The sequence below is a fragment of the Faecalispora anaeroviscerum genome (genome assembly GCF_947568225.1).
GTDB lineage: Bacteria > Bacillota > Clostridia > Oscillospirales > Acutalibacteraceae > Faecalispora > Faecalispora anaeroviscerum.
In genome coordinates this window covers 1,954,681-2,185,366 of record NZ_CANOOQ010000001.1, presented here as the reverse complement: position 1 = coordinate 2,185,366, position 230,686 = coordinate 1,954,681, and the positions used below count along the sequence as shown (strand labels likewise).

The following is a 230,686-nucleotide window of genomic DNA, read 5'->3' as shown; positions in this document are numbered from 1 at the left end:
ATCCGTGTTGGGCTTTGTAATCTGGGGCAGGAGCCTTATACCATCCAGCCCGGGGAGCGGATTGCCCAGTTGGTGATTTCGCCGGTGCTTCTGCCGCCGGTGCAGGAGGCAGAAGAGCTGGACAGCACCGAGCGCGGCGCCGGAGGATTCGGCTCCACCGGAAAACGGTAACGGATAGAAAAGAGGAGAACCACAATGAAACATAATTGGCTGAAAAATTTGTTTCTGGTTATTCTGCTTGTGCTGGCAGTGGTGCTGGGCAAGCTGCTCGGCACGGTAACGGCGAAGCTTCCGCTTCTCGCGTGGCTGGGCATGAGCGCCGATTTCGGTTTAAAGCCGGTCACGGTTGATCTGGCGGTGGTCAATTTTACATTCGGGCTGATGGTTAATATTAATGTAGCGCAGGCGCTGCTGCTCGCGGTGGCGATTCTCGCGTTCAGCGCGATCCGTCTGCGGGCCTGACGGGCAGATTTAGCCTGCCCCCTCATACCGGGGCATGTTGTTTTTCTCTCGTTTGAGCGAGAACAGATAGTTTGCCGTTTCCGTTCGGCGGCGCTATGCGCCGGAGCGTGATTTGTGGCGGTTTTCCCTGGTAAAGGGAGATTCTGCTGGCGCAGGGGTTGCCCCTCGTGCCGGGGCGGGCATTTACTTTCTTTACGAAAAGAAAGTAAACAAAGATTCGCCCAAGGCTCCGCCTTCGGAATCCGTTTTTGGGAACGGTTCCTGCTCCCATTAACAATAGCCGCCGGAAAGGCGCTCTATGGTAAGTGCGCACGCGCCTTGCTTTGTGGGAACAGGCAGTGTGCCGGTTTCATTCGGCGGCGCACCCTTACCGAGCGCTCTCGTTGGCACGGGGAGAGCGGCACTGCGTGCCGGTTCTTTTTTCTCTTGCTTTCGCGAGAGGGGCTGTTTTTTTATTGCGGTTCCCGCAAGGGAAGATTCTGCTGGCGCAGGGGTTGCCCCTCATGCCGGGGCGGGCATTTACTTTCTTTACGAAAAGAAAGTAAACAAAGATTCGCCCAAGGCTCCGCCTTCGGAATCCGTTTTTGGGAACGGTTCCTGCTCCCATTAACAATAGCCGCCGGAAAGGCGCTCTATGGAAAGTGCGCACGCGCCTTGCTTTGTGGGGATAGGCAGTGTGCCGCTTTCGTTCGGCGGCGCACCCTTACCGAGCGCTCTCGTTGGCTCGAAGTTTCTAGGCGGCTTCGCCGCGTTTTTTGCTGGAGCAAGATTTGCTCTGCAAATCGACAAATCAAAACTATGGTTGAACTTATAGTCAATCAAAGCTACCGTAAGGCTCCCCCTCTCCGAGCCAACGAGAGCGCTTTGAAAATGCCCGCCGACAGACGGGATTGCTTCGCTTGTTTCCCGATGAAGCTCGGAGAGTGGGCATTTTCAATGGAGCGCCTTCCCGAAGGTTTTCGTTTACGCAATAAGGGATTGTTCCCCAAACGGATTCCAAAGGTGTCCTTTGGCGAGCCTTTGCTTCCTTTCGCCTCGCCGCGAAAGGAAGTGCCCGCCCCGGCATGAGGGGCAAGCCTGCGCCAGCAGAATTCCACGGGGAAACCCCGGAGAAAAAAACAAATTCTTTTACATTGCATGTCTTGTTTTGTGAGAAAAAGTAGTTTGCTAATCGTGTTCAGAGGCGAAGCCGCACCTACAAACTGCGAGCCAACGAGAGCGCTTTGAAAATGCCCGCCGACAGACGGGACAGCAAGACTTATGTTCAGATGAAGCTCGGAGAGTGGGCATTTTCAATGGAGCGCCTTCCCGAGGGGTTTCGTTTACGCAATAAGGGATTGTTCCCCAAACGGATTCCAAAGGTGTCCTTTGGCGAGCCTTTGCTTCCTTTCGCCTCGCCGCGAAAGGAAGTGCCCGCCCCGGCATGAGGGGCAAGCCTGCGCCAGCAGAATCCCCACGGGTCCCCCCGGAGAAAAAATAAATTCTCTTAGGAGAAAAGCAAAGCCTCGCCCCGGCACGAGGGCAAGTTCTGCGAAAGCAGGCAGACTGAGCTTGCAAAAAAAACAGCGCCGCCCCTCAAAACGAGGGACAGCGCTTACGGCCTAAATGGCCGGCAGCCGCACACGGGCGATGCGTGCGGGAAAGGCTTTCTTACAGACAATAGCGCGGCGGAGCCGGGGCCACGGTGCCGGGGGCGGCCCGCGGTTTTAAAGGGACTGCAATATCATGTTGGGAATCTGCTTCCTGAATTCCTGGTCTATCCTATAAATATCCAGAAACCCGGCTCCGCTTTGCCTTTGTCTGTAAGGCAGCAAAAAAGCGCTGGTCACGGAATCCCTCATAAGGGGTGCTTCCATAACACAGCGCTACTATTTCAAGTGCAACTCACAATTCCCATTCGGGGCTTTCTCCCTCCCCTCTGTACAAAAGGGAGAAAATGGGTTATAATTGTGCTTGCAATTCGCAGCGAAAGCTGTTGTTATGGAGGGTGTTTCTCCGTAGCAGGGGACGGAGTGTTGCTGCACTCCGTTCCCGCTTTGCACTTAATTGTACCTTACGAGATAAATCATACCAGTTTTTTCCAAAAATTGCAAGATGAATTGCAAAAGCGAGAAAAATGATCACCTTTAGTGCAAACGTGCCGGATTTTTTAAATCCGGTTATTATTTTGTTCTGGGTAGAAAGACCGTTTTCCACACTTTATCCAGCCCTTGTGGAAAAAGACAAGGGCCTGCTTCTTTTTGAGCGGATACCGAAAATTTGATTCTTGAGTATATAGAGCATTATTATATAATGAAAAAGGTTTGAGGGAATTTGAAAAGCAAACACTTTGATTTTGAAATGAAAAAGAAGGCTCCAAAACGGAGCCTTCTTTTTTTAAGTTAAGTGCAAACGGAGCGTTATTTCTGGTTCTTCTCAAAGTCTTTATACAGCAGGCTGGGCTGAATCCCTTTGTTGTTCTGGTATTTGCCGCTGCAATACGCGTCGTATTCCCCATTGAGTGTATGGTAATAAATCTGGCAGACCTCTACGTCCGGGTAGATGATCAGTGGCTGTACAACGAAAATCTCCAGTGTCCAGAAGCCGGCAAAGCCCACATCGCCGAACCCTGCCGTGGCGTGGATGCACATCCCAAGCCGGCCGATGGAGGAGCGCCCCTCCAGCATAGGCACAAACCCTTCGGTTTTTGTGAATTCCCGGGTGCGGCCCAAATACAAACGGCCCGGGGCCAGAGTAAGGCCCTCCGGCGGAATGGTAATCAGAGTTGCGGGGTTGGGGGTTTTCATATCCAGCACGGGGGCGTCGTAAACTAAAAGCTCATTGTGCAAGGATAAATTATAGCTGTTCGGGTTCATCTTCGTTTCATCATACGGGTCGATGATGATTTCTTTGCCCAGATGCTTTAGAATCTCTTTTCCCGATAATATCATGACGAAAGCGCTCTCCTTTGTGCGGTCGGTATTTGCTGCTATTGTACCACATCACAGATTTTGTGTAAAGAAAAGCGCTGCGGCGTTTCTGCTGAAACGCTGCAATGGGCTTGCGTGCTTCTTGTATTTTTCAGGGAAATAAGGTATCATGCACGCAAGAAGAACTTTTATTTTAATATCAATTAAAGACAGAAAGGACAGGATTCATTATGCGTCCTATGAGAAAAAAAGAAAGACAGATTACAGAAGACGAGGCTTATCAGATTCTGGAGAACGCCGAATATGCAACGCTCTGCACCGTAAACGCGGACGACGGGGCGCCCTACGGAGTGCCGATTTCTTGTGTGGTGAAGGACCGCGTTATTTATATTCACATGGCAAAGGAAGGCCAGAAGCTGGACAACCTGAAAAAGGATTCCCGCGTCTGTGTGACGTGTGTTGGTCAGACTCTGCTGTATCCCGAGCAGTACACCACCGATTTTGAGAGCGCGATTGCGACCGGCCGGGCGGAGTTTGTCACAGACCGCGACGAAAAGATTCAGGTGCTTCGAATACTGTGTGACAAATACGGCCTGCCGGATGGCGGCATGTTTCTGAAAAAGAAGATTGAGGGCGGCGTAGACCGCATGGAGATCGTGAAAATTCCGGTGGAGCAAATTAGCGGCAAGGCTCGCTGGAGAAAGCCAAAGCCTTAAAATTTTTTTGTCGGTCATTGTAGTTTTTTGTATTTTTGTTGCATTATTTTGAATACTGTGGATTACTTTTAGTAAATAAGACTTCTTGCAGTATATCATTCGGTGCTTTTTCAGGATGTGCTCTGTAAGAGGTCTAATTTATTACCATTCAAAAGGAGAGGAAAACATGGAAAAGGTCAAGAAAATTAGCGCACTTCTTCTGGCAGTGTCCCTTAGCATTTCAATGGCAGCCTGCAATGGTTCCTCAACTCAATCAAAAGCTCCGGAGAGCTCCGCATCGCCTGCGTCGTCTGCGGTGAAGGCAGACGACACCAAAGTCAAGGTCGGCGTTTCGTGGGCAGCCGACAAAGTCGACGAGTACATACAGATGTATGCTGACGCGGTGACAAAGGCCGGCGGCGAGCCTGTCTTCCTGCCGCAGATTAAAACGGAAGCCGAAGCCAAAGAAGCCCTCAGCGAGGTTTCTGCACTGGTCATGACCGGTGGCGAGGACATCGATCCCCAACTCTATTATAATGAAAAGCCCGACCCGAAGCTCGAAACGGTAAACGCTGCGCGTGACACCTCCGATTCCTTGCTTTTGAAAGCTGCAATTGCGGCGGATATGCCAACTTTGTGTACCTGCCGCGGCATGCAGTTCCTCAACGTAGTTTGCGGAGGGACGCTGTATCAGGATTTCCCCAGTATGCATAAATCCGACGTTCAAGTCATTCACCGCGACCCGAAGGGCGAAGTATTTGTCAAGCACCAGGTCAACGTGGATGCGAACAACCTGATTGCGGACGCGTTTGGCGGCAAGGGGGAATACACCGTCAATTCGTGGCACCATCAGTCCGTTAAGGATTTGGGCAAAAACCTGAAAATCGTCGCGAAAGCCCCTGATGGGATTGTTGAAGGCATCGTGAAGGAAGACAATACTTATATTGTAGGCGTTCAGTTCCACCCGGAAGCTATGGTCGCGGAAGGCAACAACAGCTTTTTGGAATTTTATAAGGATCTGATTGATCAAGGTGAGAAAGAAACAGTAAAAAAGGCAGCATAACAATTAGATTTTCACACAAAGGGGCGGCCGGGGTGGCCGCCCCTTTGTTTTTTTCCTGTTGGTGAGGAAAGAAAACCGACTGCTCCCTGTTATTATTGCGGAAAAAGTGCAATTTCTAACGAGGAAAAAGACCGTATTTACACTCAGTTCAAAAAAAATTCATATTTTTTTAATTTTTTTCAAGAATTATTTGTATTCATTACGAGGACAGAAGATGGAAATTGCAAGGCCCAAATTTGTTACCTTTGTATAGAATGTTTTTAGGGTGCTACAGATAGAAACGTGCAAAATTTTTAGATACTTCATATTACATCAAAATACTACAAAACCACAGGAATCAATATATGGTAGGGTACATACACATAAACAGACTCTGGGAAGAAACAAACTTTTATTGGAACAAGTTGGCCAACTGCGCCGCAGGCCGAGGCGGCAAAAAAGGGATAGGAACGGTGTTCTTGCGTTTTCGGCATGATTGTACTCTATGCACTGCCAAAGAGAGAGATTGCGGTTGGAGAAACGGCTCATGCCGTGAGGAGGGCGGTATGGCCCGCAAAATGAGAGACTGGCTTCGAGTGATACAAGGGATAGTAAAACAAAAGAAAAAAAGGCTCGAAACAAGGGAAAAAAAGGAGACTACGTTATTGTAAAAGTAGAATTTACACGTGTCCGTGAACAGAGGACAAACAAAGGCGGAATCCACCGCTGATCGCCGTTTTCAGCCTATTGCCTTTGCAAAACAAATGCACTATAATAAGGGCGTGAATTTATTTGACGGTCCGGACAGGCAACTGCCCGGCGGCACAAAGGAGGCTGTTATGTCAAACTTAAAGGGCTCCATTGGGGTAATGGATTCCGGCATTGGCGGGCTTACTGTTGCGAAAGAAATTCAGCGTATCCTGCCTCATGAGGACATCCTGTATTTTGGCGATAGCGCCAACTGTCCTTATGGGAACAGAACTGCGGAGGAGATCACAGAGCTGAGCCGTAAAATGCTCCGTTTCCTGGGCGACCGTGAAGTAAAGGTTGTCGCGATTGCCTGCAACACCATTTCCACTCTTGTCGACGTACTTACACCGGGTTTTGATTTTAAGATCATCGGCATTGTAGATCCTTCAGCTGCATATGTGGTGCATTCGGGAATCAAAAGAGTTGGCCTGATTGCCACGGAATTCACCGTTGCATCCGGTAACTACGATAAGCTGATTCATCGGCTTGATCCGGAGGTTCAGGTGACCGGCAAGGGCAGCCCGCTGCTGGCGGGGCTGGTTGACAGAGGTGACTTCAATCAGCACGACATTAACACTGAAATCCGCACCCAGATCGACAACATTTTGTCCAGAGACCCTCAGGTTCAGCACGTCATTTTGGGATGCACGCATTATCCCATTATTGAAAAGAATTTCAAAGAATGCTACCCTGAGCTTTCCTTCATAAATCCGGCCCTTGAGCAGGCCAATGTTGTTCGCGATTACTTGACGGAAAAGGACTCTCTGGCGCAAGAGGGAGAAGGCAGCTTTACCATTTGCACTTCGGGTGACCCGGAAGTTTACGTTCAGGTTGCAAAGCGCATTGGAATGAAGGAGCCCACTTCCACAGCTCACATCGCTCTGTAAATAGAATTTGTATTCCGTTCTATTGAAAGAGCGAGCAAAAATCAGAAAGCTTTATGTACATAAGATGAGCTTTCACGGCGAGTAAGAACGTGTGCGGCCCTTGTTTCGTATTCCACCGCTGAGAATGGCTTTGCCGAATGTTTCAGCGGAAGCGGGAAGAGGATTCCGACACAGAGAAGGTGGAACTCGTAAAAAACCACAAGGTTGGTAACAGTGGAGCGACTCCAGCAAGGTTTTTTGGCAGAATAACGGGAAAAAAGCCTATTATTTGGGCATGTTGGATGATAATCGCTTCGGCGTCAAATGTTTTTTATTAATTTTTTGACGTTATTGTATTTTTCTGTAGCATTTTGACATTGTGGTGTCATACTTACAGACAACCAAATTTCTATTGTTGTAGGAGGAGATTAGTTTATGGGCGTTTTAAAAGGAGTCCTTGATATCGGCACGAGCGATGCCGGTATGACCACAATCGGTCTAAACATGTACTTGGCGGCAGGTCTTGCGGCACTGTTGTTCTGGCTTGGTAACTGGACGGTTGAAAAAGTTCGTTTTCTGAAAGAGAAATGTATCCCAGCGCCTCTAGTAGGTGGTTTGTATTTCGCCATTGTGAATACAGTTCTCACCGCAAGCGGTGTAATGACCATTTCGTTTAATGACACGTTGCAGTCCTTCTTTATGTTGGTATTCTTCTGCACCGTTGGTTTCACAGTTAGTATTCCGATTCTCAAGAGCGGCGGCAAGTCGATCCTCGTCATGTTGCTGCTGGCAACTGTGATGATCTTCCTGCAGAACTTCCTGGGCGGCGGTATTCTGGCTGCGTTCGGCCAGGACCCCAGACTCGGCGTTGCGGCTGGTTCCACCGCGCTGATCGGCGGCCCCGGTACGGCGGCTGCATTTGGTGCAACCATGGACGCTTCCATTGCTGATGGCGGCTACAACATGGGCGGCACAGGCACTATCGTAGGCGTTACCGCAGCTGTTTTCGGCTTGGTAATGGGTTCCGTTATGGGCGGCCCCACCGCTTACAGAAGAATTAAGCAGTTCAACCTCAGATCCTCTGAAGCCGCTCTTGAAGACGGCGAAGATGGCGAGACCTTTAAGAGCACCAGTGCTGACTTTACTCAGGCAGCAATGCTCCTCGCGGTTGCGATCGGTATTGGCCAGCTCGTTTCTGTTGGTTTGAAAGCGGCTACCGGTATTACACTCCCTGGATACATCGGCGCCATGCTCGTTGCTGCTGTGATGCGCAATGTCAATGACTCCAGAAACAAAAAGTACCCGGGCGATGAGATCGACACAATCGGCGGACTTTCCCTGAACCTGTTCCTGGCAATGGCCATGATGAGCCTCAAGCTGTGGAAGCTGGTAGATTTGGCACTGCCTTTGATTGTTGCTCTGGTAGCTCAGATTATTCTGATGTATCTGTTCTCCTACTATGTAGTGTTTAACGTAATGGGCAAGAACTACAACGCTGCGGTTCAGACCGCCGGCTTTATCGGCTTCGCAATGGGCGCTACCTCTAACGCGATGGCAAACATGCAGGCGATTACAAAGCAGTATGGTCCCGCAAGAGAAGCTTATTTCGTAATTCCTATGGTTGGCGGCTTGTTTATCGACTTCGTCAACGCGGCTGCGATTACCGGTTTCCTCAACTGGTGGACTCCGTGATCTGATTGCCCTGAGTTTTCGTTATCAATGAATTTCATTTTCTAAAAAAAGTGTGTGTGTGGTTCTGCCGCCCGGGTAAAATAACCGGGCGGCAGAGCGTGGAAAAAACGATTATCGGTTGTTCTGAATGATCTGTGTGGTTTCAGGAAGAACACCGTTTCGCATTTTCTGAAAATAGCGACGTTTTTTGGACAAAATAGGTATTGGCAAATTGCTTTTTGGGAAAGTGCTTGCACTGAGCCAGGAGCTTGCGAATCCTTTTTGTATATTTACGAAATTTTCCCTATTTTTGGAGAAAAATTTTTTATGGAGGTCTTTGTTATGAACGCGTATGTTGAAAGAGTGTTGGAAGCAACACAGAAGAAAAACGCCAACGAACCCGAGTTTCTGCAGACAGTTGAAGAGGTTCTTACTTCTTTGGCTCCCGTGGTGGCTGCCCATCCCGAGTATGAGAAGGCTGGCCTGCTCGAGAGAATGGTTGAGCCCGAGCGCACCATCGAGTTCCGTGTAACCTGGGTTGACGATGCCGGCAAGGTAAACGTAAACCGCGGCTACCGTGTACAGTACAACGGAGCAATTGGCCCCTACAAGGGTGGCCTGCGTTTCGCTCCTTCCGTAAATCTGTCTGTCATCAAGTTCTTGGGCTTTGAGCAGACCTTTAAGAACAGCCTGACCACTTTGCCTATGGGCGGCGCTAAGGGCGGTTCCGATTTCGATCCCCGTGGTAAGAGTGACGGAGAGATTATGCGTTTCTGCCAGTCCTTTATGACTGAGCTGTATCGTCACATTGGTCCCGACATCGACGTTCCCGCTGGTGACCTGGGCGTAGGCGGAAGAGAAGTTGCTTTCCTGTATGGTCAGTATCGCCGCATCCGTGGCGCTTTCGAGAACGGTGTTATCACCGGTAAGGGCCGTTCCTTCGGCGGCAGCTTGATTCGCCCTGAGGCTACTGGCTTTGGCGCTATCTACTATGTAAACGAAGTTTTGAAACATGAAAAAGACACCATTAAGGGCAAGACCTTCGCAGTCTCTGGCTTCGGCAACGTTGCTTGGGGCGCTGTAAAGAAGATTGCGGAACTGGGCGGCAAGGCTGTTACCATTTCTGGTCCTGACGGCTATGTATACGATCCCGATGGCATCGTAACCGACGAGAAGATTGACTTCATGCTCGGTATGCGTTCCAGCGGCCGTGATAAGGTTCAGGATTATGCCGACAAGTTTGGCGTACAGTTCTTCCCCGGCGAGAAGCCGTGGGGCCGTAAAGTTGATGTTATCCTCCCCTGCGCTACTCAGAATGACATCAATATGGACGAGGCTAAGAAGATCGTTGCGAATGGCATTAAATACTACATCGAAGTTGCCAACATGCCCACCACCAACGACGCTCTGGTATACCTGATGAGCCAGAAGAATATGATCGTTGCTCCTTCCAAGGCTGTTAACGCCGGCGGCGTTGCAGTTTCCGGTCTGGAGATGTCCCAGAACAGCGAGAGACTGTCTTGGACTGCGGAAGAGGTTGACGAGAAGCTGCATCAGATCATGAAGAACATCCACGATTCTTCTGTTGCTGCTGCTGAAGAATTTGGCCTGGGTTACAACCTGGTAGCCGGCGCGAACATCGCGGGCTTCAAGAAGGTTGCCGACGCAATGCTGGCACAGGGCATTTTCTAAACAAACCAAAACATTTTAAATTGGTTGATTGAGATAGGCGGGCGTTTATGCGCCCGCCTATTGATTTATTGCAAGGATATGGGCAAAAGGAGAACGTGAGTTATGAAGTATAAGGTGCTGTTTTTAAAGGAACTGGATGTTTCCGGCAAACAAATTCTGTGGGATGACGGCGCTGAGGTCATCGTGACCAGCGGACATTCTGAAGATGCTTTCATCAAAGAGATTCGAGAGCACCAGGTAGACGCCATGATGTGCCGTACCGAAATGGTTACCCCCGCTATGATGGATGCTTCCCCGAACTTGAAGGTCATTGCGAAGCATGGTGTGGGCCTGAACAACATTGACATGGAATATGCCACAAAGAAGGGCATCCAGGTGGTTTACGCACCTTTGGGAAACACCAATTCTGTTGCAGAGCACGTGCTGCTGCTAATGTTGATGACCGCCCGGCGTTACAGACATGTTGACCAAGAATTCCGCAGCGGTAACTTTAATGTTCGCTACACTCTGCAGGATACTTTTGAGCTCGAGAACATGACCCTGGGGATTCTGGGTTGCGGTCGCATGGGCCAGATCATCGCCAACAAGGCGGCTCTGGGCTTTGGGATGAGAGTGATCGGCTACGACCCCTATGCCAAGCAGGAGCACATGAAGGCTCCCGTCAAGCTGCTGGAAAACAGAGACGATGTGCTGGCCCAGGCCGACGTTATCAGCCTTAACCTGCCCTCCCTCCCCTCTACCCGCGGCAGCATCAATTATGCAGCTTTTCAGAAGATGAAGCCCAAGGCTCTGTTTATCAACTGCAGCCGCGGCGACGTTGTCGTAGAAGCTGACCTGATTAAGGCTTTGCAGGAAGGTATCATTCTGGGCGCGGGTCTGGACGTATTCGATCAAGAAACAATCGATTCTACCAACCCCATGCTGGAGATGGACAACGTGATCATGACTCCTCACACTGCCGCTACAACCCGTCAGGCTGTTGTGCGCTGCTGCTCCACCGCTGCGCAGGGTATCGTAGAGGTGATGAACGGTAAACCCATTACTTTCCCGGGCAACAAGGTCAATTAAGTGGATATTGGTCTCTCCTGTATTCGTTTTGAATACGGGAGATTTTTTTGCGCACACTTTTCCCGGTGTTTGAAAGGCCTTTGCGCCCCACTGTCGAGTGGAAAAAACAAAATTTAATGGTGCAGAAACGGGTGAATTATTAATGTTCTTTTTGGTTAAAATACTGCAAAAAAATACATAAAAACGAAAGCGATAATTTGGTATATTTAATCAATAAAATTTTAATTTTTGTTAGAAATAGCTTGATGAAATACGAGAAAATACATAAAAAGTCACTCTTTTTCAGCTTCTCTTTCCACATAGTTGATTTTACAAAAAGCTATGGTATAATTAAAATGAAAAATAAAAAAGGGATTTTAAGAAGTATTATCCTTTTAAGAGAGGCGGTTTTCTCTGCGCTTACACGAATCTGCGCAGGCAGGCGTATCAGGCAGTGCCGGGTAGAATATAAGCAAAGAAAGGGAGAATATGATTGCGGTAAGGGGAGAGGAAATGAATGATTTAAAGAACTGGAAGCGAACGTTGCTGATTGCGGTTATTGTGACTTTTTCCTCTCAGTTGTATTTCAATTTCTTTACAGATAACTTTCGTATTTCAGCAGCTGTCATCTTGTTTCCTGTTTTACTCATGACAATTGCCAAGGATCAAAACTCGGCGGCAGTTGGCTGTGTGACAGGCGCAATGGTCTTTGTGGTGCGTTTATTTCTGATCAGCTCGGGAATTGCTCAGCTGCAGGATAACGTGACGGTTGCGCTGATTGGCGGTTTGTTTTATGTGGCCTATGGGTTGCTATTTTCGCTTTTTATAAAAAACAAACATACCATTCCGTTTCAGCAGATGATCGTTGGGATGGTGCTCAGCGATTTCTGCGCGAATATTTTCGAGGTCGGGCTGCGAACGGGAATGCGGTATAATAGTCTCGATACGCAGGTCTATTTTTATTTGTTTGGAATCGCGGTAGCGCGTACGATTATTGCGGGTTCTATTCTGCTTGGCGAGCAGAATTATCGCGCCCTGATGAAGAAAATGGAGCATGAAAACCGCTACCAGCGCCTTTATCTCATGACGACTCGTCTGAAAAACGAAGTGTACTTTATGGAAAAGAATACCGACGAAATTGAGTCAGCGATGAGTAATGCTTATCGTCTGTATGAGAAGCTGTCGGGACTGGATCTTAACCCGGAGTTGAAGAAAACGGCGCTTTCAATTGCCCGCGACGTGCACGAGATTAAAAAAGACTACATTCGAATCATGCAGGGTATACAAAAAGAGATCGATGAGCAGTACAGTGAAGAAGAGATGGGGATTCGCGATCTGCTGCAAATATTAAAGGAATCCACCTACCGCCTGCTGGAGGCCCGCAGGCTCGACATTCAGTTGGATTTTAAAGTAATGGACGAGTTCGTTACCGGCGACCACTACGCGCTGATGCTGGTTCTGATGAACCTAGTGAACAACGGCATCGAGGCAATCGAGAAAAAAGGGCACAAAGGCTGGATTCTGGTTTCGGTGCAAAAGCAGGACAATCAGTTCTGCTTCACAGTGACCGATAATGGACCCGGAATCCCGAAGAAGGATATGGACCGAATCTTTCAAATGGGGTTTTCTACGAAATTTGATGAAGAAACGGGGAATATCTACCGAGGGGTAGGTCTGTCGGGGGTACAGATGACGGTAGAGGAAAAATTCCACGGATTGATTGAGGTTAAATCAGAGCTTGGGGTTGGGACGGAATTCCGTGTAATGATCCCCGCGGAAATGCTGGAGGAAAGAATAATATGAATTTTTATATTGTAGAAGACGATTTGTCGGTGATCAATAACCTGGAAGATATTATTGAAAGCCATAACTTGGGCAGTGTGTGCGGCGATTCGGAGGGCAGGACTCCCAACCCGGAAGAGATTATGGCACTGAATCCGGATGTGGTGCTGGTAGATTTTTTAATGCCGAATGTGGATGGAATTCAGCTCGTCTCTGCCCTGCGTGAAATGGGTAGTACAGTCAAGTGCATCATGATCTCTCAGGTTTCGAATAAGGAGCTGATTATGAAGGCCTACAACGCGGGAGTAGACTTTTTTATCAGTAAGCCGATCAATGTAATCGAGATCAAGAGAGTCATTGAAAACATTACCCGGCAGATTCAGATGGAACAGACACTGTCGAACATTCGCAAAATGTTTCAGGTGGATGTGGGAGCCGCGTCCCCCGTGGAAAAGGACGACAAGGATACTCCTGTGCGCAGACTGCAATATATTCTGAATCAGCTTGGCATGTCCGGCGAGAAAGGCTCCAAAGACATCGTCACCGTTTGCCAGTATTTGTACGATCATGAAAAGACCAGCATGGCCGAAGAGAACATTGGCAAGCTGTGCGAAATACTGAGCGATAACCCCAAGAGCATGGAGCAGCGGATTCGACGCGCGATTGCGAAGGGCATGTCGAATTTGGCCAACCTGGGCATTGAGGACTTTATGAATGACACCTTTACGCGGTACTCCAGCACGTTGTTCTCCTTTGAGGGAATCAAGACGGAAATGGATTTTATTCGCGGGAAGCGTTCTGCCGGTGGAAAGATCAACATCAAAAAATTTATCAATGGTTTGCTGGTGTTTATGGATCAATAAAAGTGCAGAAGCGCCGCCCCAATGGGGCGGCGCTTCTGCGTTCTTTGCGATTTATTGCGGGGCTTCCCGTAGAATTCTGCTGGAGCAGGCTTGCCCCTCATGCCGGGGCGGGCACTTACTTTCGTGAAAGGACGAAAGTAAGCAAAGGCCTTCCAAAGGGCACCTTTGGAATCCGTTTCTGGGGAACAATTCCCGATCGTGCAAACAAAAGCTAACCGTAAGGCGCTCCATTGAAAATGCCCACTCTCCGAGCTTGATCTGGAAATAAGTCTTGCCGTCCCGTCTGTCGGCGGGCATTTTCAGAGCGCTCTCGTCAGCTCGTAGTTTTTAAGAGCGGCTTCGCCGCATTTGCTCTGCAAATCGACAAATCGGAACGATGGTTGAATTTCTAATCGAAGCTGCCGTAAGGTGGACCCCTTCCCCGAGCCAACGAGAGCGCTCGGTAATGGTGCACCGCCTCTCTCCTTTTCATTATAATATAGAAAAAGAGAGAAAGTTCGCTATGCGGTCAGAAAACCCAGACATTTCCAACGGAGAATGGAAATGCCTGGGTTTTCTTCAGTTAGCATGGTGAAATCAAATTAATAAGTATAGAAACCTTTGCCGGTTTTTCTGCCCAGCAGGCCGCCGCGTACCATTTTACGCAGCAAGGGATGCGGGCGGTATTTGGGGTCGCCTGTCTCGGACTCCAAAACCTCCATGATCGCAAGGCAGATGTCCAGACCGATCAAATCGCCCAGAGACAGCGGGCCCATCGGATGGTTTGCGCCCAACTGCATTGCAGTGTCGATATCCTCGGCAGAGGCGGTTCCGTCTGCATAAATACCGATCGCTTCGTTGATCATCGGGATCAGTACGCGGTTTACGATAAAGCCCGCGGCATCCTTTGCGATGACCGGAGTCTTGCCGATTTCTTTGGCAATCTCGGCAATGCGGTCAACCAGCTCTTGAGGAGTGTTCAGGCCGACCACGATTTCAACCAGCTTCATCACAGGCGCCGGGTTGAAGAAATGCATGCCGATCACAGGGCGGTCCAGTTTAGAGGAAAGCTCTGTTACAGACAAAGAGGATGTATTGGTGGAGAAAATAGTCTCTTTTTTGCAAATGCCCTGCAAAGCCAGGAACAGCTCGCGCTTGGCCTGCATGTTTTCAATTGCCGCTTCCACGACCAGATCACAGTCCGAAACCTTTTCCTTCAGGCCGGTTGTAATTTTCGCGAGAATCGCATCTTTCTTGGCCGCTTCCATTTTCCCTTTGGAAACCAGCTTTTCCAGATTCTGCTGAATCTTCTTCTTACCGTTTTCAGCAAAGCTTTCCTGAATGTCGCACAGGACAACCTCGTAGCCCTCTGTAACAGCAAAAGCCTGAGCAATACCGGAGCCCATGGTTCCGGCGCCGATTACGCCAACTTTCATATGGATGACCTCCTGTTTCTATCATTTCTCCTCCCGTGGGTAGCCGTTACACCGGCACGCCCCCTCGGGCGGGACACCGGGTGCTTCGGAGCCGGGCAAAATTCACCCGGACGGCGGAGAACCATTCGAACCAAATGAAACGGGAGCGCCCGGGCGGATTGCTCCGCGCGGGACGCTTGACCGAACAGTGGTTGCAAAAACCTCTACTCGCGATTATAAACCTTCTACAATGGTGGAAACGCCCATACCGCCGCCTACGCACAGAGTGGCAAGGCCCTTACCGCCGCCGCGACGCTGCAACTCATACAGCAGGGTGCAGAGGATACGGCAGCCGGAAGCGCCAACGGGATGACCGATCGCGATCGCGCCGCCGTTCGGGTTGACCTTCTCTTTGTTCCACTTCAGCTCCATGCCTACGGCCAGAGCCTGTGAGGCAAATGCTTCGTTGGCTTCGATGACTTCCATCTCGTCGATGCCCATGTCGAGCTTTGTGAGCAGCTTCTTAGTGGAGAAAGCCGGCCCAATGCCCATGATGGCCGGGTCTACACCAGCCCAGGAACCGCCAACCCATCTGGCGATGGGCTTTACGCCCAGTTCTTTTGCCTTTTCGGCGCTCATAACGATCACAGCGGCAGCGCCGTCGTTAATGCCGGAAGCATTCGCAGCGGTAACAGTACCGTCTTTCAGGAATGCGGGCTTCAGGCCGCTGATGCCCGCAACCGTTACACCGGCACGAGCCTGCTCATCGGTAGAGAATACCGTTACAGCGCCCTTTTTGCCGGGGATCTCCAGGGGAGCAATTTCAGCGTCGAACTTGCCGGCCTTCTGTGCGGCTTCACATTTATTCTGGCTCCATGCAGCAAATTCATCCTGCATTTCGCGGGTAATGCCATATTTCTTTGCCACGTTTTCGGCGGTTACACCCATGTGGTAGTCGTTGAACGCATCCCACAGAGCATCGTTTACCATGGTATCAACGATCTTGTTGTTGTTCATTCGGTAGCCGAAACGAGCCTGCTGCAACGCATAGGGAGCAGCGGACATGTTTTCCATACCACCGGCGATGATGACATCCGCTTCACCGGCACGAATGCGGGAAGCAGCAACGTTTACGCTCTGCAAACCAGATCCGCAAACCTGGTTCAGGGTCAGCGCGGGAACCTCCTGCGGCAGACCGGCAAAAATAGCAGCCTGGCGAACCACGTTCTGGCCCAGACCGGCCTGAATAACGCAGCCCATGAGAACCTCGTCTACGTCTGAACCTTGAATGCCGGCTCTTTTCAAAGCCTGCTCAATTACAAATGCGCCAAGGCGGGGCGCCGGTACGCCGACAAGGCTTCCTCCGAATTTACCAACTGCCGTTCTGACGGCACCTGCCAATACGATTTCTGTTGCCATAATGGTGCTAACCTCCTAAATTTTTTGGTCGGGTCATTCCGCCGCAGAATAAGGAATACACAGCGGGTTTTCAATGGAAAGACGCCTGCCAAACATTTCACAATAAGGAATTCATTCTGAATCATGGAATAAATTCATACTTATTATCTCACTATCCAGGGCAAAACACAAGGGTCGTCCGATTGATTTTTTTAACAAAATGGAATTTAGATTTTTAGTATTTTTGTCGTTTTCTAGACGCGTAAGGATGATTTTGCTTAGGATTGGGAAAAGAACAATTGCATATTGTGAAATTATCTTGTATGATGGTAACCGTATTTTAGAGCAAAGTGATTAGAAATCGTGAAAAAATAACCAGACACGATTTACAATCATAAGAGGAGGTATTGAAATGGTACAAAGCTTGATACGTGCGATGGAGGTACTCGAGCACCTGCGAAAAGCGGATAAATCCTGTTCCCTTGCGGAACTGTCGCAGATGTCCGGCCTGCCGTCGAGTACGGTTCACCGGATTCTGCAGACCTTTTGCAGCGCAAACTATGTGTCCCGTGATCCCAAAACACACCTTTATCGGCTGGGTACTGCACTGATCCCGCTGGGAATGGCCGCGACTAGGCGGCTGCGGCTGAGTGATTCCGCGAAACCCGTGCTGAAGGATCTGATGAAAATCACAAAGGAAGATGTTTTCCTCATTATTATATCCGGATACAGGGGCATGGTGCTGGAAAAGGTAGAGGGCCCCAACCCGCTGAAGGTAATCGAACGCTTTGGCAACGAGGTGGATTTGCACTGCGGCGGAAGCCGGCGCTCCTTGCTGGCGTTCCAGTCCGACAGCTTCATTCGCACCTATATACAGAATTATTTGCGGGACAACCCGGAATTTTCTCCTGAGGAAGAAAAGAAACTTCTTAGCAGTTTGCTTCGGATTCGCGAGGAGGGTGTTGCTGTTTCCCGCGGAGAATATATTCCGGATGCAGTGGGCATTGGCGCGCCGGTGTTCGACATGAACGGCAAGGCGGTCGCTTCCATCGGCCTGATTGCTCCGCAATCACGCACTTCCAGAGCGCAGGAAGAGGAGTTTAAAGTGCTGGTAAAGCAGCACGCAGCTCAATTGTCCTTCCTGTTGGGGTTTGTCCAAAAATGACAATAATGCTGCGGTATTTTTATTTAAAATAAAAAACCAATGTATTGTTTTATTATTGACACACAATTCATTTGATGCTATCATTTATTTGAAAATTCCAAAAAATGAAATGAATTTCATAATACGGGAAACCGAAGAGGGGGGATTTAGAGCATGCCAGTTGAGCAATTATTGCCGCTGTTGTTCTCAGGACTGACCGTGATACTGACGATCGCTATCCTTTCAACGCTGACCAAAATCAAGGCCGCGGTGGAAGAATTGGCAGCAAGGCCCGTTGTTGCGCCGGCGCCGCAGCCTGTGGATGATGGAAAAGACGAGACCTATGCGGTTATTATGGCCGTAATCAGCGAGGATTTACAGATTCCGCTGGATCAGCTGCAGTTTAACAGTATTAGAGAGTATTAATACCAGAGAGCGTCCGATTAGAAAAAATGATGTTGTGATAGGAGAGACCGATTATGAGATACTTGGCAAGAGTCAATGGCAAAGCATATGAGGTGGATGTGGAGCGCGCTCCCTCTGCTTACAAACCGATTCCCAGAGGAGTTTACACAGGTGAGGCTCCGGCAGCTCCGGCCCCGGTAGCGGCTCCTGCTCCCGTAGCAGCTCCCGCCCCCGTAGCAGCAGCCCCCGCTCCCGCAGCAGCCCCGGCTCCCAAGAAGGCTCCCGCAGCAGCGGCGGCTGGCGACACTACCGTTAACTGCCCCATGCCTGGAACCATCCTGCAGGTAAAGGTTTCTGAAGGCCAGGCTGTAAAAACGGGTGATCTGCTGTTCATTCTCGAAGCCATGAAGATGGAAAACGAGATCGTTGCTCCCTGCGACGGTACTGTGAAGAACATCTCCGTCAATAAGGGCGACGCGGTACAGTCTAACGATCAGCTGGCAGTAATTGGCTGATTTCTTCCCCCCAGTTTCATATTAGCTGCCGGAATCATCCGGCTTGCGCTGAAGTGACGGCTCGCAGTTTCTTTTCGTGAATGTAATCTACCCTTTGTTTTCAAAAACAGGGATAACTGCATTGATGGAAGAATTCAGTGCGGGCTTTTCAGCGGGCTTTATGAGGTTCAAAGCAGAGGCGGGTTTGTGTGTTTCCTGAAATTACAGCTTGGCAAACGAGTGTTTGTGTGTTAATATAAACATAACACGATTAGCTTGTCGAAAAATTAACAAATCAGCCATTTGGCTGTATTTATTCGAATTTTTCTGTTTTTTTCAGTAACTGCAAATAAATTTCGCCTTTTACAGTCCAAATTATTCTTATTTGAAAAAGGAGGCACCTGTCAATGGCTGAGCACGGTTACTCAATGCCCTCGTACTTTAAAAATATGCCGATCATTGGTTCGGCAAACCCTCAGGTGAGCGCGGAGAACGAAACGGAATTCCGCAAAGTTGAAAAGGAAATTGCAGATAAGGTTACCGAAATGCGCGAAAGCGGCCGTTCCGACGAATCTCTGCATCAGTCCGGCCAGATGACCGCTACCGACCGTATTGAGGCTCTGGTAGATCCCGGTTCATTCCTGCCCCTGAACAGCCTGTATGATCCGGAGAGCAACTCTACCGGCAGCACCGGCATCATCAAGGGTCTGGGCAAAATTCGTGGCAAATGGGCGATGATTATCGCTTCCGATAACAAAAAGCTGGCTGGCGCTTGGGTTGCAGGCCAGGCAGACAACCTGCTGCGCGGCTCTGATACCGCAAAATGCCTGAATGTTCCGCTTGTTTACGTGCTGAACTGCAGTGGTGTTAAGCTCGACGAGCAGGAAAAAGTATATGCAAACCGCCGCGGCGGCGGCACTCCCTTCTTCCGCAATGCGGATCTGCAGCAGAACGGCATCCCGGTTATCGTAGGCATCTACGGCACCAACCCGGCCGGCGGCGGATACCACAGCATCAGCCCCACCATCCTGATCGCTCACGAGAAGGCCAACATGGCTGTCGGCGGCGCCGGCATCGTAGGCGGCATGAACCCGAAGGGCTATGTGGATGAAGAGGCTGCTCAGGCGCTGATCGAGGCAACCAAGAAGCAGGTTAATGACCCGCCCGGAAACGTTGCGATTCACTATGGTGAGACAGGCTTCTTCCGTGAGGCTTACACCGAGGAAATGGGCGTTCTCGAAGCGATTCAGAAATATATGGATGATATCCCGGCGTACAATCCGGAGTTCTTCCGTGTGGACTGCCCGCAGGAGCCCAACTTTGAGCCCAGCGAGCTGTACAGCATCCTGACCATGAACACAAAGCGCCCCTACAATGTAGAGAACATCCTCAGCCGCGTGTTCGACGGCAGCCAGTTCGACGAGTACAAGAAGGGCTACGGCCCCGAGATCATCACCGGTATTGCCAAGGTAAACGGCCTTCTGGTGGGTGTCATCGCGAACTATCAGGGCATTCTGATGAATTACCCCGAGTATAAAGAGAACAGCGTTGGCGTTGGCGGAAAGCTGTATCGCCAGGGCCTGATCAAGATGAACGAATTCGTCACCCTGTGCGGCAGAGATCGTCTGCCCATCGTCTGGTTCCAGGATACCACCGGTATCGACGTTGGCAACGACGCGGAAAAAGCAGAGCTGCTCGGCCTCGGCCAGTCTCTGATTTACTCCATCCAGTCCGCTAAGGTGCCGCAGATCGAAATTACTCTGAGAAAGAGTACTGCTGCTGCTCACTATGTTATGGGCGGCCCGCAGGGCAACGATACCAACGCCTTCACCCTGGGCACCGCGGCCAGCGAAGTGAACGTAATGCACGGCGAAACCGCCGCTGCCGCCATGTATTCCCGCCGTCTGGTGAAAGATGCCAAGGCCGGCAAGGACCTGAAGCCCACCATCGATAAGATGAACGAGATGATCGAGGAATATCGCATTAAGTCCGGCCCGCTGTTCTGCGCTCAGCACGGCTTCCTGGATGAGATCATCGAGCTGACTAAGATCAGAAATTACGTGGTTGCGTTTGCTGAGTCCGCTTATCAGAATCCGCGTTCGTTCTGCGCGTTCCATCAGATGCTTCTCCCCAGAGCGATTCGTGACTACAACAACGTGTTTTTGAAATCAGTTGAAAAATAATCCGATTTCCGTCTAAGGCGAGAAATCGCGAATCGGGATTCCGGCGCATCGCCCAGTCAATCAAACAGTGTGGTATCCACCCTTACGTTGATTAAGGGAGTGCGCCGGAATTTTTTCTAAAATCCCGGCCGAAGCAGGCCGGGCCCCGGCGTGGGAGCAACGCTTCACGCCGTCGGAGAATATTTCCGGAGGAACCGGGCACTTGGGGGCTGCCGTATTTGGCGGTGGGTTTCCCAGGCACAGCATTATTTTGGATGAGGAGCTAATATATGGGTTGGAAAGATCTGTACGCGCAACGAAAAATGACCGCTGAAGAAGCGGTAGCCCGCGTTCGTTCTGGCGACAGGGTGGTAACACCCAACGCGGCGGGCGCGCCGGTTCATTTGATCAATGCACTGGTTGCGCGAAAAGACGAGCTGAAGAACGTGGAAATTGCCCACATGGTGCCTCTGGCAAAAGCGCCGTACACAGCGCCGGAGATGGAAGGGCACTTTGTCCATAACGCAATTTTTGTAGGCGGTGCCACCCGCGCCACGATTGAGGCCGGCATTGGCGATTATACGCCCTGTTTTTTCCATAAGATTCCTGAGTTGTTTGATACCACTATGCCGGTGGATGTGGCGCTGATCCACGTTTCTGCCCCCGACGAGCACGGCTGGTGCAGCTACGGTGTAACGGTAGATTACGAAAAGCATGCCGCAGAAGTCGCAAAGGTGGTCATTGCTCAGGTAAATGAGAATATGCCCCGCACATTGGGAGACAGTTTCATTCACGTGAGCGATATGGACTGCATTGTGGAGTGCAACGACCCGATTCTCGAGCTTGGCGCCCCCAAAATTACCGAGATTGAAAAGAAAATCGGTGGCTACTGCGCCGATCTGATTCACGACGGAGATACGCTGCAGCTTGGAATCGGCGCGATTCCGGACGCTGTGCTTCTGTTCCTGAAAGAGAAAAAGGATCTCGGCATCCATACGGAAATGTTCTCGGACGGCGTGGTCGAGCTGGTGGAAGCCGGCGTGATCAACAATTCTAAAAAGACGCTGCACAAGGGAAAGAGCGTTGCAACCTTCCTGATGGGCACTCGGCGTTTGTACGATTATGTCAACAACAATCCGGCGGTGGAAATGTACCCAGTCAATTACGTGAATGACCCTGTGGTCATCGCGAAAAACGACAATCTGGTGTCAATCAACTCCTGCGTGCAGATCGATTTTCTGGGACAGGTCGTATCCGAAAGCATCGGTCCGACTCAGATCAGCGGTGTAGGCGGGCAGATCGATTTTATTCGCGGCGCTTCCATGAGCCGCGGCGGGCGTTCGATTTTGGCGATGACCTCCACGGCGGCAGGCGGCAAGGTTTCGAAGATTGTGCCGTTTATCGACCAGTGGTCGGCGGTGACCACCTCCCGCAACGACGTTCAGTATGTTGTAACGGAGTATGGAATCGCGGAGCTGCGCGGGCATACCGTTCGCGACAGAGCCCGCAGCCTGATTGAAATAGCTCACCCGGATTTCCACGATTCCTTGAAAGAGGAATTTGAAAAGCGTTTCCATACAAACTATTAAGAACACAAACAACGCCCCTGCCGAATGCTTGCAGGGAACAGTCAGGAGGGACAAAGATGAGTCTGGTTACATTTGAAGCAAAACATGATAATCTCATCGGGATTCTGACCATGAACCGCCCCCAGGCGCTTAACGCGGTAAACCTGGAGGTTATGAAGGATCTTGAACAAGCACTGAATGAGGCTAAATCAAGCGGCGTTCGCTGCCTGATTGTCACCGGCTCCGGTGAGAAGGCTTTCGTAGCCGGTGCGGACATTGGCGAAATGCGAAATCTTTCTAAACAGCAGGGTGAAGAATTCGGCCTGCTCGGCGACAGAATTTACCATCTGGTTGAGCAGTTCCCCGCCCCGGTAATCGCGGCGGTCAACGGCTTTGCTTTGGGTGGTGGCTGCGAGCTTTCGCTGGCCTGCGATATTCGCCTTGCGTCTGAAAAAGCAGTGTTCGCACTTCCAGAGGTGGGCCTTGGCATCACTCCCGGTTGGGGCGGCATGCAGAAGCTGGCCCGGGCAATCGGCCCCGGCAAAGCGAAGGAAATGGTATTTACCGCCGGCAAAATCAAGGCGCAGGAAGCCTTGGAGCTTGGTCTGGTCAATGCGGTGTACGCGCCGGAAGAACTGCTCGCAAAAGCTGAGGAGTTGGCGCTGAAGATTGCCGCAAATGCTCCGGTGGCCGTGCTCAATGCAAAGCGCGCCATGAACGAGGGTGTTGGCCTTGGCCTGTGGCAGGCTGCCGAGCTGGAGGCTAAATACTTTGGCGATTGTTTTGAAACTCAGGATCAACGGGAAGCGATGGGAGCGTTTGTGGAGAAACGTAAGCCCGCGCCATTCGTTGGCAAATAAATTTTTCAACAATTTAAAATCAGGGGGATCGATATGAATTTTGAGCTGAACAACGAGCAGTCGATGGCTCGGGAAATGTTCGCGGCCTTTGCAGAAAAGGAAGTAAAGCCCTTAGCTCACGACATTGATGAGGAAGAGCGCTTTCCAGTAGAGACCGTTGAAAAAATGCAGAAGTACGGCTTTTTCGGAATTCCGTATCCGAAGGAGCTCGGCGGCCAGGGCTGCGATGTTCTGACCTACATCATGTGCGTGGAGGAGCTTTCTAAGGTTTGCGGTACAACGGGCGTTATTATTTCCGCACACACCTCTCTTTGCTGTGACCCGATCTACAAGTTCGGTACCAAAGAGCAGAAAGAAAAATATCTCATTCCGCTTGCTTCCGGCAAAAAGATCGGCGCCTACGGCCTGACCGAGCCCGGTGCGGGCACGGACGCTTCCGGCCAGCAGACCAAGGCTGTGCTGGAGGGCGACCACTATGTTCTCAACGGCAGCAAAATTTTCATCACCAACGGCGGTGTTGCCGACATTTATGTTGTATTTGCTATGACCGATAAGTCCAAGGGCGTAAAGGGAATCTCCGGGTTTATCGTAGAGAAGGGCTTCCCTGGTTTCTCGATCGGCAAAAAAGAGAAGAAGATGGGTATCCGCGGCTCCGCTACCACTGAGCTGGTATTTGAGAACTGCATCGTTCCCAAGGAGAACCTGCTTGGTCAGGAGGGCAAGGGCTTTACCGTTGCCATGACTACGCTGGACGGCGGCCGTATCGGCATTGCCGCACAGGCGCTGGGCATTGCCGAGGGCGCTCTGGACGAGACCATTAAATACGTAAAAGAGAGAAAGCAGTTTGGTCGTTCCATTGCTGCGTTCCAGAACACACAGTTCCGCATTGCGGATATGAAGACCAAAATTGACGCTGCAAAGCTGCTCGTGTACCGCGCGGCTATCTTGAAGCAGGCTGGCGCCAAGTTCTCTACCGAGGCTGCTATGGCCAAGCTGTTTGCAGCGGAAACCGCGATGGCTGTTACCACTGAGTGCGTCCAGCTGTTCGGCGGCTACGGCTACACCAGAGAATATCCCGTGGAGCGCATGATGCGTGACGCAAAGATCACCGAAATCTACGAAGGCACCAGTGAAGTGCAGCGCATGGTTATTTCCAACGCGCTTTTGAAATAAGGGGGGGCACGCAGTGAAAATCGTTGTAAGCATTAAGCAGGTTCCGGATACCAATGAGGTAAAGCTGGACCAAGCGACAGGAACCCTGATTCGTGAAGGCGTTCCCAGCATTATCAATCCGGACGACAAGGCCGGCCTTGAGGCTGCCCTCCGTTTGAAAGACCAGGTTGGCGCGCATGTTACCGTTCTGACCATGGGCCCGCCCCAGGCAACCCTCGCTTTGCGCGAGGCTCTGGCTATGGGTGCTGATGAAGCAATCCTTGTGACCGACCGCGCATTCGGCGGCGCCGACACCTGGGCTACTTCCTCCACTCTGGCTTCCGCTATTTCGAAGCTGGATTATGATCTTATCATTACCGGCCGTCAGGCCATTGACGGCGACACCGCACAGGTTGGCCCGCAGATCGCCGAGCACCTCGGCCTGCCCAACGTCAGCTATGCGGAAGAGCTGTGGGTTGAGGGTGATAGCCTGAAGATCAAACGCCAGTATGAAGACTGCTATCACATCATTCGCGTCAAAACACCTTGCCTCATTACCGCTTTGGCCGAAATGAATGAACCCCGCTATATGACTCCCGGCGGCATTTTTGACGCCTTCCAGAAAGAAATCACCGAGTGGCACAGAGCAGACCTTGACGTTGACGACAGCAACATTGGTCTGAAGGGCTCCCCCACCCGTGTGAAGAAGTCCTTTACCAAGGCTGTTAAAGGACAGGGCACCGTTGTAACGATGGAGCCCGAAGAGTCTGCCAACTGGCTGACTGATCGTCTGCGTGAAAAATTCATTCTGTAGTAGGAAAGTGGTGAGGAATTATGAGTAACGAAGCATATAAGGGAATATTCGTATTTGCCCAGCAGGTGGACGGAAAGCTGTCCAACGTTGCGCTGGAACTGGTTGGCAAAAGCAAGGCTTTGGCCAAAGATCTGAACACAGAAGTTACCGCTGTTGTGCTGGGTAACAAAATCGGCCATCTGCCGGAGCAGCTGGGCCGTTATGGCGCGGACCGCGTAGTAATCGCGGAGGATCCGATTCTGGAAACCTACACCACCGAGCCTTACGCGCATGTCATTACCGAAATCGTGAAAAAATATCAGCCTGAGATCGTGCTGTACGGTGCAACCGCTATTGGCCGCGACCTCGCTCCCCGTATTTCCGCCAGAGTGCACACCGGCCTGACCGCCGACTGCACCGCGTTGGAGATCGAAGAGGGCACCGGCAACCTGCTGATGACCCGCCCCGCATTCGGCGGCAACATCATGGCCACCATCGCCTGCGCGGACTTCCGTCCTCAGATGGCGACCGTTCGCCCCGGCGTAATGCAGCGCCTGACTCCCGTGGATAACGCTCACCCGGTTGTGGAGACCTTCTCTGTTCCCGATCTGGCTGCGCATGTCAACGTGGAAGTGCTCGAAGTCATCAAGAAGGTCAGCGAGAAGATGGATATTCAGGAAGCCAATGTGCTGGTTTCCGGCGGACGCGGCATGGGCTGCCCCGAGAACTTCAAGCTCCTCGAAGACCTGGCAGATGTTCTGGGTGGTACTGTTTCCTCTTCCCGTACCGCGGTTGACGCGGGCTGGGTTGAGAAAGACCGTCAGGTTGGTCAGACCGGTAAAACGGTTCGCCCGAATCTGTATATTGCCTGCGGCATTTCCGGTGCCATTCAGCACCTGGCCGGCATGGAAGAATCCGATGTCATTATCGCGATCAATAAAGACCCCAGCGCTCCCATCTTTGAGGTGGCAGACTACGGTGTTGTGGGCGACGCGATGAAAATCTTGCCTTTGTTCACAGAGCAGGTAAGAAAAGCTAAGGCAGAAAAAAGCAACGCCTGATAAATCATTAGGCTTTCAGTATGGCAGCGCGCGAGGACATTTGCATTGAAGGCTTCCGCGCCGCCGCGCGGGCTTTCCCCGGCTCAATGCGGTCCCGCGCGCGCTGCCGCGCTGGAAATTGCTTTTTTTCAGATGGAGCCGGCCGGTTTTCCAGCCGAATCCATCCATTATACTTATATTGGAGGTTTTACCGTGGGAAAAGTGTATACGCTATCTGAAGCAGTAGCGAAATTCGTAAACGACGGCGACAGCATCGCGTTCGGTGGTTTCACCACCAACAGAAAGCCCTTCGCTGCTATCCATGAAATCCTCAGACAGGGGAAGAAAGATTTTATTTTGAACGCGGGTGCTAACGGAGGCGATGCGGATCTGCTCATCGGCTGCGGGCGCGTAAAAGCGTACATTAACTGCTACACCGCCAACTCCGGTTTCACGAACGTTTCTCGCCGTTTTCGCGCAGCGATTGAAAATGGGGACATCCTGTTCGAGGACTATTCTCAGGATGCTATCATGCTGATGTTCCATGCTGCTGCTCTGGGTTTCCCCTATGTTCCCAGCCGTTTGATGATGGGTACCGGCCTTGCTGACAAGTGGGGCATCTCTAAGGAGATCAGAAAGACCATCGACAAACTGCCCGATGAAAAGTTCGTCATTGAGCAGAATCCCATGAAGCCCGAAGAGAAGCTGCTGCTTCTTCCTGTTCAGGAGATTGACGTTGCTGTCATCCATGTACAGATGGCTTCCCCCGACGGAACCTGCCGCATTCTGGGCGACGAGTTCCAGGATACCGATATTGCGGGCGCTGCGAAGAAGGTCATTGTTACCTGCGAAGAGCTGGTTTCCGATGAGTACATCCGCCGCGATCCCAACCTGAACACCATTCCCGGCTTCTGCGTGGATGCTGTTGTTCATGCGCCGCACGGTGCGCATCCGTCACAGTGCTATGACTACTATGACTATGACGGCAAATACTACAAAGCATACGACGTTGCCTCTAAAACACAGGAAGCTTTCGATGCTTTCTGCCAGGAGTGGGTATTCTCTACCCCGACACACGAGGACTACCTCAATAAGGTGGGCGGCGCAAGACTGGCCAACCTGAAGGTTGTTCCGGGTCTCGGCTACCATATTGATATGACGGCGCAGGCAAAGGAGGAGAAGAAGTAATGGCTAACTATACGAATTACACCAATAAAGAAATGCAGGCAATTACGATTGCCCGTGCGATTACCAATGATCATATCGCGATTGTTGGAACAGGACTTCCCCTCATCGGTGCCACTGTTGCCAAGAAGATATTTTCCCCTGACTGCACTCTCATCGTTGAGAGCGGACTGATCGACTGCGATCCCGTCCAGGTTCCTACCTCGGTTGGTGACTGCCGCTTTATGGCACATTGCTCCGTGCAGTGGCCTCCGGTTCGCTACATTGGCTTCCAGGCCAATGAGTGGCTGAAGAACAGAGACAGAATGATCGCTTTCATCGGCGGCGCTGAAATTGACCCTTACGGCAATGTCAACTCCACCTCCATGGGCGATTACAATCACCCTACCACCCGTTTCTCTGGCTCCGGCGGAGCAAACGGTATCGCAACGTATGTCGATACCGTTCTCATGATGCAGCACGAAAAGCGCCGCTTTACTGAGAAGATCGATTACATCACCAGCCCTGGCTGGATGACCGGCGGCCTCGACGGACGCAAAAAGGCAGGCCTGCCCCAGAACCGTGGACCGCTGATGGTCGTTACGGACAAGGGTGTTATGAAGTTTGACGAAACCACCAAGAGAATGTATCTGGCAGGTTACTACGAGTCCTCTTCTATTGAAGAGATCGTAGAGAACACCGGTTTTGAGATTGATACCTCCAGAGCAGAGCTGCTGCCGCCGCCCTCTCCGGAAGTCATCAAGACGATCCGCGAAGAGATCGACCCCGGCCAGGTATTCATTAAGGTTCCGAAAGAGTAATTATACTACATTTTATTCTTTGCACTGCGGCGGAGCCTTGTTTAGGACTCCGCCGGCGGCGCAGAGTTTTTGAATGTTTGGCGGTTCTGTTCCAGTATGGTCCGAAACGCCGGTTTCCCGTTCTAAAAAAGTCAATTGGTAGGAAGGTAACTATGGAAGCAAAGTATACGTTGGGTATTGACGTTGGTTCCACCACGTCCAAGTGTGTCATTTTAAAAGATGGGCAGGAAATCGTCAGTAAAGCATTGATTGCCGTCGGCGCTGGTACCAGTGGCCCCGAGCGCGCGATCAAAGAGGTGCTGGATAACTGCGGAATGAAAAAAGAGGACATGAGCTTTATTCTTGGCACCGGCTACGGGCGCAATTCACTGAACATTGTGGATGACCAGATGAGCGAGCTGAGCTGTCATGCAAAGGGCGCATACTACCTGTTTCCTGACGTCCACACTGTCATTGACATTGGCGGACAGGACATGAAGGTGCTCCAGATCGATAATGGCATCATGGTTAATTTCCAGATGAACGATAAATGTGCCGCCGGCACGGGGCGTTTCCTCGACGTAATGGCACGTGTGCTGGAAGTAAATATTGCCGACCTGGGTGATCTAGGTGAAAAATCCACCAAACGGGTGGCAATCAGCTCCACCTGTACGGTATTCGCTGAAAGCGAAGTGATCAGTCAACTGGCGCAAGGCAGTGATATGCACGATATCATTAACGGAATACACCATTCCATTGCCTCCAAGGTTACCGGATTGGCGCGCCGTGTCGGCGTGCGCGATCAGGTCGTTATGACCGGCGGCGTAGCGCAGAACAAGGGTGTCGTTGCCGCCATGGAGGAGGAGTTGGGCCATAAGGTGTATACCTCTCCTCTGGCTCAGTATGGCGGTGCGCTTGGCGCCGCGCTGTTTGCATACCAGAAGGCGACCCGAAAGAATGATTGAACCTAAGTATTCGATGAATTTATACGGTGTGGGAGACTTTCCCATACATTTGAAACCCTTTCTTATTATAATTTGAAGGAGCGAGTGAACTATGGCAGAATTTGAGAAAACAGCACCCGCTGAGCAGACTGCACCCGCAGCCGCTGCAGCGCCTGCCAAGAAACCTGCAAAACCGGCCAGCCCCGGCGTTACCGCCCTGCGCAAGGTCGTTTCCGATGTTTACGCCGCTGCATGGGAAGCAAAGAAAGCAGGCCGCCCGGTGGGTTGGTCTTCTTCCAAGTTCCCCTGTGAAATCGCAGAGGTCCTCGACCTGGCCGTTGTATATCCTGAGAACCAGGCCGCCGGTATCGCCGCACAACATGACGGCGAGCGTCTTTGCACGGCTGCTGAAGAACTGGGCTTTGACAATGATATCTGCGGTTATGCCCGCATCAGCCTTGCCTATGCTTCCGGCGTGGAGACCACCAATGTATCCCGTCAGATGCCGCAGCCTGACTTTGTTCTGTGCTGCAACAACATCTGCAACTGCATGACCAAATGGTACGAGAACATTGCCCGCATGCACAATATTCCGCTCATCATGATCGACGTTCCCTACAACAACACCACTCATGTAGAGGACAGCCAGGTGGAATATATTCGCGCTCAGTTCGACGATGCGATCAAGCAGCTGGAAAAGATCTCCGGCAATAAGTTTGATGAAAAGAAGTTCGAACAGGTATGCGCGAACGCCAACCGCACCGCCAAGGCATGGCTGAAGGTTTGCGACTATTGCCAGTACGAGCCCTCCCCAATGTCGGGCTTCGACCTGTTTAACCACATGGCGGACGTGGTTACCGCCCGTGGCAAGAAGGCTACCGCAGAGGCATTTGAGCTGCTGGCTACCGAGCTGGAGCAGCATGTGAAAGATGGTACCTCTACCCTGCCGTTTGAAGAGAAGCACCGCATTATGTTTGAGGGTATCCCCTGCTGGCCGGATTTGAAGGCTCTGTTCAAACCCCTGAAGGGAAGCGGCCTGAACGTTACCGCTGTTGTGTACGCGCCCGCGTTCGGTTTCGTATACGATGGTCTGGATGATCTGTGTCGTGCATACTGCAAGGCGCCGAACAGCGTTTGCCTGGAGCAGGGTGTAGAATGGCGTGAAGGCCTCTGCCGTGACAACAAGGTAGATGGCGTTCTGGTTCACTACAACCGCAGCTGCAAACCGTGGTCCGGCTATATGCCCGAAATGCAGCGCCGTTTCACTGCTGACCTGGGCATCCCCTGCGCCGCGTTTGACGGCGACCAGGCGGATCCCCGTAACTTCAACGCAGCTCAGTACGAAACTCGCGTACAGGGCCTGGTTGAAGCGATGGAAGCAACCAAAGCTGCGAAGGAGGGCTAACGAACATGAGTATCGAATTGATTATCAATGAGCTTGCCGGTGTTGCCGCAAATCCTGGAAAGCAGATGGCGGATTTTAAGGCACAGGGCAAAAAAATCATCGGCGTTCTGCCCTACTATGCACCGGAAGAGCTTGTTTATGCCGCGGGCATGGTTCCCATGGGCCTCTGGGGCAGCAACGATAAGACGATCAGTCTGGCAAAAGAGTACTGCGCAACGTTCTATTGCACCATCGCGCAGCTGGGCCTCGAAATGCTGCTGGATGGCACGCTCGATCAGCTCGACGGCGTGATCACCCCCACCATTTGTGATACCCTGCGCCCGATGAGCCAGAACATCCGCGTGGCGATGGCGAAGCTCAAGAAGATGCCCACCATCTTCCTGGCCCATCCCCAGAATCGTAAGCCTGCTTACGGCCTGAAATTCTGTGTGGATCAGTACACCAACATCAGAAAAGCTCTGGATGAGATCAGCGGCACCCCGATGACCGACGAAGCGATTCAGAATGCGATTCAGGTATATAACAAGAGCCGTGCGGCCCGCCGCAAGTTTGTAAAGCTTGCCAGCGAGCACTGCGACGTGATCACTCCCACAAAGCGCAGCGCTGTGCTGAAGGCTTCCTGGTTCATGCTTAAGGATGCCTACACCGCGAAGCTCGAAGAGCTCAACAAAGAGCTTGAGAAGCTGCCGGTCTGCGACTGGAAGGGTGTTAAGGTTGTCACCAGTGGTATTATCTGTGATAACCCGACCCTCCTCAAGATTTTTGAGGACAACAACGTAGCGATCGCTGCGGACGACGTTGCTCACGAGAGCCGTTCTTTCCGTGCCGACGCTCCGGAGGACTGTGCAGATCCGATGATGGCATTGGCTCTGCAGTTTGCGAGCCTCGACAATGACATTCTGCTCTATGATGAGCATTCCGCTGAAAACCGCCGCGGCGAGTTTGTTGCCAATATGGTAAAAGAGAGCGGCGCACAGGGCCTGATCCTCTTCATGCAGCAGTTCTGCGATCCGGAGGAGATGGAGTATCCTTCTCTGAAGAAGGCTTTGGATGAAGCCGGTGTTCTGCACATCAAGCTGGGCGTCGACCAGCAGATGCGCGATTTCGGTCAGGCTGCTACCGCGATTCAGGCATTTGCAGACGTGCTGAAGTCTGTCTGATTCTATTCCTAAATTGTTCTGCCCCCTTCGGGATTTTCCCGAAGGGGGCTTTTTTTACAGGCTGAGCCTGCATGCAAAGTGCGGGGAAGTAAGCCCGCTCGGCACGAAGAGGTGCGGGCTTAGCCTTCTCCTCTATTTTCTTGACAGGGAAATGCAAAAGCATTACAATGAGAGCAGATTGGCCATTCCGGAGAAAGGGGGAAATTTATGCGTGAAGTGACTCGAAAATCAGCGGTTCCGGTCTATGCGGCGGCGGTGCCGTGGCTCTTGGGGGCGTTGGTTCTTCCATTTTATCAGGCATGGCATTTTGTGCTGGCGGCGGTCATTTCCACAGCGGTTTATGTTGTGATGAGCCGTGTGTTCCCTGCGAAAACGATTTTGGTACCGGAGGAGGAGCGCCCCGCAAATACCGGAGACGTTGGTGCGGACGCTTTGATTAACGACGGGCGGGAACAGCTCAAACGCCTGCGTATACTGGATGAGCAAATTGCCGATCCTGGTGTCAGTGCGCATATTGTGCGTATTGGCGACATCTGCGGAAAGATTTTCGCGTACTTGGAGAAGAATATAAGCAAGGCGCCGAAGCTTCGCCTGTTTTTCAATTATTATCTGCCCACCACAGTCAAGCTGCTCGAAAGCTATGACCGGATGGCATCGCAGGACATTTCCGGGGAAAATATTGAATCCGCCATGCGGGGTGTGGAAGGGATTCTCTCGAGCATCGAAGAGGCATTTGAAAAGCAGCTCGACCACCTGTTTGCCGACGAAGCGCTCGATATTTCTACTGATATTACTGTTCTGGAGAACATGATGGCCCGCGAGGGGCTGACCAAGGATCAATTTGGCAAGGAAAGCCACGAAATCGATGGAAAGGGTGTTTGAAAACATGGAGCATCAGGAAATTGTACCCGATTTGACACTGGAGCCGACCGCAGTCTTCGTACAAGAGGATCTACAGGAGGAGCAGGCGGCTCCTTCCAAGTCGTTGGATAAAAGCCAGCTGACGCCCGAAGAACAAAAACTGGTAAGCGCCTTCGCACAGAAGATTGATTTGACAGATACCAATCAGGTGCTTCAGTTCGGTGCGGGCGCACAGAAGAAGATTGCAGATTTTTCTGGCTCTGCCCTTGCCAATGTTCGCACCAAGGATATGGGCGAGGTGGGCGGAATGCTCACCGATCTCGTGACGGAGCTGAAGGGCTTGGAGATTAAACCTGAGGAAAAAAAGGGTCTATTCGGCTTTTTGAAAAAAACAAATAACCAGATCGCCGCGCTGAAAACGAAGTATGATAAGGTGGAGTTCAACGTGGACAAAATTATTGCCACGCTGGAAAACCACCAGATTCAGCTCATGAAGGACATTGCGATGCTGGATAAAATGTATGACCAGAACCTCAATTATTTTAAAGAGGTTTCCATGTATATTCTGGCCGGTAAAGAGAAGCTTGAGAGTGTGCAGCAGAACGAACTGCGTTTGGCGCGCGAAAAAGCGCAGCTTACCGGTTTGCCCGAGGATGCTCAGGCCGCGAATGATCTGGCCAATCAGTGCAACCGCTTTGACAAAAAGCTGCACGACCTGGAGCTGACCCGCATGATCTCGATTCAGATGGGCCCGCAGGTGCGCCTGATTCAAAACAATGACAGCCAGATGGCGGAGAAAATCCAGTCGTCGCTCGTCAATACGATCCCTCTGTGGAAAAGCCAGATGGTGCTCGCACTTGGCCTTGCACACTCTCAGCAGGCGCTGGAGGCTCAGCGCGGCGTGACCGATATGACAAACCAGATGCTCCGTAAAAATGCAGAGATGCTGAAACTGGGCACGATCGAAACCGCGAAGGAATCTGAGCGCGGTGTTGTGGATATTGAAACCCTGCAGCATACGAACCAGTCGCTGATCTCCACTTTGGAGGAGGTGCGACGCATTCAGACGGAGGGCGCACAGAAGCGTCGCGCCGCTGAGGTCGAGCTGGGCCGCATTGAAGGCGAGCTGAAGCAAAAGCTGCTGGAGCTGAAAGACTGATGACTTTTTCAGGAGGAAACCATGGAATGGCTTAAAAACCGCCGTACCGCGTGGATTATTATGATTGCCGCAGTTGTGCTGTCGGTTCTGCTTGGCTCAGTGCGGTCGGTGTCGTCCCTGCGCCAGCAGACGGAACAGACCTTTACGCAGGGAACGCGCGGAGACGGACTGGGAATTTCGCACTATCTGGAATCGCGGGCATCCCTTTCGGGAAACCTGATTACAGTGGCCGGGCGGTATCTGGATTCCAGTGATGCGCGTATCGTGGCGCTGCGTCAGGCGGCGGATGCGCTGAGCAGCGCACAGACTCCCTCGGCCAAATACCAGGCGGATCAGAATCTGAATTCGGCGTTTCAGTCGGTATACGATGCGCTTGAGGGACAGTATCTATCGCAGAAGGACGCAGACTATCGTACCCGCCTGCAGTACGATTTCAAATCTCGGGCTGCGTCGATCAGCTACGATGGTTACAATGGCCTGGTGCAGAATTTTAATGATAAGGTTCTGAGGGCGACTCCCGGCGGCGCCGTAGCGTCTGCCGTTGGGGTAAAGCCTCTCGAGCTGTATACGATGACAGGAGGAAATAAATGAAAAAGCGCGTCAGTGTGCTTTTGGTACTAACGGTGCTTTTGTCGGTGCTGTTCGCTCTGCCTGCTTCGGCGGAGATCAGCATACCGGAGCCAACCAGTCAGTTTTACGTGAATGATTTTGCCGGTGTGCTCAGTGACGCCACGAAGAACGGCATCATGTCTGCCAATGTAAAGCTGAATCAGGAAACCGGCGGGCAGATTGTCGTAACGACGGTGGATTTTCTGGACAACGCAGATATTTCTGATTACGGCTATGCAATGTTTAATCAGTGGAAGATCGGCTCTAAAGAAAAGAACAACGGCGTTTTGCTGTTGCTGGCAATTGGTGAGGACAATTACCGTGTGATTCCCGGCTATGGGATTGAAGATGATTTGTCCGCCGGCGTGTTGAAGCAGATGCTCAACGAATATCTGGAGCCGAATTTTGCCGCAAAGGATTACGACGCGGGTGTTCAGAAAATGTTTACCGCGCTGGTAAACTGGTATGAAAGTTATTACAATGTTTCTATTTCCAGTACTGCCGGAGCCCTTCCAGATCCTGCCGCAGAGTACCAGGGCGGCGGCGGAGTGAATCAACAGCACAGCACCCATTCCGGCGGCTCCGGCAGTATGATTGGATCAATTTTCATGCTGATCGTCCTGTTTGTTATATTCAGCTCCATCTTTTCCCGCAGGCGCCGGTATGGCGGATACCCCCCGTATGGCGGCGGATACGGCGGCGGGTATTCTCGCGGCGGCTCCTGGTTCTGGCCGTTTTTAATGGGCAGCATGTGGGGTAACCGGTGGGGTTCCAATCGGCCCGGCGGCTTCCCACCCCCGGATGATCACGACCATCATCACGATGATCACGATGACCACGGTGGATGGTTCGGCGGCGGTTTCGGAGGCTTTGGTGGCGGCGGCGGTTTTGGCGGCGGTGGTGGTTTCAGCGGCGGAGGCGGCGGAAGCAGCGGCGGCGGAGCGGGTCGATTCTAAAAACAGTTCGGTTTCCGGAGAAACATAAAACTGTTTTTAGATATGTGTATAGAAAGCTGTTTTTTGATCTATATTTTAGAGTACAGGTGGCCGCTGCGTGATTATTCCCGATCCAATCGGGAATAATCAATGAGGAGCATCCCTTTTGGGGTGTTTCTGCCTTGTTGTACAGAATGTTTTACTATCCGACAGATTATGAAATACTCTTTAATTATGAGGTTTTCAGCATGGAAGCGAATTTCTCAACACCTGCTCAGGATTACTACGAGATTGTAAAACGTCAGACACAAATGCTTGGTGATCACGATCTTTACACGGTTTGCCATTCTCTTCGGGTGGCCCGCACCAGTTATTTTGTTGCCCACCATCTGGGGCTTCCCTCCGAGCAGTGCAGGAATGTGTATTGGGCCGCGAGCGCACACGACATCGGCAAAATTGGTATTCCCGATGCAATTCTTCAAAAAAATGGAAGCCTTACAATGAAGGAATGGGTCATTATGAAGCAGCATCCGGCATTGGGTGCGGGCATGCTAATGCAGTCGGCTTCCACAGAGGATATTGCCTATATTGTGTGGTGCCACCATGAGCGCTATGACGGGACAGGCTACCCCAATGGACTCTCCGGTGAACAGATTCCGTTGGAGGCTCGTATTATTGCCGTGTGCGATTCGTTTGACGCAATGAAGAGCAAACGTGCTTACCGGGATTCTTTGTCCGACCAAACCTGCCGGTATGAGATCGAGAAAAATATCGGCGTGATGTACGACCCGGCTGTTGCGGAACTGGTTCTGCAACACTGGTACACCATGCAGAAGCTGCAAACCGCGGCGCAGTAAGCGAACGCGAGCAAACGGCCGGTACCGAGGGTTCGGTTCCGGCCGTTTTTTGAAACAAATAGTAGAACGAAAAACGTTTTCAACTGTGAGTTAACAAATTGTTGAAAACAAAATTACCGGTTGCTGTCCAAAAGAGCGGTCGGAATCCGATCAGGCAGGGAAGATACCGTGCGCATATCGGGAAGGGGTAGGGCGGTAGAATTGGGCAGTTCAGGGCGCAAAAAACTCTCCGCGGACAAAGCGGAGAGTTTTCTCTTTTCGTTTCATATTATAAACCGGGACAGCATTCATTCCCCGGTGGGGCGCTGCTCCGCATCATCGCGTGCTTTCTGGTGACGGTTCCAGTATTCCCGCAGCTTCTGAAAGCTCTCTGCGCTGATCGCATGCTCCAGGCGGCAGGCATCCTCCTTGGCAACAGTTTCCTCCACGCCAAGAGTCATCAACAATTCCGATAACAGGGTATGCCTTTCGTAGATTCGCTCCGCAATCTCTCGGCCGCTTTCCGTCAGCTCAATGTATCCGGTATCATCCATCGTAATTAGGCCATTCTCTCGAAACTGTTTCATCGCATGGCTCACGCTGGGCCTGGAAAAATTCATTTCATTGGCAATATCAATGGAACGAACATCTCCCCTAAGGTTTTTCAGGACCAGAATCGTCTCCAGATAATTTTCCGCGGATTCCTGTATTTTCACGCAAACTCCCCCTTTCGAAATCGTTATTTTATACCATAGGGGCATCGCGCCGTTGTGGTATATTTGTAAATTAATAGTATAATAGCCGTTTGCGGCTATTATACCATAAACCTGCACTTTTTACAACGCTCCAAAAAGCCGCATTTTGTTGACTTTTATCGCAAAATATTACTGACAGGCAATTGACATGTTTCGTTAGCTATGATAAACTAAATACGCAAAAGGTTAGTATTCGCTAACTTTGTTCGATTAATCATAAAACCGAAGACGGCAAAATACAATTTGCCTGGGAGGTATTCATATGCCGCTGACAATGGCTAAAGCTGGAGAAAAAAATTTGATTAAAAGAGTGACCGGCAAAGATGAAGTTCGCCGTTTCCTTGCTACTTTGGGGTTTGTAGAGGGCGAGAGCGTTACGGTGATTAGCGAGATTGCCGGCAACATGATTTTAAATATCAAAGATACACGAGTAGCCCTGGATAAATCTATGGCAAATCGAATCATGATATGAATATAAGGAAAGAGGTTGAGGCTTGATGAAGACGTTGAAGGAGGTAAGGCTCGGGGAAACCGTTACCGTGGTAAAGCTCCACGGAACCGGCGCCGTGAAACGCAGGATTATGGACATGGGCATTACGAAAGGCGCCCAGGTTTTCGTGCGTAAAGTTGCCCCGCTGGGGGATCCGATTGAAGTGAAGGTTCGGGATTACGAACTGAGCCTGCGCAAAGCGGACGCGGAATTGATTGAAGTGGAATGACCGGATGCCCATATAGTGGGTCGTCAGGCGGCACGGTGTTAGTCAAGACTTCCGCATCAAAACGAGGAGGAACGAAACATGTCTATAAAATTAGCGCTTGCGGGCAACCCGAACTGTGGTAAAACCACTCTGTTCAACGAGTTGACCGGATCATCTCAGTATGTGGGTAACTGGCCCGGAGTAACGGTTGAGAAAAAGGAAGGAAAGCTCAGGGGACATAAAGACGTTATCGTCACCGACCTGCCTGGTATTTACTCCCTTTCTCCCTACACTCTGGAGGAAGTTGTTACCCGCAATTACTTAATTCATGAAAATCCGGATGTCATCGTCAATCTGGTGGATGCTTCCAATCTGGAGCGCAACCTGTACCTGACCACTCAGCTGGTGGAGATGGGTCTGCCGGTGGTTCTGGCTTTGAATATGATGGATATTGTCCGCAAGAACGGCGATACCATTGATTCTAAAAAGCTCGGCGATGCTTTTGGCTGCCCGGTGGTGGAAATTTCCGCTCTGAAGGGGGAAGGTACCAAAGAGCTGATTTCTGTTGCTTTGAGCGCTGCGGAGCAGAAGCCCCACGCGATTGCCGCTACCTTTGGAAATCAGGTGGAAACAGCTCTTCAGCAGATTACTCAGCAGTTTCCTGCTGCGCTGAAAAATGCGCCCAAGCGCTGGCTGTCTATCAAGCTGTTTGAGCGGGACGAGAAAATGCTGGCCGAGGCCAAGCTTTCCGAAGCGGATCGTGCCAAGCTCGAAACGATCATTACCAAGTGTGAAACCGAGCTTGATGACGATACCGAATCGATCATCACGAATGAGCGGTATGAATATATTGCCAAGGTAATTCAGAAATCCTACCACAAAAAGCTGGTTGGCCTAACTCCCTCCGATAAAATCGACCGTATTGTCACCAACCGTTTTCTGGCTCTGCCAATCTTCGCGCTGGTAATGTGGTTTGTGTATTATATTTCTATTTCCACCGTTGGCACCGCAATGACCGACTGGGTAAATGACACCCTGTTTGGTGACGTGATTCCGCCCGCCATTGAAAGCTTCCTTGTCTCTTTGGAAACCGCAGACTGGCTGATTTCTTTAATTGTAGACGGTATCCTTGCCGGTGTGGGCGCCGTTCTCGGCTTTTTACCTCAAATGCTCACCATGTTCTTCTTCCTTGCTATCTTGGAAGACTGCGGCTACATGGCGCGTATTGCGTTCATTATGGACCGTATCTTCCGCCGCTTCGGCTTGTCGGGTAAATCCTTCATACCGATTTTGATCGGCACCGGCTGCGGCGTTCCCGGCATCATGGCTTCCCGTACCATTGAGAACGACCATGACCGTAGGCTGACGATTATTACCACAACGTTTATTCCGTGCAGTGCCAAGCTGCCGATTATCGCGCTGATTGCCGGTGCTATGTTCCCCGATTCCTCTTGGGTTGGCCCCTCCGCTTACTTTCTTGGGATTTTCGGGATTATCTCTTCCGGTATTATTCTGAAAAAGACCCATGTGTTTTCCGGCGATCCTGCTCCGTTCGTTATGGAGCTTCCCTCTTACCACGTGCCAGGAGCGAAGGGCGTTTTGATTCACATGTGGGATCGTGGAAAGTCCTTCATCAAAAAGGCTGCTACAATTATTCTGCTGGCTACCGTTCTGGTTTGGTTCCTCAGCACCTTCAGCTGGAGTATGCAGATGGTAGACATTGAGGATTCCATGTTGGCGACGCTTGGCAACGCAATTGCCCCGCTGTTTGCCCCGCTTGGCTTTGACAATTGGAAGTTTGCGGTTGCCACCATTACTGGCCTGATCGCGAAAGAAAACGTGGTTGGCACCTTCGGTATTCTGTTCGGTTTCGCTGAGGTTGCCGAGGATGGCGCGGAAGTATGGGGCAATCTGCAGGCTGCTGTTTCTCCTCTGGCTGCCTATGCGTTCCTCGCGTTCAATCTGCTTTGCGCTCCCTGCTTCGCTGCAATGGGTGCGGCCCGCACTGAGTTGGGTTCCGCAAAATGGACCCTATTCTCCGTGGGGTATCAGACCTTGTTTGCTTATGTGATTGCGCTCATCATTTACCAGACTGGCAGCCTGCTGAGCGGCGGCGGATTTGGATTCTGGACCGCGGTAGCATTTGTTCTGATTGCCGCGCTGATTTATCTCTTAGTACGCAAACCGGCCGACACAAATTCTGAGGGCAAACGATTAAATAGAAAGGTGTCTGCGTAAATTATGGCTACTGTAATTATTTCTATCATTGTTTTTGCAGGGATCGCTTTTGCTGCATACCAAACCTACCGTACCCATAAATCCGGTGGGTGCAGTGGGTGCAGCGGAAGCTGCAACTGCTGCAGCCCGGAACAGGAGCATGCTCACCATAAAAAGTGAGCCGCAATTTTCCTGTTGATTTGTTTTCCCTAACAACCGGTTCGATTTTACAATAGAGTTAGCGATGCTAACTCTATTGTTTGAACCGTTAGTTAGACAAGACTAACTAACGAGATACATAATTCCATATCAGTTTTTAAAAGGAAAGGATGGTAAGAAAAGTATGAGTGTTGTCATTATTGGGGGCCATGACCGCATGGTTTGTACTTACAAAGACATATGTAAGCAGTTCAACTGTAAAGCCAAGGTGTTTACGCAGCAGCCGGCAAATATGAAGACACAAATTGGCTGCCCCGATCTTCTGGTTCTTTTTACCAGCACGGTATCGCACCAAATGGTGTATAGTGCGCTTCAGATGACGAAAAATACCGGCACGGCGGTTGTGCGTTCTCACAGCAGCAGTTCCTGCGCACTGAAAAACATTCTGGCGGAGCATTGCTGCTAACCGAAAATTCCCCAAGCGCCGAATCCTGTTTACGAAGGGTATGATCGGATCATGCTGGAACGTTATTTAGTAGAATATTGCGCATCCACATTGGCCGGGCTGAAAACGGCGAGCCTTTTCAGCTATTCTGGCGAAGAGAAAGATACGGTACTGGACTGTATTTCATATTGGAATCAAATTCTGAACCCACGCGGCATATACCTGGAATTGCTGTATGACAGCTCCGCCCGCGCACTGATTTATGTTTACCGTGCCTCTGCGTTGACGGCGGATTTGAGCCACCCGGAGGCGATCCGTTTTTTGAACCAATACGGTTACCCCAAGGGTAGCTTACCGGACTGTCTGAATCACTTGAGGCGGCGAATTGCGCTGACCCAATCCTTCCCCCACGAAATCGGACTGTTTTTAGGTTATCCGATCGAGGATGTGGCGGAATTCATTAAAAATCAGGGTCGCAACTGTAAATGCTGCGGCATCTGGAAAGTATATCACAACGAAATCGAAGCAAAACGTTTTTTTGCAAAAATCGATAAATGCAGGGCAATTTATACCAAGCTGTTTTGCGGCGGAAGGTCGGTGCTTCAGCTGACCGTCGCTGCTTAATGATAATACGAATCTGAGATTAAAAAGGGAGACAGCAATCGCAATTCCCCATTTTGATTGAAGATCAGTATAAAGAAAAACTCGAAAGGCAGTGAATGATTATGGCAAAATTGGCAGTAGTCTATTGGAGTGGTACAGGAAATACAGAAGCAATGGCGAACCTGGTAGCGGATGGCGCTCGGGAAGCCGGAGCGGATGTTTCGCTTTATACTTCCGCAGAATTCACCCCCGAGCTGGCCGATGAATTTGAGCACATCGCATTCGGGTGCCCCTCTATGGGCGCGGAGCAGCTGGAAGAAAGCGAATTCGAGCCTATGCTCGATTCTGTCAAAGAGAAGCTCTCCTCCAAGAAGGTAGCTCTGTTTGGCTCTTACGGCTGGGGAGACGGCGAGTGGATGAGAACCTGGGACAGCGACCTGCAGGGTGATGGCGTACCGGTTGTCGGGACTGTGATCACAAATGAGGCTCCGGATGAGGAAGCGGCTGAAAACTGCAAAAATCTGGGCAAGGCTCTTGCAAACGCGTAATTCTTGCCCAACATAAAGGTTCCGCTTTCATTGAACGGGAAAGATCGGGTTTTCATACTCGGTCTTTCCTTTTTTATCGGTATCTTTGGAATTTTCGTTTGATAAAGCATTAATACAGGGCTGGTTTCTTCCAATATCGATTCTTCTCCATTTTGCTGCGCGCTTATTAACAGTTCGATTGCGTTTGCGACCTGAGCGGCCAGAGAATAGTACATGGCTTTGTAATCAGGCATGCTTTTCACCTCAACTTTATTTTATGCAATTTTTGCATAAAAGTCAATATGCAAAAAATGCATAAAGTAAAATGCTTATGAGGTGAGAGTATTGTATCGGAGAATTAAAGATTTACGGGAAGACTATGACTTCACTCAACAGCAGCTGGCAGAGATGCTGAATGTTAATCAGGCAACCTATTCTCGGTATGAAAGCGGAACGCTGGATATTCCCAGCTCGGCGTTGATCGCTTTGGCAAAATTTTATAATACAAGTATTGATTATCTGTTAGGGCAGACAGATGAAAAGCCCCCTTACCCTGCGCCCAAAAAAAATAATGGGGAGGATTCCCACGATTAGGAGAAGAAAACAGAAACAACCGCAAAATGGCATTGCCATTTTGCGGTTGTTTCTGTTTTCCAGACGGTTTCTATTACCCTAATAATATGTATGCAATGAGAACATTCGAGACCAGAAAGCCCCTTGGCGTAAAGCGGATGGTTTCCTGATCGCAGACAACCAGTCCCTGTTCCGCATAGCGACGCGCCCGCTCAAAATACTCCTGCGGAAGAGGCTTTCCGAAACGCTCCTGATATTCCTTTTGCCGCAGTCCGCCGCACAGACGCAGCCGCAGCATGGCGTATTCCTCCGGCGAACCGCCGTCACCCTCGCAGATGTTTTGCGGTTCCAGAAGGAACGCTTCCAGATCGCCGGGGTAATAATAGCGACGGCCGTCAAGGAACGAATGCGCCGACGGCCCGGCGCCGTAATATTCCTCCGCATTCCAGTATTTCAGATTATGGCGGCTTTCATTGCCGGGAACGGCAAAGTTAGACACCTCGTACTGACGGAACCCAGCCTGCTCCAGCTCGCGGCAGGCCAGAAGATACAGTTCCGCCGATTCATCCTCGTCCGGCAGAATCATTTCATTTCGGCGTTTGTAATACACTGTGCCCTGCTCCACCTTCAGCAGATAGGAGGAAACATGCTGCACGCCGCATTCGGCGCAAAAAGCAATCGACCGCCGCAGGCTTTCCCTTGTCTGCCGCTGTACCGCAAGCATTAAATCCAGGGAAATGTTGTCAAACCCGGCCTGCTGTGCTTCCCGCACCGCCTGCCGCACCTGGCCTGCTGAGTGGCGGCGCCCTAAGAGGCGCAGCTCCTCCTCATCGGCAGATTGCAATCCCATAGAAAGACGGTTCACCCCGGCCTTTTGCAGGGTTTCGAAAAATCCCGGCTCATATTCCCCGGGATTCACCTCCACTGTGATCTCTGCCCCGCTAAGACCCCAGTTCTGCCGCGCAGCGTCGAGCAACCCGGCAATTCGGTCTGCGCCCAGCACAGAAGGCGTTCCGCCGCCGAAATACAGGGTGTCTGCCTCACGATTCAGGCGTGCGGCAGCGGCATACAGCAAACGCTTCATCTGCTCGGTATAGGCGTCTTTTTCTTCTTCTTTGCCCCGTATGGAGTAAAAATCGCAATAGGGGCATTTCGCTTTGCAGAATGGTACATGCACATACAGGCCTATAGGTGTGCGGCTCATAATCCCTCCGTCCGAACGTTTCGTCTATTCGTCCAGTTTTAAAACGCTCATGAATGCTTCCTGCGGAACCTCCACAGTGCCGAGTTGGCGCATGCGCTTTTTTCCTTCCTTCTGTTTTTCCAGCAGCTTTTTCTTTCGTGTAATGTCGCCGCCGTAGCACTTGGCCAGAACGTCTTTGCGCATGGCACGTACCGTTTCGCGCGCGATAATTCGACCACCGATGCATGCCTGAATCGGCACCTCAAAGAGCTGGCGGGGAATTTTCTCCGCCAGTTTTTCTGTCATTTTACGTGCCCGGGGGTACGCCTTATCCGCGTGAATAATAAACGACAGCGCGTCCACCATTTCTCCGTTGAGCAAAATATCAAGCTTGACGAGGTTCGATTTCTCGTAACCGATCAGCTCATAGTCAAACGACGCATACCCGCGGGTGCGGCTTTTCAGCGCGTCGAAAAAGTCATATACAATTTCGTTGAGCGGCAGGGTGTAATGAATGTCCACACGGTCGGTGTCCAGATATTTCATATCCAGAAAGACGCCGCGCCGCTCCTGGCAAAGCTCCATAATGTTACCCACGTATTCCGACGGCGAATAGATATGCGCGTTCGTCATCGGCTCCTCCGCCATTGCGATCAGCGTGGGGTCGGGGTAGTTGGTGGGGTTGTCCACATAGAGCACCTCGCCGTCCGTTTTAGTAATACGGTACACAACACTGGGTGCGGTCGTAATCAAATCCAAATCGTATTCGCGCTCCAGGCGTTCCTGAATGATCTCCATATGCAGCAGACCCAGAAAGCCGCAGCGGAAGCCAAAGCCCAGCGCGATGGAGGTTTCGGGCTCAAAGGAAAGCGCTGCGTCATTGAGCTGCAGGCGCTCGAGCGCTTCGCGCAGGTCGGAATAATGCGCGCCGTCTGCGGGGTACAAGCCGCAGAATACCATCGGCTGTGCCGCGCGGTAGCCGGGCAGCGGTTCCTTTGCCGGGCGGGCGGCCAGTGTAACGGTATCTCCCACGCGGGCTTCTTTGACTGCCTTGATCGCAGCGGAGATATACCCCACCTCGCCCGCATACAGGCTTGCGGCGGGTTCCATTCCGGTGGCACGCAGGTAGCCTACCTCCACTACGGTGAACTCACTGCCGGAAGCCATCATGTGGATTACGTCGCCGGCACGCACTGTGCCGTCCTTCACGCGGACATACACAATCACACCACGGTACGAATCGTAATAGGAATCGAAAATCAATGCCTGGAGCGGTGCCGATTCATCCCCCTCCGGCGGCGGAATATCCTTGACAACACGTTCCATCACCTGATCGATGTTCAAGCCGGCCTTGGCAGAAACGCAGGGGGCATTCTCCGCCGGCAGCCCGATCACGTCTTCGATTTCCGCCTTCACCCGCTCCGGGTCGGCGCTGGGCAAATCGATTTTGTTGATTACTGGCACAATCTCCAGCCCGGCGTCGAGCGCCAGGTAGGTGTTGGCCAGCGTCTGCGCTTCAATCCCCTGCGAAGCATCCACCACCAGCAGCGCACCCTCGCAGGCGGCCAGCGAACGCGACACCTCGTAGTTGAAGTCTACGTGGCCGGGGGTATCGATCAGATTAAAAATATAGTCCTGCTCGTCCTGGGCATGGTACACCAGCGTGACCGCGTGCGCCTTGATCGTAATGCCGCGTTCCCGCTCAAGATCCATGTTATCCAGAAGCTGATTTTCCATGTCGCGCAGCGCTACCGCTTTTGTCTGCTCTAAAATACGGTCGGCAAGTGTGCTTTTGCCATGGTCAATATGGGCGATGATGCTGAAATTTCTGATTCTGTTTCTTGGAATGGACATACTGTCACCTGATTCTCCCCACTGCTCAAAATTGCGCCTGATCGGGCTGCTAATCTGTTCTTTTTATGCATTATATTATACCATAAAGCATGCGGAATGGAAAGAAAAATGTAATCCCCGCGGGATTCGTCCGCTGGAAACAAACGGTTGAAAAACTGGAAAAACAGGTATAGAATGCCAGGGTTTGCTTATAATAAATCCAAATTCGTGTTACCAGGAAAAGATTGGAGATGATTGGATTTGTGGAATCCTTTTCCAAGCCAGAGTGATAAACAGCGCCGAATCGACGAAGCCATAAAAAAGAAGGTTGAGCAGCCTGATTCTGCCGGGCAGAACGAAGAAGAACTACTGACCGATTCTATGGAGGAGAACTGCGAGCGTTTCAAAGAGCTGTTTCGTGATAATGATACCATCGTTTCTCGAGAGATTCAAAATGCCTTTCATTCCACCCAAAAATACAGGATCTATTACAGCGAGGGTATGGTTGACACCACAAAGCTGGAAGAAAGCGTGATGCGCCCCCTGATTCAGTCGCAGGAGCGCCTGGGGCTTAGCGACCCCGCTGAAGCTCTGACTCAAAAGGTGCTGACTGCCATGGAAATACAAATTACCAACCGTTGGGAGAAAATTATCGACGCCATCACCTACGGCGACGCGGTAATGTTTATGAAAAACTGCAATCAGGCGGTGATTCTGCCCGCAAAAAAATTTGAGCTGCGCTCGGTGGCAGAGCCAGACTCAGAAAAAATCCTCTCCGGCCCACGCGAAGGCTTTAACGAAAGCCTTCTGACCAACCTGACTCTTTTGCGGCGCAAGCTGCGCACGCAGGATCTCAAGCTGAAGTATTACACCTTCGGACGACGTACCCAAACAAAGGCCTGCGTCTGCTATCTGGACAGTATCGTCAACAAGAAAATATTACAGCTGTTGGATGAAAGGCTGCGTAAAATTGATATTGACGGCGTTTTGGATACCAACTACATTTCAGAGCTGATCCGCGATTCCTCCCGCTCACCATTTCGCAGCACCGGGTACACCGAGCGGCCCGACGTGGTGGCGGGCAGGCTTCTGGAGGGGAGAATCGCCGTTTTTCTCGACGGCACCCCGGTTGTTCTGACGCTGCCCTATCTTTTTATTGAAAATTTTCAAAGCAGCGAGGATTATTATCTGAACTTCTACTACACCTCTTTTTCACGCATCCTGCGCATGCTCGGTTTTTTTCTGACCATTACCGTTCCGGGCTTATACATCGCCATTGTGGCATATCACCAGGAAATGCTGCCAACCACGCTTCTGATTAATATTGCGATTGAACGGCAGAGCGTTCCCTTACCGGCTGCCGCCGAAGCCTTCATTATGCTCATCATTTTTGATATTTTGCGCGAGACCGGCGTGCGTATGCCCTCCAACATCGGCCAAGCGCTCAGTATTGTGGGCGCGCTGGTCATTGGCCAGGCCGCAGTTGAGGCCAAGCTGGTAGCGGCACCGATGATTATCGTCGTGGGCATTACCGGAATTACCGCTCTTCTCGTGCCCAAAATGAATGCGCCGATTATTTTTATTCGGATGTTTATTTTATTGGGCGCCTCCATCTTCGGGCTTTTCGGGCTGATGCTGACATTCTGTGCGCTGTTAGTCCATCTGCTAAATCTGGATTCGTTCGGGGTTTCTCAGCTTACCCCCTCCGCACAGCTGCAGTTTCAGGATGTTAAGGATAAGATGATCCGTGCGCCGTGGTGGCTGATGATTCAGCGCCCCAAAAAAATAGGACGGGATACGGTGCGTCAAAAGACGTACCCAAAGGCAAAGGAATGAGAAAATTGTTATGCGCCCTGCTGGCCGCCTGCCTGCTGCTTCCTCTGGCGGGATGCTGGAACTACCGGGGCCTCAATGAAATGACGATTGTGGCCGGCGTGGCAATCGATAAATCTGAGGGATTGTACCAAATGACATTTGAGGTTATTGATATGCAGCAATCCGGCAAATTGACAGGAATACACTCAAAGCTGGTGTTTTCACAAGGCGGTTCCATGCTTGAATCAGTCCGCAATGCCAAACGCCAGTTTTCCAGCAAGCTGTATTTCGGCAATATGCAGATTGTTATTCTCAGCCAGCAGATTGCCGAGCAAGATGGTCTGGATTCAGTTCTGGACTTTACGCTGCGAGATTCGGAAATGCGTGAAACCATGCAACTGATCGTATCGCGTGAAGATACCGCGCGGGCTCTGCTGATGAACAGCGAAGCCGGCAACGGCGCCATTTCTTACGACATCAGCCGGATTATTCGGGAGGACGCCAAAATTACAGGCGCGACCTTCAGCGCGCAATTTTACCGCATTTATAATGAACTGAAGCTGCCGGGGATCAACGTAGCTTTGCCTTCGTTTTATCTGGCCACAGAGCCGGGCTCGGACAAAAAGCACATAGAATCCTTCGGCAACGCCGTTTTTCAGCATGACAAGTTGGCCGGCTTTCTTTCCGCGGAAGAAAGCAAATATTTGCTGATGATCGACGAGCCTATCAGCGGCGGTGTTCTGACGCTTTCTGTTCCAACGTTAACTCCGCACAACATTACGCTGGAAATCAAAAAGGTAATTCCCTCCATGTCTTACGAAAATAACAATGGAAAAATCACCATGAAGCTGAGTGTTTCTATCATGGCCTATTTCGCAGAATTTCCACACAGTCTCAGAAGCAGCGACCTCTCCGTGCTGGAGACGGTAACAAAGGCTTCGGAAAAGATGGTCAAGGAGCGCCTGGAGCAAGTAATAAAAAAGACACAAACACAGTATCAGGCTGATGTGTTGGGAATGGGGTGCATGATTTACCGCACAAACCTGCCGCTTTGGAGGCAGATTTCAGATCAATGGGGCGAGATCTACCAAACTCTTCCCGTGGATGTCAGCGTAAAAGTACACCTGACAAATAGCGCAATGACGCGTGCGTCGTAGCAGGAGGAGGCGTTCCGTTGATCTATACTATTCTTACTCTTTTGCTTGCAGGGATTTTCTTGCTGGATTATCTGCCCAAGCGGCAGCTAATGACGCGGCCGCTGCGCTATTGGTATCTGGGTGTATGCCTGTTCTGCTTTCTGGTATTAATCCTAGACCAGACGAGCGTGCCCTTCCCCAGAATCGCAACCGTTATAACGTGGATCGTTGAAAAATCAACCGGTATTTAACAAGGGAAGGAAGCTACCATGAAAACCATTCAAGATTGCCCTCTTACCTCGAGAGAAATGATTCTGATGATAATTCTGTTCACCTTTGGCAGCAGCGTAGTGATTGGTGTAAATGCCAGCACCAAGCAGGATTCCTGGATTTGCCTTCTGATCGGGGCCGCCATCAGTCTGCCGGTTTATATATTGTACGCCAGAATTATACAGTTAATGGACGGGCAGGACTTTTTCACATCTATTCTCAGCTGGTTCGGAGAAATTCCCGGCCGAATCGTAATCTCTGTGTTTGTATGGTATTGTCTGCATCTGGCTGCGGTGGTTCTACGAAATTTTACTGAATTTATGGAAATTGTGGCTATGCCGGAAACCCCTCAGATCCCCATCATGATTTCTCTCTTACTGGTTAGCGCTTACCTTTGCAAAAGCAGAATTCAGGTGATCGGCCAATGGTCTGTCGTTGGCCTGTATGTTACCAGTATCATTGTAATCGTCACCGTTTTGTCCACGACTTCCTATATGCAGCCGCAGAATCTGCTGCCGATTCTGGAGCACTCTACGCCAGAAATCATGAAAAGCTCTTACCAGATTTTTTCTTTCCCCTATGCCGAATGTGTGATCTTGCTTCCTCTGATCAGCGCGATTAAGCGTGCGAATCCTTATAAAATCTTTCTCAATGGGCTTTTTTTCTCTACTCTGGTGTTGCTGGTAGTCGTTCTTCGCAATATACTCTGTCTTGGTGCGCAGCTAATGGAAGCAGAATATTTTCCTTCCTATTCCTGCGCAAGAATTATGGAGGTCGGCAACTTTTTATCGCGGATAGAGGGCAGTATTTCCGTTAACTTTATCGTAGCCGGGCTGACGAAAATAACCGTGTGCCTGTATTCTGGAACCTTGGGGGCGGCAAAGATCTTAAAAGCATCCAACAAGCTCGATCTGATTATCATGCCAATTTTTATGTTCACTCTGATGCTCTGTGCCATCTCTTACGACGATGCAGTGCAGATGTTCGACTTTGTTGAGGTTTACCCGCTGTACGCTCTGCCTTTTCAAATCATTCTTCCATTGGTAATTTGGCTGACCGGCGAATGGAGAACACGCAGCCAAAAGCTCACATCATCACCGACCACGCAGCAGGCCACCTAAATTGGAGAATTTCTTTGGTACAACCTTTGCAAATCTTCATATTATACTAAAGGGTACCATCTTTTTATGAGAGACCTTTATTTTATGAAAGACCTATATCTTATAGATAGGAGATTTGCATATGTCATCAGACAGAATATACTCATCTGACGGCGGGGATTCGCCATTTTCCCCTGAAATGAAGATTTACAGCAGCAACAGCAATCACGGTTGCCCGCCTTGTCCGCCGTTTCCCTGCCCACCGCCTTGCCCACCGCCCTGCTGCCCACCCATCCCAGGACCTACCGGACCTACCGGTCCCACTGGCGCCACGGGTGCAACGGGAGCAACAGGGCCCGCCGGCCCGACAGGCGCCACCGGCGCAACGGGTGCTACGGGAGCAACAGGGCCCACCGGCCCGACAGGCCCCACCGGCGCAACGGGTGCTACGGGAGCAACAGGGCCCACCGGCCCGACAGGCCCCACCGGCGCAACGGGTGCTACGGGAGCAACAGGGCCTACCGGCCCGACAGGCCCCACCGGCGCAACGGGTGCTACGGGAGCAACAGGGCCTACCGGCCCGACAGGCCCCACCGGTCCCACTGGTGCAACGGGTGCAACAGGTCCAACTGGCCCCACTGGCCCGACAGGTCTTACCGGCCCTACAGGTCCCACTGGCCCCACCGGCCCGACAGGTCTTACCGGCCCGACAGGCCCCACTGGCCCCACCGGCCCGACAGGTCTTACCGGCCCGACAGGCCCCACCGGCCCGACAGGTCTTACTGGCCCGACAGGCCCCACCGGCCCGACAGGTCTTACTGGCCCGACAGGCCCCACCGGCCCGACAGGTCTTACTGGCCCGACAGGCCCCACCGGCCCGACAGGTCTTACCGGCCCGACAGGCCCCACCGGCCCGACAGGTCTTACCGGCCCGACAGGCCCCACCGGCCCGACAGGTCTTACCGGCCCGACAGGCCCCACTGGCCCGACAGGTCTTACCGGCCCGACAGGCCCCACCGGCCCGACAGGTCTTACCGGCCCGACAGGCCCCACCGGCCCTATCGGTCCAGGTGCCACAACTATTTATTTGGCAACAGACCAGTCCTTAAGTAGCGGCGGATGGGTTGGACTTGGTACTTCTTCATCTGCATCACAATTCACAAGAAGCACAGTTACGTTACCTGTAAATGCAACGATTGTTGGTTTGGTATTAAATATTAGAGAAAATACGATACCAGATGACGAATCCGTTACAGCAACAATATACACTAGCCCATGTGGATTTGAAGATCCCACGAGCACTGGCATAACAGCTACCATCGATGGCCCAAGCGACTCTGAAACACCTAATTGTTTGGCGGTTGGCTTTGGAAGCGTTGTGGTAACGCAGGGAACGCTCGTATCTGTACAAATCACCACAAGCATAGGGGTGGGGGCGCTGAGTAACGGAGCTGCTGTTACGGTGTTCCTAACAATCCCTTAAGAGGATGACGATTCTATTGCAAAGCTAAAATACCAATATCAGTAGTCATCATTATTTCTTAACGCAAATGATTTGAATAGCAGTCCTGTCACAACATTATACTGCCCGTTGCAAAACGGAAAAAGAGTAACGTCAACCGAGCGTTGGCGTTACTTTATTATTTGTGCTTTATCGGTAGAGGTTAGCCTGGCAGGTAACTTCTAAACACCAAATATGGTATGGCAGGGCCTATTTTGAAAAGCAGAATTTCTTTGGTACAACCTTTGCAAATCTTCATATTATACTAAAGGGTGCCATCTTTTTATGAGAGACCTTTATTTTATGAAAGACCTATATCTTATAGATAGGAGATTTGCATATGTCATCAGACAGAGGATACTCATCTGACGGCGGGGATTCGCCATTTTCCCCTGAAATGAAGATTTACAGCAGCAACAGCAATCACGGTTGCCCGCCTTGTCCTCCGTTCCCATGCCCACCACCCTGTCCGCCGCCATGTCCACGACCAATTCCAGGGCCTACCGGGCCTACTGGACCTACCGGCCCCACTGGCGCAACGGGCGCAACGGGCGCAACAGGCCCCACCGGCCCCACTGGCCCCACAGGTACCACAGGCGCAACAGGCCCCACCGGCCCAACTGGGGCAACAGGCGCAACGGGAGCAACAGGGCCCGCCGGCCCAACCAGTGCAACGGGTGCTACGGGAGCAACAGGGCCCACCGGCCCAACCGGGGCAACAGGCGCAACGGGAGCAACAGGGCCCACCGGCCCAACCGGTGCAACAGGCGCAACGGGAGCAACAGGGCCCACCGGCCCAACCGGTGCAACGGGTGCTACGGGAGCAACAGGGCCTACCGGCCCGACAGGCCCCACCGGTCCCACTGGTGCAACGGGTGCAACAGGGCCCACTGGCCCCACCGGCCCGACAGGCCCCACTGGCCCGACAGGTGACACAGGAGCAACAGGTGCAACGGGCGCAACAGGGCCTACCGGCCCCACTGGCGCAACGGGTGCTACGGGAGCAACAGGGCCTACCGGCCCGACAGGTGACACAGGAGCAACAGGCCCCACCGGCCCCACTGGCCCCACCGGCCCCACTGGCCCCACAGGCCCGACTGGACCTGCCGCAGTAGCCGTTCTTGACGGCTTACAGGTTCAGCTTCAGGGAAGCAGCGGCGCAACAGTTGCAAACAATATTAACGTGTTATTTGATACTGTGATCAATTCACCGTCTACAAATATCACCTACAATGCCGGAGTCGGAACTTTCTTTATTCAGCAGCCAGGCAATTATCTTATTTCGTGGTGGGTAAATACAGATGGTGTCGAATCGGTAGATACTGTAAACTTCGGGATCAGGGTATTAAGTGGCAGTGTTTTTCCATCTGTTTTTGCCTCTTCACCATCCCCCCTTGTCACATTGCAGTTAAACGGAAGTGTTTTGCTAACTGTAACAGGAACTCCCACCGCTTTCTCTCTTTTTAATAACAGTGGTGCTACGGTAACCTATGGTTCCTCGGCGGTACAGGCCAACTTGGTAATCATTGGTCTGACGTAATCGATATTAACAATTGGATCAAAGGTATAGACGATCCTATTAAACGTAAACGCAAAAACAAATAAAAGGGATGTCTCCAATATTTTTTGGAGACATCCCTTTTTTTACGGTTATTGGCATTACACATATTGTAGTATATGTAAGAGCGCTCGCAGGAATAATGGACAAGGCAAATCTCATACGATAATATCGGATCGCGCGTTCAACACCACAGCAAAGGGGGAGTTGCCTAACGCCTTACTTAGTCTGCGTCTATGCCATTTGCAAAAATGAGGAAGAGTTTGTAGATCGGTGGATGGATTCGATGCGGGAGGCGGATCAAATCATTGTAACCGACACCGGGTCCACCGACAGCACCGTACAGCGTCTGCGTGAAAGAGGGGCCGTGGTGTATGAGGAGGCCGTCAGGCCCTGGCGGTTCGATCACGCGCGCAATCTCTCGCTGTCTCACGTTCCCGAAAATGCCGACATCTGCGTATGCACCGATCTGGACGAGATACTTTCTCCCGGATGGCGTGCCGCTTTGGAAGAATGCTGGCGGCCGAAAACAACCCGCGCAAAATACCTATATAACTGGAGCCATCATGCAGACGGCTCTCCGGATCTTCAGCTTTATTACACGAAAATCCACTCCCGGCATGAGTTCCTATGGAGCTACCCCGTTCATGAGTATTTGGTTTATATCGGGTCTTTGCCGGAGCACATCGTTTTCGTAGAAAACATGGTACTCGATCATTACCCGGATTCTACAAAATCCCGGGGCTCTTACCTGCCCCTGCTGGAAACCGCTGTGGAGGAAAATCCAACGGATACCCGCATGCTGTATTATCTTGGCCGCGAATATCTGTATAAAGAACAGTGGCAGAACTGTATTGACACGATGAAGCGGTACCTCGCCCTGTCCCGCTGGGAAGAAGAACGCAGCGCCGCAATGCGCTGGAGTGCCTGTTCCTGGAATATGCTGGGGAATCCGCAGGAGGCCGCGCGATGGTATCTGCGCGCGATCGCCGAAGCACCCAAAATGCGCGACCCCTATGTGGAATTCGCACAGATGGCTTACCAGCAAAAGAACTGGCCTCTGGTGTACTGCCTAACCCGGCAGGCGCTTTCCATCCGCGAGCAATCTAAGGAGTTTGCCAATATGGGCTATGCCTGGGATCACACCCCGCAGGATTTGTGCTCGATCGCTTGCTGGAATCTGAAGCTCCTCAGCGAGGCTCTGGAGCATGCGCGCAATGCGGCGGAGCTGAGCCCCGAAAACGAACGTTTGCAGAAAAACCTGCGGCTGATCGAAGCCGCCATACAAAAAGACACCCCGGGTTGATTGTCCAGGTGTCATTGCCTTCAATTTTCCTAATGTTCCTCCAAAGTCTTTCCGCCGGGTGATTCTCAGGTGGAAAGACTTTTCTTTTGATTTCGGGTATTGACAATTGATTTATTTTTTAATATCATTAAATCATATAGTATAAGTATGAAATGGGGTTTGCTTCATGAGAATTTCTGCCAAGGGTCGTTATGCTCTGGCCGCAATGGTCAGCATGTCTGAGTCCTATGCGAGCGGAGAATATATTACCGTTATCAGCATATCGGAAAAACTGGGAATCTCTAAAATTTACCTGGAGCAGGTTTTTTCTCTTCTGAAAAGAGGCGGGCTCGTCAACTCCATCAAAGGGGCGCAGGGCGGGTACCAGCTTTCGCGAATGCCGCGGCAGATTACGGCGTACCAGGTTTTGTCCTCTGTGGAGCTTTCGCTATTTGAACCGGCGGAGGACACTGTGGTCGAGAAAGCCCCGGACATTGAAAAGGCCATGCGCCTGAGCGCGTTTGAAAAGTTGGACAAGGCCGTCTCTGATTCCCTTTCTGCCGTTACGTTGGCGGATTTGGCCACAGAGGCGGAGCGCCACCGCGAGGAAAACAGCTTTATGTTCTACATTTAGCAAGGGCTTTTACGCCAACTTGGACTAAGCTGGCTAAGCATCAGAGGCTCGGATCGTTCCGGCCAACACCGCGGCCCTGCCCTCTGGCAGGGCCTGTTTTGAAAAGCAGGAGCATTTTTATGGAATTCAATACGATTTGTGTACACGGCTCTTCCCGTTCTTACGACAATACCGGCTCTGTGTCCGTGCCGATTTTTCAAACGGCTACCTTTGCTCACCCCGGTGTGGGGCAAAGTACCGGGTATGATTATTCGCGGGTGCAAAACCCGACCCGGGAATACCTGGAGGAAACCATGGCCCGGCTCGAGCAGGGCAGGGAGGCGCTGGCGTTTGCCTCTGGCATGGCGGCGATTTCCGCTGTGATGGAGCTGTTTTCTCCCGGTGACAATATGATTTGTTCCGACGATCTGTACGGCGGCTCTTACCGCCTGTTCCACCATATCAACGCGAAAAACGGCATCTCGTTTACCGCGGTGAACACCTCGTACCCCGAACAGGTGGAGGCTGCCATCCGGCCCGAAACCAAGGCCGTTTTTGTCGAAACTCCCACCAATCCCATGATGCAGGTGACAGACCTGAGAAAAACAGCGGAGCTTGCGCACGCCCATGGGCTTTTGCTGATTGTGGACAACACCTTCCTGACGCCGTACCTGCAGCGCCCCCTGACCCTTGGAGCGGATGTTGTGGTACACAGTGGCACCAAGTACCTGGGCGGACATAACGATGTTCTGGCAGGCTTTGCGATTGCAAACGACCCGCAAATCTGCGAGCGGCTTCGCTTTGTTTATAAAAACACCGGCGCGTGCCTTTCTCCGTTTGACAGCTGGCTTTTGATTCGGGGGATTAAAACGCTGCCCCTGCGCATGGATCGCCAGGAGCGAAACGCCAGGAAAATCGCCGAATGGCTCACCAGTCAAAGCAAGATCAGGCAGGTGTTCTATACCGGCCTGCCCGATCACCCGCACTACGCGCTATCGAAACAGCAGGCCAGCGGCTTCGGCTCTATGATTTCGTTTGAGGTGGAGAGCCGCGAAACCGCCGAGCGCATTTTGAACCGGGTAGGCCTGATTCATTTTGCCGAAAGCCTTGGCGGCGTGGAAACGCTGATTACCTACCCCATGCTGCAAACACACGCGGAGATTCCCACAGAGGAGCGCGAGTCCAAGGGCATTACAGATAAGCTCCTGCGCCTTTCCGTCGGGATTGAGAATGCTGACGACCTGATCGCAGACCTGGCCCATGCTCTCGAGGATTAATATCCGCTTTTTAGATTGATTCAGGAGGAAACCTATGTCTTTTGATACCATATATAACCGAAAAAACACCAATTCGCTCAAATACGATTGTGCCGCCCGCTATGGAAAGCCCGAGGGGCTGCTGCCCCTTTGGGTAGCCGATATGGATTTCCCGGCGCCGGAGTGCGTGAACGAAGCGCTGACCGAGCGCTGCCAACACGGAATCTATGGCTATTCCGAGCCGGACGAGCGGTATTTTCAGGCGCTGCAAAACTGGTTTTCCACGCGGCACGGCTGGAATGTGGAAAACGGTTGGCTCATCAAAACCCCGGGCGTTGTGTTCGCGCTGTGCGCGGCCATCCGTTCGCTTACTCAGCCGGGTGATGCCGTGCTGATCCAGACCCCGGTTTACTATCCTTTTACGGAGTCCGTCCTTGCCAACGACCGGAGGCTGGTGCGCAATTCGCTGGTGTATCGCGATGGGGGTTATTCCATCGACTTTGAAGATTTTGAGAAAAAAATCGAGGACCAGAAGGTCAAGCTGTTTCTGCTGTGCAATCCCCACAACCCGGTGGGCCGTGTGTGGACGGAGCAGGAGTTGGTGCGGCTGGGCGAAATCTGCCTGCGGCATGGCGTGACCGTGGTGTCCGACGAAATCCACGCGGATTTCGCATACCCCGGGCACCGGCATCTGGTGTTCGCGTCTCTTCGACCGGAATTTGCGCAGATCACGATCACCTGCACCGCGCCGACTAAGACGTTTAATCTGGCGGGCTTGCAGATTTCGAATATTTTTATCCCCAACCAGAGCCTCCGCCGCACGCTGCGCGCGGAGCTGGACCGCGCCGGGTACAGCCAGGCCAACGTGATGGGGCTGATCGCCTGCCGGGCCGCGTATGAAGGCGGCGCTCAGTGGCTGGACGAGCTGAAGGAGTACCTTGTCGGCAATCTGGATTTTGTACGTGAATATCTGCGGGAGCATCTGCCGGCGATCCGTCTGGTGGAGCCGCAGGGAACGTACCTGATCTGGCTGGACTGCAAGGCCTTGGGGCTTGATGATGAGGCTCTGAACCGCCTGATGATCGAGAAGGCGAAGCTGTGGCTGGATGCAGGCTCCATGTTCGGCGAAGAGGGTCAGGGATTTCAGCGCATTAATATTGCCTGCCCGCGCGTGGTGCTTCGGCAGGCGCTGGAGCAGCTGGGGCGTGCGGTTGCAGACTGAGTCTGCACGCACATCGCGGGGAATCCCGCAGAGAAAGACAACTTGTTCTCTCTAAGATGAAAGATGGATATGGGAAAAAATGTCACAGTATATTTTCTATAATCTCAACACCGGATGTTAAAATCCGGTGTTGTTTTTTGCCCCTTTTTACAGCAGACCATCATAAATTGAACATAATATCTTTATATTTTAAATTGTAAATTGTATAAAACAAACTATAATGAAAATAGAGGCAATTCGGACTCTAATTATTTTGGGAGGGATTCATATTGAAAAAGGCATTATCAGTACTGTTGGCCGGTACTCTGGCCATGAGTGTCCTTGCGGGCTGCGGAGGTACCCAGACCAGCACGCCAAGCTCCGGAGGTTCAGCGCAGAGCGCAGGAGGAGACTCTGCTGAAAAAACCACACTTGTCCTGTGGACGAGGGACCGCGCCGATGCCAGCTTTATTCAGCCAAAGATTGATGAGTACAACAAAACCAACAAAGACGGCATTTTTATCGATTATCAAATGTATACCGATAACTTTGAGCAGGCTTTGGATATGGCCTACTCCACAAACAGCGGCCCCGACCTGGTGGGCGTTTCCGGCATGACGGATATTTTCACCAAGTATGTGAATCAAGGGCAGTATGTCGACATCGATCAATACCTCACCGCCGAGCAGCGCACCCGTTACAAGAGCCTTGTTTCCAACGGAATCGACGCCGTTGACGGAAAGCTGTACTACATACCCGTATTCGGCAGCACCGGCCGCCTGTTCTATAACGAGGGCATTTTTGAGAAATGCGGAATCAAAGAGCCGCCGAAAACCATGGCGGAGCTGACTCAGACCGCAAAGATCATTACCGACAAGCTCAAGGGAGAGGGCGTTTACGGCTTCGCCATGAACCTGAAGAGCCCTTCATCCGCACTGCAGCGCTCAATTGATTTTATTGTGGAGCGTTCCGGCGGAACCAAGCAGGGCTACGATTTTGGCAAGGGAGCCTATGACTTTTCCATGTATGAGGGAGCGGTTAAGGAGTTCCGCACCATTTTCACAACCGGAATCGCGTTCCCCGGCTGCGAATCACTGGACATTGACCCGCTGCGCACACAGTTTGCGGCAGGCAAAATCGGCATGTACATTTCGTGGTCACACGCCGACCCCGGCGTGTATGCGAGCCAGTTCCCCACTAAGGAAAAATGGAACGTGGCGCAGCTTCCCACCCTCGACGGCAAGGTGTATTCCCAGTCGATTCAGCCTTATAAGGGCTATATGATCACCAAGACCTGCAAGGCCCCTGAAAAAGCGTGGAAGGCCTGCAACGACCTTTTCTATTCCGACGATTTCGTCAAGGCGTATCACGAGGCCGGCCTGGGCAGCGTGATGGTAGATGACCTGAAGAGCAAGGTCAGCGCCCCCGAGATTTTGAAGGGCAAAGAAAACGGACTGCTTGGCGCGACCGATAAGTTCTGGCCGGCCACTCCGCAGGAGCTGAACAGCCAGGCCGTGATCGTAGAGGGCAACGACCAGTATACCGAACTTGCCTCCATGATTCTTGGCACAGGCGACATCAAGGCCGGCCTCAAGGCTTTGACCGACCGCTACAACGCCGCCTTGCAGAAGGGAATTCAGGAGGGCAAGGGCAAAGAACTGAAAATTGCAAATTGGGACCCCGCTAAACCCAACGGCTAACGGAAAATAAGCTTCTCCTGTTGAGGCGCAGGCCGCCGAAATCATACCATACAAGGCGGCCTGCGTTTTTTTGCGGATTGATCCGGAGCGTTTGGCAACGTTCCGGGTCAAAACAGGGAATAATTTGAGCAATGCTTTGAAAGGAGGGCCGGAATCGATGAAAAAGATCAGGGCAAAAAGGGACTTAAAAGAGAGCCTGCAAATTTACGGGATGCTGGCGCCGAATCTGTTTCTCTTCCTATTGCTGTCCGTATACCCAATTATCTGGACCTTCCGGTTCATGTTTTATTCTTATGGGGGCCTTGGTACCGGAGTGCCCGTTTTTATCGGGTTTGACAATTTCAAGCGCCTGTTTACCAACGACCCCGTTTTTTGGACGTCCGTGACAAACACCTTCATCTATGCGGCGGGTAAAATCGGGCTGGTGATTCCGCTCGCTTTTTTCTCGGCGCTGATGCTGAACCAGAAAACATTAAAGGGCGCGGGCTTTTTACGCGCGACCCTGTTTTTGCCCACCATTATGAGCTCCGCCGTGATGGCGCTGGTATTTTATCTGCTGTTCAATGTTTATAATGGCGAGGTCAATAAATATATGATGAAGCTTGGTCTTTCGGAACTGCCCTTCAACTGGCTGGGGCAGGAGCACGCCATGCTGACGGTGATTATCATCGGCATCTGGGGCGGTCTGGGCAATTATATGATCTATTTTCTGGCCGGGCTTCAGGGGATTTCAGAGGAGACCTATGAAAGCGCCAATCTGGACGGCGTGAACTGGTGGCAGCGCATCTGGTACATTACCCTGCCGATGCTTGGCCCCATCCTGAAAATGATCCTGATGCTCTCGATCGTCATCGCGTTCCAGGATATGAGCACTGTGATGGTTCTGACAGAGGGCGGCCCCGTGAACGCAACCATGATCATGTTCCTGTACGCGTACCAGTTCTTCTTCCCAATCGCGCCCGGCTCCATGATCGTCACCCAGTTCGGTTACGGCGCCGCGGTCAGTGTTGTAGCCGCGGGGATCGTTGGTATTGTGACAGTTGTTTATCTGGTGTTTGCCAGAAAGCTGGATGATCTGTATTGAGCGTAGGGGCTTATCCCGGAAAGCAGGTGGAAAAAGATGCGAAAAATCGGAATTTTGCTGGGAAGGCTCATTTCCTGGTCGATCATACTTGTACTGATCGTCTTTACGGTGTATCCTGTATTATATGCATTGCTTGGTTCGCTGAAAACGAATGCGGAGCTTAATCTGGGCAGCTCGGTGTTGCCAGCGGTTCCTCAGTGGGAAAATTATTACACCGCCTTCGTGAAATCAAATTTTTTGGAGTATGGTAAAAACAGCCTGATCGTCAGCTTGGCCACCATGGCCCTGGCCGTGGTAACGACCTCGCTTTCCGGCTACATACTGGCCCGGTTCGATTTTGTTGGCAAGCGTTTAATGATGGTTTCTTACGGCGCAATGATGTTTGTTTCGATCGGCTCGGTTGCGCTGTTCCCAATTATGCAGCTACTTGACAAGGTTGGCATGAGCAAATCGATGCTGTCTTTGGTACTGGTGCTCACCGGCGGGCAGATCGCCAATGTGTTTCTGGTGATGGGCTTTGTCAAGGGCGTGCCGAAGGAGCTGGATGAAGCCGCGCGCATTGACGGCTGCAGCATTTTCAGAACCTGGTGGCAGATCATTGTGCCTCTGGTACGGCCGATTCTGGGTGTGGTAGCGCTTTTTACCTTCCGCAATACATGGAACGATTACATCACCACGTTGGTTCTTACTATGTCGAACAAGCGCCTCACAACTCTCACGGTGGCGGTTGTTCAGCTGAAATACAGCGTGTTTGCCGCCGCGGAATGGCATATCATGCTGGCGGGCGCGTCGCTCGCGATTATTCCTGTGCTGACCCTCTATTTCTTCACGAATAAACAATTCATTGCGGGGCTTACGGCCGGAGCCGTAAAGGGTTGAAATCTGCAAAATTGAAAAGCCGGGGAGATTCTTATGATTCATCATTTTAGGAGCATGTCTTTAAGGAATCGAATTATTCTTTTAAGCGTCGCTCTTTCTGTGACTGTATCGGGAATCTTCTCGGTTTCTTATTATCGCAACATTTCGCGCGATTTGGAACAAAGCCTTTCCGACCACGCCATGTCCCTGTCGTTTCAGATTAGCAAATATATGGATGAGCGCCTGCGCTCGATCATCAACAGGGTGTACACGCTGGTGAGCGGTCCGTCGTATACCACCACTCTTCGGGAATATCTGTTGGGGAACAACGAGTATCAGTATGCGCTGACCATGACCCGCATCAACGGGTTTATTTCAGAGATCAAGATGAGCGACCCCTTTATCAGCTCGGTGTATGTGTACACCCCGAAGGGAACCTTTTACGACCTTGCGTCATACCCGAAAATCGGGTTTGATTTTCTCAAATCCGACCTGTACCGGGAGTATTTGCAGAACGGAGGTCCTACCCTCTATAAAAGCGCAAAGAGGCAGGACGAGATTTTCAAGGGAGATAAATATGTCATTCCGCTCGTGGTGCGGGTGAACATTTCCGGGTATTTCGGCGAGGTATACCTAATCATCAACATCGACAGCAATGAAATGGACAAATACCTCTCCAAAAGCATCATCGGCGGCGAGGACGTTGTGGTGGTTGACATGGAGAAAAGGCTGATCGCCTCAAATCGAGATGTAGACACACAGGCGTATTTGGAAAGTCTTACAATACACCCCAAGCTTTCTCACTGGAACGAGAACAACCGAGACTATATTGTTTCGGCCGACTGCCTGGACACCAGCAACTGGGTGGTGGTCGTATTTTCCGATAAATCCCAAAATAACGCCGCGCTGGGCAGCAGCCGGTATCTTGTCGCGTGCCTGATTCTTCTTTCGGCGCTGATTGCGGGGGCTTTCTCGCTGTTTTTCTCCATCCGGATCATCCGCCCGCTGGAGCAGCTCCAGCAGTCGATGCTGGCGGTGACAAAGGGTGATTTTACCCGCCGCTATGAGTACAGCTATAACAACGAAGTGGGCCGGCTGGCCCGGTGCTTTAACGACATGGTGGAGAAGTTGGGAAACCTTGTCTGCGAGCTGAACCTGACCATTGAGCAATTGAAGGTGGAGAAGGAGAACGTCAAGCGCGAGCAGACCCTAAAACGAAAGGCTGAGCTAAACGCCCTGCAGGCACAGATTGACCCCCATTTTCTGCATAACACACTCAATTCAATCATCTGGCTGGCAGAAGAGGGGAAATCCGAAGAAATCAGCACCCTTTCGGCGGAGCTTGCCCGGTTTTATGAATACCGAATTCGGGGTACCAAATCTGTGATTTGCATTCATGATGAGATCGAGCAGGTGAAGAGTTACCTGGCAATTCAAAGAATCCGCTACGGAAATTCCATCAGCTATTATTTTGAGCTGGACGAGAGACTGATGGACCGCCTGATTCTCAAGCTGGTGCTGCAGCCTTTGGTGGAAAACGCCATTTTCCACGGTGTGCAGAGCAGCGACAGGCCACAGAAGGATATTTCCATCCGCGTCCGGGAGGATGAGCAGACCAATATTGTGCTGGAGGTGCGCGATAACGGCGCGGGCATTGAGCCGGAGCAGCTAAAAAAGATCAACGAGCAGCTTTCAGTTTGCAGCTTTGTCCCGAAGGACGGGTACGGAATTTATAATGTGAACGAGCGCATCAAGCTGTATTTCGGTGAGGAATACGGGCTTTTATATGAGAGTGAGGCCGGAAAATGGACCAAGGCGATCCTGCGCATTCCACAGTGGGAGCCTCCCGAGCCGCCGAACAGCGAGGAGAATTTCGATGGATAACAAATACAGCCTGCTGATTGCTGACGACGACGAGATTACCCGGGAGGGCATTCGTAAATACCTGCTGAGGCAGTTCCCCTGCATCGAGTCTGTCTGGACGGCCAAGGACGGCCTGGAGGCGTATGAGCTATTCGAGCAGAAGCGTCCCGACCTTATTTTTACAGATATTGCCATGCCGCGCTGTGACGGCCTTGAGCTGATTCAGACTCTGCACCAGAACGGGTATTCGCCGAAAGTGGTCATCATCAGTGCGCACGAGAACTTTTCCTACGCGCAGAACGCCGTGCGGCTGGGTGTGGGGGATTACCTGATCAAGCCGATTCTGCCGGCCCAAATCAAACAGATCACGCAGAAGCTGCTGGATGAAATCATCCAGCACGACATGTTTTTGAATAACATCAACGAAATGATGAACAAGTACCAGAAGAACCTTCCCATTCTGCGGGAGCGATTTTTTCATTCCATCCTTCATGAGGAGCTGAGCGAGGAGCGGATTCTGGAAAAGGCCCGGCTGGTTGATCTGGACCTGACGGGCAAAAGCTATACCGTGGCGGTTTTGAAGGTAAGAGCCCATGCGCAGGAATCCCAGAGCGAGGCAGAGCAGTTCGCCAATTTCTTCCCGGCTGTGATTGATACCGTCTTTCCACCCGAAATACGTGTGTATCACAGAATACTCGGCAGCTCGGACGAGGTTCTGATCCTCGTTTCCGATAATCCCGATACCAATCAGCTGTTCCGTTCGGTCAATGCCTCCCTGAACAAATTTTTGGCCAGCGCAAAAAAATATACCGGCCTGCTGGTGAGCGGCGCGCTCGGCCGCCAGTACAACAGCGCGGAGGGAATTCGTACCTCCTATCGGGAGGCGGTCAACACGCTCCTGTCCGACGGTGGGCAGCCTGCGGATTCCATCCGCAATTATGAGGACATTTCTCCCAACCTCGACCAGGAGTTCCGGATGGACAGCGAGCTGGAAAAGAACCTGCTGCAAAGCGTGAAATATCAGTCTTACAGCCATTGCCTCGATCTGATCGACCGCATGGCGGAGCAGGCATCCGGCTTTGACAATGTCAAATTCGAGTATATCAAAACGTATTTTCTGAAGCTGACGGTGCTGATCTTACGGGAGCTTCAGGTCACCTATGCGGAAAAAGCAGACCTGCCCGTCTATTTCGATGGCCTGTTTGCCACGCAGGATATGGAGAGCTGCCTAAGCTGGTTCAAGCTGTTCATCTGCAACGTTGTCTCGCGTTACCAGAAGCTCAACCAGGAAAAGGGGCATTCCCTCGCCAATCGCGCCAAGCATATCATCAGCGACCATATTGCCGACAGCAGCTTCAACATCGACGACGTTGCTTCGGTGCTGTATATCAGTTCCAATTACCTGCGCCAGATTTTCCGGCAGCAGTCCGGCGAGTCCTTTGTGGAGTATCTGACGCGCATCCGCATGGAAAAAGCCCTGAAGCTTCTTCAGGATCCCGCCGCCAAGCTGAAAATACAGGAAATTGCTGAGCAGACGGGCTTTAATAACCAGCGCTATTTTTCGGTCTGCTTTAAAAAATACTATGGCAAAACGCCCACAGAGGTTCGCGGGAATTAACCCTGCGTTTTATGTTGCGCTTTGTTTGAGAAATATGTGTAGAGAAACGCCGCCCGGCCTTTGCCGAAGCGGCGTTTCTCTTGCAGCTACTCGCAGCCGGAAAAATATTTAACCCTTACCGAGCGCGCTCGTTGGCTAGGAGAAGAGCCGCCTTACGGTCAGCTTTTGTTTGCACTGTCGGGGGATTGTTCCCCAAACGGATTCCAAAGGTGTCCTTTGGAAGGTCTTTGCTTACTTTCGTCCTTTCACGAAATTAAGTGCCTGCCCCGGCATGAAGGGCAAGCTTTGCGCCAGCAGAATTTCAACGTGAGGCAGCTCATAGAAAAAAACGCTTTTTCATATCAAAACCAAAAAGGAAAATATGCTCTATTTAAGAAATATGTCATTTAAAGAGGAATCTTTCAAGGAAACAGCAAAGGGCGAAAATTTACCGCTTTAGCAAAAATCAGGGAATGTTGCGGCTTTTCCGGCACACATTAATAATTAATTTACATTTGAAATCTTGACAATACCGGGCAGGAATGATAAATTAGTAAATAGGAGTTAGCACTCAAAAGCATAGAGTGCTAAAATCTAAAAATGAGGTGAGGGGAATGGAGCTGAGCGACAGAAAACTGAAGATCCTGGCGGCGATTGTAGATGCTTATGTGAAAACCGGCGAGCCGGTTGGGTCGAAAGCGCTGGCTGCTGATTTGAGTGTTTCCTCCGCCACTGTAAGAAACGAAATGGCCGATCTCGCGGAGATGGGGCTGCTGGAGCAGCCGCATACCTCCGCCGGTCGGATCCCTTCCCAGAAGGGCTACCGCGTTTATATCGACCGGGTGATGAGCCTTCGGCCCGTCACGCAGGAAGAGCAGCGGTATTTGGATGGGATGCTGTTTTCCAGCGCGTACGACCAGCAAAAGCTGCTGGAGGGGGTATCGCAGATGCTGGCGGGGCTTACCCGCTTTGCGGCGGTTTCCACCGCTCCGTCAGGCAAAACGGCGGATATTCGCGCTTTGCAGTTTGTGCAGACGAGCCGCAGAACCGCGATGCTGATTCTGCTGACCTCAGCGGGCACGATGAAACACCAGATTTTCCGGTGTGAATTTGATTTGTCGCCCGAGATTCTGCGGGTATTTTTCCGGGTGCTTAATGAGCGTTTGGCCGGTGTGCCTGTGGCCGCCGTTACTCCGGCGTATATTCAGACCCTGGCCGCTTCTCTCGGCGATTTAACGGTGCTGATGTCCTCGGCGCTCATGGCTCTGCTGGAATCCGCGCAGGAATCTGTTGAACCGGAGGTTCGCCTGAACGGGCAGATGAATCTGCTGTTCCACCCCGAGTTTGAGCGCGGCAACGCCCGCCGGGTGATGGATTTTCTAGAGCGTCCGCAAGACCTGGCGCAGCTGCTGTTGCAGCCGCAGAAAGAGGTTCGCGTGATGATCGGGGATGAAACCCGGCATCCTGAGCTGCGGGAATCGAGCATTATTGTGGCACAGTACACAATCGACGGCCAGCGTGCCGGCGCCATTGGCATTATCGGCCCCACCCGCATGGATTACGCGGGGCTGATTGGCAAGATGGAATACCTGTCCCACACGGTGGGCAGGCTCCTGACGGAGCTTCGTCAGGAAGAATAGCGAAACAACTGAATTGAAGATAGAATCACGGGCTGCCGCGGGACGGCAGCGGAAAGGGGCAATCTCCTTGAGCAAACAGGATGCCGTAAAAAAGGCGGCGAAGCAGGCCGAAGAGGCCGCAGATACACAAAAGGAAAAAGAGTTCAACGCGGCGGAGCAGCCGCAGGCGGAAACACCGGGAACCGATTCGGGTGACGCACAGCTGAAAAAGCTGCAAGAGCAGCTGGAACAGTCCTCTGCCGAGCTAGAGAAGCAAAAAGATCTGCTTCTGCGCACCGCGGCGGAATACGATAACTACCGCAAGCGCACCGAGCGCGAAAAAACAATGGTCTATACAGATGCCACAGCGGATACGATTGAAAAGGTTCTGCCGGTCTGCGATAATCTGGAGCGGGCGTTGGCTCAGCAGGGCGGCTCCGCAGAGGATCTGCGCAAGGGTGTTGAGATGGTTCTCGGCCAGCTGAACGGCGCGCTCTCTAAAATGGGCGTTGCGGTCATCGGGCTTCAGGGAGAACCCTTTAATCCGGAGATACACAATGCCGTGTCCCATATTGAGGATGCGAACCTGGGCGAAAATGTGGTGGCAGAGGTGCTCCAAAAGGGCTACCGAATCGGGGAGCGTATCATTCGCCACGCGATTGTTCAGGTAGCCAACTGATCCCCCTGTTTCAAGAATCCGCTGCGATTTGCCGGCGTTTGTCGAAATCCGGCTTGATTTTAAAAATGAATAACCTAACTTTTTGGAGGTAATAAGTATGTCAAAGACAATTGGTATCGACTTAGGTACAACCAACTCCTGCGTAGCTGTCATCGAAGGCGGCGAGCCTGTCGTCATTTCAAACGCGGAAGGCGCACGCACCACTCCCTCTGTGGTTGCATTTTCCAAAACCGGCGAGCGTATGGTAGGCCAGGTGGCAAAGCGCCAGGCCATCACCAACCCCGACCGCACCATTTCTTCGATTAAAAGAGAAATGGGCAGCGCGTATAAGGTAAATATCGACGGAAAGAGCTACACCCCGCAGGAAATCTCGGCGATGATCCTGCAAAAGCTGAAGGCAGACGCGGAAGCATATCTGGGCGAGCCTGTTACCTCCGCAGTCATCACGGTTCCGGCTTATTTTACAGACGCACAGCGCCAGGCAACCAAGGACGCGGGTAAGATCGCCGGCCTGGATGTCAAGAGAATCATCAATGAACCGACTGCCGCGGCTTTGTCCTACGGGATTGACAAGGGCAACGACCAGAAGGTAATGGTATACGATTTGGGCGGCGGCACGTTCGATGTGTCCATCATTGAGATGGGCGACGGCGTACAGGAGGTTCTCGCTACCGCCGGTAACAACCGTCTGGGCGGCGACGACTTCGACAAGCGCGTGATGGACTGGATGGTCGATAGCTTCAAGAAGGAAGCCGGAATTGATCTGAGCGGCGATAAAATGGCAATGCAGCGCCTGAAGGAAGCTGCCGAAAAAGCGAAAATTGAGCTTTCCGGCATGACCTCCGCTTCGATTAACCTGCCGTTTATTACGGCTGATTCCACCGGACCGAAGCATCTGGATTTGACCCTCTCTCGCGCAAAGTTCAATGAGCTGACCGCTGATTTGGTTGAAAAGACCATGGGCCCCGTGCGCCAGGCACTGCAGGATTCCGGCCTTCAGATTTCCGAAATCAGCAAGGTACTGATGGTTGGCGGTTCCTCCAGAATCCCGGCGGTACAGGATGCGGTTAAGAGCCTGATCGGCAAAGATCCGTTCAAGGGCATCAACCCCGACGAGTGCGTTGCCATCGGCGCCGCGCTGCAGGCCGGTGTTCTGGGCGGCGAGGTTCAGGGCCTGCTGCTGCTGGATGTCACTCCCCTTTCGTTGGGCGTTGAAACCATGGGCGGCATCATGACCAAGATCATTGAACGCAACACCACCATCCCGACCAAGAAGAGCCAGGTATTCTCCACCGCGGCGGATGGTCAGACTCAGGTAGAGGTTAATGTGCTGCAGGGTGAGCGTGAATTTGCCCGCGACAACAAGCAGCTGGCTCTGTTCAAGCTGGACGGCATCGCTCCTGCTCCCCGTGGAATTCCCCAGATCGAGGTTACCTTTGACCTTGATGCCAACGGCATCGTCAATGTATCCGCAAAGGATCTTGGTACCGGCAAGGAGCAGCACATCACGATTACCTCCAGCACCAACATGAACAAGGACGAGATCGACAAGGCTGTGAAGGAAGCGGAAAAGTTTGCCGCTGAGGATAAGAAGCGCCGCGAAGAGGTCGACACCAAGAACGAGGCCGAAAACCTGTGCTATTCTGTTGAGAAGCTGATCTCCGACAGCGGCGACAAGCTGGAGGAGGCCGACAAGACCGAACTGAACCAGAAGGTTTCGGAGCTGAAGGGCATGCTGAACTCCGCTTCCGTCGAGGAGCTTAAGCTCAAGACGGAAGATCTGCAGAAGAGCCTGTACGCGGTTTCTGAGAAGCTGTATAAGGCTGCTGCACCACAGGGCGGCGCTCCGGCTCCCGATATGGGCGGCCAGCCCCAGCAGGACCCGGCGGCGGGCGACGGCCAAACGGTGTACGATGCGGACTTTAAAGACGTGGACGACAGCCAGAAATAATTCCGGTATTTTCAACCCGGTGTATTTTGTGGTATAATAGCCGCAAAACGGAAAAGATTCCTTCGCGGCACGCCGCCGAGGGATGAACGAGTAACACAGCTGATTGCGAAGGGTGGCCTCGGCCGCCCTTCGTCGGGTATGCCGCTTAGGGTGGGTATCCGGCGCAGAAATCCAGGGCAGGCGGGGGAAGACTTCTCTGCTTGCCGCACCATGTGGGAGTGACTTGGCTTGGCGGAAAAAAGGGATTATTATGAGGTAATGGGCGTACCCAAGAATGCCTCTGACGACGAAATTAAAAAGGCTTACCGCAAACTGGCAAAACAGTATCACCCTGACCTGAACCCGGGGGATAAAGCGTCAGAAACGAAGTTTAAAGAGGTCAACGAGGCGTACGAGGTCTTGTCTGATAAAGAGAAAAAGGCGCGGTATGATCAGTTTGGCCATGCGGGGGTAGATCCCAACTTTGGCGGCGGCCCCGGCGGCAGCCCCTTTGACGGCGACATTGATCTGGGCGATATTTTCAATAGCTTTTTCGGCGGCTTCGGCGTGGGTCGCAATGCAAACCCCAATGCTCCCCGGCGTGGGCGCGACGCGCAGGCGTCGGTCACGATCTCGTTTGAAGAGGCCGCGAAGGGTACCAAAAAGCAGGTTTCTTACCAGCGGATTGAGTCGTGTCAATCCTGCGGCGGCTCCGGCGCGGAAAGCGGAACAGAATCGAAAACCTGCCCGCAGTGCGGCGGTACCGGCCAGGTGCGGGTGAGCCAGCGCACGCCGTTCGGCGTGGTGCAAACCTCCCGTGGGTGTGACCGCTGCGGCGGCAAGGGCAAGATCATCGATCATCCGTGCAGTACTTGCAGCGGTGCGGGGCGCGTGAGAAAGACGAAAACGCTCGAGATTTCGATCCCGGCCGGCATCGACGACGGCCAGACCCTCAACGTGGGCGGGCATGGCGACGCCGGAACAAACGGCGGCCCGTCGGGTGACCTGCATGTGTATATTACCGTGCGTCCTCACGCGATCTTTGAGCGCCGCGGCAACGATGTGTGGTGCGAAATGCCCATCACCTTTGCACAGGCGACTCTGGGCGCGGAGGTTGTGGTTCCCACGCTCGACGGCAAGGTCAGCTATCAGGTGCACGACGGTACCCAGCCGGGCGATGTGTTCAAGCTGCGCGGCAAGGGAATCCCGAATATTCAAGGCCGCGGGCGCGGCGACCAGTATGTGCGCGTGACGATTGAGGTGCCGAAGAACCTGACGGACCGCCAGAAGGAGCTTCTCAAGGAGTTCGACAGCACCGCAGATGACCGCAACTACCAGAAACGCAAGAGTTTTTTCGATAAGATCAAGAATCTGTTCGATACAGAGAAATAAAAGGGCGGGCGCTGTGCCCGTCATTTCAAATGCTAAAAAAGGCTTCGCATTCGCGAAGCCTTTTTGCTGTTTCAGGCCAGATGGTACGAAAAAAGGGCTCCCAAAAATTATTTTTAAATTTTTTGGAAAAATCTGTAACAAATCGACCCTCTAAAACGTTATGTTAATGAAGGCTGTTTGAAAAAAAGATTTTGGGGCTGTGATTTCGTTTGGAAAGGAGGCCTGTGTGCGGTTCCCAATTTTCAAAAGCCTTCGATTTCGGCAAGATTTGATAGATGTAAAAAATTAGTTGTGTTTTTTCGAAAGGAGATTTAAAATGAAAAAGATATTTTCTTTGCTTCTAGCTACTCTTGTTGTCTCGTTAAGTTTTTCATTTCCCGTGTCAGCAAAAAATACTGAAAGCGAGTCTAAGGTTAATACGCAGGCCATTAACAATATTGAACTGGAGTTTGATGTTAATGAACTTAGTTCGAAAGTTATTAAAGTGGTTATTGAGAAGGATTCTAATGGAAATTATATAACGAGAAAGGTTACTGGTAGCGAGGCTGATCTATCTAGAACAATTGAAACGCAGAAACAGAAATCTAAGATTGTTGCTGAATTTCATGTAGGGCTGTCTTGTGGACCTACACGGCTATCGAATTTATACTGGGAGGCGAAAGGAAATCAGTTAACACGTGTGTCTGCAGATGGGTATTGCAAATCAACTTCCATATTAAATCCCGAAGCCTATTTTAATGGTTCATTACAAGGATACAGCGACTTAAGTGGACGATATAATCGCGCAGGAGGAACGAGTGCTAATTTCACTATTCCAAAGGGGATAACTAAGGTTAAAGTTGGCTGGAAAAACGCATATATTACTACCGTAGAAGATGGTAAAATGTCAGTTGCAAATAATTCAAAATTGGTGAGTTTATAATGATTTTAACCAGACAAAACATCTTAGAATTGATCCATGAATCGGATCTACTGCAGGATTTAAAAAATACTGATAGTGGGCCGACTTCTATCATCGTGTCTGTTAATAATAAACACATAACATTACATTTACAACAATTTGGCAATGTTATTATAGTAAGTAGAGGAAGATTCTTAAAACGGAGACATAAGTTTTCTTTACAAGAATTGTCCAATTTTTCATAATAGTAACCCCCGTAACCGGATTTATGAATAGGTCCGTAAAAAACGGACAGTGGCAAGCCCCCCAATTATCTGCTTTTTGGGTAGATTGGAACGTACAAAAAGGCAAAGCCTTTTTCTTTACTTCTATGGAGCGGTATTCATTATTGGATGCTTGGCAGCATTTTTTCAAGTAAAACCGGTAGCTCTCTTTTATCAGTTGTTCTCAATGTTTTAAGGTGGAAATCATAGCAAAAAGGCTTCGCAAACGCGAAGCCTTTTTGCTATTTCAGGGCAGATGGTACGAAAAAAAGACTCTGAAAAAATATTTTTAAATTTTTTGGAAAAATATGTAACAAATGGACCCTCTCAAACGTTATGTTAATGAAGGCTGTTTGAAAAAAGAAATTCGTGCTGTGATTTTGTTAAGAAAGGGGGGGGGCTGTGTGCTGTTTCCAATTTTCAAAAGCCTTCGATTTCGGCAAGATTTGATAGATGTAAAAAGGTCAATTGGGACTTTTATTATTAATTGTTGGGTGTTATATTTATGAATGAAAAATTGCAAAAGTGGTGGTATCTTTTAGCGTATCTTTTTATCGTGTATGTACTGCTGTCCGCTCTTTACCGTATTTTGAGAGCAACAGACGTTTTTGATCTGGCGGTGCTGAGGTCTTTTCTTTTTTGGCCGCCTTTGGCTCTGCTCTGCGCCATCTTCTTTTTCTCTCTTTGGCTTTATCAAAAGAGCGGGGAGGATCGGAGTAAATACATGCAGGATAAAAAGTTTGTACGATTGTTCTTTTTCATTGGTTTTGGATTGGCAGTTGTGCTTTCCATAATAACAGATTATTTGGTTTGATCTGAATATTCTGCTGTACACTTTTACAGTAAAATGGTAGTTGTTTTTCATGAGAAAAACCCTACTCATTTAAGAAAGCAGGTGCGTTGTATTTTGACAAAGAAAACGATTTATTTATTCTGTGCGCTTGCAATCGGTATTCTGATCGGCATTTCTTACCCTGTATTTCACGTAAGCTTAAAAACCGCTCAAACGCTTCTTTATGTTTATATTATTGCAATCGTGGCGGTTAACACCGTTCGCTCTTACCGTAAAAAGGAAACGGCGGCTGTCGTATTGAACATTGCAGTCATTTTGCTTGCGTTATGGTTTATGATCAGAATGTATTTGTAAATTTGGGAAAGCTTTGTTGCGCCCAGTAAGGGTCGTTTTCAACACAACGACATGCCAATTAAAGCATCTCAAAGGGGGCGCAGTGATGAACAAAAAATACTGGCTAGGCATCCAGCAGGAAATACTAGAAGAAAAAGGAATTTATAAGTTGTGGTTTTTTTTATTTATAGTCTGTTTTATTATACACGGTGATCCCGCGGCATTATGGTATTTTGTGCCTCTTGTTTTCTCTATATTATCATTGGGATTTTTGGGAGTTATTTGGCACGTATGCAAGCAAGAGCGGTCACGTAAAGAAAGCCGAGAGCTGTTTTTTAATATTATCATTTTTATTGGAGGCGCTGTTATATCTCTTTTCCGCATGCTGCAATAAAAGTACCCGGCCTATATCCATACACTTTTGGGATATAGGCCGGGTCTCTTTCTGCTTTTTAGCAGGTTATTTATTTTTATCAATGTAAATATTGAGCGCCTTTATCCATCTTAGACCAAACCCAATTGCCGCAAGGTATAAAAATATGCGGAGTAACGATTCAATTCCTGCCAGAGAAGACAGCCATAAAAATAAATTTATAGAAAAACCTCTCATTCCAAGACGAAGAATAGAACTACGATACAACAAATATACCATGAACCTGTGGGTAAAACAACAGAACAAGCGGGTTTAATTGCCAAATAAATAAAAGCAAAAATGGCGCTCTTGCTGGCAGAAACTGTTTGTTTACACAATCTTCTTTTTTTTTAGCCAGTGCTATGTTATAATCATAAACGTATACGTATGAAGATCATCTGACGAAACCGATTTGTTTCGTCTTTAAATTGTGTTGAGGTGAAGACGATGAATGTTTTAGCCAAGTTCTTTGGTAATTACAGCAAACGTGAGCTGAAGCGAATTCAGCCCCTTTGCGATGCTGTTCTGGCGTTGGAGGAAAAATACAAAGCCATGTCGGACGCCGAGCTGAAAGCGCAGACTCCCGCGCTGAAGGAAAGGCTCGAAAATGGCGAAACGCTTGACGACATCCTGCCCGATGCGTTTGCCGTTTGCCGGGAAGGCTCTGCCCGTATTTTGGAGATGCGCCATTTTCCGGTACAGATCATTGGCGGCATCGTGCTGCACCAGGGACGCATCAGTGAAATGAAAACCGGTGAAGGTAAAACTCTGGTGGCAACTCTGCCGGCGTATCTGAATGCGCTTTCCGGCAAGGGTGTGCATGTGGTTACGGTCAACGATTATTTGGCCCGCCGCGACTCGGAGTGGATGGGCAAGGTGTACCGATTCCTTGGCCTGACCGTCGGACTGATCGTTCACGATATGGACAACGATCAGCGCAAGGCCGCCTATGAGGCGGACATCACATACGGCACCAACAACGAGATGGGCTTTGACTACCTGCGCGACAACATGGTGATCTACAAAGAGAATAAGGTACAGCGCGGCCACAACTACGCGATCGTCGATGAGGTGGACTCCATTCTGATTGATGAGGCTCGCACACCTTTGATTATTTCGGGCCAGGGGGATAAATCCACTGAGCTGTATGCACTGGCCGACCGCCTTGCCAAGCAGCTTAAGATGGTTCGCGTGGCTGAGGTGGATGAAAAGGAAGACAACGACGAGCTGTACAAGGAGTATGACTACGTCGTCAACGAAAAGCTGAAAACCGCTTCTCTCACCCCCTCCGGTGTGAAGAAGGCGGAGCAATATTTCCAGATTGAGAACCTGACCGATGCGGAGAACCTGACGATCCAGCACCACGTGAATCAGGCCATTAAGGCGAACGGTGTGATGCGCAACGATATTGACTACGTCGTGAAGGACGGCGAGGTTATCATTGTGGATGAGTTCACCGGCCGCTTGATGTATGGCCGCCGCTATAACGAGGGACTGCACCAGGCCATCGAGGCAAAAGAAGGGGTGGAGGTTGCCCGCGAGAGCAAAACGCTGGCTACCATCACATTCCAGAATTACTTCCGTCTGTACTCGAAGCTCTCCGGTATGACCGGTACGGCCATGACCGAAGAGGAGGAGTTCCGCGAGATCTACAAGCTGGACGTAGTGGAGATTCCCACCAACCGTGAGCTTGCGCGTGAAGACTTGCCCGACGTCGTCTACAAGACGGAGAAGGCGAAGTTCGACGCCGTGATCGAGGACGTGGAAGAACACTACAAAAAGGGACAACCCGTGCTGGTTGGTACAATCTCGATTGAAAAATCCGAGATTCTCAGCAGTATGCTCAAGCGCCGCGGCGTAAAGCATGAGGTGCTGAACGCGAAGTACCATGAAAAGGAAGCTGAAATCGTTGCGCAGGCCGGTAAAAAGGGCGCCGTGACCATTGCCACCAATATGGCAGGGCGCGGTACCGATATTATGCTGGGCGGCAACGCCGAATATATGGCAAAATCCGAGATGCGCCGCATGCAGTTCAGCGAAGAGCTCATCAGCGAATCTACCGCGTATTCCGATACGCAGGACCCCGAAATTCTGGAGGCCCGCAAAACCTTTGTGGAGCTGAATGAAAAATTCAAGGATCAAGTCCGGCCCATAGCCGAAGAGGTCTGCTCGTTGGGCGGCCTTTATATCATCGGCACCGAGCGCCACGAATCCCGCCGTATCGACAACCAGCTGCGCGGCCGTGCCGGTCGTCAGGGAGACCCCGGTAAAAGCCGGTTTTATATTTCGTTGGAAGATGATCTGATGCGTTTGTTCGGCGGTGAGCGAATCTCGAATTTGATGGATTCCCTCAAGGTGGAAGAGGATATGCCGATTGAGGCGGGTATGCTCTCAAAAACCATTGAAAGCGCCCAGCGCAAGGTGGAAGGCCGTAACTTCGGCATCCGCAAAAACGTTCTGCAGTACGACGACGTGATGAACCGTCAGCGCGAGGTCATCTACAAGCAGCGCGACCAGGTGCTGAACGGCGAAAATATTCGTGGCCAGATCATCACGATGATCGAGCAGGCGATCGATACCAATATTAAGCGCTACCTGCCGGAGGACCAGCTGCATGATGACTGGGATTTCAAGGGCTTGCGAGACCACTATATGGGCTGGCTGCTGCATGAGGACGACCTCAACTTTACACCGGAGGAGTTGGAAGACCTTGACCCCGAGTTTGTAAAGAACGAGCTGCTCCAAATTGCAAACCGCATGTACGAGCAGCGTGAGCAAGAGTTCAGCCCAGAAATTGTGCGTGAGCTGGAGCGTGTGATTCTGCTTAAGAATGTTGATACCCTGTGGATGGATCATATCGACGCGATGGAAGAGCTGCAGCGCGGTATTCGCCTGCGCGCCTATGCCCAGCGTGACCCTGTGGTGGAATACCGCATGGAGGGCTTCGATATGTTCGACTCGATGATCGCACAGATCCGTGAGAACACGGCCCGCATGATGCTGACGGTTCGACTGCAAACGAAGGAAGAGCCGAAGCGCGAAGAGGTGGCGAAGCCCACAATGGCCACGGGCGCGGGTGATGGCAGCGAAGAAAATCACCCCGTGGTGAACGGTAAAAAGGTTGGCCGCAATGATCCCTGCCCCTGCGGGAGCGGTAAAAAATATAAAAAGTGCTGCGGCCGTGAGGAATAATTCGCAATCACTATAGGGTTAGAGGTTTCTTTCTCCCGCCACAGATGGGAGAAAGAAACAAAAACGGGATTGCTTTCATTTAGGATAGAACAGAAAAAGGCTTACCCATTCGGGCAAGCCTTTTTTCTGTTGATAGAGTTATTTCTCACTGGGTCTGTGGGTTCGCATGTAACCGTTCTCATCTGCCCGAGCGCTATTTATGGCAGTACCCTGCTTTGGACTTGTCCTCGTCTTTCAAGACAGAGTTTTTGCCTGTTCTCTTTTTCTTACTACTTTTTGAATATTTTTGAAAGTTTTTTATAGATAACACAAAAACTATTGCAATATTTTTTTAAATCAGTATAATTTATATTAGATGCCGGGTCAGGGATGCTTTCTGTTCCAGCCCCCTCTAGTTGGAATACCCACCGGTTTTCGTTTGATTACTCTCTCTTTTTTAATATCAGGGCGCCGCAGGTGATGCGGCGCCCTGATATTTTTATGCCGGATTTTTTATGGATTGCCGGTTTGGGTGGAGTGGGGAACAGAATCAGAGATGCTCCTATTTAATTCAATTATGGTTTATTGCCGTTCTGTTTTTTCCGGGGTAAAAGAGAGCTGTTCAACATCGCTCAGGCGAAAATGGCGCAGGTCAAAGCAGGCACCCTTTTCGGTGCCAATGCACAGCCGTACACTGCAGCGACCGCTGCGTTGCTGGAGGGGATTCTGACGGATTACCACAGCCTGTACCGCGCTCTTGGGGATTACCGCCGTAAACAACTGGTCGCTCACGTAGCTGCAGGCGGCAATATGGGTATTGTCTTCCGCCAGAAAGGAATTGCGGTACGCCGCCGTGCGCAGAAGCAGGTGATACAAAGGGAACGCCAGCAGAAACAGCACCAGCGGTGAAAACAAGGGGAGATACCGCACGAACAGCAAGTAAAGCGTAATAATTGCAGATGCGTGCAGCAGCGGCACCAGAAGGAAGCTCATCAGCGTGTTTTTGGGCGGGCGAATGAGTTTCATTCCCTCACGCGAAAAGAAATACGACGATTCCTTTGGGTAGAAGTGAGCAAGGTGGTACCGCAGCTCGCGGGTGTTTGCGGCAGCCATTAGCAGACTGCGGTCTCCTTTTTCTTTGCCGGAGCCAATCGTGTGCAGGTATACTGATGAAAGATGCATTAGGCGCATCACCAGCGTCTGGCGGATCGCTACCGCACGGATGGCCTGATTGGTGAGCAGCTGCCGGCTGCGAACGAGCATCCCGCGTGAAATCATGGTGCCGGTGGGGCAAACGCCCGCGGTGAAAAAAGCGTAACGAAAAAACTGCACCAGAAAGGCACAGAACCATCCAAGCCCCATCAGCCAGCCGATGATGGCGACTGCGGGAGGCAGCCCCCAGGCAATCAGCCTCTGAACTTGATTCACGCTTTCATAAATTCCGTACAGCTGCCGGGTCAGTTCTTCGCCGAGCAGCTTCCCGGCGCGGTCGAGCAGAATGCCGATCAAAAGCAGGCCCGAAGCCGGGTTTGACCACGAAATAGCCATCAACACCACGCGCACGGGGCTTGCTTTATAGCGGTGCGTAATTTCTCCACGCAGCTCATCCCACCACGCCATCGGTGCTTTCTTTTTGAGGAGCAGCGTCAGGCTGGGGCGCTTGGCGTTCGCGGCGGGGCTGTCAAGCATCACCTGTGCCGCGCCAAACAGATCGAGAACTGGGTTTAGTCGCAAAAAGACCGAAGCAACGCAGTCGGCTGGGAGAATACGGTGCTTTTGAAAAAACAGCCCGCTATTCCAATATAAAATAGAAAGGCTGTGTCCGTTTTCCTCTACGGCGGTGAAGCCGTACTCGCAGCTGAGGTACTGAAAGCAGGAAATTCCCACGACAGCCACCACGCCGGGTAGGCTGCTCCACGCCACCTCGGAAAACGGCGCACGGAACACAGCCTGCAGCAGTGGGACAATCAACAGAAAGAAAAAGCGGGAGAGGTAGTTCCAAAGCGTGACAACATGCGGGCGTTTAGTCATCGGCGGCCTCCTCAATACAACGCAGCAGAGCGCGGGCATCAGGCTCTGCCAGCTGCCGCAGAGAGATTGGTGCGCCGACCGGACGCACGGAGAGCGTGCAAAGCCCCAGCAAGCTTTGTAAAGGGGTGTGAGAGATGGATGCCGTGAGAATTGTTTCGAGCCGCAAAGAGATGCACACCGAAAACAGTACGCCCGACCGCCAAGTGAGGCGACCGTTTTGAAGACTGGCCGAACCGGAGCGGAACAGGCGCGGGGTATACCAAAAAAAATACAATAAGTATATTACAATACTAATAATACACAAGAGAATGCCTGTAGTTGGGAATAGGGCTGCAAGAATACCGCACACAAAGCACACGGGCAGCGCGGCCAGTGTTCCCCGAATGCGCCACAGGCGGATGCAGTTTTTTCCAAGCCTGAATTTCAAAGCAGATCACCCCAGATTATTTTCCCCAAAATTGGTGGATTATCAAACTTTCATGCCGGAGGGAGTCGCCGGTGGATGAAAGAAGCTAACAACTCCAGTCAAATAAAAATAGTTGCTGCACCGCTCATTGAGGCAGAGACATCTCATTTTCGTTAGGAAAGCGCAAAGTGTAATAAGGCTTCCAGATTTAAAATCAGGATGCTCCGGTACTGGGTTAAAATCCAGCCGCGCCGCGCCAGTTCACCCAAAACACGGCTCACCGTGACGCGAGAAACGCCCGCCATGCTGGCTAAATCCTCATGCGAGCAGGAGATCGGTTCGCCGCCGCGCCCGCCCGAAAGCTCGGTCAGAAGCTTCGCGATGCGCCGGTCGGCCTGCAAAAAAGTCATGTGATCCACCTGATTCGACAGCATGCGCACCGTTTTGGAGAAGAGGTGCAGCAGCTGAAAGGCGAGCATCGGCTCCTCGCGAAAGCACTCAAGCAGCACCTCACGGCTGATGGGGATGATCTGCGATTTTTCCAGTGTGCGGGCCGAAGAGACGCGGGGCAGGCCGTCAAAAAAGGCCGCCTCGCCGAAAATGTTCCCCTGCTCGAGCAGGGTCAGAGTTTTTTCCTGACCGTTTTCAGAGCTCATGAAGATGCGCACCCGGCCGCTTTTCAGGTAGTAAAAGCGTTCGGCCAGCTCGCCCTGTCGGTAGATCATCTGGTTCCCCGGGTACAGCCGGGGGCTTTCTCTGCGCCCTAATACCTCCCACAAGCTTTCCGCCGCCCATTTTGCCTGCTCCATCTGCCGTCCCTCCTTGCGATTACAATTCATGCGGTTCCCCATTCCCAAAAAAGCAAACGCTTTGTGTTTTAAGTAAATTGAGGATTCAAGCAATCTCGAAAAATATTTTTTTAATTGTAACACGCTTTACATTCTTTGTGCAAGAACTATGCGATAATAGAGCCAACACAGAAAAGCTCGCTGTTCTTTTCCTCAGCCAAAGACGAGTGAAGGGGAGAAGAAAGCGTTTGAAAAAGGCTTTGATTAAACGAACAATCAGGGGAGGGTTTGAACCGATGGGCATGACAATGACGCAAAAAATTTTGGCGGCGAAGGCCGGCCTGCCGCAGGTAACGGCGGGGCAGCTGGTAGAGGCATCGCTGGATCTGGTTCTGGGCAACGATATTACCAGCCCGGTGGCCATCAACGAGTTTGAAAAATGCGGGGCCACAGGCGTTTTTCACAAGGATAAAATTGCGCTGGTGCTCGACCATTTTACGCCGAATAAAGACATTAAGGCGGCGGAGCAATGCCGGCAGACCCGCAATTTTGCGGACCTATACAACATTACGAACTTTTTTGACGTAGGACAAATGGGCATTGAGCATGCGCTTCTGCCGGAGCAGGGCTTAGTTGGCCCGGGCGACTGCGTGATCGGCGCGGATTCCCACACCTGCACCTATGGCGCTCTGGGCGCGTTTTCCACCGGCGTCGGCTCTACCGATATGGCGGCGGGCATGATCACCGGCAAAGCCTGGTTCAAGGTGCCGGGCGCGATTCGCGTGGTACTCAAAGGCAAGTGTCCGAAATGGGTTTCCGGCAAGGATGTGATCTTGCACCTGATCGGTCAGATCGGCGTGGACGGCGCTTTGTACCAATCGCTGGAATTTACGGGTGATGGCGTAAAATCCCTTTCGATCGACGACCGCCTGTGCATCGCGAATATGGCGATTGAGGCCGGAGCGAAGAACGGCATTTTCCCGGTGGATGAGATCACGCTCGCCTACTGCAAGAATCGTTTTCAGCGCGAGCCGGTGATTTATACCGCCGACGAGGACGCGCAGTACGACAGTGAGATTGTCATTGACCTTTCTACCCTGCGGCCCACCGTGGCATTCCCGCACCTGCCGGAGAATACCCGCACCATCGACGAAGCGGGTACGGTGAAGATTGATCAGGCGGTGATCGGCTCCTGCACGAACGGCCGCATGGAAGACCTGCGTGCCGCGGCGGAGATTTTAAAGGGGCGCAAGGTGAATAAACGCGTGCGCTGCATTATCATTCCCGGTACGCAAAGCATTTATCTGCAAGCGATCCGCGAGGGTCTGGCAGAGATTTTCGTAGAAGCCGGAGCGGTGTTCTCCACCCCCACCTGCGGGCCGTGCCTCGGCGGGCACATGGGGATCCTCGGCAAAGGGGAGCGGGCGGTTTCCACTACAAACCGCAACTTTGTGGGCAGAATGGGTCATATTGAGTCTGAGGTGTATCTGGTAAGCCCCGCAGTGGCGGCGGCCAGCGCCGTTACCGGAGTATTGACCGACCCCGAAACCCTGGCACAATAAAGGAGGATACAGAATGAACGCACAAGGAAAAGTACACAAGTACGGCGATAACGTAGATACGGACGTCATTATTCCGGCGCGCTACCTGAATACCTCATCGCATCAGGAGCTGGCGCAGCACTGTATGGTAGACATTGACGCGGATTTCGTCAGCCGGGTAAAACCGGGGGACATCATGGTGGCAAATAAAAATTTTGGGTGCGGCTCTTCCCGTGAGCACGCCCCCATCGCGATTAAGGCGAGCGGGATTTCCTGCGTGATCGCCGCGACCTACGCGCGCATTTTTTACCGCAATTCCATTAACATCGGCCTGCCGATTCTGGAGTGCGAGGCGGCTGCCCGCGAGATTCAGGCGGGTGATGAGGTCAGCGTGGATTTTGACACCGGCGTTATCCGCGACCTCACCACGGGCAAAATGTATCAGGCCCAGCCGTTCCCTCCGTTTATTCAGAATATTATCTCAAAGGGCGGGCTGCTCAATAGCATCACAAATGCGTAAATATTGGAATGCCAATTTAAAAAAGTCACTCGTTTCCTGCCTCGCCGTGGGCGGGGCAAGAAACGGTTGTATTATTCTCTTGACAACCCCCGGCTCTGCCGGGGGCAGATGCTTTAGCTTTGCTCAATCCCTTAGCCCTTTTGTTGTCCTATAGGTGACAATGATTAACAGGGCTATAATTATACTGCCGTTTTAACGGCGGTAGGGCGAATGATGCAGAAGAAAAATCCTTCGATGCGTCTTTAGATGCTTGCCGGTATGAAGCCCTTCTAGGGCTTTCCCAAGCCACCAGCTTAGCTGGTGGTCCTGACTTGGTATAAGGTGATTTTAAAGTGCATTGACAGTGGCTAACACATTTACAGATCGTTACACAGCAAGGGCGGGGATTCTTTCGAATCCCCGCCCTTGCTGTGTATGATTAGGAGTGCATCATCGAATTTGATGCATTAGGAGAAAGCGATTATACTTATCTTCCAATCGGGAATCAAAAGGAGGGGTTCTTTAAAATTCTTGTCCCCAGAATTGATTCTCTATTAATATAACGTTTTAGGACCCCGTTTTGTTACAATATATTCCAATAATTTTAAATTAATTTTTTTTGATAAAAAAATATCCGAACCATGGCCCTCAGTGGCTATGGTTCGGATGTACTCTTATCAATTAAATTTATTCAGATTTTTCCGATGCTTTGGCCGCTTCCACTACTTTTTGAGCCACCTGCGCGGGGGCTTCTTCGTAGCGGGCAAAGGTAAAGGTAAAGCTGCCGCGACCCTGGGTTACCTGGCGAATAAAGGTGGTAAAGTCGTGCATCTCGGCCATCGGAACCTCGGCCTCGACTACCTGCATTCCGTCCGAACCGGGGTTCATGCCCAAAACGCGCCCACGGCGTTTGTTTACCTCGCCCATCACGTCACCGGTGTTGGAATCGGGCACTGTTGCGTTGAGTGTACCGATGGGCTCCAGCAGAACCGGAACCGCCTGCGGCATACCGGTTTTATAGGCGACCGCAGCCGCAAGCTTGAACGCCATTTCAGAGGAATCCACAGGATGGTATGAGCCGTCGTACAGCGTTGCTCTCAGGCCTACCACCGGGTACCCAGCCAATGGGCCTTTCGCGATGCACTCGCGCAGACCTTTTTCCACGGCAGGGAAAAAGCCCTTTGGAACTGATCCTCCGACCACGCGCTCGCCGAATTCCAGGCCGTCGCCGTCGCAGGGCTCAAATTCGATCCACACGTCGCCAAACTGGCCATGCCCGCCGGTCTGCTTCTTGTGGCGACCCTGCACCTGTACCTTTTTGCGGATGGTCTCGCGGTACGGCACGCGCGGTTCTGTCAGCGTGATTTCCACGCCGAACTTACTTTTGAGCTTCGATACCACAACATCCAAGTGCTGTTCGCCGAGGCCGGTGAGGATCATCTGGCGGGTTTCAGAGTTGTTGACAAAGCGCAGAGTGGGGTCCTCCTCCAAAAGGCGCAGGATGCCCTGTGCAATCTTGTCCTCGTCACCCTTGGCTTTCGGCACAATCGCCATCGAAAGAGTGGGCGCGGGGTAATCCACACCCTCGAGCACAACCTTACGGGCGGGCGAGCAGAGTGTGTCACCGGTGCCGGTGCCCTGCAGCTTCGGCACCGCGCCGATATCGCCGGCTACGAGCGCCTGTGACTCCTCCTGCTTTTTGCCGCGGATGGTGACGACCTTGCCGATTCGTTCGGGATTGCCGGATCTCATATTGACCAGCGGCGTGTCCGTCGTAATTTTGCCGGAGATTACTTTGAGGTAGGAAAGCTTGCCGATGAACGGGTCGGCAATGGTTTTAAATACGATTGCGGCGGCCGCGCCGTCTTCGTTGGCGGAGAGCTCAATCGGGTTACCGTCTACATCGATACCCAGCTCGCCGCTCTTTTCTTCGGCGGAGGGGGCCAGCCAGATCAGGCCGTTGAGCAGCTGCTCAATGCCGTAGGTGAGCTGGGCATCGCCGCAGAACACCGGGCTGATGGTACCGTTCTTCACGCCCTTGCTCACGCCGACAATCACTTCTTCCGGCGTGAACTGCTCGCCGGAGAAATATTTTTCAAACATTTCTTCGCTGGTTTCGGCCACCGCCTCATAAATCGCGGTGCGCAGGCCGTCCAGACGGTCACCCATGTCCGGCATCGGCACCTCGACGGGTGTGCCGTTCTGGTAGCGATATGCCTTATATTCCAGTATGTTCACGTAGCAGTCGGCATTGCCGTCTACAATATAGGGAACGACCACCGGGCATACGGAGGGGCCAAAGCTGGCTTTCAGGTCTTCAAATACGCGGTAGAAGCGTGCGCTTTCGTCGCACAGCCCGTTGACAAAGAAGATTTTAGAAAGCTTGCGGGCGGTTGCCGCCTGATTTGCCTTTTCGGTTCCAACCAGCACGCCGGATTTGCCGGAGACCGTGATCAGAACGGAATCTGCGGCGCGAACCGCTTCATAAAGCCCGCCCTCAAAATCGAACAGGCCAGGAGTGTCAATCAGATTAATCTTGTGATTTTTCCATTCTAACGGAGCAACGGCTGCGCCCACGGAAGCCTTACGGCGGATTTCCTCGGGATCAAAATCGCAAACTGTGCTTCCTTCCCCTACCTTTCCCAACCGGTCGGATGCGCCGGACAAAAACAGCAATGCCTCTGCCAGCGTAGTTTTTCCCGAGCCGCTGTGGCCCGCAATTGCAATGTTCAGAATGTTTTTTGCATGATACTGCTTCACTTGGTAAAACTCCTTTCAAGATGCCCCAGCGGGGCAGTAGGGTAATGCCGGGTATCGTTCTGTGCAAACGGTATATAATTAGATATTACCTACAATCCAATCCCGGTTATTTTTTACAATTATATCCTATTTTCACAGAGGAAGCAATGCCTTCCAATAAATTAGACGCTTTAAATAAGAGAATTTTATGGAAACTATACAATATAACGAAATCGTTTTTCGCTCGCAGTTTCGCCGAGATTCTTTTGACAGCACAAAAAAACGGACAGACCTATTTTATCAGGGCTGTCCGTCGAATGTTGCCGAACCAAGGATTGGTCGGCAGTTTTTTATTTTATGGCTTTCGAAGTCGGGGGATGCCCAGCACGGCCGCGGTCCAGAACAGCTGGTACAGCAGCAACGCCATGGTAGAGAGCTGCTCAAGTCCCGAAAAGAAGACCAGAAACGCTACCAGCATGAAGCCGAGAATAACCCCCACGGTTTGCAGCAGAGTCGCCATTGTTACATTGCTTTTCTCCCGCACACAGGCGGTCAGCATCCGCATCATCGAGGCGGGGCGCCCTTTGCTGACAAACAGAGCGTCAGCCCGCTCGCGTTCCTTTGTAATTTTCTTCTGGTACACAGCGCCGAGGGCTTCCGGCAGAATCCGAACGGAATGCGGGTCAAGACCAAAGCATTCGGCCACAAATTCGGGGGTCATGTTGGGGTCTGTCGTGCGGAGAATCAGGCTGATGCCGTTCTGTTCCATGCGGCGCAGCTCCAGCGCGCGGCGCTTGTCGGAGTTATACGAAACGACGAACATGGCAACCAGCTCACCTTGTGAGGCAAGGTACACCACCTTTTTTCCGCCCAGCAGATATTTGTTTTCGTAATCGCGGGAGGGCGGTGTGAGCCCGTGTTGCTCCAGCAGCTGCCGGGTGCCTACCAGGGTACGGCTGCCGTTCACCCAGCCGGTAACACCGCGTTCATCCTCATAGGTGATGTTTTCGGCCTTCGGCAGAATATCGCGCCGGTTCTGAATAATCTGCTCAAACAAATCGCTCAGCGGCCCGCCCAGCGTACACATCACCGCGCTGGCATCCATAATGACTTCGTCGATGCGCTGCCCGCCGAAGGTCTTGATTCCGTTCAGAATCACCGTCCCCTTGGGGAAGAGCTCCTTAGCATCCATCATCAGCGCGTTGGTGTTGCAGAAATACTCCACGGAAGGATTACCTACCAGCATTGTGCCGCACCGCCGCGCCAGAGCGCACAGGCGGCTGATCGGCATGTTGGCGCACAGCATGCTCGTAATCGGCGCGCCCACGCAGGCAGCGGCGGCCAGAGCTGTTACGGCGGCGGAGGCGCTGCGGGTCAGCACCAGGCTGACGGCACACAAGACCAGCGTGCCGAGGAACAGCAGCGGCGTCATGGATTGCGACGCCTGCTCGCTGGGATCTGGCTCATAGGAGTTGCGCAAAAAATTCCGGAAAAAGCCGGTCTTTCTCTGGTATGCGATCAGAGGCTCACCCACCACGCAGCCTTTCGCCAGCTGCAGGGCGGTATTGTAGTCGTCGAACAGTTCAATGCCCATTTTTGGTTCGGGCGAGGTTAAAAAGCGGAAGTTTGCCCGGATGCGCCGCACCATGGAAAGCTTGCCCGCAGAGTTGAGGAACAGACCGAGCGCCGCCAGAACGGCATACAGGTGCAGCTGGCCCTTCTCTACCTGCTGCGCCTGGAACAGCAGGGCAAAGCCCTGAATCCACGCGGCTACGGCAGCCACAGCCACGCCGCTGTCAGCGTTGGCTTGCCTGGTCAGAAGCATCCGGATTCCACCAAACACTGTTTTGCGGCAGAACACCATCGCAATAGTGAGAAGGCACAAATTCGCAATCAGGTATGCCAGAGGAAGAACCTCTGCCTGCATAAAGGAGGGCAGCATGCCAGAGCGTTCGCTGACAAATCCCCAGAACAGCATCACAAGCATCAGAATACCCGTAACCGAAACACGCAGAGCCAGCGCACGGTGTTCCGCGCTCAGCTCGTGCAGAATCGAGGGTGCGTCCTCCGGCGCGGTATAATCGTCCAGATTCTCAGGTTCCGGCTCGGTGCCGGGTTCATCACCAGGGTCATTGTCCTCTTCAGATTCCCCAAGAAAGTGGAAAGTATGTACTCCGAGAGAGGCGGCCTGCCAACGCTTTCGGCGGCGCGGTTCCTGCACCGGCTCTTCGGGCGGTTTCGGTGGTTGCTCGGGCGCTGTCTGGTAGCTCTCCTCCACGCGGGTCAGCGCCGCTTCCAGCCTGTCAAACTCCAGCACGTGAACGGGAAGGGAATCCGGCAGATATTTGCGCGACGCGCGAACCAGTGCGCGGATTTGTTCCTTCTTTTGCTGCTCGGCCTTGCGCTGAGCGGCCTGCGCCTGAAGCTGCTCCAGCGCGGCGCGGGCTTTTCTCTCCTCCTCCGATTGCGGTAGGGGTTCGGCTTCCGTCCGTGGTTCAACCGCTTTTGGTTCCGGCTCCTGTTTTGCTGGAACCACCTGCTGCTCTGTGGGAGTTGGATGAGGAATTTCATGCTCGGCCGCTTTTTGCTTTACCGGCTCAGGCTGTGCGGGTTCCGGTGCCGGCTGCGGCTCGATCGGCACGGCGGCCGGACTGGGCTGAACCTGTACAGGCGTCTGGGTGGTGGTTTCCTGTTTCGGCAGATTGGCGGCGGAGGACGGCTTTTTTTCCGTTTCGGCAGAAACAACCTCTATTTCTTTTGTAATTTCATTTTTTGAAATGGGGGGCTGCGCGGTGATCACTTCACGCGCTGGCCGGTTGGTTTTTGGCTGTGCCGGCTGTTGCGGAGAGCTTGGTTGAGATTGCTGTACCAGACGGGCGGCCTCTTCCAGATCCATATAGCCGCCTTCCGATTCCTTCGGGAACGGAAGCGGTTCGAGGCGCAGGTGGTGGCCGGTAGGAAGCTCGGGCAGGCGGAATTCCTGCGTCGAATCTTTTTTCCGCTGGGTGTCAGCCGCCTGCTGCGCTTGTGTGCTTTTTTTATGTCGGGGGTGCTGTTCCGCGGCCTGTGGCTTAGCGGCTTCGGGTGCGGTGGGGCCAAGCAGCCGCTGCTGCGTTTCTCTGATCAGGCGCACAGGCTCGTCCGGTTCCCATGGCTGGAATCGGGCGGATATTTCTTTCTCCACCTCGTCCTCGGGCGTTTCATCAAACAAATAGCGAAACGCGGCGGTCGGGCCCTTTTCGGCGGAAGCGGTATCGTCGTACCCTTTTTTATATTCCTCTACCGGCTTGAGCTGAAGCCCGTAGTAAATGTCCTCTTCGTCATCATATTGGCAGGCGTTTGCTTCCTTGCGGCTGCGCCGGCGCGCAAAAAAGCCCTTCAGCCCGCGAGGAGCGGGCTGTTCTTCTTCGGGCTTGGGTGGTAAGAGGCTTTGCGTCCCGCTGTCCGCGCGAAAGCGGATTTCTCCGTTCTGCCCGGGGGTAGTCGGCTGAGCCGGCATTTCCTGCGGGGGCTGCGAAACCGGGCCCGGAATCTCTGGCCCGGGCTGGGGAGGGGCCGGCTGCTCCGGCTTTGGCTGGGGCTCGGGCGGCTGAATCCGCGGCGCGTCCTGCTCGTCTTTACCGGTCAGCGTTTCATACGCCTTGCTGCTCAAACGGCCCTTGGCTTCCGCCAGGATATCATCCACCGAGTATTCCGGCGGTTTTTTTCCCCTGTTGTTTTCCATGGTAAGCTACACGCTCCCGTCCTTTTGCTTATTTGGCCTGAATCCCCCTGCGCTGCCGTACGACCTCATAGCAAATCACGCCGCATGCCACAGAAGCATTCAACGAGTTTATCTTTCCCAGCATCGGCAAAGATATGATAAAATCCGATTTTTCCCTGACCAGCCGGCTGACTCCGAAGCCCTCCGAGCCGATCACGATTGCGGTGGGGCCGCGGTAATCAACGTTACACCAGTCCTGACCGTCCATATCGGCGGCATAAATCCACAGGCCGCGTTTTTTCAGTTCCTCCAGCGTGCTGGGCAGATTCGTTACCCGGGCCACTGGCACATATTCCACCGCACCGGCCGACGCCTTGCCTACGGCAAACGTAAGGCCAGCGGCACGTCGGCGCGGAACGATCACGCCGTGCGCCCCGGAGCATTCTGCCGTGCGCAGAATCGCCCCAAGATTGTGGGGGTCTTCCAGCTCGTCCGCAATCAGAAAGAACGGCGGTTCGCCCCGCTCCTCGGCCACGCGGAACAAATCCTCCAGTGTGGCATATTCCTTTACGGCGGCCACTGCCACCACACCCTGATGGTTGGCATGCCCGCACAGATAATCCAGCTTTTTAGGGTCTGCGTCCTTTATGGGGATGCCCATCTGCTTTGCCGTTGCAATAATGCCGCCAATGGAACCCGTACGGTTTCCCCGGGCTACGTAGATGCTGTCGATAGTGCGCCCGGCTCGGAGCGCCTCTGTTACGGCGTTTCTGCCCGCGATGATGTCTTCACCGCGCGCGGCGGTTTTGTTTTCTTCCATATGTTCTGCTCCTCTTTACGGTCATTCGCTGTTTCAGTGCCGGGGCGGCGGCTCCGCTCCGCAGGCAAGCCGATGAATGTTAAGTGTAATTTTTTATTGTTTTATCTAGTAAGACTGCATCGAAATGAGTTCGAAGCAAGCAAAGACGCGCCAAGGCTTCGCCTTTGGAAACCGTTTTGTGGAACAGTTTCAGAATGCTTTGATGAAAGCTACCGGAAAGGCGCTCTATGGAAAGTGCCCACGCGCCTTGATTGTGTGGAAAAGAAGCTTGCCGGTTTCGTCCGGCGGCGGTCCCTTTCTGAGCGCTCTTGTCAGTGCGTAGAAAAAAGAACAAGCAACCGGGGAAAGAAACCAACTCTTCGCCGGTACATATCATGATTTGAAAATTATTATAACACAAAAGAGCGCAGAAAGGAAAATAAATTGTTAAAAAAAGGCGGATTGCGCGCCGGCTCAAACCGTGGCAAAATATAAGATGGCTGCTGCCGCTGCCACCGCCGCCGGAGGGACGACCCGGGTTGCCCAGAAAGACACTCCGCGCGCGCGTTTCATACCGGAGGGAGCGTCCATACTGCGCAGTATTTTGCGAGCCTCGCGCTCCAAAAGCTCGCGCTCGGCGCTGGCGTATTCCGGTTTTACCACCAGATAGGCGCTTTCGTAGTAAATATTTCCTGTTTCCTTCACCTCAATAATCTGTCTGCTGATTCCGCGAATCATAAGTGAGCCTCCTGATGATTTAATACCCTTATTTTAGGCGAAAGGCAAACGTTTATACGGAACGGGTGAGGAAAAGGATTGCGCAAAAGCTTGGTTATACCATATGTAAAACTTTCAGGTTAACATAAATCCGGTGGATAACCCCGGAACATAGTGTGGATAACTCTGTTGAAAGTGTTGATAAGTCACGATATACCGGTGTGTTAAGTTTTGACTGGATTTTGTGGAAATGTCTGTTATGTCAACCAAATCCGACGGAGAAATACAGTTTTCCAAACAACAGGCAGTATTTTCCCCTTTACGCGGACAGTTTGACCGACCCGTTTTCGCTTGCGTAAAAGTATGCTATACTAAAAATATCAGATCATCAGCCCGGAGCGGCCCACGGCCGCCCGGTTTCAGCAAAAAACAAAAATCCCGCAAACGGCTTCGGCCCTCACGGGGTCGTTGATACACGCCGCGCTGCTGAGCGCGGCAAAGGAGGAACTCATGCAATATCGAAAAACGTTACGCGGGGTGGAGATCCCGTCGTCCCCTGAGCTGGATTTGCTCCAGACGCTGGACTGCGGCCAGTGCTTCCGCTGGCAGGTGCTGCCCGGCGGAGAATACCGTGGGATTGCCTGCGGGCGCAGCCTGAAGATCACGGAGCAGGACGGTACCGTGCTGTTCCACGACGTAAAGGCGGCGGAGTTCGAAAAAATCTGGATTCCTTATTTTGATCTTGAATTTGATTACGCGGCGGTTCGCGAATCATTGGCGCAGATGCATCCGGCGCTGCGGCAGGCTGCGGAATTCGCTCCGGGCATCCGCCTGCTGCGGCAGGACCCATGGGAGGCGCTGTGCTCGTTTATTTTATCGCAGAACAATAATATTCCGCGCATTAAGGGATTGGTGGACAGGCTCTGCCGACTGCTCGGCGAAGAGCAGGACGGCTTTTTCGATTTTCCTTCGCCGGAATGTCTGGCTGCTCAGACGGTAGATTCCCTTGCGCCGGTGCGCAGCGGCTTCCGGGCCAAGTACCTGATCGACGCGGCACAGAAGGTGGCCGGCGGCGAGGTGGATTTAGACGCGCTTGCACGCCTGCCGATTGATGAGGCGCGGCAAAGCCTGATGACGATCTACGGTGTGGGGGAAAAGGTGGCGGAGTGTGCGCTGCTGTACGGGCTGCATCGGCTTGAGGCCTTCCCCATGGACGTATGGATGAAGCGCGCCATGGCGGTACTGCTGCCCGGCTATACGCCGCAGCAGCTCGGGCCATATGCTGGTGTGGCTCAGCAGTATTTGTTTCATTACAGCAGGTGCAACGCGCAGCTGTTTACAGCCTGAATCTTACAAAAATTTTGCGGAAGATTTTTATAGGTATTCTTTTCTCAAGCCTGTCTTTTCTTCCGTTTTATGGTATAATGGCTGCAAGGCATTATACCGCCAATTGATCAATATATCACGACGGCGCTTTGCGCCTGCGGTATAATACATTAATAATCATTCAGGAGTGTGATCCAAATGCCATTGGTAAATACGACGGAAATGTTCAAGAAAGCCTATGAAGGCGGATACGCCATCGGCGCATTCAACGTCAACAACATGGAAATCATTCAGGGAATCACAGAGGCCTGCCATGAGCTGAGGGCTCCCGTGATCCTTCAGGTATCCGCAGGCGCGCGCAAATATGCCAACCACACTTATCTGACAAAGCTGGTGGAGGCTGCGGTTCAGCTGGACCCCGAGCTGCCTATCGCTTTGCATCTGGATCACGGTCCCTCCTTCGAGCTGTGCAAGGAGTGCATCGACGGCGGATTTTCCTCCGTGATGTTCGACGGTTCCTCTAAGTCTTATGAAGAAAATGTGGACGAAGCCCGCCGCGTTGCGGAATACGCGCATAAATATAATGTGACGGTTGAAGCCGAGCTTGGCCAACTGGCCGGCATTGAGGATGAGGTGAGCGTGGACGCGGACAAGGCCCACTTTACCGACCCGGATCAGGTAGAGGATTTTGTCAAGAGAACCGGCGTGGATTCACTGGCGATCGCCATCGGCACCAGCCACGGCGCATACAAGTTTAAACCCGGCCAGAAGCCCCAGCTGCGCTTTGATATTCTGGAGGAGGTTTCCCGCCGCCTGCCCGGATTCCCCATCGTGCTGCACGGTGCTTCCTCGGTTGTTCCCCAGTTTGTAGAGGAAATTAACCGTTACGGCGGCAGCATGCCCGACGCGATCGGCATTCCGGAAGAAATGCTGCGCCAGGCTGCCACCATGGCTGTTTGCAAGATCAACATTGACTCCGATCTGCGCTTGGCGATGACCGCCAGCGTACGCAAATATTTGGCGGAGAATCCCTCCCATTTTGATCCCCGCCAATACCTCGCGCCCGCCCGTACCGCCATCAAAGAGATGGTAGAGCATAAGATCAACACTGTGCTGGGCTGCGCCGGCAAGGCGTAAGAAAATTCCTTTAAAGAAGTTTTTAAAAGTGAAATTTAAGAATCAAAAAGCCGCCGGTTCGCCGGTGGCTTTTTTGTTGCAAACAATATATTATTTTTTAAAAAAATAGGGGGTTGACTTTTCCGCAAGTTTCCAATACCATAAAAATAGATAAAATATTATACAAATAATTAAAAATTTAATTTATTACTTCCTATCAGCTTCGCTGCGGCAGCAAAAAATGATTCTGACACTAATGCTAGAGAATCATCTTTTATAATTATAAAAGAGAGGGGGCGAAATAACGAGGCAAACGGGAGCGAAACGGCTTGGATTTGACCGTTCTGCCCTGTGTGTGCAAATCATGATTGGTGGCACTTTTTCATAGGTATTAAGGAATATCTGCCAAAAACCGTAGCGGATCTTGCGGTTTTTGGTCTGCTTGGGTATTCAAATAAGGATTGGGGAGGTCAATAGCATGCGCGCGGAATTTATCGATTCGGTCTTAACTTTTTCGTTTGACAACATTGGTACGATGACCCTGGGGGCGATTTTTCTGCTGATAGGTTATTCGATCAAAAGCAAGGTTGGTTTTTTAGAAAAATTTTGTATCCCCGCTCCCGTGGTGGGTGGATTCCTGTTTGTGTTCCTCAATTTTGGGTTTTATTTAAGCGGAATCATCCATTTTAAATTTGATTCCTCCCTTCAGTCGGTATTTATGCTTGCGTTTTTTACCACGGTGGGGCTTGGTGCCAGCCTGCGGGTATTGCTGACCGGCGGAAAGCTTTTGCTGATTTACTGGCTGGTAAACGTAGTGGTCACTGTGCTGCAAACAGGCATTGGCGTCGGGCTTGGCCCCATGGTAGGACTGCACGCGGCTTATGGAATTGTATCCGGCCCGGTGGCGCTGGTGGGTGGCCACGGCGGTGCGGCGGCTTATGGCCAGACGCTGGAAGCGATGGGCTACCCCGGGGCCAGCCTGGTAGGGCTCGCGGCGGCTACCTTCGGCCTCATTGTAGCCAGCCTGATCGGCGGGCCTTTGGGCCGACGCCTGATTATTCGCTACCGGCTGGAGCCAAAACCGGAAGAAACGTTTGAAATCGACGTCAAAGGGTACGAAACAGAAGCGGCGGAGCGCCCGGAAATGGATTATGCCGCCACTATGAAGAATCTGACCGCGCTGATGCTCTGTATGACGCTTGGGGCCGTAATTGTCGGGTATCTGGGGCAGCTAATCCATATGTCAATCCCCACCTATGTGGGCGCAATGTTTTTTGCCGTTCTGGTCCGCAACCTGAATGAGAAGTATCATTTTTACGAGTTCCGCATGGATTTTAACGACAAGGTCGGCGATATTACACTGGGGTTGTATCTGTCGATGGCGCTCCTGACGCTCAAGCTTTGGGAGCTGGCCGAATTGGCGCTGCCTCTGCTGATCGTGCTGGTCACTCAAACAGTCTTCCTGGTGTTGCTTACATACTTCGTAATCTTTAGAATTTTAGGTAAAAATTATGATGCGGCCGTCATGTGCGCCGGGCTCATCGGGCACGACATCGGTTCCACCCCCACTGCGGTGGCCAACATGACCACCATACAGGCGAAATACGGGGAATCCCGCAAGGCCCTGATTATTGTCCCTATCGTGGGAGCGTTCCTGATTGATGTGTTCTATCAGCCGTTTGTGATCTGGTGCATTAACATGCTGTGCTGATCGCTTTTTCACTGCACTCAAATACAGGAATCCGGCAAACAGCGAAGGATTTTTTCTCCCCGCTAAAATGCTTGCATGAGCGTGACGCGCCGTGCATATGTATTACTATGAAGTAAGGGGGAGAGAGCGATGTTTGTCGTATCTGTGAAAGCTAAGAAAAAAAATATTCTGTTGGTTGTTTTCCTGATTCTGGTGCTGGTTCTCGTTACAATTACCGCAGTGGTTGTTCATGGGTCCGGAAGCGAAGCGACGATGGGCGGCCAGAAATATAATCTAAAGGCGGAAAGCAACGAAGACCGCATTGAATTTTTAACCCAGTTTGGCTGGGAGGTTACGGAAGAGCCGCTCGAAATCCGAGAGGTGACGATTCCGGCGACCTTTAACGAGGTATATGAAAAATACAATGCTCTGCAAAAGGAGCAGGGGCTGGATCTGACTCGTTATGCGGGCAAGATCTGCAAGCAGTGGGTGTACCAAATCAATAACGCCACCGATCAGGGTGCGCTGGTTCGCGCTACTATATTGGTATACGCAGGCAAGGTGATTGGGGGCGACATCAGCTCCACTCCGCTGGAAGGCTCCATGTGCGGCTTCTCCGGCAGCGAACGCATTATGCCCGGCAACACGGCGCAGCAGCTCACCTCTTCGGCTGAATCTGCCGCTGAGTCTGCCAAGACAACGAATGTCAGCGAAATCCCCACCAACGCATGGCCAACGGATTAACCCGGCGAATAGAAATAGAATCGGCCTGTAAGCGTTCAGGGCAGGAGCGGCTTTCACCGCCGGTAAGCCCGGTTCGATACGACAATACCAGAAAAGCGTGCGGAGTACGATCCTCCGTACGCTTTTCTTCTTGACGTTAACCGTCTGCTCACGGTACAATAGAACCATACCGTTTGAAAAGAGACATCGATTTCTTCCCCCGCCGTGTGCGGAGGAAGAAATCGTCGTTTTAAGCCGGATGGCCAGTTAGGCTGTTTAGTGATACAGGAATACGAAAAGGCAGGGAGAGAATACCATGGCGCTGGAACGGCTCGATAAAATACTGGCTTCCCAGAATAGAGGCAGCCGCAAGGAAGTAGGGCTGATGATCCGCAAAGGGCTGGTGACAGTGAACGGAGCAGTGGTTGTAAGGCCGGAGCAGAAGGCAGACGCGGAACAGGATGTGATTGCGGTAGAGGGGCGCGCGCTGTCGGTTTCTCGCTTTATTTACCTGATGATGAATAAACCGAAAGGGGTTCTGTCCGCTTCACGCGATACAAGGGCCGAAACCGTAGTGAATCTGGTTCCGCAGGAGTGGCAGCGCCGGGGGTTGTTCCCGGCGGGTCGGCTCGATAAAGATACCGAGGGTTTGCTCATTTTGACAAATGACGGAGATTATGCACATAAAATGCTCTCCCCGAAGAAGAAAGTTGAGAAAATCTATGATGCTGTGCTTGATCTGCCAATCAGTTCCGAAGATATTCTGGCCTTTTCTGTCGGAATAAAAATGAAAGATTTCGAAGCGCTTCCTGCAAAATTGTCTGTTTTGCCGCCAGAACTGTGCGATGAAAAAATCACGCCGCCGGAGCGTCAGGCGCGCGTATGTATCTATGAGGGAAAATTTCATCAGGTTAAAAGGATGTTTGCGGCCAGGGGAAAAACCGTACTGGCGCTACGTCGCGTGCAGATTGGCGCGCTCAAATTAGACCCAAATCTTTCTCCGGGCGAGGTTCGACAAATGACTGCCAAAGAAATTCTGGCGGTTTTCACCTGAAAAGCCTCTTCGTTTTTATCACATCTTTAGCTTCTTTATGGGATTTACCTAAACGCTCCATGCAAAGTTTGGGTAAAAAAGGTCTGTTAAAAACGGGGTGGTTCTGATATATTAGTAATATCAAATCTTGCTATTTCACTCAGGTTTTAACGGCGGGAAGCGCCGTGTGCTCAGACCGATCCATATGCTCAGGAGGTTTATTATGGCAAATTTATCACTCAGAAACATCTACAAGATTTATCCGGGCGGGGTAACGGCGGTTACTGATTTCTGCCTGGAGATTGAAGACAAAGAATTTATCATTTTGGTTGGCCCATCTGGCTGCGGAAAATCCACCACGCTTCGCATGATCGCCGGGCTGGAGGAAATTTCCAAGGGAGAGCTGTACATCGGGGACAAGCTGTCCAACGACATCGCCCCCAAAGACCGCGATATTGCCATGGTGTTTCAGAACTATGCGCTGTATCCGCACATGACTGTATTTGATAACATGGCTTTCGGCCTGAAGCTGCGCAAGACTCCAAAGGATGAGATCAAACGCCGCGTGGAAGAAGCCGCCCGCATTCTGGATATTTCTCACCTGCTCGACAGAAAGCCGAAGGCTCTCTCCGGCGGCCAGCGCCAACGCGTTGCGCTGGGTCGTGCGATTGTTCGCGACCCCAAGGTCTTCCTTCTTGACGAGCCGCTCTCCAACCTGGATGCGAAGCTACGTGCCCAGATGAGAACCGAGATTGCAAAGCTCCATAAGCGCCTCGGCACGACCTTTATTTATGTTACCCATGACCAGACCGAAGCAATGACGATGGCCGACCGTATCGTTGTGATGAAGGACGGCTTTATTCAGCAGGTCGACACGCCCCAGAATCTGTATGAGCGCCCGGTTAACGAATTTGTAGCCGGCTTTATGGGATCGCCCCAAATGAACTTTTTGGATGCAGTTCTCAGTAAGGACGGCGCGCAGTACGCGCTGACCTTCGGCAAGACCACGGTGAAGATTCCGCAGTCCAAAACAGAGAGGACTTCTCTGGATGCATATGTAGGCAAGACTGTCACCTTCGGCATTCGCCCCGAGGATGTTCATGATGAGCCTGCTTTCCTCGCAAAATCGCAGGACAGTCTGGCTGCTGCGGATGTGGAAGTAACGGAGTTGATGGGTGCGGAAATTTACCTGTACCTGAACTGCGAAGGCAACTCTCTTACCGCTCGCGTAGACCCCGCCTCCACCGCGAAGCCCGGCGACAAAACCAGCATCGCGCTGGATATGTTGAAGTGCCATATCTTTGATAAGGAGACCGAGCTGGCGATTCTGAGCTGATTTTAGACTCCCAGATGCTCCCGCAGTAGAGGCATACTATAGAATGAAACAAAAAGCGGGCTGCCGTATTTACGGATAGTCCGTTTTTTCATCGATCCGCTTGTCTTGTTCCTGCCGTTGCAGCAAGCCGAATTTACACTGAGCAAATATGAATTTAGATATAGTATAATACTAAAAAAAGAATTTGCCCGCCTGCCCGCCGTGTGGTATGGTAATGTTATAACGAGAATGAGCTGTTCTCTGGCTGTACAGGCGGCAGAAGATAACCGCTTCATCTGTCTCGAGTTTCAAGGCTCTCACAGCTGTCGGCAACTTGTTGCCGCTGACGGCGTGAGGTTCTTATCAAAATATGTCCGGAAACAGAAGGCCAACCTATTTTGAAACGCCCGGAAATGAAAATCAAAGGAGAGATTGAACATGGTAACAGCACAGGAAGTTGCTCTGGCAAAGGAACGAATCGGAACCTATCTTTACGAAACCCCGGTAATTCGGCTGCAAAATCTGGACGAGGCCCTCGGCTGCCAGGTATATGTGAAAGCGGAAAACATGCAGAAAACACATTCCTTTAAGCTTAGAGGCGCTCTGAATAAAGTTCTATCTTTGACCCCCGAACAGCTGGAAAAGGGAGTTGTGGCAGTTTCTTCGGGCAATCACGGCATCGGCGTAGCGTATGCCGCCAAGATGCTGGGAATTAAGGCCACGGTGGTACTCACCGATACCGCTCCGGAAATCAAGATCAATGAGATCAAGGGGCTTGGGGCAGAGGTTCTGCTGTGTGAGCTGAATAGCCGTCAGGCGCTGGCGCAGAGCCTGGTGGAACAGCATGGCTATATTTTTATTCCGCCGTATGACGATGAGGCGATCATCGCGGGGCAGGGCACCTGCGGCGTGGAGATCGTTCGCCAGCTGCCGGATGTGGATGTGATCATGACCCCGGTCAGCGGCGGCGGACTCGTTTCGGGCGTGGCGATCGGCGCAAAGGGAGAGAAGCCCTCCGTTAAAGTAGTCGGAGCGGAGCCCGCCGTGGTGGCGCGCTATTCGAAGAGCCTTGCGGCTGGGGAGCGGGTCTGTCTGCCAAAGGCTGCCTCTTTGGCAGACGCGCTGCTGGTCACTCAGCCGGGTCAGGCCAATTTCCCGCTGGTGCAGAAGTACGTCGATCAGGTGGTATCTACCAGTGAGGAATATATTGCCAAGGCGGCACATCTGCTGAGCAGCGAAGGGAAGATTGTCGCGGAGCCGGCGTCCTCCATCACGATGGGCGCGATTCTCGAGGGGAACATCCGCTTTGAGCCGCAGCAGAAGGTCTGCTTCCTGCTGTCCGGCGGCAATACCGAGCTGTCGTTTTTGGCGTCGCTGTAAGAGCCGCGTAAAGGCTGAACCATGGAATCAATAACATGCTTTGTTCTGCCCTTGTTTGGGGAGAATTGTGCGTTTTTAGAAGATACTTTTATTTTTAGAACAGGAGAATGACGATGAGCATTACGGAAAAGCTGAAAGAACTGGGCATTGAGCTGCCGGGCTTTAATCCGCCCGCCGCCAACTATTCCCCCGCAATCCGCACAGGGGATTTCATTTTTACCGCCGGCCAGACCCCGAAGCAGGGCGGCAAGCTAATCATGACCGGCAAGGTTGGCGCAGAGGTAAGTGAGGAGCAGGCGTATGAGGCTGTGAAAGTCTGCGCGCTGAACTGCCTGACTATTGTAGATTATTATGCCGGCGGGCTCGACAACGTGGCGGATATCGTCAAGCTGACGGTGTTCCTCAATACAGAATCCAGCTTTGCAAACCATGCAAAAATAGGCAACGGCGCTTCCGATCTTTTTGTATCGATTTTCGGTGCGCACGGCTGCGCGGCCCGCAGCGCGGTGGGCGTCAGCTCTTTGCCGGGCAACGCTCCCTGCGAAATTGAGCTGGTCGTTCGGCTGAAGGACGCATCCGTTCCTCCGAAGGGCTGAGCGTATTAAAACAGCAGCAAGCGGAAAAATCCCTGCCGCCCGGCATTTGCCCGGCGGCAGGGATTTCCTTTTCATTATATAATAGAGCAGTAGGAGATGCTTCCGATATCCCCCCTCCGTCTAAGGGGGGGAGGGAAACTCATTTGTACAGGCTCAGCCCGCCTCCCGGTAATTTCCCAGGAAAGAGAAGCGGGGCAGCTCCTCGTACAGAGCCGCGATCAAATCCAGAGTATCGAATTGGCGCACGTTGCCGGTAAAATCCAGGTAAAAGTCGTACTCAAAGTTTTTGTCTGCCAGGGGCCGGGATTCAATCTTCGTCAGGTTCAGGCCGTGCATCGCAAACCGCGACAATACACCCGAGAGTGAGCCGGTGGTGTGCGGCAGGGAAAAGCACAGGCTGATCTTCTGGGCGTCCGGCGGGATGATCGGGTCGCGGCACACCGCCACAAAGCGGGTGCAGTTGCTGCGGGAGTTTTGAATGTCGCGGTCAAGAATGGTCAGGCCGTAGGTTTCCGCCGCCTGCTGCGAGCAGATGACCCCAATGCTACCGCCTTGCTGTGCAGCCATTTTTGCGGCCGCCGCCGTGTTGCTGAACGGCTCTGTGGCAAGACCGTTGTTTTTCAGGTATTCGGAACACTGAGAAAGCGCCTGTGGGTGAGAGTACACCGTTTGCACATCCTCACGCCGCACGCCTTGGGGGGCCGCCAGACAGTGCTCAATTTTTACCGTGGTAGCCGCCGTAATGAAAAAGCGGTACTTCAGAATCAGGTCGTACACCTCTGTGACAGAGCCTGCGGAAGAATTTTCGACCGGCAGAATTCCGAAATCCGCCGTACCCTCCTTCAAAGCCTGAAACACATCGCCAAAGAGCGGACAAAAAGTGATTTCCTCGCCCGGGAAGAGCCGAAGTGCCGCCTGATGCGAATAAGAGCCCTCTGCGCCCGGGCAGGCGATGCGTCCGCCGACCGGCCGGCTCTCTTTCGCGCTTTGAATCAGGGTGCGAAGTGCCTCGCCACTGCCGAGAATCCGGTGCTGTAAGGAGCGGCTTGCCTCCATGCATGCGGCATAGATCACCCGAACCTCTCTGCCATATTCTCCGGCGCGGTTCTCCATACGGTCGAGAATCTCGCGCTCGCGTTCGGGGTTCAGCACCGGGCTGCCAGATCCTTTTTTTACTGCTGCTACCTGCCGGCCGCAGTCAAGCCGTGCCGCGAGCAAGGGCAGCAGATGATCGTCTATTTCATTGATCTTCTTTCGGATTTCCTCGAGCGTCATCAAAGGCGCCCCCTTTCCGCCATCAAATTGACAAGGCCCACCGCGACTGCGGATTCCACTACGGGGATTGCACGGGGGACAATGCACGGGTCGTGCCGCCCGTGAACGACAAGAGGTTCGTTTTGCAGGGTGGTGAGATTCACCGTGTTCTGCTCCCTGCCAATGGAGGGGGTGGGTTTGAACGCCGCCCGCACAATCAGCGGCATGCCGGTGGTGATGCCGCCCAGAATGCCGCCGCAGTGGTTGGTGAGGGTTTTTACCTCTCCGTGTTCTGCGGTAAAGGCATCGTTGTTTTCACTGCCGCGCAGAGAAGCGGCGGCAAAGCCATCGCCAAACTCCACGCCCTTTACGGCGGGGATCCCGAACAAAACAGAGGAAAGCACGTTTTCCACTCCGTAGAACATCGGCGAGCCGATGCCGGCGGGCAAACCGGTAACGGCGCATTCCACCACGCCGCCCACGCTGTCGACAGTACTGCGGGCCGCTTCAATCTCCTGCCGCATGGCGTTCTCGGCGGAGCGGTCGATCAGGGAAAAGTATTCTGTGGAAAGGCGCTCGAGCAGAGCGTCTGAAATCTCTACCGGGTCGAAGGCCGCATCGTGTACTGACGCAATTCGCAGGGCGTGCGCACCGATGCGGATTCCGTGTGCAGAAAGAATCTGGCGGCACACTGCGCCGGCAAAGGTGAGCGGAGCGGTCAGCCGGCCTGAAAAATGCCCGCCGCCGCGCACGTCGTTCGCACCGTTATAGCGCACTGCTCCGGTATAATCCGCGTGGCCCGGACGCGGCAAAACCCGTAGGCTCTCGTAATCGGAGGAGCGGGTGTTGGTGTTTTCAATCATTCCGCACAGCGGCGCACCGGTGGTCTTTCCGTTCAGCAGTCCGCTGACGACGCGCACGCGGTCCCCCTCGCTTCGGGGGGTGGAGGTCAGGTCGCGCCCCGGCGCACGGCGCGCCATTTGCAGGGCAAGCTGATCTTCCTCAATGGAACAGCCTGCGGGCAGATTATCGAGAACCACGCCGATGGCCTCGCCGTGGCTTTCGCCGAAGATGCTGATTCGTACAGATTCCCCGAAGCTAGATGACATTGGCTTTTCCCCCTAATCGGTTGTATTCCTCAAAGAAATTGGGGTACGACTTTGCGACGCTCGCGGCGTCGGTAATGATGGTGGATGCGGCGCCCCGCAGGGCGGCGACGGCCATGGCCATTACAACCCGGTGGTCGTTGCAGCCCTCGGCAGTACCGGGTAAGAGCTGGGGGACTCCGTCGATCACGAGGCCGTCGGGCTTCTGGGTGATTTTTGCGCCGAGCGCCGAAAGCGCGTTGGTCATGGCGGCAAGGCGGTCGCTCTCTTTCAGCCGCAGACGCGCCGCGCCGGTGATGATGGTGCGCCCTTCGGCCAGCGCGGCGGTGGCAGCTAAAATCGGCACAAGGTCGGGAATCTGTGCGGCGTCGATTTCGATGCCCCGCAGCGGCGCGCCTGAAACGGTCAGCACATCGCCCTGCCAGTCGATGCGCGCGCCGAAGCGCTGAAACAGCGCGGCGCATTCTCGGTCTCCCTGTGCGGAATCACGGCGCAGGCCGTGAATGTGAAGCTCACCGCCGAGTGCGCCGGCAGCAAGGAAAAACGCGGCCTGCGACCAGTCGCCCTCCACGGTGTAATCGCGCGCTTGGAACTGCTGCCAGCCGGGAATCTCCCAGCCGTTTTCTTTGGTGCGAATTTCCACGCCGAAGTCACGAAGCACCGCCAGCGTTAAATCGATGTACCCGGCGGATTCCAGCGGGGTGGTCAGGCAGATGCGGCTGTCGCCAGGCAAAAGGGGAAGCGCCAGCAAAAGCCCCGTAATAAACTGGGAGCTGATGTTCCCCGGCAGCTCGTACTCGCCGGGAATCAGGCCGCCGCCAATGGAAAGCGGAAGCCCGCCCTTGCTTTGGAGAACGGCCCCGTGGGGCGGCAGACACTCAAGATAGGTGTCCAGGGGGCGGTAGGGCAGGCGGCCGCGGCCGGTCAGCCGGGCGCTGATGCCGAGCGCCGCCAGCACGGGGATGAGAAAGCGCAGGGTAGAGCCGGATTCTCCGCAGTCGATCTCGGCTTCATCCTCCCATTTTCCGCCGCTGTTGATGACAAGCGCGTCACCCTCGCGGGTGACGTTTACACCCATCGCCTGAATTGCGCCCAGTGTGGCGCGCATATCCTCCGAATTCGATACATTGTACAGACGGCTTTCACCTCGAGCCAGCGCGGCGCAGAAAATTGCGCGGTGCGCCGCACTTTTTGAGGGGGGAACCGTTAGGGAGCCGCAAAGCCGGGCAGGGGATATGATTGCTCGGTTCATGCGTGCTCCTCTCTTTCCTTTATAATAGAAAGAAGCTCCTGCTTTGGAATCGGGTGTACAAAGGAATGGCCGATTTCCCTCAGCAGGATCAGGTTGAGCGTGCCGCCCATTCCTTTTTTATCCATGGCAGCGGCTTTTGCAAGGTTTTCCGCCGGGGCACTGTCTGCCGTGGGCAGCCGGTACTGCCGCAGGACGGCGGCAATCTCCTCCGCTGTGCCGGGCTTTGTCAGGCCAAGCGCTTCGCCTGCGCGGGAAATCTTCACCATCCCGATGCCCACCGCCTCGCCGTGGGTCAGCTTGCCAAAATCGTAGTGCTTTTCAAGGGCATGCCCCAGTGTGTGGCCAAAGTTAAGCAGCATCCGCTCCCCGGTGTCGAATTCATCATCCTCAACCACGCGGCGCTTCCAGTCCACACACTCGCAGATCATCCGCTCCAGCATCTTCGGGTCTTTCGCCATATCGTTGTCACGGATCAGCTCGAACAGCGGGCGGCTTTTAATGCACCCGTATTTAATCGCCTCGGCCATGCCGTCCGAAAAAAAGCGGGTTGGCAGGGTTGAGAGCGTGTCGGGGTCAATCAGCACCAGGCGCGGCTGGTGGAACGCGCCTACCAAGTTCTTGCCCTGCGGCAGATCCACTCCGGTTTTGCCGCCCACGGAGGAATCGATTTGCGCCAGCAGCGACGTGGGAATTTGAATAAAGCCGATGCCGCGCAGGAACGTTGCCGCGGCAAAGCCGGCCATATCTCCGGTCACACCGCCGCCCAGTGCAACGATGAAATCGGTGCGGGTCATTTTTAGCTCGGCCATGGCGGTGTAAATCTGCTCAATGGTAGAAAGCCGCTTGCTTTCTTCCCCGGCGGGGAAGGTGAAAATTTCGGGCATAAAGCCCGCCTTTTCCAAAGAATCCGCGGCGCGCTGAGCGTACAGAGGGCCGATATTGCTGTCGGTGATAATCATGGCTCGGCTGTTTTCGCGGAACAGTGCGCATGCCTGCAGCCCCAGGTGGTCGAGGCAGCCTCGCTGAATCAAGATTTGGTAGGGGTTCGAGGTTTGAATTGTCAGTTCCATTTATTCTCCCAACCTTTCCTTCATTTCCCGGCCCCGCCGCAGCAGCTCGCAAAGGGCTTCACGGTCGTTCTGCGCCACGGCGTTCCGGATTTCTGTCAGATGCCCGAGAAGGGTATCTATTTCGCGGGTCAAAGGCTCGCGGTTTTCCAGGAACAGTTCGCTCCAAAGGGTTTCGTTGATACGCGCCACGCGGGAAACGTCGCGATAGCTGCCCGCTGAATAGCCGGGGTGGCCGGGGCAAAGCGGGCTCATCACATACGCGCAGGCCAGCGCGTGGGGAATCTGAGAGGTAAACGCGATCATTTCGTCGTGGTGCTCCGGCGTGGTGACGATGGTGCGGGCCGCTCCGACCGAGCGAGCCAGGCGTTCCATCAGCGCCACAGCCCCGGGCGGAGCCCCACAGGGAATCAGCAGGTAGCTGGCCCCTGAAAACAGCCCGGCCTCGCTTGCCGCAAAGCCATTCTGCTCCTTGCCGGCCATGGGGTGGCCGCCGACAAAAGTAAAGCCGAAGGTTCGGGATAAAGCGGTCAGCTCGGGGCAAATGGCACCCTTGACTCCACAGGTGTCACTGACCAGTGCGCCGCTGAGTAGCGGCCCCTGCTCTTTGACAAAATCAATACAGGCCTGGGGGTAGCAGCACAGAAGGATCACATCAGCGCAATGAAGCGCGGTATCGTCCGCCTCGGCGGAAATGGCGCCGCATTCCAATGCCTGCCGAATGACAGCCGGGCTGCGGTCAATCCCCATTACCCGGTGGCGGGGATTGTGCGAAAGGGCTTTCGCGAGGGAACCGCCAATCAGCCCCAGCCCCACAATGACGATGTTCAGCTCGTCGGGATTCCGTTCTTCCGGCGTGCGTCGGCCGGTGCGTTGTATTTGTTGCAAAGTCCAGCACTCTCCTTGCCAAATCGTTCGGCCGGTGCGGCCGGTTGCCGCATTATCGGGTTTTGCCAAATACCTTGCCCACCTCGAATACGCGAGAGGCAACCTTGTCGAACTGGTCGGGGGTTAAAGACTGCGCACCGTCGGAAAGCGCATGCGGCGGGTCGTTATGCACCTCGATCATCAGGCCGTCGGCTCCGGCGGCCACAGCGGCCATAGCCAGAGGCTCTACCAGCCAGGAGATTCCGCCCGCGTGGCTGGGGTCTACGATTACCGGCAGGTGAGAGAGCTTCTTGAGCACCGGCACGGCAGAAATATCGAGCGTGTTGCGGGTGTAGGGCTCAAAGGTGCGGATGCCGCGCTCGCAGAGGATCACCTGTTCGTTGCCGCCCGCCATGATGTATTCTGCGCTCATCAGCAGCTCTTCAATCGTGCTGGAGAGGCCGCGCTTTAACAGGATGGGCTTGTTGATCTTGCCGAGTTCCTTCAGCAGCTCGAAGTTCTGCATGTTGCGAGCGCCGACCTGAATGATGTCCACGTCCTCAAACAGCTCGAGATGCGAAACGCGCATGATTTCGGTGACGATTGGCAGGCCGGTTTTTTTCTTCGCTTCGCTGAGTAGCTCGAGGCCCTCGGCCTTCATGCCCTGGAAGGAGTAGGGAGAGGTGCGGGGCTTGAACGCGCCGCCGCGCAGGAACTTTGCGCCTGCGGCCTGAACGCGCTGTGCAATGCCGCAGATTTGCTCTTCTCCCTCTACCGAGCACGGGCCTGCCATCAAAGTCAGCGAGCCGTCGCCGATTTTCTGCCCGCCGGGGAGGGTAATGACCGTATTATCCGGATGGAACTTGCGGTTTGCCTTCTTGTATGGTTCCTGCACTCGTTTTACGCTTTCCACCAGATCCTGCGCGGCAATATAGTCCATATCTACGACGGAAGTGTCGCCGATCAGGCCGAGAACGGTTCTTTGGGTGCCTACCCAGGTGTTCACCTGAAGGTCGTAATGGCTGGTAAGCCTCTCAATGAATTGTTCCAGCTGATCGTTTGTGCATTCCGGTTTTAATACGATGATCATAATAGTACCCTCCTGTATTGAATTTGGGTAAAAAAATAGGGACGAGGCTGCCAGGCAGCTTCGTCCCTTCTAATATTACCCTGCAAAAGTTAACGGCGTTCAGTACGCCCTGTGCAAGAAGTAAATTCAGACCGACGGAAACAGTCACGGCAGTATTCGGAGCACGCGAAAAAATCCCACGCAAAATAATAGCGGGGATAGCCAAAGCTTGTAAATCGCACACTGTTACGAATAACGTCCATGAGAATAATTCCTCCGGTTTTCCTTTTCGACTTGCGTTCATGATAAACAATCTCAAAAAGTTTGTCAAGAGTTTTTGCTGAAAAAAAGTTCAGTTTTTTGTAAAATATGTTCTGAAACTGTTTCCGGGTCGCCGTCGGCTTCCACGCAAAGCTGCGCCGCGGCGCGGTACAGCGGGATTCGACGGGCATACAGATCACGCAGAAACTCCTGCCGGTCATCCCGCTGCAAAAGTGGGCGGTTGCTTACGCCGTCGAGGCGGCGCTCCAGCGTTTCGAGCGAAGCGTTCAGCAGCACGATCACTCCGGTTTCGCGCAGCAGGGCTGCGTTTTCTTCCTTGAGTACCGTGCCGCCGCCGGTGGCGATCACCAGGTTATCCTTCCTCGAAAGTTCGCGTGCTGCTTCGTTTTCCAGCCGGCGGAAGGTCGCTTCCCCGTCGTCGGCGAAAATCTGAGAAACGGTTTTCCCCTGTTGCTGCTCAATGTATTGATCCAAATCGAGAAAGCTGCGGCCGCTTTTCTGCGCCAGCACCTGCCCGACCGTTGTTTTGCCGCAGCCCATAAAGCCGCAGAGTACAATGTTGCCGCACATCCGCGTCACTCCTTTGCACCGCCGAAGATGCGGTTCATTTCCAAAATCGCACTGCGGCTGATCTGCGCCACGCGCTGCGGGTCGAAATCCGCGCCGTACCAAATGCGCTGCGCGGCGGCGGCCTGCCACACCAGCATGTCCATGCCGCCTATGGCAACGGCTCCGGCGCGCCGGGCCGTTTGCAAGAACATCGTGTCCTCGGGATTATAGACCGCGTCGAAAACAGCGGAAATCTTTTGGTATAATTCCGCCGGAAGCGGGGGAATAGTATGAGTGTTCGGGTGCATGCCCGCCGGCGTCCCGTTCACGGCCAGAGTATAAGATTCGTTGGGGTCCAGCTCGTCATAGCGAAACACCCGCACTAAAAAATCCTTCTGCTCCCGGCGCAGACGCTCGGTGAGGGTGTCCGCCAGCTCGCGGGCGGAAGAAAGGCCGCTTTCCCGCACGCAGATTGTTAGGTCTGGAAAATAGGAGGCATCGGCCAGCTCGAAGGCCATCACGCGCGAAACGCCGCCGCTGCCTAAAATCAGGTTTTTCCCTCCCATCGGAATTCCCGCAGCACGAAGTGCTTTTTGAAACCCCTCCCCGTCAGTGGTAAAGCCGCACAGGCACCCACCTTCATTTTTTACGGTATTCACGGAAGAAAACGCACGGGCCTTCGCGTCGGTCTGCTCCAGCAGAGCCATAACCGCCTGCTTGTGAGGAATCGTCACATTAAAGCCGTCCAACTCGAGAAGACGCTCTTTTTTCTCGGGCTGTGCAAGCTCCTCCGGCGAAACGGAGAACACCGTGTAGTCCGCGTCGATCCCCGCAAGGCGGAACAGCTCGCCGTGAATAAACGGCGACATGGTGTGGCCCACCGGAAACCCGATCAGGCCGAAATGACGTTTTTTCATTTGGAAACCCCTCTGAAAAGAAATAATTAGGAATGTTATAATTCCTATTGACAAAGAGAAAGATTGCTAATAATATGTGGGTAGGGAAATTGTAGCATACAATATTCTTGATTGCAAACGAGCGCAATCATTTTTTATTTCATTCGGTAAGGAGGAGAAAGGATGGTTTTTGAGAAGGTAAAGGCGATCCTCAGCGAACAGTTTGATGTTGAGGAAGACTCCATTACTTTAGACACATCTGTTGTGGATGACCTGGGCGCGGATTCCCTGGATGTGGTCGACCTGCTGATGTCGATCGAAGATGAATTTGAAATCGAGATTCCCGACACGGAGATCGATAACATTAAAACAGTCGGGGAACTTGTGAAATACATTGAAGACCATGTTTAAAACTGTATAAATACAGCAAAAAAATGGTTAAAACTGTATAATCTACAAAGAATGAAAGCCGTTGTGCCCTGCACAGCGGTTTTTTTATGATTTTTTAGGCTTTTGACTTGAAAATCACAAAGGAAGCCGATATAATGGATGGAGTTAGCATGGAAAATAAATATTTTCAAAAGGAGAGTAAAAATCGTTGAATGAATTCAGCTTTTTAGTTGACGGCGTGCAGACTATGGCCGCCAACCCGAAAATGCTGGTCATGTGGGTAGTTGGAGCGCTGCTCATTTGGCTTGCAATCGAAAAAGATTTTGAACCCGCACTGCTGCTCCCCATGGGCTTTGGTGCAATTCTCGTGAACCTGCCCCTCCCGGGTGTTATTGGTGACGAGAACACTCAGGGTATTGTGACCTGGCTGTTTAATACCGGAATCGCGACCTCCGAGGCATTCCCGCTTCTGCTGTTCGTTGGTATCGGTGCGATGATCGATTTCGGACCCCTGCTTTCTAACCCCCGGATGCTTCTGTTCGGCGGCGCGGCGCAGTTTGGTATTTTCCTGACTGTTGTGCTGGCGGTTCTGCTCGGCTTCCCGCTGAAGGATGCTATGAGCATCGGTGTTATCGGCGCAGCTGACGGCCCGACCTCCATTCTGGTATCTCAGCAGCTGCAGAGTGCTTACATGGGCGCGATTGCCGTTGCGGCGTATTCGTACATGGCTTTGGTGCCGATTATTCAGCCTATGGCGATTAAGCTGGTAACAAGCAAAAAAGAGCGTATGATCCGTATGCCCTACAACCCGAAGTCTGTTACCAAAACCACCAAGATTCTGTTCCCCATCATCGTTACTCTGATCGCGGGCATGATCGCTCCCGATTCTGTAGCGCTGGTAGGCTTTTTGATGTTCGGTAACCTGATTCGTGAGAGCGGCCGCCTCGAGAGCCTGTCTCAGACAGCACAGGGCCCGCTGGCAAACCTGATCACCATTTTCCTGGGCATTACCATCGCGTTCACCATGCAGGCAGAACGTTTCCTGACATTGGGCACGCTGATTGTTATGGCTCTGGGTCTGTTCGCGTTTGTCTTCGACACCATCGGCGGCGTTGTGTTCGCAAAGATCCTGAACCTGTTCCTGGCGAAGGATAAGAAGATCAACCCGATGGTCGGTGGCGCCGGTATCTCCGCGTTCCCGATGTCCGCTCGTGTGATCCAGAAGATGGCGCTGAAAGAGGACAACCAGAACCACCTGCTGATGCACGCTGTTGGCGCGAACGTTGCAGGCCAGATCGGTTCCGTTGTGGCCGGTGGTATTATCCTGTCTTTGGCCAAAACATTCGGATTGATGTGAGGAGGGAAGCATTATGAATTTGACAACATTGGCAATTGCGTTTCAGAGCATTCTTGGCCCTGTAGCTTCCGAGGACATCGACCGTTCCCTTGGCTTGATGGGCAAAGGCATGCTGGGTATTTTTATCGTAATGGTGCTGATCTATGTGCTGATTGTCGCCCTCGATAAGGTGACCGGCGGCAAAAAAGAAAAGCAGTAATTTAAGGAGCAAATAAAAGCATGGCCGGACAAAAAAAACTGGTAGAGGCCATTACTCCCATGGAGGAGGACTTTGCCAGATGGTACACAGATATTGTAAAAAAAGCGGAACTGATGGATTACTCCAGCGTGCGCGGCTGTATGGTGATTGAACCGTATGGCTATGCTATCTGGGAGAACATCCGCGATCTTTTGGACAAGCGCTTTAAGGAGCTGGGGCATCAGAACGTTGCAATGCCGCTGTTTATTCCGGAAAGCCTGCTTCAGAAGGAGAAGGATCATGTAGAGGGCTTTGCGCCCGAGGTCGCGTGGGTTACCCACGGCGGCAGCGAGGAGCTTCCTGAGCGCCTTTGCGTGCGCCCTACCTCTGAAACCCTGTTCTGTGATTATTACGCGCGCAAAATTCAATCTTGGCGCGACCTGCCAAAGCTTTACAACCAGTGGTGTTCTGTGGTGCGGTGGGAGAAAACCACGCGCCCGTTCCTTCGCTCGGTGGAATTCCACTGGCAGGAGGGGCACACCATGCACGAAACTCCGGAGGAGGCCAAGGCCGAAACCGAGCAGATGCTGCGGGTGTATGCGGAGCTTTGTGAGAACGAGCTTTCTATTCCTGTAATTAAGGGTAGAAAGACCGACAAGGAAAAGTTTGCCGGCGCGGAAATGACTTATACCATTGAGGCCATGATGCACGACGGCAAGGCTTTGCAGTCCGGTACCAGCCATTATTTTGGCGACGGATTTGCAAGAGCGTTTGACATCACGTTCCAGGGCAGGGATAATTCCGTTTGCCACCCTTACCAAACGTCCTGGGGTCTGAGCACCCGCATTATCGGCGGAATCATTATGACCCACGGAGATAACGACGGCTTGGTTCTGCCCCCCGCAGTCGCACCGATTCAGGTTGTGATTGTGCCGGTGGCTCAGCACAAGGAAGGCGTTCTGGAAAAGGCGAGAGAACTTGAGCAAAGGCTCAAAAAGGTCTGCCGCGTTCTGGTCGACGACAGTGATCAGTCGCCCGGCTGGAAGTTTGCTCAGTATGAAATGAAAGGGGTTCCGATCCGTTTGGAGATCGGCCCCAAGGATATCGAGAAGGATCAATGCGTGCTGGTTCGCAGAACCGACCGGGAAAAGAGTTTTGTTTCCCTGGCCGATCTGGAGCAGGCCGTGCTCGATCAGTTGGAAGCGGTTCGCAGGGGCATGTACAATACGGCGCTGAGTCGCCGCGAGAACATGACCTACACCGTCAAAACGTTGGATGAACTCCGCGAGGTGGCGGACTCCAAGCCTGGTTTTATTAAAGCCATGTGGTGCGGCAGTCCCGAGTGTGAGGAAAAACTGAAGGATTTGGCTGGAGTGACCTCCCGCTGTATGCCTTTTGAGCAGGAACAGATTACGGAGACCTGTGTCTGCTGTGGGCAGAAAGCCAAAGCGATGGTTTACTGGGGCAAGGCCTATTAAGCCATTTGCCACCGGGCGGATTAAGCCGATGGAAAACGACGCGAAAAGGGGAAAGAGGATGCCAGCCATCCCTTTCCCTTTTTTCATTTTCAGAAGAATAAGGAGCAAAGAAAGGAGAACCCTATGAAAAAGATTTGGAGAGCTTTGGCGGTTTTGGCTGTTTTATGGACGTCCGCTGCGGCGTTTGCAGGATGGCGACTGAATCGCTGGGCCGGCCGCGACGCTATGTCAGTGGGTGTGATTGGCGCGGCAGACGGCCCTACTTCTGTGTTGGTTTCCAACGGCAGATGGCAGAGCGCGGCAAATGCCTTTTTTTCTTTGGCAACCTTCTTTGCGGGAGCCTTTTCTTATCTGGGAAACGAGTGGCAAGTGATTCGAAAAAAATGGAAAACTTCTGGAAAAAGGGGGAGCTGAAATGAAACGTCTGATTGCGGCGGGGGCCATTGCGGCGCTGCTGTTTTCTCTTCTGACCGGCTGTGCGGAGCGCGGCGGGCAAAGCTCGGTGCCTTCTTCTTCCGAAGGGGTTTCCGCACCGGAGTCCTCTCAGTCGGAGCTCTCGGCTCCAGAATCCTCCGAGCCGGAAAGCTCAGAGGGGGTTTCGACCGCGGCGGTACGCCGCGAGCTGTTTCAATTTCAAAATAATGGGAAAAACTATACTGTAGCTTATCCGGTTTTTCTGGGAATGAAGCATTCAGAAGGATTGAATGCCGCCGTGAAGGCTGCGGCGATGAGTGATGTGGAGAAAAACGGATATACCGAGGAAAAAGATGCTTCCGGTAAGCAGACGGTGCAGGTGACGGTACGCACCGATTATGAGCTGACACGCCAGAGCGGCGATTTTGTCAGCGTGCTGTTTACTGTTTCGTTCGGGCGCTCAGATGCGGCTCACCCAAGCAAATACACCCGATCCATCAATTTTGATCTGAAGTCCGGCAAAGCGCTGGCTGTTTCGGAGCTGCTCAAGGATGACGAAGATCTGTATGAGGTGATTTGGGAAGCTGTGCGCGACAACGCCCCGGCGGAGATTGTGGGAGCACTCCCCTCTGAAACCATTGCGCAGAACAAGGCGGAAACCTCGGTGTATATGACGCCGGACGGAATTGGATTTTCGTTGCCGGTGCCCTATGTACTGGGCGATGTATACCAGATTGTTGTGCCATATTTTGAGATGAAGCCCTTTTTGAAGGTAGACGCGAACCCGGAGGAGAACGCGCTGTACCAGGCGAAGGAGACGGAAACGGCGAGCCTTGTGTCGCCTCAGTGACTTTTATGCATTTTAAATAAAAATGATATGAAAATTTCTGTCAGAAAAGAGAAAATAATTCTTGCGTTCCCCTGAGGAATATGGTATTATAATCAAGCGTGACTGCGACAGATATGCGATGAAGCGGGAGGTTGCGGCAGATTTGCCGGTTTTTCCGTGGAGTATGTCCGATTTTAAACCGGGCGACAGATATTTTGGGACAGAACAAGGCCACAACATGAGTGCGCCGTTTTGCCCAGACGTTTTTTGTGCCTTTCCCCGGATTAACTTCGTTTTGCGAAGTCAATCCGGTTTTTAGTGTTCTTGGGAGAAACACCCGGAGCAGTGTTAGGTTTTAAAAACGCCGCCCGCCAACTATTTATAAGGAGGCGATTTAACGTGGCAGTCAAAGAAAAAATCAGGATCAGAATTAAGGGGTACGATCATCAGCTGGTGGATCAGTCCGCAGAGAAGATCGTGGCAACGGCAAAGCGTACAGGCGCCAGAGTTTCCGGCCCGGTTCCGCTGCCGACAGAGAAGCAGATTGTCACCGTTCTGCGCGCTGTTCATAAGTATAAGGACAGCCGTGAGCAGTTCGAGATGAGAACCCACAAAAGACTGATCGACATCCTCAGACCCTCTAACAAAACAGTAGAGGCGATGATGAGCCTGGAACTTCCCGCGGGCGTCGAGATTGAGATCAAACTCTAATCGACCAACCGAGCGGCTGGGGTCATGTTGGTGAAAAACCAACCAATAACCTGCATAGGAGGTAAAAACATGCAAAAAGCAATCATTGGAAAGAAGATCGGCATGACGCAGATCTTCGATGAAAAGGGGAACGTCATCCCTGTCACTGTTGTAGAAGCCGGTCCCTGCGTTGTTGCGCAGAAAAAGACAGCTGAGAACGACGGTTACGAGGCAATTCAGGTTGGTTTTGGCGACAGAAAGCTGAACCGTTTGAATAAGCCCCTGAAGGGTCACTTCGCGAAAGCGGATGTAGCTCCCAAGAGAACTCTGAAAGAGTTCAGACTCTCCGACACGAACGCCTATAACGTGGGCGACCTGATCAAGGCCGATGTCTTTGAAAAAGGGGACAAGGTCGACGTCAGCGGCACCAGCAAGGGTAAAGGATACGCCGGTGCGATTAAGCGCTGGAATTTCCAGAGACTCAAAGAAACTCACGGTACCGGCCCTGTTGCCAGACACCGCGGTTCTCTGGGCGCCTGCTCCAGCCCCTCCAGAGTGTTCAAGGGATTAAAGGCCGCCGGACACTTGGGCGCTGAAAAAGTTACAGTGCAGAATTTAACCGTTGTCAAGGTAGACATTGAAAACAACCTGATCGCTATTAAAGGGGCTATTCCTGGTCCCAACGGCGGCGTTGTTGTCATCCATGACAGCGTAAAGGCGTAAGGGAAGGAGGAATTAGAATGCCGAAAGTAGCAGTACTTGATATGGCTGGTAAGGAAGTCGGACAAATCGAGCTTGCCGAAGCCGTATTTGGAATTGAACCCAATGTCGCAGTAATGCATCAGCTGGTGAAAAACTATCTGGCAAATCAGCGGCAGGGCACACAGTCCGCGCTGACCCGCTCGGAGGTTGCCGGCGGCGGCAGAAAACCCTGGCGTCAGAAGGGCACCGGCCACGCAAGACAGGGCTCCATCCGCGCTCCCCAGTGGAGACACGGCGGCGTCGTGTTTGCCCCGAAGCCCCGCGACTACAGATATACCGTGAACAAGAAGGTTCGCCGTCTTGCCATGAAATCTGCTTTCTCCAGCAAGGTGCTGGACAGCGAGATCGTTGTTCTGGACCAGATTGCAATGGATGAATACAAAACAAAGGTGATTGTTTCCATGCTTCAGGCGCTCGGCGCTGATAAGAAGGCTCTGATTGTTCTCCCTGATGAGAATAAGAAGGTCATCGCTTCCGCCGCGAACCTGCAGGGCGTGAAAACCGCCACCGTCAATACTCTGAATGTCTATGACATCCTCAATGCCGATAAGTTCATCGTGCTGAAGGATGCCGTGGCTAAGATCGAGGAGGTGTATGCGTAATGACTGCACATGAGATTGTCATCCGCCCGATCATTACAGAAAAAAGCATGAGCGCCATCGGCGCTAAAAAGTACACCTTCGAGGTTGCCCGCAATGCAACAAAGATTGATATTGCGCGCGCTATCGAGGAGCTTTTTAAAGTCAAGGTCGCAAAGGTAAATACCCTGCATGTTCGCGGACATCTGCGCCGCCAGGGCAGAACCCAGGGCTATACCGCCGCATGGAAAAAAGCGGTTGTTTCCCTTACTGCGGAAAGCAAGCCGATCGAATTCTTCGAGGGTATGATGTAATATCGTCTGACGATATTACAACTTGGATACAAAATCCTGCCAATCCTGAGGCAGGGGCAAGGTATGGGGATTTGGCTGATCCCCGCAAAGCCATAACAAGGAGAGTGAAACCGAATGCCTATTATCAATTTTAAACCGACGACCGCGGGTCGCCGCAATATGTCGGTAACAGATTATTCTCAGCTTTCGAAGGAAGGCCCTGAAAAGAGCCTGCTCGAACCGCTGAATAAAAGATCCGGCCGCAACAGCTATGGCAGAATCACGGTTCGCCATCGCGGAGGCGGAAACCGCAAAAAGTACCGCGTGATCGATTTTAAGCGCCAGAGAGCAGACGCTCCGGCGAAGGTTCTTACTCTGGAGTATGATCCGAACCGCTCCGCTTTCATCGCGCTCGTTCAATATGAGGATGGCCAGAAGAGCTACATCATCGCTCCTCACGGCCTCAAGGTCGGTGACACGGTTGTTTCCGGTGCCGGCGCCGATATTAAGCCCGGCAACGCACTTCCGCTTGGCAGCATCCCCACCGGTACCTTCATCCACAACGTTGAGCTGTATCCCGGCAAGGGCGGCCAGCTGGCTCGTGCGGCCGGCAACCAGGCTCAGCTGATGGCGAAGGAAAACGGCATGGCGCTGCTGCGTTTGCCCTCCGGCGAACTGCGCAACGTTTCTCAGCTGTGCATGGCCACCATCGGCCAGGTCAGCAATCTCGACCACGAGAATGTAAAGATCGGTAAAGCCGGTCGTAAACGCCACATGGGCTGGCGTCCTACCGTTCGCGGATCTGTTATGAACCCGAACGATCACCCCCATGGCGGTGGTGAAGGTAAATCTCCCGTTGGTCGTCCCGGCCCTGTAACCCCCTGGGGTAAACCCGCACTGGGCTACAAGACCCGTTCTAAGAAGAACCGCTCCGATAAGTTTATCGTGAAGCGCAGAAACAGCAAGTAAGGCGGACAGAAAGGAGCTTAACTGATGAGCAGAAGTGTGAAAAAGGGTCCTTATGTTCAGCCCGTGCTGCTTAAGAGGATCCAAGAGATGAACGCCGCCGGCGAAAAGAAAATCGTGAAGAGCTGGAGCAGAGCTTCGATTATTTTCCCGGATTTCGTCGGTCATACAATTGCCGTCCATGACGGCCGCAAGCATGTTCCGGTTTATGTTACCGAAGATATGGTTGGGCACAAGCTCGGTGAGTTTGCCCCCACCAGAACCTTTAAAGGTCACGCCGGATCTAAAACCACCAGATAAAGGCCGAAAGGAGTGTATACAATGGAAGCAAGGGCTTATTTGAAATACGCCCGTATTTCTCCCCGCAAGGTGTCAGTTGTGCTGGATTTGATCCGGGGCAAGGAGACTGACCTTGCTATGGCTATCCTGAAGCATACCCCAAAGGCCGCATGCGAAGACCTTCAGAAACTGCTGAAGTCGGCCATTGCAAATGCTGAGAATAACCATAACATGGACGTTACCAGACTGTACGTTGCACAGTGCTTCGTCAGCCCTGGCCCGATCCTCAAGCGCATTCGCCCCAGAGCGCAGGGTCGCGCGTTCAGAATTTTGAAAAGAACTTCGCACGTTACCCTCGTGCTCAAGGAAAAAGAATAGCGGAGGAGGTAAACTATGGGCCAGAAAATCAATCCCCACGGCTTTCGTGTGGGCGTAATTAAAGATTGGGATTCCCGCTGGTTCGCGAAGGACAATGTCTTTGGCGACACCCTGGTCGAGGATTACAAGCTGCGTAAAACACTGAAGAAGCAGCTCGCTTCCGCGGGTGTTCCGAAAATTGAGATTGAGCGTGACGCATCCAAGGTTCGCGTTCATATCCACTGCGCAAAGCCCGGCATGGTCATTGGCAAGGGCGGCGCAGAGATCGAAAAGCTTCGTCAGCAGTGCGAAACAATGCTGGGTAAACCGGTATCCATCAATATCGTTGAGGTGAAATCCCCCGATTTGAACGCACAGCTGGTTGCAGAGAATATTGCTCAGCAGCTCGAAAAGAGAATTTCGTTCCGCCGTGCAATGAAGCAGTGCATGGGCCGCGCCATGAAGCTCGGCGCGAAGGGCATTAAAACTCAGGTTTCCGGCCGTTTGGGCGGTGCTGAAATTGCCCGTACCGAGCATTACCATGAGGGTACCATTCCGCTGCAGACTATTCGCGCAGACATTGACTATGGTTTTGCCGAGGCCGCTACCACCTATGGCCGTATTGGCGTAAAGGTGTGGATTTACAGAGGCGAGGTTCTGCACGATAACCGCAAGCCCAAGAGGGAAGGAGGCAATAAATAATGTTGCTGCCTAAACGCGTAAAATACCGCAGAGTACACCGCGGTCGTATGACCGGTAAGGCATATCGCGGCAGTACGGTTGTATACGGCGATTTCGGCCTTCAGGCTCTTGAGCCGGCCTGGATCACTTCGAACCAGATTGAGGCTGCCCGTATCGCCATGACCCGTTACACAAAGAGATTCGGTAAAGTCTGGATTAAGATTTTCCCCGATAAGCCTGTTACCAAGAAGCCGGCAGAAACCCGCATGGGTTCCGGTAAGGGCGCACCTGAGTACTGGGTGGCTGTTGTTAAGCCCGGCAGAGTGATGTTTGAAATTGGCGGCATTAACGAAGAAACCGCCAGAGAGGCGATGCGCCTTGCTGCGAACAAACTGCCGATTAAATGCAAGTTTGTCAAGAAGGAAGAAACGGGTGGTGAGCAATCATGAAGGCCGCAGAGATTAGAGAGTTGACAACCGAAGAGCTGCAGAGCAAGCTGAAGGATCTGAAGGAAGAGCTTTTCAACCTGCGTTTTCAGCTTGCCATTAATCAGCTTGACAACCCGATGCGAATTTCCGCTGTCAAAAAAGACATTGCCCGCATCAAGACCGTGTTGCGTGGAAATGAGCTTAAGGACAGCGCGAAAGCGTAATGGGAAGGGAGGATTAAGCTGTGAGTGACAGAAATATGAGAAAAACCAACGTCGGCAAGGTCGTCAGCAATAAGATGGACAAAACCGCCGTTGTCGCTATCCAAGACAGCGTGAAGCATCCGCTTTACAACAAGATTATCAAGCGTACCGTTAAACTGAAAGTTCATGACGAAAAGAATGAATGCAATATCGGTGATCGAGTGCGTGTGATGGAGACCCGTCCCCTTTCCAAAGAAAAAAGATGGCGTCTTGTCGAGATTATTGAGAAAGCCAAATAAGTAGCTTTCAGCGAAGGAGGAACGCACTGTGATACAACAGCAGACTTACCTCAAGGTTGCCGACAACACCGGCGCGAAAGAGCTTATGTGCATTCGCGTGCTGGGCGGCACCGGCAGAAGGTATGCCAATATTGGCGACGTTGTGGTAGCTTCGGTCAAAAAAGCAGCACCCGGCGGCGTTGTTAAAAAAGGCGACGTTGTTAAGGCGGTTATTGTTCGTACCGCTTTTGGCGTTCGCCGCCACGACGGAACGTATATCCGCTTCGACGAAAACGCGGCGGTTCTGATTAAAGATGATAAAAACCCCAGGGGCACTCGTATCTTCGGGCCTGTTGCCAGAGAGCTGCGCGATAAGGACTACCTGAAGATCTTAAGCCTGGCCCCGGAAGTACTGTGAATGGAGGTGCTCACTAATGAATAACAAAGTTCATGTAAAAACTGGTGACACCGTCATCATTTTGAGCGGCAAAGAGCGCGGCAAAAAGGGGAAGGTTCTGGCGGTTAGCCCTAAAGAGGGTAAAGTGATCGTTGAGGGCCGCAACATGGTAACAAAGCATGTGAAACCCCGCAAAATGGGTGCCCCGGGCGGACTCGTAAAGGCCGAGGGCGCTTTGTACGCCTGCAAGGTTCAGATCGTTTGCCCTCGCTGCGGAAAGCCCACTCGTGTTGCGCATAAGCTCTATGAGGACGGCACCAAAGACCGCGTTTGCGTAAAATGCGGCGAGTCGCTGTAAGGGAGGAAAGATACGACATGGCCAGACTGAAGGAGTTTTACAAGCAGGAGGTCTCGCCCGCGCTGATGAAGAAATTCACCTACGGGAGCGTGATGGAGATCCCCAAGCTCGAAAAAATCGTCATTAATGTAGGCGCCGGAGAAGCTCGCGACAACGCGAAGGTAATCGACACTATCATGACTGACATTGCAGCGATTACCGGCCAGAAGCCCCAGGTTTGCAAGGCGAAGAAATCCGTTGCGAACTTTAAGCTGCGTGAAGGCATGAACATCGGTGTGAAGGTTACGCTTAGAGGCAATCACATGTATGAGTTCGTTGATCGTTTCTTCAACGTCGCATTGCCCCGCGTCAGAGACTTTAGAGGGATTAATCCGAATTCCTTTGACGGGCGCGGCAACTACAACATGGGCATCAAGGAGCAGCTGATTTTCCCCGAGATCGAGTACGATAAGATCGACAAGGTGCGCGGAATGGATATTTGCTTCGTAACTACTGCAAAAACTGACGAAGAGGCCCGCGAGCTGCTGACGCTGATGGGCGCTCCGTTTGCGAGATAAGGAGGGATTATTGTGGCCAAAACATCAATGAAAATCAAACAAATGAGGACGGCAAAATTTTCCTCCAGAGAGCATAACCGCTGCAAAATTTGCGGCCGGCCGCATGCTTATCTCCGCAAGTTCGGGATTTGCCGCATATGCTTCCGCGAGCTTGCCCATAAGGGTGAGATCCCGGGCGTGAAAAAAGCCAGCTGGTAAAGCAAAGGAGGGAACGGTATGCAGATTACAGATACAATTGCTGATTTGCTCACCCGTATTCGCAACGCGAATGCTGCCAAGCACGATTCCGTTCAGATCCCTAAAAGCAACATGAAGGAGTCTATTATAAAGATTCTGGTTGAAGAGGGATATGTAAAGAACTACACGGTGATCGAGGACGGCAAACAGGGGATTCTGAAAGTGAATCTGAAGTACGGCGAGGGCAAAACCCCCGTCATCAAAGGCCTGCGTAGGGTGTCTAAGCCCGGCCTGCGCATTTATTCCAACGCAGAAGATCTGCCCAAGGTTCTCAAGGGCCTCGGCATCGCGGTCATTTCTACCTCCAAGGGCGTTATGACGGATCGTCAGGCGCGCAAAGAGAATATTGGCGGCGAAGTTCTGGCGTTTATTTGGTAAACAAGGGGGTGCTATTATGTCGCGAATTGGAAGAAAACCCATAAATATTCCCGCTGGTGTCGAAGTGAAAATCGACGGCAACGTTGTTACTGTTAAGGGAGCGAAGGGAACTCTGACTCAGCAGTTCCACCCGAACATGACGATCTCTCAGGAGGGCAGCGAGGTTATCGTAACCCGCCCGAACGACGAGAAGGAAAACCGTGCGCTGCACGGACTGACCCGCACGCTGGTGCACAACATGGTGGTCGGCGTGACAGAGGGCTTTAAAAAGGAGCTCGATGTTCTGGGTGTTGGTTACCGTGTACAGAAGCAGGGCAAGGACCTGGTCATGAACCTGGGGTATTCCCATCAGGTGATCGTGTCTGAAACAGACGAAATCCAGATCGAAGCTCCCACGCCCAACAAGATTATCATTCATGGTATTGATAAGCAGAAGGTTGGCCAGTTTGCCGCGGAAGTCCGCGAGAAACGTCCGCCGGAGCCGTATAAGGGCAAGGGAATTCGTTATGCTGGTGAATTTGTCCGCCGTAAGGAAGGCAAGGCCGGTAAGGGCTCTAAGAAGTAACTGAAGGAGAGTGAATCAATATGGTGAACAAGGCTGATACAAATAAAGCCAGGCTGAACCGCCACCGTCGTGTGCGCGGCAAGGTTTCGGGCACTGCAGAGCGCCCGCGCCTGAATGTATTCCGCTCCGCCAAGAACATCTATGCCCAGATTATCGACGATGTTGCGGGAGTTACTCTCGCGGCAGCTTCCACGCTGGACAAAGAGTTTACTGGCAATGGCGGAAACAAGGAAGCCGCAAAGCAGGTTGGCGAAATGATCGCCAAGCGTGCGGCAGAGAAGGGGATCACCGAGGTCGTATTTGATCGCGGCGGTTATATTTTCCACGGCCGCGTCAAAGAGCTGGCCGAAGGCGCCCGCGAGGGCGGCCTCAAGTTCTGAGAGAAGGAGGAATACTTTTGGCTAGAATTGACGCATCTACTATGGACCTGAAAGAACGCGTGGTTGCCATCAACCGTGTATCCAAAACCGTAAAGGGCGGCCGTATCTTCAAGTTCGCCGCGCTGGTAGTTGTCGGTGACGGCAACGGAACAGTCGGTTTCGGTATTGGTAAAGCAGGCGAAGTTCCGGATTCCATCCGCAAGGGGATTGAGGATGCCAAGAAGAACCTGATTAAGGTTTCTCTGCGCGGCAGCACAATCCCTCACGAGGTGATCGGTGTATACGGCGCAGGCCGTGTTCTGATGAAGCCTGCCGCTCCTGGTACCGGTGTTATCGCCGGCGGTGCGGTTCGTGCGGTGGTAGAATCCGCAGGTATCAAAGATATCCGTACCAAGGCGCTGCGCTCCAACAACCCGTGCAATGTGGTTCGTGCGACCATCGAAGGTCTCGCTGAGCTGCGTACTGCCGACGAGGTTGCTGCTGTTCGCGGTAAATCAGCAAAAGAGATTCTGTAACAAGGGGGGCAGCAATATGGCACAGATTCATATCAAGTTGGTAAAAAGCCTGATCGGCAGCCACAAGGACCAGATTGCGACCGCTCAGTCCCTTGGTTTGCATAAGATCGGCGACTGCACCGAGCAGCCCGATAATCCTCAGACCAAAGGCAAGGTGGCAAAAATTATCCACCTCATCGAGGTAAGCAAAGCGTAAGCAAGGAGGTGCGAGTAAATGAAGTTGCATGACTTATCTGCAGTACCCGGGTCCACCCAAAAGGCCCGTAGAATCGGCAGAGGACATGGCTCCGGCTGGGGCAAAACCTCCGGCAAGGGTCATAAAGGCCAGAAGGCCAGATCCGGCCGTGGATTCCGTGCAGGTTTTGAAGGCGGTCAGATGCCTCTGCAGAGACGAATCCCCAAAAGAGGCTTTGTCAATATTTTTGCGAAGGACATCGTTGCGATCAACGTTGGTACGCTGGAATCCTTTGAAAACGGCGCGGTGGTTGATATTCAGGCGTTGTTGGATGCCGGTATCGTGAAGAATTCCTTTGACGGAGTGAAAATTCTTTCAAACGGCAAGCTGTCTAAGAGCTTGACAGTAAAGGCAACGGCCTTCTCTGAAGCGGCAAAGCAGAAGATTGAGGCTGCCGGTGGGAAGGCAGAGGTGATCTGAGTTGTTTTCTACAATGAAGAATGCCTGGGCAATTCCCGATCTGCGTAAAAAGATTCTGTTTACACTGTTCATAATCGTTGTGTTCCGGTTTGGCGCCGTAATTACGGTGCCGTTCCTGAACGTAGAAGCCCTTCAGGGTTTAATGGGCCAGGTTGGCGAGTCGGGCAATGCGCTGGGGTATTTAGACATGCTCTCCGGCGGTGCGTTCGCGAACGCCACCCTGTTTGCCATGAGCGTTACACCCTATATCAACAGCTCCATTATTTTGCAGCTGCTGACTGTGGCCCTGCCTCCTCTGGAGCGCTTGGCCAAAGAGGGCGAAGAGGGCCGCAAGAAGATTGCCGCCATTACCCGTTATATTACCGTTGTGCTGGGCCTGATTCAGGGTACCGCTTACTACTTCTATCTGCACAACAGCTCGTATGAAGGCACTCCCATCACTATGTTTAACAAGGGATGGGAACAGGCTTTCTCCGCTGTGGTTATCATCTTCACCTTCACTGCCGGTACGGCTTTGATGATGTGGATGGGTGAGCAGGTGAATAAGTACGGTATCGGCAACGGTATTTCGATCCTGCTGTTCTCCGGTATTGTGGCGCGTATGCCGCATATCTTGAACACGCTGGGCAAATACCTGTCGATTGCAAATCAGGATCCTTCTACCTATGGCAAGTATTATGTGTTTGTTCCGATTTTCGTCGTTTTGTTCCTGGCGATCATTTGGTTCATCGTTTTGATGAACAACTCCGAGCGCCGGATTCCGATTCAGTATGCCAAGCGCATGGTGGGCCGCAAAATGTACGGTGGTCAGTCCAGCCATATTCCGATCAAGATTGCGATGTCCGGCGTTATGCCGATCATCTTCGCAAGCTCGATTCTGGCCATTCCCAGCACCATTCAGCTGTTTACCAACCCGAAGAGCGGCTTCTGGAAAGGTTTTCTGGATGCTTTCTCCACTACCGGCTGGATGTACTCGGTAATGTATTTCCTTCTGATTGTTATGTTTGCGTATTTCTATGTTACCATTCAGTATAATCCGATTGAAATGGCCAATAATCTTCGTCAAAGCAACGGCACGATTCCGGGTGTTCGCCCGGGTAAGCCGACCTCCGATTTTATTTCTAGGATTCTCTCCAAGCTTACCCTGATTGGCGCTCTGTTCCTGGCCGTGGTTGCCCTGCTGCCCATCATTTTTGGTGCGGCTACGGGAATGCACAATATGTCGCTGGGCGGTACCTCTCTTATCATTTTGGTGGGCGTCGCTCTGGATACAGTCAAACAGATGGAATCTCAGATGATGATGCGCCACTACAAGGGCTTTCTTGATTGACAGGTAAGCTTTTGAAAACAACATGGGGAGAGAGGGAAAAGGATTATGAAAATCATACTTCTTGGCGCTCCGGGCGCCGGCAAGGGCACGCAGGCGGAAGTGATCTGCGAGCGTTTGTCTATTCCCGCTATTTCTACGGGAACGATAATTCGAGAAGCGCTGAAAAGCGGTACTGAAATGGGCCGGAAAGCAAAGTCCTATATGGAAGCCGGCCAGCTGGTCCCCGATGAAACCGTCATCGGTATCATTGAGGAAAGACTGGCTAAGGGCGACTGTGAAAACGGATTTATCCTGGACGGTTTTCCGAGAACCATCGTTCAGGCCGAGGCTCTGGATACAATGGGATTTCCGATCGATAAGGTCATTGATATTGAGGTGACCGACGAGGACATCGTTGCCAGAATATCCGGACGCCGTGTCTGCGACAAATGCGGTGCCATCTACCATGTGCGGTACAAACCCAGCCAGGTAGACGGTGTTTGCGACAAGTGCGGCGGCACCCTTTCTCAGCGTAAGGATGACCAGCCCGAAACAGTGAAGGAACGGCTGAAGGTTTACCATGAGCAGACCGAACCGCTGAAGGAATACTACCAGAAGCAGGGAAAACTGTTCATTGTAAAAGGGGAAGAGCATATTGCAGATACAACCCGCAAAACTCTTGCCATATTGGAAGAGGCGCAATTATGATTGTCCTTAAAACAAGCCGCGAACTCGCAGCGATGCGGGTGGCCGGCAGAATTTCAGCCAATGCATTAAAGCTGGCAGGCCAGGCGGTCGAACCCGGTGTTTCTACCTGGGAGATCGACCGCGTCGCCCGCCGCTATATCGAAAGCGAGGGTGCAAAGCCTTCCTTTTTGGGATACGGCGGGTTTCCGGCCAGTGCCTGCATTTCGGTGAACAATGTGGTTATCCACGGCATACCCAGCAAGGATTTGATCCTGAAGCACGGCGATATTGTCAGCATTGACATTGGCGCTTTTTATGAAGGCTTCACCGGTGACAACGCCTACACGTTTGCGTGCGGCGATGTTTCCCCCGAAGCGCAGCGCCTGATGGATACAACCCGGGAAAGCCTTTATGAGGGCATTCATGCCGCAAAGGCAGGCAACCGGATCGGCGATATTGGCCATGCGGTGCAAACGTATGTCGAAGCGCGCGGTTACTCGGTGGTACGCGATTTTGTCGGCCACGGAGTAGGCGCGAAGCTGCACGAAGATCCTAGCGTACCGAATTTTGGCGCGCCCGGCCGGGGCGTGCGATTGTTACCTGGCATGACGATAGCCATTGAGCCAATGGTGAATGCCGGAGTGCATACCGTCAAAACATTATCTGACGGCTGGACCACCGTTACAACAGACGGCAAGCTGGCCGCTCACTTTGAGCATTCGATTGCCATCACCGCGGATGGGCCTGTCATTTTGACCTTACCGGATTAAGGGGAATCAGGATGGATTTTGTTAGAGGGCTTGTTGTCCGGTCACTAAGAGGACGCGACAAGGGTGAATTTTTAGTAGTGCTGGAGGCTTCTGGCAACGAGGTTGTTGTCTGCGACGGAAAACACCGCCCGCTGGAAAGGCCCAAAAGCAAGAATCCGATTCACCTTGCCGCGACAAACACCTTGCTTAGCTCGATGAACACCAACCGTGAAATTCGCTGCGCTCTGAGATGCTTTTCTCAGGACAGCTGATTTCTGCAAGAGGAGGTTATGCTGATTTATGTCAAAACAAGATGTGATCGAAATTGAAGGTACCGTAACAGAAGCTCTGCCAAACGCGATGTTTAACGTGGAGCTGCCGAACGGCCACACGATACTGGCGCATATCTCCGGTAAGCTGCGTATGAATTTCATTCGCATTCTGCCCGGCGATAAGGTTACCGTAGAGCTGTCGCCCTATGACCTCACGCGCGGACGTATTACATGGCGTTCGAAATAAAACCAGTGAAATCCGATTTGTTTAACGACTTCATCAAGGAGGGCGCACAGAATGAAAGTCAGACCTTCTGTAAAGAAAATTTGCGAAAAGTGCAAAATTATTAAGCGCAAGGGAAAGATCATGGTTATTTGTGAGAATCCCAAGCATAAACAGCGCCAGGGCTGATGGCGTAATTTGATCTTATGGAGGTGCAACCAGTATGGCGCGTATTTCAGGTATCGATTTGCCCAGAGACAAACGCATTGAAATTGGGCTTACCTATATTTATGGCATTGGCCGCAAGACCGCCAATGATATTCTGAAGGCAACCGGTGTTGACCCAAGCATTCGCGTTCGCGATCTGTCTGAGGATGACACTGCAAAGCTGAGAGAGTATATCGACCACCACTGCCGCGTAGAAGGCGATCTGCGCCGCGACGTGGCGTTTGACATCAAACGATTGATCGAAATCGGCTGCTACCGCGGAATCCGTCACCGCAAGGGCCTGCCCGTTCGCGGCCAGCGTTCCAAGACGAATGCCCGCACCCGCAAGGGCCCCAGAAAAACCATGGCAAACAAGAAGAAATAAGCGAAGTCAGGAGGGATTACTCAGATGGCAGCACAAAAAGGCGGTAAGAAAACTACCGCAGTCCGCAGACGCCGCGAACGCAAGAACATCGAACGCGGTGCTGCTCACATTCAGTCTACTTTCAACAATACAATTGTTACCATTACCGATGTGCAGGGCAATGCAATCTCCTGGGCCAGCTCCGGTGAGCTGGGCTTTAGAGGCTCCAGAAAGTCCACTCCCTTTGCCGCGCAGTCTGCAGCCGAAACAGCTGCTAAGGTTGCGATGGAGCATGGTATGAAATCGGTGGAGGTTTTCGTGAAAGGACCGGGCGCCGGCCGTGAGGCCGCGATCCGCGCGCTGCAGGGCGCCGGGCTCGAGGTTAGCATGATTAAAGATGTTACCCCCATCCCTCACAACGGATGCCGCCCGCCCAAGAGAAGACGCGTTTAGTACCAAAACCGATTTTTTAGGAGGTGCAACCTTATTATGGCAAGATATACAGAAGCTGTGTGCAAGCTGTGCCGCCGCGAAGGCCAGAAGCTCTTTTTGAAGGGTGAGCGCTGCTACACAGACAAGTGTGGAGTAGGCCGCAGAGCCTATGCCCCCGGCCAGCATGGTCAGGGTCGCAAAAAGACTTCTGAGTATGGCCTGCAGCTGCGTGCAAAGCAGATGACCAAGCGCTTTTATGGCGTTCTGGAAAGCCAGTTCAGAGGCTATTATGATATGGCTACCCGTATGGAAGGCAAAACAGGCGACATTCTGCTCGGGATTCTCGAGAGCCGCCTGGACAACGTTGTGTACCGTTGCGGCTGGGGCAGTTCCCGTGCGGAAGCCCGCCAGCTCGTGGTTCACGGTCATTTCACCATCAATGGCAAGCGAGTCGATATCCCCTCTTACCTGACAAAACCGGGTGAGGTTATTTCTATCAAGGATTCCAGCCGCAGCAGCGAGAAAATCAAGGCTGTGCTGGAGGCGAACGCTTCGCGTCCTGTGCCGAAATGGGTGGAACTCAACCGCAACACTCTGGAAGCCAAGGTTTTGGCGTTCCCTGAGCGTGAGGACATTGAGCTGGCAGTTGACGAAACTCTCATCGTTGAGTTGTACTCCAAGTAATGCCTTTGCGCAAGGCCAGTGTACATGACGGCAAAGCAATTTGCTTATGTGTGAAGGAGGTTCGCTGATGATTGAGATCGAAAAGCCAAAAATCGAAACACAAGAGTTATCCAGTGACGGAACCCACGGCATATTTGTTGTGGAGCCGCTCGAGCGTGGATTTGGCACCACCCTGGGCAACAGCCTGCGGCGAGTGCTGCTTTCCAGCCTGCCGGGCGTAGCTGTTACCTCGATTAAGATAGACGGTGTTCTGCACGAGTTTTCCACAATTCCCGGCGTGAAAGAGGATGTCACCGAGATCGTACTGAATATCAAGGGATTGACTGCCAAGCTGCATTGCGACGGACCCAAAACCGTCGAGATCAGCGCGGAGGGCCCCGGCGAAGTGACAGCGAATTCCATCAAATGCGACAGTGAAGTGGAGATTCTAAATCCCGATATGCATATCGCCACTCTGTCCGATGGCGCCAAGCTGTATATGGAGCTGACTCTGGATAAGGGCCGCGGCTATGTTCCTGCCGAAAAGAACAAGGCGAACATGCGCGGCGGCAGCAACAGCAGCGTGATTGGTGAACTTCCGATCGATTCTATTTACACCCCGGTTCTGAAAGTGAATTACAATGTGGAGAATACCCGCGTGGGTCAAAGCATTGATTACGACAAGCTGACCATGGATGTGTGGACGAACGGCGTGATCAGCGCCCAGGAGGCTGTTTCTCTGGCCGCCAAGGTGCTGACCGAACACCTGAATCTGTTTGTGGACCTGTCTGATAAGGGCAGCAGCACCGAGATTATGGTGGAAAAGGACGAGAAGGGCAAGGAAAAGGTACTGGAAATGACCATCGAAGAGCTGGATCTTTCCGTACGCTCCTTTAACTGCCTTAAGCGCGCCGGCATCAATACGGTAGAGGACCTGATCAACAAGTCTGAAGAAGACATGATGAAGGTTCGCAACCTGGGCCGCAAGTCTTTGGAGGAAGTTGTGTGGAAGATGGCTTCCCTCGGCTTTAGCCTGCGTAAGGACGACGAATAATTAATTAGCAAATAACTTGCAACCTAAGGTAAAAGGAGTGATATTTCGATGCCTGGAACCAGAAAGCTCGGAAGAGATACTGCTCATAGAATTGCGATGCTGAGAGGCATGGTTACCTTTTTGCTTGAGAACGGCAAAATTGAGACCACAGTAACCCGCGCCAAAGAGGTTCGCTCTCTTACAGAGAAGATGATTACCCTCGCGCAGGAGAACAATCTGCATAACCAGCGCATGGCACTTTCCTTTATTACAAAGGAAGATGTGACCCATAAGCTGTTTTCTGAGATTGCCCCTAAATATGCCGACCGTAAGGGCGGATATACCCGCATCACAAGAATTGGGCCGCGCCGCGGCGACGCAGCCGAAATGGCGATCATTGAGCTGATCTGATCGGATTGTTTCGATTAGTTTCTTGAATAGAGAAAGCCCTCCCAAACAGGGAGGGCTTTTTTGTTTTTTATTGGCTGGCCGGCTTGTGAAACGTAAGCGTTGGGTAAGACTGTTTCCGCGTAAAAACAGTCGACTTTTTTATTGGGCTGTCCCGCGATGTGCCGGCGGATTCAACCCGCCTTAGCCTGCGAAATTTTTTAGCTCTTCCAGAACAGAACGGTACTCCTCATCCAGCGCTTCGCGGTTCGCGCCGGGCAGCGACAACTCCGATATAATGCGGGCCAGGCGCGTTTCCAGTACCATCCGCCGTGCGGCGTCCGGCTTCTGGCGCGGGGTTTGCATCTGGCGCTGGTAATCGGAAAGAGTGCCGTCAAACGCGCGGATATGCCTGTTTTCGATCAACAGCAGACGGTTAGCCACTGCATTCACAAACGATTGATCATGAGACACAAACAGCAGTACGCCCGGGTAATCCGACAGAATTTCCTGAACTGCCTCGATCGACGGCAAATCCAGGTAGTTGGTCGGTTCATCCAAGAGCAGCACATTCGCGTCAGACGCCAGAAGCTGCGCGAGCGACAGCTTGATTTTTTCCCCGCCGCTGAGTACGGCGGCTTTTTTCTGCACGGTATTCCCGCGAAACAGCAGGCGAGCCAGCATGGTACGCACTGTGCTTTCCGGTTGTACGCTGCGGATCAGCGCGTTTTCCAGTACGGTTTGATTTTCGTTCAGGGTTTCAAACTCCTGGCGAAAATAACCGATGCGGGCTTTGGGCGCACACCGGATCGCGCTGTTTCCCTCTGTGATCAGGCGCAACAGTGTTGTTTTTCCCGCGCCGTTTTCGCCAATGATTGCAGTTCGCATGTGGTTTTTGATTTCAAAGCCGGCATCTTGAAACAGAAGATTTTCTCCGTAGCCGAAGGTTAAATTCCGGCAGGAAAAGATCATCTTGTTTTGCGGCGGGTCGGTGAGTGAAAAATCGAGCTGGATGCGCGGCAGTTCACGCGGTTTTTCCTTTTCTTCCAGACGCTCCAAGCGCGATTCGAGCGCTCGAGTGCTGCTGTGCAGCTTTTTGGAGATTTCCATAGACTTTCGCTTATGCAAACGTGCTTCGGAGTTGCCCATGCGCTTCGGTGCTTTGCGCAGGCTTTTCGCTTTCTCACGGGTGCCGACCATTGCTTTTTGAAGCCGTGCCCGCTCTTCGGTGTACTGCCGGTATTCAAATTCCGCACGCTGACGGGATTGCTGATTTTGCTTGACATACGCGCTGTAATTGCCGGCGTATTCGGTCACGCTTCCGTCGTGGATCTCGAGAATTCGGTTACAGACGGCGTCCAGCAAAGCACGGTCGTGGCTGATTAGAATCAGTGTTTCCACGGATTTCAGCTGCTTTGTCAACAGCTGGTTTCCTGCGGCATCCAGGTTGCTGGTAGGCTCGTCGGCCATCAATAGGCAGTTGGCGCGAGACAGTGCATTGTCGAGCTTTAGGCGCGTCTGTTCGCCGCCGCTGAGGCGTTCATGGGAAAGTCGATCACTCGGCAAAAATCGGCGGATTGCAGTTGGGTCCGCCTGTTCCGGTGAAAATTGGCGCAGGTAGGAAATAGGGCACATTTGCCGTACTGTGCCTTCCTCTGCTTCGGTCTCTCCCGCCAAAAGCTCCATTAGTGTTGTTTTTCCGGCTCCGTTTTCGCCTACAATGCCGATTTTGTCGCCGGTGTAAATCGTCAGGCGCGGCAGATCAAGGATAAGCCGGTCGCCAAAATATTTTTTTAAATTAAAAACTTCTAATATTATCAAAAAAATCTCTCCTTGCATCCTCTGGATGTGTCGGAAAGATCATAACAAAAATACACAGGAATTGCCTGCTCCAAGCGGAACACGTTCCTGTAAGAATTCATTTTGATATGCCAATCCGACACCAACGGGCGCACTTCACCCGTTTTCCCATTTTTAATATGGTTTTAGTCAGATCAGCAATAGCGCATAGCTTTCAAATACCGTACCTTTCTTTAGATGATTTCAGAATAGCGGATTTCCTGAATTTTGTCAATGAGGAAGTTTTTCTTCCCCCACGGTTAAAACCTGTCTTGTTTTCAACATTTTATTAACTTATTGTTGAAAACAGTCTTTGATTTACTATTTGTAGCGTAATGGTTTTCTTAGGGATTGCCACTCGCACCCTTTCCGAGCGCTCTCGTTGGCTCGGGGATGGGAGGCGCTTTGCGCCGGTTCTTTTTTTCTCTGGTTTGCGCGAGAGGGCTCTATTTTTTGATTGCGGTTCCCGCAGGGGAGATTTTGCTGGCGCAGGGCTTGCCCCTCGGGCCGGGGCAGGCCCCAACTTTCTTTACGAAAAGAAAGTAGGCAAAGATTCGCCCAAGGCTCCGCTTTCGGAATCCGTTTGGGAAACGGCTCCGGCGAGTATTAACGACAGCCTTCCGTAAGGCGCTCTATGGAAAGTGCGCACGCGCCTTGCTTTGCGGGAACAGGCAGTTTACCGATTCCGTTCGGCGGCGCCCCCTTTCCGAGCGCTCTCGTTGGCTCGGAATTTTTAGGCGGCTTCGCCGCATTTTTTGTTGGCGCAAGATTTGCTCTGCAAATCGACAAATCGAAACTATGGGTGAACTTATATTCAATCAAAGTTACTAAGGCCGCCCTTCTCCGAGCCAACGAGAGCGCTTTGAAAATGCCCGCCGACAGACGGGACAGAAAGACTTATTATCAGATGAAGCTCAGAGAGTGGGCATTTTCAATGGAGCGCCTTCCCGAAGGTTTTCGTTTACGCAATGAGGAATTGTTCCCCAAACGGATTCCAAAGGTGTCCTTTGGAAGGCCTTTGCTTACTTTCGTCCTTTCACGAAAGTAAGTGCCCGCCCCGGCATGAGGGGCAAGCCTGCGCCAGCAGAATTTCCACGGGAAACCCCGCGCAGAGAAAAAATAAAAATTTTTTTAAATTGCTCACGAGCCTGTTTTGTGGGGATAGGTATTTTACTAATTTCGTTCAGCGGCGAAGCCGCACCGAAGAACTGCGAGCCAACAAGAGCGCTTTGAAAATGCCCGCCGACAGACGGGACAGCAAGACTTATTTCCGATGAAGCTCGGAGAGTGGGCATTTTCAATGGAGCGCCTTTCCGGTGGCTTTCGTTTGCACAATGAGGGATTGTTCCCCAAACGGATTCCAAAGGTGCCCTTTGGCGAGCCTTTGCTTCCTTTCGCCTCGTCGCGAAAGGAAGTGCCCGCCCCGGCATGAGGGGCAAGCCTGCGCCAGCAGAATTTCCACGGGGAATCCCCGAAAAAAACAAATTCTCTTACGCACGATGGAGAATCCGCACGTGCCTTACAGCGGCGAAGCCGCACCTAAAAACCGCTAGCCAACGAGAGCGCTTTGAAAATGCCCGCCGACAGACGGGACAACAAGACTTATTTCCAGATAGGCTTGGAGAGTGGGCATTTTCAATGGAGCGCCTTACGGTCAGTTTTCGTTTGCACTGTCGGGAATTGTTCCCCAAACGGATTCCAAAGGTGTCCTTTGGCGAGCCTTTGCCTCCTTTCGCCTCGTCGCGAAAGGAAGTGCCCGCCCCGGCATGAGGGGCAAGCCTGCGCCAGCAGAATCCCCACGGGGAATCCCCGGAGAAAAAACGAATTCTCTTACGAAAAAAGAAAAGGCCTGCCCCAGTACGAGGGGCAGGCACTACGTTTACTTGCCGGGCTCAGGCTGTATGGCTTTCTCGCAGGCGTGCAATGACCGCCGGAAGCACGCTGAGAACATATTCCACATCCTCCTCGGTGTTCTGTTCGCCCAATGTAAGACGCAGAGAACCTTTGGCGAGCTGTGGGGAAACCCCGAGTGACAGCAGCACATGGCTGGGGTCTAGAGAGCCGGCGGTGCAGGCTGAGCCGGAAGAGGCACAAATGCCCTGGCGATCCAGCAGCAGCAGCATCGCTTCGCCGTCGACTCCCTCAAAGCAAAGGCTTACATTGCCAGGCAGACGGTGCTCGCGGTCGCCGTTCAGGCAGCTGCCGGGAATCTTCAGCGCTCCGACGATCAACCGATCGCGGAGAACACGCAAGCGCACGGCACGCGCTTGCATTCCGGTACAGGCTTCGCGCAGTGCCGCGGCAAGCCCAACGATCGCCGCCACATTTTCTGTTCCTGCGCGCCGCCCGCGCTCCTGTGCGCCTCCGTCGATCAGGTTCTGAATCGGGATTCCCCGACGGATATACAAAGCGCCCACGCCTTTTGGGGCATGCAGCTTGTGGCCGGAAAGCGAGAGCAGGTCGATTTCCTGTTCTGAAACGTTGATCGGCAGTGTGCCCGCCGCCTGCACCGCGTCCGTGTGGAACAGCACGCCGCGCTCCCGGCAGATGGCGCCGATCTGCGCAATCGGTTGAATTGTGCCGATCTCGTTGTTGGCATACATGACAGAAACGAGCGCAGTGTCCGGCCGGATGGCCGCCGCCACCTCTTCGGGACGCACCAATCCGTTTTCGTGTACATCAAGGTAGGTAACGGAAAAGCCATCTCGTTCCAGGGCCTCGGCTGCATGCAATACAGCAGAATGCTCAAAGCGGGTGGTAAGAAGGTGACGCTTGCCCTGCGCTGCGAGCTCATGGGCAATTCCCTTAACCGCCCAGTTATCCGATTCGCTGCCGCTTGCGGTAAAATAAATCTCACCGGGCCGTGCGCCGATACGCTCTGCAATGTCCTCACGTGCCAGCTCAAGTGCGCGCTTGGCCTCGCGCCCCTTTGAGTACAGGCTGGAAGGGTTGCCGTAGCTTTCTGTCAGGTAAGGCATCATCGCCCGAAGCACAGGCTCCGATACCGGCGTAGTGGCCGCGTTGTCTGCATATACAAATCGGTTCATGAGAATCCCTCCATGCGCCATAATCGGCGCGGTTCGATGCCGCTGCAATAAAATGATTGCCGGATGCGTTACGGCTTTGCCTTGTGTTCTTCTGCCGCCGCTACCGCCAGCCGGTCGCAGCGTTCGTTTTCCGGGTGCCCCGCGTGACCCTTCACCCAGCGGATCGTCATGTGATGCGGTTCCAGAAGGTTCAGCAGGCGCTCCCATAAATCGATGTTGAGGGCGGGCTTTTTGTCAGCCTTTTTCCAGCCGTTTTTGCGCCAGGCCTTGGCCCATCCCTTCTCTATCGCGTCACAGACGTATTTGGAGTCGCTCCAGAGCGTGATTTCGCAGGGCTCCTTCAAGAGAGAAAGCGCCTCAATCACGGCGCTCAGTTCCATGCGATTGTTGGTGGTGTGTGCCTCCCCGCCGCTAATCTCTTTTTCGCGCCCCTGATATCGCAGTACCGCGCCCCATCCGCCCGGGCCGGGATTGCCCTGACAGGCTCCATCTGTAAAAATTTCTACTTGTTTCACGTCCGTTGTCTCCGTTCTTTGTTTTTTTCTCTGTGATGTTGGCATACTATTTTTATATAGAAATACCAAATAGGGTGCTCTAACGCCCAGATTTGCATGCAGGGCTCGGTGAGCGAACAGCAGAGCAGCGCGAATCTGCCTTATATAAAAATCTGAAAGTGCTGATCCGAATCGAGTTATGGAGCGAAAACGCAGTTTCGTTAGAAAGTGCAGATTTTACCCACACGGTAGAGTGTATTGTTTTATTATACCAACCTTTTCCCCGCGCCGCAACCGTAGGGCAGCTAAGGGGCCGTTTTGTGCCATGCTTGACATCATGAGGCAATCAGGGTACAATAAATCCAATCATAATTGAGCGGATTTTACAGTATTTTTCCCGTGGAGAATCCACATAATCCGCAGTGAATCGTTGATTTTCGCGGCATTCCCGCGATAAATATAGACAATCGGATATTCCCCTGTATGCGTCTGCATAGAAGGTCTGCGGCACCGTTTGTGCGCAGGCCATGGTGGTTTTGTCCTCAAATTAAAATGGAGGTTATTTTGTGACAGAAAAAATGAATAATAATTCGCCCGCCGGCGCTGAGAAAAAGCCGGGCACCTTGTACGGAAAAGTGGTGGCCCGCAAGCAGCCGGAGAAGACCGTAAACGCGGAAGAGAGCAGGCCGGCGAAAGTAGAGAAGACGGCGGAGAAAACGGAAAAAACAGCCGCCGTTATGGCTGCGCCCAAAAACGCACCTGCTGTTAAGGCTGCACCTAAAAACACACCCGCGCCTAAAAATGCACCCAAATCACAAAAGAAGGGTGCCCAAGGCGGTCAAGGCGGCCAAGGAGGCCAGAGCGGCGGCAGGCCGCCACGCCCGAAAGATGCGCCGAAAAACCCGCCGCGCAAGGCGGAGAAGGGCGTTGTGCTGCCCGAACTGCTTGCTCAGGTACAGAAGCAAGCGAAAAAACAGGCACGCCGTAAGGACAAAAAGGAACCGCATAAGGAAAAACCGTCAATCAAAGTGTATTTTCTTGGCGGACTGAACGAGATCGGAAAAAACTTCACTCTGTTCGAGTGCGAGGGTGATATGATGATCATCGACTGCGGCATGGCGTTCCCCGATGGGGACATGCTCGGCGTTGATCTGGTCATTCCGGATTTCACCTTTGTCGAGCGCAATATTGATAGAATCCGCGGCGTCGTGCTCACTCACGGTCATGAGGATCATATCGGCTCCCTACCTTACCTGCTTAAGCGAGTCAATTTGCCGCTGTACGGAACCGCCCTTACCTTAGGGTTGGTAGGCGGCAAGCTCAAGGAGCACGGACTGGCCGGTAAAGTGAAGATGAACGTTGTTCAACCTGGGGACACAGTGAAGCTGGGCTGCATGGCCTGCGAGTTCATTCATGTGAACCACTCGATTTCCGATTCCGTCGGCATCGCAATCCATTCGCCCGCAGGTACTCTGGTACACACTGGCGACTTTAAAATTGACTGCACCCCTACCCAGGGCGAGATGATTGATCTCGGCCGGTTTGCCCAGCTGGGCAAGGAGGGTGTTCTCGCTCTGCTGGCAGACTCCACGAACGCGGAGCGCCCCGGCTTTACAATGACAGAGCGCAAGGTCAGCCAGTCCTTTGAAAACCTATTTTTACGTGCTGAAAAAAGCCGCATCATCATTGCGACGTTTGCGTCGAATATCAGCCGTGTGCAGCAGATTATCAATTGCGCCGTGAAATACGGACGCAAGGTGGCATTGTCCGGGCGCAGCATGCTCAATGTGATGGGTATCGCGCAGGAGCTTGGCTATCTCGATATTCCCGACGGCGTTTTGATCGATATTGATTTGATTCGCCGCTACCCCAAGGAGCAGATTGTACTGATTACCACCGGCAGCCAGGGCGAGCCGATGTCCGCTCTTACCCGTATGGCATTTGCTGATCACCGCAAGGTGGAGGTGGGCTCCGGGGACTTCATTATTATTTCTGCCCGCCCGATCCCCGGCAACGAAAAGACTGTCGGCACTGTGATCGACGAGCTGATGAAGCGCGGCTGCGAGGTTGTGTACGAATCGATGTACGAGGTGCATGTGTCCGGCCATGCGTGCCAGGAAGAGCTGAAGATTATGCAGGGCGTAACGCGCCCCAAATATTTTATCCCTGTTCACGGTGAGCAGAAGCATTTGCAGAAGCATGCCGCGCTGGCGCAGGCTATGGGCATGAGCCGCTCGAACATTTATATCGGTAACATTGGCGATGTGCTGGAGATCAATGAAAACTATATGCGCCAGCTGCCCAGCGTGCCGGCCGGCCGCGTTCTGGTCGACGGCCTTGGTGTTGGCGATGTAGGCAGTATTGTGCTGCGAGACAGAAAGCACCTTGGCGAGGACGGCCTGATCGTTGTGGTCTGCACCATCAGCGCGACCGACGGCCACGTTGTTTCCGGGCCGGACGTTGTTTCCCGCGGGTTTGTTTATGTGCGGGAATCCGAAAGTTTGATGGACGATGCCAGAAAATTGGTATATAATATTCTTGAAAGCAGTGCGCAGGGCAAGGTTCACGACTGGGGCATGCTCAAAACCCGGATTAAGGACGATTTGTCGCGTATGCTGTATGACAAGACCAGACGCAGCCCCATGATTCTGCCGATCATCATGGAAGTCTGATTGGTGTAGTCAATTACTTGAAAAACAGTCATTCTCTCCCCGCGAACGGCGGGGAGAGAAATCAGTGTTTTTTTAAGGGAAACCTGCGATAAAGGAGAAATTCAATTGAAGCGGAAAATATGGGCTACCTCACCCGTGTTTTATGGCATCGCGGCGGTGATGCTGCTGATGGCGCTGCTCAGTCGGTTCTGGGATGCCAGAATCTTCTATGCGGAACTCGTTCTAGCCGTACTGGCTTTTGTGGCGGTTGCCATGGCAAACTATCATTTCAAGCTGTATGTGGGTATAGCGGTCAAGAGCGCGGAGAAGATTCTCTCAGCGTCGGACTACCGTGCCCTGCATGAGTTTTCCATACCGGCGGTGTTGGTAGGGAAAATGGGCGATGTCATCTGGTATAACAGCCGTTTTTCCAGCGAGGTGAGCCCCGAGGGTGACTGCCGGGGCGAAAATGTCGTGCGGTTTCTGCACCCCCACACTCTGGAGCAGGCGGTGGGTGGCGAAGGAATCGACACCCAGGTCGGTCAGCGTCAGTATACGGTATATTCCATGTCTACAAGGAACGGCTACGTGCTGTACTTTGTGGACAATACATATTACAAAGAGATCAGCCGCCGGTACAGCGACCAGCGCCCGGTGGTTGCCCTCGTGCTGTTCGACAACCGCGAGGAGCTGATCCGCGACAGTGCCAGCAGCGAGGATGCCCGTATTTCCGCCGCAGTGGAAGAGGTTCTGAGAAACTGGACAAAGGATACCGGCAGTTTTTTGGAGCGTTTGGCCGGTGGGCGATATCTTATCATGACAGACGAAGCGCATATCCGTGAGGATGTGAAGAAGCGCTTTGAAGTGCTTGATTCAGTGCGAACGGTCAAAAGCACCGATAACCGCAGCGCCACAATTTCCATTGGTGTAGGGCGCGGCGCACCTACCTTTGCGGAGGGCGAGCTTTGGGCGCGTCAGGCGCTCGATATGGCGCTGGGGCGCGGCGGAGATCAGGTCGCCGTGAAGCAGGAGGATGGCTCGTACGAATTTTTCGGCGGCCTGTCGAAGGGTGTGGAAAAGCGCGACAAGGTGCGCACCCGCGTTATTGCGGCAACCCTGAGCGACCACGTGAAGGAATGCGACACCGTGTTCATCATGGGCCACAAATTTTCCGATCTCGATGCCATCGGCGCGGCGGTCGGTATGTGGAGTGCGGTGCACAAGGGCCTTGGCAAAGAGGCGTATGTTGTCGTCAACCGCTCGCAGAGTATGGCGGTTCCCATCATCGAAAGCATGGAGCAATCTTTGCCGGATCAGAAAATTTTTATCACGCCGGACGAAGCCCTTGACCTGGTCACGACGAAAAGTTTGGTGATTGTGGTAGACACTCATTCACAGGATTTTGTGGAGAGCGAAGAGCTGCTCCGCCAGACGTCAAAGGTCGTAGTCATCGACCATCACCGGATGATGGTGAAGCATATCAGCAATGCCATCGTCTTTTACCATGAGCCCTATGCCAGCTCCGCATCCGAGCTGGTGACCGAGCTGGTACAGTATATCAGTGAAAAATCCCTCTCCCGCGTGGAGGCAGAAGCCCTTTTGGCAGGGATTATGCTCGACACCAAGAATTTTGTACTGAAAACCGGTGTGCGCACCTTTGAGGCAGCGGCCTACCTGCGGCGCAGGGGAGCCGATACCGTGGAGGTCAAGCGCCTGTTCTCCAATACCATCGACACCTACAAGGCAAAATACCAGTTGGTTTCCTCCGCAGAGATTTACAACAACTGCGCCATTGTCAGCGCGGATGAGGAAATCGGAGATATTCGTGTTGCCGCGGCGCAGGCCGCCGACGAGCTGCTTTCCATTCAGGGGGTCAACGCGTCGTTTGTAATATATCCCACGCCCGGCGGGGTACAGATTTCTGCCCGCTCACTGGGCGATGTGAACGTGCAGGTGATTATGGAGGTTATGGGCGGCGGCGGTCACCTGACAATGGCGGCGGTGCAGCTGAAGAATACAACGCTTCAACAGGCGCGCGATACCCTGATTTCAGTGATCAACAACAATCTGGCCAAGGCAAGCAAACTCAGCCTGCCCGCGCAGGGCGGCACAAAATAGGAATTTGCTTTAAAAAAGTAATTCCTTTTCTCGCCGCAGGCGGGGGAAGAAATCAAAGACCTGGTTCAAAGTGAAATGATGATAGACAAAACGGAGGAATGTTTCATGAAAGTGATTTTGCTGCAGGACGTAAAAGGAAGCGGAAAAAAAGGCGAGCTCGTGGATGCTTCCGACGGTTACGCCAGAAATTTTCTTTTGCCCAGAAAGCTGGCCAAAGAGGCGAACGCGCAGGCGATGAACGAGCTGAAGAATGCCGAAGAGGCCAAAGAGTTCCGCCGGAAAACTGAGCTGGAAAACGCACAGAAAACCGCGCAGACCATTGAGGGCAAGAGCATTAAACTTACAGCCACTGCGGGCCAGGGCGGCAAGCTGTTTGGTTCCGTTACCGCAAAAGAAATCGCTGAAGCGCTGAAAAAGCAGTACAGTGTGGATGTAGACAAGCGCAAAATCGAGCTGCCCGGTGATATTAAGGCCTTCGGCACCTACGAGTGCGAGGTTCGGCTGCACCAGAGCGTTACCGCAAAGGTATACGCCGTTGTGGGCGAAAAAGCGGAATAAATTACGGTTAATCACAGCCTGTCAGGAGGATTCGGGATGGATCATGAAAATCTGACAATTGGATATGACGGGATGGACCTGCCGTTCAGCCCTGAGGCGGAGCAGTCTGTTTTGGGCGCGATTCTGCTGGATTCCACCTGTCTGGACCGGGTCGCGGAAATTCTTCCGCGTCCCGATTATTTTCATCAGGTGAATCACGTGCTAATTTACGGCGCGATGCTCGAAATGTTCACGCTGGGCCAGCCTGTCGATTTTGTGACGGTGCTGGAGCGCCTGAAGGAGACGCCGCGCTTTGACGAATCTGCCGGCAAAACGTATTTGATGCAGCTGGCGCAGATTGTGCCGTCGATTTCGAATGTGGAAACGTACGCGAAAATCGTGCGGGACAAGTACGATGTACGCTCGCTGATTCAAACCGCGCGCGGCATTCTCGACGACGCGCGAGAAAACGGCGCAGACGCATCTTCTCTGCTGGATTCGGCGGAACAGCGCATATTTGATATTCGACGCGGTAAAAATATGCAGGGACTGCAGCGGGTCAATGAGATCATTCTCGATACCTTTGACCGGCTCGACCTGCTCAATGGCCCGGATAAGGATCTGTACCAGGGTATCCCGACCGGTATTAAGGCGCTGGATGATACGATCACAGGCCTCAATCGCTCTGACCTGATGATTCTGGCGGCTCGCCCCGGTATGGGTAAAACCAGCTTTGCGCTGAACATTGCGCGCCACGCAGCGGTGGTGGCTAATAAACGCGTCGCCTTCTTCTCGCTCGAAATGAGCAAGGAGCAGCTTGCATCGCGTCTGCTCTCCACAGAAGCGCTCGTCGGCGGTACCAAGCTGCGCACCGGCCAGCTCAGCGAAGGCGAGTGGATGCGCCTGATTGAGGCGGGCGACATTCTTTCCCGCGCACAGATGTATTTTGACGACAGCTCCGGCATCACCGTGCCGGAAATGAAAGCGAAGGTACGCCGCCTGAAAGACGTTGACATGATTGTGATCGATTACCTGCAGCTGATGTCCAGCTCCCGCCGCATTGATAACCGCGTGCAGGAGATTTCAGAGATTACCCGTAACCTGAAAATCATGGCGAAAGAGCTGAATGTGCCGGTTTTAACGCTGTCGCAGTTGGCTCGTGCCAGTGAAAAGCGCACCGAGCACCGCCCGGTGCTTTCTGACCTGCGTGATTCGGGTTCGATTGAGCAGGACGCCGACGTCGTTCTGTTTTTGTACCGCGAGGATTACTACCAGAGCGGCGGCGGGCCGGAGGAAGACGCGGACCGTAACAGCGGTGAATGTATTGTAGCGAAAAACCGTCACGGCGAGCTCAAGACAGTTCCCCTGCACTGGCAGGGAGAATTTATGCGATTTACTTCTCAGGAGGTTGTCCGCAGTGAATAGAGAGAATAGCGCACCGGCGGAGGAGCTGATCTGGCGGACGGTCAAACGCTATTCGATGCTGACCGGCGCGGAGCGCGTGGTGGCCGGATTTTCCGGCGGCGCGGATTCCATGGCGCTGGTCCATTTTTTATGGAAGGCCGGTGTTCCGCTGCTCGCCGCCCACGTGAACCACGGCTTGCGGGGGCAGGCCGCCGCCGCGGACGAGGAGTGCGTACGCCGGTTCTGCGCGGAACGGGACATCCCGCTGCGCGTGCTGCATGCAGACGCAGCGGCAGCCGCCGCCGAACACGGCGAGGGGATCGAAGCGGCCGGTCGGCGCATCCGCTACGGCTTTTTTGAAGCTCTGTGCGGGCCAAACGATAAAATCGCGACGGCGCACACGCTCTCTGATCAGGCGGAAACGGTGCTGCTGCACCTGACACGAGGCTCGGGTATCAAGGGGCTTTGCGGTATTCCGCCGGTGCGCGGGAGAGTGATTCGCCCGCTGATCGGCGTGACCCGTGCGCAGGTGGAGGATTATTGCTCCGGCTATGATCTGCGTTTCGTGACTGACCAGAGCAATTTCAGCCGCGAATACGCGCGAAACCGTGTTCGGCTTGACGTGATCCCCGCTTTACGGGAGCTGAACCCCTCCTTCGAGCAGGCGGTGGGGCGCATGACGCATCTGCTTGCGGAGGATGAGGCCTGCCTTTCCGGGCTGGCTGTACAGGTGGTGCAGGAGGCCCGCGTACCGGGTGGCTGGCGGATCGCCCCGCTTTCGGCACTGCCGCGCCCTGTGTTGTCGCGCGCACTGCGGCAAATCGCCGAGGAATCCGGCCTTCCTGCCCTCAGCCGGGAGCGAACTGAGGCGGCGATGCGATTACTGCAGGCCGGTTCCGGAAGAATCGATGCCGGTGGTGGGCTGTTTTTTGCGGCGCAAGGCGGTATTTTACACGTCGTTTTGCCTGTGCAGCAGAAAAATAGCTGGAGTGTGCCCTTGCAGGTGCCGAAAACCTTGACACCGGGGGGCAGAGAGGTCATAATAAGAACACTGAGCCGCGCGGAATATGAAAATATGCCGGTAAAAATTCGCAATTTGTTATTTCATAACGCGTTGGATTATGATACAATAAAGAATAATTCCATCATCAGGGGCCGCCGCCCCGGCGATGCCTTTTCGCCGGCTGGCCGGGGCGTTACCAAAAGCCTGAAAAAGCTGATGAACGAGGAGAAAATCCCTGTTTCCAGCCGCGGTGGGCTTTTGCTGCTGGAGAACAGCGGGCAGATCCTGTGGATTGAAACGGTCGGCGCAGCCGAGCAGGCCCGCATCCGGCCGGATACCAAGCAAATCGCATACATTAGCGTTAAGGAGTGCAATTCATGACCAACGATATTAAAGAGGTTCTATTCAGTGAGGAACACCTGGCGGAAATCGTCCGCAATTTAGGCAAGCGTATCAGCGAGGATTACAAGGGTAAGAATTTGCTGATGGTCAGCGTACTCAAAGGTTCCTTTATTTTTATGGCGGATTTGATCCGCGCCATCGACATCCCCTGCCGCATCGATTTTATGTCAGTTTCGAGCTACGGCTCTGGGACAAAATCCTCCGGCGTGGTCAAGATTACAAAGGATTTGGATTTGCCGCTTGCGGGTTATGACCTGCTGGTGGTAGAGGATATTCTCGACAGCGGCGTGACGCTCAGCTACATACTGGAGCTCCTGCAGCCGCGCGGCCCGAAGAGCATTAAAATCTGCACTCTGTTCGATAAACCCGAGCGCCGCACCGCACAGATCACAGCGGACTACGTCGGCACGTGTGTTCCAGATGAATTTATTGTTGGCTACGGCCTTGATTATAATGAAACCTACCGGAATCTTCCGTATGTGGGTATCTTAAAGCCCCACGTGTACGGCGGGTAAGCATTCCGGTCATCACCATAAAAGGAGAGGAGTGAACTCATTTTGGATAATAAAAAAAATCTGCGGAATCTACTCATTTATTTAGGCGCCCCGATCCTGATTATTATTATCATGGCCAGCATCTATGGCAACGTTAAGCCGCAGAAGGCCCATAAATATTCCGAAATAGTCGGCTACTTTAAAACACAGCAGGTCACTGAATACACCATGGATCTTGGCAGCGGTGAAATGCAGATTGCCCTCAAGGATGGTACCAACGTAACGTATACCGCGCCGAACGTGGGAATCATGTACGACGAGATCCACCCTTATATTGAAAAGTACAACGAGGATCACCCGGACAAGAACATGGATTACGATCTGAAGCGTCCGGCGGAAACCTCTTGGCTGGCTAGCTTAATCCCGACAATTCTGCTTCTGGCGGGCATGCTCGTTTTCTGGTGGTTCATGATGAAGCGCCTGAACACCAGCATGGGAGACGCGGGCAAGCAGATGAACTTCGGTAAGGCGAAGGTCAAGCAGATGGCCGATGAAAAGCGTAAAACCACCTTTGCCGACGTGGCGGGAGCCGATGAGGAAAAGGAAGAGCTGCGCGAGATTGTCGAGTTCCTCAAAAACCCCAAAAAGTATAATGAGCTGGGCGCACGCATCCCGAAGGGTGTGCTGCTCGTCGGCCCTCCCGGTACCGGTAAAACCCTCTTGGCCCGCGCGGTTGCGGGTGAGGCCGGGGTTCCGTTCTTCTCCATCTCCGGTTCCGATTTTGTTGAAATGTTCGTCGGCGTCGGCGCGTCGCGTGTGCGCGATCTGTTCGACCAGGCGAAGAAAAATTCTCCCTGCATCATTTTTATCGATGAAATCGATGCGGTGGGCCGTCAGCGCGGCGCCGGTCTTGGCGGCGGCCACGATGAGCGTGAGCAGACTCTGAATCAGCTCTTGGTAGAGATGGACGGCTTTGGTGCGAACGAAGGCGTTATCATGATCGCCGCGACGAACCGCCCCGACATCCTAGACCCGGCGCTGATGCGCCCCGGTCGTTTTGACCGCCAGGTCATGGTCGGCTACCCCGACATCAAGGGCCGTGAAGAGATTCTCAAGGTACATGCCCGAGGTAAGCCAATCGCGCCGGACGTAAGCCTCAAGACCATCGCGAAATCCACCGCCGGCTTTACCGGTGCGGATCTCGAGAACCTGCTTAATGAAGCGGCGCTGCTTTCGGCCCGAAAGAACCTGAGGGCCATCACGATGGAAGAAATCGAGGAAGCCACGATCAAGGTTGTGGTGGGTGCCGAGAAAAAGAGCCGCGTGATGACGGAGAAGGAAAAAACCCTCACCGCATATCATGAGGGCGGCCATGCAGTTGTCACCTATTTCTGCAATACGCAGGACCCGGTGCATCAGATCTCGATCATCCCCCGCGGCATGGCGGGCGGCTATACCATGCAGCTGCCTACGGAGGATCGCTCCTATAAATGCAAAAAAGAAATGCTCGAGGATTTGATGGTGCTGATGGGCGGCCGCGTAGCGGAGGCTTTGGTGCTGGACGATATTTCCACCGGTGCTTCGAACGATATTGAGCGCGCTACCAAAACAGCCCGCGCCATGGTAACAAAGTACGGCATGAGCGAAATGCTCGGCACCGTCACCTATGGTTCGGACAACAGCGAACCGTTCCTCGGCCGCGACATGGGTCATGTGCGCAACTATTCCGAGAGCACGGCGGCTGCGATCGATAAAGAAATCAAAGAGATACTGACGAACGCGTACAACGGTTCGGCCAAGGTTCTTTCGGAGCATATGGATAAGCTGCACGCCGTTGCGAAATATCTGTACCAGAACGAAAAGATGAGCGGCGAGGAATTCCAAAAGATGATGAGTGGTTCCGCTCTGCCGGCCAGTGCCGAGCAAAAAACGGCTCTGGAGCCGGGCGGGGAGCCGGGCGGGGAGCTTCCGCAGGAAGAACCCCCGGCGATAGACGAAACAGTTGAATGATGAATTTGGAAAAGGGGAAATGTAATATTTCCCCCTTTCCTTGTCCTGAGGGCTGCACATACCGGATGGGCATAATAAGCGTTCTGCTACCATTACAGGTTGTTCCTTTTGGGCGGGCAATTCCACCCGGCTTCGACAGAAAGCGCGAAAGGCGTTGTTTATAATCAAGGCGTAAAGCAAGGCCAATCCCCCGCATAGGGAGCTCGGGTTGAAATGCGTTTCGCACTTTGGATGAGTTCGGCGCGCGGCCTTGTCACTTGCCGGAAAGCGGCAAGCCAAAACAGAAATTGAATCACCCCGGGAACAGCCCGGGTGGAATTAGAAATGCCGGAACCCCGTGATGGGGGGAGCGGCAGGAGGGAAGCTATGGCAAAAAAGACGGCTTATGGGAACGACAGCATCTCGTCGCTCAAGGGCGCCGACCGTGTGCGCCGCCGCCCGGCGGTCATTTTCGGATCGGACGGTATTGAGGGTTGTGAGCATTCCATTTTTGAAATTTTATCGAACTCCATCGACGAGGCACGTGAGGGTTTTGGGCGGGAGATTACGATTACTTGCTTTCGCGACCATTCGGTAGAGGTGGAGGATCACGGGCGCGGCATTCCCGTGGACTATAACCCGAAGGAAGAGCGCTTTAACTGGGAGCTGGTGTTCTGCGAGCTGTACGCAGGCGGCAAATACAACAACGACTCCGATGAAAGCTATGAATATTCGCTGGGTCTGAATGGCCTTGGCCTTTGCTCCACCCAGTATGCTTCGGAATACATGGAGGTCGACATTCGCCGCGACGGCACGCGCTACACGCTGCGTTTTGAGCATGGGGAGAACGTGGGCGGCCTGAATCGGGAGCCTTATACCAAGAAAGATACCGGCACTAAAATCCGCTGGAGGCCCGATTTGCAGGTCTTTACGGATATTGCCGTGCCGCAGGAATATTACCTCGACATGATCCGACGTCAGGCCATCGTTAATGAGGGCATCCGCTTTCTGCTCCGCTTTGAAACAGAAGCGGGATTTGAAACGACGGAGTTCTGCTATCAGGAAGGAATCCTCGACCATGTGCGCGAGCTGGCGGGGGAGGATGCTCTTACTTCGGTGCAGAGCTGGCAGGCGGAGCGTCGCGTGCGCGACCGCGCGGACAAGCCCGAATACAAAACAAAATTTAACGTGGCGCTCGCATTTTCAAACCGCGTCCACGTGACGGAATATTACCATAATTCCAGCTGGCTGGAGCATGGCGGCGCGCCGGACAAGGCCGTGCGCAGCGCGTTCGTTTCGCAGATCGACGCATATTTAAAGCAGTCAGGGAAATACAACAAGAATGAGAGCAAGATCACCTACGCCGATGTGGAGGATTGCCTGATTCTTGTCATTTCGTCGTTCTCGAACCGCACGTCCTACGAAAATCAGACGAAAAAGGCGATCACGAACAAGGGAATTCAGGAAGCCATGACCGAGCTGCTGCGGCACCATCTGGAGGTGTTTTTCCTCGAAAACCCCGTGGAGGCTGAAAAAGTTGCCGCGCAGGTGCTGATTAACAAGCGCAGCCGCGAGGATGCGGAAAAAACACGCCTGAACCTGAAAAAGAAGCTCACCACCAATATGGACGTGACGAACCGCGTCGCGAAATTCGTGGACTGCCGCAGCCGTAAGGCCGAAGAGCGCGAAATCTTTATTGTGGAGGGCGACTCCGCTCTGGGCGCGTGCAAGCAGGCCCGCGACCCCGATTTTCAGGCGATCATGCCCATCCGCGGCAAGATTCTGAACTGCCTGAAGGCGGATTACGACCGCATTTTTAAGAGTGACATCATTACCGATCTGATCAAGGTGCTCGGCTGTGGCGTGGAAGTGAAATCGAAGGCGAACAAGGATCTGTCGTCGTTCGATCTGTCATTGCTGCGCTGGAACAAGGTTATCCTCTGCACCGATGCTGACGTGGATGGCTTCCAGATTCGCACGCTGCTGCTCACGATGCTGTACCGCCTTACGCCCACGCTGATCGAAGAGGGCAAGGTGTTCATTGCGGAATCGCCGCTGTTTGAAATCAATGTGAAGGATCAGACGTACTTTGCGTACACCGAGCAGGAGAAAAGCAAAATTCTGCAGCGGCTTGCGGGGACCAAATACACTATGCAGCGTTCAAAGGGTCTTGGCGAGAACGAGCCGGAGATGATGAATCTGACCACCATGAACCCCGCCACGCGGCGGCTGATTCAGGTGATGCCCGAAGACGCGGGCAAAACGGCGGATATGTTCGACCTGCTTTTGGGCGACAACCTTGTTGGGCGAAAGGATTTTATCGCCCGCAGCGGCCATGATTATTTGGACGCCGCCGATGTAAGCTGAGGGGGGAACACGATTGGCACACAGAAAAAAAGAACCGAACAGCATGCCCCCCAAAGGAAAGGGCGTGATCGAAGGCGCCGGGCTGGTGGTGACGCAGCCTATCACCGCGACGCTGGAGAAGAACTATATGCCCTATGCCATGAGCGTCATCATGTCGCGCGCAATTCCGGAGATCGACGGATTTAAGCCGTCGCACCGCAAGATATTATACACTATGTATAAAATGGGGCTTCTGGGTGCTTCCAGAACGAAGAGCGCCAACATTGTGGGGCAGACGATGAAGCTGAATCCCCATGGCGATGCTGCTATTTACGAAACCATGGTGCGCCTGAGCCGCGGATATGAGGCACTTTTGCACCCTTATGTCGATTCCAAGGGAAATTTCGGCAAGTTTTATTCGCGCGATATGGCGTGGGCGGCTTCGCGTTATACCGAGGCCAAGCTCGACGATATCTGCCAGGAGCTTTTTCGCGATATTGACCGGGATACGGTGGATTTTGTCGATAACTACGACAACACCATGAAAGAGCCGACCCTGCTGCCGGCGGCGTTTCCGTCAATTTTGGTCAACGCCAATACGGGCATTGCGGTTGGCATGGCGAGCAATATTTGCCCGTTCAATCTGGCGGAGGTATGCCAGACAACAATCGGCCTGATCCGCGACCCGGATTTTGATGTGGCTTCCACCCTGCAGGCACCGGATTTTCCCGTCGGCGGGCAGGTGGTATATGACCGCGCCGCGATGGAGGAAATCTACCGTACCGGGCGCGGCGGAATTAAAATTCGCTGCCGCTATTCGTATGATAAAACGGCCAACTGTATCGATGTCACACAGATTCCACCCACTACCACCATCGAGGCAATCGTGGAAAAGGTGGTCGATCTGGTTCGTCAGGGCAAGCTGAAGGAAATTTCGGATATCCGAGATGAAACCGGCCTGGGTGGACTGAAAATTACAATCGATTTAAAGCGAGGCGTCGACCCCGAACGCCTGATGCAGCGCCTGTTCAAAATGACCCCATTGGAAGACAGCTTTTCCTGCAACTTTAACGTGCTGATTTCCGGGGTGCCGCAGGTGCTGGGCGTGCGCGACCTGCTTTTGGAATGGGTGGCGTTCCGCGTGGAGTGTGTGCGCCGCCGCACGCATTTTGACCTGCGCAAAAAGAATGAAAAGCTGCATTTGCTGCGCGGCTTGCAGGCGATTCTGCTCGATATTGACAAGGCGATCCGAATCGTGCGCGAAACCGAAGAGGAAGCCGAGGTTGTGCCGAACCTGATGATTGGCTTCGGCATTGATGAGATTCAGGCGGAGTATGTAGCGGAAATTAAGCTGCGGCATTTAAACCGCGAATATATCTTAAAACGTACCGAAGAAACCAGCCAGCTGGAGCAGGAGATTGCCCGCCTTCAGGAGCTGATGGAGAGCCGCGCCAAAATTCTTTCGGTAATTGTCGCCGAGCTGAAAGAAGTGGAAAAAAAGTACGGCCAGCCGCGCCGCACCCAGCTGGTGTATGCGTCTGACCTTGTGGAAGCCGAGCCGGAGCCGGAGGTAGACGATTACCCGGTGCATCTCTTCTTTACCCGCGAGGGGTATTTCAAGAAGATTACCCCGCAGTCGCTGCGTATGAGCGGGGAGCAGAAGCTCAAGGAGGGCGACGTCGTCACCCAGACGCAGGAAGCCGGTAATGCCTGCGACCTGCTGTTCTTTACCGACCGCTGCCAGGTGTACAAGCTGCGGGCGTCCGACCTCAGCGATGGCAAGGCCAGCGTGCTGGGCGAATACATTCCTGCCAAGGCGGGGATGGACGAGGGCGAAAACGCTGTTTACATGGTGCCCACCGTCGAGTATCAGGGCTACATGCTGTTCCTGTTTGAAAACGGTAAGGCAGCCAAGGTAGAGCTTTCGGCCTATGCCACCAAAACCAATCGCCGCAAGCTGGTGGGCGCGTACAGCGATAAGTCGCCGCTGGTCGCTGTGATGTACCTAAAAGAGGATCGCGACATTCTGCTGACAGGCACCAACGGGCGCCTGCTGCTCATTCACTCCGGCGCGATTCCTGATAAGACCACCCGTACCACGCAGGGCGTTTTTGTTATGACGTTCTCGGCAGCGAAGCATCACCTGCAAAGCGCCGAGCCGTATGAGCAGGATATGCTCGAAACACCGGATCGCTACCGCAAGAACATTCCCTCGCCCGGCGTAGTGCCCAGTCAGGCCGACGCCATGCGGGGCCAGTTGACACTTGGATAAAAAAATAAACCGCCGCACGGAAAGCCAATAGCAGTCCGGCGGCGGTTCCGGCAATTGAAAATGCAAACGCACGCGAAACTCTCAATTGCTGATCTTACTATGTCCGCTTTTGTAGTCGGATATGTACGGTTTTTTTTGGAAATAGGCACAGATTCCTTTTTGTCGCACACAAAAAAGGGAATGTGTGGCTGTCCGATATTTTTTTGAAAAAAGATTGCTAAACAACAGGGTTTGTGGTATCATAATAGCAAGTGTTTATTGTACGTTTTGTACGTTCGGAGGTACGCTATGACTGGACTTGAAATTTTCTTTGGAGTGGTTTTGCTGCTATTCTCCATCGCGATTGTGGTGATTATCCTTCTTCAGGAAGGTCAGCAGCAGAATTTAGGCGCAATTACCGGCGGCGCAGATACATTTTTGTCAAAGAACAAAGCACGTTCCATCGACTCTTTTCTGTCGCGCTGGACAAAAGTGATAGCGGTAGGCTTTTTCTTAATGGTGATTGCCATTAACGCCGTTATGTACTTCACCGGGAAATAAGAATGCAGCCGAAAAGCTCCGCTGAAAAGCGGAGCTTTTTTTCAAAAGGAAGGGTGATTACTATTATAAAGAAAGAAAAAACTCCGGCCGAGGCCATTTTAAAGGCGCTTTCCAAGCTGCGCCATGCGATTTCTTCAAGAGAGCTGCTTAGAAAATCAGGGATTAAAGATAAATCGGTTTTTTATGATACGCTGCACCAGATGCAGGTGCGCGGAGACGTGTATGTGAATAAACGCCACCAGGTGTTTGGCAAGGCCGAGCAGACTGGCCTGACCGGTACGGTCTATTCTCTTTCGGAGGGCTTTGCTTTTGTACGTCCCGAGGGCGGTGGAGACGATCTGTATGTTTCGAGTGACCGCCTGAAGGGGGCTATCGTTGGCGATACAGTGTTGCTGAAAAACATTTCGGAAACACCACGCGGAAAGAAAGCGGAGGTTGCTTCGATTACGAAGCGCCAGCAGTGGATTACCACCGGTACGGTGCGTAAATCATTTAGTGGGTTTGAGGTGGTTCCGGATCTCGCCATTCGCTACAATCTGCCGATTCCGAAGGGCGATTTAATGGGCGCTCGCCCGGGCGACAAGGTGCAGGCCGAGCTGGTTCGGGTACCGCGCCGCGAAAAGCTTTCTGCCCGTGTAGTCAAGATTTACGGCACCGCCGAGAGCGCAAAGATTTGCTCCGACGCGATTATCGACCAGAACGGGATTCCTACGGTATTCCCCGACGTAGTGTTGGCTGAGGCGGCCCGCGCCGCAGAGCGACCGATCACCAAAGAGGAGCTGGAGAGCCGGCTGGACTTGCGCGAGGAAATGATCTGCACGATCGACGGTGCGGATGCGAAGGATTTGGACGACGCGGTCAACATCCGGCGCACGGAGCGCGGGTTTGATCTGGGCGTGCATATCGCGGATGTTTCTCACTATGTGCGGGAGGACAGCGCCATCGACGAAGAAGCGCAGCTGCGCGGCACATCTGTTTATTTTGCAGACCGGGTCATCCCCATGCTGCCGAAGGAGCTTTCAAACGGTGCCTGTTCATTGAACGCCGGAGAGGACAAGCTCACTTTTTCCGCCCTCATTCGTCTGGATGACAAGGGTGAGATTTTGAGCTACCGTTTTCACAAAAGCGTGATTCATTCCAAGGTGCGCGGCGTGTATTCCGAGGTGAACCGCATCTTCAGCGGCGACGCAGACGAGGCTTTACTGGAGAAATACGCTCCGGTGCTTGAATCCCTGAAAGCCGGCCGCGAGCTGGCGCAGATTCTCAGGCAGCGCTTCCGCGAAAAAGGAGGCATGGATTTTGAAAGCGGAGAATCCATGTTTACGCTGAATGAAAATGGCGTTTGTATCAATGTGAGCCCCCGCGTGCAGGGGGAAGCCGAAGAAATGATTGAGCAGCTGATGATCACCGCCAATCAGGCGGCGGCCAAGCTCGCGAAAGAGGAGCAGCTCCCCTTTGTGTACCGCATCCACGAAAATCCAGACCCTGTGCGCATCAAAGCGCTTGTCAGCCTTGCGGCTGCGTTGGGCTTTTCCACCAAGCGCCTCCTTTCCGAAAAGCCGTCTCCGGCTGATTTCTCGGAGCTGCTAGAGCAGGTAAAGGGGACGCCCGCCGAGCAGGTGATTTCGCATCAGGTGCTGCGCACGATGGAAAAGGCGAAGTATTCCACCGAGCCGGTTGGCCATTTTGGCTTGTCCCTCGCGGATTACTGCCATTTTACCTCGCCGATCCGGCGGTATCCCGATCTGGCAATCCACCGCATTCTGTCGCAGTCCAAGAGTTTGGGGCAGATTGAACTGTCGCTGCGCTTTGCGTCGTTTGCCGCGTCGGCCGCGTCGGAATCCTCCAAGTGCGAGGTGCGCGCCATGACGGCCGAGCGAAGCGCCGAGGACTGCTACAAGGCGGAATTCATGAAAGCCCATATCGGCGAAGAGTTCGACGGTGTTGTCAGCGGTGTAACGCAGCGCGGTATTTTTGTGCAGCTTCAGAGCAGCGTAGAGGGCTTTGTGCCGATGGGCGCGTTCCCGAATGCCGATTACCGTTTTGACGGCGTCGTCACGCAGGTGGACGAGCGTACCGGCAGCCGAATCACCATCGGCCATCCGATGAGAATCCTTGTGGCGGCTGCGGACATCCCCACCGGGCGCATCGATTTTATGCCTGCGGGACAAGAAATAAATTCCAAAGAAACGGTATAAATTGGGTATAAAAGTCTAACATATTAGCATATGATAAACCGAAAGGCGGAGCTAATATGGAAACTGTACTCAAGATGATCCAGCAGACGGTAAGGCCTGTTGGGGAGGTAAAGCAGGATTCTGGAGTTTTGCAAGAGTTGAGGGAAGTTTCAAGGCTAATGGCCTGCAATGAAAGATGGTTTCAGATGGAGTGCGACGTAGATCTGATCGACGCCTGTGTTCATCAGCGCATCGAGCTTCTGGCTCGGTACCGCCATCTGTTGCAGGAGGCAAAGCGGCAGGGAATTTCAGCTTCTCCTTTTTCAAACCGGGTGTAATCTGGCGGCAACCCGCCGCCCGGTTTACTGATTGCGCGGGGTACTGGCCCGGCAGGAATCAGGAATGCAAAGAAAAAGGAGGCGGTCCGGTGCCAAGCATGACGACCATTCTGGTGGCGGTAGGGATTTTTTTGCTTTTGGCGGCGCTGCAGGCGCTGCTGGGTTCCAAACGCCCGATGCAACGCGCGGCGGGTGGTATTATTATCGGGGTCGGTACGCTGGCCGTGGTCAATTTGACCGGATTCTTTACCGGAGTCTGTATCCCGGTGAGTCTGCTCAGCTTGGGCGTTTCCGCCGCAGGCGGGATACCGGGGGTCACGCTGATGCTTTTGCTGAATCTTATTTTTCAATAAAAAGCCGGCGGTCAAAGAGGTTTCTTTGACCGCCGGTTTTTTATGTTCTCTGCTGGGAATGTTTTTTTAATTTAATCGCTTGCTTCGCCAAAAATCAGTTCGTCCATACCGATAAAGGCTTCCGCTGTCATGGTAAGGCCAAGCCGGTAGCCGTAGATTAGGTTGCCCACAGCCGTAAGCCTGTTAAATTCCCCCTGTGCATCTACATACTTTTGAAACAGGTTTTTTTCCTCTTCATTTAGTGTGGTGAGGAGTGTTTCCTCGTTCCGGGACAATACCTGCACTGCTTCCCTGTATTCGGGATCGCTCCCCCAATGCCGTGCCTCCGGCGACAGGTTGCCGTAAGCAAATTCTTCTAAAATACTGGTCATAAAAATCATCCTCTCTTTGTTGTTCCCAACGATGCCTTGAAAGGGCTGATAGCGCATGATATAATATTTGCGCCGCATGTGCTTTCGGGCATCTGTTGGATGGGGAAGTGGCGATGCTTTTGTATAGAAGAGCGCCGCTTCCTTTCATTTTTTTAGGCTGTCATGTACCAGATCAATTCCTTTACGGACAATTTCTGAGAGGGTGATATCGAGCTTTTGTGTACATTCTGCCAGCTTCTCTTTTGTCTCTGTATCCACCCTTACAAAGATTCTGTCTTTCTTGGAATCGTCCGATGGCGGACGGCCAAGTTTTTTTCGGCGCTTTCCCGCAGGAGAAATTCTGCTGGCGCAGGCTTGCCCCTCAGGCCGGGGCGGGCCCCAACTTTCTTTACGAAAAGAAAGTAGGCAAAGATTCGCCAGGGGGGAGAGTTTCGATTCTCTCCCCCTTGGAACCCCCTCTCAACGACCAAAGGCGCTGCCTTTGGAAACCGAGAGAAGCTCCCGCTCTGGTTCTGTTTCGCGCACAGGCACGGCCTGCGCGTGAAGCAAGTGCATAAGGGAAGATTTAACGTCTGCAAATGGTACGGAAAGCACTTTGCAATCAAATAAAAAATGCGGCGAAGCCCCACCGAAAAACTCCGAGCCAACGAGAGCGCTTTGAAAATGCCCGCCGACAGACGGGACAGAAATACTTATTTTCAGATCAAGCTCGGAGAGTGGGCATTTTCAATGGAGCGCCTTACGGTCAGCTTTTGTTTGAACTGTCAGGAACCGTTCCCCAAATGCGGATTCCAAAGGTGTCCTTTGGAAGGCCTTTGCTTACTTTCGTCCTTTCACGAAAGTAAGTGCCCGCCCCGGCACGAGGGGCAAGCCCTGCGCCAGCAGAATTTTGTGATTAAGCCGATGATTTAATTTTAAATTTTTTTTATTCTTTTGTCTGCATTGCATATGTATTGCAAGATTGTGGTGCAGGTTCACTTTGTCTGCCTTGTCATCTTTTTGCATTCTGTGGTATAATAATCTCAATTTTTCTGAGGAATAAAGCGAGCAACAGTCGCTTTTGGGGCATATTGGAGGGGTACGGTTGAAAGAAAAGCGGCATCTTCTGCGTGAAGCGTTTGTACATACCATACCGGTAATGACCGGCTACCTGTTTTTGGGCTTTGCGTTCGGCGTGTTTCTGGAGAGCAAGGGCTACGGATGGCCGTGGGCTCTGCTGATGAGCGTGTTCATTTACGCAGGCTCCATGCAGTTTGTCACGGTAGATCTGCTGGCGGGTGCGTCCTCGCTGATCGGCGCGGCGATTATGACACTGATGGTCAACGCGCGGCACCTATTTTACGGGATCGCCATGTTGGACGAGTTCCGTGGGATTGGCCGAAAGAAGCCGTATATGATTTTTTCCCTCACGGATGAAACTTTCTCATTGTTCTGTGCGCTCAAAGAGCCTCCCGGGCCGGACAGAAAGCGGCTGCTGTTTCTGGTGGCTCTTTTCGATCAGTCGTACTGGGTGCTTGGCAGCGTGGTCGGCTCGGTATTCGGGTCGATTTGGCACATCCCCTCGGAGGGGATCGATTTCGTTATGACCGCATTGTTTACGGTAATTTTTCTCGACCGCTGGAAAGCCGAAACCGATCACACCGCGTCCATTCTCGGCATTGCGATTTCGGTACTCTGCCTGCTGGTGTTCGGGCCCTCCGGGTTCATTATTCCGGCCATGCTCTCCATCACCGCGGTGTTTCTGCTGCTGCGCGGCAGGCTGGAGAGCAGGAGGGGCGCGCAATGACGGAGCTTCACGGTCTGCTTTTAATTGCCGTTGTTGCGGCAGTCACCATTTTAATCCGCTCGGCACCTTTTCTGCTGTTCCCGGCGAACAAGCCCACGCCCGGCTGGGTGCTGTATCTGGGGCAGATGCTCCCCTCCGCGGTGATCGGTATGCTGATCGTTTACTGCTTGCGCGGAGCCAATCTCCTGTCGTTTCCTTACGGAATCCCGGAGGGGGTCGCTCTGCTGACGGTGGTGCTTCTGCATTTGTGGAAGCGCAACACGCTGCTGAGCATAGCAGGGGGAACGGTTTTTTATATGCTGCTGGTGCAGCTGGTGTTCTAAAGGCCTTTGAAAACTGTCACTTTTTTGTGGGAGGGTATCTATGAAAGCGGTTTTGGAAGTGTGTGTCGATACGGTGGATTCCGCATTTGAGGCGCAGCGCGCGGGTGCGGATCGTCTGGTGCTTTGCTCCGGGCTGGTGCTTGGCGGAGCCACGCCAAATATCAATTTCTTTTACGAGGTGCGCAATCATCTGGATCTGCCGATTTCTGTTTTAGTGAGACCCCATTTTGGGGATTACTGCTGCTCCCCGGCGGAGTTTGAAATGATGAAGGATGACATCGCCCTGTTCCGCGACGCGGGAGTGGATGCGGTGCAGACGGGGATTTTAACACCCGACGGCGCTCTGGACGTTCTGCGTATGGATGAGCTGATCGTTCAGGCGCAGGATATGAAGATGGTGCTGGGCCGCGCGTTTGATGAGTGCCGTGAGCCGGACGAGGCCTTTCAGCGCGCGAAGATGATGGGCTTCGGTGGGCTTGTAACCTCCGGCCAGTGTCGCCGCAGCTACGATGGCCGCGGTTTGATTGCCCGGCTGCTCCTTAATGCCGACGGGATGGAAATCGCGGTAGCCGGTGAGATGGAGCCGCACGAGTTTGCGGCATTCCGCCGGGTGACGGCAGCTTCGGTGTATCAGGGCAGCTGGCTGAAAAAAATGGACAGTCCCATGCAGTACCAAAAAAAACGCCGGTTTCTGGAGCCGGCGAATGAACTAGAGGATACGCTCTGGCAAACGGACACACAAAAAATCGCCGCCATGCGCGCAGCGATGGACGGCGAATAGAGTTTATTTTTTGGGCTGTTTTTTCATGTCAATTTCTGTTAGCGTTTCCGCCATCATTTTCTGATCCTTGGTTACGGCGGCCAGCATTGCGCGGTAGATAATGTCGGGGTCCTGCTGAAAATTCTGCTTTACGAGGTTGGCTTGCTGCAAATCAGGTACATAAAGAGAAAGTGACATCAGCTCCATGTCACCGCCCGAAATATGGCAGTTCACCTGAAAGCCGTTGTTGGTGTGCATAATCTCCACGGCGTTTTCCTCTTCCCGCTTTATGCGGGTTAAAAGCTGTAGCGCTGCGGTCAAAGTGCGTTGGCGAACAGCGGTGGGAATGGTGCCGTCGAGCTGTTTGGAGATCATCCGGGCCGATTCCCCGGGCGTGCAAAGGCCATTTTTTATCAGAATGCTGCCCTTGTCGATTAGATCGGAAAGCGCAGTCGTAATTTCAAAGTAATTAGCCAGACCGTTTTCCTGCAGAATATCAATGATATCCTCTTTGCGAAACGGCGTGTCCACGCTGACCAAAAGGTAACAAATCAATATACGGATTTCTTTGGTGTTTCTCAGGCCACCCGGCTCAATTCCGGCGGCAAATGCGTCAAATTCCATGCGGCACCTCCGGCAAACAATAATACAACTTCAGTATATCATGAAACCAGGATTTCCGCAAAGGCTCAATCCAATTCTTTCTTTTTATTTTGGCTTTGAATTTCTGCTGCCTTCTGGAGAAGCTCTTCTTTCTGCCCTATTGTGCAGGCCCGGAAAAATGCGACCAACTGCAGTTCATCCTTTTTTAGATCATAAATGTGGCTATTATTGTCTGTTACACGCTTCGACCCCGTCTTCCCAGAGGAAGAATCGTTCAACATAGGCGAAATATCCTCTTGCCCCAGCAATTCCTGCAAACTGACTGAAAAAACCTGGGACAACATAATGAGAGATGAAATGTCCGGCGTGGTCTTCCCGGATTCATAATAGGAATACGTAGAGCGGTCAATATTTAGCACATTTGCCAGATGCTGCTGTGTATACCCGCATTTTTCCCTGAAAATCCGCAAGTTTTTACCAATGGAACTTAGTGACATAGGATCACTCTTTCTCAGGAGCTTTATTATTTTAATTATATGTTATCCCGAAATTAAACAGATAGTTATGTGATTTTCTTTCACTTTTTCAAGACAGGGAAAACCATTTTTGATAAAAAGAAATTATCACCGCTTTTTTTACGAAAATCTGGGCCGGTGTACTTGACGAAACCACTTCTTTTTTGTATACTGTATTGGCTGACTTAGATGAGTACGGTACGCGCAACAATATGCTGGTGTGGCTCAATGGCAGAGCAGCTCATTCGTAATGAGCAGGTTGTCAGTTCGATTCTGACCACCAGCTCCATAAAAAGACCTGTAGATAATGTGTGTCTACAGGTCTTTTTACTCTTTTTAGCGCACTACCTTTTCTACGCAAATGATCATCCTGTCTATATAAGGGTATAGAAAATCATAAAGAAATATATTAGAATAATTTATGTGAATGTCAGATTTTGGCGGTAGGGTTTAGAAATGAATATCCGTAATCAAATGAGGTGTATTACAATTGAACAAGACTATTTTAGCTATTTCCTTAATGGATGCCTTATTTATATTACTAACGGTAATCCTTTTTCGCGTGCTTAGTTCAACACAAAAAATACTATTTGGAGCTGATTACTCAACTATTTACGATGTTGTTGTATATCGAAATACCAATAACTTTGTGAAAACATACGCGTATCGGCTATTGTCTATTATAATTATCTGTATGTTTATCGATTCCGTATCACCTTCTTATAATAATAAACAAATATTGCTTTGCGGGATAGGCTTAGGAAGCTTTCTGCAAATTTGGCCGGCCATCGTTAATTATCATTTGATGCGATTTCCTTTTAGAAAACATAAACTTTTTTATCTATTAGGTTGTTTCGTATATGTAATAATGTGTATATTTTCCGTTTGGATAGCATTTAGTCTGCTCTTTCCTTTATTGAGGGGAGAGAAGGAATTATATATACTCAATAATACGGGCGTACAAGTTGTCATGACCCTCGTTTCATATTCATTTGTTGGAACATTCGAATTACTATTTTCAAAAGAGAATCGAGAAAGAAGATATGTAAATATTGAAGGATTTAAGGAAGAGAAACAAATATTACAAGGCCAGATAGAAATAGAGAGTTTCTATGTGGATTTATATTGTAATGAAATTGAACGCTACAGCGCACAAAATGATATTAGTGCCCAAGTATTGAGGGGAATTTTAATTTTAGAATTTATCCATAGAGGATCGTTTATTACTAGAACATTAGAAAAAGCGTTATGTAAATGCTTTCCAATACGAGCAATTAAACGAAATTTGAGCGTCGGTCTTGGGCAAATTAAAATTTCAACTGCAAAGGACGTTTTAGAGGAAAGTCCAGAAAAATTCATACATAAATTATGTGAAACAGATTTTAATATCCAAGTTTGTGCAAAATACATTGCAAAGCTATCTAAAGAATTTCAAGAGCAAGAATTTGAGCTGGACTATTATAGATATATTGCATGTGAATACTTAGGATATTATTTCTATTCAGAAGATAAAACTATAGAGTTATACTCTGCAGCACTAAGGACACTTGACTATACATACAAAAATCAGGAAAATTAACATATTATAGTTATTCTTGCCAACAACAATCCGCTGTCAGCTCGATTCTGACCATCGGCTCCAAAAACAAAAGGTAATATAGATTTATTGGTTTTAAAGATAGTAAACCGTGCTTTTTGAGGGCTTTTACCGTGAAAAGGGAAAGTCCTTTTTTGTCATATAAAAGCCCCGGCTTTACCTGGGAATAACGATTTACATTGTATCAAATTTTATAATTTGACAAATTAAGATGTCTTTTTCCCTGCGTTCGGCAGGGGAAACACATTTGTTTTTTATGGCGTTTTCGCATTCAGGCAATCGTAAACAGAGTGCAAACATTTTGAAAACGGGGCAAGAACGCTGTTTTTAAAAACCTTGATTTTCCCCGGTGTAATGCGATTTTTGGGCGATCTTTATCAAAACATGCATACAAAAATTGGGAATGAAATTTCTCTATTCTTTTCAGGATACTTTCAGCTTTGGGGATTATACTGTGGGCACAGCAGAAGAATAGCACCAATAAAAGCGCATTCTTCTGGCTCCTCCGGAAACGGGGGAAGAATCGCAGGGGGTTTCAGTGAATTCACAATGAAACCAGCGAAAATCCGACAGAAAACCGAAGCCTTTTTGGAGGTGTCTGATATGCCAACAATTGCCTTAATTCCGGCCTATGAACCGACAGAGATTTTAATTGACCTGACAAAGCGGCTGTTTGATTCCCACTTTGCGGTGTTGATCGTAGACGACGGGAGCGGACCCGATTACCAGAAGATTTTTCAGCGGTGCCGCCCCTATGCGGCGGTGCTTTCCTACGAACCGAACCAGGGCAAGGGGCACGCCCTGAAGACGGGCTACCGGTACATCCGCGATAATTTTGGAGCGGACAGCGTCGTGGTCACGATGGATTCGGACGGCCAGCACACGGTTGCTGACGCCAAAAAGATTGCCGAACGGGCGGCAGCCTCACCCGGTGCGCTGATTCTGGGCGTGCGAGACTTTGGGCCGGGTACGCCGCCGCGCAGCCAGTTCGGCAATACCGTAACAAGGGTGGTGTTCACCCTTTCCACCGGTCTGCGGGTGAGCGACACGCAAACCGGCCTTCGTGGCTTTACCGTGCGTATGATTCCGTTTTTATCCGGTGTGCCGGGCAACCGCTACGAATATGAAATGAATGTTCTGTTACAGTGCGCCCGGCGCGACATCAGCCTTCTGGAGGAGCCGATTCAAACCATTTACATGGACGGCAACAAGGGCTCCCATTTTCACACGCTGCGCGACTCGTTCCGTATCTATAAAAACATACTGCAATTCGCGGCGTCCTCCTTCACGGCTTTCTGCATCGATTACGGCCTGTACAGTGTTCTTGCCGTGGGTTTGGCGGGGCTGGGAACCGATGTCAGCATTCCGGTAGCAAATATTACGGCGCGAACGGTCAGCGCCAGCGCCAACTTTGCCATCAATAAGCGCTTTGTATTCCGCAATACAGACAGCGCCATGAAAACAGGAACACAGTATTTCCTGCTGGCTGCGGGAATCCTGCTCGGCAACACGGTGCTGCTCAGCTTCCTTGTCAATTCGCTGGGGATCAACCAGTTTACCGCAAAGCTGGCAACAGAGCTTACCTTTTTTACCCTGAGCTGGGCTGGGCAAAAGTTCTGGATTTTTCGGCGGTCGGGCGAGCGTGCCTGCGATATGGCAAAAAATACGCAGGATTGAGGGGACGTTCATGAAGAAAAATTGGAAAATTCTCTGGCCGCTGTGCTACGGCCTCTGCCTTACATTGTTTACCGCCTATGTGCTGCTGGACGCCTTTGTCATCCCCCGCAGCTATACGGTAACAACGCCCGGCACAACGCAGGGGGTGAGCGCTTCTTCGTCTGCTACACAGACTTCAGAAAGCGAAGATACGGCGAACACGGCATCGGCCACAGTGACCGACACCTCATACAGCAACGGAAAAACCAGCATCGAGCTGAAGCAATACCGGCAGGATGATACCACCATTTATGTTGCGGACATTACGCTTTCAGATGCGAGCGCGCTGAAAACCGCATTGGCGAACAACACCTATGGCAAGAACATCACGCAGACCACGTCGGACATGTCCGACCAAAATAACGCCATTCTGGCAATCAACGGGGATTACTACAGCGCGCGCAGCGGGTATGTGATTCGCAACGGCGTACTGTACCGCGATACCTCCTCCGATGCCTCTCAGGAGGATTTGGTGATCTACCAGGACGGCACCTTCGGGATTATTACGGAGGGCTCCGTCACCGCGGCGCAGCTTTTAGAAAAGGGTGCGCAGCAGGTGCTGTCATTCGGCCCGGCTCTTGTGAAGGACGGAGCGGTTTCCGTGACACAGAGCGAAGAGGTAGGGAAGGCGATGGCCAGTAATCCGCGCACGGCAATTGGGCAAATTGACGACCTGCATTATGTGATGGTTGTGGCTGATGGCCGCACCGATGAGAGCGCAGGGCTGTCTTTGTACCAGATGGCGGAATTTATGAAGAGCCTAGGAGTAAAGACAGCATATAATCTTGACGGCGGCGGTTCCTCCACCATGGTGTTTAACGGCAAGGTGATTAACCAGCCCACTACCGGCGGGAACAAAATCAGCGAAAGGAAGGTGAGCGACATTGTCTACATTGGATAAGCAGAAGCTGGGCAGAACCGTGCGGATGTATGTAGTGCTTGCCGCCTTCTGCGGGGTGTTCGGATTTGCTTACGAGCAGTTCAGCCACGGCGTGTTCTCGCCCTTTATGGGGTGCTTGTTCCTGTTTCCGTTGCTTGGCGGAGCGGTACCGTTTTTGGTGCTGTACCGGCTGCCGGACACAAGGCCGCCGAGTACCGCCTCACGCTACGCTTATCATTCCGGGCTGGCGGCTCTTACCGTTGGCAGCTGCCTGACCGGTGTGTTTGATATATACGGAACCGTTGCGCCGCTCGTCGGCGTTTATTGGGTGGCAGGGGCCGCGCTTGCCGCAGTCGGCATTCTGATGTACCTCCTTGCGCTGCGGGCGCGATAACCTCCTTTTGCCAAAGGGACGGTAACAAATAGCTTGTAAATGGAAAAGACCCTGAAGCCCGGCAGGCATTCAGGGTCTTTTCTGTATGATTAAGAGGAAAGGAAAAAGAAAAGGAATCGTATCGTCTTTGTTAATTGTGCTGGCCGTAATAGGCGGCGGGCCCATGCTTGCGCAGGTAGTGCTTATCCAGCAGCTCCTGCTGCATGGCTGGAATGCCCGGCATCAAGGCAAGATTGTGCCAGGCCATAAAGGCAACCTCTTCCATCACTACGGCGTTGTGTACGGCGTCCAGGGGGGAGGTTCCCCACGCGAACGGCCCGTGGCTGGCCACCAGAACGCCAGGCATTTCACCAGGATTGCGCCCCAAAAAGGTTTCTACAATTACCCTACCGGTTTCCAGCTCGTAATGGCCCTGAATTTCAGTCGGCGTCATGTTGCGGGTGCAGGGGATTTCCCCGTGGAAATAATCGCCCTGCGTAGTGCCGAGTGCGGGAATGCCCTGCCTGGCCTGCGCGAAAATGGTAGCCCACCGGCTGTGCGTGTGTACGATTCCGCCGATGGAGGGAAAGCTTCGGTACAGCTCCAGATGCGTCGGCGCGTCGGAGGAGGGGTGAAGAGTACCCTCTACAATTTCGCCGTCAATCAGCCGCAGGACCACCATGTCTTCCTGCTGCATTGCGTTGTATTCCACACCGCTGGGCTTAATGACCATAAGGCCCTCTTTGCGGTCAATGCCGCTGACGTTGCCCCAGGTAAAGGTAACCAGATGGTGAGCCGGCAGCATCTGGTTGGCCGCGCAAACCTGTTCTTTTAATTGCTCCAGCATGTCGTAACCCCCAAGAAAGAGCGCACCGCCCTTATTTTTCTTTCGCGCGCCATACATAGTCGGCGAGGGGCAGCTTTTCCTCAAGCTCCTCCGGTACCGTATTCTTTGTGATGTGTACAAACTCAATGTCCATGATCCGCGCAAAGTCGCGAAGCTGGTCTGCCGTTACGTCGTAGCTCAGCGTGGTATGGTGCGCGCCGCCCGCGATGATCCAGCACTGTGCGCCGGTTCTTAAATCGGGCATCGGCTTCCACATCACACGCGCTACGGGTAGATTCGGCATCGTCTGTGTTGGTTTGATGCACTCGATGTCCTGCACCAGCAGGCGGAAACGGCCTCCCATATCAATCAGGCAGGCAACAACTGCTTTTCCGGGGCGACCCTCAAACACAAGCCGTGCCGGAGGCTCCTTGCCGCCGATGCCGAGCGGGTGCACCTCAATGCGCGGTTTTTCCAGTGCGATACTGGGGCATACCTCGAGCATATGTGAGCCGAGCGAAAGCTCACGGCCGCGTGTTAGGTCGTAGGTGTAGTCCTCCATAAAGGCTGTGCCGCCGCCAATCCCTTCACCGATCACCTTTAGAATGCGAGTCATCGCGGCTACCTTCCAGTCGCCCTCGCCGCCGTAGCCGTAGCCCTGCTCCATCAGCCGCTGCGACGCAAGGCCGGGCAGCTGGAGCATGCCATATAAATCCTCAAAGGTATTTGAGAACGCGGTGCAGCCCTCACGGTCCAGCATGCGCTTGATGGCGATTTCCTCCCGCGCCTGGTAGCGAACGGCGTCGAGATCGTCGGTGGCGATGGTGTACTTTTCCTCATATTCGTGCAGGAGCGCCTCAACCTCTGCTTCGGTGACGGCGTCAATCAGTTCCGCCAGTTCACCCACCGGCCAGGTGTTCACCTGCCAGCCGAGCTTGATTTGGGCTTCCACCTTGTCGCCCTCAGTGACGGCAACGCTGCGCATGTTGTCGCCAAAGCGCATCACACGCAGGCTGCGGCTCTCCTGCACACCAGTCGCGGCACGCATCCAGCTGCCAATGCTCTGCTGAATGTCCTCGTCCTGCCAGTAGCCGGCTACCACCTTGCGGGGAATGCGCATTCGCGCCCCGATAAACCCGTGCTCACGGTCACCGTGGGCGCTCTGGTGCAGGTTCATGTAATTCATATCAATCTCTTCATTCGGGATGGTTCGGTGAAACTGAGTATGAAAATGCAGCCACGGCTTCTGCAATAGTCCAAGGCCGTTAATCCACAGCTTGGAGGGGCTGAACGTGTGGCAGAAGGTGATGATTCCCGCGCAGGAATCGTCGTAGTTGGCCTCCTTAATGACCTTGACGGCACCGTCGTTTGTCTTGATGATGTCCTTATATACGATTTCACAGGGCAGGTTTCCGCTTTGGTTCAGGTGTTCCACCATGGCGCGGCAGTCGCGCTCCACCTGAGCCAGCGTTTCGGGGCCGTATAAAAACTGACTGCCCACCACAAACCAGAACCGATAGTCCTTGAGCTTCATAAATAATCCCTCGTTTCTCCAGATTGCGATTACTGATCTTTTCTAAAAATAGTAATTCCTGCTTGCTCTCTTTCTCCAGCCGCGGCGGGGAAAGTGTGATATTGCAAATTGTTATTTCAGGTGCTGTACCGCAGCACGCTCAATCGCAAGACCCTCGCGGTAACGTTTCATAAATGCCGTAAAGCCCGCTTCGTCCTCCGGGTTTGGGCGGATGCTCTCGCTTTCAATGGAGGCAAACACCTGCCTTGCAAGGTAGTCCTTCAGCGGTTGGCCGTCCCGCTTTTCCCTCAGGTACGCGGCGAGAAGCGCGATACCCCAGGCGCCGCCTTCCCCGGCGGTTTCCATCACCGCTACGGGTGTGTGCAGGGCAGAGGCCATCAGCGCCTGCCCGACGCCTTTTGTTTTAAACAGGCCGCCGTGCCCCAGCAGAGTGGTGACGCTTACCCGCTCGGCGGTCAGTAAGTCCATGCCGATTTTCAGCGTGGCAACGGTCGAGTACAGCAGGGTGCGGGCAAAGTTAGCATACGTCAGCTCGCTGCCCGGCGTGCGCACAAACAGCGGGCGGCCCTCCTCCAGGCCGGTGATCGGTTCGCCGGAATAGTAATTGTACGACAGCAGCCCGGCACAGTCCGGCGCACCTTTGAGTGCCTCGTAGTAAAACGCGTCGTACAGCTCGGGCTTACTTTTCTGAATGCCCAGCGCCATCAGCGCTTGCGAAAGAACGCGAACCCACGCGTCCAGGTCGGACGTACAGCTGTTGCAATGCACCATTGCCGTCGGTTTACCGGAAGGGGTGGTGACCATGTCTATTTCGGGGTACACGCGCGACAGCGGGCGCTCCAGGACGATCATGGCGAAGATGGAGGTTCCGGCGGAGATATTGCCGGTTTTTTCCGCCACGCTGTTGGTGGCCGTCATCCCGGTTCCCGCGTCGCCCTCCGGTGGGCAAAGGGGGATGCCGGGCAAAAGCCGGCCACTCGGGTCAAGCATCCGGGCACCCTCGGGAGTGAGTGTTCCCGCGGGCTCCCCGGCCCTCAGCACACGGGGGAGCAGACTGCGCAGCGGCTGTGAAAAGCCGTTTTTTGCCGCGAGCGCTTCAAACTGACGGATTCGCCCGTCATCGTAATCTCCGGTTTCACTGTTGATGGGGAATACACCGGAGGCATCGCCAACGCCCAGAACCTGCTCTCCGGTCAATCTCCAGTGAACGTAGCCCGCCAGCGTGGTGAGAAAATTGATGCTGTTGACATGGGGCTCCCGGTTCAGCATCGCCTGATAGAGATGGGCAATACTCCACCGCTGCGGGATATTAAACTGAAATTCTTCCGTTAAAAGTGCGGCGGCCTGCTCAGTGATTACGTTGCGCCATGTGCGGAACGGTACCAGCTGTTCACCGTATTCGTCAAAGGCCAGGTAGCCGTGCATCATGGCCGAAATGCCGAGCGCGCCGGTGGTGGTCAGCGGAACACCGTACCGCTCCAGCACTTGCGCCGAAAGGCCAGAAAAGCTGGTTTGCAGCCCCTGCCACACGTCGTCCAGATGATATGACCAGACGCCGTTTTCGAACCGGTTCTGCCAGTCGAACCCGCCGGATGCCAGCGGGGCGTAATCCGGCCCGATCAGAACCGCCTTGATGCGTGTGGAGCCAAGCTCAATACCAAGCGTCGTGTTCCCCTCGGCGATCCAACGCTGTGAGGAACATTCTGCGGAGAAAATCTGTTTCATAGGGTTGCCTCCTCAGGTGCAAGGTCGTGTGCCCGCTGTATGAGGGATTAACGGGCAGGGCACAGGTCTGCATGAAATTCAGTGCTATACATTTTTTTTCTTGCGCGAGAAGATGATGCTTTGCAAAACTATGAAGAAGCAAAGCAGTGACGACAGGGCGATGCGAACCCACCAGCTGGATAGCGTGCCCTGTGTTGTAATCAGGCTCGAGATAGTGCCCTTAATCAGCACGCCAAACAGGGTGCCCACGGGGTTGCCCACGCCACCCGAAAGCAGCGTGCCGCCAATGACGGAGGCGGAGATGGCGTCCATCTCAAGGCCCTTGGCCTGCTCGACGAATCCGGCGCAGCTGTTGAGAGTGAAGAGAAAGCCGCCGAGTCCCACGAGAAAACCGTTGAGCAAATAGGCCTGGAATTTCGTGCGCCGCACGTTCAGACCCATCATGAGGGAGCTTTGCTGGCTGCCGCCGATGGCATAGAGCCTGCGACCAAATTTGGTGTATTTCAGCGCCACGGCAATCACAATCAGCGCTGCGAGCGCGATAATTACGGTGGGGTAGATGTACGCGGGCTGAAAAATGCCGCGCTTGTTGTGTGTGCCGATGGGCAGGTAGATTTTATAGTTGGCCCATGCGAGGAACGTTTCGTTTTTAATTGAGATCATCTGCTTGCTGATCACCGCCGTCATGCCGCGGCCAAAGAACAGGCCCGCCAGTGTGACGATGAACGGCTGGATGTCGAGATAGGAAATCAAATATCCCTGCACCAGGCCAAACCCGAGACCGATCAGCAGAGAGGCGATAAGCGCGGTGTGGGCGCTGGCCCCGGCGATTTCCATCAGGTATGCGGAGGCCATGGCCACGAGCGCCGTGACCGAGCCAACCGAAATATCGATTCCGCCTGTGATCATCACGAGCGTAAGCCCTAACGAAATCACGATCAGGCCCGCGTTCGAGATAAACAGGTTCAGGAACATCTGCGGCTTTGCAAAGCCGGCGTCGGCAAAAGCGACCATTCCCGCCGCGTACATCAGTGCAAACAGCCCGATGGTGACAAACAGCAGAAAGCCGGTGTCGTTTAAATGGAGTTTCTTTCTCATGAGGCAGTCCCCTCCTTTCGGTTCGCGGCCGCGTAGGAACGCAGCTTCGCCTGAAAGGCGTAAAACTTCCGCTGGAATACGGGGCTTTGGAGTACCACGATGAGAATGACGACGATGGCCTTATATACCGGCAGCTGGTCGGAAGAAATCTTCATGGCGTACAGCGTGGTAGTCAGCGCCTGAATCGTGTAGGCGCCGATCACGGAGCCCATCAGGCTGAATTTGCCGCCTGAGAGAAGGTTACCGCCCAGAGCGACCGCCAGAATGGCATCCATTTCCAGGTTGAGGCCAATGTTGTTCGCGTCGGCGGAGTAGATGCGGCTCGACGCCACAAATCCGGCCACACCGGACAACAAGCCGCAGATTACATAAGCGATGAATTTAATGCGGGTAGAATTCAGGCCGACAATGCGCGCCGCGCTGCTGTTGATGCCCACGCTCTCGATATACAGGCCGAGCGTGGTAAACTTCAGCACCAGCGCCACCAAAATCACGGTGCCTGCGGCAAAGAAAATCGGCGTGGGAATCGGGCAGCCGGGGATGTATCCGCCGGGGATTTTATACGCATCCACGCGGATATAGGTGATCTGCCCGCGCGTGACGAGCTGGGCAATGCCGCGCCCGGCGGTAAACAGAATCAGAGTGGCTACCATGGGCTGAATGTTCAGCCGTGCCACCAAAATACCGTTAAATGCGCCGCACAGCATGGAGGCAAGAAGGGCTGCGGCAATCGCCAGAATCAGCGGGTTGTGGAACGTGCTGGTGGAAACCTCGCCGCCCGAAAGAATCTGGCAGCAGACGCCCGCCGCCACCGCCATCACGGCACCGACGCTGATGTCCTGCCCGCCCGAGGCCGCCGTAACGAGGGTCATGCCGATGGCCAGAATGACAAGCTCGGAAGCCCTGTTGATGACATCGATTACATAGCCGTACAAAACGCCGCCGTTGACGGACACCTCGAAGAAATTTGGCGTTTTAATCACATTGGTGAGAAGCACAATAATCAGAAACACAATGGGTAAAAACAGGTGGTGGCCGGTGACGCTGCGCAGCAGTTCAGAGCCCGATTTTCGCTTACTGTTCATTGGCCGATTCCCCCCCTGCGATGGTGTGCATGATTTTATCCTGTGTCAGGTCACTGCCGGTCAGCTCGCCAACCTTTTCGCGGTCGCGCATGACAATCATACGCGAACAGGTGCGCAGCATTTCTTCAATTTCTGATGAAATAAACGTGATGCTCATTCCCTGGTCAGCCAGCTGCAGCATCAGCTTCTGAATTTCTGTCTTGGTGCCGATGTCGATACCGCGCGTCGGCTCATCCAGTATCAGAAATTCAGGGTTCGTCAGCAGCCACCGTCCGATGATCACCTTTTGCTGGTTGCCGCCCGAAAGGCTTTTCATCGGCGTTTCGCGGCTGGCGGTTTTAATCTGGAGGAGCTGGATGTACTTGTCGGCAAAATCCTCCATTTCTTTGCGGCTCATGGGGTGGAACATGCCCTTTTTGGTTTGAAGGGCGATGATGATGTTCTCACGCACCGAAAGATCGGCGAAAAGGCCGTCGTGTTTTCTGTCTTCAGGCAGATACCCCATGCCATGCATCATGGCCTGAAGCGGCGTATCGATTTTGACGGGCTTGCCCCTAAGCTTCAGGGTGCCGCCGTCGGGCTTGTCGGCCCCATACAGAGTGCGTACCAGCTCGCTGCGGCCCGAGCCCAAAAGCCCGGTAAACCCGACTACCTCACCCGGGTAGCAGAACAGATTGAAAGGCTTTACGTGCCCGTGGCTGAACAAACCCTCCGCCTCCAGCAGAGGAGCCTGTTCACGGGGATCTTTCTCCATTTCCTTCATGGATTTAATCTGGGCCAGATCGTCAAAATCCTTCCCCATCATTTTAGCCACAAGCTGCAGCCGCGGCAGCTCGGCCGTGAGAAATTCACCTACCAGCTCGCCGTTGCGCAGCACCGTAATCCGGTCACATACGGCATACACCTGCTCCAGAAAATGGGTGACAAAAATGATTCCCACACCCTGCTCTTTCAGCCGCCGCATCAGCTCAAACAGCTTTTCAACCTCGTCGTCGTCCAGCGACGAGGTCGGCTCATCCAAAATGAGAACCTTACACTGCATATCCACCGCGCGCGCAATTGCGATCATCTGCTGCACCGCAATGGAGCAGTCACTCAGCTGGCGGGTTGGTTCCACTTCAATATCCAAATGTTCCAGCAGCTCACCGGAGCGCCGGTTCATTTCTTTCCAGTCGATCAGTCCCATTCTGCGCGGTTCCCGGTCGATGAACAGGTTTTCCGCCACAGTCAGGTTCGGGCACAGGTTGATTTCCTGATAAACAGTGCTGATTCCCCGGCGCTGTGCCTCCTGCGGGGAACGAATCGCAGCCGGCTCCTGCCCTTCGAGGCGAACCTCTCCGCAGTCCATGGGGTACACGCCGGTCAGCACTTTGATGAGGGTGGATTTTCCCGCGCCGTTTTCGCCCATCAGGGCGTGAATTTCACTCTTTCGCAAAGTAAAGTCCACATTTTGGAGAGCCCTTACTCCCGGGAACAGCTTTGTAATTCCGCGCATTTTCAAAACGATGTTTTCTTCCATGGGTCGCCACCTGCTTTCGGAATATGAGGGGATAAAAAGTGTAGCGCGGAGCCCCGGAACATTATCCGGATGCTCCGCACCACACAGGAACATATCTTTGTTAGGAACGGGGAGCGTGATTAATACGCGCGTGCGTCGATTGTAGCCTGCGTGATGGTGTTGGCGTCAAACGCAGTTTCATCTACGTAAGCAAGTTTCTGCGGAGTCTTGCCTGCTTTCAAATCTTTGATGATTGATTCCACACGGGGGCCATGCAACGGGTTGCATTCTACGTTATAGTTAATTTTGCCCTTGAGCGTTGCTTCGAGTCCGGCTTTGGTGGAGTCAAAGGAGATCACAGTGATGTCGCCGCCCTTACCGGCTTTTTTACCGGCTGCTTCGATTGCGTCGATTGCGCCGAATGCCATGTTGTCGTTCTCACAATAAACCACATCGATCTTGTCATTCTGCTTCAAGATGCTCTCCATGACTTCCTGCCCCTTGGCCTGGGTGAATTCACCGGTCTGCTGTGCAGCCAGCTTCCAGCCCGAGTTTGCTTTTACGCCGGCCTTCAGGCCTTCGGTACGGCCAATCTGTGCGGAGGAACCGATGGTGCCCTGCAGGTGAACAATATTGAGCTCTTTTTTGTCTTTGAGGTTCTCCTGCATCCACTTTACGGCGGTATCGCCTTCCTTGCGGAAGTCGGAGCCGACCCAGCAGGTGAACAGGCTGTCGTCAGAAACGTCGATCATACGGTCCACAATGATGACCGGGATGCCGGCATCCTTTGCTTCCTTCAGAACGGTGTCCCAGCCGGTTTCGGTAACGGGAGCCAGAACAATGTAATCGACTTCCTGCTGAATGAAGTTGCGGATTGCGGTGATCTGATTTTCCTGCTTTTGCTGTGCATCATCAAAAATCAGCTTGTAGCCGTTGGCCTCGGTAAAGGTTTCTTTCATTGAGGCGGTGTTGGCCGTGCGCCAGTCGGATTCGGCGCCCACCTGCGAGAAGCCGACCACGGTCAGCTTACTGGAATCCCCTCCGGTGGCTTTGCTTTCCGTTGGAGCAGCCGTGGCGGCCGTAGAGCTGTTGGCTGTTGAGCCGCTGCAGGCAGCAAAGCTCATGGCCATCGCCATGGCCAGAAGAACAGATAAAAACTTTTTCATACATTTTCTCCTCCCAAATTGTTTTGAAAAAGAACAAAAACCGGAATGGCTGTTTCCCTGTTGCCGTTATTTGAATTATACTCGGCAGCAAAATGGAAAACCATGGATATTTTTATTCGTTTTGTTCTACTTTTTTGGTTTTGCCATCTGATTTTTAGAAAAGTTGATTTTTTTCTTATACAAGTTGATTCTGTTTCGGGATTCGCACGAAAACCGTTGTCCCCACACCTTTTTCACTTTGGAAGCTTAGGCCGTACGCTTCGCCGCAGTAAAGCTGCAGGCGCTGCTGCACGTTTGATAGCCCGAACCCCTTCGAGCGGTTTTCCTGAATGCGGCTTTGCAGCGCGTCGAGCTGTTCTTCCGACATGCCGATTCCGTTATCCTCCACACGAATCACGATGTCGTTGCCGTCCTCGCGCCCGCGGATGACGATTTTGCCCCGGGAGCGCTTGTGCTTGATGCCGTGGTAGATGGCGTTTTCCACTAGGGGCTGGAGCGTGAGCTTCGGGATGGCATACGGGAACAGGGACTCGGGCAGGTCAATCTCATAATCCATAATGTCGCTGTACCGAATCTGCTGGATTTCGAGGTAGCTGCGAATCTGCTTCTGCTCGGTTTCAATATTGATGACATCCTTTCCCTTGCTCAGGGAATTGCGGAACAGGCTCGACAAGCTGGTTACCATCTGGATGACCTCCCGGTTGCGTTGTGTTTCTGCCAACCAGACAATCGAATCAAACGTGTTGTATAAAAAGTGGGGGTTGATTTGCGCCTGAAGCAGCTCCAGTTCCGTGCGGCGCAGCGTCATCTGCTCGTTTTTAATGCGGATCAGCAGCGACTGAATGCGTTCTGCCATTTCGTTAAAGCCCTCGTCGAGCATCTTGATTTCAATGCTCCTTGTCTGTATCGGTTCTACATGGAATTCCCCGTCGCCAAGGCACCGGGCCTTTTCGCAAAGCTGGTCGATGGGGTCTGTGATACGCCGGGCAAAGCGCAGAGAAGACAGAACGATCATAAAAACGATTGCGATAGAAAATGCGATGGTAATCAGAATGGCGGTAAAAACGCGCGTGTTGATCTCCTGCTGCAGCCGCGACAAAAGCTGTATTTCATTGTAAATATAATCGTGCATGTACCGCTCGATCAGAGCGGTAATGATGTAAATATTATTTTCGAGCTGATCCATGCGGTCGTTGTAGCCTTTTGTGTTGGAAATGGCCACCATGCACTCCTCGAGCCGCTTGCACAGGTTCAGCATGGAGTTCAGTCGCCACCGGTCGTCAGATTGCGTGGTGGTTTCCATCAGGCGCTGCAGAATTTTTTTGGCTTCCTCTACATCCTTCAGTGGCAGCTCCTGCTTCTGGCTGGGGCCAACGACATAGTAATACATTTCGAGATCCAGCTTTTTCTTAAATTCATTGTTGAATTCGGCGGCGGTGTTGGCGTTTTGCAAAGATTCCTTGTACTCCTGATTAAAAAACAGAAGCATGCCGAATAGGATGGCAATTACGCAGAGAAACCCCAGCACTACGCCTGCCAAAAGCCGTTTGAGCTGGCTTTTCAGGCTTACCGGCTGCCGGTGGTCGGAACGTCTGAATCCGGCGAGAAGCATGATTTCTCCCCCTTTCCGTTTCGGTAGTCGCGCGGGGACTGCCCGTTGACCTTTTTAAACAGAAAGCTGAAATAATGAGGGTCGTTGTACCCGATTGTCCGCGCAATCTCGCTGCTGCTTTTCCCGGTGCAGCGCAGCAGCTCTCTCGCCTTTTTCATACGGCTTTCCGTCAGGTACTCCACAAAGGTTTTTCCGGTCTGCTGGCTGAAAATCGTGCTGAAATGCGTGGCGCTCACGTTGGCCACCCGGGCCACCATGTTCAGACCGATTTCGGGGTCGGAATAATGTTCGTCTATGTAATCCAGCACTTTCAACATTGTTTCGCGGTACCGGTCGGTGACTACGCTGTCGCGGTAGCGGATGGTTTCGCGGAACAGCTCCGCTACGTAGCTCTGCATATTGGCGAGTGAGGAGATCGCTGTCTCCAGCTTTTGCTGGAGCTGCGGAAAGCGGGTGGGGGAGAGCCCCTCCTGCCCCAGGCTGTCCCAGAAGGCGCTGGCGGTGAACTGAATGTTCAGCAGCACGTAATGGCGGAACAGCGTAGAATTGAGCCCGGTGGAGCCGAAGCTGTTGAAATAATCCTCCGTAAAGGCATCGGCGTCCTCCAGAACACCGTTCGTCAGAAATTTGCGGATAATCTGTTGATCCATTTTGCTGGCGTCCAGCTCGTTGGGGTTAAAATCCAGCACGGATTCTGGCTGGGAGTGCGCTTCCGTGCCGGCCGGAGAGGGCAAAAGTGTTCGATACAGCTTCTTTCGGGCCAGGTGGTAGCATTCGGGGATGCTGCTCAGCCGGGGTACCGGTTCTCCCGTTACAACTGTCCACCGGGGTGCTTGCTCTGCCGAACGGCAAATCTGCTCGAGTGCAGATGCACAGCGGAGGGTGGCTTCTGCAATCCCGTCGCCGTCCGCCTTGATCAGAAAGGCGGTCATTTCAATGCCCGCGCCGAACGGGATAATATCGGACTCTTCCGAAAAGATTTGTTCAATCTGCTCCTGAATATTGGCGGAGCAGGCCGTATAGTTGCTGTGCAGCAGATCCTCCTCCAGCGTCAGCAGCACCAGATTGTACGTCATGGCCGAAAGGTTGATCCCGATTTTTTCCGCCCGTTCCAGAATCTGCGGAATTGACGTTTTCCCCGAAACGAGCAGGTCAAACAGGGAGCGGCGCGACGAGGAAAGGTACTCCTGTACCTCCTTGCTGAACTGCGCGTGGTACTGTTCGGACTGCATGATTTTATCCTTTTTCTTTTTCAGCTCTTGCAGCACCTCCACCAGCTGATCCTTGGAAAGTGGCTTGAGCAGGTACTGGCTGACGCCGATTTCAATTGCCTTTTTGGCGTAATTAAAATCATCGTATCCGCTTAGGATGATGATCAGTGTGTCAGGCAGTTCTTTTTTGATCAAGCGGCTTAAGGAAAGACCGTCCAGAAAGGGCATGCGGATGTCCGTAATTACGATGTCGGGCTTTTCCTTTTGAATCAGCGGCCAGGCCAGCTCGCCGTCGGCCGCCTCTCCCACAAATTTAAAGCCGTATTCCTCCCATTCCACTAAGCGTTTGATTCCTTCACGAATCAACTGTTCGTCCTCTACCAGAAAAACGCGATACATCTACTCATCCCCCTAAATACGTTATATTGCCGGTATACGCCCCGGGTGGCTTTACATTCAAAGCATTTCACACGCCATTTATTTGCTCCGCAGCAAAAAAATCAAAATAAAAAATTATAATTTCCGTTTTATGGCAATTCTTTTGTTTATAATATACAATAATAATCAGAACAAGTAAATGTATTGATTGTAAAATAACAGATTGATTTTTTGGAAGCGATGTGATAAAGACAAAAAAATTAGAGGATGAGCTTTCAAATAGAAAAATCAACTGCACAAAACAGAAAAACGAAATTGATTCCCTAGAAAGAGGTTTTTTGTAGTAATTTGTTATTCTGTTAAAATCAACTAGATATTCATATTGTTTCAAAGCAAGCATTTGTGCAAGTTTTAAAAGTGAAAAATTCTTTTTAAAATTTGTGAAAACTTACCTTAGTTTTTCAAAATGCGAATAAAATATAGAGCTGTTATCTATATTTGAAGAAAAAACTCTCTGCTATGAGCGGGCTTTTGCAAAGAAAAAGTAGAGAAATATGATTTTAAAGCTTTGGCAACTTGCAGAATGCGCTTTCGTCCTATTGACAAATCTTTTTTGTCGGACGTATAATTCAAAACAACATTCCAAATACACGTTAACCGGCTTGCAATGGGGCATGCGAATTTTTTATAATTCGTGTGCCCTTTTTGTTATAAAGTAATTGAAACATTTGTTAGGAGGGTACCACATGAAATCGAAAAAGTTGAAACGATTCCTTGCTTTGGTGCTGGCGGCGGCCATGTCGCTGACAGCCTGTTCCGGGTCTTCCGGAACACAAAGCTCCACCGATTCCGGCAGTGCATCGGCCCCGGAAAATGCAAAATACAAGGAAACGCTGCACATTGCGGTAACACAGCAGGCCCCATCTTTGGATTTGCATAAGAACAGCTCCCTGATTGCAAGACAGATTTGTGATGGTACCGTTTGGGAAAAGCTGGTTACGCTGAATTCCAAGGCGGAAGCGGTACCGGAGTTAGCAGAAAAATATGAAGCGACAAACGAGGGTAAAACGCTTACCTTTGTACTGAGAAAGGGCGTTAAATTCCATGACGGCAGCGAAATGAAGGCCGACGATGTGGTGGCCTCCATGAACCGCTGGATTGAGGGCTTCAGCTCCGCCGGTACAATGGTTGGCGACGCACGGTTTGTTAAGGTGGATGATTACACCGTTAAAATCGACGGCAAATCCTCGCTGATCCTGCTGCCCGCTATGATTGCGGGCGCTGCGCAGCCGGCCTCCATTACAACAGCCGCCGCGTGCAAGAATGAAGACTCCAACGGCTTCCTGAAAGACTACATCGGCACCGGTCCCTACAAGTTTTCCGAGTGGAAGCAGGATCAGTACATTAAGCTGGAGCGTTTCGACGACTATGCTGCCTATGGCACAAAGGGCACGGAAGTGGACGGCTGGAGCGGCTACAAGGCGGCTCCCACCAAGGTGCTCGAATTTGATCTGGTTGCGGATCAGGCCACAGAGTCCGCCGGTTTGGAAGCCGGGCAGTACGATGTTGCGTTTAACGTTGCCTACGATGATTTCTCTCGCTTACAGAGCAATTCGAATCTGACCACAGTCAGCTCGCAGATGGGTACCATCGCACTGATTCCGAACCACAAGCAGGGGATTGCCTCTAAGCAGTATTTCCGTACCGCAGTCAATACCGCTCTCGATTACGACGAGCTTCTGACAGCTTCTTTCGGCAAGGCTTACGAGCTTGGTTCCTCTTATATGGACGCCGGTCAGCCGTTCTGGTCTTCTGACGCCGGGAAGGAAAACTACAACCTGAAAGACCCCGAGAAGGCCAAGAAGATTCTTGCGGATAACGGCTATAAGGGGGAAACCTTCACCATTCTGGTCGCTACCCTGAACAAAATGGATAACATGGGCATTGCAATCAAATCGCAGCTCGAAAAGATCGGTATCCCCGTGAAGCTCACCGTTGTTGACTGGGCTACTTTGACGGAATACCGCAAAGATCCCACAAAGTTTGATATGTATATCACCTCCTTCGCAGAGGTTCCGGTACCGTCGCTCAAGCTGTACTTTGGCGCGAAGTATCCCGGCTGGTCTACCGATGAAAAGCTGTCGAAGCTGTTTAAAGAAATGACCTCCGCTCCCACGCTGGAAGAGGCAAAAGCAAAGTGGACTGAGCTGCAGGGGTATTCCTGGGAGTATCTGCCGATCATTTGCCCCGGCCACTACATGGGCATGTTCGCATGGCAGAAAAATGTGACCGGCATCAATATGTACAGCGGCGGACCCAAATTCTGGAACGCCGGTATCATCGAGTCTTAAGTCGGATATTTTTACGGGAGTCTAAAACAGAATCTATTCGCTTTTCTAAAGCCTTATGAGGAATTTGAGCGTTTCTTCCCCCACCGCAGGCGGGGGAAGAAACGAAAGGACTAATGAATAGTAGAATGATTTCATTTTTAGAATCCTTTGGTTGTGGGGGGAAAGCTGATGCAGAAATTCATTGTTAGGAGACTGCTGTCTGTTATACCAGTTTTATTCGTGGTGTCGGTGGTCATTTTCACATTGCTGAAAATGGTGCCCGGCAGCCCGGCAGCCGCCATGCTGGGAGATTTGGCCACAGCGGACGACGTTGCGAAGCTGGAAGCAAAAATGGGTTTGGATCGTCCGGTGGTGGAACAGTATTTTATCTGGATTGGAAATATGTTCCATGGTGATTTCGGAGTCAGCACGGCAGGAGGGGAATCGGTTTTATCCATGGTGATCAGCCATGTGAAACCTACCATTTCTCTTGCGCTGTACGCACTGGTGATTGCCAGCGTAATCGCGATTCCGATGGGAATGCTGGCGGCCAGGAACAAGGGAACAGGGATAGATCACGGTGTTACGGTTCTGTCTTTGGCGGGGATTTCGCTGCCCAGCTTTTTGTTCGGCCTGTTCCTGATGCTTATTTTTGCCGTGAAGCTGCATTTTTTCCCGGTTTCCGGGTATGTGGAACTCAGCCGGGGGCTGTGGCCTCACATTCAATCGCTGACGCTGCCGGCAATTGCCCTTGGGTTTATGAACGCGGCACTGATGATGCGCATGACCCGCTCCGCGATGCTGGAGGTTCTGGGCAGCGACTACATTAAAATGGCCAAGGCCAAGGGCGTGCGGAATTTTGTCATCATCGCAAAGCATGCTCTCAGAAACTCATTGGTTACGATCATAACGATGATCGGCCAGAGCGCGGTTCAGATGCTGGCCGGCGCGGCGGTTATTGAAAGCCTGTTTTCCATCCCCGGACTGGGGCAGCTAATGGTCAATTCCATCGGCCGGCGCGACTATTACGTGATTCAGGCGATTGTTCTTTTAATCGCGTTGTTCAATGTATTCATCAATATGCTGGTAGATCTGCTGTACGGCGTGGCGGACCCCAGAGTCCGAGCAACCTGAGGGGAGGGTGAATGAAATGCTAAATACAAACGCGACCGGATCGGAGGGAACCATGACCTACACGGTTTCTCAGAACAACTTGAGTTTGCAGAAGAAAAAGCTGGCGCAGGAGCAGATGGAAATCCGGCTGAAAAAATTTACCCATAACCGGGCTTCGATCTTTGGGCTGTCGGTTGTTACGGTGGTGATTATTCTGGCGCTGTTTGCCCCGCTGATTGCCATGCACGACCCGCTGGCGATGAATACCGCAGACCGCCTTCAGGGCATTAGCGCCGAGCATTGGTTTGGTACGGACAATATGGGGCGCGACGTGTTTTCCCGCGTGCTGTACGGCGCCAGAATTTCGCTTACCGTCGGTTTTACGGTGGGCATTGTTTCCGGCTTCCTCGGCCTTGTGATCGGGCTGTATGCCAGCACCAATCAGCTGGCAGATAACATTTTAATGCGGATCTGCGACGGCCTCAAGGCCATCCCCAGCACGCTTTTAGCCATCACCATGATGGCGGTGCTGGGCGCGGATATCAAAAACGTGATCATCAGCCTGATTGTGGTCAATATTCCCAATATGGCTCGTCTGGCCCGCAGCCAGGCGCTGGTGGTTAAGGAGCAGACGTATATCGAGGCCATGCGCTGCCTCGGTTCTTCTCAGAAGCGGATTCTGTGGGCGCACATTGTGCCGAACATCCTCTCGCCGATGATTGTTCAGATGACTTTCGTGTTTGCGAGTGCCATCATCACAGAGGCGGCCCTCAGCTTTCTCGGCGCGGGGGTTCCGGCTCCTTCGCCCAGCTGGGGTAACATTTTAAAGGAAGGGAAAGACGTAATCTACACCGCCTGGTGGATGATTCTGTTCCCCGGCGCGTTCACCGCGCTGACGGTACTGGGGCTGAACCTTCTGGGTGACGGTGTGCGCGATCTGATGGACCCGAAGAGCAACTGAAGCGAATCTGCGGCTGAAAAAAGAAGAAATTGCGCTCTCCCCGCCACCGGCGGGGAGAGGCAAACTCCCTTTGTTGTTGGCTGGAGAAGCAGTAGGAGAGGAGAGACCGGCAGCATGGAAAAAGTATTGCAGGTAGAAAATTTATGTACGGAATTTAAAACGGAGCGCGGCATGCTCAAGGCGGTGGGCGGTGTCAGCTTTGAGGTTTACGCGGGCGAAATGCTCGGCATCGTCGGCGAGTCGGGGTGCGGAAAAAGCGTAACCTCGCAGTCGATTCTCCGGCTGTATGATGAGAAATCGTTCGTGCGCTACACCGGCGACATCCTGTTTCACGAGGAAAGCCTGCTTGCGATTCCCGAAAAGCAGATGGAAAGCGTGCGCGGCGCCAAAATTTCGATGGTGTTTCAGGATGCGCTCAGCTCGCTGAATCCGGTATTTACGGTGGGAAATCAGATCATGGAAGCGATTCTGATCCACCAGAAAAAGACAAAAGCAGAGGCCAGGGAGCAGGCCATTGAAATGCTGAACCTGGTTGGCATTCCCGACCCGGCCCGGCGGTTTTACCAGTACCCGTTTGAGCTTTCCGGCGGCATGCGGCAGAGAGTAATGATCGCGGTTGCACTGGCCTGCCACCCGCAGCTTTTGATTGCCGACGAGCCCACTACCGCGCTGGATGTGACGATTCAGGCGCAGATTATGGATTTGATTGTGGATATGAATAAGCGCCTCGGCATGGCGGTGATGCTCATTACGCACGATTTGGCGGTTGTGGCGGAAACGTGCAACAGAGTCATTGTGATGTACCTTGGCCAGATCGTGGAGGAAGGCTTGGTGGAGGATATTTTCGATCATCCCATGCACCCGTATACCATGGGACTGATGAATTCGATTCCCAAGCTCGACACCGCCAAGGCGACCCGGCTGTACCAGATTAGCGGCACGGTGCCGCTGCTGGATCAGATTCCCGTGGGTTGCCGGTTTGCCCCGCGCTGCCCTTACGCCACCGACCTGTGCAGTGAGCAAATGCCCGAGCTGAGCCGGGTTTCGGCAACACAGGGGGTGCGCTGTCACTATAGGAATGAGTTGAGCGGCAGCTTATACCAGGAGCGTCTTAAGTATGAGGCCGGTTAGGAGGAAACGAGCATGACAAATACCGCAAAGGTGGTTTTGCGCGGAACGGGAGTCAAAAAATATTTTCCGGTTCGCAGTTCTGTTCTTGGCAGGGCGAAAAAGAACGTAAAAGCGGTGGATGGTGTGGACATTTCTCTGTATGAGGGAGAGATTTACGGCCTTGTAGGGGAAACCGGCTGCGGTAAAAGCACGCTGGGCCGCACACTGGCCTACCTGACCGAACCCACCGGCGGCTCGATTGAGGTGCTGGATCAGGATATGACGGCTATGAAGCGTCATCAGCTGATCGATATGCGCCGCCAGATCCAGATGGTGTTTCAGGACCCTTACACCTCGCTGGACCCGAAGCAGCGAGTGGGAGATATCCTCACGGAGGCGCTGAAGATTCACAATATCGGCACCCGTGAATCCCGTATGGATACCGCGGTGGAAATTATGGAAAAGGTGGGGCTGCGGCTCGAGCATTTCTACCGCTACCCGCATGAGTTTTCCGGCGGCCAGCGGCAGAGGGTCGGCCTGGCCAGAGCGCTGATTTTAAACCCGAAAATCATTATTTGTGATGAGCCGGTATCTGCACTCGACGTATCGATTCAGGCACAGATTATCAACCTGCTGCAGGATCTGCGCGAGAAGGAGCATATTTCCTTTTTGTTCATCGCGCACGACATGAGTGTGGTAAAATATGTGTCAGACAGAGTCGGTGTGATGTATCTGGGGCACATGATGGAGGAGGCTGAAACGGAGGAGCTGTTCCGCAATACGATGCATCCGTATGCGAACGCGCTGCTTTCCGCTGTTCCGAATCCCTCGCCCCACACCAAAAAAGAGAGAATCATGTTACAGGGCGATCTTCCGTCCCCTATCAATCTGCCGTCCGGCTGTGTGTTCCATACGCGCTGCCCGTACGCCACAGAGCAGTGCTCTTTGCGCACACCCCATTTAAAGGAGGTTGTACCCGGGCACCGGGTGGCCTGCCTGATGTATGAAGAGGGCTGGTCGGCACAGCCTGAAACAATCAATGAATGATTAGGAGGTAGCAGCAGTGCTGACAGAACACGCGCAGGATTTCTTACAGACCCACAGCGATGAAGCGTATCAGCTATTAAAGACCTTGGCGGCGATTCCATCCTCGTCGAACCACGAGGAAAAACGGATGGAGTTTTGCAGGCAGTGGCTGGAGTCCTGCGGGGCTAAGGGGACTTATACCGACAGCGCGCTCAATGTGATCTGCCCCGTTGGAGTAACAGAAGAGAACCCGGTGATTGTGTTCTGCGCCCACACCGACGTCGTATTTCCGGATACCGACCCGCTTCCCGTCAGGGAGCATTCGGGGCGGCTCTGGGCGCCCGGCGTGGGCGACGACACGGCAAATCTGGCCGCTTTGATGATGACTGCAAACTATGTTCTGCGAAAGGGACTAAAACCCAAGGATGGCCTGGGCGTGCTGTTTGTTTGCAATTCTGGAGAAGAGGGAATGGGGAATCTGAAGGGTTCCCGCAAGCTCTGTGAGGAGTATCAGGGGCGCATTCAGGCATTTTGCAGCTTTGACGGAACGCTGACTCATGTGGTGAACCGTTCGGTGGGTTCGCGCCGCTTTCGGGTCAGCGTGACAACGCAAGGCGGGCATTCCTATATGAATTACGGGCGCCCCAACGCGATTGCGCAGCTGGCTGGGATTGTTACCGATCTGTACGCCGTCAAGATTCCCCCATACGGGAAAACAACCTGCAATGTCGGCACGATTTCGGGCGGTACTTCTGTAAATACGATTGCGCAGAATGCCGAAATGCTGTGCGAATACCGGTCGGATGATGCGCGCGGTCTGCAATATATGCAGGAGCAATATGAAAAGATTTTCTCCGCGCACCGCAAGCGCGGAGTAGAGGTTACGGCAGAGGAGGTCGGGTACCGCCCCGGTGAGCAGCTTGCCGGGGCGGCGGCCGCAGAACGTGATCGGCTGGTACAGAGGGCGGGCGATATCATCGAGCAGGTGACTGGAAAGCGCCCGGGCACCGCGTCCTCCTCCACCGACTGCAACATTCCCCTGTCACAGGGGATTCCCAGTGTGTGCTTTGGGGCATATTACGGCGACGGAGCGCATACAAGGGAGGAATATGTGGAAATTGATTCCCTGCCGCTCGGGTACCAGGTTGTAATGGAGAGTGTGCTGGATTATTTTCGATAGAACCAGGAGATGACATATGAAACGAGAGTTGGATCTGCATCGTTATCTTGCGGAAATTGATGAGAAAGCAACCCCGCTCAGCGCTCTGAGTGATCAGATATGGGACTATGCCGAAACGCAGTTTGAAGAATTTCAGTCGGCAGAGGCTCTTAGTTCTTTCCTTGAAAAGGAGGGCTTTGCGGTAGAAAGGGGCGCGTTCCATATTCAAACCGCGTTTACCGCTACCTTTGGGTCGGGCAGCCCTCAAATCGGCATTTTGGGCGAGTTCGACGCGCTGTCGGGTCTGAATCAAAAGGCAGGAGTTGTTCAAAAAGAATCCGATCATCCTGAAGCAAACGGTCACGGCTGCGGACATAACCTCCTTGGCGTTGGTTCCGTCGCGGCGGCACTGGCAGTCAAAAAGTATCTGGAGGACGGATTCTCCGGCACGGTTACCTATTTTGGCTGCCCCGGCGAGGAGGGCGGCTCCGGCAAAGCCTACATGGCCAGAGAGGGTGCTTTCTCCAAGCTGGACTGTGCGCTGACCTGGCACCCGTCCAGCCTGAACATGGTCTGCCAGAACAGCTCGCTCGCAAACTTTCAGGTGCAATTTACCTTTCACGGCATCAGCGCTCACGCCGCCGGCAGCCCTGAAATGGGTCGCAGCGCACTTGACGCGCTGGAGCTGATGAATGTGGGAACCAATTTTTTACGGGAACACATGGTTGAAAAAGCGCGCATTCATTATGCGATTACCAATGCAGGTGGGTACTCCCCAAATGTGGTGCAGAATCTGGCCAAGGCGGTTTATCTGGTTCGCGCCCCAAGGCAGGATCAGGCGCTGGAGCTTTTGAACCGGGTGAAGAAAATTGCGCAGGGCGCGGCACTCATGACCGAAACCACTGTGGAGCATCAACTGATCAAATCCTGCGCCAACATGATCTCGAATCAGGTGCTGGAGCAGGCTCTGTTTGATTCCCTCACGGAGGTCGGCACGCCGAGGTATACTCCTGAGGAATACGAGCTGACGCAGCGCTATGCCGACACTGCGCCTGCGGGGGCCGACCGCGGTTACATGGATGCGGTTCAGGAGCGGATGGACCCAAAAAACAAGAAGTTTCTTTTGGGGAAAAAATCTGACCCCCTCTACGATTTTATTGTGCCCTACGAGCCGATGCACTTGGTGCGTGTGGAAGCAGGCTCAACCGATGTGGGCGATGTCAGCTGGATGTGCCCGACCGCGCAGCTGTACACTGCCGCTTGGGCGCCCAGAACTCCGGGGCATTCCTGGCAGGTGGTTTCTCAGGGGAAATCCTCTCACGCGCATAAGGGAATGCTACTGGCCGGTAAAGTGATTGCACTCACTGCCATGCGTCTGATGCAGCAGCCGGAGCTTTTAGAGATGGCCAAAGAGGAGCACACTCTGGCTCTGCAAGGGCAGACCTATCTTCCGATTCCAGAAGAGATTCATCCGGTGCCTCTCAGAACCATGAACTAATAGAAAGATTCGTATCCCTATGCGGAGAAAAAGGGAGAGTGTGAACGATGGACCATATTGTGATTACGATAGCCCGCGGTTTTGGAACGGGCGGCCGCGAAATAGCCTCCAGACTGGCAGATCGTCTGGGAATCCATAGCTATGCCAATCGAATCCTGACGCTCGCGTCGCAATACAGCGGACGGGACGAACACGATTTTGTAGAGGTTGATGAGCGCCTGCGGGACGGATACCTGCGTCAGCAGCTGATGTCGCTGCAAAAGCTGCTGACCCCGCTGCCGCACACCAATCCGTTTGAATCTGACGACCGCCTGTTTGAGTTTCAGAAAAAAATTATTCAGGAGCTGGCCCGTACTGAAAGCTGCGTCATTGTAGGCAAATGCGCGGATTACGTGCTGAAAGATTTTGACAATGTGCTGAGTGTGTATATTGAGGCACGCAGGCCCGTATGTGCCAAGCGCGTGATGCAGACAATGAACGTTTCGGAAAGTGAAGCGCACAACCTGATTTCGAAAACGGACAAATACCGTGCCGAATATTATAAATATTACACCGGCGGCAACTACTGGACCAACCCGGTAAACTATGATATAACGCTGAACAGCGGCCGGTGGGGGATTGAGAACTGCGTTGACCTGATTGTGCAGGCATTGCAGATCAAGTTCGGCGAAGACTGTAAAAAAGCGTTTCCTTCCATTTGAATATTCCTAACAGGCAAAACACGGAAAACGATTCGTTTTTCGTGTTTTGCCGTCCAAAAGGGAAAGCACTCAAACAGAGAAAATCGCTGGGCACTAAGCGCTTTTGGGTGAGTAAATCCTGCTGTGCTTGACATTGCGTGTTGTATTTGATACGCTTTAAGTTAGAAAAGACTAACTTGACTTTGTTGGTCTGTACTTTTGCTGAGTCTGGCGTGGGCGGACGACGGCAAGCCGGATGCAAAGGGAGAAGCGGAGGGATTTTATGCACTCATTAGAGGAGTATGATTTGGTTGACCCGGAGTTTTTGTCGATTACGCACCAGCCCGACTGTACGGTGTACCACATGATAAACATTGGCGGAGAGGGAACAATGGTAAGCTTTGAGGTGTTTGACGGGGTTGAGTTAGTCTATAATGATTTCCATTCCTCCTATTGTGTTTCCGGCAAGGGCACGACAGCCGACGTGATGGAGATTAACCATTGCCGTAGGGGACGCTTCGAATGCGATTTTTTGAACGGCACCTGTGTTTATTTAGAAGAAGGCGACCTTTCGGCGAATATGGTGGCCAATCAAACAAAAAGCCCCTGTTTTCCGTTGGAGTATTACAGTGGGGTCTCGGTTTTGATCGACCTTAAGCGGGCGGAGCAATCGCTTTCGGGCGTACTCAAAGATATTTCGATTGACCTGTACGCTTTGCAGGAAAAGCTTTGCGCGGGCAATAACTGTTTTATCATGCGAGCAACTGATTCGATTCAGCATATTTTTTCGGAGCTTTATAAAGTGCCGGATCAGGTGAAGTTCGGCTACTTTAAGCTGAAAGTGCTGGAATTGCTGCTGTTCCTCAGTGTGATTAATCCCGCTGAACACCTGGAGGAGCCGCGCTATTATCAGAAGAATCATGTGGAGTGTGTTAAGCGGATGAAGAACTATATGGTTTGCCACTCGGACTGCCACTTTACACTGCAGGAGTTGTCGGAGCGTTTTGACCTGCCAATGACGACAATGAAGCAGTGCTTTAAAGGAATTTACGGAACCTCGGTTTACGCTTATATGCGTTCCTACCGTATGCAGAGGGCCGCCGTGCTGCTGTGCCAGAGCGAAGAGAGTGTGTCCTCCGTCGCGTGGAGGCTGGGGTATGTGAATGCCAGTAAATTTGCGGCTGCGTTCAAAAAAGTGATCGGTTTTTCGCCATTGGAATACCGAAAAAAAAATCGCCTGAATGGAGTCGAAATTGTCTGTGCGGAGTAGAAGCGCACGCCACAGCGGGAGTATAATCATTTTCTGTAAACAGGACAGAGCATGCGCCGGGGGCGCGGTTCTCTTGGCTGCAAGTTAGCAAAAGCTAATAGTAAGCATTTTCGATTTTTGGAAGAACATCAGCGTGCTTTGATTCCTGCGGAAAAATCCAGAGCTGATTATGGCTGGCTCTTCTATGCATTTCGTAAGCTCCCGTTTTCTCAAAACAAATTCAAAATCCTTTGCTGTGAAACATTGTTTTATGGCAGAGGATTTTTTCAAATTGTAGAAATCTTCTCCGCAGCCTGGGAGGCAGGGCGGCAGTTTGGAAAATTTTAATTGGATTTTAATTCGTTGGCAGGTCGCAAATAATGCAAAAGCAATAGAATAAGTTTACCATTTTTTTGGAAAGGATAGATGTTTTTGCTAACCGGTGTTATAATCGATAAATCGGAGCTATGAGGAGTGACAGAATGGATGAGATCTGATAATTCTTTGATTGAAATACTAAGAGGCGGATACATTAAGCCTGTGTATCAGCCCATTGCCTCCCTGCGCGACGGCAGTATTCTGGGGTACGAGGCGCTTAGTAGAATTTCTCTTCCGGGCTGTGAAATCAAAATTGAAGAGCTGTTCGATTTGGCCACATCCACTCAGCGGCTGTGGGAGCTGGAACGTCTTTGCCGCACGCAGGCATTGAAAAATGCCGTTACAAAGCCGGTCGGCGCGCGTCTGTTCCTCAATGTTGACCCGAATATTATATATGACCCCGAGTTTATTTCCGGCTTTACGAGCCAGATGCTCCGTGAATTTGGGATGAACCCGGACGAAGTAATTTTTGAAATAACGGAGAAGAGCAGCGTCAGTGTGGTTCCGGTATTTATCTCCACCCTCGCGCATTATCAAAAGCAGAATTTTCAAATTGCGATCGACGATTTCGGATCAGGCTATTCCGGGCTGGTGCGGGTTTGCGCGCTTTCTCCGAACTTCCTCAAAATCGACATGGGGATTGTGAGGGACATTGACCGGGACAGCAGGAAAAAATCCGTGATGACGGGAATCGTGAAATTCTGCAAAGAAGCCGGTATTCAGGTGATTGCGGAGGGAATCGAGACAAAGGAAGAACTCGCAACGCTGATTCAGGTTGGCGTGGATTACGGACAGGGCTTTTTTCTGGCCAGGCCGAACGAGAAATTTCAGCGGCTGCCGGGCGAAATTAAGCTGCTGATGAAAGAGGCTCGGGATAACTCTTTGAATCTGGGTTGCAGCGGGCCTGCTTTTTGTCATGTTGGTGCAATCTGCAGTAAAAAAGAAGCGCTGTCAGAGGATGCTCCCGCGCTCTCGGTTTATCAGGCCATGTGTGGTGATCCCTCCATGACTGAGGTTTGCATTATCAATCATGACGGTACCGTTTGCGGACTTTTGACCCGCCAGTATTTGCTGGGACGGTTCAGCGGACAGTTCGGGTACAGCCTGTATTCCCGCAGAACAGTCAAGGATTTAGTTCAAGATGATTTTTTATCGGTGGATTCCGGCAAGGCCATTAACGATGTTGCCGCCCAAGCCATGGAGCGGGAGCCGAAAAGTATGTATGACGCGGTGGTGATCACCGAAGGAAAGCGGTATCTCGGCATTGTCACCGTGCGCGACCTGCTAAACGCGGCGATCAATATTCGGGTGAGGAACGCGGCTGACGCCAACCCGCTTACGGGCCTGCCGGGCAATAACGCAATTCAACGTGCGATTGAAGAGGCCATGCTTGGAGATGACCGGGCCTGCGCGATTATCTATCTGGATTTGGATCACTTTAAGGCATACAATGATGCCTACGGTTTTTCCTGTGGGGACAATATGCTTCGGCTAGTTGCGCATACCATGAATCTTTGCTGTTCTGCCGCCGATTTTAAGGGACATATTGGCGGAGATGATTTTATTATTCTTACGCGGGATACCGAGTGCCTGCCTGAGCTGTGCGACAATTTGATCGCCACCTTTTCCAGACAGGTACGGCCGCTCTATTCCAAAGAGGACTGGGAGCGCGGATACATTATTTCGAAAAATCGGAACGGATTCGCGGAAGATTTTCCGGTTGCCACACTCTCGATCGCGGCGGTTACGAACCGCACGGTCGATTTTTCACAGACGGAGCTGTTATCAAAAACAGTTGCCGCCGCAAAAAAACAAAGCAAGCAAAAACAAGGCCATTCCGTTGTGATTGTCTGACAGGAAAACACGGCGAACCTCCTGTCGTCATTCCAGGGGAAAGACGCGCTTTGCGGCTTCGATCACATGCTTGGCAAGAATCGTGGTGGTTACGGTTCCAACCCCTCCCGGAACGGGAGTGAATGCCTCCGCTACCGCGTTTGCCGCTTCAAAATCGACGTCGCCGTGCAGGCGGCCATCCGGGCCTACGGTGACGCCTACATCCAGAATCACTTGCCCGGGGGAAAGGCAATTCCTGTTCAGAAGAGAACGGGCTCCCGCCGCCGCAATGATGAGTTCCGCTCGGCGGCATTCTGAGGGCAGGTCTACGGTATCGATGTGGCACAACGTAACAGTGGCCCCGCGCGCCAGCAGCATCATCGCAACGGGCCTGCCGATCACAAGGCTGGCACCCACTACGACGGCGCGCTTGCCCCGCAGCGAAACGCCGCAGTAATCCAGAATATCGATGCAGGCCTGCGCGGTGCAGGGCGGGAACCCCTGCTGCACGCCGGTGAAAACACCGTACAGCGAAAGGCTGGTAACGCCGTCCACATCCTTTTCGCAGCAGAGCGCGTCGCGAATGGCGCGGTCATCCAGATGCGCCGGGAACGGGCGCAGCAGCAGAACCCCGTGAACGGAGGGAGCGCGGTTCAGCGCTTGAATGACCTCCAGCACGTCGTTGAGCATACTGTTTTCCGGCAAAATCAGCGATTGAACGGAAATGCCGATTTTTTCACAACGCTTCGTTGCTCCCGCTTGGTAGGCGGCAGATTCCGGCTGCTCCCCAATGCGCACAATGGCCAGAGTCGGCGTGCAGCCCCGCTCCTTTAATAGAGCGGTCTCCTGCTTTAGCGTGCCGTTCATAGATGTGACAATTTCTTTTCCCGCGATGATTCTGGCCATTTTGCAAATCCCCCTGTAACGCTCTGTTTTGCCGTGCGGCAGAGCACGGTCTTATCAAAATTTTATTATAGGGGAATCGGGAAAAACAAACAAGGCAAATTCATTCTATAATAGAATAAAAAAAGGTCGAACCGAAAAAGACTCTTCGATTCGACCTTTTTTAGACGTTTTTTCAACGCTGCGGGAAGGATTTTCCCTTTATTCGTCTACTTCATTTGTCTCAGCGTTACTGCTGCTCGCTGCCGCTGACGGTTTCATACGGCCAGTCGAGGATCCCGCCAAAATCGTAAATCTGGGTATAGCCCATGTTTACCAGCTGTTTTGCGGCCCCGGCACTGCGCCGACCGCTGCGGCAGTAAACAAGAATAGGGGTATCTTTATTCGGCAGCTTTTTCCCAGCTTCGGCAGAGATTTGGCTGTCGGGGATCAGAATCGCGCCGGAAATGTGCTGCTGTAAAAATTCCTCCGGAGCGCGAACGTCCAATAAAAAATAACTTTGGGTATCCTGCATTCGCTTTTTGGCTTCTTCGGCAGTGATTTTGTGATACGCCGATTCTCCGCCCTTCTGCGCTCGGTTTCGTCCCCCAAGAAAGAGAATTGCAAGCAGCATTGCGCCGATCAGCAAAACCGCATAAATAACAACCTTCATACGTCTTCTCCTTTGCAGTAATAGGCTTTCAGTACGTCAATCACCTTTTCCACTCGTTCATCCTCAATGCGGTAGGTGATGCTTTGACCGGTCTTTGTGCAGTCTAGAATCCCGTGAGCCTTCAGCATGGCCAGATGCTGCGACATCGCGGACTGGGTAATGTGGGGAATACTATCGGCAAGGCGGCTGACCGTCTTGGGGCCTTCGATCAGCTGGCATAAAATCAGCAGGCGGTTTTCATTGGCAAGCACCTTCAGCAGTTCTGCCAGTTTCTTCGCTTTTTCTTCCATCGGAAGCGTCCTTTCTGTGTTTGATTTGGCAAATTCCCTGCGTCATGGTGCCCATCGGGCAATAAACGCACCAGGAACGCGGTTTAAACAATACCATGGTGATGAGTCCCAGTACCGTGGAGGTGAGCATTACTCCGTAAAAGCCGAATGCGAACTGTGCCACGGCAGGAGAAACAAACGAGGTATTTACCCAGTCCCATGGCAGGCGGAACACCCACAGCAGTGTTACGGCCTGCCGTAGGGAGGCGCCGGAAAAAACGAGCCAGGTCGAGTACAGCATCAGCCCGAACATCGTCATAAAAAAAGCTAGAAAGCCGTACCTGAACCACTTGGAGCGCAAAAATTTCGGGGGCGCCTTCCTTCGGGAAAAACCGAACCGCCCTCCCAGCAGCTCAAACAGCTGGCCACGCCCGCAATATTTGTTGCAATAGGCCTTGTTACCCTGAATGATTGAGATGGCCAGCGGAATAAAAAAGCACAGCAGCCCCAGCCACGCGAACAAAATATTAAAAATCCCCAGAGTCAGGTAGAGTGCGGAGAAGATCCACAGGAATTCATACCACGGCTTTCGCTTCTTCACAGGCTTCCTCCTTTTCGGTAATCATAATCACTTCGGCGGGGCAGGCCATCGCGCATTTTCCGCATCCTACACACCGCAGCGTGTTCACCTGCGCACGGATTCCGCGCCAAACGGAGATTGCTCCCAGCGGGCAGGCCTTCACACAACAGCCGCACGCCACGCAGTCTGAAAGAACACGTGCTGTCTTTCTGGTTTTTTTCATACGCACCACCAATCAGTATATTAGTAATTATTAATATACTTATATAACAATCTTTTGTCAAGCATATTTTTATATTCATATTGACATATGTCAAAAATTAAGTATAATTTAATTGACATATGTCAATAATTCATCGAAGAGGAGGGTGCGCTATGCCAAGACCCCGAAAATGCAGGCGAGTGTGTACCATGCCACAGCAGCGCAGCTTTGGGCCGCTGGATGGGGCCGAGAACGACGCTTCGCCCATTGTGCTGTCAATCGACGAATTTGAGAGCATCCGGCTGATTGATCTGGTTGGAATGACGCAGGAGGAATGCGCTAAGCAGATGGGCGTAGCCCGCACAACGGCGCAGGCCATTTATGCCGGCGCGCGCTTCAAGCTAGCTGAATGTATTGTGCACGGCAAAAGGCTGCACATTGATGGCGGTGACTATGTTCTTTATGGCAGTGCATCGGCCTGCGGATGCGGATGCTGCCAGAAAATGAGGCAGTGCGAAAACGAGATAACAGGAGGAAAAGAGAATGATACTGGCAATGCCGTATGAAAATGGAAACGTGTTTCAGCATTTCGGAAAGAGTAAGGAGTTTCAGCTGTATGAGATCGGCGAGGGGAAAATCCTCGGAAGCCGTGTGGTATCTGCCGGAGAAAACGGGCACAGCGCGTTGGCCGATATGCTGGGTGGACTTGGGGTTACCGTGCTGGTGTGCGGCGGAATCGGCGACGGAGCCAAGCAGGCTCTGGCGCAGTGGGGTATCCGCGTTCTGGCCGGGGCACAGGGCCCCGTGGAACAGGTGATCGAGGATTACCTCGCGGACCGGCTTCCCGTTGTTACCGGCGCAACCTGCGATCATCATCACGAAGAAGGCCACTCTTGCCACGGCGGGGATTCTTGCTGCCATTGAGCGGCCCAATAGGAGAGATGGGTTGCTGAACCACACGGGAAATAATGGTATTCGCAATTTTTTTCATTTTCTATTTACAAAGGAACAAACGCGTGCTAATATAAGCATATATCAGTGCAGAGCCTTTTCAAAACGTTTCGCCCGGTTCTAACTGGCGAATCAAACTGAATATTCGTTCGAAGGCGAACAAAAGCAATTTGCTTTTGTTCGCCTTTTTTTACAAGTTTTTGTGTACCAAATTTTCTGATTTGACCAGATATATTGATAAATTTATAACTTAACTACAAAATAACATTATTTATTTTTAAAAAAATATTGACATTTCATCATTTTATTACTAATATAAGTTTATATAAGTGAATGATGCGGCACAGCACAAGAGGAGGTTTAAAATGCTTCGAGTCATTGGGGTCGGCGATAACGTGTGCGACAAATATCGGCATCTGGAGTTGATGTTCCCTGGCGGGCAGGCACTGAACATAGCGGCTTACTGCCGGATGAAGGGCTGTGATGCAGCTTATCTGGGGGTGTTCGGAACAGACGCAGTCGCGGAGCACGTGATGAAAACGCTGACGCGTCTGCAGGTGGACTTTTCCCATTCCCGGCAGGTGGAAGGGGAAAATGGCTATGCGGTGATTGATCTGGTGAACGGAGACCGGGTTTTTGTGACCAGCAATCGCGGCGGGGTGCTCAGGGAGCATCCGATCCAGCTGGATGCGGGTGATCTTGAGTACCTGAGAAGCTTTGATTTGATCCATACCAGCAACAACAGCTACATAGATTCTCAGCTGCCGGTGATGGCCTCACTGGGACGGTTTGTCTCTTACGATTTTTCCGGCACCTGGAAAGACCAGGAGCGCACGCAGAGCATTTGCCGGTGGATCAACTGCGGTTTCTTATCCTGCTCTGGCCTTATGCCGGAGGAGGTTCGCGAGCAGCTTTCCGAAATCGCGCGCCTTGGCTGCGGGATTGCGGTGGCAACCATGGGCGGCGACGGCGCCATGGTATGGGACGGTGAAAGCTTTTACCAGGCGAGAGCCAAACCTGTGGAGGTGATCGATACGCTCGGCGCAGGGGATTCGTTCGCGGCCGGATTTTTAATGGCGTACCTGACGGAAATCGTTCAGGGGAAGCTCCCGAAAGGCAGCGATGCGTACCGGGAAAAGATGGAGCAGGCACTTTCGGCGGCCTCAGAGCTTTCGGCTAAAACCTGTGGACGCCCGGGCGCTTTCGGCTTTGAAACACAGCTGGTATAGAAATACCGCTTTCAAATAAATTCGGATTTCTTTTTCTGTCAAGTGCAGGAGAAAGAAACAACCGGTTTTAAAGTGTGTTCACGATCACGATAAGGTACAGATTATTTTTTCGAGAGGTGACAAAGATGGGATACATGATAGGCGTTGACGTTGGCGGAACCTTTACGGATTTTTCCGTATTTGATTCCGACACGAAAAAACTGTTTCACTACAAGCACAGCTCTACTCCCGAAGATCCTTCCCGCTCCATCGTCAGCGGAATCCACCACATACTGGAAAGCGAAGGCATTGACCCCAGTGCGGTGGAATACTTGGCGCACGGAACGACTGTGGCGACCAACGCGCTGATCGAAAAGCGCGGCGCGCGCATGGGTCTGATTACCACCAAAGGTTTTAAGGATTTGATGGAAATCGGCAATCAGAAGCGGCCCTCCCTGTACGACCTGCTCAAGGAGAAGCCCGAAAGCCTGATTCCCTCCGGCCTGAAATGCGAAGTGGAGGAACGTCTGCTACACGACGGCTCCGTGAAAATCCCCCTCAATGAGGAGGACGTGCGAAAGGCCGTTCAGTACTTCAAAGAGCAAAACGTGACCACGATCGCCGTCTGCACGCTGTTTTCCTTTATCAACCCGGATCATGAGCAACGAATCAAGGAAATCATTCTGGAGGAATACCCGGAGGCTTATGTTTCCATCTCCAGCGAGCTAGTCAGCGAGTTCCGCGAGTATTCGCGCATGAGCACAACAGTGCTGAATGCATACCTTGGCCCTGTCATGAAAAAATACGTTGAGAATTTTCAGAACAGCGTACGGGAATCCGGAATCACCGTGGCTCCCTACGTCACCCAGTCTAACGGCTCCATTATTTCCATCGCCGAAACGGTGGAATGCCCCATCAAAACCGCTGTCTCCGGCCCGAGCGCCGGTGTGGTGGGCGCGACGTACATTGGCCGCCAGTGCGGTATCGAAAAAATCATCACCTTCGATATGGGCGGCACCAGCGCGGACATCAGCCTGATCAAAGAGGGTAAGGCGCAGGTTTCCTACGAGAGAATGGTGGAGGGCTACCCCGCCCGCATCCCCATGATTGATATTATTACGGTTGGCGCAGGCGGCGGCTCGATTGCCGCTATCGACGAGGGCGGCGCCCTTAAGGTAGGCCCCCGCAGCGCGGGTGCGGTGCCAGGCCCGGCGTGCTACATGCGCGGCGGCGAAAACCCCACCGTTACCGATGCGAACATTCTGCTTGGCAAGCTGAACCGCCACAAGATTCTGGGTGGACGCATGGATGTGGACTGGAACCTTGCTCACGATGCAATTCAAAAGAAGATTTCGGACAAGTCTTCTCTAAACGTGGAGGATGCCGCGGCAGGCATCATTTCGGTCGTCAACTCCAACATGGTGCGCGCAATCCGCGTTGTTTCCGTGGAGCGCGGCTACGACGCCCGTGAATTTACGCTGATGGCTTTCGGCGGCGCTGGCCCCCTGCACGCCTGCGAGGTAGCCAGAGAGCTGGGCATCACCCAGGTTCTGCTTCCTCCCGCGCCGGGCACTCTCTGCTCGCTGGGACTTTTAATGGCCGACACCAGGTTCGATCTGAGCCAGTCGTACATTATGATTGCCGAACCGCAGAATTTGTCAGAAATGAACCGCATCTTCTCGCAGCTCACCGAAGAGGGCGACAAAATGCTTGAAAACGAGGGTATCTCTAAGGAGGACCGCACGTTCGTCTATTCGCTCGACTGCCGGTATGAGCGTCAGAATTACGAGATCACAGTGGAAATCCCGGCCGGGAAGATCAGCGAAGAGGTGCTCGAGAATCTGGTGGCGCAGTTCCATCAGGAGCATGAGCGTTCCTACGGCTACTACGATGCCAATAAGAAAATCCAGATGGTCAACTACCGCGTCGGCGCGGTCGGCACCATCGATAAGCCCGACCTGAGCGAGCACCCCGTGGAAAAGAATCCGCAGGTGCCGGCGCCGATCGAGATTCGCAAAGTTCGGTTTGAGGGTTCTGAGGACTACATTGACACCAATATCTACCAGCGCACGCAGCTTCCCTGTGGCTGCACCGTCAGCGGCCCGGCGATCATTGAGCAGATGGATTCCACCTCCATCATCCCGCCCGGATGGCAGGCGTATAACGACCCGTTCCTGAATCTGATCGTTACTTATCACGGAGGTGAAACAGCATGAGCAAACGTGTTGATGCAGTAACCGTAGAAATCGTCGGCAATCTGCTGTTATCCATCGCGGAGGAAACCGGAATCGCGATCATCCGCAGCGCATATTCCACTAACATTAAGGAACGCCGCGATATTTCCACCGCGGTGTTCGACCCAGAGGGTAATATGGTAGCGCAGGCCGAGCATGTAGCCATGCACCTTGGCTCCCTGCTGGGAATCGTACAGGAGGTGTATAAGCATTTCGACCGCTCCGACATTCAGGAGGGCGACATGTTTATCGGCAACGACCCGTACAACGGCGGAGGCACCCACCTGCCCGATATTACCGTTGTCGCGCCGGTATTCCATAGCGGTCAGCTGATCGGCTGGGTGGCCAACCTGGCGCATCATAGTGACGTGGGTGGCAAGGTGCCCGGCTCCACTTCCGGCGATGCGGTGAGCATTTTTCAGGAGGGAACGAAAATCCCTCTCGTGCGCATTTGCAGCGGCGGCGAGGTCTGCAAAGACATCATCAGCATCATCATGGCGAACAGCCGCATCCCGAATGAGCGCTACGGTGATTTACAGGCACAGATCGCGGCGAACCGCGTGGGTATGCGCCGCTTGCTTGACGCTTACGACCGCTACGGCGACGTTCTGGTGGACAGCATGTATCAATTACAGGATTACGCTGAGCGCAAGCTCAAGGCGGGCATTGCGAAGCTGCCGGACGGCGTATACCAATTTACCGATTATATGGATGACGCGGGAACGGCTTGCCCCGATCCGCTGAAGATCTGCGTTACAATCACTATCAAGGGTGACAGCATGACGCTCAACTTCAACGGTACCGCAAAGCAGGTGCCCGGCCCGATCAATGTAACCTACAATGGCCTTTTGGCCACGGTGTTCTATTCGCTCAAGGCGCTCATCGACCCCACCGTTCCGTCGAACGCAGGCATTTACCGCGCGTTCCATGTGGAGTGCGAAAGCGGCCTGCTGGTCAACGCGGAAAACCCCGCACCTGTGGGCGAGCGAATCGATACCTGCCAGCGTGTAGCCGACGTCATCTTCGGCGCTCTGGCTCCCGCCGTACCCGACCGTGCGATCGCCTGCTGCAACAGCTCGGTGACCTCGGCGATTTTCTCCGGCGCAGACCAGAAGGACAAGGACCGCTTCTTCGTGTACCTGGAGGTAGTCGCGGGCGGCTCCGGAGCCAGCCGCGACGCGGATGGCCTCTCCGGTGTGCAGGTGCATATGACAAACACTTCGAATCTGCCGGTGGAAGCGCTCGAAATGGAGTTTCCGCTGGTGACCGTGAATAAATACGAGCTGCGCAAAGACAGTGGCGGCGCGGGGCGCAACCGCGGCGGCCTTGGCATTATCCGTGAGTTTGAAATGATGTACGATGGCATTTCCTACACCGGCCTTGGTGACCGGCAGAAGATTCCGCCGTGGGGCCTTGAGGGCGGCCTTGCCGGTGAGGGCGGTGTGTACTATCTTGTGAAGCCCGACGGAACCAGCACCCGCCTGCCTTCCAAATGCACCGACATCCCGCTCGAAAAAGGCGATGTGATCAGTGTGCAGACTCCCGGCTCAGGAGGGTATGGCAATCCGCTGGAGCGTGCCCCCCTTCGCGTTTTGACCGATGTGATCGAGGGGAAGGTTTCTCCCGAAAAGGCACAGGAGCTGTATGGCGTATGCGTTGTAAAAAATGGCAGCGGCTGGGCTGTGGACGAGGAGAAAACAAAACTACTTAGAGAAAAGCGGTGATTTTTGGATGGCCGAACCCCTGTTGGATGTTCAGAACTTGGAAATGGTGTTTGAAAATAAATATCAGGCTTTTACCGCTGTGGATCACCTGAGTTTTTCGGTGGAAAAGGGCCAGACCTTGGGCATCGTGGGTGAAAGCGGCAGTGGAAAGACGATGGCGTCCCTTTCCGTAATGAAGCTGCTTCCCAATCAGGGCAGGGTGTCCGGCGGGAAAATTCTGTTTGAGGGGAAAGATCTGGTGCCGCTGAAAGAAAAAGAGATGCAAAAGCTGCGCGGCAAAGAGCTGGCGATGATCTTTCAGGACCCTATGATGTCGCTTGACCAGGTGTATACCGTGGGGAACCAGATTGTTGAGGCAATTCTTACGCACGAGTCGGTGGGAAAGAAAAAAGCCGAAGCGCGCGCGCTTGAACTCCTCACCGCCGTGGGAATCGCGCAGCCGGAACGGGTGTTCCGCAGCTACCCGTTTGAGCTTTCGGGCGGCATGTGCCAGAGGGTAATGATCGCCATCGCCCTTTCCTGTCATCCTAAGCTGCTGTTTGCCGACGAGCCTACCACGGCGCTCGATGTGACCGTACAGGCGCAGATTCTGGATCTGCTGCGCAAGGTGCGCGACGAATATCAGATGGGTATTGTTTTGATTACCCATGATCTGGGTGTGGTGTCGGATATTGCCGACCGGGTGATCGTGATGTACGCGGGTAAATCCATGGAGGACGCGCCTACCGACGTGATCATGAACCATCCGTCCCACCCGTACACCATGGGGTTGATTCAGTCAGCCCCGAAGCTGGAGGAGCAAGTGGAGCGCCTGTATAGTATTGAAGGCACGGTTCCCGATATTCGGAACATGCCCAAAGGCTGCCGGTTCTGTACCCGCTGTCCGCAGGCGGATGACCTGTGCCGCGAAACCGAGCCGCAGGTCAGAGAAATCGCACCGGGTCATTTTGTGCGGTGCCACCGAGCGGGCAACTAGGAGAGGAAGGGATGCAGCTTGAATGAAGTGCTATTAGATGTAAAATACGTTTCGAAAACCTTTCCTGTCAAAGCCGGATTGTTTTCTTCGTCCAAGGGTGTGGTACACGCTGTGGACAATGTCAGCTTTCAGATTCACCGCGGGGAAAGCTTCGGTTTGGTTGGGGAATCCGGGTGCGGAAAAAGCACTCTGTCCCGCACCTTGCTGCAGCTGGTTCCGGCGGATGCGGGCGAAATCTGCTTTCACGGCAAAAATCTGGCGGCGCTCTCCAAAAAGGAGATGCGCGCCCAGCGCGAAAGCATGCGTATGGTGTTCCAGAAGCCGTTCGATTCGCTGAATCCCCGCCAGACCGTGCGGCAGATTATTTCGGCACCGATGCAGGTTCACCGTAAAATGAGCCGCCAGGAACTGGACAACGAGGTGATGAAGCTGATGGACCTCGTCGGCCTTTCCCGCGGGTATATTGACCGGTACCCCCACGAGTTTTCGGGCGGGCAGAGGCAGCGCATTGGCATTGCTCGGGCGCTCGCGCTCCAGCCGCAGCTGATCGTCTGTGACGAGCCGGTCTCCGCGCTGGATGTTTCGATTCAAGCGCAGATTCTGAACTTGCTGAAAGACCTGCAAAAGGAATTCGGACTGACGTATCTGTTTATTTCCCATAATCTGGCTGTCGTCAAGCATATGTCAGACCGCATTGCTGTGATGTACCTCGGCTCTCTGGTAGAGGTGGCGAACGGCGCGGAGCTGTACCGGGCCGCAAGGCACCCGTACACCCAGGCGCTGCTTTCCGCGATTCCCGACCCCGGCAGCGGACAGAAGCGCCAGCGCATCATTCTCACCGGGGATATTCCCAGCCCGGTCAACCCGCCCGCGGGCTGCCGGTTCTGCACCAGATGCCCTAAGGTGATGGAACGCTGCAAGACGGAGCGCCCGGCACTTCGAACCCTTGCGGATGGTGGGCAGGTCGCGTGTTTTCTGTACGAACAGGAGGGGGGAACAGCATGACGAAATTTATTGTGCGCCGGTGCGCGATTGCGGTGCTGCTTCTCTTTGTGATTTCAAGCATTGTGTTTTTAACCGTCCACCTGATGCCCGGTGACCCGGTGTTGCTGATGCTGGGAACCGATTCGAACCCCGACCCGCAGGCAGTGGAAGCGCTGCGCAAGGAGCTGGGGCTGGATCAGCCAATCCTCACGCAGTACGCTAACTGGATGCTGAGTGCCGTGCAGGGCGATTTGGGAATGTCATACAGCGAACATATTCCGGTGATGCAGTCCATCGGTTCACGGCTGCCGCGCACACTGGAGCTGGCGGGAGTTTCGCTGCTGCTGGCGTGCATTATCGGCCTCCCTCTGGGCGTGCTTTCCGCTCTGCGGCGCGGCAAATTTTCCGATCTGGTGATGACGACCGGCGCTTCGCTCGGAACCTCCATTCCGGTTTATGTGTTGGGCTATGTACTGATTATTCTGTTCTCTCTGAATGTGTTTGGCTGGAATATTCCCACGCTGCCGTCGAGCGGTTACGTGAACTTTTCTAAAAGTCCATCGGGGCATTTTCAACGCTTGCTTTTGCCGGCTGTTGCCCTGGCTCTCGGGCTGGCTGCTTCGATTATGCGCATGACCCGTTCCTCCATGCTCGACGCTCTCTCCGCCGAATCGGTGCGGGCGCTGCGGGCTAAGGGCCTGCCGGAGCATGTCGTTATTATCCGCCATGTCATCCGTAACGCTTTTATCCCGGTGGTAACGGTGATTGGCCTGCAGATGGGCAACCTGATCGGCGGCACGGTGCTGTGTGAAACGGTGTTTAACTGGCCGGGGCTGGCGACTTTGTTGGTAAAGGCCATTAACCAGAGGGATTATCCGCTGATTCAGGGCTGTATTCTGGTGATGTCTTCCGTGTTCATTTTAACCAATATGCTAGTCGACATCATCTACGGTGTGCTCGACCCCAGAGCGCGGTAGGGGGGATACTATGGGTTTTTTAAAACGCAGTATGAAAAACAAGAAATTTGTGTTCAGTATGGTGGTTTTGGTGCCGCTGGTGTTTGTGATCCTGTTCGGCCCCCAGCTTGCGCCGAATGACCCGCTGACGATGAATACATCGCTGGCTCTGGCTCCCTCTTCAGCCCAGTATCCGCTGGGAACCGACGAGTATGGCCGCTGCATTCTCTCTCGTTTGTTGGTGGGAGTGCGGCCATCCATGACGGTGGCGCTGTTTGGCACTCTGGGCGCATTTGTCACAGGGCTTCTGTTCGGTATTTTTGCCGGGTACCTCGGCGGTAAAATCGGCGGCACCATCATGAGAGCGGTCGATGTCATCCTCTGCTTCCCGCCCATACTGCTCGCGATGATGGTCGTGGGCCTGTGGGGCGCAGGTGTGCGCAACCTAACCGTAGTGGTGGCGATTCTGTATACGCCCCACTTTACCCGAATCGCCTATTCCTCCACCATCAAGGTGCGGAAGATGGAGTTTGTCGAAAATGAAATTTCCATCGGCGCGAGCCTGAAACGAGTGTTATTCGGTACGATTTTTCCCAACATTTTTTCCCCGCTGGTCATTCAGATCAGCCTCACGGTTTCCAGCGCGATTCTGCTGGAATCAGGCCTGAGCTTTCTTGGCCTTGGTGTTCAGCCGCCTGACCCCTCCTGGGGCCAGATGATCGGCGACGCAAGGAATTTTCTGTCAGTCAATGTGATGTATACGGTGTGGCCGTCACTGTTCTTGAGCCTGACCATTCTGGCAACAAATCTGATGGGTGACGCGCTGCGCGACATTCTCGACCCTAAGCTGAGGGACAGCTTTTAATTATGAATCAGAGGATAAAAGGAGGAAAACAAAATGAAGACAACCTACAGGCGAATTCTGTCTGTGTCGCTGGCCGCCGTAATGGCGCTCACCACACTGTCGGGATGCTCGGGAAGCAAATCCACCTCGTCGGCAGCTGCGGAGTCATCTGCCACCGAAAGCCAGGTGAGTAAAAAGGATGAACTGGTTGTGGCGATCAGTGCAGACGTGTCCACGCTTGAGCCCATGGTGCAGTCCGGCCAGGCGATTCGGTTAATCAAAACGTGCCTCTATCGGGGTCTGCTGGCGTATCAGGCCGACGGAAAAATCGGGACGGAGATTGCGGATTCCTACTCGATTGGTGAAGACAACAAAACGTATACCTTTAAGATCAAGCAGAACGCTAAGTTCCACGACGGCAGCGACATCACCGCCGAGGATGTTAAGTTCTCACTCGAGCGCATATTGGATGAGTCTGTGGGTGCTACCTTCCGTTCAGATTTCCTGAATGTCCTCGATAAAATCGAGGTGGTGGACACCAAGACCGTTAAGATTATTTTGAAGGAACCCTGCGCACCGTTCCTTGATTACCTCACCCTGCCGGAATCGGTGATCGTTTCCAAGGCATGGTGCGAGAGCCACAAGAACGACCTGAACGCGAACCCGATGGGCAGCGGCCCCTACACGTTTACCTCTTGGGATAAGGGGCGCGAGATCGTTCTGACCGCGTTTTCGGATTTCTACAAGACTGGTAAGCCCGAAACCAAAACAATCCGCTTTGTCATCACTCCCGACGCCACCACCAGGGTGAACGCGCTGCAGACCGGCGACGCAGATCTGATTGACTATGTGGCGGCCAAGGATATTACCACCATGGAGAAGGATGACGCCTACAAGGTGTATGTCTCCGAGGCACCGTTCATGTGCCTGCAGTTCAACGTTAAGAGCGGCCCGCTGGCCAATGCCAAGGTTCGCCAGGCAATTGCTTACGCGGTTGACCGCCAGGGCGTGATTAACACTGCTTTCATGGGTCGCGGCACCCAGATTTTCGGCTTCCCTACCCAGGTGGGTGAAAATGGCTATGATGGCAAGTACGATAAATACTTCAGCTTTGATCAGGAGAAGGCGAAAGCTCTTCTGAAAGAGGCGGGTTATCCAAACGGCTTTAAAATCAAGATTTTGTCCAGCTCTACCTACGAAATGCATAAGCAGACCGCTATTGTGGTGCAGGACAGCCTGAAGAAGATTGGTATTGATGCCGAGGTGGAGCTGCCGGATTGGTCTACCCGTATTGAGCGTTCCAACAAAGGTGATTATGAAATCCTTGTTTCCGGTACTGCCGGCAACATCGTCGATATGGACTGGACGACCAACTATTTCGCAAGCGGCGAACCCAGAATGAACAGCTCCGCGTGGTTCTCTGATACGGAGATTGACAGCCTGCTGAAAGAAGGGCGCACCACGATCGACGCGGCAAAGCGCCAGGAGATTTACGACAAACTGAGAAAGCGCGTGCTTGACCTGTCGCCTTTTGTGTTTATCAATTACCGTGAACAGGCTTTTGCCAGCTCGAACAAGGTAGATGGCTTTGTCAATCTGCCGGGTGTTCTTACTTATAACTCCGGCCTGACACTGGAAGACACCTATGTAACCGAGTAGGCGTGTTATCAAATGTCTCTTTTAAACGCAAAGCAGTCTTTCCCCACCCAAGGCGGGGAAAGACACGCGGAGTAAGGGGCATTGCTTACAACAGAATCGTATGGTTTTGTGCACCGGCCGGGCCTGATTTTCGGCGGGCCTGGTTCGGTGCGCAACAATGAGAGGAGATTTTTATGGAGATCCAAGAAATCATTGCGGACATCAAGGGGAAAACAGAATCGTCCGGTGGTTTGAAAAAGGTGTATTTTGTCGCGTGCGGCGGCTCGCAGGCAGCGATTTATCCTGCGAAATATTTAATGGAGTGCGAGGCAAAGAATATTGGAACCGGTATTTTCAACAGCAACGAGTTTGTTCACGCAACGCCCCGTTCGCTGGATGACCGCTGCATCTGCATCATCTGCTCGCTGAAGGCCACAGCCGAAACCGTGGAGGCGGTAAAAACAGCAAATGCAAAGGGGGCCTACACCATCGCAATGACTGGATTTTCTGATACAGCCATGGCCCAGAACGGCAAATATGCGGTGATCTATTCGAACGGTGACGATCAGGTGTACTCCGAGGCGAATCAGGCGCTGGCCTTAAAGCTCGCGTTTGAAATTCTGTATCAATTTGAGGGCTATGCCCACTATGACGCCGCAATGCAGGCCTACGGCAAGCTTGATTCGATCATTGCTAAGGCCAAGCAGAGCATGCTGCCCGCCGCAAAGGCTTTTGGGGAGCGGTATCAGAGTGAGGAGATATTCTATGTGTTGGGCAGCGGCCCACTCACAGGCACAGCCTACACGATGGCAAGCTGTCATTTGATGGAGATGCAGTGCCGCCATGCGGTGATGCTGCACAGCGGGGAGTACTTCCACGGTCCGTTTGAAACCACAGACAAGCACTTGCCAATGATTTTGCTGATGAGCACGGGAAAGACACGTTTTCTGGATGAGAGGGTATTAAAATTCTTAAAAACCTATGCGGAGAACTACACGGTTATCGATGCGGCGGACACTGGGCTTTCCCTAATTGACGACAGTGTTTCCGAGTATTTCAATTCTGTTGTCATGATCCCGATCGAGCGCTTCTTCGTTTCTCAGATGGCAGAAATCCGAGGGCATTCCATGGATGACCGCCGCTATATGTGGAAGGTGGAGTACTGACTATTCTGTTTGGGCGCTCATAGCACAGGGGAATTGTCGCAATAATTGCACTTGAATATTCTTTTTCCATGAAGTACACTAAAGAGTAAGATAGGGGACTGGAGTGAAGCTCTTTTCGCACTTCGTCCCTTCAATACAAATCGGTCAGGGCCGGCTTGCATAGGGGAGAGATTGAGAATGTTGAAATCCAGGGCGATTACACCCTTGTATGAACAGTTGATGGATAAGCTGAAAGATCAGATTGGCTCGGGGTATTATCAGCCCGGGGACCAATTGCCTTCTGAAGTAGATATGGCCAAACAGAATGATGTGAGCGTAATTACCGCGCGTAAGGCGGTAAATGAGCTGGCCGCTCTTGGGTTTGTGGAAAAGAAGCAGGGGAAAGGCACCTTTGTGGCAGTTCCGAAATATTGGAGAGATTACCGTAAAATTATGGGCTTTTCAGAATCCTGCCGAATGGCGGGACTGACCGCAGGCAGCCGTTTGTTGGAGCATAAGTTGGTTGTGCCGCCGGATAAAATTGTGCATTCTCTCGGTCTGCCCGTTGGGTCGCAGACAGTGTTCATTTCTCGCCTGCGGTTTGTCAATTCGGAACCCATGGCGATTGAAAATAACTACTTCTCCTTGAAATACGCGTTTTTGCTGGAGGAATCGCTGGATGGCTCCTTATTCGATGTTTTAAAGGAAAAGGCGAATGTGTTTGTAGCAAAATCGCAGAAGCAGATCGAAATCTGCCGGGCCACTTCTTCAGAGGCAAAGCTTCTGAACATCACCAAAAACGACCCGCTTCTTTTGGTTAGGAGCACGGCCTATGTGGAAACCGGGGAGCCGATCTATGTCGGTTCTCAGATTATTAATGGCGAACGGTTTACGCTTTATTTGTAGAAAAGGAAAAGGGTGCGCGCAGCAGCTGCTGCGCGCACCCTTTTTCCTTTTCAGTTATGATAGGTAGTTCAGCAGGCTGTACTGCACTGCCAGTGAGGTGACCGCCAGTATCGCCCAGCAGGAGAGGCCCAGTACAATCGGCCGCCAGCCGTGCTTGACAAGATCGACCAGATTGGTGTTTAGGCCGATTGCCGCCATCGCCATAACGATGACGAATTTGCCGAAGGAAGCCAGCGCTTTTCCCATACCTACCGGCAACGGAACAAAGGTGTTGATGATCGCTGCCGCGACAAATCCCAGCACAAACCAGGGAAAGATTTTGGAAAAGCTGTAATTGGCGTTGCCTGAGCGTGACTGTCGTTTTGCAGTGTAGAAAGCGAGTACCAGCGTAACGGGAATAATCATCAGCGTGCGAGTCAGCTTGACGATGACTGCCAGATTGCCCGCCGCGTCGCTAAAGGTGTAGCCCGCCGCCACAACAGAAGAGGTGTCGTTGATGGCGGTACCGGCCCACAGGCCGAAGTGGAAGTCCGACATCTGCATGGTGTGCCCCAAAAACGGGAACAGGAACGCCGCAATTACATTAAAGAAGAAGATCGTCGAGATAGAGCGCGCCACATCCTCGTCCTTCGCACCGATGACGGGCGCCGTGGCCGCAATCGCCGAGCCGCCGCAGATTGCGGTACCGACGCCGATCAGGATATTGGTGTCACGGTCAACCTTCAGTGCTTTGCCGACCAGGTATGCCCCCAGGAACGTGGCGGTGAGAGTAAATGCCATCAAAAGCAGCGTCTGGCTGCCGGCCTGAAAGATTTGGAACAGGTTCATGTCAAAGCCCAGCAGAATAATGGAATACTGCAGCAGCTTTTTCGAGGTATAGGTGATTCCATCCTGAAACACCGCCGGGCGCTTCCAGAACGCCAGAAGCATGCCAAACAGGATTCCGAGTACCGGGCTGCCAATCACCGGGAACAGTTTGCCGAGAATCCAAGCCGGTACGGCGATGATCGCCGCCAGCGAGATTCCGGGCAGTTTTTTAGTCACTGAATTCATGGACTACCACTCCTCATTTGTTGCAAGCTCATTTGCTTGCGGTGTGAAGCTATTATAACGCCAATCTATCCATAAGTAAAATATTATTATTTTATATTATCGATTATAAATTACTTATAAATAAAAAAAGAGCAGCCCATGTTTGGGCTGCTTAAAATAGATGGCAACAGAAAGCAACCCTGTTTTTTGAAAGGCAGGAAGCAATTCTTGCCGCCAAAACAAGTTGCATCTAGTCGGAAAAGCAACCGGCTTCTGTAATTACGGCTGGGATGGCAATATCGTGCGGCTCCGTCGGAATCTGCCCGCAAAGCAATTGTTCCCGGCAGATCAGAACGGAGCAGAACGTTGCCTTCTCAAGAAAACGGTCGTAATAGCCGCCGCCGTAGCCCAGTCGGTTTCCGCGCCTGTCGCAGGAAACGCAGGGAAGAACGGCGAAATCAATTTCCGCGGGAGTGACAAGTACGCTTTGGGCGGTTGGCTCCAGAATCCCCATCATCCCACTGTGCAATTCAGCAAGTGAGTGGATTTCCCGTGCTTCCATAATGCCTTTGCCGATACACAGGGGAACCGCAACGCGCTTGCCATCTGCGAGTGCCTGCTCGATCAGGGCGCTCGTGTTGATTTCGTTGGAGGTGCCGACAAAGCAAAAGATCGTTTTCGCGTTTGTGTAGCAGGGGTACCCAAGTATGTTTTGCACAATGCTTTTGTTGGATTCTTCAATATAATCGGGAGTAAGCGCAGCAATTCTTTGCTTAAGCTCGGCGCGAAGCTTCTTTTTTTCTTCCAGAACAGACATAACGAACCTCCTTCTCCGTTGTGGGGCACGAACCCGGAGAGCCATGCCTCATTTTTAGCATATCATGTCACGGGCGCGATTGCAATCATACAGATACAAAAGCAGCAGGGCGCGGTATCAAAAATACCGCGCCCTGCCGGGGGTAAACTTATTTGAAAAAAGGAGACGGTTATTTAAACAGCGGTACAGATCCGGTAATGGCCGCCATGCCGATGAAGATAACAAAAATACCTACGGCCCATTTTGCGGATTCCTTCTGCCACTCGCCCATGTCCAGTCCGGTCAGGTTCAGCAGCAGATAAATGAATGCTACCAGAGGGCTGAGCAGATGGAATGCCTGGCCCAGCAGAGATGCGGTGCCGAGCTCCAGAGCAGTGTAGCCATAACGGTAGCCTGCCTCTGCGAATACCGGCAGCACGCCGTAATAGAAAGCATCGTTGGAAAGGAAGAAGGTGCCGGGTGCGGAGATTACTGCGGTAACCAGACCCCAGAAACGACCCATCTGCTCGGGAATCAGGTAGATCATGCTGGAAGCCAGCGCGTCGGACATGCCGGAGTTGGTGAACAAGCCCATGAAGATACCGGCAGCCATAACCAGGATGGATACCTGCAGAGCATCGCCGGCGTTGTCGGAAATACGGGCTTTCTGCTCCTTAAGAGTACGATAGTTAATCAGCACGGCCAAAGCAGTGCCCACGAGGAAGATGAATACGGACGGGAAGGTGCCAAGGACCAGCATCACAACCGCGCCAACAGTCATAATCGCGTTGATCCAGATCAGTTTCGGGCGCTTGAGGGCTTCCTCTTCGGGAGAAGAGGGCTTCGTCAGCGCTTCGATTTCATCATGACCCAGGTGCTGAATGCCAACTCTCTTGCGCTCTTTCAGGCCCAGGTAGTAGGCAACACCCAACATGTATACAATTGCTACACCCATGCCGGGCAGCAGCGCGTTTAGAATGCTTTGCTCGGAAACCTCGCCCAATACGGAGATAACACGGGCGGTCGGTCCGCCCCAGGGCAGCAGGTTCATAATTGTGTTCATTAAAACGGTCAGAACGCCAAGGTTCATCATTTTGAGGCCCAGCTTCTGGTAAATCGGAATGAACGCGGTACAGACGATCAGGGTGGTAGTGGTTCCGTCGCCGTTCAGAGAGACCATTGCGGCAACCGCTGCGGTACCAACAAGAACCTTAACCGGGTCACCGCCGGCCAGACGGATGATAAATTTTGTGACGGGATCAAACAGACCCACATTCAACATGACGGAGAAGAACAGAATCGCGAATAACAGCATGATCGCGGTGGTGGAGGTCTTAGTCAAACCAGCCACAGTCCACTTGCCAATAATCTGAATCTGATCCCAAATGGTGACATTGGCAGCGGCGACCTCATTTGCCTTGGCTACCTTTTCAACGTACTGGTTGCCGAGAGCACCGGCCAGAGTAAAGGCAATAGGTACCAATACAAGAGCGGTAAACGGCTGCATTTTTTTGGATATGACCAGCGTAAGGAATACGATGATCATGGCCCACGCCAAAATAGTTAAAAACATAAGCAATCCTCCTCAAATTAGTTGGGCATGCCCAACGATTATGCTGCCTGGGGGTATGTGCACGCTTGACCAGACTATGTAGACGGAAGGCTCCCGTTGCCGGGAGGCATTCCTAAAGAGAAACAAATCAGCGTGCTGCGTTACAATCTGTGTTTTTCACTGCAGGGTTTCGCTGTTTTCCAGTTCTTCCTCATTTTCTTCCAGCAGCTGAATCAGCCGCTGTTGCAGCATGGGAACCGGATGAAGTCGTCTGCTTGCACAAATTCTGGCATCCTGGTCACAGATCAGGCATCGCCTTGGTTGATGACCAAGCTCCACTCTGCTGCGAGTCTGCACAAGCCCCTCTTTTTGATCCAGCACATCCGCGTCGAACAATCTGCCCAGTTTTTCTTCCTCAAACAAAATCATTTGTTGCTTCACCTCAAGAGAATCCTCCGAGATGACCCAAAAAGCTTCGGGACCTGTTCGCAGGTTCATCCGCTTCTGGTAGTTGGACTTCCAGCCCCGATTCGATAATCTGTTTTGAATCCGGTTTTCTCCGTACTCAAACAGAGCCAGAATTTCCCCGTTGCTTTTGACAGGCCCGGGAATGTTACACTTTAGAGAGATCACGCAGCTTTGGGGGAAGCGCCTGAGCAGTTCGCTGATAAACTGCACCCGGCGCTCGCGGTTCAGAAGAACCTCGTTTAGCTCGGGAGTCTCGCCGTGTGTAAACATTTCTGCCGCGTTCATCTCAGCGCTTAACCTGCCTTACCACATCAATCAGGCTGCCGTCGCGGTACTCGATGAGAGCAACGACCTTATCACCGTATTCAATGGGGTCGGGCGTGCCAGCCAGCGCATAGGCCTTGTTTTTCAGTTCCTCCATGGTAAAGACGTTTACTCCGGCATTCTTCATGGCCTCCTGCAAATCTTTTCTGCGGGGGTTTACTGCAATGCCGACTTCCGTAACGACAACGTCAATTCCCTCGCCGGGAGTGATGACGGTGTTAACCTGCTCCACAATGGTCGGAATGCGTCCGCGCAGCAGGGGGCACAGAATCAGGCTCAGCTTTGCGCCGGCCGCCGTGTCGCTGTGTCCGCCGGAAGCACCGCGGATTACACCGTCGGAACCGGTCATTACGTTTACGTTGAAGTCTGTGTCTACCTCCAGAGCAGAGAGCATTACGACATCCAGCAGATTCACAGCCGCACCCTTGTTACCGGGGTTGGCATAGAAGGAAGCCGAAATTTCGTAGTGGTTCTCATTGCGCGCAATCGAGGCAGCAGCACCGCGGTCAAAGGTTTGAGTGTCCAGAATTTTCTTGGCCAGACCCTCTTCCAGCAGTTCTACCATATTGCTGGTGATACCGCCCAGCAAGAATCCTGCGGTAATCCCACGCTCGCGCATTTTTTCTGCTAAAAAGCGAGTTACCGCAAGGGTGGAGCCGCCGGAACCGGACTGGAAGGAGATGCCGTCTTTAAAGTAAGGAGAGGCGGTAATGACTTTGCAGGCATTTTCCGCTATCAAAAGCTCCTTGGGGTCAGAAGTAAAGCGGGTTGCGCCCTTGGCAATTCCGTCAGGATTGCCGATCGCGTCCACCACCACAACATAATCCACCAGAGTTTGGGGGATGCTCATGGGAGTGTTGGGGTAATCGACCAGGCTGTCGGTAATGATAACCACCTTGTCGGCATATTCCGCGTCTACCTTGGCATAGCCCAAAGAACCGCAGGTTGCGGTACCGTGGGAGCCGTTCGCGTTGCCGTAGGGGTCTGCGCTCGAGGCGCCGAGAAAAGCAACGTCGATGTGCAGCTCGCCGGATTCAATGGCGCGTGCGCGCCCTCCGTGAGAACGGATGACGACAGGCTTTTCCATCAGGCCGTGAGAAATCGCGGAGCCTACCTTGTCGCGCAGGCCGCTGCTGGTGATCTCGGTGATCACACCGTTTTTGATGTGTTCGATCAAAGGCTCATGTACGTTGGAAATTGAACTGGCGGCGAGCTTGAGGTTTTTGATGCCCATAGCGGCGATCTCATCCAGCACCATGTTCAGAACATAGTCACCCTCACGAAAATGATGGTGGAACGAAATCGTCATGCCGTCTTTCAGGCCGGTCTTCTCAATTGCTTCCCGCAGGGAAGAAACGAGCTTTGTTTCACCGGGAAGGGTGGGAACTACCTTGCCGGCAGCTCTTTTGTATTCGTTTTTGCGGGCGAACTGACCCTCGAACACGCCGTACTGATCAGCATATTCCTTCGGGATTTCACGGCCCACTGCATTTTTAACCGTTTCCATTGTTTAACCCTCCTGTCCTTCCGGCCCGGTATAAACGCCGGCGGCTTTGGCCAGCGCGACCACGCGTTCCGCGCGCTCCACAATGGGCTTATCGATCATTTTGCCGTTCAGGGCAATTACGCCGGAGCCTTTGGCATTGGCCTCTTCAATGGCGCGAATCACATCCAGCGCCTTGTCAATTTCTTTCTGATTCGGGGTGTAAACGGAATTGACCACTGCGATCTGGCGGGGGTGAATGACGGACTTGCCGTCAAAGCCGAGCTGACGGACAAATTCGGTTTCTTTTCGCAGGGTTTCCATGTCGTTCACGTCGGCAAATACCGTGTCAAGCGCGGCGATTCCGGCTGCGCGGGCGGCGTGGACGATCATGGAGCGGGCGAAGAAAATTTCTTCGCTGTTGCGGTCTGCATAGCGTCTGGTTTTCATCGCGGTAACGTAGTCCTCAGAGCCCAGCGCGATACCGATCAGGCGTTTGCTGGAGTGGGCGATGGAAAGCGCGTTCAAAACGCCGCGGGGGTCTTCAATGGCCGCCATCATCCGGGTGGAGCCGGGTTCACGGCCGCAGGCTTTCTCCGCTTCCAGAATCACGGCCTCGGTGTCCAGAACATCCTGGGCACAAACCGTTTTCGGCAAACGAATGACATCAATGCCGGCGCGCACCATGGCGTGTACGTCATCTATGCCGCCCGCGTCCAGCGAGTTGATGCGGACAACGGTTTCCGTAGAAGAGAAATCAAAAGTTTTTACCGCCTGGAAAACAAGAAAGCGGGAAGTATCCTTTTCCGCCAGGGAGATCGCGTCTTCCAGGTCAAACATAATGGAGTCCGCACCGTAAATGATCGCGTCCTTCAGCATGCCGGGGTTACTGGCCGGCAAAAACATCATCGTTCTTCTTAAACGTTCCATGAATCGATCGCCTCCCAATCATAGTGCTCGGTAATTCCGCACGACCGATGTACCGCCGCGATGGTACGGGCAACAATGGTACACTCCAGCGCGCCCTTATCCACAACGGTCAGCTTCGCGTTGTCGACCCCCATGTTTGAAAGGGTTTTGTGGATCGTTTCGCGAATCTGCCGGCCGTACTGGTGCTCTACGCTGCTGGTCAGGCTGATGTCGATTCCCTCGCCGTCGTTCTTGTCGATCATGATCTGAATGTCGGAAGATTCCAGCGTACCGGCAATTGCCGGTTTTTGAATTTGATAAAGCGGCATGTGTTATCCCTCCTGCTGCAATTTCTGAATCAGTGCTTTTCCCTCCGGAGAAACCAGATAGTCGTAGGTGCTTTTTGGAACAAGTTCCTTCGTCTCTTCTGTTTTTCCCTGTTTGAGGAGGGCCCTTATACGGGAGGCGCTGATTACATTTCCCCCTTGTTCCACCCGGGGGATGATGACTAAATCAATCGCTCCGTGAAACACCTCTTTCATGGATTCATTATATAGCTGTGTCACCGGAGACAGGGGCTCTTCGCCAACGTACCTGCGGGTAATGCCCGCGGCTGGGGCAATAAAATCTCGAAACAGGGTTGCGTCGAGCGTTGCCTGAACCTTTGCCACCTGAACGTCCTCCTTTAAAAAATAGGAAGGAAACGTTTTGGCGGAAACCATGTAATCCCCTGTGGGGTGAACCCGAACGTTCGGCAAATGCTGAACTCCGCGCCGGACAAGCTCCAGCCGGGTACTGGCCGGGAAAGCGGATAATTCTTCCGACAGAACGAACAGATGCAGCGTTTCGTTTTCTCTGGCGGCGGTTTCCGCCAGGTAACGGTGTCCCAGTGTGAAAGGATTTGCGTTCATCACAATGCCGGCTGCCTGGCCGGAAACTCGTTCTTTCTCCAAATCCTTGAGGTACTGTGGGAAGCCGTAGACGGCTTTTTCCATAAATACCAGCTGATCGTCTACGCGGGCCAGCTCCCGAAACCCCAGCTCCTGAAAGGAGCGGGACGCCTGAGGCTTGGTGTACACGTAGCAGGAGGAGCTGCCGCTCTCCATTACGCTGCTGAGCAGGTGAGAAAGCAGAATGCTGACTGCCTTGCCGCCCTGATGCTCTGGACTGACCGCCACACACTTGATGATGTTCTGGTACAAAGAGCCGGTCGCCGCAAGCTGGTCTTCAAAGAAAAGTCCCGCGCAGTAAGAGATGGCGGCTTCCGGGCGGATGCCGCTACTGTACAGCAGATCCTGCCAAAGCTGTTTTTGGCGGGGATCACGGTCGATCCACAAACGCCTAATTTCATACTCCATACAATGGCTCCTGTTCCCCAGAACCGATGAAACCCCTGCAAAACTGCAATCTTAAATTTTTAGAATATTTTTGCAATCTTTGCTGTGAAAAAAAGAGGTTTTATTCGAATCTGTCAAAATGTCTTTTGCGCTTTTTTGCTTTGTCTGTGTACATTATACATTAATTTATCACAGGGCGGGTGTGCTTTTGATGTCCTTGGTGTTTTTTTATTGCTTTTTTTCTCAGTAATTTAAATTGACAAATAATCAATGATTCCTTTATAATGATTAACATTAAGGACGGTGATTTTGTGCAGGAATATTTAAGCAGATTGGTGCAAATCATCAATTTATCACAGAACAGGCCACTCAATGACATGGTGTACGAGGGCCTTAGAAAAGCGATCATTCAAGGTGTGATTCCGGTCGGCGAAAGACTCAACGAAAAGGTCTTGTCCGATTACATGAACATCAGCCGTACCCCGATCCGAAACGCAATTAAGAAACTGACGGATGAGGATTTGGTGGAGTATATCCCCAAATACGGCGTGGTGGTTAAGCGGGTTACGGTGGCGGACGCGGAGGAGATTTATGAGATTCGCATCGCGCTCGAGACAATGGCGACCATTGCTGCCATGAACCGCATGACGCCGGAGAATCACCAGGAAATGCAGGCGCTGCTCAAAAAGACCGAAGAGGACAACGAAAAGGGCGAAGTGAAAAAGGTTATTCAGTATTTTACCGACTTCAATGCGATGATATACCGTTTCTCTCGGATGCAAAGACTGGAAAACGTAGTCGGCAATATGCTGGAATATGTGGCTCGGTTCCGCGACATTTCACTGTACGACGATGAGCGGCGCCGTCTGGCTCTGAAGGAGCACGGGCTGATTTACCGCGGGATGCAGACAAAGGACGAAGAGCTGATTTCGTTAATTGTGAATGAGCACCTGAATCACTCCAAGGAGTTTGTTCTGCGCGGTATCCTCCGTTCGGAGGAAAACATGCGGGATGATCTCAAGGATTTGTACCGGAGGATGGAATGACGCGGCGGAATCGGATAGAAACTGTGCGGTCTGGCCGCACCCGGCGTGCGGTGTGCCACACCGCGCGGGAAGATTACTGCGGCCAAATTGCAAAGCTGGCGGTTCGTGCGCTGCTGTATGAGGTGTGCATTGCGCCGAAGCCCGGTCTGGTGGACCGTTTGAACAACGGAGCCCACCGTGATATGAATCTGTTTACATTTCTGGACAGCGCCTGCGCGCTGTCCGGTTATTTTCGGGAGATCACCGCGCAGGCCATGCGGCTGCGCAGAATACCGCCGGAGCGCTTGCTGCCGCACCTGCGCGCGCCCGGAAAAAAGGCGGAACGCGAAATGTTTCGCGCAACCGGCGGGGTAAACACCCACAAGGGCATTGTGTATTCCATGGGGATTTTCTGTGCCGCTTGCGGCCTTTTATACGACCAGCCGCGTCGTGTTCCGATGGAACGGCTGTTTTCGCTGTGTGCGGAAATTGCCTGCGGCGATCATCCGCAGAAAGAAAAAATGGAAACGAACGGCGAACGGCTGTACCGCCAGTACCGCATTGAGGGGGTGCGCGGCGAAGCGGCAAACGGATTCCCCTCAGCGCGCCTGCACGGCCTGCCCGCGCTGCGCAGAGCCAACGCTTTCGGCTGGGACATCGACGCCGCCGGTATTTATACACTGTTTCATATCATGGCTCATCTGGAGGATACCAACCTGATCAGCCGTTCTGATTTGAAAACCCAGCGGCAGGTTCGGGAGCAACTGGTCGCTTTGCTGCAAACGCCCGGCCTTTCGCCGGCGATGCTGCTTTCCGAGGCGGCGAGGATGGATCAGGAGTTCATTCGCAAAAACATCAGCCCGGGCGGTGCGGCGGACATGCTTTCTATGACTCTGATGGCCTGGTGGCTGGAGCAGGAATTCCCGGAGCGCTTCGGCGGGAGTGCGCTGGCTTTATCAGAGAGAAAATAGCGCCCGCAACCCCATACAAAGCTTCGGTTGAAGAAAAAATAGCTCATCCCCACCGAAGGCGGGGATGAGCTATTTTAATTTTTTTTACTCATCAATTGAAGTTAGGCAAAAATACGCGCCAAAACGGGGATCAGGCAAATGACCGAAATCAGGCGGCAGGAGTGCATCAGTACAATCTTCGGGGTGTCCAGCCCCAGCTCCTCGGCAATCAGGCCCATTTCGGTGATTCCGCCGGGGGTGCAGCAGAACAGCGCAGTGGCTTTGTTCATGCCGGTAAAGCGGCTCAGAAGGTAGGCCGTGGCAAACGACATCACAAAAACCTCTACGGCCAAGAGGATCATTGGCACGATCAGTTCGCCCAGAGCGGCCCAGGTGGAACGACTGATCTGGCTGCCGACGTAGCACCCGGCCAGCACGCGGGACAGTATTTTGACAAAGGACGGGTAAGAGAGAAAATCCGAAATCATGCTCAAAATGACCGTGCCCAGAATCGCGCCGATGATCGCACCCGCCGGGATGCCCAAAGCACGCAGCAGCAGCGCACCAGCTGACGATGCGGCCAGGGAGATCGCGAATTTTTTTAGCTTCTCCGGTGAAAATTGTCCGGAGGAATCCTTCTCTTTTGTCTGTGCTTCGCTGTCTTCCACTAAGATGACAGGAGCAGGTGCGCTGAGATACAGCTTTTTAATGATGTTGGGAAAAAACACGACCACAATAACAAACCGGAACAGCTGCAGCAGCATCACCTTATCGGTGCTGGCGCCGAAGTCAACCGCAATCAGCGACAAATCCGACATTCCCCCCGGCGCACAGGAAAACAGAGAGGTCATGAAAGAAAGGCCGGATATTTTTTGCATCAGCAGAGAAAACAGAATTGTTAAGGTAAACATCATGGCCAGAAGAATCAAAATAGGCTTGCCCATCACGCGCAGTGCCTTGACGTCCTCGCGTGTAAAACGGCTGCCGATAATCAAGCCCGACAAAATCTGCACGATCACGCGCAGATTGGGTGGGTAATTGGCTGCGTGGCCCACCAGGGTGTTCATTAGCGCCACAGCCAGCAGCGCGCCGATCATTGCGCCGGCCGGAATTCCTTTTTTCTTTCCCCAATAGCCGCCCGCGCCTCCCACAAGGTGCGTAAGAACCAGATACACCGAAAAATTGCCTCCCCTCAGCCACAGATCAAATGGCCGGGGCGTGGAACAACATATTCCGGCCCGACCCAAAACACTCAGATTGCCGCATTAGTATAGCATAAAACTGATGAATTGCAAAACTTTTTTTGAGTCATTCAAAGAAATTCAATAGACGTATTTCGGCGTTTTAAAAACGGTAATCTCAGGGGAAAGTGGTTTGAATCATAAAAAGCGACGATAAGTGGAGTGATTTTGCGGACAAGAAAGACGAAAAATCGACGGAACTGTGATACTTTTATTTGCGGTGTCTGATATTTTTCTTTATAATAGTGGATATCGAAAGGCAATTTTTGAATTGATTTGACTGCGCATTTACCAAAGGAAGCTGCGCGGCAACGAGAGGGGCATTTTTCTTGAAAAACTGGATGGAACAAATCAAGTCCTCCGCACATGAAATGAAACAGGTATCGACCATTTCTGTTGCTGGAATGTTGGTGGCAATCAGTGTAATTCTGGCATTTTTTAAGCTTGCCATTACGCAGACCCTTCAGGTCAGCTTTGCGTTTTTGCCCGTCGCCGGCGGCGGTATGCTGTTCGGGCCGGTGGTTGGAGGAATGATTGGGGCTGTCAGCGATGTGGCGGGCTTCGTGATCCGTCCGACAGGGCCGTTTTTCCCCGGCTTTACCCTGAGCGCGATGGTAACCGGCGCGCTGTTCGGGCAGCTGCTGTACCGCAAACCGGTCACCGTGAAACGTGTTGTGACGGCCTGCGTTCTGAATTCTGTGCTGGTGAACTGGGTGCTCAATACGGTGTGGCTGTCGTTACTGTACGGCAACGGATTTATCGTACTGCTGGGGGCGCGCATTATTAAAAACCTGATTATGCTGCCGATCGATACGGCGCTTCTGTTTTCTCTGCTCAAGCTGTTTGAGCGTTTCCGCTTCTGGAATAAGGCAAAAGGGAATGGTAGTTTTTGAATGTTTCGCTCTCCGGTAAATCGGCGCTTGCAATGATTTGCAAATGAAGTTTTTTGAATTCTTTTGTAGCGGTTTCAAATAAGTCAATAGTTTTTAAAAAAAAACGATTGACAAATTGTGCAGGATTGATTTATACTGATTGCAGAAATCAGCAATTGCTTTTGCGGGATTTTCTGCAGGAACCGCCAACGATTTGCCGGGAACCTTTTTTGGAAAAGATACTGGCCGATAAAAAGCCGCTTTCTGAAAGACAATACACGATTTTTATTTATTGGGGCTGGATGTTCTCCGGTTCTATCAGTAAAAGGAATCCGTTGTTTTGCATTTTTTTAATGCAATTCAGTGGGTTCCTTTTTGTATTTTTATCGGGGAAATCCACAGGGTATTGTGCACAGAAGTGAATGAATTGCCTGAAAGGCGATCCTGCATACAGCAATCTGGCTGTAAGGGCTGAATTACGTATACGGCTGGAGGTGATAAAACAAAAAGAAAATGCAGTCCCGGTGATTTGAAAGGTGCGGTGCGGGCAGCTCCGCCGCATGCTTTTGGCCGGGAAATCAGCCGCAATACTATTACAACGATTGATTCAATTTATCAGAGGAGGTTATTTTATGGAACTGGGAAGCTGGTCACTGATTCAGTCCCCTTCGCTGCTGGCGTTAATTCCGCTGGCGGTTTACATCATTATGGTGTTCCGGGGAAAGGACAATACATCCGGCATTATCGTGGGTATCGCAATTGGCGCGTTGATGATGGGGCAGAATTTGAAAATGCTTGCTTCCGCTTTTGCGGCGAGCCTGGGCTCCAGTACAGCGCTGATCGGTGTCATCATTATGACGGGCGCGGGCCTTGGCGTTTTAATGACAGAGGCAAGAGTGACACATACGCTGGTTTACTGGATTGTAAAGCGGATCGGGGTCAATACACAGACAAAAGCAAAAATCACTCTGATCATCTGTTCCATCTTGGTCTGCGGCTTGCTCGGAACTCTTGGCGGCGGAAACGCGGTGATCGCGCCGATCCTGATCCCGCTGATGGCGGCGCTGGGCGTAACGCCCACCGTGGTGGCGGCGCTGTTTAAGGTATCGGGAGAGGTTGGCCTGATGGTTGGGCCGCTGACCGGTGTTACGCTGATCACCATGGAGGTTACGGGGCTTTCTTACGGCCAGCTGATGGTGGGCGCTGTCATTCCCTTTGCAGTGTTCTGGCTGGGTGGCATGTGGTTCGCGGTAAAGCGTACCCAGCGCCGTACCGAGGGCAAGGAATTCTACCAACTGGATGAGGTGCAGAACATAAATGAAATCGTTGTCACTCCCAAAGAGCGCACCACGACAATCGTATTTTTACTTTCCTTCCTCCTGTTGATTGTCTATGGAATTGTTACCAAGCAGGGTACCAGCTACGCGCTGATCGTCATGATTATTCTGTCGGCGGTGGTTGGCATTGTAGGCAGAATGGATATTGACCACGTGGTCGAGTCCATGGCAAAGGGAATGGCGTCGCAGGCAAAAATGTTTGTTGTGTTTGTGACCATTGACGTGCTGCTGAATCTGGTGACCCTGGGCGGCGGCTTTGATGCCATTTCGAATTTGCTGAGCGGCGCGGCTGGTTCCAGCCCCACAGCGGTTATGCTGATCGCCTCTGTTGTAGGCGGCTTCGGAATTGAAGCGGCGGCCGTTGCGGAAATCAAGATCATCGCTGGAATGTTCGGTGCGGCCGCTGTTGCCAGCGGATTGCCCATGACCATGTTCGCCATTGCGATCTTGTCCGCCACACGCCTGACAGGCGGTATTTACCCCACCAGTAATATGATGGGGCAGCTGGGAATCGCTCACAGCGAAAATACCCGTGAAATGCTGGAAGCGAACTGGATCGCCAGTGGCTCAGCCATTATATTTGTGGTGATCTGGGCCCTGATCGGACCAATGATTCTGACCTGAACATTCCATACGGTGTAATGGATCACCGATTCCCCCTAAAAAGCGGCCTTATGGAAATCAATCGCTTTTTCAGGTGACAGTCCTTCTCAAATCCGAATGTGCTCCCGCGGCGCCATGTGGTGCAGCTCTGCGTTTCTCTCTTGACGCTGCGGGTATTTTTGGAATAACATAACAACGGTTTTATTTTTCAGTAAGGCAGCAAACCTGCGTTGCGGTAAAAAGTGGGATCCCGTTGAAAAATCATAAAACGACCACGTCAGCAGACATGCCAAAAAAGATCGCTGAAAATAGAACCAGAACGATTAGAAAGGGGTTTCAGGGTATGGATTATCCCGAAAACACAGTGTATCTGGTAGGCCACGCGAAGGTAGCCAGCGACAATCCGATCAGCATTTCGTATAATATTTTTTTTCTGCCCTTTGTGGTGGATTTGCATACTCATCAGATTGTTGATGTATCTTGTAATGCGATCCTCGATATCAGCAGGGACTTTGTGAGAAGCATGCTGGTGGGGTGCGACCTTCTGGATGGATTGGATGAGGCGATACAGAGGGTGAGAAGCCGGTATTTTGGTTCCTCACAAAAGGCTCTGGTGGCAGCTCTGCGCGACGCAAACGGAAGACTGCGTGATATTTTGTCTGCCCAGCAGTAAGCGGGGGCAGAACTAAAAATGGGAGGCATTGCTGTTATGAAAATTGGAACCGTGAAAGAAATCAAGAACAATGAATTTCGTGTAGGGCTTACGCCGGATCATGTAAAGGTGTATCACAATGCGGGGCATACGGTTTATGTGGAAAGGGATGCCGGAGTCGGCTCTGGCTTCTCCAATGAAGAGTACTGTGCCGCGGGAGCCATTGTGCTTGATACTGCAAAAGAGGTATGGGATACCGTTACTATGATGGTCAAGGTAAAGGAGCCTCTGGAGCCGGAATACCAGCATTTTCACAAGGATTTGATTTTGTACACGTATCTGCACTTGGCGGCTGACCGCCCCCTTACGGACGCATTGCTGAGCGCCGGCGTGAAGGGGGTGGCGTATGAAACCCTGATCGAGCGGGACGGAAGTATTCCGTTGCTGGCGCCCATGAGCCAGATTGCAGGCCGCCTGAGCGTTCAGGAGGGTGCGAAGTATCTGGAAAAACCCATGGGAGGCTCCGGTATGCTGCTTTCCGGTGTTCCCGGTACCCCCAAGGCGAAGGTGGTAATCCTTGGCGCGGGTACGGTAGGTGCCAATGCCTGTAAAATTGCTGTGGGAATGGGAGCGGACGTGACAATTACAGACATCAGCCTGCCGCGCCTGGCCTACTTGGACGATGTTTTCGGCGCACGGATTCAGACCATTTATAGTACGGATTCTGCGGTGGAAAAGGAACTGGCACAGGCCGACCTGGTGATCGGCTCGGTGTTGATTCCCGGGAAAAAGGCGCCGAAGATCATCAAACGCTCCTATCTGAAAAATATGCGCCCTGGCAGCGTGATCGTCGACGTGGCGGTGGATCAGGGAGGCTGTTGCGAAACGACCCACGTTACCTACCATGACGACCCGGTATTTGTCGTGGACGGCGTAGTACATTACTGTGTTGGCAATATGCCCGGCGCGGTACCCAGAACCTCTACCATCGCCCTGACCAACGCAACGCTTCGCTATGGCCTGCAGATTGCCGAACATGGTCTGGAGGATGCCTGCCGCAAAAATCCAGTGATGTATTCTGCGGTAAATACCTACGAAGGAAAATGCACCTGCTTCAATGTGGCAGACGGCTTCGGGATGGAATGCTGTTCCGCAGATAAATTGTTTTAAGCGATGGCATCATCCATTCATTTGAACAGGAACCTGATGTAAATTCAGCGATTTCTTTCTCCCGCTGAAAGCGGGAGAAAGAAATCAATCGCTTCGTAAAATTAGCGTTACAATCCATTTGAACCAACCAAATAAGATGATTCCATGGAAGAAAGGGGATACCGGTATCATGAAAAAGTTATATGCCTTTGCGATGAGCATTTTAATGGCCTGTACTGTTGTCTCATACCCAGCCACTGCTTTTGCAGCCTCCCCCAACGATGCGGCTCTGAAATTTTCTCAGGTTCCCACTGCTGAAAATGTGACCACCGAAATGCTGCAGGCTCAGTATTGGGTCGGCCGCATCCAGAATGCCAACGCAGTCATCTTGTCTCAGGATCAGATTCAATCGTTTAATATCGCTACACGGGAGACGCTCGGGGCGGGCGTGATGTATAACCTGAGCGCGTATGGGAATACGATTGCCGGTTCTGAGCTGAAAAATCTGATTGAATCACAGGCCTCCGTTCCCTCAGGGGAATGGTTTGTCGACGGGAAAAAGCTGGAGGCTTTTTATTGGCAGGGGCTGCAGAGCCAGCTCAACCTGGGAAGCGTCGGCAGCACAAACCCGGTTCGTTTCGGAGTAACGGTACACCGCACCAGTGTTCGCAGTTTCCCAACAAAAGATGTTGTGACAGACGAAGCGACAGACCTCGCCTATGATGTTCTTCAGGAGACGGCGGTACTGTGTAACGAGCCCGTTGTGGTTCTGCACGAGTCTGCCAACGGTTTGTGGTACTATGCCGTGTCGGGTTACTACCGCGGTTGGGTTCCGGCGGCGGATATCGCGCTGTTTACAAACAAGACCCAGTGGGAACAGTCTCGCGTGCACAAAGATTTTCTGGTAGTGACCGGCAGCCGAATTCGGCTGGAGCAGACTCCGTATTCCGACGCTTTGTCGGAGCTGGAGCTTTCCATGGGTACGGTGGTGGAGCTTGCGAAGCGGCAGGAAATCCCCGCGACCGTGTTGGAAAGAGTGCCCATGAACAATTATGTGATAAAGCTTCCCACGCGGCAGGCCGACGGCATGGTAAAATATGAATATGCGCTGCTGCCTGTGAACCGGGATGTCAGTCTTGGGTACCTTCCCTATACCAGAGCGAATGTGCTCACACAGAGCTTTAAGATGCTTGGCGACACCTACGGCTGGGGAGGGATGCTCAATGCAAGAGACTGCTCTTCTCTTACGTATGAGGTATACCGCTGCTTCGGGTTCCAGCTCCCTAGAAACTCCGGAGATCAGGCGAAAATTCCTTGCCTAACCTATGATTTTAACGGTAAAACAACCGTTCAGCGCAAACAGATTCTGGATCAGCTAAAGCCCGGCTCGATTCTTAATCAGCCTGGACATATCACGCTTTATTTGGGGAAGGTGGACGGCCGTTATTATGTGATCAATTCTACGGGTGGATTTGCGCCGGAAGGTACCGGTGCAACCTCTACCGCCAGAATCCGCAGCGTTGTCATCAACGACCTGACAGTCCGCCGCGCCAACGGAACTTCATGGCTGGATTCCCTGCAGAAAGCAAAAGAGATCGGAACGCCGGCATAGTACCTGGGGCTGATCGCTCTGCGTGTTGCAGAGCTGTCTGTTTTAGGTTCTGCGGCTCTATTTGAATGGGGCTTCCCTGCCGCCGTAATTTTGCCGCGGCGGCAGGGAAGCTACCGGGAAGGAAGGGGAAATATGTCTTTTATTGATCTGCACTGCGATACCATCTCCGTTCTTTTGGAGAGTGGGGAACCGCTGTTTTCCAGCGAACGGAACGTCAGTATTGAAAAAATGCGCTCGTCGGATGTGTTCTGCCAGTTTTTTGCGATGTTTATCCGTCTGACGAATTTTGCAACCATCGACGACGCATATGAATACCTGAAAAAAATGCAGAGCTTTTATCTGCGCGAAATGGAGAATAATCGCGAGTACATTCGTCCGGTGCTGTGTGCGGCGGACCTGCATAAAAACCGGGAGGAGAAGAAGATTTCCGGAATTCTTACCGTGGAAGAGGGCGGCGTGATCGGTGAAAACCTGGAGCGTGTGCAGGAGCTGCACGATATGGGTGTGCGGCTGATTACCCTCACCTGGAACTATGAAAACTCGCTGGGCTACCCGAATTCGGATGACCCTGCTGTGATGGGCGCGGGCCTCAAGCCATTGGGGAAAGAGGTGGTGGAGCGCATGAACGAGCTGCACATGCTCGTAGATGTTTCTCACCTGTCCGACGGCGGCTTCTGGGATGTGGTGGAGCTGACGCGCGGGCCGTTTGTAGCATCTCATTCGAACGCAAGAACGGTGCGCGATTTCCGCCGCAATCTGACCGACGATATGCTGCGCACGCTTGCGGAGCGGGGCGGCGTGACCGGCATCAACTTTTACCATAAGTTTTTGGGAGAGGACGGCCAGGGCAGCGTAGCCGATATGGTTCGTCATATCGAGCATATCCGCAAGGTTGCGGGCATTGACGTGATTGCGCTGGGAAGTGATTTTGACGGCTTTTCCGGCCCGTGCGAAATCCGCGACTGCATGCAGTTTTACAAGCTGACGGATACATTAACCTCTGCCGGCTTTACCGATGAGGAAATCGAAAAAATTTGCTGGAAAAACGCACAGCGCGTGATCGACAGTGTGCTATAAGCAACCTCTTGGCACAAACCAGAGCGAAGCTTTGCGCACCTGAGAGAGCATTGAAACAAGATCATATTGTTTAGGGAATCGCTTTTCACAATGAAATATGGTTTTGTGATTGTCATCCTGTTACGACACCGATAGACTGGAACATAGAAAAAGGGACGCTGAAAATCAAGATTTTCAGCGTCCCTTTTTTCAGGCCGGTATGGAGTCGGTCTGTCTCTACATGATGGTCAGCACTCTCTTCAGAATCTGTTGGTAAGATTCATCGAGGTGCTCGTTCATCAGGCGTACGGCCTTCACCCGGTCGTTTTTTACAATTGCGTCGATCATATCAGTATGCTCCTGATAACGAGGCCTGTATTTTCTATTTTGCTCCAGCATGTACATTCTGATCAGAGTTAAATAATCCAGGCTGCAGTCTAACAATCTGGTCACATATTGATTGTTTAGGCTTGAGATTAATACCATGTGAAATTCGTTGTCAAGCCGAACAAGCTCCTTGCTTTCCTGAACAGGAGCGGTACAGATTGTAACAAACTTTTTCCGTGTTTCCAACAACCAGCTGCGGTCAATGTTCTGCATGCTCTTTTCCAGAGTGGTAGGTTCGAGTAGTTGGCGTATTTCGTAAACGTTCTGCAGACGTCTGGGAGAAATATGAGCGATTCGAAATCCCTTGCGAAATTGCCGGATAATCAAATTTTCATTTTCCAAAATAAGAAAAGCGTCACGAATTGCCTTCTGCCTGAAATTCGGGTACTCCGTTTGTATTTGATCTTCACTGATCGCCTCCCCGGGTTTGCAGTTTTCATAAATAATAAAGTTTTTGACAATGGTATACGCTGAGTCGCTGCGGTTTTCCAGTTGCATGGTGCCCTCACTTGCCTTACAGTAATCATTTAAGGGGCAGGGAAATTCGAGCTTATCTCTTATTTTATATTAATTTGTTTTTGCTCAAAAGTCAATTTATTTAGAAAAAATGAACATATTTTATATAATAAATATAAATATATATATTTAATATATAAGTAACTATGGCTGCTTTTGGCACAAGCAAAAGCAGCCATCATTGAAAGCAAAATGGAAGAATTATAGCTGAAGGGGAAGTACCGCGACAAAGGAAGTGCCGGCCCCGGCAGAGCTTGTTGCGGAGAGCTTCCCGCCGTGTGCTTCCACAATGGTTTTAGCGATGGAAAGGCCTAGACCGTAGCCTTCGGTTTTTCGGGCGCGGGATTGGTCCAGACGGTAAAAGCGCTCAAAAATCTGCTCCAGCTGGTCGGTGGGGATCAAAGCCCCGGTGTTATTCACTGTCAGCCGGGCCTTAGCTTGCGCTTGCTCGAGCGTTAGGGTAACGACCCCGTGCTCCCCGGCATATTTGCAGGCGTTGTCCAGCAGAATTACGATCAACTGCTGCAGGCGGCCCGCATCCCCCAGCACAAACAGGTTCGGCGCAATACTGCTATTCAGGGTGACCCCCTGTTCAAACGCGACGGATTCATACGGCAAAAGGCTGCTCCATGCAACATTGCTCAAATCTACCGGCGTTTGGAGCGGCGGCATGCGCCGTGCATCGGATTTGGCCAGGAACAGAAGGTCGTCTACCAGCTGCTTCATGCGGATCGCCTCTGTGCGGGTGTATTCCACCCATTTCAGCTGCTGTTCAATGGTGCTTTCGCGGTGAGAAAGCAGAATTCCGGTGTTGGCAAGGATCACCGTCAGCGGGGTTTTCAGCTCGTGAGAAGCGTCGGCCACAAACTGCCGCTGTTGCTCCCACGCGCGCTCCACCGGGCGCAGCGTCCACCGTGCCAGGTATAGGCTGATCAGGAAAAAGGCGATTAGCCCGCCCAGCCCCACCAGGAGCGCGCTGAGCAGAAGGCTGCGGATGGAATCGCGCTCATGGCTTCGGTCCGCAAAGGCGATTTTCGTTCCATCAGGCATGTCCTTCCGCAGAAAGCGCAGGTCGAGAGAAGAAATGGTGCCCTCCTGCGCATTCGATTCCAGGGCCTGTTGCACCGCCTGCTCCAGAACCTGCTGCGAGATTTCCGCATTCTGTCCCACCGTTTTCAGAATTTCTCCGTCGCTGTTCAGCACCGCGCAGATAATCGGTGTGCTAGACGGCAGATTCTGCGGCTTGCTGCCGCCAATTTCGAACTTTGGCGGTGTTTTTTCAGAGGTGCGGGTCAGAGCCATTTGCATGTCGTTCCGGCTGGTGTTTTCCAGCCGCTGATAACTGGTGTACAGCAGCACTGAAAATACGATGAGCAGTACGGAGAACACGAGAGACATGTTGATCAGTACAAATTTACGGCGCAGCTTTTGGATCATGAAGCATCCTCCTCCAAACGGTAGCCAACCTTGCGCACGGTACCGATGTTAACCCTTGAGCCAAGAAAGAACAGCTTTTTCCGTAGAAAAGAAATGTAGGCCTCTACATTGTTATCTTCCGCGCCGGATTCGGTTCCCCATACTCTGGTGATCAGGTCATCCTTTGGCACGATCATTGAGGGATTCCCCATCAGCAGGCGCATTACCTCAAATTCTTTAAAGCCAAGATGCACCGATTTCGCGCCGCACTGCAGCGTATAGGCAGACAGATTCAGTGTAATATCGGAAAAAGTCATTTCCTCCAGCACCACATCGCCTTGGCGGCGCGCCAGAGCACGAACCCGCGCCAAAAGTTCCTCGGGCGAAAACGGCTTTGTCATGTAATCGTCCGCGCCGCAGTCCAGTCCAGTCACTTTATCAGATATTTCGTCCCGCGCGGTGAGCAGCAGCACGGGTGTGGCAATCTTTTTGCCGCGCAGAGTGCGCACTACTTCAAACCCGCTGCGCTTTGGCAGCATCACGTCCAGAACGACCACATCGTACAATCCGCTTTCCGCATAGGCCAGGCCGTCCTCGCCGTCGTGAACCACATCTACGGAATACTTTTGCTCCGTCATGATCTGGGCCAACGCTTCCGAAAGGCGAACCTCGTCCTCCACAATTAAAATATTCATAGCCGACCCCTCCCCGTTGCCCCAGCAATTTTTATAATTATATTGATATTTTCCTTTATAATGGAAAAAATCTTCTCCTCGTTGCCGGAGTTTATCTTTGATGCTTATCTTAGCTCATCAGGCTGAAATTACTCTGAAGCCGTATTTTCAGAGTAATTTCAGTCTTTTGATTTATGATGGTCTCACAACAAAACATTCCCGGGCATTTTCCCCTAGTTTAGCACATCCGAACGGATTGTTCCAGCGGAGAATGGCCCTATATAAAATCTGACTGATGGAGGGATTTTAAATGACGCAGTATCAAGATGTGTTCAAGCGATATGAAAAGAAATATCTGATGAATCAGACACAGTATGCCGCGCTGGAAGCGGAACTGACGCCTTATATGAAGCACGACCAGTACGGCCGGCATACGATCTGCAATCTGTATCTGGATACCGAGGATTACCGGCTGATCCGCATGTCGCTGGATAAGCCGGTATATAAGGAGAAAATCCGGGTGCGCAGCTACGGCGTGCCGCAGCAGGGTGATTCGGTATTCCTGGAGCTGAAAAAGAAATACAAGGACGTTGTGTACAAACGGCGGATTTCGCTGCCGTTGGAGGAAACAATGGATTTTCTTACCTTTGGCCGGCTGCCGCAGGAGGACTCGCAGATTTTCGAGGAGATTCGCTGGTTCGTGGATTTCTACCGGCCTGTTCCGAAGACGTTTATCGGGTACGACCGGGTGGCGTTGTTCGGGCGGGGGGATTCGGAGCTGCGTATTACCTTTGACCAGAATCTGCGTTGGCGCGATACATCGCTGGATTTGAGCCGTGGCGACTCAGGATCACCCATTATTGACCCCGAGCGGGTGCTGATGGAAATCAAGGTACCCGGGGTAATGCCCCTGTGGCTTTGCCGCCTAATGACGGAGCTGGAGATTTATCCGGTTTCGTTTTCCAAATACGGAACCTGCTATGAAGAGTTCCTAGCTCCTAAAACAAAATACAGAACACGCTATGAGGGCCTTACGGCATCCAAAGCGTTCGAAAAACATTCGGGAGGAATCATTTGTGCTTGACAGTATCTTATCAGCAGCTACCACAACTGCAACCGCCACCGCCACTTCGGTGGGAATCAATGAGCTTATTCTCTGCACGCTGGCCTCTATGGCCCTTGGAATCGGTGTGGCACTGTGTTACATGTTCCGCAATACCTACAATAAAAGCTTCGTCGTAACTCTCGCGCTGATGCCGGTGATTGTTCAGACTGTCATTATGCTCGTCAACGGAAACCTTGGCACCGGAATCGCCGTAATGGGCGCGTTCAATCTGGTTCGCTTCCGTTCCGTGCCGGGCAGCGCCAGAGAAATCGGCAGCATCTTCCTCGCTATGGCCATTGGCCTTGCCACCGGTATGGGCTATTTATTCTTTGCACTGCTCTTCCTCGTGCTGGTTGGTGTGATGACGATGATCCTGTACACCACAAAATTTGCAGAGCCGCGGAAAATCCGCAAGGAGCTGAAAATCACCTTGCCGGAGGACCGCGACTATGACGGAATCTTCGACGACCTGTTTGAAAAATATACCAAGGGTGCGGAACTGATGCACGTGAAAACCACGAACATGGGCAGTCTGTATGAGCTGCGGTACCATGTAACACTGGATTCCCCGGTCATAGAAAAAGAATTTATCGATGCTCTTCGGTGCCGAAATGGGAATCTGAGCATTTCCTGCGGGCAGATTTCCAATTTTCGCGAAGAGCTGTAACTCAACTCTCTCATAAAACAACAAACACAATCTTTCTCCCCGCCGCGGGCGGGGAGAAATTCAACAGCAGGTTTTATATTATAGAAATAACAAGAGCTGTAATGGAGGAATTACAATGAAATCAAAGAAAAAGGCAATTCTGGCGGGCATTTTGTCCGCCGTGCTGCTTCTTTATTCGGCAGCCGGGTGTGCCTCGACGCAAAGCGCGAGCAGCAGCGGCAGCAGCGAAGTTTCCACAGAAAAACCGCTGACGGTGGAATACACCGAAGAAGATCTGGATGCCGCCTGGAGTGCGTCCGGCTCCACGTCCATTACACTCAGAGGGAACACTGCCACGGTGACCGGCAGCGGTGCCGCAGTGAAGGACAGCACGGTTACGATTTCCGCCGCAGGAACCTATGTGCTGAGCGGTACGCTGACCGACGGACAGATTGTGGTCAGCGCGGGGAAAGAGGACCTGGTTCGCCTGGTGCTCAACGGTGTAACGCTCTCGAATTCCACAAGTGCGCCGATCTACTCCAGTCAGGCCGGCAAGACCGTGATTGTTCTTGCTGAGAAAAGCAAAAACACGGTTACCGATGCAACGGAGTACAAATACGACAGCGCAGACAGCGATGAACCGGACGCGGCGATTTTCAGCAAGGACGACCTGACGATCAACGGAACCGGGTCTTTGACGGTGACGGGCAACTATAAAAACGGCATCGGCAGTAAAGACACCCTGAAGATCGTCAGCGGTACAATTGATGTGACCGCCGCGAACGACGGAATTAAGGGTCGTGACGCCGTGGCGATTAAAGACGGTACCATTACCGTTGATGCAAAGGGTGACGCAATACGCTCCAATAACGATGAAGACACCACGAAGGGCTGGATCGCCATTGAAGGCGGTACCTTCCACATCACCAGCGGTCAGGATGGGTTCCAGGCAGAGACCATTCTGCAGGTTACCGGCGGAACGTTTGATATTGTTGCCGGCGGCGGCAGCGCGAACGCGGCTGCCCATCAGGATCAGCCCGCTGGCGCGCAGGGCGGCGGACAGGGTGGTTTTGGCGGCGGACGTCCCGGCGACAGAAGCGCCACCTCTTCCGGCACTGCTTCCGCGACAACCTCCGGTACACAGGCGGAACGCCCGAGCGGAACTCCGCCGACCAACTCAGCGACAGCGACGCAGAACACCACTGCTTCTGCCAGCTCCGGCACAACAGAAAGCACGGAGGAGGAAAGCGCCAGCACTAAGGCCCTGAAGGGTGGCAGTGAGGTGTACCTGAGCGGCGGCACCTTCCAGATCGATTCGGCAGATGATGCGGTGCATTCCAACGGTACGGTAATCGTGGCCGGAGGCACGCTGAATATTTCAACTGGCGACGACGGCATGCACGCCGACAATGCGCTGGTGCTTCAGGACGGTACCATCGAGATTGAAAAGAGCTACGAAGGCCTTGAGGGCGCCAGCGTTACCATTAGCGGAGGAACCGTTCATGTGACTGCAAGTGACGACGGCATCAATGCTGCGGGCGGCAGCGACAATGACACCGATTCCGGTGACAGCTTTCAGGCAAATGCCAACAATGAAATCCGTATTACCGGCGGATATGTCATGATTAACGCATCCGGTGACGGAGTAGACTCGAACGGTAACATTGTACAGGAGGGCGGTACCGTTCTGGTGAATGGGCCCGTGAATTCGGGCAACGGCGCTCTGGACTTTAACGGTACCTACAAGGTTTCCGGCGGAATCCTTGTGGCGGCGGGCAGCTCCGGTATGGCGCAGGCTCCTGATGATGATTCACAGCAAAACTCCCTGACGGTGGTCTTCAGCGAAATGCGGGCCGCCGGCATCGCGGTAAATATTGCGGATGCTTCCGGCAACTCCATTCTCACTTTTACTCCCACAAAGCAGTTTCAGACGATCGTCGTCAGCGCGCCGGGCCTGAAACAGGGCAGCAGCTATACGGTTTCCACCGGCGGTACGAACAGCGGAACGAATGAAGACGGCTATGCCGCCTATGGCACGTATTCCGGCGGCACGCAGCTCACAAAAGTAACGCTTTCCAGCGCGAGCACCGTGATTTCCAGTACCGGGGAAGAAACCACCCTTGGCGGAATGGGCGGCCAGGGCGGCGGACGCCCTGGCCCGAACAACGGGCAGAACACCAACGGTGGCACCGGCAATGGCGGCACGCCACCCGAGATGGGAAGCGGCGCTCCGGCAGACGGAGGGCGCGGCGGCCCAAATGCAAACACACAGCAGAGCGGATCAAACTCTACCACTTAAAACTAAAAAAGCGCTCGGGTGCAGTTCAAGTGAACTGTACCCGGGCGTTTCCGTTTTACAAGTGATTGAGTGATTCCATTTGAAAACTGCTTATCCCTGCCTTAGGCAGGGATAAGCAGTTTTAAGTGTATTGCCAATCAATTGAACTCAGTGTTTCGGTGTGCTGTTGCCAGTAGCCGGCTCGTCGTTCCAGGGGGAGGACAAAGACCCCTCCAGTGCGCTGGTCAGCAGCAAAAGCAGCTCAAGTGTGCTGTGAAAGGAACGAACCTGATTGGTATCTGTTCGCTGAAGCACACCCTGCCAGGTGGCGCTTTGCCGCATGGTGACCTGTACAATGAACGTCGCGCCGCTTTCGGGCTGTTCCTGCAGGCTCCAGTCCTCAGCGGTTGTTAAAACCTCGCTGGAATTCTGCGATGAATATTTCACGGGGGACCCCTCCCTTACCCGTTTGCTGATGGACTTTTTGGAAAATTTGCGAAGCTGCGTGGTGGACTGCGGAATGTCTTCGGAGTCCATCCATCGGTTCAGCAGATTTAAAAGCTCCAGTTCACTCAAAAATGAAGCGGATCGCTTACAGTATGGGCTGTAAAAAAGCCCCTGCATTTCGCGATTGTGATAAGAGACAATGCGAATAAGATTCACTTCGTAACAATTGATTCCATTTGGTGCAGAAACCAGTTCCTGCAATCGATTCATAGGAATGTTTTTCCCTTCTCGGCCAAAGAAGAACCTGACAGCGAACCCGCCTGACACAGGAATAACCGCTGTAGCGGCGTGGCGGCGGCCTGATCGTACGGAAAAATGATTATTTTTCAAGCGGTTCTATCGGCCGCAACGTAAAAATGATTTTAAAGTCTTTCTTTTTATAAGAGGATTCAAATTTACGCGTGATGCGCTGCATGATCCCCTCTGCGTTTTCCAGGTTGGTCAGGGGCAGCATTATAATGAACTGAGATGAGCTGTATGCGGCTACGGCGTCACCCTTGCGCAGGCTATGTACAACCACTTCTCGAAACAGATTTACGGCGGCCACTGCCTCGGAACCGTTCACAATCATTCCGTTGTCATCCATCAGCGTCATCAGCGCCACGATAATGGATTGCCCCGTCCGCTTCAGGCATCGGGCCTGAATCCGGTATAGGTTTCTGAAAATTTCATAGTCGCAGTAATAGGCTCCGTCATCGTCCGGCTCTTCACGCAGACTATCCTTAATTACGGAAAGATCCAGCTCGGTCTGGTGAACCGTTTTTGTGATCTGGCGATACAAATCTCGAAGATTAGCAGAAATGTTTACACCAAGCTCACGGTAAAACAGTTCGGTAACATATTGATAATGCGCCAGAGCCTTGTTGTTCTGGCCGGTGCGCAGATAAGCGCCAGTCAGGTATTTGTGCAGGGATTCTTCAAAGGGAACCAGGGTGATCGCAGACTCGCACAGGGCAATCAGCTCCCCGTATTCCTGCGTTTCTTCCAGCAGAAGGCAAAGACTGCGCACACTTTGCAGGTAAAGGCCGGTTAGCTCTTTCCTGTGGGAGATCACCCACGGGGCATAGCTGGAGTTTGGCAGAAAATCCCCTTGATACTGTGAAACCGCCTGCTGGTACAGGGCAATCTGCCGCATCGCTTTCTGCCCGGGCAGTCCGGCCAAAGCAGAAAGGCGCTGAAGCTCTTCTTCATCTACCACGCAGTGCAGTTCGGGGTTCCACAGATAGGAGCCCTGCGAATAGATAATAAATTCAGTATCACTGTCCTGCAAACCTTTTTTCAGCAAATCCCTGGCACGGTACACCAGGTTTTTAAGGGCGTTCATGGGGTCTGTGCAGGAGCGGGAATCCGCCCACAGGGCCTGAATCAGATGCTCAATCCTGGGGTGTGCATTGCGGTTGGCAATCAGGTACTCGATTAAAAGCCACACCTGCTTCGGTTTCCCATTGGATTGTGTCAGAACATGTTCCCCACGCTGTATACTGAATTTGCCGAGCGTATGAATCCATATCGTTTCGCTTTCGGGTTTTGTTTGTGCCACAGAGTCTGTAACCTCCTCCAAATGCGGTAAGGAGCTTGATTTAGCTTGTTTTATCAGTATAGCATGCAGAATGTAAATTGGCAAGAAATTGCCAAAAACCAATTGAATTTTCTTGCTGAATTTTCTTAAAAAAATGAATTAATACAGCGTTTTTTATGTTATCTGTGATTTTTTTCCTGCTGGAGCGGCTCAAAGGGGCATATTATGCGGAAAGCGATTGGCCGCAGCCGCGTTTTTTAGGGGATTTTTCTATTTTATCCGGGGGCAAACTATGATAGAATAGAACAGAAATAGGAAAGGTCGCTTTGGCGGCCGGAACGGGGGATTCAATGGCGGTCATCAGGGTGTTTGTGGAGAAGAAAACTGGCTTTCATGTGGAAGCGCAGCATCTGAAAGAGGATTTGCAGCAGAATTTGGGAATTACCGGTCTTGACGAGGTTCGCGTTGTGAATCGGTACGATATTTCCGGCCTTTCGCCGGAGGAATTTGAGGCGGCGCGAGGCACAATCTTTTCGGAGCCGAACGCCGATCATGTTTACGATGAGGAATATTCGGTGCCTGAGGGCGCGCGGGTGTTTGCAATGGAATACCTGCCCGGCCAGTACGACCAGCGGGCGGATTCCGCAGCCCAGTGTGTGCAGCTGTTAACCGCGGGAGAGCGCCCGCAGGTGGCCTCGGCTAAGATGATCGTTCTGTTGGGGGATGTGAGCGATGTGGAGCTGGAGGAGATCAAGCGCTACGTTATCAATCCCGTGGAATCCCGCGAGGCTTCTCTGGACAAGCCTGAATCGCTGGAGCTGCAGGTGCAGGAGCCGGCGGCGGTGCGGCGGGTAGAGGGCCTGATTTCGTGGGATGACGCAAAGCTTTCAGAATACTACGACTCCATGGGCTTTGCGATGAGCCTTGAGGATTTGCTGTTCTGCCGCAGCTATTTTCGCGACACGGAGCAGCGTGACCCTTCCATTACCGAGCTGCGGGTGATTGATACGTATTGGTCGGATCACTGCCGCCATACGACCTTTGCCACCCGTCTCGAGGACATTCAGGTGGAGCCGGGCGCTCCGGCAATTGACAAGGCACTCAAGGATTACTATTCGGCGCGTGTGGAAATCGCGGGCACAACAAAGCCGATCTGCCTGATGGACATTGCGGTGATGGGCATGAAGCTGCTGCGCCGGCGCGGGCGTTTGCCGGATCTGGATGTCAGCGATGAAATCAATGCCTGCTCGATCGAGGTTCCTGTTCAGGTGGACGGGAAGACGGAAACCTGGCTGGTGCAGTTTAAAAACGAAACGCATAACCATCCGACGGAGATCGAGCCGTTCGGCGGCGCGGCTACATGCCTTGGCGGTGCGATCCGCGACCCGCTTTCGGGCCGTGCATATGTATATCAGGCCATGCGCGTTACCGGTTCCGGTGACCCGCGCAATACCAACACCCTGCCGGGTAAGCTGCCTACCCGCAAAATCACCGTGGGCGCGGCGCAGGGTTACAGTTCTTATGGCAATCAGGTGGGTCTGGCCACCGGCCAGGTGTCTGAGCTGTACGACCCGGGCTATGTTGCCAAACGAATGGAAATCGGCGCCGTAATTGGTGCTTCCCCCAAAGAGAATGTGGTGCGCGAGATCCCCGCTCCGGGTGATCAGATCGTCCTGCTGGGCGGTAGCACCGGGCGTGACGGCTGCGGCGGCGCGACCGGCTCCTCCAAGGCTCATACGCTGGAATCCGTCAAGGAGGCGGGGGCTGAGGTGCAGAAGGGCAACGCGCCCACCGAGCGCAAAATTCAGCGGCTGTTCCGCAACCCCGAGGCGGCAAAGCTGATTAAGCGCTGCAACGACTTTGGTGCGGGCGGTGTGTGCGTCGCCATCGGCGAGCTGGCCGACGGTTTGCAGATTCAGCTGGACGCCGTGCCGAAAAAATATGATGGTCTGGATGGCACCGAGCTTGCGATTTCTGAATCGCAGGAGCGTATGGCCGTGGTGCTCGCGCCC

The 230,686-nt window shown here is 52.6% G+C and carries 223 protein-coding genes and 1 tRNA gene (2 of these 224 running past the window's edge); 167 read left to right on the top strand and 57 right to left on the bottom strand.

Annotated features, from left to right (window positions below; translation table 11 throughout):
- On the top strand, positions 1 to 171 hold the end of the coding sequence (gene dut, locus QOS46_RS10820) for a dUTP diphosphatase (RefSeq protein ID WP_283609645.1). Its footprint begins 273 nt before the window's first position; only the last 171 of its 444 coding nucleotides appear in the window; the start codon falls outside the window, past its left edge; the stop codon is at positions 169 to 171.
- Positions 172 to 195: 24 nt separating this feature from the next.
- Complete coding sequence (locus QOS46_RS10815; protein ID WP_020074531.1) at positions 196 to 462, top strand: DUF4321 domain-containing protein; 267 nt, start codon at positions 196 to 198, stop codon at positions 460 to 462.
- 606 nt (positions 463 to 1,068) lie between these two features.
- On the opposite strand, the gene QOS46_RS10810 is transcribed toward QOS46_RS10815, so the two are convergent.
- Together QOS46_RS10810 and dcd are read right to left on the bottom strand one after the other, a co-directional pair.
- Positions 1,069 to 1,284 (bottom strand): hypothetical protein, encoded by a 216-nt coding sequence (locus QOS46_RS10810; RefSeq protein ID WP_283609643.1) that lies wholly within the window; start codon positions 1,282 to 1,284, stop codon positions 1,069 to 1,071.
- 1,577 nt (positions 1,285 to 2,861) lie between these two features.
- Positions 2,862 to 3,392 (bottom strand): dCTP deaminase, encoded by a 531-nt coding sequence (dcd, locus tag QOS46_RS10805; RefSeq protein WP_283609641.1) that lies wholly within the window; start codon positions 3,390 to 3,392, stop codon positions 2,862 to 2,864.
- A 218-nt stretch (positions 3,393 to 3,610) separates the two neighbouring features.
- Between dcd and QOS46_RS10800 the strand changes: the two genes are divergently transcribed.
- From QOS46_RS10800 to QOS46_RS10765, 8 genes are all read left to right on the top strand, one after another.
- Entirely contained in the window at positions 3,611 to 4,087 is a 477-nt protein-coding gene (locus tag QOS46_RS10800) for a pyridoxamine 5'-phosphate oxidase family protein (protein ID WP_283609640.1), read from the top strand.
- A 166-nt stretch (positions 4,088 to 4,253) separates the two neighbouring features.
- A complete protein-coding gene (locus QOS46_RS10795) occupies positions 4,254 to 5,129 on the top strand; it encodes a gamma-glutamyl-gamma-aminobutyrate hydrolase family protein (protein WP_283609638.1) in 876 nt (291 codons plus the stop codon).
- Positions 5,130 to 5,947: 818 nt separating this feature from the next.
- Positions 5,948 to 6,745: a glutamate racemase gene (gene murI, locus QOS46_RS10790; RefSeq protein ID WP_283609636.1), complete on the top strand. Its 798-nt coding sequence runs from the start codon at positions 5,948 to 5,950 to the stop codon at positions 6,743 to 6,745.
- Positions 6,746 to 7,159: 414 nt separating this feature from the next.
- Complete coding sequence (locus QOS46_RS10785; protein ID WP_283609635.1) at positions 7,160 to 8,416, top strand: sodium/glutamate symporter; 1,257 nt, start codon at positions 7,160 to 7,162, stop codon at positions 8,414 to 8,416.
- Between the two features lie 321 nt (positions 8,417 to 8,737).
- Positions 8,738 to 10,087, top strand: a complete 1,350-nt coding sequence (gdhA, locus tag QOS46_RS10780; protein ID WP_283609634.1) for an NADP-specific glutamate dehydrogenase — start codon at positions 8,738 to 8,740, stop codon at positions 10,085 to 10,087.
- A 102-nt stretch (positions 10,088 to 10,189) separates the two neighbouring features.
- Positions 10,190 to 11,155, top strand: coding sequence for a hydroxyacid dehydrogenase (locus QOS46_RS10775; protein ID WP_283609633.1), 966 nt, complete (start codon positions 10,190 to 10,192; stop codon positions 11,153 to 11,155).
- Positions 11,156 to 11,647: 492 nt separating this feature from the next.
- Positions 11,648 to 12,937: a sensor histidine kinase gene (locus QOS46_RS10770; RefSeq protein ID WP_283609631.1), complete on the top strand. Its 1,290-nt coding sequence runs from the start codon at positions 11,648 to 11,650 to the stop codon at positions 12,935 to 12,937.
- Positions 12,934 to 13,779, top strand: coding sequence for a response regulator (locus QOS46_RS10765; RefSeq protein ID WP_283609630.1), 846 nt, complete (start codon positions 12,934 to 12,936; stop codon positions 13,777 to 13,779). The genes QOS46_RS10770 and QOS46_RS10765 overlap by 4 nt, the downstream gene beginning before the upstream one ends.
- A 581-nt stretch (positions 13,780 to 14,360) precedes the next feature.
- On the opposite strand, the gene QOS46_RS10760 is transcribed toward QOS46_RS10765, so the two are convergent.
- Together QOS46_RS10760 and QOS46_RS10755 are read right to left on the bottom strand one after the other, a co-directional pair.
- On the bottom strand, positions 14,361 to 15,194 hold the full coding sequence (locus QOS46_RS10760) for a 3-hydroxyacyl-CoA dehydrogenase NAD-binding domain-containing protein (RefSeq protein ID WP_283609629.1): 834 nt from the start codon (positions 15,192 to 15,194) through the stop codon (positions 14,361 to 14,363).
- Between the two features lie 213 nt (positions 15,195 to 15,407).
- Entirely contained in the window at positions 15,408 to 16,592 is a 1,185-nt protein-coding gene (locus QOS46_RS10755; RefSeq protein WP_283609627.1) for an acetyl-CoA C-acetyltransferase, read from the bottom strand.
- A gap of 391 nt (positions 16,593 to 16,983) precedes the next feature.
- Between QOS46_RS10755 and QOS46_RS10750 the strand changes: the two genes are divergently transcribed.
- The 19 genes from QOS46_RS10750 to QOS46_RS10660 all read left to right on the top strand — a co-directional run bounded on the left by QOS46_RS10750 (position 16,984) and on the right by QOS46_RS10660 (position 36,083).
- Complete coding sequence (locus tag QOS46_RS10750) at positions 16,984 to 17,736, top strand: IclR family transcriptional regulator (protein WP_283609625.1); 753 nt, start codon at positions 16,984 to 16,986, stop codon at positions 17,734 to 17,736.
- 153 nt (positions 17,737 to 17,889) lie between these two features.
- Positions 17,890 to 18,141, top strand: a complete 252-nt coding sequence (locus QOS46_RS10745) for a hypothetical protein (RefSeq protein WP_283609623.1) — start codon at positions 17,890 to 17,892, stop codon at positions 18,139 to 18,141.
- A gap of 53 nt (positions 18,142 to 18,194) precedes the next feature.
- Positions 18,195 to 18,635, top strand: coding sequence for an acetyl-CoA carboxylase biotin carboxyl carrier protein subunit (locus QOS46_RS10740; protein WP_283609621.1), 441 nt, complete (start codon positions 18,195 to 18,197; stop codon positions 18,633 to 18,635).
- 386 nt (positions 18,636 to 19,021) lie between these two features.
- Positions 19,022 to 20,797, top strand: coding sequence for an acyl-CoA carboxylase subunit beta (locus tag QOS46_RS10735; protein ID WP_283609619.1), 1,776 nt, complete (start codon positions 19,022 to 19,024; stop codon positions 20,795 to 20,797).
- Between the two features lie 269 nt (positions 20,798 to 21,066).
- Entirely contained in the window at positions 21,067 to 22,365 is a 1,299-nt protein-coding gene (locus QOS46_RS10730; protein WP_283609617.1) for an acetyl-CoA hydrolase/transferase family protein, read from the top strand.
- A gap of 56 nt (positions 22,366 to 22,421) precedes the next feature.
- A complete protein-coding gene (locus QOS46_RS10725; RefSeq protein WP_283609616.1) occupies positions 22,422 to 23,204 on the top strand; it encodes an enoyl-CoA hydratase-related protein in 783 nt (260 codons plus the stop codon).
- Between the two features lie 33 nt (positions 23,205 to 23,237).
- The gene (locus tag QOS46_RS10720; RefSeq protein ID WP_283609614.1) at positions 23,238 to 24,377 is read left to right on the top strand and encodes an acyl-CoA dehydrogenase; all 1,140 of its coding nucleotides are present in this window, start codon (positions 23,238 to 23,240) and stop codon (positions 24,375 to 24,377) included.
- A gap of 13 nt (positions 24,378 to 24,390) precedes the next feature.
- Positions 24,391 to 25,170 (top strand): electron transfer flavoprotein subunit beta/FixA family protein, encoded by a 780-nt coding sequence (locus tag QOS46_RS10715; RefSeq protein WP_283609612.1) that lies wholly within the window; start codon positions 24,391 to 24,393, stop codon positions 25,168 to 25,170.
- A gap of 20 nt (positions 25,171 to 25,190) precedes the next feature.
- Positions 25,191 to 26,210, top strand: a complete 1,020-nt coding sequence (locus tag QOS46_RS10710; RefSeq protein WP_283609610.1) for an electron transfer flavoprotein subunit alpha/FixB family protein — start codon at positions 25,191 to 25,193, stop codon at positions 26,208 to 26,210.
- A 192-nt stretch (positions 26,211 to 26,402) separates the two neighbouring features.
- A complete protein-coding gene (gctA, locus tag QOS46_RS10705) occupies positions 26,403 to 27,377 on the top strand; it encodes a glutaconate CoA-transferase subunit A (RefSeq protein WP_283609608.1) in 975 nt (324 codons plus the stop codon).
- Positions 27,377 to 28,174: a glutaconate CoA-transferase subunit B gene (gene gctB, locus QOS46_RS10700; RefSeq protein ID WP_283609606.1), complete on the top strand. Its 798-nt coding sequence runs from the start codon at positions 27,377 to 27,379 to the stop codon at positions 28,172 to 28,174. The genes gctA and gctB overlap by 1 nt, the downstream gene beginning before the upstream one ends.
- Before the next feature lie 152 nt (positions 28,175 to 28,326).
- Positions 28,327 to 29,118 carry a (R)-2-hydroxyglutaryl-CoA dehydratase activase HgdC gene (gene hgdC / locus QOS46_RS10695; RefSeq protein WP_283609604.1) on the top strand — a complete coding sequence of 264 codons (792 nt, stop codon included), beginning with the start codon at positions 28,327 to 28,329 and terminating at the stop codon, positions 29,116 to 29,118.
- A 91-nt stretch (positions 29,119 to 29,209) separates the two neighbouring features.
- Positions 29,210 to 30,502 carry a 2-hydroxyacyl-CoA dehydratase subunit D gene (locus QOS46_RS10690; protein ID WP_283609601.1) on the top strand — a complete coding sequence of 431 codons (1,293 nt, stop codon included), beginning with the start codon at positions 29,210 to 29,212 and terminating at the stop codon, positions 30,500 to 30,502.
- Between the two features lie 5 nt (positions 30,503 to 30,507).
- Positions 30,508 to 31,662, top strand: coding sequence for a (R)-2-hydroxyglutaryl-CoA dehydratase subunit beta (gene hgdB / locus QOS46_RS10685; protein ID WP_283609600.1), 1,155 nt, complete (start codon positions 30,508 to 30,510; stop codon positions 31,660 to 31,662).
- Between the two features lie 207 nt (positions 31,663 to 31,869).
- Positions 31,870 to 32,544 (top strand): 5-bromo-4-chloroindolyl phosphate hydrolysis family protein, encoded by a 675-nt coding sequence (locus QOS46_RS10680; RefSeq protein ID WP_283609598.1) that lies wholly within the window; start codon positions 31,870 to 31,872, stop codon positions 32,542 to 32,544.
- A gap of 4 nt (positions 32,545 to 32,548) precedes the next feature.
- A complete protein-coding gene (locus QOS46_RS10675; protein WP_283609597.1) occupies positions 32,549 to 33,682 on the top strand; it encodes a toxic anion resistance protein in 1,134 nt (377 codons plus the stop codon).
- Between the two features lie 21 nt (positions 33,683 to 33,703).
- A complete protein-coding gene (locus tag QOS46_RS10670) occupies positions 33,704 to 34,273 on the top strand; it encodes a LemA family protein (protein WP_283609595.1) in 570 nt (189 codons plus the stop codon).
- Positions 34,270 to 35,247, top strand: coding sequence for a TPM domain-containing protein (locus tag QOS46_RS10665; protein ID WP_283609594.1), 978 nt, complete (start codon positions 34,270 to 34,272; stop codon positions 35,245 to 35,247). The genes QOS46_RS10670 and QOS46_RS10665 overlap by 4 nt, the downstream gene beginning before the upstream one ends.
- A gap of 227 nt (positions 35,248 to 35,474) precedes the next feature.
- Positions 35,475 to 36,083: an HD-GYP domain-containing protein gene (locus tag QOS46_RS10660; protein ID WP_283609592.1), complete on the top strand. Its 609-nt coding sequence runs from the start codon at positions 35,475 to 35,477 to the stop codon at positions 36,081 to 36,083.
- Between the two features lie 287 nt (positions 36,084 to 36,370).
- Here QOS46_RS10660 and QOS46_RS10655 read toward each other — a convergent pair whose 3' ends face one another.
- On the bottom strand, positions 36,371 to 36,778 hold the full coding sequence (locus QOS46_RS10655) for a metal-dependent transcriptional regulator (protein WP_283609590.1): 408 nt from the start codon (positions 36,776 to 36,778) through the stop codon (positions 36,371 to 36,373).
- A 301-nt stretch (positions 36,779 to 37,079) separates the two neighbouring features.
- Here QOS46_RS10655 and QOS46_RS10650 point away from each other — a divergent pair, with 301 nt between their 5' ends.
- From QOS46_RS10650 to QOS46_RS10615, 8 genes are all read left to right on the top strand, one after another.
- A complete protein-coding gene (locus QOS46_RS10650) occupies positions 37,080 to 37,289 on the top strand; it encodes a FeoA family protein (RefSeq protein WP_283609589.1) in 210 nt (69 codons plus the stop codon).
- 25 nt (positions 37,290 to 37,314) lie between these two features.
- Positions 37,315 to 37,536 (top strand): FeoA family protein, encoded by a 222-nt coding sequence (locus QOS46_RS10645; protein ID WP_283609588.1) that lies wholly within the window; start codon positions 37,315 to 37,317, stop codon positions 37,534 to 37,536.
- 78 nt (positions 37,537 to 37,614) lie between these two features.
- A complete protein-coding gene (gene feoB, locus QOS46_RS10640; RefSeq protein WP_283609587.1) occupies positions 37,615 to 39,753 on the top strand; it encodes a ferrous iron transport protein B in 2,139 nt (712 codons plus the stop codon).
- A 3-nt stretch (positions 39,754 to 39,756) separates the two neighbouring features.
- Positions 39,757 to 39,912 (top strand): FeoB-associated Cys-rich membrane protein, encoded by a 156-nt coding sequence (locus QOS46_RS10635; protein ID WP_283609585.1) that lies wholly within the window; start codon positions 39,757 to 39,759, stop codon positions 39,910 to 39,912.
- A 163-nt stretch (positions 39,913 to 40,075) separates the two neighbouring features.
- Positions 40,076 to 40,357, top strand: a complete 282-nt coding sequence (locus QOS46_RS10630; RefSeq protein WP_283609584.1) for a DUF2325 domain-containing protein — start codon at positions 40,076 to 40,078, stop codon at positions 40,355 to 40,357.
- Positions 40,358 to 40,408: 51 nt separating this feature from the next.
- Positions 40,409 to 40,960, top strand: a complete 552-nt coding sequence (locus QOS46_RS10625; RefSeq protein WP_283609582.1) for a DUF3793 family protein — start codon at positions 40,409 to 40,411, stop codon at positions 40,958 to 40,960.
- A gap of 101 nt (positions 40,961 to 41,061) precedes the next feature.
- Positions 41,062 to 41,487 (top strand): flavodoxin, encoded by a 426-nt coding sequence (locus QOS46_RS10620; RefSeq protein WP_283609580.1) that lies wholly within the window; start codon positions 41,062 to 41,064, stop codon positions 41,485 to 41,487.
- A 324-nt stretch (positions 41,488 to 41,811) separates the two neighbouring features.
- Positions 41,812 to 42,060, top strand: coding sequence for a helix-turn-helix domain-containing protein (locus tag QOS46_RS10615; protein WP_283609578.1), 249 nt, complete (start codon positions 41,812 to 41,814; stop codon positions 42,058 to 42,060).
- Between the two features lie 73 nt (positions 42,061 to 42,133).
- On the opposite strand, the gene hemW is transcribed toward QOS46_RS10615, so the two are convergent.
- A complete protein-coding gene (hemW, locus tag QOS46_RS10610; protein WP_283609576.1) occupies positions 42,134 to 43,243 on the bottom strand; it encodes a radical SAM family heme chaperone HemW in 1,110 nt (369 codons plus the stop codon).
- A gap of 24 nt (positions 43,244 to 43,267) precedes the next feature.
- Positions 43,268 to 45,076, bottom strand: coding sequence for a translation elongation factor 4 (gene lepA, locus QOS46_RS10605; RefSeq protein WP_283609575.1), 1,809 nt, complete (start codon positions 45,074 to 45,076; stop codon positions 43,268 to 43,270).
- A 240-nt stretch (positions 45,077 to 45,316) separates the two neighbouring features.
- On the opposite strand from lepA, the gene QOS46_RS10600 reads away from it, so the two are divergent.
- From QOS46_RS10600 to secA, 24 genes are all read left to right on the top strand, one after another.
- Positions 45,317 to 46,891 (top strand): spore germination protein, encoded by a 1,575-nt coding sequence (locus QOS46_RS10600; RefSeq protein WP_283609573.1) that lies wholly within the window; start codon positions 45,317 to 45,319, stop codon positions 46,889 to 46,891.
- Positions 46,888 to 48,027 (top strand): Ger(x)C family spore germination protein, encoded by a 1,140-nt coding sequence (locus QOS46_RS10595; protein ID WP_283609571.1) that lies wholly within the window; start codon positions 46,888 to 46,890, stop codon positions 48,025 to 48,027. Before QOS46_RS10600 ends, QOS46_RS10595 begins: the two co-directional genes overlap by 4 nt.
- 17 nt (positions 48,028 to 48,044) lie before the next feature.
- Positions 48,045 to 48,257, top strand: coding sequence for a hypothetical protein (locus QOS46_RS10590; protein ID WP_283609569.1), 213 nt, complete (start codon positions 48,045 to 48,047; stop codon positions 48,255 to 48,257).
- 18 nt (positions 48,258 to 48,275) lie between these two features.
- Positions 48,276 to 49,397, top strand: coding sequence for a GerAB/ArcD/ProY family transporter (locus tag QOS46_RS10585; RefSeq protein ID WP_283609568.1), 1,122 nt, complete (start codon positions 48,276 to 48,278; stop codon positions 49,395 to 49,397).
- Between the two features lie 121 nt (positions 49,398 to 49,518).
- A complete protein-coding gene (locus QOS46_RS10580) occupies positions 49,519 to 50,859 on the top strand; it encodes a hypothetical protein (protein ID WP_283609567.1) in 1,341 nt (446 codons plus the stop codon).
- Positions 50,860 to 51,274: 415 nt separating this feature from the next.
- Positions 51,275 to 52,417, top strand: a complete 1,143-nt coding sequence (locus tag QOS46_RS10575) for a collagen-like protein (protein ID WP_408611476.1) — start codon at positions 51,275 to 51,277, stop codon at positions 52,415 to 52,417.
- 193 nt (positions 52,418 to 52,610) lie between these two features.
- On the top strand, positions 52,611 to 53,741 hold the full coding sequence (locus tag QOS46_RS10570) for a tetratricopeptide repeat-containing glycosyltransferase (protein ID WP_408611475.1): 1,131 nt from the start codon (positions 52,611 to 52,613) through the stop codon (positions 53,739 to 53,741).
- 166 nt (positions 53,742 to 53,907) lie between these two features.
- Complete coding sequence (locus QOS46_RS10565) at positions 53,908 to 54,354, top strand: RrF2 family transcriptional regulator (protein ID WP_283609563.1); 447 nt, start codon at positions 53,908 to 53,910, stop codon at positions 54,352 to 54,354.
- Positions 54,355 to 54,473: 119 nt separating this feature from the next.
- A complete protein-coding gene (locus QOS46_RS10560) occupies positions 54,474 to 55,610 on the top strand; it encodes a trans-sulfuration enzyme family protein (protein WP_283609561.1) in 1,137 nt (378 codons plus the stop codon).
- Between the two features lie 34 nt (positions 55,611 to 55,644).
- Positions 55,645 to 56,811, top strand: coding sequence for a MalY/PatB family protein (locus QOS46_RS10555; protein ID WP_283609558.1), 1,167 nt, complete (start codon positions 55,645 to 55,647; stop codon positions 56,809 to 56,811).
- A 269-nt stretch (positions 56,812 to 57,080) separates the two neighbouring features.
- Positions 57,081 to 58,490: an ABC transporter substrate-binding protein gene (locus tag QOS46_RS10550; RefSeq protein WP_283609556.1), complete on the top strand. Its 1,410-nt coding sequence runs from the start codon at positions 57,081 to 57,083 to the stop codon at positions 58,488 to 58,490.
- Between the two features lie 157 nt (positions 58,491 to 58,647).
- The gene (locus QOS46_RS10545) at positions 58,648 to 59,574 is read left to right on the top strand and encodes a carbohydrate ABC transporter permease (protein WP_283609554.1); all 927 of its coding nucleotides are present in this window, start codon (positions 58,648 to 58,650) and stop codon (positions 59,572 to 59,574) included.
- Between the two features lie 36 nt (positions 59,575 to 59,610).
- Positions 59,611 to 60,453, top strand: a complete 843-nt coding sequence (locus QOS46_RS10540; RefSeq protein WP_283609553.1) for a carbohydrate ABC transporter permease — start codon at positions 59,611 to 59,613, stop codon at positions 60,451 to 60,453.
- A 33-nt stretch (positions 60,454 to 60,486) separates the two neighbouring features.
- Complete coding sequence (locus tag QOS46_RS10535) at positions 60,487 to 62,316, top strand: sensor histidine kinase (protein ID WP_283609551.1); 1,830 nt, start codon at positions 60,487 to 60,489, stop codon at positions 62,314 to 62,316.
- On the top strand, positions 62,309 to 63,913 hold the full coding sequence (locus tag QOS46_RS10530; protein ID WP_283609549.1) for a response regulator: 1,605 nt from the start codon (positions 62,309 to 62,311) through the stop codon (positions 63,911 to 63,913). Before QOS46_RS10535 ends, QOS46_RS10530 begins: the two co-directional genes overlap by 8 nt.
- A gap of 593 nt (positions 63,914 to 64,506) precedes the next feature.
- Positions 64,507 to 65,532: a heat-inducible transcriptional repressor HrcA gene (gene hrcA / locus QOS46_RS10525; protein ID WP_283609547.1), complete on the top strand. Its 1,026-nt coding sequence runs from the start codon at positions 64,507 to 64,509 to the stop codon at positions 65,530 to 65,532.
- Between the two features lie 67 nt (positions 65,533 to 65,599).
- Positions 65,600 to 66,190 carry a nucleotide exchange factor GrpE gene (gene grpE, locus QOS46_RS10520; protein WP_283609546.1) on the top strand — a complete coding sequence of 197 codons (591 nt, stop codon included), beginning with the start codon at positions 65,600 to 65,602 and terminating at the stop codon, positions 66,188 to 66,190.
- 97 nt (positions 66,191 to 66,287) lie between these two features.
- A complete protein-coding gene (dnaK, locus tag QOS46_RS10515) occupies positions 66,288 to 68,141 on the top strand; it encodes a molecular chaperone DnaK (protein ID WP_283609544.1) in 1,854 nt (617 codons plus the stop codon).
- A gap of 228 nt (positions 68,142 to 68,369) precedes the next feature.
- Entirely contained in the window at positions 68,370 to 69,512 is a 1,143-nt protein-coding gene (gene dnaJ, locus QOS46_RS10510; protein WP_283609542.1) for a molecular chaperone DnaJ, read from the top strand.
- A gap of 316 nt (positions 69,513 to 69,828) precedes the next feature.
- On the top strand, positions 69,829 to 70,434 hold the full coding sequence (locus tag QOS46_RS10505; protein ID WP_283609540.1) for a hypothetical protein: 606 nt from the start codon (positions 69,829 to 69,831) through the stop codon (positions 70,432 to 70,434).
- A gap of 747 nt (positions 70,435 to 71,181) precedes the next feature.
- The gene (locus QOS46_RS10500) at positions 71,182 to 71,490 is read left to right on the top strand and encodes a hypothetical protein (protein ID WP_283609538.1); all 309 of its coding nucleotides are present in this window, start codon (positions 71,182 to 71,184) and stop codon (positions 71,488 to 71,490) included.
- 93 nt (positions 71,491 to 71,583) lie between these two features.
- Entirely contained in the window at positions 71,584 to 71,823 is a 240-nt protein-coding gene (locus QOS46_RS10495; protein WP_283609536.1) for a hypothetical protein, read from the top strand.
- Between the two features lie 85 nt (positions 71,824 to 71,908).
- On the top strand, positions 71,909 to 72,196 hold the full coding sequence (locus tag QOS46_RS10490) for a hypothetical protein (protein ID WP_283609533.1): 288 nt from the start codon (positions 71,909 to 71,911) through the stop codon (positions 72,194 to 72,196).
- A gap of 465 nt (positions 72,197 to 72,661) precedes the next feature.
- Entirely contained in the window at positions 72,662 to 75,406 is a 2,745-nt protein-coding gene (secA, locus tag QOS46_RS10485) for a preprotein translocase subunit SecA (RefSeq protein WP_283609532.1), read from the top strand.
- Between the two features lie 561 nt (positions 75,407 to 75,967).
- Here secA and QOS46_RS10480 read toward each other — a convergent pair.
- The 3 genes from QOS46_RS10480 to QOS46_RS10470 form a co-directional block, all read right to left on the bottom strand.
- Complete coding sequence (locus QOS46_RS10480) at positions 75,968 to 77,416, bottom strand: YdbT family protein (RefSeq protein WP_283609530.1); 1,449 nt, start codon at positions 77,414 to 77,416, stop codon at positions 75,968 to 75,970.
- The gene (locus QOS46_RS10475) at positions 77,409 to 77,843 is read right to left on the bottom strand and encodes a PH domain-containing protein (protein WP_283609528.1); all 435 of its coding nucleotides are present in this window, start codon (positions 77,841 to 77,843) and stop codon (positions 77,409 to 77,411) included. Before QOS46_RS10475 ends, QOS46_RS10480 begins: the two co-directional genes overlap by 8 nt.
- A 152-nt stretch (positions 77,844 to 77,995) precedes the next feature.
- Positions 77,996 to 78,631 carry a Crp/Fnr family transcriptional regulator gene (locus QOS46_RS10470; RefSeq protein WP_283609526.1) on the bottom strand — a complete coding sequence of 212 codons (636 nt, stop codon included), beginning with the start codon at positions 78,629 to 78,631 and terminating at the stop codon, positions 77,996 to 77,998.
- A 275-nt stretch (positions 78,632 to 78,906) separates the two neighbouring features.
- Here QOS46_RS10470 and leuC point away from each other — a divergent pair, with 275 nt between their 5' ends.
- Positions 78,907 to 80,172: a 3-isopropylmalate dehydratase large subunit gene (gene leuC, locus QOS46_RS10465; RefSeq protein WP_283609525.1), complete on the top strand. Its 1,266-nt coding sequence runs from the start codon at positions 78,907 to 78,909 to the stop codon at positions 80,170 to 80,172.
- Positions 80,173 to 80,185: 13 nt separating this feature from the next.
- A complete protein-coding gene (leuD, locus tag QOS46_RS10460; RefSeq protein WP_283609524.1) occupies positions 80,186 to 80,671 on the top strand; it encodes a 3-isopropylmalate dehydratase small subunit in 486 nt (161 codons plus the stop codon).
- Between the two features lie 666 nt (positions 80,672 to 81,337).
- On the opposite strand, the gene QOS46_RS10455 is transcribed toward leuD, so the two are convergent.
- The 3 genes from QOS46_RS10455 to rlmB form a co-directional block, all read right to left on the bottom strand.
- Entirely contained in the window at positions 81,338 to 83,410 is a 2,073-nt protein-coding gene (locus tag QOS46_RS10455) for an elongation factor G (RefSeq protein ID WP_283609523.1), read from the bottom strand.
- A 334-nt stretch (positions 83,411 to 83,744) separates the two neighbouring features.
- Positions 83,745 to 87,113, bottom strand: coding sequence for an HAD family hydrolase (locus tag QOS46_RS10450; protein WP_283609522.1), 3,369 nt, complete (start codon positions 87,111 to 87,113; stop codon positions 83,745 to 83,747).
- Positions 87,114 to 87,141: 28 nt separating this feature from the next.
- Positions 87,142 to 87,912 (bottom strand): 23S rRNA (guanosine(2251)-2'-O)-methyltransferase RlmB, encoded by a 771-nt coding sequence (rlmB, locus tag QOS46_RS10445; RefSeq protein ID WP_283609520.1) that lies wholly within the window; start codon positions 87,910 to 87,912, stop codon positions 87,142 to 87,144.
- 124 nt (positions 87,913 to 88,036) lie between these two features.
- On the opposite strand from rlmB, the gene QOS46_RS10440 reads away from it, so the two are divergent.
- The gene (locus QOS46_RS10440; RefSeq protein ID WP_283609518.1) at positions 88,037 to 88,234 is read left to right on the top strand and encodes a hypothetical protein; all 198 of its coding nucleotides are present in this window, start codon (positions 88,037 to 88,039) and stop codon (positions 88,232 to 88,234) included.
- A 131-nt stretch (positions 88,235 to 88,365) separates the two neighbouring features.
- Here the strand turns inward: QOS46_RS10440 and QOS46_RS10435 are convergent, their stop codons facing one another.
- A complete protein-coding gene (locus QOS46_RS10435) occupies positions 88,366 to 88,629 on the bottom strand; it encodes a hypothetical protein (RefSeq protein ID WP_283609515.1) in 264 nt (87 codons plus the stop codon).
- A gap of 489 nt (positions 88,630 to 89,118) precedes the next feature.
- On the opposite strand from QOS46_RS10435, the gene QOS46_RS10430 reads away from it, so the two are divergent.
- The 8 genes from QOS46_RS10430 (at position 89,119) to QOS46_RS10395 (ending at position 97,787) form a co-directional block, all read left to right on the top strand.
- Entirely contained in the window at positions 89,119 to 89,955 is an 837-nt protein-coding gene (locus QOS46_RS10430) for a DNA-3-methyladenine glycosylase family protein (RefSeq protein ID WP_283609513.1), read from the top strand.
- A 177-nt stretch (positions 89,956 to 90,132) separates the two neighbouring features.
- Positions 90,133 to 91,071, top strand: coding sequence for a class II fructose-1,6-bisphosphate aldolase (fba, locus tag QOS46_RS10425; protein WP_283609511.1), 939 nt, complete (start codon positions 90,133 to 90,135; stop codon positions 91,069 to 91,071).
- Between the two features lie 457 nt (positions 91,072 to 91,528).
- Positions 91,529 to 92,761 carry a sodium/glutamate symporter gene (gltS, locus tag QOS46_RS10420; protein ID WP_283609509.1) on the top strand — a complete coding sequence of 411 codons (1,233 nt, stop codon included), beginning with the start codon at positions 91,529 to 91,531 and terminating at the stop codon, positions 92,759 to 92,761.
- A 129-nt stretch (positions 92,762 to 92,890) separates the two neighbouring features.
- Positions 92,891 to 93,484, top strand: coding sequence for a DUF4830 domain-containing protein (locus tag QOS46_RS10415; RefSeq protein WP_283609507.1), 594 nt, complete (start codon positions 92,891 to 92,893; stop codon positions 93,482 to 93,484).
- Between the two features lie 295 nt (positions 93,485 to 93,779).
- Entirely contained in the window at positions 93,780 to 94,517 is a 738-nt protein-coding gene (locus QOS46_RS10410; RefSeq protein ID WP_283609505.1) for a pseudouridine synthase, read from the top strand.
- Between the two features lie 202 nt (positions 94,518 to 94,719).
- On the top strand, positions 94,720 to 95,832 hold the full coding sequence (locus QOS46_RS10405) for an ABC transporter ATP-binding protein (protein ID WP_283609503.1): 1,113 nt from the start codon (positions 94,720 to 94,722) through the stop codon (positions 95,830 to 95,832).
- 417 nt (positions 95,833 to 96,249) lie between these two features.
- On the top strand, positions 96,250 to 97,191 hold the full coding sequence (locus tag QOS46_RS10400) for a threonine ammonia-lyase (RefSeq protein ID WP_283609501.1): 942 nt from the start codon (positions 96,250 to 96,252) through the stop codon (positions 97,189 to 97,191).
- A 113-nt stretch (positions 97,192 to 97,304) separates the two neighbouring features.
- Complete coding sequence (locus QOS46_RS10395; protein ID WP_283609500.1) at positions 97,305 to 97,787, top strand: RidA family protein; 483 nt, start codon at positions 97,305 to 97,307, stop codon at positions 97,785 to 97,787.
- Between the two features lie 153 nt (positions 97,788 to 97,940).
- Here the strand turns inward: QOS46_RS10395 and QOS46_RS10390 are convergent, their stop codons facing one another.
- The 8 genes from QOS46_RS10390 to QOS46_RS10355 form a co-directional block, all read right to left on the bottom strand.
- A complete protein-coding gene (locus tag QOS46_RS10390; RefSeq protein WP_283609498.1) occupies positions 97,941 to 99,062 on the bottom strand; it encodes a bifunctional chorismate mutase/prephenate dehydratase in 1,122 nt (373 codons plus the stop codon).
- Positions 99,062 to 100,150 (bottom strand): chorismate synthase, encoded by a 1,089-nt coding sequence (gene aroC / locus QOS46_RS10385; RefSeq protein WP_283609496.1) that lies wholly within the window; start codon positions 100,148 to 100,150, stop codon positions 99,062 to 99,064. The genes QOS46_RS10390 and aroC overlap by 1 nt, the downstream gene beginning before the upstream one ends.
- A complete protein-coding gene (aroA, locus tag QOS46_RS10380) occupies positions 100,140 to 101,399 on the bottom strand; it encodes a 3-phosphoshikimate 1-carboxyvinyltransferase (RefSeq protein ID WP_283609494.1) in 1,260 nt (419 codons plus the stop codon). Before aroA ends, aroC begins: the two co-directional genes overlap by 11 nt.
- Positions 101,396 to 102,469 (bottom strand): 3-dehydroquinate synthase, encoded by a 1,074-nt coding sequence (aroB, locus tag QOS46_RS10375; RefSeq protein WP_283609493.1) that lies wholly within the window; start codon positions 102,467 to 102,469, stop codon positions 101,396 to 101,398. Before aroB ends, aroA begins: the two co-directional genes overlap by 4 nt.
- Positions 102,470 to 103,354: a prephenate dehydrogenase gene (locus tag QOS46_RS10370; protein WP_283609491.1), complete on the bottom strand. Its 885-nt coding sequence runs from the start codon at positions 103,352 to 103,354 to the stop codon at positions 102,470 to 102,472.
- A gap of 52 nt (positions 103,355 to 103,406) precedes the next feature.
- The gene (gene aroF / locus QOS46_RS10365) at positions 103,407 to 104,423 is read right to left on the bottom strand and encodes a 3-deoxy-7-phosphoheptulonate synthase (protein ID WP_283609489.1); all 1,017 of its coding nucleotides are present in this window, start codon (positions 104,421 to 104,423) and stop codon (positions 103,407 to 103,409) included.
- Positions 104,424 to 104,729: 306 nt separating this feature from the next.
- Positions 104,730 to 105,254 (bottom strand): shikimate kinase, encoded by a 525-nt coding sequence (locus QOS46_RS10360; protein WP_283609487.1) that lies wholly within the window; start codon positions 105,252 to 105,254, stop codon positions 104,730 to 104,732.
- Between the two features lie 5 nt (positions 105,255 to 105,259).
- Positions 105,260 to 106,150 carry a shikimate dehydrogenase family protein gene (locus QOS46_RS10355; protein WP_283609486.1) on the bottom strand — a complete coding sequence of 297 codons (891 nt, stop codon included), beginning with the start codon at positions 106,148 to 106,150 and terminating at the stop codon, positions 105,260 to 105,262.
- A 162-nt stretch (positions 106,151 to 106,312) separates the two neighbouring features.
- On the opposite strand from QOS46_RS10355, the gene acpP reads away from it, so the two are divergent.
- From acpP to rplQ, 38 genes are all read left to right on the top strand, one after another.
- Positions 106,313 to 106,540 (top strand): acyl carrier protein, encoded by a 228-nt coding sequence (gene acpP, locus QOS46_RS10350; RefSeq protein ID WP_283609484.1) that lies wholly within the window; start codon positions 106,313 to 106,315, stop codon positions 106,538 to 106,540.
- A gap of 244 nt (positions 106,541 to 106,784) precedes the next feature.
- Positions 106,785 to 107,876, top strand: a complete 1,092-nt coding sequence (locus tag QOS46_RS10345) for a sodium ion-translocating decarboxylase subunit beta (RefSeq protein ID WP_283610817.1) — start codon at positions 106,785 to 106,787, stop codon at positions 107,874 to 107,876.
- Positions 107,877 to 107,889: 13 nt separating this feature from the next.
- Complete coding sequence (locus QOS46_RS10340; protein ID WP_283609482.1) at positions 107,890 to 108,075, top strand: hypothetical protein; 186 nt, start codon at positions 107,890 to 107,892, stop codon at positions 108,073 to 108,075.
- A 20-nt stretch (positions 108,076 to 108,095) separates the two neighbouring features.
- Complete coding sequence (gene proS / locus QOS46_RS10335; RefSeq protein ID WP_283609480.1) at positions 108,096 to 109,532, top strand: proline--tRNA ligase; 1,437 nt, start codon at positions 108,096 to 108,098, stop codon at positions 109,530 to 109,532.
- Between the two features lie 123 nt (positions 109,533 to 109,655).
- Positions 109,656 to 109,946, top strand: a complete 291-nt coding sequence (locus QOS46_RS10330; RefSeq protein WP_283609478.1) for a hypothetical protein — start codon at positions 109,656 to 109,658, stop codon at positions 109,944 to 109,946.
- Between the two features lies 1 nt (position 109,947).
- Positions 109,948 to 110,796, top strand: coding sequence for a hypothetical protein (locus QOS46_RS10325; RefSeq protein ID WP_283609477.1), 849 nt, complete (start codon positions 109,948 to 109,950; stop codon positions 110,794 to 110,796).
- 378 nt (positions 110,797 to 111,174) lie between these two features.
- Positions 111,175 to 111,486 carry a 30S ribosomal protein S10 gene (rpsJ, locus tag QOS46_RS10320; RefSeq protein WP_283609476.1) on the top strand — a complete coding sequence of 104 codons (312 nt, stop codon included), beginning with the start codon at positions 111,175 to 111,177 and terminating at the stop codon, positions 111,484 to 111,486.
- A gap of 69 nt (positions 111,487 to 111,555) precedes the next feature.
- The gene (gene rplC / locus QOS46_RS10315) at positions 111,556 to 112,188 is read left to right on the top strand and encodes a 50S ribosomal protein L3 (protein ID WP_283609474.1); all 633 of its coding nucleotides are present in this window, start codon (positions 111,556 to 111,558) and stop codon (positions 112,186 to 112,188) included.
- Positions 112,189 to 112,205: 17 nt separating this feature from the next.
- Complete coding sequence (gene rplD, locus QOS46_RS10310) at positions 112,206 to 112,829, top strand: 50S ribosomal protein L4 (protein WP_283609472.1); 624 nt, start codon at positions 112,206 to 112,208, stop codon at positions 112,827 to 112,829.
- Entirely contained in the window at positions 112,829 to 113,119 is a 291-nt protein-coding gene (rplW, locus tag QOS46_RS10305) for a 50S ribosomal protein L23 (RefSeq protein ID WP_283609471.1), read from the top strand. The genes rplD and rplW overlap by 1 nt, the downstream gene beginning before the upstream one ends.
- A gap of 114 nt (positions 113,120 to 113,233) precedes the next feature.
- Positions 113,234 to 114,067: a 50S ribosomal protein L2 gene (gene rplB, locus QOS46_RS10300; RefSeq protein ID WP_283609470.1), complete on the top strand. Its 834-nt coding sequence runs from the start codon at positions 113,234 to 113,236 to the stop codon at positions 114,065 to 114,067.
- Between the two features lie 24 nt (positions 114,068 to 114,091).
- A complete protein-coding gene (gene rpsS, locus QOS46_RS10295) occupies positions 114,092 to 114,364 on the top strand; it encodes a 30S ribosomal protein S19 (protein WP_283609467.1) in 273 nt (90 codons plus the stop codon).
- Between the two features lie 21 nt (positions 114,365 to 114,385).
- Positions 114,386 to 114,721 (top strand): 50S ribosomal protein L22, encoded by a 336-nt coding sequence (rplV, locus tag QOS46_RS10290; protein WP_283609465.1) that lies wholly within the window; start codon positions 114,386 to 114,388, stop codon positions 114,719 to 114,721.
- Positions 114,722 to 114,736: 15 nt separating this feature from the next.
- Complete coding sequence (gene rpsC, locus QOS46_RS10285; protein WP_283609463.1) at positions 114,737 to 115,402, top strand: 30S ribosomal protein S3; 666 nt, start codon at positions 114,737 to 114,739, stop codon at positions 115,400 to 115,402.
- Positions 115,402 to 115,830, top strand: a complete 429-nt coding sequence (gene rplP / locus QOS46_RS10280; protein WP_283609461.1) for a 50S ribosomal protein L16 — start codon at positions 115,402 to 115,404, stop codon at positions 115,828 to 115,830. Before rpsC ends, rplP begins: the two co-directional genes overlap by 1 nt.
- Positions 115,827 to 116,033: a 50S ribosomal protein L29 gene (gene rpmC / locus QOS46_RS10275; protein WP_020073846.1), complete on the top strand. Its 207-nt coding sequence runs from the start codon at positions 115,827 to 115,829 to the stop codon at positions 116,031 to 116,033. Before rplP ends, rpmC begins: the two co-directional genes overlap by 4 nt.
- 20 nt (positions 116,034 to 116,053) lie before the next feature.
- Positions 116,054 to 116,311: a 30S ribosomal protein S17 gene (gene rpsQ / locus QOS46_RS10270; protein WP_283609458.1), complete on the top strand. Its 258-nt coding sequence runs from the start codon at positions 116,054 to 116,056 to the stop codon at positions 116,309 to 116,311.
- Between the two features lie 28 nt (positions 116,312 to 116,339).
- On the top strand, positions 116,340 to 116,708 hold the full coding sequence (rplN, locus tag QOS46_RS10265) for a 50S ribosomal protein L14 (RefSeq protein WP_020073844.1): 369 nt from the start codon (positions 116,340 to 116,342) through the stop codon (positions 116,706 to 116,708).
- A 16-nt stretch (positions 116,709 to 116,724) separates the two neighbouring features.
- Positions 116,725 to 117,045, top strand: a complete 321-nt coding sequence (gene rplX / locus QOS46_RS10260; protein ID WP_283609455.1) for a 50S ribosomal protein L24 — start codon at positions 116,725 to 116,727, stop codon at positions 117,043 to 117,045.
- Between the two features lie 17 nt (positions 117,046 to 117,062).
- Positions 117,063 to 117,602 (top strand): 50S ribosomal protein L5, encoded by a 540-nt coding sequence (gene rplE, locus QOS46_RS10255; RefSeq protein WP_283609453.1) that lies wholly within the window; start codon positions 117,063 to 117,065, stop codon positions 117,600 to 117,602.
- 12 nt (positions 117,603 to 117,614) lie between these two features.
- Positions 117,615 to 117,800, top strand: a complete 186-nt coding sequence (locus tag QOS46_RS10250) for a type Z 30S ribosomal protein S14 (RefSeq protein ID WP_283609451.1) — start codon at positions 117,615 to 117,617, stop codon at positions 117,798 to 117,800.
- An 18-nt stretch (positions 117,801 to 117,818) separates the two neighbouring features.
- Positions 117,819 to 118,217, top strand: a complete 399-nt coding sequence (rpsH, locus tag QOS46_RS10245; RefSeq protein ID WP_283609449.1) for a 30S ribosomal protein S8 — start codon at positions 117,819 to 117,821, stop codon at positions 118,215 to 118,217.
- 16 nt (positions 118,218 to 118,233) lie between these two features.
- Positions 118,234 to 118,782, top strand: coding sequence for a 50S ribosomal protein L6 (rplF, locus tag QOS46_RS10240; RefSeq protein WP_283609447.1), 549 nt, complete (start codon positions 118,234 to 118,236; stop codon positions 118,780 to 118,782).
- A gap of 20 nt (positions 118,783 to 118,802) precedes the next feature.
- Positions 118,803 to 119,162 carry a 50S ribosomal protein L18 gene (gene rplR, locus QOS46_RS10235; RefSeq protein ID WP_283609445.1) on the top strand — a complete coding sequence of 120 codons (360 nt, stop codon included), beginning with the start codon at positions 118,803 to 118,805 and terminating at the stop codon, positions 119,160 to 119,162.
- Between the two features lie 17 nt (positions 119,163 to 119,179).
- The gene (rpsE, locus tag QOS46_RS10230; protein WP_283609444.1) at positions 119,180 to 119,677 is read left to right on the top strand and encodes a 30S ribosomal protein S5; all 498 of its coding nucleotides are present in this window, start codon (positions 119,180 to 119,182) and stop codon (positions 119,675 to 119,677) included.
- Positions 119,678 to 119,693: 16 nt separating this feature from the next.
- On the top strand, positions 119,694 to 119,873 hold the full coding sequence (gene rpmD / locus QOS46_RS10225; protein WP_283609443.1) for a 50S ribosomal protein L30: 180 nt from the start codon (positions 119,694 to 119,696) through the stop codon (positions 119,871 to 119,873).
- Between the two features lie 18 nt (positions 119,874 to 119,891).
- A complete protein-coding gene (gene rplO, locus QOS46_RS10220) occupies positions 119,892 to 120,332 on the top strand; it encodes a 50S ribosomal protein L15 (protein ID WP_283609441.1) in 441 nt (146 codons plus the stop codon).
- 1 nt (position 120,333) lies between these two features.
- A complete protein-coding gene (gene secY, locus QOS46_RS10215) occupies positions 120,334 to 121,662 on the top strand; it encodes a preprotein translocase subunit SecY (protein WP_283609439.1) in 1,329 nt (442 codons plus the stop codon).
- Positions 121,663 to 121,707: 45 nt separating this feature from the next.
- Complete coding sequence (locus tag QOS46_RS10210; RefSeq protein ID WP_283609438.1) at positions 121,708 to 122,349, top strand: adenylate kinase; 642 nt, start codon at positions 121,708 to 121,710, stop codon at positions 122,347 to 122,349.
- The gene (gene map, locus QOS46_RS10205; RefSeq protein ID WP_283609436.1) at positions 122,346 to 123,098 is read left to right on the top strand and encodes a type I methionyl aminopeptidase; all 753 of its coding nucleotides are present in this window, start codon (positions 122,346 to 122,348) and stop codon (positions 123,096 to 123,098) included. Before QOS46_RS10210 ends, map begins: the two co-directional genes overlap by 4 nt.
- 11 nt (positions 123,099 to 123,109) lie before the next feature.
- Complete coding sequence (locus tag QOS46_RS10200) at positions 123,110 to 123,349, top strand: KOW domain-containing RNA-binding protein (RefSeq protein WP_283609434.1); 240 nt, start codon at positions 123,110 to 123,112, stop codon at positions 123,347 to 123,349.
- Between the two features lie 28 nt (positions 123,350 to 123,377).
- Complete coding sequence (gene infA, locus QOS46_RS10195; RefSeq protein WP_009065662.1) at positions 123,378 to 123,596, top strand: translation initiation factor IF-1; 219 nt, start codon at positions 123,378 to 123,380, stop codon at positions 123,594 to 123,596.
- 51 nt (positions 123,597 to 123,647) lie between these two features.
- Positions 123,648 to 123,761 (top strand): 50S ribosomal protein L36, encoded by a 114-nt coding sequence (gene rpmJ, locus QOS46_RS10190; protein ID WP_009065749.1) that lies wholly within the window; start codon positions 123,648 to 123,650, stop codon positions 123,759 to 123,761.
- 34 nt (positions 123,762 to 123,795) lie between these two features.
- Positions 123,796 to 124,164, top strand: coding sequence for a 30S ribosomal protein S13 (gene rpsM / locus QOS46_RS10185; protein ID WP_283609429.1), 369 nt, complete (start codon positions 123,796 to 123,798; stop codon positions 124,162 to 124,164).
- 24 nt (positions 124,165 to 124,188) lie between these two features.
- A complete protein-coding gene (rpsK, locus tag QOS46_RS10180; RefSeq protein WP_020073833.1) occupies positions 124,189 to 124,596 on the top strand; it encodes a 30S ribosomal protein S11 in 408 nt (135 codons plus the stop codon).
- A 36-nt stretch (positions 124,597 to 124,632) separates the two neighbouring features.
- A complete protein-coding gene (rpsD, locus tag QOS46_RS10175; protein WP_283609426.1) occupies positions 124,633 to 125,259 on the top strand; it encodes a 30S ribosomal protein S4 in 627 nt (208 codons plus the stop codon).
- Between the two features lie 67 nt (positions 125,260 to 125,326).
- Complete coding sequence (locus QOS46_RS10170) at positions 125,327 to 126,292, top strand: DNA-directed RNA polymerase subunit alpha (protein WP_283609424.1); 966 nt, start codon at positions 125,327 to 125,329, stop codon at positions 126,290 to 126,292.
- A gap of 48 nt (positions 126,293 to 126,340) precedes the next feature.
- Entirely contained in the window at positions 126,341 to 126,682 is a 342-nt protein-coding gene (gene rplQ, locus QOS46_RS10165; protein WP_283609423.1) for a 50S ribosomal protein L17, read from the top strand.
- Positions 126,683 to 126,862: 180 nt separating this feature from the next.
- On the opposite strand, the gene abc-f is transcribed toward rplQ, so the two are convergent.
- Complete coding sequence (abc-f, locus tag QOS46_RS10160) at positions 126,863 to 128,479, bottom strand: ribosomal protection-like ABC-F family protein (RefSeq protein WP_283609421.1); 1,617 nt, start codon at positions 128,477 to 128,479, stop codon at positions 126,863 to 126,865.
- Between the two features lie 652 nt (positions 128,480 to 129,131).
- Between abc-f and QOS46_RS10155 the strand changes: the two genes are divergently transcribed.
- Positions 129,132 to 129,545 (top strand): hypothetical protein, encoded by a 414-nt coding sequence (locus QOS46_RS10155; RefSeq protein WP_283609419.1) that lies wholly within the window; start codon positions 129,132 to 129,134, stop codon positions 129,543 to 129,545.
- An 844-nt stretch (positions 129,546 to 130,389) separates the two neighbouring features.
- Here the strand turns inward: QOS46_RS10155 and nifS are convergent.
- Both nifS and rnhA read right to left on the bottom strand, forming a co-directional pair.
- Positions 130,390 to 131,544, bottom strand: a complete 1,155-nt coding sequence (nifS, locus tag QOS46_RS10150; RefSeq protein ID WP_283609417.1) for a cysteine desulfurase NifS — start codon at positions 131,542 to 131,544, stop codon at positions 130,390 to 130,392.
- A gap of 68 nt (positions 131,545 to 131,612) precedes the next feature.
- Positions 131,613 to 132,059 (bottom strand): ribonuclease HI, encoded by a 447-nt coding sequence (rnhA, locus tag QOS46_RS10145; protein ID WP_283609416.1) that lies wholly within the window; start codon positions 132,057 to 132,059, stop codon positions 131,613 to 131,615.
- Between the two features lie 545 nt (positions 132,060 to 132,604).
- Between rnhA and QOS46_RS10140 the strand changes: the two genes are divergently transcribed.
- From QOS46_RS10140 to QOS46_RS10080, 13 genes are all read left to right on the top strand, one after another.
- Positions 132,605 to 134,710 carry an RNase J family beta-CASP ribonuclease gene (locus QOS46_RS10140; protein WP_283609414.1) on the top strand — a complete coding sequence of 702 codons (2,106 nt, stop codon included), beginning with the start codon at positions 132,605 to 132,607 and terminating at the stop codon, positions 134,708 to 134,710.
- A 105-nt stretch (positions 134,711 to 134,815) separates the two neighbouring features.
- Positions 134,816 to 136,807 carry a DHH family phosphoesterase gene (locus QOS46_RS10135; protein ID WP_283609412.1) on the top strand — a complete coding sequence of 664 codons (1,992 nt, stop codon included), beginning with the start codon at positions 134,816 to 134,818 and terminating at the stop codon, positions 136,805 to 136,807.
- Positions 136,808 to 136,912: 105 nt separating this feature from the next.
- Positions 136,913 to 137,365, top strand: coding sequence for a 50S ribosomal protein L9 (gene rplI, locus QOS46_RS10130; protein ID WP_283609409.1), 453 nt, complete (start codon positions 136,913 to 136,915; stop codon positions 137,363 to 137,365).
- A gap of 36 nt (positions 137,366 to 137,401) precedes the next feature.
- Positions 137,402 to 138,769 (top strand): replicative DNA helicase, encoded by a 1,368-nt coding sequence (gene dnaB / locus QOS46_RS10125; protein ID WP_283609407.1) that lies wholly within the window; start codon positions 137,402 to 137,404, stop codon positions 138,767 to 138,769.
- Complete coding sequence (gene tilS / locus QOS46_RS10120; RefSeq protein WP_283609406.1) at positions 138,762 to 140,132, top strand: tRNA lysidine(34) synthetase TilS; 1,371 nt, start codon at positions 138,762 to 138,764, stop codon at positions 140,130 to 140,132. The genes dnaB and tilS overlap by 8 nt, the downstream gene beginning before the upstream one ends.
- Positions 140,129 to 140,668 (top strand): hypoxanthine phosphoribosyltransferase, encoded by a 540-nt coding sequence (hpt, locus tag QOS46_RS10115; protein ID WP_283609404.1) that lies wholly within the window; start codon positions 140,129 to 140,131, stop codon positions 140,666 to 140,668. Before tilS ends, hpt begins: the two co-directional genes overlap by 4 nt.
- Before the next feature lie 42 nt (positions 140,669 to 140,710).
- On the top strand, positions 140,711 to 142,657 hold the full coding sequence (ftsH, locus tag QOS46_RS10110; RefSeq protein ID WP_283609403.1) for an ATP-dependent zinc metalloprotease FtsH: 1,947 nt from the start codon (positions 140,711 to 140,713) through the stop codon (positions 142,655 to 142,657).
- Between the two features lie 366 nt (positions 142,658 to 143,023).
- The gene (locus QOS46_RS10105) at positions 143,024 to 145,003 is read left to right on the top strand and encodes a DNA gyrase/topoisomerase IV subunit B (RefSeq protein WP_283609401.1); all 1,980 of its coding nucleotides are present in this window, start codon (positions 143,024 to 143,026) and stop codon (positions 145,001 to 145,003) included.
- Positions 145,004 to 145,016: 13 nt separating this feature from the next.
- A complete protein-coding gene (locus tag QOS46_RS10100; protein ID WP_283609399.1) occupies positions 145,017 to 147,254 on the top strand; it encodes a DNA gyrase/topoisomerase IV subunit A in 2,238 nt (745 codons plus the stop codon).
- Between the two features lie 288 nt (positions 147,255 to 147,542).
- Positions 147,543 to 147,794: a preprotein translocase subunit SecG gene (gene secG / locus QOS46_RS10095; protein ID WP_283609397.1), complete on the top strand. Its 252-nt coding sequence runs from the start codon at positions 147,543 to 147,545 to the stop codon at positions 147,792 to 147,794.
- A gap of 53 nt (positions 147,795 to 147,847) precedes the next feature.
- A complete protein-coding gene (gene rnr, locus QOS46_RS10090; RefSeq protein WP_283609395.1) occupies positions 147,848 to 149,992 on the top strand; it encodes a ribonuclease R in 2,145 nt (714 codons plus the stop codon).
- A gap of 56 nt (positions 149,993 to 150,048) precedes the next feature.
- Entirely contained in the window at positions 150,049 to 150,309 is a 261-nt protein-coding gene (locus QOS46_RS10085; protein WP_283609394.1) for a hypothetical protein, read from the top strand.
- 98 nt (positions 150,310 to 150,407) lie between these two features.
- On the top strand, positions 150,408 to 150,662 hold the full coding sequence (locus tag QOS46_RS10080) for a pro-sigmaK processing inhibitor BofA family protein (RefSeq protein ID WP_283610815.1): 255 nt from the start codon (positions 150,408 to 150,410) through the stop codon (positions 150,660 to 150,662).
- Positions 150,663 to 150,733: 71 nt separating this feature from the next.
- Here QOS46_RS10080 and QOS46_RS10075 read toward each other — a convergent pair whose 3' ends face one another.
- Complete coding sequence (locus tag QOS46_RS10075) at positions 150,734 to 151,033, bottom strand: DUF6809 family protein (RefSeq protein ID WP_283609392.1); 300 nt, start codon at positions 151,031 to 151,033, stop codon at positions 150,734 to 150,736.
- A gap of 144 nt (positions 151,034 to 151,177) precedes the next feature.
- On the bottom strand, positions 151,178 to 151,303 hold the full coding sequence (locus tag QOS46_RS10070; protein ID WP_283610813.1) for a ribbon-helix-helix domain-containing protein: 126 nt from the start codon (positions 151,301 to 151,303) through the stop codon (positions 151,178 to 151,180).
- Positions 151,304 to 152,117: 814 nt separating this feature from the next.
- Between QOS46_RS10070 and QOS46_RS10065 the strand changes: the two genes are divergently transcribed.
- From QOS46_RS10065 to QOS46_RS10055, 3 genes are read left to right on the top strand one after another with little or no spacing between them, the layout of a single operon-like run.
- Positions 152,118 to 152,819 (top strand): AzlC family ABC transporter permease, encoded by a 702-nt coding sequence (locus QOS46_RS10065; RefSeq protein ID WP_283609390.1) that lies wholly within the window; start codon positions 152,118 to 152,120, stop codon positions 152,817 to 152,819.
- Positions 152,816 to 153,142: a branched-chain amino acid transporter permease gene (locus QOS46_RS10060; RefSeq protein WP_283609388.1), complete on the top strand. Its 327-nt coding sequence runs from the start codon at positions 152,816 to 152,818 to the stop codon at positions 153,140 to 153,142. The genes QOS46_RS10065 and QOS46_RS10060 overlap by 4 nt, the downstream gene beginning before the upstream one ends.
- Before the next feature lie 40 nt (positions 153,143 to 153,182).
- Positions 153,183 to 153,923, top strand: coding sequence for a copper homeostasis protein CutC (locus tag QOS46_RS10055; protein ID WP_283609386.1), 741 nt, complete (start codon positions 153,183 to 153,185; stop codon positions 153,921 to 153,923).
- A gap of 3 nt (positions 153,924 to 153,926) precedes the next feature.
- Here QOS46_RS10055 and QOS46_RS10050 read toward each other — a convergent pair whose 3' ends face one another.
- Positions 153,927 to 154,526 carry a DUF4364 family protein gene (locus QOS46_RS10050; protein ID WP_283609384.1) on the bottom strand — a complete coding sequence of 200 codons (600 nt, stop codon included), beginning with the start codon at positions 154,524 to 154,526 and terminating at the stop codon, positions 153,927 to 153,929.
- 65 nt (positions 154,527 to 154,591) lie between these two features.
- Positions 154,592 to 155,002 (bottom strand): helix-turn-helix domain-containing protein, encoded by a 411-nt coding sequence (locus QOS46_RS10045; RefSeq protein ID WP_283609382.1) that lies wholly within the window; start codon positions 155,000 to 155,002, stop codon positions 154,592 to 154,594.
- 232 nt (positions 155,003 to 155,234) lie between these two features.
- Between QOS46_RS10045 and QOS46_RS10040 the strand changes: the two genes are divergently transcribed.
- The 5 genes from QOS46_RS10040 (at position 155,235) to QOS46_RS10020 (ending at position 159,607) form a co-directional block, all read left to right on the top strand.
- Positions 155,235 to 155,309, top strand: a tRNA-Thr gene (locus QOS46_RS10040).
- Between the two features lie 201 nt (positions 155,310 to 155,510).
- Complete coding sequence (locus QOS46_RS10035) at positions 155,511 to 156,599, top strand: hypothetical protein (protein ID WP_283609381.1); 1,089 nt, start codon at positions 155,511 to 155,513, stop codon at positions 156,597 to 156,599.
- A 621-nt stretch (positions 156,600 to 157,220) separates the two neighbouring features.
- Positions 157,221 to 158,294 (top strand): bifunctional glycosyltransferase family 2/GtrA family protein, encoded by a 1,074-nt coding sequence (locus QOS46_RS10030; RefSeq protein WP_283609379.1) that lies wholly within the window; start codon positions 157,221 to 157,223, stop codon positions 158,292 to 158,294.
- Between the two features lie 10 nt (positions 158,295 to 158,304).
- A complete protein-coding gene (locus QOS46_RS10025; RefSeq protein ID WP_283609377.1) occupies positions 158,305 to 159,234 on the top strand; it encodes a phosphodiester glycosidase family protein in 930 nt (309 codons plus the stop codon).
- Positions 159,218 to 159,607, top strand: coding sequence for a hypothetical protein (locus QOS46_RS10020; RefSeq protein ID WP_283609375.1), 390 nt, complete (start codon positions 159,218 to 159,220; stop codon positions 159,605 to 159,607). Before QOS46_RS10025 ends, QOS46_RS10020 begins: the two co-directional genes overlap by 17 nt.
- A 130-nt stretch (positions 159,608 to 159,737) precedes the next feature.
- Here the strand turns inward: QOS46_RS10020 and QOS46_RS10015 are convergent, their stop codons facing one another.
- From QOS46_RS10015 to QOS46_RS09975, 9 genes are all read right to left on the bottom strand, one after another.
- On the bottom strand, positions 159,738 to 160,433 hold the full coding sequence (locus tag QOS46_RS10015; RefSeq protein ID WP_283609374.1) for an L-ribulose-5-phosphate 4-epimerase: 696 nt from the start codon (positions 160,431 to 160,433) through the stop codon (positions 159,738 to 159,740).
- Positions 160,434 to 160,464: 31 nt separating this feature from the next.
- Positions 160,465 to 161,946 carry an L-arabinose isomerase gene (araA, locus tag QOS46_RS10010; RefSeq protein ID WP_283609373.1) on the bottom strand — a complete coding sequence of 494 codons (1,482 nt, stop codon included), beginning with the start codon at positions 161,944 to 161,946 and terminating at the stop codon, positions 160,465 to 160,467.
- Between the two features lie 111 nt (positions 161,947 to 162,057).
- Entirely contained in the window at positions 162,058 to 163,671 is a 1,614-nt protein-coding gene (locus tag QOS46_RS10005) for a xylulokinase (RefSeq protein WP_283609371.1), read from the bottom strand.
- Between the two features lie 84 nt (positions 163,672 to 163,755).
- Positions 163,756 to 164,769 carry an ABC transporter permease subunit gene (locus QOS46_RS10000; protein ID WP_283609370.1) on the bottom strand — a complete coding sequence of 338 codons (1,014 nt, stop codon included), beginning with the start codon at positions 164,767 to 164,769 and terminating at the stop codon, positions 163,756 to 163,758.
- Positions 164,766 to 165,854 (bottom strand): ABC transporter permease, encoded by a 1,089-nt coding sequence (locus QOS46_RS09995; protein ID WP_283609369.1) that lies wholly within the window; start codon positions 165,852 to 165,854, stop codon positions 164,766 to 164,768. The genes QOS46_RS10000 and QOS46_RS09995 overlap by 4 nt, the downstream gene beginning before the upstream one ends.
- Positions 165,844 to 167,373 (bottom strand): sugar ABC transporter ATP-binding protein, encoded by a 1,530-nt coding sequence (locus QOS46_RS09990; protein WP_283609368.1) that lies wholly within the window; start codon positions 167,371 to 167,373, stop codon positions 165,844 to 165,846. Before QOS46_RS09990 ends, QOS46_RS09995 begins: the two co-directional genes overlap by 11 nt.
- A 119-nt stretch (positions 167,374 to 167,492) precedes the next feature.
- Complete coding sequence (locus tag QOS46_RS09985; protein ID WP_283609366.1) at positions 167,493 to 168,518, bottom strand: ABC transporter substrate-binding protein; 1,026 nt, start codon at positions 168,516 to 168,518, stop codon at positions 167,493 to 167,495.
- A 175-nt stretch (positions 168,519 to 168,693) separates the two neighbouring features.
- Positions 168,694 to 170,130 carry a sensor histidine kinase gene (locus tag QOS46_RS09980; RefSeq protein WP_283609364.1) on the bottom strand — a complete coding sequence of 479 codons (1,437 nt, stop codon included), beginning with the start codon at positions 170,128 to 170,130 and terminating at the stop codon, positions 168,694 to 168,696.
- Complete coding sequence (locus QOS46_RS09975) at positions 170,085 to 171,740, bottom strand: response regulator transcription factor (protein WP_283609362.1); 1,656 nt, start codon at positions 171,738 to 171,740, stop codon at positions 170,085 to 170,087. Before QOS46_RS09975 ends, QOS46_RS09980 begins: the two co-directional genes overlap by 46 nt.
- 725 nt (positions 171,741 to 172,465) lie before the next feature.
- Between QOS46_RS09975 and QOS46_RS09970 the strand changes: the two genes are divergently transcribed.
- The 11 genes from QOS46_RS09970 to QOS46_RS09920 all read left to right on the top strand — a co-directional run bounded on the left by QOS46_RS09970 (position 172,466) and on the right by QOS46_RS09920 (position 185,077).
- Positions 172,466 to 174,070: an ABC transporter substrate-binding protein gene (locus QOS46_RS09970; RefSeq protein WP_283609361.1), complete on the top strand. Its 1,605-nt coding sequence runs from the start codon at positions 172,466 to 172,468 to the stop codon at positions 174,068 to 174,070.
- A 168-nt stretch (positions 174,071 to 174,238) separates the two neighbouring features.
- Complete coding sequence (locus tag QOS46_RS09965; RefSeq protein WP_283609360.1) at positions 174,239 to 175,183, top strand: ABC transporter permease; 945 nt, start codon at positions 174,239 to 174,241, stop codon at positions 175,181 to 175,183.
- A 16-nt stretch (positions 175,184 to 175,199) separates the two neighbouring features.
- A complete protein-coding gene (locus QOS46_RS09960) occupies positions 175,200 to 176,123 on the top strand; it encodes an ABC transporter permease (protein WP_283609359.1) in 924 nt (307 codons plus the stop codon).
- Positions 176,124 to 176,237: 114 nt separating this feature from the next.
- Positions 176,238 to 177,254, top strand: coding sequence for an ABC transporter ATP-binding protein (locus tag QOS46_RS09955; protein ID WP_283609358.1), 1,017 nt, complete (start codon positions 176,238 to 176,240; stop codon positions 177,252 to 177,254).
- A gap of 12 nt (positions 177,255 to 177,266) precedes the next feature.
- Positions 177,267 to 178,280, top strand: coding sequence for an ABC transporter ATP-binding protein (locus QOS46_RS09950; RefSeq protein WP_283609356.1), 1,014 nt, complete (start codon positions 177,267 to 177,269; stop codon positions 178,278 to 178,280).
- 16 nt (positions 178,281 to 178,296) lie between these two features.
- Positions 178,297 to 179,439, top strand: coding sequence for a M20 family metallopeptidase (locus QOS46_RS09945; RefSeq protein ID WP_283609355.1), 1,143 nt, complete (start codon positions 178,297 to 178,299; stop codon positions 179,437 to 179,439).
- A gap of 16 nt (positions 179,440 to 179,455) precedes the next feature.
- On the top strand, positions 179,456 to 180,916 hold the full coding sequence (locus QOS46_RS09940; RefSeq protein ID WP_283609354.1) for a M20 family metallopeptidase: 1,461 nt from the start codon (positions 179,456 to 179,458) through the stop codon (positions 180,914 to 180,916).
- A gap of 47 nt (positions 180,917 to 180,963) precedes the next feature.
- The gene (locus QOS46_RS09935) at positions 180,964 to 181,617 is read left to right on the top strand and encodes a cytidylate kinase-like family protein (protein ID WP_283609353.1); all 654 of its coding nucleotides are present in this window, start codon (positions 180,964 to 180,966) and stop codon (positions 181,615 to 181,617) included.
- Between the two features lie 262 nt (positions 181,618 to 181,879).
- Positions 181,880 to 182,866: a helix-turn-helix domain-containing protein gene (locus QOS46_RS09930; protein ID WP_283609351.1), complete on the top strand. Its 987-nt coding sequence runs from the start codon at positions 181,880 to 181,882 to the stop codon at positions 182,864 to 182,866.
- Between the two features lie 51 nt (positions 182,867 to 182,917).
- Positions 182,918 to 183,193 carry a hypothetical protein gene (locus QOS46_RS09925; protein WP_283609349.1) on the top strand — a complete coding sequence of 92 codons (276 nt, stop codon included), beginning with the start codon at positions 182,918 to 182,920 and terminating at the stop codon, positions 183,191 to 183,193.
- Between the two features lie 138 nt (positions 183,194 to 183,331).
- Complete coding sequence (locus tag QOS46_RS09920; RefSeq protein WP_283609347.1) at positions 183,332 to 185,077, top strand: GGDEF domain-containing protein; 1,746 nt, start codon at positions 183,332 to 183,334, stop codon at positions 185,075 to 185,077.
- Positions 185,078 to 185,104: 27 nt separating this feature from the next.
- Here QOS46_RS09920 and QOS46_RS09915 read toward each other — a convergent pair whose 3' ends face one another.
- From QOS46_RS09915 to QOS46_RS09895, 5 genes are all read right to left on the bottom strand, one after another.
- On the bottom strand, positions 185,105 to 185,962 hold the full coding sequence (locus QOS46_RS09915) for a bifunctional 5,10-methylenetetrahydrofolate dehydrogenase/5,10-methenyltetrahydrofolate cyclohydrolase (protein ID WP_283609345.1): 858 nt from the start codon (positions 185,960 to 185,962) through the stop codon (positions 185,105 to 185,107).
- A gap of 226 nt (positions 185,963 to 186,188) precedes the next feature.
- Entirely contained in the window at positions 186,189 to 186,611 is a 423-nt protein-coding gene (locus tag QOS46_RS09910; RefSeq protein ID WP_283609343.1) for a rhodanese-like domain-containing protein, read from the bottom strand.
- Positions 186,608 to 186,901 carry an ArsR/SmtB family transcription factor gene (locus QOS46_RS09905; protein ID WP_283609341.1) on the bottom strand — a complete coding sequence of 98 codons (294 nt, stop codon included), beginning with the start codon at positions 186,899 to 186,901 and terminating at the stop codon, positions 186,608 to 186,610. The genes QOS46_RS09910 and QOS46_RS09905 overlap by 4 nt, the downstream gene beginning before the upstream one ends.
- The gene (locus tag QOS46_RS09900) at positions 186,849 to 187,481 is read right to left on the bottom strand and encodes a 4Fe-4S binding protein (protein ID WP_283609340.1); all 633 of its coding nucleotides are present in this window, start codon (positions 187,479 to 187,481) and stop codon (positions 186,849 to 186,851) included. Before QOS46_RS09900 ends, QOS46_RS09905 begins: the two co-directional genes overlap by 53 nt.
- Positions 187,456 to 187,683 (bottom strand): 4Fe-4S binding protein, encoded by a 228-nt coding sequence (locus QOS46_RS09895; protein WP_283609339.1) that lies wholly within the window; start codon positions 187,681 to 187,683, stop codon positions 187,456 to 187,458. The genes QOS46_RS09900 and QOS46_RS09895 overlap by 26 nt, the downstream gene beginning before the upstream one ends.
- A 152-nt stretch (positions 187,684 to 187,835) precedes the next feature.
- Here QOS46_RS09895 and QOS46_RS09890 point away from each other — a divergent pair, with 152 nt between their 5' ends.
- From QOS46_RS09890 to QOS46_RS09835, 12 genes are all read left to right on the top strand, one after another.
- Positions 187,836 to 188,228 carry a DUF134 domain-containing protein gene (locus QOS46_RS09890; protein WP_283609337.1) on the top strand — a complete coding sequence of 131 codons (393 nt, stop codon included), beginning with the start codon at positions 187,836 to 187,838 and terminating at the stop codon, positions 188,226 to 188,228.
- Positions 188,206 to 188,586, top strand: coding sequence for a NifB/NifX family molybdenum-iron cluster-binding protein (locus QOS46_RS09885; RefSeq protein ID WP_283609336.1), 381 nt, complete (start codon positions 188,206 to 188,208; stop codon positions 188,584 to 188,586). Before QOS46_RS09890 ends, QOS46_RS09885 begins: the two co-directional genes overlap by 23 nt.
- Positions 188,587 to 188,978: 392 nt before the next feature.
- The gene (locus QOS46_RS09880; protein ID WP_283609334.1) at positions 188,979 to 189,842 is read left to right on the top strand and encodes a fructoselysine 6-kinase; all 864 of its coding nucleotides are present in this window, start codon (positions 188,979 to 188,981) and stop codon (positions 189,840 to 189,842) included.
- 125 nt (positions 189,843 to 189,967) lie between these two features.
- Positions 189,968 to 192,037: a hydantoinase/oxoprolinase family protein gene (locus QOS46_RS09875; RefSeq protein WP_283609333.1), complete on the top strand. Its 2,070-nt coding sequence runs from the start codon at positions 189,968 to 189,970 to the stop codon at positions 192,035 to 192,037.
- On the top strand, positions 192,034 to 193,779 hold the full coding sequence (locus QOS46_RS09870) for a hydantoinase B/oxoprolinase family protein (protein ID WP_283609331.1): 1,746 nt from the start codon (positions 192,034 to 192,036) through the stop codon (positions 193,777 to 193,779). Before QOS46_RS09875 ends, QOS46_RS09870 begins: the two co-directional genes overlap by 4 nt.
- A gap of 7 nt (positions 193,780 to 193,786) precedes the next feature.
- Positions 193,787 to 194,755, top strand: a complete 969-nt coding sequence (locus QOS46_RS09865; protein WP_283609329.1) for an ABC transporter ATP-binding protein — start codon at positions 193,787 to 193,789, stop codon at positions 194,753 to 194,755.
- Positions 194,756 to 194,773: 18 nt separating this feature from the next.
- Positions 194,774 to 195,760: an ABC transporter ATP-binding protein gene (locus tag QOS46_RS09860; RefSeq protein ID WP_283609327.1), complete on the top strand. Its 987-nt coding sequence runs from the start codon at positions 194,774 to 194,776 to the stop codon at positions 195,758 to 195,760.
- On the top strand, positions 195,757 to 196,716 hold the full coding sequence (locus QOS46_RS09855) for an ABC transporter permease (protein ID WP_283609326.1): 960 nt from the start codon (positions 195,757 to 195,759) through the stop codon (positions 196,714 to 196,716). The genes QOS46_RS09860 and QOS46_RS09855 overlap by 4 nt, the downstream gene beginning before the upstream one ends.
- A gap of 10 nt (positions 196,717 to 196,726) precedes the next feature.
- Entirely contained in the window at positions 196,727 to 197,560 is an 834-nt protein-coding gene (locus QOS46_RS09850) for an ABC transporter permease (protein ID WP_283609324.1), read from the top strand.
- 33 nt (positions 197,561 to 197,593) lie between these two features.
- Positions 197,594 to 199,198 (top strand): ABC transporter substrate-binding protein, encoded by a 1,605-nt coding sequence (locus tag QOS46_RS09845; protein ID WP_283609323.1) that lies wholly within the window; start codon positions 197,594 to 197,596, stop codon positions 199,196 to 199,198.
- Between the two features lie 173 nt (positions 199,199 to 199,371).
- Positions 199,372 to 200,343, top strand: a complete 972-nt coding sequence (locus tag QOS46_RS09840; protein ID WP_283609322.1) for an SIS domain-containing protein — start codon at positions 199,372 to 199,374, stop codon at positions 200,341 to 200,343.
- Positions 200,344 to 200,520: 177 nt separating this feature from the next.
- Positions 200,521 to 201,228 (top strand): GntR family transcriptional regulator, encoded by a 708-nt coding sequence (locus QOS46_RS09835; protein WP_283609321.1) that lies wholly within the window; start codon positions 200,521 to 200,523, stop codon positions 201,226 to 201,228.
- Between the two features lie 54 nt (positions 201,229 to 201,282).
- On the opposite strand, the gene QOS46_RS09830 is transcribed toward QOS46_RS09835, so the two are convergent.
- The 8 genes from QOS46_RS09830 to citC form a co-directional block, all read right to left on the bottom strand.
- Positions 201,283 to 202,281 (bottom strand): YeiH family protein, encoded by a 999-nt coding sequence (locus QOS46_RS09830; RefSeq protein ID WP_283609320.1) that lies wholly within the window; start codon positions 202,279 to 202,281, stop codon positions 201,283 to 201,285.
- Positions 202,282 to 202,510: 229 nt separating this feature from the next.
- Complete coding sequence (locus QOS46_RS09825) at positions 202,511 to 203,077, bottom strand: 5-formyltetrahydrofolate cyclo-ligase (protein WP_283609318.1); 567 nt, start codon at positions 203,075 to 203,077, stop codon at positions 202,511 to 202,513.
- 169 nt (positions 203,078 to 203,246) lie between these two features.
- Complete coding sequence (locus QOS46_RS09820) at positions 203,247 to 204,629, bottom strand: CitMHS family transporter (RefSeq protein WP_283609316.1); 1,383 nt, start codon at positions 204,627 to 204,629, stop codon at positions 203,247 to 203,249.
- 156 nt (positions 204,630 to 204,785) lie between these two features.
- Entirely contained in the window at positions 204,786 to 205,361 is a 576-nt protein-coding gene (gene citX, locus QOS46_RS09815) for a citrate lyase holo-[acyl-carrier protein] synthase (RefSeq protein WP_283609315.1), read from the bottom strand.
- Between the two features lies 1 nt (position 205,362).
- A complete protein-coding gene (citF, locus tag QOS46_RS09810; RefSeq protein ID WP_283609312.1) occupies positions 205,363 to 206,907 on the bottom strand; it encodes a citrate lyase subunit alpha in 1,545 nt (514 codons plus the stop codon).
- Positions 206,908 to 206,910: 3 nt separating this feature from the next.
- On the bottom strand, positions 206,911 to 207,813 hold the full coding sequence (locus tag QOS46_RS09805) for an aldolase/citrate lyase family protein (RefSeq protein WP_283609311.1): 903 nt from the start codon (positions 207,811 to 207,813) through the stop codon (positions 206,911 to 206,913).
- On the bottom strand, positions 207,801 to 208,121 hold the full coding sequence (citD, locus tag QOS46_RS09800) for a citrate lyase acyl carrier protein (protein ID WP_283609309.1): 321 nt from the start codon (positions 208,119 to 208,121) through the stop codon (positions 207,801 to 207,803). The genes QOS46_RS09805 and citD overlap by 13 nt, the downstream gene beginning before the upstream one ends.
- A gap of 3 nt (positions 208,122 to 208,124) precedes the next feature.
- Complete coding sequence (gene citC, locus QOS46_RS09795; protein ID WP_283609307.1) at positions 208,125 to 209,150, bottom strand: [citrate (pro-3S)-lyase] ligase; 1,026 nt, start codon at positions 209,148 to 209,150, stop codon at positions 208,125 to 208,127.
- 263 nt (positions 209,151 to 209,413) lie between these two features.
- Between citC and QOS46_RS09790 the strand changes: the two genes are divergently transcribed.
- Both QOS46_RS09790 and QOS46_RS09785 read left to right on the top strand, forming a co-directional pair.
- Positions 209,414 to 210,175, top strand: coding sequence for a GntR family transcriptional regulator (locus tag QOS46_RS09790; RefSeq protein WP_283609305.1), 762 nt, complete (start codon positions 209,414 to 209,416; stop codon positions 210,173 to 210,175).
- Positions 210,172 to 211,125: a triphosphoribosyl-dephospho-CoA synthase gene (locus tag QOS46_RS09785; RefSeq protein ID WP_283609304.1), complete on the top strand. Its 954-nt coding sequence runs from the start codon at positions 210,172 to 210,174 to the stop codon at positions 211,123 to 211,125. Before QOS46_RS09790 ends, QOS46_RS09785 begins: the two co-directional genes overlap by 4 nt.
- Positions 211,126 to 211,226: 101 nt before the next feature.
- Here the strand turns inward: QOS46_RS09785 and QOS46_RS09780 are convergent, their stop codons facing one another.
- Positions 211,227 to 212,279, bottom strand: a complete 1,053-nt coding sequence (locus QOS46_RS09780) for an AbrB family transcriptional regulator (protein WP_283609303.1) — start codon at positions 212,277 to 212,279, stop codon at positions 211,227 to 211,229.
- A 395-nt stretch (positions 212,280 to 212,674) separates the two neighbouring features.
- Between QOS46_RS09780 and QOS46_RS09775 the strand changes: the two genes are divergently transcribed.
- From QOS46_RS09775 to QOS46_RS09750, 6 genes are all read left to right on the top strand, one after another.
- Entirely contained in the window at positions 212,675 to 213,238 is a 564-nt protein-coding gene (locus QOS46_RS09775; RefSeq protein WP_283609302.1) for a folate family ECF transporter S component, read from the top strand.
- Between the two features lie 611 nt (positions 213,239 to 213,849).
- Complete coding sequence (locus QOS46_RS09770) at positions 213,850 to 215,178, top strand: TRAP transporter large permease subunit (RefSeq protein ID WP_283609300.1); 1,329 nt, start codon at positions 213,850 to 213,852, stop codon at positions 215,176 to 215,178.
- Positions 215,179 to 215,500: 322 nt separating this feature from the next.
- On the top strand, positions 215,501 to 215,830 hold the full coding sequence (locus QOS46_RS09765) for a DUF3870 domain-containing protein (RefSeq protein WP_283609298.1): 330 nt from the start codon (positions 215,501 to 215,503) through the stop codon (positions 215,828 to 215,830).
- 36 nt (positions 215,831 to 215,866) lie between these two features.
- On the top strand, positions 215,867 to 216,979 hold the full coding sequence (ald, locus tag QOS46_RS09760; RefSeq protein ID WP_283609296.1) for an alanine dehydrogenase: 1,113 nt from the start codon (positions 215,867 to 215,869) through the stop codon (positions 216,977 to 216,979).
- A gap of 169 nt (positions 216,980 to 217,148) precedes the next feature.
- The gene (locus QOS46_RS09755; RefSeq protein WP_283609295.1) at positions 217,149 to 218,570 is read left to right on the top strand and encodes an SH3 domain-containing protein; all 1,422 of its coding nucleotides are present in this window, start codon (positions 217,149 to 217,151) and stop codon (positions 218,568 to 218,570) included.
- Positions 218,571 to 218,702: 132 nt separating this feature from the next.
- Positions 218,703 to 219,647 carry a dipeptidase gene (locus tag QOS46_RS09750; protein ID WP_283609293.1) on the top strand — a complete coding sequence of 315 codons (945 nt, stop codon included), beginning with the start codon at positions 218,703 to 218,705 and terminating at the stop codon, positions 219,645 to 219,647.
- A 216-nt stretch (positions 219,648 to 219,863) separates the two neighbouring features.
- On the opposite strand, the gene QOS46_RS09745 is transcribed toward QOS46_RS09750, so the two are convergent.
- From QOS46_RS09745 to QOS46_RS09735, 3 genes are all read right to left on the bottom strand, one after another.
- Positions 219,864 to 220,511: a GntR family transcriptional regulator gene (locus QOS46_RS09745; protein WP_283609291.1), complete on the bottom strand. Its 648-nt coding sequence runs from the start codon at positions 220,509 to 220,511 to the stop codon at positions 219,864 to 219,866.
- 219 nt (positions 220,512 to 220,730) lie between these two features.
- A complete protein-coding gene (locus tag QOS46_RS09740; protein WP_283609289.1) occupies positions 220,731 to 221,966 on the bottom strand; it encodes a sensor histidine kinase in 1,236 nt (411 codons plus the stop codon).
- A complete protein-coding gene (locus QOS46_RS09735) occupies positions 221,963 to 222,640 on the bottom strand; it encodes a response regulator transcription factor (protein ID WP_283609287.1) in 678 nt (225 codons plus the stop codon). Before QOS46_RS09735 ends, QOS46_RS09740 begins: the two co-directional genes overlap by 4 nt.
- Positions 222,641 to 222,929: 289 nt before the next feature.
- Here QOS46_RS09735 and QOS46_RS09730 point away from each other — a divergent pair, with 289 nt between their 5' ends.
- The 3 genes from QOS46_RS09730 to QOS46_RS09720 all read left to right on the top strand — a co-directional run bounded on the left by QOS46_RS09730 (position 222,930) and on the right by QOS46_RS09720 (position 226,669).
- Positions 222,930 to 223,703, top strand: a complete 774-nt coding sequence (locus tag QOS46_RS09730; RefSeq protein WP_283609286.1) for a polyphosphate polymerase domain-containing protein — start codon at positions 222,930 to 222,932, stop codon at positions 223,701 to 223,703.
- A complete protein-coding gene (locus QOS46_RS09725) occupies positions 223,696 to 224,391 on the top strand; it encodes a DUF4956 domain-containing protein (protein WP_283609285.1) in 696 nt (231 codons plus the stop codon). Before QOS46_RS09730 ends, QOS46_RS09725 begins: the two co-directional genes overlap by 8 nt.
- A gap of 115 nt (positions 224,392 to 224,506) precedes the next feature.
- Positions 224,507 to 226,669 (top strand): carbohydrate-binding domain-containing protein, encoded by a 2,163-nt coding sequence (locus QOS46_RS09720; RefSeq protein WP_283609283.1) that lies wholly within the window; start codon positions 224,507 to 224,509, stop codon positions 226,667 to 226,669.
- A 147-nt stretch (positions 226,670 to 226,816) separates the two neighbouring features.
- On the opposite strand, the gene QOS46_RS09715 is transcribed toward QOS46_RS09720, so the two are convergent.
- Both QOS46_RS09715 and QOS46_RS09710 read right to left on the bottom strand, forming a co-directional pair.
- The gene (locus QOS46_RS09715; protein WP_283609281.1) at positions 226,817 to 227,365 is read right to left on the bottom strand and encodes a hypothetical protein; all 549 of its coding nucleotides are present in this window, start codon (positions 227,363 to 227,365) and stop codon (positions 226,817 to 226,819) included.
- A 109-nt stretch (positions 227,366 to 227,474) separates the two neighbouring features.
- Entirely contained in the window at positions 227,475 to 228,695 is a 1,221-nt protein-coding gene (locus tag QOS46_RS09710) for a BTAD domain-containing putative transcriptional regulator (RefSeq protein WP_283609279.1), read from the bottom strand.
- Between the two features lie 329 nt (positions 228,696 to 229,024).
- On the opposite strand from QOS46_RS09710, the gene QOS46_RS09705 reads away from it, so the two are divergent.
- Positions 229,025 to 230,686: the beginning of a phosphoribosylformylglycinamidine synthase gene (locus QOS46_RS09705; protein ID WP_283609277.1), read on the top strand. It continues 2,085 nt past the right edge of the window; 1,662 of the gene's 3,747 nt are visible here — the first part of the coding sequence; it begins with the start codon at positions 229,025 to 229,027; the stop codon falls past the right edge of the window.

What these genes read in the sequence shown, in the direction of transcription:
- QOS46_RS10815 (WP_020074531.1), top strand. Translation starts at nt 196, where the DNA reads ATGAAACATAATTGGCTGAAAAATTTGTTTCTGGTTATTCTGCTTGTG.
- dcd (WP_283609641.1), bottom strand. Translation starts at nt 3,392, where the DNA reads ATGATATTATCGGGAAAAGAGATTCTAAAGCATCTGGGCAAAGAAATC.
- QOS46_RS10800 (WP_283609640.1), top strand. Translation starts at nt 3,611, where the DNA reads ATGAGAAAAAAAGAAAGACAGATTACAGAAGACGAGGCTTATCAGATT.
- QOS46_RS10795 (WP_283609638.1), top strand. Translation starts at nt 4,254, where the DNA reads ATGGAAAAGGTCAAGAAAATTAGCGCACTTCTTCTGGCAGTGTCCCTT.
- murI (WP_283609636.1), top strand. Translation starts at nt 5,948, where the DNA reads ATGTCAAACTTAAAGGGCTCCATTGGGGTAATGGATTCCGGCATTGGC.
- QOS46_RS10785 (WP_283609635.1), top strand. Translation starts at nt 7,160, where the DNA reads ATGGGCGTTTTAAAAGGAGTCCTTGATATCGGCACGAGCGATGCCGGT.
- gdhA (WP_283609634.1), top strand. Translation starts at nt 8,738, where the DNA reads ATGAACGCGTATGTTGAAAGAGTGTTGGAAGCAACACAGAAGAAAAAC.
- QOS46_RS10775 (WP_283609633.1), top strand. Translation starts at nt 10,190, where the DNA reads ATGAAGTATAAGGTGCTGTTTTTAAAGGAACTGGATGTTTCCGGCAAA.
- QOS46_RS10770 (WP_283609631.1), top strand. Translation starts at nt 11,648, where the DNA reads ATGAATGATTTAAAGAACTGGAAGCGAACGTTGCTGATTGCGGTTATT.
- QOS46_RS10765 (WP_283609630.1), top strand. Translation starts at nt 12,934, where the DNA reads ATGAATTTTTATATTGTAGAAGACGATTTGTCGGTGATCAATAACCTG.
- QOS46_RS10760 (WP_283609629.1), bottom strand. Translation starts at nt 15,194, where the DNA reads ATGAAAGTTGGCGTAATCGGCGCCGGAACCATGGGCTCCGGTATTGCT.
- QOS46_RS10755 (WP_283609627.1), bottom strand. Translation starts at nt 16,592, where the DNA reads ATGGCAACAGAAATCGTATTGGCAGGTGCCGTCAGAACGGCAGTTGGT.
- QOS46_RS10750 (WP_283609625.1), top strand. Translation starts at nt 16,984, where the DNA reads ATGGTACAAAGCTTGATACGTGCGATGGAGGTACTCGAGCACCTGCGA.
- QOS46_RS10745 (WP_283609623.1), top strand. Translation starts at nt 17,890, where the DNA reads ATGCCAGTTGAGCAATTATTGCCGCTGTTGTTCTCAGGACTGACCGTG.
- QOS46_RS10740 (WP_283609621.1), top strand. Translation starts at nt 18,195, where the DNA reads ATGAGATACTTGGCAAGAGTCAATGGCAAAGCATATGAGGTGGATGTG.
- QOS46_RS10735 (WP_283609619.1), top strand. Translation starts at nt 19,022, where the DNA reads ATGGCTGAGCACGGTTACTCAATGCCCTCGTACTTTAAAAATATGCCG.
- QOS46_RS10730 (WP_283609617.1), top strand. Translation starts at nt 21,067, where the DNA reads ATGGGTTGGAAAGATCTGTACGCGCAACGAAAAATGACCGCTGAAGAA.
- QOS46_RS10725 (WP_283609616.1), top strand. Translation starts at nt 22,422, where the DNA reads ATGAGTCTGGTTACATTTGAAGCAAAACATGATAATCTCATCGGGATT.
- QOS46_RS10720 (WP_283609614.1), top strand. Translation starts at nt 23,238, where the DNA reads ATGAATTTTGAGCTGAACAACGAGCAGTCGATGGCTCGGGAAATGTTC.
- QOS46_RS10710 (WP_283609610.1), top strand. Translation starts at nt 25,191, where the DNA reads ATGAGTAACGAAGCATATAAGGGAATATTCGTATTTGCCCAGCAGGTG.
- gctB (WP_283609606.1), top strand. Translation starts at nt 27,377, where the DNA reads ATGGCTAACTATACGAATTACACCAATAAAGAAATGCAGGCAATTACG.
- hgdC (WP_283609604.1), top strand. Translation starts at nt 28,327, where the DNA reads ATGGAAGCAAAGTATACGTTGGGTATTGACGTTGGTTCCACCACGTCC.
- QOS46_RS10690 (WP_283609601.1), top strand. Translation starts at nt 29,210, where the DNA reads ATGGCAGAATTTGAGAAAACAGCACCCGCTGAGCAGACTGCACCCGCA.
- hgdB (WP_283609600.1), top strand. Translation starts at nt 30,508, where the DNA reads ATGAGTATCGAATTGATTATCAATGAGCTTGCCGGTGTTGCCGCAAAT.
- QOS46_RS10680 (WP_283609598.1), top strand. Translation starts at nt 31,870, where the DNA reads ATGCGTGAAGTGACTCGAAAATCAGCGGTTCCGGTCTATGCGGCGGCG.
- QOS46_RS10675 (WP_283609597.1), top strand. Translation starts at nt 32,549, where the DNA reads ATGGAGCATCAGGAAATTGTACCCGATTTGACACTGGAGCCGACCGCA.
- QOS46_RS10670 (WP_283609595.1), top strand. Translation starts at nt 33,704, where the DNA reads ATGGAATGGCTTAAAAACCGCCGTACCGCGTGGATTATTATGATTGCC.
- QOS46_RS10665 (WP_283609594.1), top strand. Translation starts at nt 34,270, where the DNA reads ATGAAAAAGCGCGTCAGTGTGCTTTTGGTACTAACGGTGCTTTTGTCG.
- QOS46_RS10660 (WP_283609592.1), top strand. Translation starts at nt 35,475, where the DNA reads ATGGAAGCGAATTTCTCAACACCTGCTCAGGATTACTACGAGATTGTA.
- QOS46_RS10650 (WP_283609589.1), top strand. Translation starts at nt 37,080, where the DNA reads ATGCCGCTGACAATGGCTAAAGCTGGAGAAAAAAATTTGATTAAAAGA.
- QOS46_RS10645 (WP_283609588.1), top strand. Translation starts at nt 37,315, where the DNA reads ATGAAGACGTTGAAGGAGGTAAGGCTCGGGGAAACCGTTACCGTGGTA.
- feoB (WP_283609587.1), top strand. Translation starts at nt 37,615, where the DNA reads ATGTCTATAAAATTAGCGCTTGCGGGCAACCCGAACTGTGGTAAAACC.
- QOS46_RS10635 (WP_283609585.1), top strand. Translation starts at nt 39,757, where the DNA reads ATGGCTACTGTAATTATTTCTATCATTGTTTTTGCAGGGATCGCTTTT.
- QOS46_RS10630 (WP_283609584.1), top strand. Translation starts at nt 40,076, where the DNA reads ATGAGTGTTGTCATTATTGGGGGCCATGACCGCATGGTTTGTACTTAC.
- QOS46_RS10625 (WP_283609582.1), top strand. Translation starts at nt 40,409, where the DNA reads ATGCTGGAACGTTATTTAGTAGAATATTGCGCATCCACATTGGCCGGG.
- QOS46_RS10620 (WP_283609580.1), top strand. Translation starts at nt 41,062, where the DNA reads ATGGCAAAATTGGCAGTAGTCTATTGGAGTGGTACAGGAAATACAGAA.
- hemW (WP_283609576.1), bottom strand. Translation starts at nt 43,243, where the DNA reads ATGAGCCGCACACCTATAGGCCTGTATGTGCATGTACCATTCTGCAAA.
- lepA (WP_283609575.1), bottom strand. Translation starts at nt 45,076, where the DNA reads ATGTCCATTCCAAGAAACAGAATCAGAAATTTCAGCATCATCGCCCAT.
- QOS46_RS10595 (WP_283609571.1), top strand. Translation starts at nt 46,888, where the DNA reads ATGAGAAAATTGTTATGCGCCCTGCTGGCCGCCTGCCTGCTGCTTCCT.
- QOS46_RS10585 (WP_283609568.1), top strand. Translation starts at nt 48,276, where the DNA reads ATGAAAACCATTCAAGATTGCCCTCTTACCTCGAGAGAAATGATTCTG.
- QOS46_RS10580 (WP_283609567.1), top strand. Translation starts at nt 49,519, where the DNA reads ATGTCATCAGACAGAATATACTCATCTGACGGCGGGGATTCGCCATTT.
- QOS46_RS10575 (WP_408611476.1), top strand. Translation starts at nt 51,275, where the DNA reads ATGAAGATTTACAGCAGCAACAGCAATCACGGTTGCCCGCCTTGTCCT.
- QOS46_RS10565 (WP_283609563.1), top strand. Translation starts at nt 53,908, where the DNA reads ATGAGAATTTCTGCCAAGGGTCGTTATGCTCTGGCCGCAATGGTCAGC.
- QOS46_RS10560 (WP_283609561.1), top strand. Translation starts at nt 54,474, where the DNA reads ATGGAATTCAATACGATTTGTGTACACGGCTCTTCCCGTTCTTACGAC.
- QOS46_RS10555 (WP_283609558.1), top strand. Translation starts at nt 55,645, where the DNA reads ATGTCTTTTGATACCATATATAACCGAAAAAACACCAATTCGCTCAAA.
- QOS46_RS10545 (WP_283609554.1), top strand. Translation starts at nt 58,648, where the DNA reads ATGAAAAAGATCAGGGCAAAAAGGGACTTAAAAGAGAGCCTGCAAATT.
- QOS46_RS10540 (WP_283609553.1), top strand. Translation starts at nt 59,611, where the DNA reads ATGCGAAAAATCGGAATTTTGCTGGGAAGGCTCATTTCCTGGTCGATC.
- QOS46_RS10535 (WP_283609551.1), top strand. Translation starts at nt 60,487, where the DNA reads ATGATTCATCATTTTAGGAGCATGTCTTTAAGGAATCGAATTATTCTT.
- QOS46_RS10530 (WP_283609549.1), top strand. Translation starts at nt 62,309, where the DNA reads ATGGATAACAAATACAGCCTGCTGATTGCTGACGACGACGAGATTACC.
- hrcA (WP_283609547.1), top strand. Translation starts at nt 64,507, where the DNA reads ATGGAGCTGAGCGACAGAAAACTGAAGATCCTGGCGGCGATTGTAGAT.
- dnaK (WP_283609544.1), top strand. Translation starts at nt 66,288, where the DNA reads ATGTCAAAGACAATTGGTATCGACTTAGGTACAACCAACTCCTGCGTA.
- QOS46_RS10505 (WP_283609540.1), top strand. Translation starts at nt 69,829, where the DNA reads ATGAAAAAGATATTTTCTTTGCTTCTAGCTACTCTTGTTGTCTCGTTA.
- QOS46_RS10500 (WP_283609538.1), top strand. Translation starts at nt 71,182, where the DNA reads ATGAATGAAAAATTGCAAAAGTGGTGGTATCTTTTAGCGTATCTTTTT.
- QOS46_RS10490 (WP_283609533.1), top strand. Translation starts at nt 71,909, where the DNA reads ATGAACAAAAAATACTGGCTAGGCATCCAGCAGGAAATACTAGAAGAA.
- secA (WP_283609532.1), top strand. Translation starts at nt 72,662, where the DNA reads ATGAATGTTTTAGCCAAGTTCTTTGGTAATTACAGCAAACGTGAGCTG.
- QOS46_RS10480 (WP_283609530.1), bottom strand. Translation starts at nt 77,416, where the DNA reads ATGACTAAACGCCCGCATGTTGTCACGCTTTGGAACTACCTCTCCCGC.
- QOS46_RS10470 (WP_283609526.1), bottom strand. Translation starts at nt 78,631, where the DNA reads ATGGAGCAGGCAAAATGGGCGGCGGAAAGCTTGTGGGAGGTATTAGGG.
- leuC (WP_283609525.1), top strand. Translation starts at nt 78,907, where the DNA reads ATGGGCATGACAATGACGCAAAAAATTTTGGCGGCGAAGGCCGGCCTG.
- leuD (WP_283609524.1), top strand. Translation starts at nt 80,186, where the DNA reads ATGAACGCACAAGGAAAAGTACACAAGTACGGCGATAACGTAGATACG.
- QOS46_RS10450 (WP_283609522.1), bottom strand. Translation starts at nt 87,113, where the DNA reads ATGGAAAACAACAGGGGAAAAAAACCGCCGGAATACTCGGTGGATGAT.
- rlmB (WP_283609520.1), bottom strand. Translation starts at nt 87,912, where the DNA reads ATGGAAGAAAACAAAACCGCCGCGCGCGGTGAAGACATCATCGCGGGC.
- QOS46_RS10440 (WP_283609518.1), top strand. Translation starts at nt 88,037, where the DNA reads ATGAGTTCGAAGCAAGCAAAGACGCGCCAAGGCTTCGCCTTTGGAAAC.
- QOS46_RS10435 (WP_283609515.1), bottom strand. Translation starts at nt 88,629, where the DNA reads ATGATTCGCGGAATCAGCAGACAGATTATTGAGGTGAAGGAAACAGGA.
- QOS46_RS10430 (WP_283609513.1), top strand. Translation starts at nt 89,119, where the DNA reads ATGCAATATCGAAAAACGTTACGCGGGGTGGAGATCCCGTCGTCCCCT.
- fba (WP_283609511.1), top strand. Translation starts at nt 90,133, where the DNA reads ATGCCATTGGTAAATACGACGGAAATGTTCAAGAAAGCCTATGAAGGC.
- gltS (WP_283609509.1), top strand. Translation starts at nt 91,529, where the DNA reads ATGCGCGCGGAATTTATCGATTCGGTCTTAACTTTTTCGTTTGACAAC.
- QOS46_RS10415 (WP_283609507.1), top strand. Translation starts at nt 92,891, where the DNA reads ATGTTTGTCGTATCTGTGAAAGCTAAGAAAAAAAATATTCTGTTGGTT.
- QOS46_RS10410 (WP_283609505.1), top strand. Translation starts at nt 93,780, where the DNA reads ATGGCGCTGGAACGGCTCGATAAAATACTGGCTTCCCAGAATAGAGGC.
- QOS46_RS10405 (WP_283609503.1), top strand. Translation starts at nt 94,720, where the DNA reads ATGGCAAATTTATCACTCAGAAACATCTACAAGATTTATCCGGGCGGG.
- QOS46_RS10400 (WP_283609501.1), top strand. Translation starts at nt 96,250, where the DNA reads ATGGTAACAGCACAGGAAGTTGCTCTGGCAAAGGAACGAATCGGAACC.
- QOS46_RS10395 (WP_283609500.1), top strand. Translation starts at nt 97,305, where the DNA reads ATGAGCATTACGGAAAAGCTGAAAGAACTGGGCATTGAGCTGCCGGGC.
- QOS46_RS10390 (WP_283609498.1), bottom strand. Translation starts at nt 99,062, where the DNA reads ATGACGCTCGAGGAAATCCGAAAGAAGATCAATGAAATAGACGATCAT.
- aroC (WP_283609496.1), bottom strand. Translation starts at nt 100,150, where the DNA reads ATGTCATCTAGCTTCGGGGAATCTGTACGAATCAGCATCTTCGGCGAA.
- aroA (WP_283609494.1), bottom strand. Translation starts at nt 101,399, where the DNA reads ATGAACCGAGCAATCATATCCCCTGCCCGGCTTTGCGGCTCCCTAACG.
- aroB (WP_283609493.1), bottom strand. Translation starts at nt 102,469, where the DNA reads ATGGAACTGACAATTCAAACCTCGAACCCCTACCAAATCTTGATTCAG.
- aroF (WP_283609489.1), bottom strand. Translation starts at nt 104,423, where the DNA reads ATGATCATCGTATTAAAACCGGAATGCACAAACGATCAGCTGGAACAA.
- QOS46_RS10360 (WP_283609487.1), bottom strand. Translation starts at nt 105,254, where the DNA reads ATGTGCGGCAACATTGTACTCTGCGGCTTTATGGGCTGCGGCAAAACA.
- QOS46_RS10355 (WP_283609486.1), bottom strand. Translation starts at nt 106,150, where the DNA reads ATGAAAAAACGTCATTTCGGCCTGATCGGGTTTCCGGTGGGCCACACC.
- acpP (WP_283609484.1), top strand. Translation starts at nt 106,313, where the DNA reads ATGGTTTTTGAGAAGGTAAAGGCGATCCTCAGCGAACAGTTTGATGTT.
- QOS46_RS10345 (WP_283610817.1), top strand. Translation starts at nt 106,785, where the DNA reads ATGCTGGTCATGTGGGTAGTTGGAGCGCTGCTCATTTGGCTTGCAATC.
- QOS46_RS10340 (WP_283609482.1), top strand. Translation starts at nt 107,890, where the DNA reads ATGAATTTGACAACATTGGCAATTGCGTTTCAGAGCATTCTTGGCCCT.
- proS (WP_283609480.1), top strand. Translation starts at nt 108,096, where the DNA reads ATGGCCGGACAAAAAAAACTGGTAGAGGCCATTACTCCCATGGAGGAG.
- QOS46_RS10330 (WP_283609478.1), top strand. Translation starts at nt 109,656, where the DNA reads ATGAAAAAGATTTGGAGAGCTTTGGCGGTTTTGGCTGTTTTATGGACG.
- QOS46_RS10325 (WP_283609477.1), top strand. Translation starts at nt 109,948, where the DNA reads ATGAAACGTCTGATTGCGGCGGGGGCCATTGCGGCGCTGCTGTTTTCT.
- rplC (WP_283609474.1), top strand. Translation starts at nt 111,556, where the DNA reads ATGCAAAAAGCAATCATTGGAAAGAAGATCGGCATGACGCAGATCTTC.
- rplD (WP_283609472.1), top strand. Translation starts at nt 112,206, where the DNA reads ATGCCGAAAGTAGCAGTACTTGATATGGCTGGTAAGGAAGTCGGACAA.
- rplW (WP_283609471.1), top strand. Translation starts at nt 112,829, where the DNA reads ATGACTGCACATGAGATTGTCATCCGCCCGATCATTACAGAAAAAAGC.
- rplB (WP_283609470.1), top strand. Translation starts at nt 113,234, where the DNA reads ATGCCTATTATCAATTTTAAACCGACGACCGCGGGTCGCCGCAATATG.
- rpsS (WP_283609467.1), top strand. Translation starts at nt 114,092, where the DNA reads ATGAGCAGAAGTGTGAAAAAGGGTCCTTATGTTCAGCCCGTGCTGCTT.
- rplV (WP_283609465.1), top strand. Translation starts at nt 114,386, where the DNA reads ATGGAAGCAAGGGCTTATTTGAAATACGCCCGTATTTCTCCCCGCAAG.
- rpsC (WP_283609463.1), top strand. Translation starts at nt 114,737, where the DNA reads ATGGGCCAGAAAATCAATCCCCACGGCTTTCGTGTGGGCGTAATTAAA.
- rplP (WP_283609461.1), top strand. Translation starts at nt 115,402, where the DNA reads ATGTTGCTGCCTAAACGCGTAAAATACCGCAGAGTACACCGCGGTCGT.
- rpmC (WP_020073846.1), top strand. Translation starts at nt 115,827, where the DNA reads ATGAAGGCCGCAGAGATTAGAGAGTTGACAACCGAAGAGCTGCAGAGC.
- rplX (WP_283609455.1), top strand. Translation starts at nt 116,725, where the DNA reads ATGAATAACAAAGTTCATGTAAAAACTGGTGACACCGTCATCATTTTG.
- rplE (WP_283609453.1), top strand. Translation starts at nt 117,063, where the DNA reads ATGGCCAGACTGAAGGAGTTTTACAAGCAGGAGGTCTCGCCCGCGCTG.
- rpsH (WP_283609449.1), top strand. Translation starts at nt 117,819, where the DNA reads ATGCAGATTACAGATACAATTGCTGATTTGCTCACCCGTATTCGCAAC.
- rplF (WP_283609447.1), top strand. Translation starts at nt 118,234, where the DNA reads ATGTCGCGAATTGGAAGAAAACCCATAAATATTCCCGCTGGTGTCGAA.
- rplR (WP_283609445.1), top strand. Translation starts at nt 118,803, where the DNA reads ATGGTGAACAAGGCTGATACAAATAAAGCCAGGCTGAACCGCCACCGT.
- rpmD (WP_283609443.1), top strand. Translation starts at nt 119,694, where the DNA reads ATGGCACAGATTCATATCAAGTTGGTAAAAAGCCTGATCGGCAGCCAC.
- rplO (WP_283609441.1), top strand. Translation starts at nt 119,892, where the DNA reads ATGAAGTTGCATGACTTATCTGCAGTACCCGGGTCCACCCAAAAGGCC.
- QOS46_RS10210 (WP_283609438.1), top strand. Translation starts at nt 121,708, where the DNA reads ATGAAAATCATACTTCTTGGCGCTCCGGGCGCCGGCAAGGGCACGCAG.
- map (WP_283609436.1), top strand. Translation starts at nt 122,346, where the DNA reads ATGATTGTCCTTAAAACAAGCCGCGAACTCGCAGCGATGCGGGTGGCC.
- QOS46_RS10200 (WP_283609434.1), top strand. Translation starts at nt 123,110, where the DNA reads ATGGATTTTGTTAGAGGGCTTGTTGTCCGGTCACTAAGAGGACGCGAC.
- infA (WP_009065662.1), top strand. Translation starts at nt 123,378, where the DNA reads ATGTCAAAACAAGATGTGATCGAAATTGAAGGTACCGTAACAGAAGCT.
- rpmJ (WP_009065749.1), top strand. Translation starts at nt 123,648, where the DNA reads ATGAAAGTCAGACCTTCTGTAAAGAAAATTTGCGAAAAGTGCAAAATT.
- rpsM (WP_283609429.1), top strand. Translation starts at nt 123,796, where the DNA reads ATGGCGCGTATTTCAGGTATCGATTTGCCCAGAGACAAACGCATTGAA.
- rpsK (WP_020073833.1), top strand. Translation starts at nt 124,189, where the DNA reads ATGGCAGCACAAAAAGGCGGTAAGAAAACTACCGCAGTCCGCAGACGC.
- rpsD (WP_283609426.1), top strand. Translation starts at nt 124,633, where the DNA reads ATGGCAAGATATACAGAAGCTGTGTGCAAGCTGTGCCGCCGCGAAGGC.
- QOS46_RS10170 (WP_283609424.1), top strand. Translation starts at nt 125,327, where the DNA reads ATGATTGAGATCGAAAAGCCAAAAATCGAAACACAAGAGTTATCCAGT.
- rplQ (WP_283609423.1), top strand. Translation starts at nt 126,341, where the DNA reads ATGCCTGGAACCAGAAAGCTCGGAAGAGATACTGCTCATAGAATTGCG.
- QOS46_RS10155 (WP_283609419.1), top strand. Translation starts at nt 129,132, where the DNA reads ATGGAAAGTGCGCACGCGCCTTGCTTTGCGGGAACAGGCAGTTTACCG.
- nifS (WP_283609417.1), bottom strand. Translation starts at nt 131,544, where the DNA reads ATGAACCGATTTGTATATGCAGACAACGCGGCCACTACGCCGGTATCG.
- rplI (WP_283609409.1), top strand. Translation starts at nt 136,913, where the DNA reads ATGAAAGTGATTTTGCTGCAGGACGTAAAAGGAAGCGGAAAAAAAGGC.
- dnaB (WP_283609407.1), top strand. Translation starts at nt 137,402, where the DNA reads ATGGATCATGAAAATCTGACAATTGGATATGACGGGATGGACCTGCCG.
- hpt (WP_283609404.1), top strand. Translation starts at nt 140,129, where the DNA reads ATGACCAACGATATTAAAGAGGTTCTATTCAGTGAGGAACACCTGGCG.
- QOS46_RS10105 (WP_283609401.1), top strand. Translation starts at nt 143,024, where the DNA reads ATGGCAAAAAAGACGGCTTATGGGAACGACAGCATCTCGTCGCTCAAG.
- secG (WP_283609397.1), top strand. Translation starts at nt 147,543, where the DNA reads ATGACTGGACTTGAAATTTTCTTTGGAGTGGTTTTGCTGCTATTCTCC.
- QOS46_RS10085 (WP_283609394.1), top strand. Translation starts at nt 150,049, where the DNA reads ATGGAAACTGTACTCAAGATGATCCAGCAGACGGTAAGGCCTGTTGGG.
- QOS46_RS10080 (WP_283610815.1), top strand. Translation starts at nt 150,408, where the DNA reads ATGACGACCATTCTGGTGGCGGTAGGGATTTTTTTGCTTTTGGCGGCG.
- QOS46_RS10075 (WP_283609392.1), bottom strand. Translation starts at nt 151,033, where the DNA reads ATGACCAGTATTTTAGAAGAATTTGCTTACGGCAACCTGTCGCCGGAG.
- QOS46_RS10060 (WP_283609388.1), top strand. Translation starts at nt 152,816, where the DNA reads ATGACGGAGCTTCACGGTCTGCTTTTAATTGCCGTTGTTGCGGCAGTC.
- QOS46_RS10055 (WP_283609386.1), top strand. Translation starts at nt 153,183, where the DNA reads ATGAAAGCGGTTTTGGAAGTGTGTGTCGATACGGTGGATTCCGCATTT.
- QOS46_RS10050 (WP_283609384.1), bottom strand. Translation starts at nt 154,526, where the DNA reads ATGGAATTTGACGCATTTGCCGCCGGAATTGAGCCGGGTGGCCTGAGA.
- QOS46_RS10045 (WP_283609382.1), bottom strand. Translation starts at nt 155,002, where the DNA reads ATGTCACTAAGTTCCATTGGTAAAAACTTGCGGATTTTCAGGGAAAAA.
- QOS46_RS10030 (WP_283609379.1), top strand. Translation starts at nt 157,221, where the DNA reads ATGCCAACAATTGCCTTAATTCCGGCCTATGAACCGACAGAGATTTTA.
- QOS46_RS10025 (WP_283609377.1), top strand. Translation starts at nt 158,305, where the DNA reads ATGAAGAAAAATTGGAAAATTCTCTGGCCGCTGTGCTACGGCCTCTGC.
- QOS46_RS10015 (WP_283609374.1), bottom strand. Translation starts at nt 160,433, where the DNA reads ATGCTGGAGCAATTAAAAGAACAGGTTTGCGCGGCCAACCAGATGCTG.
- araA (WP_283609373.1), bottom strand. Translation starts at nt 161,946, where the DNA reads ATGAAGCTCAAGGACTATCGGTTCTGGTTTGTGGTGGGCAGTCAGTTT.
- QOS46_RS10005 (WP_283609371.1), bottom strand. Translation starts at nt 163,671, where the DNA reads ATGAAACAGATTTTCTCCGCAGAATGTTCCTCACAGCGTTGGATCGCC.
- QOS46_RS10000 (WP_283609370.1), bottom strand. Translation starts at nt 164,769, where the DNA reads ATGAGAAAGAAACTCCATTTAAACGACACCGGCTTTCTGCTGTTTGTC.
- QOS46_RS09995 (WP_283609369.1), bottom strand. Translation starts at nt 165,854, where the DNA reads ATGAACAGTAAGCGAAAATCGGGCTCTGAACTGCTGCGCAGCGTCACC.
- QOS46_RS09990 (WP_283609368.1), bottom strand. Translation starts at nt 167,373, where the DNA reads ATGGAAGAAAACATCGTTTTGAAAATGCGCGGAATTACAAAGCTGTTC.
- QOS46_RS09985 (WP_283609366.1), bottom strand. Translation starts at nt 168,518, where the DNA reads ATGAAAAAGTTTTTATCTGTTCTTCTGGCCATGGCGATGGCCATGAGC.
- QOS46_RS09980 (WP_283609364.1), bottom strand. Translation starts at nt 170,130, where the DNA reads ATGCTTCTCGCCGGATTCAGACGTTCCGACCACCGGCAGCCGGTAAGC.
- QOS46_RS09975 (WP_283609362.1), bottom strand. Translation starts at nt 171,740, where the DNA reads ATGTATCGCGTTTTTCTGGTAGAGGACGAACAGTTGATTCGTGAAGGA.
- QOS46_RS09970 (WP_283609361.1), top strand. Translation starts at nt 172,466, where the DNA reads ATGAAATCGAAAAAGTTGAAACGATTCCTTGCTTTGGTGCTGGCGGCG.
- QOS46_RS09965 (WP_283609360.1), top strand. Translation starts at nt 174,239, where the DNA reads ATGCAGAAATTCATTGTTAGGAGACTGCTGTCTGTTATACCAGTTTTA.
- QOS46_RS09960 (WP_283609359.1), top strand. Translation starts at nt 175,200, where the DNA reads ATGCTAAATACAAACGCGACCGGATCGGAGGGAACCATGACCTACACG.
- QOS46_RS09955 (WP_283609358.1), top strand. Translation starts at nt 176,238, where the DNA reads ATGGAAAAAGTATTGCAGGTAGAAAATTTATGTACGGAATTTAAAACG.
- QOS46_RS09950 (WP_283609356.1), top strand. Translation starts at nt 177,267, where the DNA reads ATGACAAATACCGCAAAGGTGGTTTTGCGCGGAACGGGAGTCAAAAAA.
- QOS46_RS09940 (WP_283609354.1), top strand. Translation starts at nt 179,456, where the DNA reads ATGAAACGAGAGTTGGATCTGCATCGTTATCTTGCGGAAATTGATGAG.
- QOS46_RS09935 (WP_283609353.1), top strand. Translation starts at nt 180,964, where the DNA reads ATGGACCATATTGTGATTACGATAGCCCGCGGTTTTGGAACGGGCGGC.
- QOS46_RS09930 (WP_283609351.1), top strand. Translation starts at nt 181,880, where the DNA reads ATGCACTCATTAGAGGAGTATGATTTGGTTGACCCGGAGTTTTTGTCG.
- QOS46_RS09925 (WP_283609349.1), top strand. Translation starts at nt 182,918, where the DNA reads ATGCGCCGGGGGCGCGGTTCTCTTGGCTGCAAGTTAGCAAAAGCTAAT.
- QOS46_RS09920 (WP_283609347.1), top strand. Translation starts at nt 183,332, where the DNA reads ATGAGATCTGATAATTCTTTGATTGAAATACTAAGAGGCGGATACATT.
- QOS46_RS09915 (WP_283609345.1), bottom strand. Translation starts at nt 185,962, where the DNA reads ATGGCCAGAATCATCGCGGGAAAAGAAATTGTCACATCTATGAACGGC.
- QOS46_RS09910 (WP_283609343.1), bottom strand. Translation starts at nt 186,611, where the DNA reads ATGAAGGTTGTTATTTATGCGGTTTTGCTGATCGGCGCAATGCTGCTT.
- QOS46_RS09905 (WP_283609341.1), bottom strand. Translation starts at nt 186,901, where the DNA reads ATGGAAGAAAAAGCGAAGAAACTGGCAGAACTGCTGAAGGTGCTTGCC.
- QOS46_RS09895 (WP_283609339.1), bottom strand. Translation starts at nt 187,683, where the DNA reads ATGAAAAAAACCAGAAAGACAGCACGTGTTCTTTCAGACTGCGTGGCG.
- QOS46_RS09890 (WP_283609337.1), top strand. Translation starts at nt 187,836, where the DNA reads ATGCCAAGACCCCGAAAATGCAGGCGAGTGTGTACCATGCCACAGCAG.
- QOS46_RS09885 (WP_283609336.1), top strand. Translation starts at nt 188,206, where the DNA reads ATGATACTGGCAATGCCGTATGAAAATGGAAACGTGTTTCAGCATTTC.
- QOS46_RS09880 (WP_283609334.1), top strand. Translation starts at nt 188,979, where the DNA reads ATGCTTCGAGTCATTGGGGTCGGCGATAACGTGTGCGACAAATATCGG.
- QOS46_RS09875 (WP_283609333.1), top strand. Translation starts at nt 189,968, where the DNA reads ATGGGATACATGATAGGCGTTGACGTTGGCGGAACCTTTACGGATTTT.
- QOS46_RS09870 (WP_283609331.1), top strand. Translation starts at nt 192,034, where the DNA reads ATGAGCAAACGTGTTGATGCAGTAACCGTAGAAATCGTCGGCAATCTG.
- QOS46_RS09865 (WP_283609329.1), top strand. Translation starts at nt 193,787, where the DNA reads ATGGCCGAACCCCTGTTGGATGTTCAGAACTTGGAAATGGTGTTTGAA.
- QOS46_RS09855 (WP_283609326.1), top strand. Translation starts at nt 195,757, where the DNA reads ATGACGAAATTTATTGTGCGCCGGTGCGCGATTGCGGTGCTGCTTCTC.
- QOS46_RS09850 (WP_283609324.1), top strand. Translation starts at nt 196,727, where the DNA reads ATGGGTTTTTTAAAACGCAGTATGAAAAACAAGAAATTTGTGTTCAGT.
- QOS46_RS09845 (WP_283609323.1), top strand. Translation starts at nt 197,594, where the DNA reads ATGAAGACAACCTACAGGCGAATTCTGTCTGTGTCGCTGGCCGCCGTA.
- QOS46_RS09840 (WP_283609322.1), top strand. Translation starts at nt 199,372, where the DNA reads ATGGAGATCCAAGAAATCATTGCGGACATCAAGGGGAAAACAGAATCG.
- QOS46_RS09835 (WP_283609321.1), top strand. Translation starts at nt 200,521, where the DNA reads ATGTTGAAATCCAGGGCGATTACACCCTTGTATGAACAGTTGATGGAT.
- QOS46_RS09830 (WP_283609320.1), bottom strand. Translation starts at nt 202,281, where the DNA reads ATGAATTCAGTGACTAAAAAACTGCCCGGAATCTCGCTGGCGGCGATC.
- QOS46_RS09825 (WP_283609318.1), bottom strand. Translation starts at nt 203,077, where the DNA reads ATGTCTGTTCTGGAAGAAAAAAAGAAGCTTCGCGCCGAGCTTAAGCAA.
- QOS46_RS09820 (WP_283609316.1), bottom strand. Translation starts at nt 204,629, where the DNA reads ATGTTTTTAACTATTTTGGCGTGGGCCATGATCATCGTATTCCTTACG.
- citX (WP_283609315.1), bottom strand. Translation starts at nt 205,361, where the DNA reads ATGAACGCGGCAGAAATGTTTACACACGGCGAGACTCCCGAGCTAAAC.
- citF (WP_283609312.1), bottom strand. Translation starts at nt 206,907, where the DNA reads ATGGAAACGGTTAAAAATGCAGTGGGCCGTGAAATCCCGAAGGAATAT.
- QOS46_RS09805 (WP_283609311.1), bottom strand. Translation starts at nt 207,813, where the DNA reads ATGGAACGTTTAAGAAGAACGATGATGTTTTTGCCGGCCAGTAACCCC.
- citD (WP_283609309.1), bottom strand. Translation starts at nt 208,121, where the DNA reads ATGCCGCTTTATCAAATTCAAAAACCGGCAATTGCCGGTACGCTGGAA.
- citC (WP_283609307.1), bottom strand. Translation starts at nt 209,150, where the DNA reads ATGGAGTATGAAATTAGGCGTTTGTGGATCGACCGTGATCCCCGCCAA.
- QOS46_RS09790 (WP_283609305.1), top strand. Translation starts at nt 209,414, where the DNA reads ATGATTAACATTAAGGACGGTGATTTTGTGCAGGAATATTTAAGCAGA.
- QOS46_RS09785 (WP_283609304.1), top strand. Translation starts at nt 210,172, where the DNA reads ATGACGCGGCGGAATCGGATAGAAACTGTGCGGTCTGGCCGCACCCGG.
- QOS46_RS09770 (WP_283609300.1), top strand. Translation starts at nt 213,850, where the DNA reads ATGGAACTGGGAAGCTGGTCACTGATTCAGTCCCCTTCGCTGCTGGCG.
- QOS46_RS09765 (WP_283609298.1), top strand. Translation starts at nt 215,501, where the DNA reads ATGGATTATCCCGAAAACACAGTGTATCTGGTAGGCCACGCGAAGGTA.
- ald (WP_283609296.1), top strand. Translation starts at nt 215,867, where the DNA reads ATGAAAATTGGAACCGTGAAAGAAATCAAGAACAATGAATTTCGTGTA.
- QOS46_RS09755 (WP_283609295.1), top strand. Translation starts at nt 217,149, where the DNA reads ATGAAAAAGTTATATGCCTTTGCGATGAGCATTTTAATGGCCTGTACT.
- QOS46_RS09750 (WP_283609293.1), top strand. Translation starts at nt 218,703, where the DNA reads ATGTCTTTTATTGATCTGCACTGCGATACCATCTCCGTTCTTTTGGAG.
- QOS46_RS09745 (WP_283609291.1), bottom strand. Translation starts at nt 220,511, where the DNA reads ATGCAACTGGAAAACCGCAGCGACTCAGCGTATACCATTGTCAAAAAC.
- QOS46_RS09740 (WP_283609289.1), bottom strand. Translation starts at nt 221,966, where the DNA reads ATGATCCAAAAGCTGCGCCGTAAATTTGTACTGATCAACATGTCTCTC.
- QOS46_RS09735 (WP_283609287.1), bottom strand. Translation starts at nt 222,640, where the DNA reads ATGAATATTTTAATTGTGGAGGACGAGGTTCGCCTTTCGGAAGCGTTG.
- QOS46_RS09730 (WP_283609286.1), top strand. Translation starts at nt 222,930, where the DNA reads ATGACGCAGTATCAAGATGTGTTCAAGCGATATGAAAAGAAATATCTG.
- QOS46_RS09720 (WP_283609283.1), top strand. Translation starts at nt 224,507, where the DNA reads ATGAAATCAAAGAAAAAGGCAATTCTGGCGGGCATTTTGTCCGCCGTG.
- QOS46_RS09715 (WP_283609281.1), bottom strand. Translation starts at nt 227,365, where the DNA reads ATGAATCGATTGCAGGAACTGGTTTCTGCACCAAATGGAATCAATTGT.